This window comes from Streptomyces sp. Act143, from assembly GCF_003143935.1.
GTDB lineage: Bacteria > Actinomycetota > Actinomycetes > Streptomycetales > Streptomycetaceae > Streptomyces.
On sequence record NZ_QFRX01000001.1, the window covers coordinates 6,897,514 to 7,128,199 of the forward strand.

A 230,686-nucleotide genomic window follows, 5' to 3' on the forward strand; every position below is an offset into this window, starting at 1 on the left:
CAGGGACTCGAACCCCGGACCCGCTGATTAAGAGTCAGCTGCTCTAACCAACTGAGCTAGCGGCGCATGACTCTCGCCGACCGTTTGAGTTTGTCTCTCGCGGCTGGCGACAGAGAAAATACTACCTGGTCCTGAGGGGTGCTTCTGACCACCGATGGGTAGGGGACTCAGATGGCCAGGCTCAGCAGGACCGGCGCCGCGTTCCGGTTCAGGGTGTCCGCCGCCTGACGGAGCCGGTGGGCGTGCGCGACCGGGAGCGAGAGGGCCAGGCAGCCCACCGACGATCCGGCGGTGATGGGAACGGCCGCGCAGACCGTGCCCACCGCGTACTCCTGGAGGTCCAGGTGGGGGACGGTGGGCGGCTGGGACTCCAGGCGGTGCAGCAGCAGCTTGTCGCTGGTGATGGTCTTGGAGGTCAGGCGGGCCATCTTGTGCCGGGAGAGATGGTCGCGCCGGCTGTTGTGGTCGAGCTGCCCGAGCAGGCTCTTGCCGATCGCCGTCGCGTGCGCGGAGTAGCGGAAGTCCACCCACTCGTTGACCACGGGCATCGTCGGCCCGTCCGCGTACTGCGCGATCCGCACCTCGCCGTCGACGTACCGGCTCAGATACACGGCCGCGCCGACCGAGTCGCGCAGCCGGTCCAGGGTGCGCTGGAGCGTCTCGCGCAGCGCCTGCTCACGATCATGGGCGGAGCCGAGGCGGGTCAGGGCGTCGCCCGTGACGTACGCGCCGTCGGCGACCTGCTCGACGTACCCCTCACGGCGCAGCATGCGAAGGAGGGTGGTCAGCCGCTCCGGGTCGATGCTGGTGTGCCTGGCGAGCTGGGTGTCGGTGATTCCGGTGGTGTGCCGCGCCACCGTCTCCAGGACGCGCAGCGCGTCCTGGGCCGAGTGGTACGGCGCGGTCGGCTCGTGCTTCAGCGCCACGGTGGTTCCCCCTGCGCTCTCGCTAAGTCGCTCTACAGTTGGGCCGTATTCCGGACAGCGATCCCTACCACGATAACGGGCAAGAGGCATGAAGAGAGGGCCTGTTGACGAGATTCCGTCCCTCCCAGCAGGGGCGCTGACCCGCTGGCATATGCCAAAGTCAAGACCCAGCGCCCCTACCTCGCGCATCGGCACCTGCACAGGGTGCGGCTGAACTTCGGTCAGAGCACCGCGCTCAGGAATTCCCGGGTACGGTCCTGCTCCGGCTCGCTGAAGATCTTCTCCGGCGGACCGGCCTCGATGATCCGGCCCGAGTCGAACATCAGGACCTGGTCGGAGATGTCCCGGGCGAAGTTCATCTCGTGGGTCACGCACAGCATCGTGATGTCGGTGCTGCGGGCGATGTCCCGCAGCACGTCGAGCACGCCCGCGACCAGCTCCGGGTCCAGCGCCGACGTCACCTCGTCGAGCAGCAGCACCTGCGGCCGCATCGCCAGCGCCCGCGCGATCGCGACCCGCTGCTGCTGGCCGCCGGACAGCTGCGCCGGGAAGGCGTCGCACTTGTCGGCCAGGCCCACCATGTCGAGCAGCTCGCGGGCGCGGGCCTCCGCCTCGTCCTTGGACAGGCCGAGCACCGTGACCGGCGCCTCGGTGACGTTCCGCAGCACCGGCATGTTCGGGAACAGGTTGAACTGCTGGAACACCATGCCGATCTTCTTGCGGACCTCCCGCACCTCCTTCTCGGAGGCCGGGAAGAGCCGCTGTCCGTCGACGGTGATCGTGCCCTCGTCCGGCTTGGTCAGGGTCATCAGGAGCCGGAGGATCGTGGTCTTGCCGGAACCCGACGGCCCGATGAGGGTGACGTGCTTGCCGGCCTCCACGGAGAAGTCGAGATGGTCGAGGACGGTGTTGTCGCCGAAGCGCTTGGTGACCTGGTCGAGCCGGATCAGCTCGCCGGTACCGCGCTTGTCGAGGGGGTTCTGCTCGGGCTGGATGTCAGTGGACAAGACGTCGCTCCAGGGCTCGCATGAGGAGGGAGGCCAGATAGGAGATGAGGATGAAGGCCACGCCGATGACGGTCAGGGGCTCGGTGAACTGGAAGTGCTCCTGGGAGAAGAGCCGCGCCTGGCCGAGCATGTCGAGGACGGTGATCGCCATCAGCAGCGGCGTGTCCTTGAGCATCGCGATCACGTAGTTGCCGAGCGCGGGGACGACCCGGCGGATCGCCTGCGGCAGGATCACCACCCGCCAGGTCCTGGCCACCGGCAGGTTCAGCGCCGTCGCGGCCTCCCACTGGCCGACCGGAACCGCCTCGATGCCGGCCCGGTAGACCTGCATGGTGTACGTCGAGTAGTGCAGGCCGATCGCGAAGACGCCGGTGGTCAGCGCGGAGAAGGTGAAGCCCCATTCGGGCAGCACGTAGAAGAGGAAGAACAGCTGCACCAGCAGCGGCGTGTTCCGCACGAACTCCGTGACCGCGCCCACCGGCCAGGTCACCCACCGGGTCGGCGCCCGCATCAGCAGCGCCCACACCAGGCCGAGCACGAAGGAGATCACCGAGCCGAGGGCCAGCGCCTGCAGGGTGACCAGCAGACCGTCCCAGAACTGCGGCATGAAGTCGCCGACCGCTCCCCAGTCCCACTTCATGCGACACCACCTCCGACGCCCGTGGTCTCAGGTCGCTTCAGCTCCCGCTGCGGGGAGATCCCGCGCGCCGGAGCCTTGCCGACGCCCGCTTTCAGCTTCTTCTCCAGGCCGCGCATCACCCGGGTCAGGGCGAAGGCGATCACGAAGTAGATGACCAGCAGGTACGTGTAGATCTCCGCGCTCTCCTGGAGCGCGAGCCGTACCAGGTTGCCGCTGAACGCCAGGTCGCCCATGCCCATGATCGACACCAGGGCGGTGCCCTTGAGCAGCTCGATCAGCAGGTTGGAGAACGGCGGGATCATCTCCGGCACCGCCTGCGGCAGCATGATCAGCTTCAGCCGCTGCCAGGGCGTGAAGCTGAGCGCGATCCCGCCCTCCTTCTGCGCCGGGTCCACCGCGTTCAGCGCCCCGCGCACGATCTCCGAGCCGTAGGCGCCGTACGTCAGCCCGAGCGCCAGCGTGCCCGCCCACAGCGGGACGAGCTGCCAGCCGAAGGCGGGCGGCAGCACGAAGAACACCCAGAAGATCATCACGAGGGCCGAGGTCCCGCGGAACACCTCGGTGTAGAAGCCGGCGAGGAAGCGCACGACCCACAGCCGGTGGGTGCGTGCGATACCGACCACGAAGGAGACGGCACCGGCCAGCAGTGCGCTCAGGAAGAGCAGTTGGAGCGTGACCCACACGCCCTTGAGGACAAGCTCCCAGAGTCCTGAAGTCATCCGCCGCAGAGCTCCTTCGCCGTGAGGTCCGTCATCTCGGCCTCGGTGAACCCGAAGGGCCTGAGGATGCGGAACAGCTCCCCGCTCTTCTTCAGCTTGCGCAGCTCCACGTTGAAGGCGTCCCGCAGCCTGGTCTCGGTGGGCCGGAAGGCGAACGCGCCGCCGTCCACGTGCGGTTTGCCGTCCACGAGCGGCGTGAAGGGCTTGGTGGCCTCGGCCTTGGCGGACTTCTTCACCACCTCACGGGTGGTCAGAGCCGTACCGGCGAACACGTCGGCGCGGCCCGCCTCCACGGCGTTCAGCCCGGCGACCTGGTCCGGCACGATCAGGATGTCGCTCTCCTTGTACCCCGCGTCCACGGCGTACTGGATCTCCGCGTACCCGGTGCCGGTGGCGAACTTGGCCTTCTTCTCGACGACGTCCTTGTAGTCGTGCAGCCCCTTGGGGTTGCCCTTGCGGACGATGAAGGAGTCGAGCATCTGATAGTCCGGGTCGGCGAAGATGACCTGCTCGCAGCGCTCGGGATTGACGTACATCCCGGCGGCGACCACGTCGAACTGCTGCGAGTTCAGCCCCGGGATGAGCGAGCCGAACTCCGTCGGCACCGGCTGGACCCGGTCCACCCCCAGCCGTTTGAAGATCGCCTTGGCCAGCTCGGGCGCCTCGCCGGTCAGCTCGCCGTTCTTGTCGATGTAGCCGAACGGGATCTCACCGGCGATACCGAGCCGGACCACCCCCGCCGCCTTCATCCGGTCCAGCAGGTCACCGCCGTCCGTCGTGGAGGCCGTGGCCACCCGCGAGCAGCCGGCGGCCCCCAGCGCACCGAGCGCCGCCACCCCCGCGAGCAGCGATCGGCGCGTGGTTCCGGTTCTCTGTGTGTCTCTCTCGTTCCCATTAGGTGGAGCCATGGCGGCGCGGCTACCCGAGAGCATGCGATGTATGCACCATGGATTGCATGGCTGACCGTTACATAGAAGTCTCGCTGGTCAAGCGGGGTATCACCGGTACGGCGAAGCTGCTGGACGACCGCGCGCCCGTCACCTGCGCGGCCGTGTGGGACGCCCTCCCGCTGGTCGGTGACGTCTACCACGCCAAATACGCCCGCAACGAGATCTACGCCCTCTTCCCGCCCTTCGCGGCGACCGAGCCACCCCTGGAGAACCCGACCGTCACCCCCATCCCCGGCGACCTCTGCTACTTCTCCTTCGCCGGGACCGAGCTGGGCACCAGGTCCTACGGCTACGACCGCGAGGTCCGCGCCGGGACCACGGTCGTCGACCTGGCCCTGTTCTACGAACGGAACAACCTGCTGCTCAACGGCGATGTGGGCTGGGTGCCCGGCATCGTGTGGGGGCAGGTGGTGGAAGGGCTGGAGGCGCTGGCCGAGGGGTGCAACGACCTGTGGCGGTCGGGCGCGGTGGGGGAGACCCTCAGCTTCCGGAGGGCCTGACGGCGACCCCCGCCTCGTACAGGGCGTGCGCCGCCCGCAGGACCAGGTCGTCGCGGTGCCGGGCGGCCACGATCTGCAGGCCGACCGGGAGCCCGTCGCCGTCCGTCCCCACCGGCACGCTGGCGGCGGGCTGCTGCGTCAGGTTGAAGGGGTACGTGAACGGCGTCCACCCCGTCCACCGCCGGTGCCCCGACCCCTTCGGCACCTCCGCGCCCGCCTCGAACGCGGTGATCGGGAGGGTCGGGGTGACGAGGAGGTCGTACGACTCGTGGAAGCGGCCCATGCGGCGGCCGAGATCCATGCGGACGTCCACCGCGGCGAGGTAGTCGAGGGCGGACAGCCGGGAACCCAGCGCGCAGATCTCGCGCAGGCCCGGGTCCAGCAACTCCCGCTGGTGCGGCCCGAACGGCTGGGTCACCCGGGCCGCCCCGCTGAACCACAGGACGTGGAAGGCGTCCACCGGGTCGGCGAAGTCGGGATCGGTCTCCTCGACGTACGCCCCGAGCCCGGCCAGCCGCTCCACCGCCCGCCGCACCGCGGACGCGACGCCCGGCTGCACCGCCACCTGCCCGCCGAGGGAGGGGGAGTACGCGACCCGCAGGCCCCGTACGCCCTCCCCCAGAACACCCCGGTAGGACACGGCACTTGGGCTCTGCGCCGACCAGTCCCGCGCGTCCGGCGCCCCGATGACGTCCAGCATCAGCGCCGCGTCCGCCGCGTCCCGGGTCATCGGCCCGACATGCGCGAGGGTGCCGAAGGCGCTCGCCGGGTACAGCGGCACCCTGCCGTACGTCGGCTTCAGCGCGAAGATCCCGCAGAACGCGGCCGGGATGCGGACGCTGCCGCCGCCGTCCGTGCCGAGCGCCAGCGGACCCGCGCCGAGGGCCACGGCCGCCGCCGCGCCGCCGCTGGAACCGCCCGCGGTGCGGGTGGGGTCGTGCGGGTTCCGGGTCACCCCCGACAGCGGTGAATCCGTGACGCCCTTCCAGCCGAACTCCGGGGTCGTCGTCTTGCCCAGGAACACGGCACCCTGCTCGCGGAGGCGGGCGACGGACGGCGCGTCCTCGTCCCAACCACCCTTCTCGGACAGCACCTTGGAGCCCTTCAGGGTCGGCGTTCCGCGCGTCAGCAGGATGTCCTTCACCGTGACCGGCACCCCGTCCACCAGCCCGGCGGGCGCACCGCGCCGCCAGCGGTCCGCAGACTCGCGCGCCTGCGTGAGCGCCTCCTCGGCGGTCAGCCGCACGAACGCGTTGACCTCCGGCTGGATCGCCTCGGCCCGCTCCAGCGCCGCCCGCGCCACGTCGACGGGGCTGAACTCGCCCTTGCGGTACCCCTCGACGAGCTGTACGGCACCGAGTTCGGTGAGGTCCCTCATGCACACCCCCAGGTCAGGTCAGTGTCCCGGTACGTACCCACGCTTCTTGTCGACCACGTTCAGCAGCGGCTTGCCCGCCTCCCACCGCTCGTACAACTCCACGAACTGTGCCCCCAGTTGGTCCCGCCAGCCGATCGTGTCGCCGCTCATGTGCGGGGACACGATCAGATCGGGCACCTGCCACAACGGACTGTCGGGGCCCAGGGGTTCATGCTCGAAGACGTCCAGGGCCGCGCCCGCGATCCAGCGCCGCCGCAGCGCCTCGGCGAGCGCGTCCTCGACGACCAGGCCGCCCCGGCCGATGTTGATGAACCGCGCCGAGGGCTGCATCACCCCGAACCGGCGGGCGTCGAACATGCCGTGGGTCTGCTCGGTGAGCGGTGCCGCCGCGATGATCCAGTCGGCGCGGGCGATCAGCCGGTCGAGGTCGTCGGGGCCGTGGATGCCGGTGCGCGGGGTGCGGCCGACCAGCGCGGTGGTCACCTCAAGTGCCTTGAGGGTGCGGGCGATCGTCCGCCCGATCGGACCGGTGCCGACGATCACGGCCCGGGTCCCGGCGACCCGGCGGGACTCCCGGTGCCGCCAGACGCCCTCCCGCTGCAACTCCAGCGTCCTCGGCAGATCCTTCGCCATCGCCAGGACGAGCGCGGCGACGTACTCGGCGATCGGCTGGTCGAAGATCCCGCGCGCGTTGGTCACCACCGTGTCGGACGCGGCCAGTTCGGGGCACATCAGGTGGTCCACGCCCGCGCTCGCGGTGTGCACCCAGCGTGGCCGCGGCCCCTCGCCGGGCCAGGCCTCCCGTACGGCGTGCGAGGTGAAGTCCCACACCAGCAGCACATCGGCGGACGGCAGCCGCTCGGCCAGCGTCGACGCGTCCGCGTGCGTGACGCGGACGCGGCCGGTGAGGCGGCCGAGGCGGGGGAGGGGGTCGGCGTCCAGGACGAGGAGGGTGGGGGAGGTCATGCGCAGCCGGTCCTCCACAGGCGTCTGACATGCACGGATTGACCACGCTCGCACCCGAACCTACCTTCGTCAACACGGGGGCGTGCACAGTCCGTTGTCCCCCTGTCTCTCCCCGTGAGGCCGGTGCCTGCCATGGACCTCTCCTTTCTCGGCGGACCGCGCCCCCAGCGCGGCGTCGGCGTCGTGGCGCCCTTCGACTTCGCACTGGACCGCGAGCTGTGGCGCTGGGTCCCCGACGAGGTCTCCCTCCATCTGACCCGGACGCCGTACGTGCCCGTCGAGGTCAGCCTCCACCTGGCCCGCCTCGTCAGCGAGCACGAGACGCTCGGCGACGCGGTGCGCACCCTGAACGCCGTCACCCCCGAGGTCGTCGCCTACGCCTGCACCTCCGGCAGCTTCGTCGGCGGCATCGCGGGCGAGCGGGCGATGTGCGAGGCGATGACCAGGGCGGGCGCGGTCCCGTCGGTCACCACGTCCGGGGCGCTGCTGGAGGCCCTCATCGAGCTGGGCGTGCACAGGGTGGCCCTGGTGACGCCGTACACGGTGTCGGTCACGCGGGCCCTTGAGGAGTACGTCGCGGAGGCGGGCGTCACCGTCACCGGCCGCGCCTTCATGGGTCTGACCAGGCACATCTGGAAGGTGCCGTACCGCGAGGTGGTCGCCATGGCCCACCGGGCCGCCCGCCGGGACACCGACGCCCTCTTCATCAGCTGCACCAACCTGCCGACCTACGACGTCATCCCGCAACTGGAGGCGGAACTGCGCCTGCCGGTGCTGTCGGCCAACCAGGTGACGATGTGGGCGGCGCTGCGCCGACTGGGTACCCGGGCGATGGGGCCCTATCAGGCGCTGGTCGATCCGGCGGCGCGGCAGAGCCCTCTGCGTCCCGTACTGCCCGACGAAGAACAGCAGCAGGAAGGCTGGACATGACCGCACTCGGACTCCTCTACCCGGGCCACTCCGCCGAGGACGACTATCCGCGCATCGAGCAGCTCCTGGGCAGCGACATCCGGGTCGACGTGGTGCACACCGACATCGGCGAGGACGCCCACCGCGAGGACGCCCTGCTGGAGATGGGCTCGCCCGAACGCCTCGCGGCCGGCGTCGAGGAACTGCGCATGGGGGGCGCCGACTCCGTGGTGTGGGCCTGCACCAGCGGCAGTTTCGTCCACGGCTGGGAGGGCGCCCACGACCAGGTCCGCGCCCTGGCCATGGCGGCGGGCATGCCGGCCTCCTCGACGTCCTTCGCCTTCGTGCACGCGGCCCGCGAGGTCAAGGCCCACCGGGTCGCGGTCGGGGCGACCTACCCGGACGACGTGGCGGGCCTGTTCGCGGACTTCCTGCGGGCGGGCGGCCTGGAGGTGACCGGGGTCAAGGGCTCCGGCATCATCACCGCGGCCGAGGTCGGCACCTGGGGGGAGGCGGAGGTCTTCGCCCTGGCCCGGCAGGCCGACACGGCGGACGCGGACGCGCTGCTGCTCCCGGACACCGCCCTGCACACGGTCGCCCACATCCCCGCTCTGGAGAAGGAACTCGGCAAGCCGGTCCTCACCGCCAACCAGGTCACGGTGTGGGAGGGGCTCCGGCTCGCGGACCGGCGGGTGAACGCGCCGCGGCTGGGAGCGCTGTTCACGAGGGAGCCGATCGTGCAGGTGTGAGACCCGCCGGGAACGGTCAGGTGTGGGGCCCGCCGGGAACGGCCAGGTATGGGGCCCGCCGAGAAGGAACAGGCGTGGGACCCGCCGGGAACAACAGGCGTGAGACCCCCGGGAATAAAGCGGAGCCTGCCTCCTGTTAATACCGGACGGACAGCGCACGGCCGGAAGCAGGAGGCACTCACCGTGACGTCAGACGAGACCCGGGGTACCGCACACGGCACCGCCCCCGTCCCCCTCTCCGTACTGGACCTGGTCACGGTCGGCGCCGGGCACACCGCCACCGAGGCGCTGCGCACCAGCGTCGAGCTCGCCAAGCTGACCGAGGCGCGCGGCTTCCACCGCTACTGGGTCGCCGAGCACCACTCCATGCCCGGCGTGGCCTCGTCGTCCCCCGCCGTGATCCTGGCCCACCTCGCCGCCCACACCGACCGCATCCGCCTCGGCTCGGGCGGCGTCATGCTGCCCAACCACGCCCCGCTGGTCATCGCCGAGCAGTTCGGCACGCTGGAGGCGCTGGCCCCGAACCGCGTCGACCTGGGCCTCGGCCGCGCCCCCGGCACCGACGGTGCCACGGCAGCCGCCCTGCGCCGCAGCGACCGGCTCCACGAGGGCGCCGACGACTTCCCCGAGCAGCTCGCCGAGCTGACCCGGTTCCTCGACGACGACTTCCCCGACGGCCACCCCTACCGCCGTATCCACGCGGTCCCCGGCCCGATCCAGTCGACGTCCCCCGGCGGCGTCCAGTCCCCGCACCGCCCGCCGGTCTGGCTGCTCGGCTCCTCCGGCTTCAGCGCCCGCCTCGCCGCCGACCTCGGCCTGCCCTTCGCCTTCGCCCACCACTTCTCGGCGCAGAACACGATCCCGGCTTTGGACCTGTACCGCGAGACCTTCCGCCCGAGCGAGATCCTCGCCGAGCCCTACGCCCTCATCGGCGTCTCCGCCCTCGCCACCGACGACGAGAAGGAGGCCCGCCGCCAGGTCCTGGCCGCCGCCCTGAACATGGTCCGCCTGCGCACCGGCCGCCCCGGCCTCGTCCCGAGCCCCGAGGAGGCGGAGGCGTACGACTTCAGCCCGATGGAGCGCGAGTTCATCACGTCCTGGAACGCCAACGTGATCCACGGCACCGCCGACGAGGTCCGCGCCGGCCTCGACGACCTCCAGAAGCGCACCGGCGCCGACGAGCTGATGATCACGTCCCACGCGCACAGCGGAGCCCTGCGGCTCCGTTCGTACGAGCTGATCGCGGACGCCTACGGGTTGCCGACGGCCTGACGCCGACGGGCGGCGGTGCCGGTCGCCTGACGCCGGAGGTCGGGCGGCTACGGTTTGCCGACCGCCTGGCCCGCCATCAGCTCGGAGATACGATCCGGCGACACCGGCCGCGAGTACAACCACCCCTGCCCGGTGTCGCATCCGATCCGCCGCAACCGGCTGGCCTGCGCCGACGTCTCCACGCACTCCGCGGTGACCGTCAGCCCCAGCCGGTGGGCGAGCTGGATCATGGCCTCGACGACGACCTCGTCGGCGGGGTTGGGCGGGGCGCCGGTCCCCTCGTACTGGAAGCCCCGGACGAAGGAACCGTCCAGTTTCAGGACCGCGACCGGCAGTCTGCTGAGGTAGGCGAGGTTGGAGTAGCCGGTGCCGAAGTCGTCGATGGCGATGTGGACACCCATGTCGCTGAGCGCCTGAAGGGCCTGGAGCGGGCGGCCCGCCGAGCCCATCACCGCGGACTCCGTCAGCTCCAGCTGGAGCAGCTCCGCGGCGAGCCCGGTCTCGGCGAGGATCTCGGCCACGTCCGCGACCAGGTCGGAGTCCCACACCTGACGGACGGCGACATTGACGCTGACGAAGATCGGCGGCTCCCCGGGGTGGTCGAGCTGCCACTGCCGGGCCTGCCGGCAGGCGGTCGCCAGCACCCAGCGCCCCAGCGGCACGATCGAGCCGTCCTCCTCGGCCAGTGCGATGAACCGATTCGGCGTCAGCATCCCGAACTGCGGGTGGTTCCAGCGCACCAGCGCCTCCACGCCCCGCAGCCGCCCGTCCCCCATGCCGACCAGTGGCTGGTACTCGAGGGTGAACTCGCCGCGCTCGATGGCGGGTCGGAGCGTGGAGGCGAGCGCCTGGCGGGTCATGCGGTGGGCGTTGCGCTCCGGGTCGAACAGCGTCCAGCGGGACTTGCCGTCGGCCTTCGCCCAGTACAGCGTCGTGTCGGCGGCCTGCACGAGCGCGGTGGGGGTGGTGCCGGCCGCGTGCCGCTCGACGACGCCGATCGACGCGGAGACCGACAGCCGGTGCCCGGCGATGTCGAAGGGGCTCTGCACCGCCTTCAGCACGGCCTCGGCCAGATCGGCGAGTTGGTCGGTGCCGGTGGAGCCCTCGACGAGCAGCGCGAACTCGTCGCCGCCGAGTCTGGCCACCAGCGGCGCGCTGCCTCTGGCCAGGCCCGCCTCGTCCGCGCACCGCGTCAGCCGCTCCGCGACGGCGGCCAGCAGCCGGTCGCCGACGCGGTGGCCGAGGGTGTCGTTGACGGCCTTGAAGCCGTCGAGGTCCAGGTAGCACAGCCCGATCCGGCCGGTGCCGCCCTGCTCGTACGCCTCCGCCTCCAGCGCGACCGACAGCCGCTCGAAGAACAGCGTGCGGTTGGGCAGCCGGGTCACCGGGTCGTGCATCTGCAAGTGCCGCAGCCGCGCCTGGAGTTCACGCTGGGAGCTGACGTCGGCGACGGACAGCAGGACGCCGGGCTCGCCGGTGCCGAGCGGCGCGACGGTGACCTGCGTCCACAGGTACTGGCCGTCGGGGTTCTTCAGCCGCCGGGTGCAGCGCAGCCGGGCCTGCCGGCCGCGCAGCACCTCCTGGTAGGCGTGCCAGGTGCGGGCGTCGGAGGACAGGTCCACCAGATCGGCGGCGATCCGCCCGACGAGCGCCTCGGGCGCGCTGCCGAGGAGTTCGCCGAGGGTGCCGTTGGCGCCGACGACGAGCCCCTCGCGGTCGACGACGGCCATGGCGAGCGGCGCGGCCACGAAGGCCGACCGGTACGCCTGGGGTTCCGTACGAGAAGACGTGCTGAAGTCACTGTCTGTGACGGCTGCCCGGTCGAGGTCTGTCGCGGGCGCCGGCCCTTCGGAGGTTCCGCTCACCGTTCGCTCCCGCAGTGCACTCGATCTCTGTCCGTGCAGGAAAGTGTGCCGATCATAGAGGCTGGCCCCCACCCCTTCCAGCCACCGTCCAGTGTCCCGGAACAACGGGCCCTTCTGACAGATCGTTTCTGCCCGCACCTGGACGGCTTGTTGAGCCGCTCGACCAGGTGTGACGTTCCGTGAGCGATTCGGGGTGTCGATTCTGACGGTTCTTCGGCCGACTCACTCTTCTGGTGCAGACAAACAGGGCGTAGTACGACAATCTCACACAGGCTGGGTGCGGTGTCCCGTGAACCGCATCCGGAGGTCCCCGTGCCGCGCCCCTTCCCGCGCCCCCGACTGCGCAGCACCGCGGCCGTGTTCACCACCATGTCGGCGCTCGCCGCCACCTCCCTCATCACCGGCCCCTCGGTCGCCGAACCGTTCTCCGCGGAACCCTGCGCGCTCACCCGCACCCTGGCCCACCACTCCGAGGGCCTCGACACGTGGAACGCCGCCTACCCGCGGCCCACCCGCACGCTGGACGCGGTGATGGTCTTCCTGTCCTTCCCGGACGCGACCCCGCGGACCACCCCCGAGCAGCTGGCCGCCGACCACTTCCCGGCCACCAGCCGCTTCTTCGAACAGGCTTCCTACGGCAAGTTCACCCTGCGCCCGCATCCGCTGCGGAACTGGATCCGGATGCCGCGGCCCTCCACGTCGTACGTCATAGAGCGTGACTGGAACGCGACCCATCGCGCCGCGTATCTGCGCGACGCGCTGGCCGCGGCGGACGGTCAGGTGGACTTCTCCCGCTACGACATCGTGTACTTCGTCGCCGATCCGGACGCGCCCGGCGTGGACTCGGACGCCACGAAGGTCGTCAACCTCGACACCCCGCTGCGGGCCGACGGCACGGACATCCGCCGGGTCGTCACGGTCTTCGAGCAGCATCCGCCGGACCGGCTGGTCCTGGCCCACGAGACCGGGCACGTCTTCGACCTCCCCGACCTCTACCACCGTCCTGTCGACGGCAAGGGCGACTGGGACACCTATGTCGGCGACTGGGACCTGATGGGCAGCCAGTTCGGTCTGGCCCCGGACCTGTTCGGCTGGCACAAGTGGAAGCTCGGGTGGCTGGGGCCGCGGCAGGTGGCGTGTGTGCGCAAGCCGACGCGGCTGACGCTGGAGCCCCTGGGTGCGGGGCCCGGGACGCCGGTCGCGGGCCGGGCGTCCTTCGGCCTGGGGCGCGGCACCAAGCTGGCGGTGGTCCGCACCGGCCCCGAGACCGCCCTCGCCGTCGAGGCCCGCGGCCCGGCCGGCAATGACGCCGGGACCTGCGAGGAGGGGGTCCTGGTCTACCGGGTCCGGGCCGGCGCCGCGTCCGGCGGCGGTCCGATCGAGGTGATCGACGCCCACCCGGACACGGAGGCCTGCTGGGAGGGATCGGTGTACCCGCCCCTGGCGGACGCGCCGGTGGGCCTCGGCGAGAGCTTCACGGTGCCGGGGGAGGGCGTACGGGTGAAGGTGGAGGGGCGGACGGTCTCTGGGGCGTGGACGGTGAAGATCACGCCGTGACCCACCGCGGCACGGCACGCAAGAAGCCCCTCGCTTCCGCGAGGGGCTTCTCGTTGTCTGTGCTCTGTGCGCCGCCAGGGACTCGAACCCCGGACCCGCTGATTAAGAGTCAGCTGCTCTAACCAACTGAGCTAGCGGCGCCTGCTGACGTCGTAGACCTTAGCATCCTGATCGGCGGGAGGAAAAATCGATATCCGCACGGCCGCGCGTGCCGCCCGTACGGCCGCCCAGAGCAGGATCTCGGGGCCCGGCAGCCAGGGGTGACGGGTGTCGGGAGCGACCAGCCAGCGGCTGCCGAGCGGCGTCGGCGCGGCGCGCGTCGGCAGCGGCGCCGGGACGGTCACCGCGTCGCCGTTGCCGTGGCACAGCAGGGGCGGGATCGCGCCCGTGCGACCGCACTCCTCCCACCGGAGCAGGGACGGCAGCCGATGCGCCGTACCCGGCGCGGCGAACAGGAGCATCCGGCCCCGGAACACCGCGACCGGCCCCGAGCCGGGACCGTCGTCCCACAGCCGGTCGAGCATCCGGCGTCCGAAGACGGCGGGCACGCTCACGACGTCGAACGCGGGGCCGCACGGCAGCACCACCGGGGCGTCCGGGCGGTCCTCCCAGAGGGCGAGCGTGCTTCGCGGATACGTTCCTGCCGAGGCGAGCCAGGCGGCACCGTCCGCAGTGACTCCGCAGACGTCAAAACGATCGGAGAACAACTCGCTGCGTGTGTCGCTCATGCGTCCAGATGTACCGGGCGTGAGCGTTCCGTTTCTGAGGGTTGCCGGAAATCGGGACAGGAGCGGGTGGGAGGGGGTATCTTGCCCGCCTGGCATATGCCAGAAAAGTGGCGCGTTCCCCCGCAACTACGCGTGGTCCACAGGTCCCTTGCCCTCGGCCGTCCCCCGCATCAGATCCCGCCCGAACTCGACCATCTTCTTGGCATAGTCCTCGGTCCACCCGGCGCGCTCCGCGATGTCCGCGGGCGTCAGCCGGTCGAAACGCCGGGGATCGGCCAGCTGGGCCGCGGCCATCGCCTGGAACTCCACGGCACGGTCCGTCGCCGCACGGAAGGCGTGCGTCAGCTCCGTCGCCCGGGCCAGCAGCGCCCCGGGGTCCTCGATCGACTCCAGGTCGAAGAAGTGCTCCGGATCGGCGGCCGCCTGCGCGGGCTCGAAGAGCAGGGGCGCGGGGCGTAGCCGCGGTTCGTTCCGACGCGGCGTGGGCTCCGCCATGTCTCCTCCTCGTACGTCGCTGCTGCCCCCTCCGTAGGGGAAGCGGGCCATCGTCCATTGTCGCGTGCCCGCGCAAGAGCCCCGTGAGGAGGCGGCTTCACGGTCGCCACACCACCCGGTGTTCGGCGAGATGCGCCAGCACCGCGTGATTCGCCTCCCACCCGTCAGGAAACTTCACCAGCGTCCCCAGCTGCACCGGTTCCGTCGACGGATAGTCGTCCAGGAGGTCCCCCACGCCCGCCCGGCAGACCACGATGCACGCGTGCCGGTGGCGGGAGGCGAGGACGCAGAGGCGGCCCGTCTCCAGGTGGAACGCCGTGGCGTCGGGGCGGCCCGACAGGGGGTGCAGGACGACCGTGACCTCGTACTCGCGGCCCTGGAGACGGTTCGCCGTGTCGACGGTGACGTCCGGGACGCCCAGGTCGGCCAGTGCCGCGCGGACCGCCGCCGCCTGGTCGCGGTGGGCGGTGCCGACGGCGATGCGGTCGGCCGTGAGGGGCGCGGGGTCCGGCGCGCGTTCCGAGGTCGCCGCGCCGCCGCGGTCCAGCAGACGGCGGACGACCGCCGCCACCGCCCGCACCGCCTCCGGGTCCGTGCGCGGGGTGTGCCGGGCGGGCAGCTCCAGCAGGCCCCAGCCGGACTCCGCTGCCTCGTCGATGACCCGGTCGGGGCCGGAGCCGTCCGAGGGGACCGCGAAGGACAGGCCGCGGTCGCCGTGGTCCGTGCCGCTGCGGAACTGCGTGTACGGGTAGAAGGCCGCCGAGACCAGGGGCGCGGCGGACGCCGGGAGCCGCCAGGACACCGGGAGGCGGTGCTGGGGGAGGTCCTGGTTGTGGGCCAGGAGGGTCGTCACGGCCGATGCCGAGGGGTCGTACGACAGGCCCGCCCACTGCTCGCTGCCGACGATCGCGAAGGGGTCCAGCTGGCCCGGGTCGCCCACGAACAGCGCCCGCTCGAACAGGCCGGCGACGGCGAGCAGGGAGTCCGAGCGCATCTGGTACGCCTCGTCCACGATCGCGTGCCGCCACGGCTCGTCGACCTTGACGTGGGCCCACTTGGCGGCGGTGGAGATCGTGATCGGCAGGCCGGCGAGGTCCGCCGGCTTCGACGACTTCCGGACGTTCGGCAGCTCGTCCAGCGCCTTGTCGTAGGCGTCGGCGTCGCTGCTGTGCAGCCGTCCCACCGGCAGCTCGGGGTTCTTCTCGGCGAGCCGCAGGACCAGGTCGTCGACCTGGGCGTTGGTCTGCGCGACGACCATCAGCGGGCGCCCGGCGTCGGCCAGTTCGAGGGCCGCGCGGACCACCAGCGTGGACTTGCCGGCGCCGGGCGGGGAGTCGACGACGACACCGCGGGCCGTGCCGTGCAGGGTGTCGGCGAGGATCGCGTCGGTCGCCCGGGCGGCCGACGCGCCGGGGTCGAAGGGCTCGAAAACGGTCGTCACAACACGTCCTCCGCGGTCAGCGGGTCAGCCGCCTCCTGGACGGCCTCACCGGGCGGCCCGCCGTGCGTCCAGGGCGTGTTCTCCGGGTCGGGGAGCTTCGCGCCGCCCCGCTGTTCGTGCTCGAAGAGGGTGAAGCAGAGCCGGTCGCCCTTCTCGGGGACGGACCCGGCCTCGGGCTCCTTGCCGCGGCCCATCTTGTCGAGGATGCGCAGCACCACGCAGTCGTCCTGGTGGTCCACCGTCTCGGCCGTCTGCGGCTTGCCGCCCAGCGAGCGGTACACCTTCACACGCTCCCCGAGATGCGGCCGGTCGTCGGTGCGGAGCGTGACCAGCGGGCGCGGGCTGGGGCGCTTGCCCTCGCTGTACGCCATCACGACATCCGTGACCTCCCCCGCGAACGCCTCCCCGGACAGCCGCCGCCCGGCCATCACCAGCGGGTCGTCGAGGGCCTCCTGCGCCTCCAGACGGGCCTGCTCGCGCTCGCGCGTGGCCAGCTTGCTGGCGGCGGTCACCGCGTCGTCGCGGCGCGGCTGCGGGGGCTCGCCCGCGGTGATCCGGTCCCGATGGGACGTGAACGACCAGCGGTCGCGGGTCCAGCGCTCCGCCACGCGCGTGCCCTCGGGAAGCTCCCGGAGCAGGTCCAGGCCGCGCCACACCGCGTCCCAGGTGGGGCGGGTCCGGCTCTCGACGAGGTCCCTGATCGCGCGCTCCGCGGCGGTGAGCTCGCCGAGCCGGTCGTCCGCCTCCAGGCCGTCCTCGGCGGCGGCCAGGGCGGTGCGCGCGCGGTCGTAGCGCTCGATGGCGGGGGCGAGCAGCTTGTTGTCGAACGCCGGGTCGGTGGCTGGGCCGGCCGGCGGGTGCAGCAGCTGCCCCTTGGCGTCCCGGGCCAGCTCGGCCTCCAGGGCCGCCTCGGCGCCGGTCCTGCCCGACGGGGGAGGGTCGATCCAGGCCAGCAGCGCGCCCAGATGCTGGTCCTCCAGGGTGGACTGGCCGGTCGCCCAGTGCCGGGACAGCAGATCCGTCGCGGCGAGCAGCAAGGAGGAGCCGGGGACGCGGGCGCGCTCCGCGAAGTGGGTCAGCCACCGGCCCAGCAGCGGCACGCGCGGGGGCGCCGGGTGCGGGGCCTCCGGGTCCTGCTCGGCTGTCCGGCGAAAGCGCATCGAGCGCCCGAGCAGCCGCACGAAGTCGATGCCCGCGCGGCTCGGCACGACCAGCTGCGGGGCATCCGCGCACAGCTCGACCTCGACCTTGACCCGCTTGCCGGTCTCCGGATCGGTCTCGTTGCGCTCGGCGGCCTCCACCGCCTCGGCGTACCCGTCGACGTACGGCAGGACGACGTCCGCCAGCTCCGCCAGGAACTGGAACCTGAGGTCGCGGTCGCGCGGCTGCGGTACGACGAGCAGGCGCGGGGCATCCCGGTCGGTGCCGACGAGCGCGCCGAGCGGGGCACCGGCCTCACCGGCGGTGGTGAGCGGGACGAGGACCAGGGGGCGGTCGGCGAGGTGCCGGTGGCGGACGGTCGCGGCGGGCTGGGCGCGGCCGGTGCTGACGGCTTCCAGGCGGGCGAGGGTGGCGATCAGCGACATGCGGCGGCTCCCGAAGCCTCCGCGCCGGCGGGTTCCGTGCCGAGCGCCTGCCCGCCGTGCGGCCCCGCGCCGAACGCCATCGTGCCGAGTGCCTCCGCGCGCAGCGCCGCCGCTCTGCGCAGGGCCGCGACGGTCGGGTCCTCGGGGTCGCCGGTCTCCCCGCGCGCCGCCGCCAGGACGTCCGGCACGGTGGTCAGACCGCCCAGCTCGGCCCGTACGGACCGGCCCAGCGAGGTCACCGCGCCGGCCGCGCGGGAGCGTTCGCGGCAGTGGAAGGCCAGCTCGCACGCGGCCAGGCACTCGGGCGCGTACGTCGCCGGGACCGACTCGACGGCGGCCGTCAGCTCCTCGGCGGGACGGCCGGGGTCGAAGCAGATGCCCTCGGGGAGGGCGTCGGCGATGTCCTGGATGCGGGTGAGGCGGGTCAGCTGGCGGGCCGTGACCGCGCGCTGCTTGCGCACGTCCACGGCGGAGGCGGTGGGCAGGTTGGAGAAGTCCTTGGGGCAGACCAGCAGGACCTGGTGGCGCACCTCGGGGGCGGGGGCGTCCGCTGCGGCGAGGCGGGCGGCGACCTCCTCCAGCGCCAGCACGTAGACCGCGGCCTGGCGGGCCGCCGCGCCCACCTTCGCCGGGTCCGCCGAGCCGTCCAGCATCGGGAAGGACTTGATCTCCACGACCGTCCAGCCGCCGTCCGGGTGCACCACCACCGCGTCCGGCTCCAGGAAGGCGGGGGAGCCCGCGACGTCGAGGGCGAGCATCGGGTGGTCGAGCAGCGTCCACGCGCCGCGCGCCTCGGTCGCCTCGCGCAGGGCCAGCGCGGTGCGCGCGGTACGGCCCTCGGGGCCGATGGCGGTGAGGTCGGGCACGCGCGCGTCGGCGGGGGGCTCGGCGGCGCGGTCCAGCTTCTCGTGCACCAGCCGCAGCAGCTCCGCGCCGCCGTCGGCCTTCACCTTCGCCTCGAAGGCGTTGCCCCGGGTGAGCGCGAACTGCGACTGCCCGAACGCCGAGGGCGAACCCAGCGCACCGGCCAGCGTCGCCTTGTTCACCCCGGCGCCGTCGAGGATCGCGCGCCGTCTGCAACCCGGGTTCGCGGCGAGGGCGGCCAGGGCGCGGGCATCCAGCGCCTTGGCCGGTACGTCGGGCCCGCGCAGCTCAGCGAGCCGCTGCCGGAGCGCCGTCCCCCGCGTCCGTGGGAGAGGCACTGGGCTTGGCTCCCGCTCCGATCCGTGACTCACGCTGCCGTGGAAATCGCTCACCCGCGGAAGTCTGGCATCCGTCACTGACAATTGAGGTCTGTGCGGCCTCGGTGCCCACGGTGGCGGGCGGGAGCATCGCCGTCACTCGCCCCCGGATCCGCCCCGCGGTCCGCATCACGAACGGCGCCAGCAGCAGTCCGGCACCCATGACGACGGCTCCCGCGACGGCGTCCAGGAAGTAGTGGTTGGCGGTGCCCATCACCACGATCGTGGTGATCAGCGGGTAGGCGACACCGGCGGCCTTCGCGATACGCGTCCCGCCGTACCGCCACAGCATGACCCCGCACCACAGGGCCCAGCCGACGTGCAGGCTCGGCATGGCCGCGTACTGGTTCGTCATACCGCCCATGCCCCGGGGCGCGCTCGCCTCGCCGCCCCACCAGCCGTACGAGCTGTACTGGGCCATGGTGTCGACGAAGCCGTGGCCCGCCGAGAGGAGGCGGGGCGGGCAGGTGGGCAGCAGGGTGAAGCCGATCAGGCCGATGAACGTCGACGTCATCAGCCAGGTGCGGGCGGCGCGGTAGCGCACGGCGTGCGATCTGAACAGCCAGACCAGGACCGCCGGGGTGACCAGGTAGTGCAGCGACGCGTACCAGAAGTCGGCCGGCACGCCCAGCCAGGTCTCGCGGGTGAACAGCCGGTTGAGCGGGTGCTCGGCGTTGATGTGGAGGAACTTCTCCACGCGCAGGATCGCCAGCCCGTGGTCGACGGCGCTCGTGACGTCACCTCGGGCCAGCAGTCGGCCCGCCGAGTAGCAGGCGTACACCAGGAGGATCAGCGGCAGCTCGGTCCACCAGCGCAGCCGGGTACTCGGGGCCGTCTCGCTGCCCGGTGTCTCGGCGTGCGGCATCCGATCGCCTCCCCCTTCTCGTTGCGGCGTCCGGTTGCCCGGTCTTACCACTTTACGGTGTATGCGTTCGTCCCTGCGCGGGCCCCCGGCCCTCTAGGACGCAGAGATCGACCGACGGGTTGCCCCCGGACAGGGTGCGCGATGATGGACGCGGCCCGCCCGGTTTTTTCCTCGAAAGGTCCTTCATCTCATGGCACCGCGCATCCTGCTCGCCCGGCACGGCCAGACCGCATGGTCCCTGGCGGGCAAACATACGGGCAGGACGGACGTGCCGCTCCTCGAGGAGGGCCGGCGTGGCGCCAAGCTCCTGGGCGAGCGCCTGCACCGGCCGCCGCTCGACGGCCTCTCCGGCGCCGAGGTGCGCACCAGCCCGCTCACCCGCGCGCGGGAGACGTGCGAACTCGCCGGGTTCGGCGAGCGCGCGAGCGAGTGGGACACGCTGATGGAGTGGGACTACGGCGCGTACGAGGGTATGACGCCGGACGAGATCCAGGCCGTGAACCCCGGCTGGCTCATCTGGCGCGACGGCGTCCCCGACGGCGAGACCCTCGCCGAGGTCACCGCCCGCGCGGACGAGGTGGTGGCGTGGGCCCGCGCGGCGGACCGGGACGTCCTGGTCTTCGCCCACGGCCACATACTCCGCTCCATCGGCGCCCGCTGGCTCGGCCTGCCGCTCGACTTCGCGGCCCGGATCAGGCTGAACCCGACGTCACTGTCGGTCCTGGGCTGGGCGTACGGGGAGCCGGCGATCGAGAGCTGGAACGACCTGGGGCACCTCGCCGGCTGACCCGGTCGCCGTGGGTCAGGCGGACCGCGGCAGGGAGGCGTGCCGCTCCAGGAACGTCCCCACTCCCGAGGCCCGCCGGTGCGGCAGCAGCACCCGCGCGGTCCCCGCCAGCATCGACTGGATCCGCGACGACTGGACCTGCCCGAGCAGATCCAGCACCCGCATCCCGGCTTCCGCGGCCTCGTCGGGGCGGCCCCCGCGCGCGAGGTCGTCCGCCAGCTCGGCCGAGTACAGCGCGATGTTCCGGGTGAAGTGCGGGTCCTGGAGCTGCGCCGCCCGGCGCGCGTGCCGCGCGGCACGCGGCCAGTCACCCAGCGCCGACCAGCACTGCGCCTCCAGCCCCTCCAGCTCGGCCTCCCCGTAGAAACTCATCCACTCGGGGTCGGCGTCCGAGGGGCCGCGCTCGTACAGGGCCTGGGCGCGGGCCAGCGCCTGTTCGCAGCCGGTGCGGTCGGCGAGCCCCGCCCAGCCGCCCGCCTCCCGCAGCGCGAGCAGCGACATCAGCCGGGCGGACCCCAGCGGACGCCCGACCCGCTGCGCGGCCTGCGCGGCCCGCACCGCCTCCCGCGGTCGCCCCGCGTCGCGCGCGAGGAACGCCGTGTTGCAGAAGGCGTGCGACTCCAGACCGGCGTCACCGGTCATCCGCGCGGTCGCGAGGGCCTCCGCGTAGTGCGAGCGCGCGTCGTCGAACCGCCCCGAGTCGTGCGCCAGCCAGCCCACCGAGATGGCGAGCTCCCCGGCGCCCGCGTGCAGGCGGTCGGCGGTGGTCTGCCGGGTCGCACCGGCGTCCAGCAGCGCGTAGGCGGCCCGCAACGGGGTCGCCGCGCGCCGGTACAGGCCGTCCGCGCCGTGCCGGTCGTCGAGCAGCCGGATCCGTCGTACGGCTTCGTCCAGGGCGTCCGCCTCGGGGACTCCCGCGCGCCGGACACGGCGCTCCGCCGCGTCGGCGGTGGCCAGCCCGATGGCGCCCAGTGAGGCGACGGCCACGGTGGCGCCCCCGCCGGTCATGAATGCGCGACGCAGCACGTCGCTCTCCTCGTAGTTGTCGTGCGTCTCGTACGGGTCCTGCGTGTCATACGGCTCGTACGACCCCCATGTCTCACCCGTCGCGCCACCCGCGGCGTACGCGAGTCGCGTGGCGTGCTCGGGGGGCGCGTCGTCGATGGCGCGCGCCCCGCGTCCGCGTACGGACGCGCGGGGGGCGAAGCCCAGGTCGGTGAGCGTGCGGCCGGGGAACATGTGCCGGAACACCCGTTCGTACGCGTAGTTGGGGCAGCGGATCTCACCCGCCTCGACCCTGCCCACATAGCGCGCGTCACAGCTGACCCGCTCGCCGATCTCGCGCGCGGCCCGCCGGACCGCCGCGGCGAACTCGGCCGGGGAGCGCTGTCCGCGCAACTCCCGGAACGCGAGATTCGGCCGCGGTGGCCGGGGGGACTGGGACGAGGTCGCCTTTGACGTCGCCATGGCCGGGTCCTCTCGTGCGAACCGTCGAACCATGCCGGGCGCGGGGCGAGTTGAGTGGTATGTCACTGTCGTCACCCTGGTTCCGGCGGGCAAGAACGTACCTGCTGTGCCGGACCCGCCACGCGGTGTTTGGCTACAAACCGGATATCTCATCCAGGATCTGCCATGAACTGCCATCCTTTGCGGCTGACTTCCGCCGTAGCCGTTGACGCGGCCGCGCGTTGAACTCCGTGGACCGGGAGCAGCCCGACTCCCGACCCGCTCGTCCAAGGAGGGGTTCCGTGGTGCAGGCCGGGATGGAGACCAGCCAGAGCGTCGAGACGCGCGCGTCGCTGACGGAGTACGGCGGACCACCGGTTCCGGAGGCCGGCTGCGACCTCGTCACCGTGTCGGCCCGGCAGGGGCTGGAGGCGGTCGACATCCTGCGGCGCGGCGCCGGGGACGCGGTGGGGCCCGTACTGCACGACGACGGCGGGCACACCCTCGGCTTCGTGGTCCCGCCGGGGACGGCGGCCGCCTGGGACGTCCCGGGCAGCACCTGCACGGAGACCAACGGACGCGGGCTGCGGCTCAACCCGGAGCCGCCGGTGGAAGGCTCGGACTGGCTGCTGCCGCCCGGCGAGGCCGACCTCGCGACCGACCCGGCGGTGCTGCGGGCCGCGCTCGGGGAGGCCGCGCGGCTGATCGAGGCGGCGGACAACTGCCGGTGACGGCCGGGGAGGGCGCCGTGGCCGAGCCCCGGCGCACCGGGGGCGCCGCAGCCGGGCGCGCCTGAGGGCCCGCCCCTTGCGACAATGGCCCCATGGCAAGGTCCCGCAGCTCCCGGCGCACAGCCGCCACCGTCGAACCCGTCGTGGAACCCGTCGACGGCGGACTCGCCGAGCTCATCCCCGACCGGGAGCGCGCGCGGGCCTGGACGCTGCTCATCGACGGGGCCCCGCAGTCGCACGTCGACCTCGACGACCCCGCCCGGCTCACCTTCGAGTACCAGCGCCGCCTCGGCCATGTCATCGACCTCGTCGCCCCGCCCGGCAAGCCGGTGCACGCCGTGCATCTCGGCGGCGGCGCCCTCACCCTCGCCCGGTACACCGCCGCGACCCGCCCCCGCTCCACCCAGCAGGTCGTCGAACGGGACGCGGCCCTCGTCCAACTGGTCCGCCGGGAGCTGCCGTTGGACCCCAACGCCCGCATCCGGGTGCGGGCCGTCGACGCCCGGGAGGGGCTCGGCAAGGTGCTGGACGGCTGGGCCGACCTCGTCATCGCCGATGTGTTCAGCGGGGCGCGCACCCCGGCCCACCTGACCTCGACCGAGTTCCTGGACGAGGTCCGCAGAACCCTCAGGCCGGGCGGCGTCTACGCCGCCAACCTCGCCGACGGCCCCCCGCTCGCCCATCTGCGCGGCCAGATCGCCACCGCCGCCGCCCGCTTCGAGCACCTCGCCCTGGTCGCCGACCCGACGGTGCTGCGCGGCAAACGCTTCGGCAATGCCGTCCTCGTCGCCTCCGACACCGCCCTGCCGATCGCGGAACTGACCCGCCGGGCGGCCTCGGACCCGCACCCCGGCCGGGTCGAACACGGCCGCGCCCTCCTGGACTTCACCGGCGGGGCGGCCCCGGTGACGGACGCGGCAGCGGTCGCCTCACCGGCGCCGCCGCCTTCCGTCTTCCGCTGACAGCCGACAACAGGCGCCCGACAACAGGCGCCCGGCAACAGGCGACTGCCAAGAGGCAGCGGGCAGCCGGCAACTGGCAGCGGCGGGCTCAGAAGTCCAACCCCCGCGTCAGCAGCGGCAGGTGCTGTGCGTAGAGCGCCGCCAGATCCTCCTTTCCGTCCCCTTCCACCCAGTGCCGTACGAGCGTCGTGAACACGGCGATGAGGGCGGCGGCCGCGCACCTGATCTCCAGATCGGTCGCGTCCCGGCCGGTGCGTTCGGCGATGACCTCGGCCATGGCCCGTTCGCTGCGCTCCTGTTCGACCACGTTGGCGGCGCGGATCGCCGGGTCGGTGAAGGTGAGGCGGGACCGCAGGAGCAGATCCTCGCGGTCCTCCGCGAGCATCGCGCCGAGCGAACCCGAGAGGGAGGCCAGGATCGCGTCCACGATCGGCTCGTCGGCGGGGCGGGAGCGGACCGCCTCGGCGAGGGCGGGGTCGTACTCGTCCTGGATGACCACGTCCTCCTTGGCGGGGAAGTACCGGAAGAACGTGCTCGACGAGACCTCCGCCGCGTCCGCGATCTGGTCGACCGTGGTCGCCTCGTACCCGTGCTCGGCGAAGAGGCGGTAGGCCTCGCGCCGGATGCGTTCCCGGGTCTGCTTCTTCTTGCGCTCCCGCAGGCCGAGGGGCGCGGCGGAGGTCTCGTGCGTCGTCATGCGACCGATTCTGCGGGCTCGGGCACGGACCGGGCCACCGTGCGGGAGCAGGGGACCGGGCCGGGCAGGAACCGCGCGGCCAGGACGGCGGCGAGCAGGGCGATCGCCCCGCAGACGACCAGGACCAGGTTCATGCCGTGCACGAAGGCCTCGTGGGCCTGGGTGGCGAGGCCCGGGTCGTTCAGCTGTGCCGCCACTGCGTCCGCGCCGGAGACCGAGTCGCGGGCCGTGTCCGCCGCGTCGGTGGGCAGACGGGCGGTGTCGAGGCGGGCCAGGTAGCCGTATCCGAGCAGGCTGCCGAGGCCGGCGACGCCGAGGACCGAGCCGAGCTGCTGGACGGTCTCCAGGAGGCTGGTGCCGGAGCCGGTTCCCTCGCCGGGCAGCGCGCCCATGACCAGGCTGGTCGCCGGGACGACGGCCAGGCCGAAGCCGAGCCCGGTCAGGGAGAGCCACAGGGCGGTGAAGCCGTAGCCGTCGCCGGTGTCCGTGGTGGCGCCCAGCAGGACGCCGGCCGCGAGCAGGGCGAGGCCGAACGGGACGACCGTACGGGCGCCGAGCCGCGGGACCACCGACTCGCTGAGCGTGGCCGCGGCCATCAGGCCGCCGATCAAAGGGAGTACGCGGATGCCGGTGCCGAGGGCGTCGTTGCCGAGGACGGCCTCCAGGTACTGCGGGACGACGAACAGGATGCCCATCACCGCGAAGTTGACGAAGACGGCGATCAACGTGCCCCACAGGAACCGGCGGTCGGCGAACAGCTTCAGGTCGACGATCGGCTGCGCGGTGCGGCGCTCGTGCCGGACGAACGCGGTCAGCAGGGCGGTCGCGGCGACGAGCGAGACGAGGACGGGGGGACCGGTCCAGCCGTCGCGCGGGATCAGGATCGTGCCGTGGACGAGCGCGATGATGCCGAGGCCGCCGAGGACGGTGCCGAGGGTGTCGAAGGCGGCCGTGGTGGTGCGCCGTTCGTCGCGCGGCAGCAGCCACAGGCCCGCGAGCAGGGCGAGCGCGGCGACGGGCAGGTTGAACAGGAACACTGAGCCCCACCAGAAGTGGTCGAGGAGCCAGCCGCCCACGACGGGGCCCACGGGCATGCCGAGTGCGGTGGCGGCGGTCCAGACGGCGACGGCCTTGGGCAGCTCGTCCTTGGCGAAGACGCGCGGCAGGATCGCCATGGACAGCGGCATGATCGCGGCGGCACCGAGGCCGAGGACGGCCCGCGCGGCGATGATCTGGCCGGGCGAGTCGGCGAACGCGCCACCGAGCGAGGCGAGACCGAACAGGCCGATGCCGGACAGCAGCAGCCGCTTGTGGCCGTAGCGGTCGCCGAGCACGCCGACCGGGAGCATCGCGACGGACAGGGCGAGCAGATAGCCGCCGCCGATCCACTGCAGCTGCGAGCTGTCGGCGTGGAGTTCGCCCGCCATGGTCGGCAGGGCGACGTTGATGACGGTCCCGTCGAGGCCGACGATCAGCACGCTCAGGGTGAGCGCGGCGAGCGCGAGCCAGCGGCGGGGGGACGGGCGCGGAGCGAGTGCGGTCATGGGGACCTCCCCTAGGAAGCGGCCTTAGTGAAAGGCTACCGCCAAATGGAAGTCGACTGTCAATATGTAGTTGTCTCTCAGTTGATGGTGGACTTCCTTGTCTAGTACGTCCCCACCTCCACCCGCGGCGCGCTGTCGTGCCACGTGCAGAACACCGACACCCGGTCCGCGCCGGAGGCGAACTCCACCCGGATCCACGTCTCCGTCTTCCACACCTGCATCGACCAGCCCGCGGCCGGTGTCGCCGACACGAGCGACGCGGAGGATCTGCCGAGGGAGAAGACGGCCCGTCCGCCGTCGGTGTCGTAGCTCTTGACCTGGCCCGACGCGGTGGGGCTCGCGGTCGGGGAGGGTGTCCTCGACGGGGACGGCGTGGGGGAGGTCCTCGGGGAGGCGCTTCCCGACGCGGACCCGGACCCTGACCCGGAGCCGGACGCCGACGGGGACGGGCGGGCCGTCGACGACGCCAGCGGCCTGGAGTCCTGCGTGGTCTGCTCCGCGACCGTGATGGGCAGGGCGCGGGGCGGATCGTAGGCGGTGCCCGCCATGACCGTGTGCACGCCCCACCACGACAACGTGACCGCCGCGCCCGTGGCGAGCGACCAAGCCAGTACGTGTACGAGTCCTCTGCGCATCGCCGGTCATACTGCCTCACGCGTCCCACCGGACGCACCTGCCCGCAGTTGTCCACAGGGCGCGCCGGGGGTGCCGCGAAGTTGTCCACAGGCTCGGCTGCGGCTCGCCCGCATGGCGTACGGTGCGGCGCATGGCAAGTGTGCTCGTGGTCGAGGACGACCAGTTCGTACGCTCGGCGCTCATCCGGCATCTGACCGACGCCGCCCACACGGTGCGGAGCGTCGGCACGGCGCTGGAGGCGCTGCGCGAGGTCGCCCATTTCCGTTTCGACGTCGTCATCCTCGACCTCGGTCTGCCCGACCTGGACGGGTCCGAGGCGCTGAAGATGCTGCGCGGGATCACCGACGTGCCCGTGATCATCGCCACCGCCCGGGACGACGAGGCGGAGATCGTCCGGCTGCTGAACGCGGGCGCGGACGACTACCTCACCAAGCCCTTCTCGGTCGAGCACCTGTCCGCGCGGATGGCCGCCGTCCTGCGCCGGTCCCGGGCCGCCGTGGGTGAGGCGGCCCCCGAGTCCGTGCTGCGCGTCGGCGGCCTCACCGTCGACCCGCTGCGCCGCCAGGCCGAGCTGGACGGCGTACGCCTCGACCTCACCCGCCGCGAGTTCGACCTGCTCGCCTTCCTCGCCGGGCGGCCCGGTGTCGTCGTCCCCCGCAAGGAACTGCTCGCCGAGGTGTGGCAGCAGTCCTACGGCGACGACCAGACCATCGACGTCCATCTGTCGTGGCTGCGGCGGAAGCTCGGGGAGACGGCGGCTCAGCCGCGCTATCTGCACACTCTCCGGGGCGTCGGCGTGAAGCTGGAGCCACCGCTGTGAGATGGGCACTGGTCAAGGTCTGCCTCGCCGTCACCACCATGGTCGTGGTCGCCTTCGCGATCCCGCTCGGCCTCGTCATCAAGGAGATGGCCCGCGACCGCGCCTTCTCCAACGCCGAGCGGGAGGCCGCCGCCGTCGCCCCGGCCCTGTCCATCACCACCGACCGGGACCAGTTGGAGCGGGTCGTCGCCTCCGCGGGCTCGGAGGACGGGATGGCCGTGCACATACCCGCGAGCGGCGGCGGCCCGGCCGTGGACATCGGACGGCAGCGCGCCGCCGCCGGCGACGTGGCGACCGTGCGGAGGCTCGGTCGGGCCTCCACCACCGAGGTGCCCGGCGGCTCCACGCTGCTCCAGCCCGTCGCGCTGAGCTCCGGCGAGATCGCGGTCGTCGAGGTGTACGTCCCCGAGGCCGAGGTCAGCAACGGCGTGGCCACGGCCTGGGCGGTGCTCGCCGGCGTCGGCGTCGCGCTGATCGTCGGCTCGGTCGCGGTCGCCGACCGGCTGGGCGTACGGATGGTGCAGCCCGCGCAGAAGCTGGTCGAGAGCGCGCACGAGCTGGGGGAGGGCAAGCTCGGGGCCAGGGTGCCCGAGGAGGGACCCGTCGAACTGCGGCTGGCCGCGGTCGCGTTCAACTCCATGGCCGACCAGGTCGTCCAACTGCTCGCCAACGAGCGGGAACTGGCGGCCGACCTGTCCCACCGCCTCCGTACCCCCCTGACCGTGCTGCGGCTCAACGCCGCCTCGCTCGGGGACGGGCCCGCCGCCGAGCAGACCCGGGCCGCGGTCGCCCAGCTGGAGCGGGAGGTCGACACCATCATCCGGACCGCCCGGGAGGCCAAGCCGCAGACCGTGGCCGCCGGTCCCGGCGCCGGGTGCGACGCCGCCGAGGTGGTGCGCGAGCGCATGGCGTTCTGGTCGGCGCTCGCCGAGGACGAGGGGCGCAAGGTGCGGGTGGCGGGCGTCGAGCGCCCGGTGCGGATACCCGTGGCCCGCGCCGACCTGGCCGCCGCCCTGGACGCCCTGCTGGGCAACGTCTTCCGGCACACCCCCGAGGGCACCGCCTTCGCGGTCGACGTGCACAACGGCGAGGACGCGGTGATCGTGCTCGTCTCCGACGCGGGGCCCGGCATAGCCGACCCCGAGGCGGCGATGGCCCGCGGGCGCGGCTCCGGCAGCGCGGGGTCCACCGGGCTCGGCCTCGACATCGTGCGCCGGCTCGCCGAGGAGACCGGCGGGGACGTCCGGATCGGTTCCTCGGTCCTCGGCGGCACCGAGGTGCGGATCTGGATCCAGCTGGACAGGCGGGTGCCGGAGCGCCGGGGACACCGGGTGCGCAGGCGCCGTACCGGCCGATTGGTCTCGACCTTTAACCGTCCCCGATCCCATCCTTAAGCGCACCCTAAGATCGCCAACCCCCGTCCGGATCAGGCACTTTGCCCGATTCCGGGTCGCTAGCGTGCTGCCGCACCCCACCCCCGAACAACGAAGGCAGGCACGCCATGAGCACGCACCGGCGCAAGGTGAGCGGCAGAAACAAGGTGATCGCCGGGGCCGTCGCCGCGGCCGTGGTCGGTGGCGGCGCGATCCTGCTCACCGGCACCGCCCAGGCCGCCGGGATCGGCGCCGCCTACACCAGGACCAGTGACTGGTCGACGGGTTACACCGCCCAGTACGTCGTGACCAACAACAGCGGCGCCACGGACGCCGACTGGAAGCTGGAGTTCGACCTGCCCGCGGGCTCGAAGCTGAGCTCGCTCTGGAACGCCGAGTCGAGCGTGAGCGGGCAGCACGTCACCGTGACCTCGGCCAAGTGGGACGCCGACGGCCTGGCCGCCGGCGAGTCCGTCACGGTCGGCTTCGTCGTCAACGGCACCGGCGCGCCGACCGGCTGTCGCATCGACGGCGCCTCCTGCTCCACGGACGCCACCGCGACACCGGAACCGACCGGCCGCCCCACGGAAACGGCCTCCCCGTCCCCGACGCCGACCAGCAAGCCCACCAGCACGGCGACCCCCACCCCCACCGCCACGGCGAGCCCCAGCCAGAGCTCCGGCACCGGCACCACCACGAACGCCGGCTTCGCCCCCTACGTCGACACCTCCCTCTACCCGGCCTTCGACCTGGTCGCGAGCGCCGCGGCCACCGGCGTGAAGGACTACAACCTCGCCTTCGTCACCGACGGCGGCGGCTGCACCCCGAAGTGGGGCGGTGTCACCGACCTCGCGAGCGACGCGGTCGCCGCGCAGATCGGCGCCCTGCGCGCCAAGGGCGGCGACGTCCGGGTCTCCTTCGGCGGCGCGGCGGGCAGCGAACTGGCGACGACCTGCTCGTCGGCGGACGCGCTGGCGGCGGCGTACGGGAAGGTCGTGGACACCTACGACCTCACCAAGGTCGACTTCGACGTCGAGGGCGGCGCGCTGCCCAACACGACCGCGAACACCAACCGCGCCAAGGCGATAGCCAAGCTCCAGGCACAACACCCGGACCTGGACGTCTCCTTCACCCTCCCCGTCATGCCCGAGGGCCTCACCCAGGACGGCGTGAACCTGCTGGCCGACGCCAAGAGCAACGGCGTCGGCATCGACACCGTCAACATCATGGCCATGGACTACGGCGCCTCCTACAGCGGCGACATGGGCACCTACGCCGAACAGGCCGCGACGGCCACGCAGGCCCAGGTGAAGAGCGTGCTGGGGCTGAGCGACAGCGCCGCATGGAAGGCCGTGGCAGTGACGCCCATGATCGGTGTCAACGACGTCACCAGCGAGATCTTCAAGGTCGAGGACGCCACCCAGCTGGTGGCCTTCGCCAAGTCCAAGGGCCTCGGCTGGCTGTCCATGTGGTCCGCCACCCGCGACAAGCAGTGCTCCGGCGGCGCCAAGACCTACGCCGACGCCACGTGCAGCTCCATCGTCCAGGACGAGCACGCGTTCTCGAAGGCGTTCGCGGCCTACAACTGACCCTCCGCCCCCCCCACGGAGAAAAGGCGGGGCGCGGCATCCCCCTCGGATGCCGCGCCCCTCCCCTTTTCCCCATCCCCGGGGGTGGCAGGACACCCCCGGCGGCTCCTAGACCTCCGCGACCGGAGGCAGCGTCCCCGTACGCGCCGCCTGCCCATACCACAGGGCACTCGACTTCGGCGTGCGCGCGAGGGTCGTGTAGTCGACGTAGACCGCGCCGAAGCGCTTCTCGTAGCCGTACGCCCACTCGAAGTTGTCCATCAGGGACCACAAGAAGTAGCCGCGCACGTCCGCGCCCTCCGCGATGGCACGGCGGACCGCACGCAGATGGCCGTGCAGGTAGGCGATCCGCTCGGGGTCGTGGACGCGGCCGTCGGGGTCGGGCTTGTCGTCGTAGGCCGCGCCGTTCTCCGTGATGTACAGGGGCAGACCCGGGGCCTCACGCGAGTAGCGCATGATCAGGTCGTGCAGGCCCGTCGGGTCGATGGTCCAGCCCATCTCCGTGCGCTCGCCCGGCGTCTGGTGGAAGGCGACGTCGTCCGCGGCCGGCCAGGGCGAGTGGTCGCTGGAGCCGTGGCCGTCGGCGCGCGGGCCCGCGGCGTCCGGGTCGGCCGCCGACACCAGCGTCGGCGTGTAGTAGTTGAGGCCGAGCGCGTCCAGCGGCTGGTTGATCAGGGCGAGGTCGCCGTCCTGGACGTAGGACCAGTCGGTGAGCGATTCCGTCGCCGCGAACAGCGACGCCGGGTACGCGCCGTGCAGCATCGGACCGTGGAAGATCCCGTTGGCCAGGTCGTCGATCTTCCGTACCGCGGCCAGGTCGGCCGGGTCCTGCGAAAGCGGCCTGACCACGGACGAGTTGAGGCTCACCGCGACCGAGTTGCGGGCCGGCATGACCGTCCGCAGGGCCGAAGCGCCCAGGCCGTGCGCCAGGTTGAGGTGGTGCGCCGCCTTCAGCGAGGCCGCCGGGTCGGTGCGGCCCGGCGCGTGGACGCCGGACGCGTAGCCCAGGAAGGCACTGCACCACGGCTCGTTGAGGGTGATCCACTGCTCCACCCGGTCGCCGAGCGCCTCGCCGACGATCTGCGCGTACTCCGCGAACCGGTACGCCGTGTCGCGCTCCGGCCAGCCGCCCGCGTCCTCCAGCTCCTGCGGCAGGTCCCAGTGGTAGAGGGTGACGGCGGGCTTGATGCCCTTCGCCAGCAGCTCGTCGACCAGCCGGCGGTAGAAGTCCAGACCCCGCTGGACCGCCGGCCCGCGGCCGGTCGGCTGGACGCGCGACCAGGAGATCGAGAAGCGGTACGCGGTGAGCCCGATCTCCGCCATCATCGCCACGTCGTCGCGGTAGCGGTGGTAGTGGTCGACAGCGATGTCACCGTGCTCGCCGCCCGCGGTCTTGCCGGGCGTATGGCTGAAGGTGTCCCAGATCGACGGCGTACGGCCGTCCTCCCGCGCCGCCCCCTCGATCTGGTACGCGGAGGTCGCGGCGCCCCAGAGGAAGGCGGGAGGAAAGGTCACCGGGGTCGCCGGCGTTGCGGGTTCAGGCATGGAAGCGCTCCCATAGGAGGTCGTGGAGACCGACGGGTAGATGAGGGGGAGGAGAGGGGGGCCGAGGCGGCGGTGACCCGGCCCCCGGGAAAGCAGGCGGTCAGCCCTTGACGGCGCCCTGCATGATGCCGCCGACGATCTGCTTGCCGAAGATCGCGAAGACCACCAGCAGCGGCAGCGTGCCGAGCAGCGCGCCCGCCATGATCAGGGACTGGTCGGGGGTGTAGCCGCGGCCCAGGCCCGCGACCGCGACCTGCACGGTCGGGTTGCCGTTCTGGGTGAGCACCAGGAACGGCCACAGGAAGTCGTTCCAGGTCTGCACGAACATCAGCATGCCGAGCACGGCCATCGCGGGCCGGGCGGCCGGGAACACCACGTGCCAGATGACCCGCCAGCTGCTCGCGCCGTCCACCCGGGCCGCCTCGATGATCTCGTCCGGCAGCGCCTGAAGCAGGTACTGCCGCATGAAGAACACGCCGAACGCGCTGACCAGCGAGGGCAGGATCACCGCCTGGAGCTGGTCGGACCAGTCGAGCTTGGCGACCATCATGTACAGCGGGATCACGCTCAGCTGCGGCGGCACCATCATCGTGCCGATCACGATCAGCATCAGGGCGTTGCGGCCCTTGAACCGCAGTTTGGCGAAGGCGAATCCGGCGATCGTCGACAGGATGACGATGGTGATTGCCGAAACCCCCGCCACGAACGTGGTGTTGATGAACGCCTCGCCCAGGTTGGCGTCGTTCCAGGCGATCTCCAGCTTGTCGAACAGGCCCCCGCCGAACCACAGCGGCGGCGGGTTCTGCGCGAGGCGCTGGTTGTCGCGGGACGCGGCGATCGCGGTCCACACCAGCGGGAACAGCGAGCCGATGGTGAACAGGGCGAGGATGATGTACGCGATCGGACCGGCGTGCAGCGTGCCGCCCGCGCGGGCCGACCTGGGGCGCCGGGGGCGCTTCGCCTCGTCGGCCGGCGGTTTGGTGAGTGTCGTCGTCACGGCCGGTTCTCCTAACTACTGGCGCGCAGCCGGCGCGAGATGACGAAGTTGATGATCCCGATGACGATGAGGATCAGGAACATCGTCCAGGCGATCGCGGAGGCACGGCCCAGGTGCTGGTTGACCCAGCCCTGCTCGTACAGGTACAGGCCGAGCGTCTGGAACTGGTGCTGGGATCCGCCGGAGGCCCCCTTGTTCGCGTCGAACAGCAGCGGCTCACCGAAGAGCTGGGAGGCGCCGATGGTCGAGACGACCACGGTGAACAGGATCGTCGGCCGCAGCGACGGCAGCGTCACATGGAAGAACTGCTGCCAGCGGCTGGCCCCGTCCAGGGCCGCGGACTCGTACAGGTCCTGCGGGATCGCCTGCATCGCCGCCAGATAGATCAGCGCGTTGTAGCCGGTCCAGCGCCAGATGACGATCGAGGAGACCGCGATCTGCGAGGCCCATTTGTCGTTCTGCCAGTCGATGTGGTCGATGCCGATCTGCCCGAGCACCCAGTTGATCATGCCGTAGTCGCGGCCGAACAGCAGGACGAAGACGAGCGAGGCGGCGGCGATCGACGTCGCGTACGGCGCCAGCATCGCGACCCGGTAGAAGGTCGAGCCGCGCAGCTTGTAGTTGAGGATGTGCGCGAGGCCCATCGCCATCAGCAGCTGCGGGACCGTCGAGATGATCCCGATGGTCAGCGTGTTCTTCGCCGCGTTCCAGAAGAAGTCGTCGTCGAAGATCCGCGTGTAGTTCCGGAATCCCACCCAGTGCATGTCGGTGGGCGCGGTCAGCTCCACCTGATGCAGCGAGGCCCACCCGGTGTAGATCAGCGGGAACAGGCCGAACGCCATGAACAGCAGGAAGAACGGCGAGACGAAGGCGTACGGGCTCCAGCGCACGTCGCGCTGCCAGCGCCGGGACAGGCGGGCCCGTCGGCGCTCCTCGGCCGGGTTCTCCGCGGGCGGGCGGGCCGGGGCCGCGCCCCCCTCCTTGGCGGGGGACGCGGCGGCGGTGTCGTGCCCAGTGGTCATACGGGTCACTGGTCCAGGTTGTTGTCGATGGTCTTGACGGCGTTGTTCCAGGCGTCCTTGGGCGACTTGCCCTGGGTCACCAGGACCACACCGTTGTCGGTCAGGCCCTGCTGGATGATCTGGTCCTTCGGGCCGATCGTCTGGACCGGGATGTTCTTGGCGGCCTCGGCGAAGATCGTGCCGATCGGCGCGTCACCGGTCATGTCGTTCTTGGCGCTCTTCACCGCGGCCGAGTCGTACGCGGCCGGGGTGCTCGGGAAGCTGCCCTGCACGGCGAAGAGCTTGGCCTGCTGCTCCGGGGCGGTCAGCCAGGCGGCGAGCTTGGCGGCCTCCTCGGTGTTCTTGCCGGACTTGGGCACGGTCAGGAAGGAACCGCCCCAGTTGCCGGACTTCGGCGCCTGGGCGACGTCCCACTTGCCCTTGGCGTCGTCCTTCGACTTGCCCTTGATGTAGCCGAGCATCCACGGCGGGCAGGACATCGCCGCGAACTTGCTGTTGGCGATGGTGGTGTCCCAGGCGGGCTGGAACTGCGTCTGGTTGCCGACCAGTCCGGCCTCGGCGGCATCGGCGGTGAGGTCGAAGGCGGCCTTCACGGCCGGGTTGGTCTTGTAGATGACCTTGCCGGAGGCGTCGTAGAACCGCTCCTTCTCACTGCTGACGATGGCCTGCAGCAGACCGCCGGGGGAGTCCAGGAAGGTCGTCCCGTTGGCCTTCTTCTGGTACTGCTTGCCGACGTCGACGAACTTCTCCCAGCTGCCCGCCCACAGCTTGCCGACCTCCTCGCGGTCGGTCGGCAGACCGGCCTTCTGGAAGAGGTCCTTGCGGTAGCAGATGGCCATCGGGCCGACGTCGGTGCCGACGCCGACGGTCTGGCCGCCCTGGGTCGTGGCCTGCTGCCACTTCCACTCCAGGTAGTCGCTCTTCTTGCCGTACTTCGACAGGTCGAGCAGCTTGGCGGACTGGGTCTGGACGACCTCGGCGATGTTGCCGACCTCGACCATCTGGATGTCCTGGAGGCCGCTGTTGGTCGTGAGGTGGTTGATGAGCGCGGGGTAGTAGTTCTCGTTGCGCTCCACGACCGTCTGCTCGATGTGGATGTTCGGGTGGAGCTTCTCGTACTCCTTGTACAGGCCGGACTCCTTGAAGCCGGCGGTGCCGAAGAGGCCGAGCGTGATGGTCGTCTTGCCGCCACCGCCCGACGATTCCGATCCGTTGTCGTCGTTGCCGTCGTCGGCACAGCCGGCCAGCAGCCCGGCGCCCAGCGACGCCACGGCCGCCAGAACCACCACCCTGCGACGGGCGGTTCGGGTACGTGCTCGCATTGAGTCCTCCTGTTGCCCTGACGTGCCGACCCCCCGGCCAACTGCATTGTTGGGCCCGTTAGTTCTCGCGGCGGCTCGGGCGGGGAACGTGCGGGATGTGTATGTGTCAGGTACTGTGGGAGCGCTCCCACCAGTGATGAGTTGAAGAGTCGTCGGTCTCGGCGGGGGTGTCAAGGGCACGGACAGTGCGATATCGCTTCGAGATGTTTCTGTGGCTGAACCCATGACCCCGGGCGCCCGGTGCCGGGGGCACGGACGAGCGGGGCGGAGGCGGGCCTTCCGGGCCGTGTTCGCTCGTTGCAGGGAGGTTGGTCTGTTCGTATGCGATGTGTCCAGTACCCGGACGGCACGGCCGGTGCGTGGCGGGCGGCGCAGGTCAGCCCGGCACCGGCGGCGCCGCGGGCAGCCGCCCGCGGAACGGCCCTGCGCGCTTGCAACGAGGCCGCCGTGCGGGCGCCCGAGGGCGCGCTCGCGCACTCCGCGCACGAGACCTCCGCTCGGTGCGGGCACGGGCCCGAGGGGTTCGGGAACCGCGGCGAAGCGGAGGCGCGAGCCACCCGGTGTCCGGCCGGCCGGCGGGCCGGTGCGCGCACAGTGCCGCGTGCAAGTCTGAACGCACAGGGCATCGGCGGGCAGGCGCGGAAACGGAAGCGGAAGGGCGGGCACCGTCCCATTCTGTTCCGTCGGCAGCCGGTGCCGCCGAGGCCGGGCCGGGTGTCCGGCACCGGTGGCCCGGGACGGCGGGAAGGGCGGGAAGCGCCGGCCGGTGCCACGGGCCGGCGGGCCCGAAAGCGGTGCGAGGCGTTCGCCCCCGGACCCGGGGCCGATCACGACTGTTAGATTCCAGGCCAACGTAGGTTCGACGGCGGGAGGCGGAGCCACATGGCAAGCCACGGGGCGCGAGCTCGGAGCGGTGGCCGGCCCACCCTCGAAGAGGTGGCCGCACGCGCCGGGGTCGGGCGGGGCACGGTCTCCCGGGTGATCAACGGCTCGCCGCGGGTCAGCGACGCGACCCGGGCGGCGGTGGAGGCCGCGGTCGCGGAACTCGGGTACGTCCCCAACACGGCGGCCCGCGCCCTCGCGGCCAACCGTACGGACGCGATCGCGCTGGTCGTCCCCGAGCCGGAGACCCGGTTCTTCGCGGAGCCGTACTTCTCGGACATGCTCAAGGGTGTCGCGGCGGAACTGTCCGACACCGAGATGCAGTTGCTGCTGATCTTCGCGGGCAGCGACAAGGAGCGCCGCCGACTGGCCCAGTACCTGGCCGCCCACCGGGTCGACGGCGTCCTGCTGGTCTCGGTCCACGCCGACGACCCGCTGCCCGACCTGCTGTCCCAGCTGGAGATCCCGGCGGTGATCAGCGGCCCCCGGTCAGCGGGGGAGACGCTGCCGTCGGTGGACTCGGACAACTACGGCGGCGCCCGGCAGGCCGTCGAACACCTGCTGTCCCGCGGCCGCCACCGGATCGCCCACATCACCGGCCGCCTCGACGTGTACGGCGCCCAGCGCCGTGTCGACGGCTACCGCGACGCGCTGCGGGACGCCGGGCAGGTGGCGGACGAGGCCCTGATCGAGCCGGGCGACTTCACCGAGGAGGGCGGCACCCGGGCGATGGCGGCACTGCTGTCCCGCCGCCCCGACCTCGACGCGGTCTTCGCCGCCTCCGACGTCACCGCGGCCGGCGCCCGCCAGGCGCTGCGGGAGGCGGGCCGCCGCATCCCCGAGGACGTCGCCCTGGTCGGCTACGACGACTCCGCCATCGCCCGCCACATGGACCCGCCCCTCACCAGCGTCCGCCAGCCCATCGCGGAGATGGGCCGCCACATGATCAACCTCCTCCTGAGCGAGATCGCGGACCGCCGCCCGGCGGCGTCCCGCGAGCTGGACCGACGGCAGGTGGAGCTGGTGACGGAGCTGGTGGCGCGGGCGTCCTCGTGACCCCTCATCCGCTGCTGGAGGTCACCGGGGTTCCGCGGGTGGAGCCGTACCTCCGGCGCGTGGGGGAGATCTTCCGCGTCTTCCGCGCCCACGACTCGGGCAATGTGTCGTACGGCGTCAGGCTCGCCGACGGCACCCGCTGGTTCGTCAAAGTGCCGGTCACCACCCGGGCCCAGGCCTCCCTCGACCGGGCCTGGGCGGTCCATCAGGCAGTACGGCATCCGGCGATCGTCCCGCAGCCACCACGGCCGCACGGTCCCCTCCCACGACGCACCGGTGCAGCCTGGTCGCCGTCGACTTCTACGACGGCTCGCTCCTGTACGACTTCGAGGGCGCCGGACTCCATCTCATCGACCTCGACGAGTACCGGCCAGGTCCGTTCGTCCTGGACGCGGACCGGCTCCCCGGTTCCCGCCGTTTCATGGCCCCCGAGGAGTGGCGCCGCGGTTCGGTCATCGACACCCGTACGACCGTCCATGTCCTCGCCCGCGCCGCCCGCCTCCTCCTGGACGCCGGTGCGGACGAGCGTGCCTTCCGGGGCACGGCGGCACAGCTGGCGGTGCTGGAGCGGGCGACCCGGGCGGACCCGGGGGAACGGTACGGCCAGGTGGGCGAGTTGGCGGATGCGTGGCGGGCCGTCTCACGCGTTCAGTGACAGCCGCCACACCGTCTCGCCCTCGTGTTCCTCCTCCGTCGGCGACAGGCCCGCTGCCCTCGCCACCGCCTGTGACGCGGTGTGGGACGGGTGGATGTGGGCGGTGACCGTGCGGACGTAGTGGCGGACCAGCCAGGCGACCAGGGCGCGGGACGCTTCGGCGGCGTAGCCGTGGCCCTGCCAGGGGGTGCCGACGATCCAGGCGATCTCGGCCTCGCGGTGGCCGGTGACCGTGGCCTGGACGGTGCCGATGAGCCGGTCCTCGGTGCGGTGGCGCAGGACCCAGTTGTGCCAGGAGACCGTGGGGTGCGGGGAGCCGGCGACCAGGCGTTCGTAGCGGTCCCGGAGCTCCTCGGAGGTGAGGGGCGCGCCGCCGATGAAGGTGTGCAGCGCCGGGTCCCCGAGTACGGCGGCCATCTCCTCGGCGTGGGTGACGCTCAGGGGGAGCAGGTCCAGGCGGGGGGTGTGGATCGCGCCGGTGGGCGCGGGAGCGGGCTCGGTCACCGTCGGGATTGTAGGGCCCGTTGCGGACGTCCCGCCTGCCTCACGACGCCCGGCACGCATGCTCGCCGCCCTGGGTGCCGGTGCGGCCCCCGGCGTATGCCGGACTCGTCGGCGGCCGTCAAGTCGCTTCCTGGGTAAGTGACTTGAAGGCGGGGCGGAGCACCGCGGCGATCCGGTCGGCGGGGGCTTCGCGGAGGGCGGGCAGGGCGAGGAGCTGGTGCCCGATGGTGATGCCGACCATGGCGGTGACGACCAGCGCGGCGCGCAGTTCCGCGTCCTCGGCGGCGGGCAGCGCGGCGGCGAGGGAGTCGATCTGCCCGCCCATCGCCCGGCGCGCGTGATCCGCCGCGTCGGGATCGGTGAGCATCGAGCGCAGCGTGGCCAGGGTGCCGTCGGGCAGCCCGCCGAGCTTGATGTCCAGCGAGGTGAGGAGCTGGTCGACGAGCGCCTCCGGGTCGCTCCCGCCGGGCGGCGGGCCGGCCGTCCGCACCGCCTCGGCGAACAGGTCCCGCTTGGTGCCGAAGTGCTGCATGACCAGCGCCGGGTCCACCCGCGCCGCGGCGGCCACCGCCCGGACGGTGGTCCGCTCGAAGCCGCGCTCGGCGAACAGGGCACGGGCGCTGTCCAGGATGCGGGCCCGGGTGGCGAGACGTCGTTCGGCCCGGGTCGGGGCGGGTTCCGGCAGATCGGTCACCAGCTCACTCTACAAGCGTTGACCGAAACCGAGGGCGGGACTACGCTCCCTCACTCAACAAGTGTTGAGCGAGTGGAGTGATCAAGGTGCTGAGCCCACGTGAGGTACTGGCCCGCTACCACCAGGCCATGCGGGACAAGTCCGCCGACGGCCTGGCGGACCTGTACGCGCCGGACGCGGTGCACGAGTTCCCGTTCGCCACCCCCGGCTTCCCGCCGCGCTACGCGGGCCGGGAGGAGGTCCGGGCGGGATACCGGGCCGCCTGGGGCGCCAGCCCGGTGCGGGTGGAGGAGGTCCGGGACGTGGTCGTCCACGAGACCCGTGATCCGGAGGTGATCGTCGCCGAGCACACGGTCGTCGCGTCGGTGCCGGGCCGAGAGGGCGGATTCCGTGTGCCGGGGCTGCTGGTCCTGCGGGTGCGGGACGGGCTGCTGGTCCAAGTCCGCGACTACATGGACGGGTTCGGGGTGCGCAACGCAATCAGCCGGTGACCTCTTCCGAGGCCACCGGCTGATCAACCAGGGTGAGTGACGGGACTCGAACCCGCGGCATCCTGGACCACAACCAGGTGCTCTACCAGCTGAGCTACACCCACCATGACCGGCGTGGGACTTTGTGGTGTTCCCTACCGGCCGAGAAAAAGTGTACAGGGTCCGAAGGGGTGCTCGCGCACGGCTTTTACGGCGCCCCTCCGAAGGACCCTCACCCGGCTACTGAGCAGGCAGTACGTGCTTCGCCGCGATGGTCCGCGCGGTGTCCGAGTCGGGACCGGGCTGCGGTACGAAGATGGCCTCGCGGTAGTAGCGCAGCTCCGCGATGGACTCGCGGATGTCGGCGAGGGCGCGGTGGTTGCCGTTCTTCTCGGGGCTGTTGAAGTACGCCCGCGGGTACCAGCGGCGGGCCAGCTCCTTCACCGACGACACGTCGACGATGCGGTAGTGCAGGTAGCTCTCCAGCTCCGCCATGTCCCGGGCCAGGAAGCCGCGGTCGGTCCCCACCGAGTTGCCGCACAGGGGGGCCTTGCCGGGTTCCTTCACGTGCTCCCGGATGTAGGAGAGGACCTGCTCCTCGGCCTCGGGCAGCGTGGTGCCGCCGGCGAGCTCGTCGAGCAGTCCGGACGCGGTGTGCATCTGACGCACCACCTCCGGCATCGTCTCCAGCGCCCTGGCCGGCGGCCGGATGACGATGTCCACTCCATCGCCGAGTACGTTCAGCTCGGAGTCGGTGACGAGGGCGGCTACCTCGATGAGAGCGTCGTCGGACAGCGAGAGGCCGGTCATCTCGCAGTCGATCCACACCATGCGATCGTTCATGCGAACACCCTAAAGCTGGCGTCGCGGTTTGGGAGGACCGGTGGTGCAGCCAGTCTCCCGGCCGCGTGACGATGGTCAGGGCCACGGCATGGCTGAACGCCGGACGGGATCGGTCGATCATCCCGTCCGGCGTCAGGCGCTCAGCGCCTCAGGACCCGCTGCGCTGCCCCGGCAGGCTCGCCGACAGCTGCGCCCCGGAACCGACCGCGCTCGCCGCCGCCGTACGGCGGGTCTGGAGCGGGACCGGACCGGTCTCCGGATGGAGCAGCGGCGGCGGGCCGGAGGGGCCCGCGCCCGCCTCGGCGTCGGCAGGCTTGTCGTTCTGCGGCCGGCGCGCGCGGTACGCGGCCCGGTACGCGGCGGGCGACGAGCCCAGCTGGCGGCGGAAGTGCCCGCGCAGCGCCACCGGCGAACGGAAGCCGCAGCGGCCCGCGACCTCGTCCACCGAGTAGTCCGACGTCTCCAGCAGGCGCTGGGCCTGCAGCACCCGCTGGGTGATCAGCCACTGGAGCGGGGCCGACCCGGTCAGCGAGCGGAAGCGGCGGTCGAACGTACGACGGCTCATGTACGCCCGTGCCGCCAGCGTCTCCACGTCGAACTGTTCGTGGAGGTGCTCCAGCGCCCAGGCGACGACCTCGGCGAGCGGGTCGGCGCCGATCTCCTCGGGTAAAGACCTGTCGAGGTAGCGCTCCTGACCGCCCGACCGGCGCGGGGGCACGACCAGACGCCGGGCCAGTGCGCCCGCCGCCTCGTTGCCGTGGTCCGTCCGCACGATGTGCAGACAGAGGTCGATCCCGGCCGCCGTACCGGCGGAGGTGAGCACGTCGCCGTCGTCCACGAAGAGCTCTCGCGGATCGACGTGGACCGACGGATAGCGCTTGGCCAGCGTCGGTGCGTACATCCAGTGTGTGGTCGCGGGGCGGCCGTCCAGCAGGCCCGCCGCGGCGAGGACGAAGGCGCCCGTGCACAGCCCGACGATGCGGGCGCCCTCCTCGTGCGCGCGACGCAGTGCGTCGAGCGCTTCCTCCGGCGGTGGCGAGGTGATCGAGCGCCAGGCCGGCACGACGACCGTGCCCGCCCGCGAGATCGCCTCCAGGCCATGTGGCGCGGTGAGTTCCAGGCCCCCTGTGGTCCGCAGTGGGCCTTCTTCGCCGCCGCACACCAGCAAGCGGTAGCGCGGCACGCCGGCGTCCTGGCGGTCGATCCCGAACACCGACAGCGGTATGGAACTCTCGAAGATGGGGCCGCCGCTGAACAGCAGCACCGCGACGATCTCCTTGCGGCGTCGCCCGGAAAGCTTCCGGGCCGCGGCTTCCGGCGCGGCGGTGGAGTCGTGGCTCATACTGCTAAGCCCCCCTCGGTGGTCGCGGCTCCTCGGTTGTGTCGCTCCTGCACGTTTCCCCTCGGTCCTGCACGAGTCCCCCGCCGTAAGACGTCAAGATCGAATCTACTGTGTCCCGTGGTGCCGGGGTGACCAGTTCGGCAACCGGCACATTGTCGACATGGCAACTTGGCGTGAAGCATTCGATCACGAAGCGTTGCACTCGCGGGCCGTGCAGGGAAGTGCGCCTCGTCGCGGTGGCCAATCCACGTAGGGTGCGGAGGGGCCCCGGGACCCTTTCCGTGCAGGTCGAACGGGGGGTGGGGGGTGTTACGGGCAACGGATGTGCGGAGCCGAGAAGTTGGCTGAAAAGATACGGGTCCGTGCGCGGAAACCGGTCAAGCGACCGGTGAGTTTCCCCCAGTGTGACGACCGCCTCGGTGCGCCCCGGTTCCGGTCCTGTGATGACGGCCGCGATGGGGTGCGCGTTCTTCGGCGAGCAGGCGTGCCGCGCCCCGCTCGGACTGGCGCAGCAGTACCCGGCAGACGGCCGTGACGGCGGCGAGGCCGAGGGCGGTGCCCGCGGCGCCGGCGAGCGAGGAGCCGTACCAGACGAGGACCACCGGGACGAGGACGCAACTGAAGGCCGCCCAGCGGACCACGTCCGTGGCGGAATCGGCGGAATCGGCGGAGGGCGGTCGGTGTCCGGACATGGCGTGCTCCCTGGGGGTGACTCGCCGGGTTCAACGTCTGTTCGAGCGGTCGGTCACTGCCCGCAGGGCCCTTCGGGGGCCACGGACGCTCGAATCCTGTGCAAACCGCCTGTACAGCGCAGCAACCATTGCGTTACGGGCGCCCACTCGTGCATGCTCCTTCGAACCCCCACCGACCGGGAGCGGGATCTGGGCGAAGGAGGCGTGCCGCCGTACCCTTGGGGGTATGGGGTTGGGAAGATGATTCCCGGACACAGCTCCGACGCACACTGTCGTCCCTCCCACTAAGGATCACAACGCCGAGACAGCCATGGCCGGTCACGAATTCTTCGAACCCGCGGACCGCAAGCGGCCCGTCGCCGACCCCACGGCGGCCGAGCCCCTGGCGGCCGAAGAGCCACGCCGTTCCTGCGACCCCGCCTTCAAGCACGGCGTCGTGGTGGGCTTCGACGGCTCCACGTCCAGTGAACGCGCCCTCGCGTACGCCATCGGCATGGCTCACCGCTCCGGCTCGGGCCTGATCATCGTCCACGTCGCCAACCGGCTGCCCACCACGGTGTGGGCGGGCTGTGAGCCGCCGGTGTTCGTGGATGTCCCGGACCACCGCACCGAGGTGCTCGGCCTTGAGCTCGCCTGCGCCGACTACCTCGCCGAGGTGCCCTGGATCCTCGTCGAGCGCGGCGGCGACATCTGCCACGAACTCGAAGAGGTCGGCCGGGAGTACGAGGCGGACGCGATCGTCGTCGGCTCGACGCACGGCATCGTGGGACGCATCTTCGGGTCGGTCGCGGGGCGGCTCGCGAAGCGGGCGAAGCGTCCTGTCATCGTGATTCCGTAACTCCCCGTCCTCGCAGGTGAGATGCGAACCGGGAACACCCGGCTCCCCTTGTGCAGCGCCCAAATCTACTGGCGCGTAGAGGTGTTTGTGCCCTTGTGAAGGGCATATATCGCACACCGCACAACTGCACAGCATGAAGGGAGCCCGCCGTGGACAACGACGTCTCCGCGGGAGCAACCACCACCATCGTCGGCCGACTCGCCCTCGGGATCACCCTCCTGGCGTTCGGACTCGGCCACACCGACGTGATCGACGGTGTGACGGCCGCTGACGCCGTGTCAATCGCCCATTACGTGGGCGGCATCGCCCTCTTCGTCGCCGGTCTGATGGCCTTCCGGGACCGCGACACCGCCAACGGCACGGCCTTCACGGCGCTCGGCGCGCTGTGGTTCACCTGGGCCGTCTCGGACGCCGGTTCCGCCAACGCGGCGGGGCTGTTCTTCCTGCTCTTCGCCCTCGTGGCGCTGTCGCTCACCCTCGCCGGTGGCGACCAACTCGGGCAGGGCACCTACGGGTTGTTCCTCGTGTCCCTCGTGCTGATGGCGATCGCCGCGTTCGCCGACAACGACGGGCTCGCCAAGGTCGGCGGCTGGTTCGCGGTCGCGGCAGGGGCGGTGGCCTGGTACGCCGCGACCGCCGCGTTGGCCCACTGGCCGACGTCTCTGCGCGGACGTGCTGCCGGCCGGGGCGTGACGGCCACCGGCTAGCGGCGCAGGCCGGGGGGTTGGGCGGCTCCCCGGCGACGAGAACGGACCCCCCGTGATGGGTGGCATCACGGGGGGTCCGTTCCTGTTTCGTCGGCCTCTGGGGGTGCGGTGTGGTTGCTCGCGCAGTTCCTCGCGCCCCTTGGGCCGGCTATTCGACCGTGACCGACTTCGCCAGGTTCCTCGGCTTGTCGATGTCCCGGCCCAGGGTCAACGCGGTGTGGTAGGCGAGGAGTTGCAGCGGGATGCCCATCAGGATCGGGTCCAGCTCGTCCTCGTTCTTCGGGACGACGATCGTGTGATCGGCCTTCTCCTGGTGCTGGTGGGCCACCGCGAGGATCTTGCCGCTGCGGGCCTTGATCTCCTCCATCGCGGCGCGGTTCTTCTCCAGCAGGTCGTCGTCGGGGACGATCGCGACCGTGGGGAGGGCGGGCTCGATCAGGGCCAGCGGGCCGTGCTTGAGCTCGGAGGCCGGGTAGGCCTCGGCGTGGATGTAGGAGACCTCCTTGAGCTTCAGGGAGGCCTCGCGGGCCACGGGGTAGCCCCGGACGCGGCCGATGAAGAGCATCGAGCGGGCGTCGGCGAACTGCTCGGCCAGCTTCTTGATCTCCTCCTCCTGCTCCAGGATCTCGGAGATCTGCGCGGGCAGCTTGCGCAGGCCCTCGATGATGCGCTTGCCGTCGCGGACCGAGAGGTCGCGGGTGCGGCCCAGGTGCAGGGCGAGGAGCGCGAAGGCGACCGTGGTGTTCGTGAAGCACTTCGTGGAGACCACGCAGACCTCCGGGCCCGCGTGGACGTAGACGCCGCCGTCCGCCTCCCGGGCGATCGCGGAGCCCACCACGTTCACCACGCCCAGCACCCGCGCGCCCTTGCGCTTCAGCTCCTGGACGGCCGCGAGGACGTCGTACGTCTCACCGGACTGGGAGACCGCGATGTAGAGCGTGTCGGGGTCCACGACCGCGTTGCGGTAGCGGAACTCGGAGGCCGGCTCGGCGTCCGCGGGGATGCGGGCCAGCTCCTCGATCATCTGGGCGCCGATCATGCCGGCGTGGTACGAGGTGCCGCAGCCGAGGATCTTCACACGGCGGATCTGCCGGGCCTCGCGGGCGTCGAGGTTGAGGCCGCCGAGGTGGACCGTGGAGAAGCGGTCGTCGATACGGCCGCGCAGGACGCGGTCGACGGCGTCCGCCTGCTCGTGGACCTCCTTGTGCATGTACGTGTCGTGGCCGCCCATGTCGTAGGAGGCGGCCTCCCACTCGACGGTGGTGGGCTCGGACGTCGTACGGGTGCCTTCCGTGGTGTACGTGCGGAAGTCGTCGGCCTTCAGCGTCGCCATCTCGCCGTCGTCGAGGGTGACGATCTGGCGGGTGTGGGCGACCAGTGCCGCTATGTCGGAGGCGACGAACATCTCCTTCTCGCCGATACCGAGGACGACCGGGGAGCCGTTGCGGGCGACGACGATGCGGTCCGGGAAGTCGGCGTGCAGCACGGCGATGCCGTACGTGCCCTCGATCAGGCGGAGGGTCTCGCGGACCTTGTCCTCCAGCTTCTCCGCCGGGGAGCGGGAGATCAGGTGGACGAGGACCTCGGTGTCGGTCTCGGAGAGGAACTCGACGCCGTCCGCCTCCAGCTTGCGGCGCAGGTCGGAGGCGTTGTCGATGATGCCGTTGTGGACGACGGCGACCTTGCCCTCGGCGTCCAGGTGCGGGTGGGCGTTCACGTCGGAGGGGGCGCCGTGGGTGGCCCAGCGGGTGTGGGCGATGCCGGTGGTGCCCTTGAAGCGGGCCGGGACCTTGGCCTCCAGGTCACGGACGCGGCCCTTGGCCTTGACCGTCCGCAGGCCTGCCGTCTTCGGCGCGGTGATGGCGATGCCCGCCGAGTCGTAGCCCCGGTACTCCAGGCGCTGGAGGCCCTCCAGCAGGAGGGGGGCCACGTCACGCTTGCCGATGTAACCGACGATTCCGCACATATATACGTATTCCTAGCCGTAGACGATCCGGCGCAGCTGGCGGAGCGTGAGCTCCGGCGGGGCCACCGCCCGGTATTTCAGGTCCGCCTCGATCCGTTCGAAGATCTCCGCGTTCACCAGGCCCTGGGCCTGGAGCTCGCGGTGGCGGCGACGGACGTACATCTCGGTCGTCTCGTCGAAGTAGGCGAGCACGTCCTGGATCACCCGCAGCGCCTCGCCCCGCTGGAGGGGCGTGGTGCGGGTCAGGTGATCAACAAGGTCGTCGTGCACTCGGTAGATCCTGGGGTATCGGGGGCGGCCTTGCAAGAATCCTGCCCGATATCGGGCAGGGCGCTGGGAGAAACTCTTAGAACAACATTGAATCTCTTATGAGGCCGTGTTCGTGACCTGGCCACCCGGCGTCTTGCATCTCGTTGCCTGAGGGGACGAGTTTCGGTCGTCATGGACATTCCTCGCATGGGAGTACCCGAGCAGCTCGCCGACCGCATGAGCATGGCCGAGCAGCACGAGTACCTGCGCGCCAGATTCTCCCGGCGCACGATGATCAGGGGCGGCGCGGTCACGCTCGGCGCCGTCACCGGTGGCGCGTTCGTGCCCGGCGCCACCGCCCAGGCCACGCCGATGGCCGCTCCGCGCACCGAGACCGTCGACGGGGCCCTCGTGGCCCCCTTCGGCCGCCACCTCGCCTACGGCAACGACCCGCGCACCGAGATGACCGTCTCCTGGCAGGTGCCGGTCGCGGTGAAGAAGCCCTTCATCCGGGTCGGCGTCCACCCCTGGGACCTCTCCCGCAAGATCGAGGCCGAGGTCCGCACCCTCTACACCCCGGCGGGCGTCGGCGCGAGCGCCGATCACACGCAGTACTACGTCCACGCCAAGCTGACCCACCTCAGGCCCGGCAGGACGTACTACTACGGCGTCGGCCACCAGGGCTTCGACCCGGCCGCCCCGCACCTCGCCGGCACCCTCGGCACCTTCACCACCGCCCCCGCCCACAAGACCCCGTTCACCTTCACCGCCTTCGGCGACCAGGGCGTCAGCTACCACGCGCTCGCCAACGACAGCCTCATCCTCGGCCAGAACCCGGTCTTCCACCTGCACGCCGGCGACATCGCCTACGGCGACCCGGCCGGGCAGGGCAAGGCCGGCGACACCGGCTTCGACTCGCGCACCTGGGACCAGTTCCTCGCCCAGACCGAGTCGGTCGCCAAGTCCGTGCCCTGGATGGTGAGTTACGGCAACCACGACATGGAGGCCTGGTACTCGCCCAACGGCTACGGCGGCGAGGAGGCCCGCTTCACGCTCCCCGACAACGGGCCGGACAAGAAGCACCTCCCGGGCGTCTACTCCTTCGTCTACGGCAACACCGCGATCATCTCGCTCGACCCGAACGACGTGTCGTACGAGATCCCCGCCAACCTCGGCCTCTCCGGCGGGACGCAGACCACGTGGTTCGAGGGGCAGTTGAGGAAGTTCCGGGCCCGGCCCGACATCGACTTCGTCATCGTCTTCTTCCACCACTGTGCCTACTGCACCTCCACCGCGCACGCCTCGGAGGGCGGCGTACGGCAGGAGTGGGTGCCGCTGTTCGAGAAGTACACCGTGGACCTGGTCATCAACGGCCACAACCACCAGTACGAGCGGACCGACGTCATCAAGGGCGACAAGGTCGTCAAGAAGCTGCCGATCGGGGAGACCGCGTACCCCGAGACCGAGGGCGTCGTGTACGTGACGGCCGGTGCGGCGGGGCGCAGTCTGTACGCGTTCAGCGCGCCGGACTCCTACGAAGGGCACCTCAACGAGGTCGACTCCGTCGCCTCCTTCGTCAACACCAAGGACGGCAAGGTCAACGAGACCGTCACCTGGTCCCGGGTGCGGTACCTCAACTACTCGTTCCTGCGGGTGGACGTGGAACCGGCGCCGCGCGGGCACTACGCCAGGCTGAAGGTGTCCGGCATCGCCGAGACCGGCGACCGGATCGATCACTTCACGGTGGCGCGCAAGGCCAAGTAGACAGACTGGCACGGGCGTTACATCCGCTTGAGGATCGCCTGTTTGGCCAGCGTGAACTCCTCCTCCGTCAGCACACCCGTGCGGCGCAGCTCGCCGAGCTCGCGCAGGCGGCGCAGGAGGGCGTCGTGGCCGTCCTCGGCGGGGGCGGCGACCGGGAGGGAAGGCGTTTCCGGTCGCCGGTCGGGGGTCTTGTGCACGTCGACGGCCGCCGTCCGGGCCGGGTGGGGGAGCCTGGCCTGGACGGCCGCCGCGATCAGGGCCATCAGGGGGTCCTTCTTGAAGCCCCACAGCTCCACGGAGTTGGGGTCGTACTTGGCCGGGGCCTCGGTGGGCGCGTTGCGCACCATGAAGCGGAGGTGGCCGTTGTCCAGGCCGACCGCCGGGAGCCACTCCACGGCGGTGACGTCGGTGAGGGGCAGGGTGCGGATGCCGGCGGCGGCCTTGGCGTCCTCCGTCTTCCAGTTCCACTCCAGGCGGACGCGCTCCCCGTCGAAGGTCGCGGTGCCGTCGCCCGCGGAGACCGACAGCGGGACGGCCGGGCCGGGCAGGAGGTACTCGGTCACCGGGGTCGCCGGGACCTGGTCGAGGAGCAGGGCCTCACGGACCTCGTCCACGAAGTACTCGGCGACGCCGTAGCGGTCGGACTCGACGATGAGCTGGTAGGGGTCGTTGGGCTCGGTGAGGCGCCCGCCGGTGGCGTGCAGCAGCGGGTCGGCGCCGTCGCGCAGCCGCAGCCTGAGCCGCCCCGCCCGGCGGCCCTGCTCGAAGGAGATCCCCGCCAACGCGCCCAGGGGGACGACGAGTTCACCCAATGTCCTGCGGAGCAGACTGACGTTCTTGTCGCGTCCCGGGGTCAGGCGCAGGGCGTCGCCGTCGAAGGCCCAGGTGCCGTCCTTCTGGATGATTTCCGCCATGGGGCAAGTCTGGCATTCGGGTCTGGGGCGGTGGCGGTCCGCGTGGCAAGGTGGTCTCTACCAATTCAGGGTGAAGGGAGCCAGATGTGAGACCGCACCACAGAGCAACTCCCCGTACCGCCCGACTGCTCGGCTCGTTGCTGCTGGTGGCGGCGGCGGGCACCATCGCCGCGGGAGCGGCGCCCGAGCCGGAGACGAGGACGAGGATGGAGACCAGCACGAGTACCACTGCGGAGTCCGGGGCGGAGGCCGTACGGTCGCTCGGCGAGGTCGTTCCCGCCCCCGCCTCGGTCCGGCCCGCGGGAGCGCCGTACCGCATCACCCGTGACACCCGCATCCGGGTCGACGGCGGCCGTGAGGCCCGCCAGGTCGGCGCGTACCTCGCGGACATCCTGCGGCCCTCGACCGGCTACCCGCTGCCCCTGACCGGGGCCGGCCGCGACGGCATCCGACTCCGGCTGGCCAAGGGAGCGTTCGGCGCCGAGGGCTACCGGCTCGACAGCGGGGCCACGGGCGTCACCCTCACCGCCGCCCGGCCCGCGGGTCTCTTCCACGGCGTCCAGACCCTGCGCCAGCTCCTGCCCGCCGCCGTCGAGAAGGACTCCGTGCAGCCGGGGCCCTGGCTCGTCGCGGGCGGCACCATCACCGACAGCCCGCGGTACGGCTGGCGCGGCGCCATGCTCGATGTCTCCCGGCACTTCTTCACCGTGGACCAAGTGAAGCGGTACATCGACCAGTTGGCCCTCTACAAGGTCAACAAGCTGCATCTGCACCTCAGCGACGACCAGGGCTGGCGCATCGCGATCGACTCCTGGCCGCGCCTCGCCGCGTACGGCGGTTCCACGCAGGTCGGCGGCGGCCCAGGGGGCTTCTACACCAAGGCCGACTACCAGGAGATCGTCCGGTACGCCTCCGCCCGCTACCTGGAGGTCGTCCCCGAGATCGACATGCCGGGCCACACCAACGCCGCCCTCGCCTCCTACGCCGAGCTGAACTGCGACGGCGTCGCGCCGCCCCTCTACACCGGCACCGAGGTCGGCTTCAGCTCGCTGTGCGTCGGCAAGGACCGCACGTACGACTTCGTCGACGACGTGATCCGGGAGCTCGCCGCGCTCACCCCCGGCCGCTATCTGCACATCGGCGGCGACGAGGCGCACTCCACCAGCCATGCGGACTACGTCACGTTCATGGACCGGGTGCAGCCGATCGTCGCCAAGTACGGCAAGACCGTGGTCGGTTGGCATCAGCTCACCGGCGCCACCCCGGCGAAGGGCGCGCTCGCGCAGTACTGGGGGCTGGACGACACCGGTGCCGCGGAGAAGGAACAGGTGGCGCAGGCCGCGCGGAACGGGACGGGAGTCGTCCTGTCGCCCGCCGACCGGGTCTACCTCGACATGAAGTACACCGCGGACACCCCGCTGGGGCAGGACTGGGCGGGGCTGGTGGAGGTACGGCGGTCGTACGACTGGGATCCGGGCGACTATCTGCCGGGGCTGCCCGCCGCGGCTGTCCGGGGGGTCGAGGCGCCGCTGTGGACGGAGACGATCGTGACGTCCGACGACGTCGAGTACATGGCCTTCCCGAGGCTGGCGGGCGTGGCCGAGCTGGGCTGGTCGCCGGCCGCCACGCACGACTGGGAGGCGTACCGGGTGCGGCTCGCGGCGCAGGGGCCGCGGTGGGAGGCGCTGGGGATCGACTACTACCGGTCGCCCCAAGTGCCCTGGCCCGCACGGTAGATGCTGACGGGCGCCCCGGGGGACCGTACCCCGGGGCGCCCGCCTGTCCCGGTCAGAACCCCGCGATGGGGTTCGTCAGGTTGCCGACCAGCTGGAGTGCGCCCGCCGGGTCCGCCAGGTCCACCATCTGCTTGTTGTCGCGCAGTTGGAGGCGGTTGAGGCAGGACAGCGCGAACTCCGGCGCGAACATGTCGTACTGCCGGAACTTCTCGGCGAGTTCGGGCACCGAGGCCTGGTACTCGCGGGTGACGTCCGCGACCGTACGCCAGAAGTCGTCCTCCGCCAGGATGCCCTCGGCGGCGAGGTTCGCGGCGAGGAAGCGGAAGAAGCAGTCGAAGACGTCCGTGAAGATCGACAGGAGCTTCTTGTCCTCGGGCACGTCCACGCGCAGCCGCTCGACCGCCGGCGGCAGTACCGCGTCGACGTCCATGACGGCGATCTCCTCGGCGATGTCCTTGTAGATCGCGCGCTCCACCACGCCGTCCTTCAGGACGAGGATCACGTTCTCGCCGTGCGGCATGTACACCAGGTCGTAGGCGTAGAAGCTGTGCAGCAGTGGGGTGAAGTACGCCGTCAGATAGCGGCGCAGCCATGCGGTGGGGGGCAGACCCGACTGCTCGATCAGGGCGCCCGCGACGGAGTTGCCCTCGTGGTCGACGTGCACGAGGGACGCCATGGTGGCCAGGGACTCGCCGTCCTGGAGGGAGGCCACCGGGCTCTCGCGCCACAGCGCGGCCAGCATCTTGCGGTAGGGCGAGTAGCGGTCGGTCGCCGCCTCGTACTCCAGGTGGCGGTAGCCGACGGCCGCCCGCTCGCGGATGATCGACAGGCCCGTCGACTTCAGCACCGGGTCGTTGTCGATGAGGTGCGCGAGCCAGTCGTTGATGGCCGGGGTCGCCTCCATGTACGCCGCCGAAAGGCCGCGCATGAAGCCCATGTTGATGACGGACAGGGCCGTCTTCACGTAGTGCTGCCCAGGGTTCGACCGGTTGAAGAAGGTCCGGATGGACTGCTGGGCCAGGTACTCGTCGTCGCCCTCGCCCAGGCACACCAGGTGCTTGCGGGCCACCTCGGCGGCGAAGGTGACGGTGAGCTTGTTCCACCACTGCCAGGGGTGCACGGGGATGAGGAGGTAGTCGGCCGGGTCGAGCCCCTGGCCGGTGAGGACCGCGTCGAAGCGCTCGACGGTGGCCTCGCCCAACTCGTCCCGCACGAAGGTCTCGTACTCGATCCCGACGCCGGCCGTGAACGCGGCGCGCGACCGGTGCGCGGCCAGCCACACCAGGCGGACCGGACTCGCCGTCTCCGGGGCGTACGAAAGGTACTCGTGGATGCCGAAGCCGAGCCGCCCGTTGTTGGCGACGAAGCAGGGGTGGCCCTCGGTCATGCCGGTCTCGATGGCCTGGAAGCCGCTCCTGGCCAGTTCGGCGACCGGGATCTGCGGCTTGGTGAGCTTGTAGCAGGTGCCGGAGAGGGTGGAGGAGATCTCCTCCAGGTAGACCGGCAGGATCTCGTCGCTCAGACCCAGTGCCGACCTCAGCTCGATGAAGAAGTCGAGCGCGGCCAGGGGGAGGTCGACGCCGTCCCGGTGACGGGTGATCGAGTCGGCGTCGACCTGCCAGTGGTCGAGGGCGCGGCGGACGGCGGTGAACCCGTAGCGGGTCAGGCCGTCGTCGCTGCGGACCTCGAAGCGGCCGTCGGCGGTGGCCTCCGGCGTGATGAGCCGCTCGTGCGCGAACTCGGCGAGGGCCTTGCGGACGAGGAGGCGGTTGGCCTTCTCCCAGCGCTCGGGGGAGAGATGGGCGACGGAGTCGGTGAAGCTCATGCCGCCACCGCCTTCTCGAACTGCTCCCGCGTGCAGAAGCTCAGCAGCGCCGTCTTCTCCGGCTTCTGTATCTCCCGCTCGGGCACGAACCCGACGGCCTCGTTGAGGGCGTGGACAGCCTTGTTGGAGACGTCCGGCTCGACGACGACCCGCTGGACGGCCGGGTCCTCGAAGAGGTGGGCCATCACGGCGGTGATGACGGCCCGGGTGAAGCCGTGAACGGGCTTGTCCGTGGCCGGGGTCAGGAAGTGCATGCCGACGTCACCGGCCAACGGCTCGTACAGACCGACCAGTTCGCGGTGCGCGGGGTCGTACTTCTCCATCAGGAAGACGGGGGCGCCGTACTCGTCGAGGCCCAGCAGCGCGTGGTGGTGCTCGTCGGCGGCGATCTCCATGTAGGCGCGCTCGACGTCCTCCAGTTTCGCGTCCTGCATCATCCAGAACGCGGCCTTGGGGTGGGTGACCCAGCCGTGCAGCAGCTCGGCGTCCTTGAGCGGGTCGAGCGGGCGGAAGGTGAAGGTGCGGGGGGTGGTCATACGGAGAACTCCTGGAACGCGATCGTCTTCTCGACCGGGTAGTACTCGGTGCCGAGCAGCTCACGGATGATGTAGCTGTTGCGGTACGCACCCATGCCCAGGTCGGGCGAGGTGATGCTGTGGGTGTGCACACCGGCGTTCTGGAGGAAGACGCCGCGGCCGGTGGTGTCGATCGAGTAGTTGCGGGCGACGTCGAAGTTGCCCTGCGTGTCGTAGCGCAGCCGGTCCTTGACGGGGGCCAGGAACGCGGGCTCCGCGTACCGGTAACCGGTGGCGAGGACCAGCCCCTGCGTCTGGAGCTGGTAGTCCTTCTCCTGCTCCTCCTGGCGGAAGGAGAGGGTGTACGTCCCGTTCTCGTAGGTCGCGCCGGTCAGCGCGGAGTTGGTGAGCAGCCGGGTGGGGACGGGGCCGCCGAGGTTCTTCTGGTAGAGCAGGTCGAAGATCTCGTTGATGAGATCGCCGTCGATGCCCTTGAACAGGCCCTTCTGCCGGTCGGTGAGCCGGTAGCGGGTGGCCTCGGGCAGCTCCCGGTAGTAGTCGATGTACTCCGGGGAGGTCATCTCCAGCGTGAGCTTGGTGTATTCGAGGGGGAAGAAGCGCGGCGAGCGCGTCACCCAGTTCAGCCGGTAACCGTGGACGTCGATCTCGGTGAGGAGGTCGTGGTAGATCTCGGCGGCGGACTGCCCGGAGCCGACGATGGTGATCGACTCCTTCTTCTGGAGCTCCGCCTTGTGCTGCATGTAGCGGGAGTTGTGGAAGAAGTCGCCGCCCAGGCCGCGCACGGCGTCCGGGTGGTGGGGGGAGGTGCCGGTGCCGAGGACGAGGTGGCGGGCGCGGTAGGTGTCGCCGGCGGTGGTCGTCACGACGTACAGCTCCTCCTCGTACGTCACCCGCTCGACGGTCGTGCCGAAGCGCACGCTGCTCAGCTTGTTGGCCGCCCAGCGGCAGTAGTCGTCGTACTCGACGCGCAGCGGGTAGAAGTTCTCGCGGATGTAGAACGAGTACAGCCGGCCCTTCTCCTTCAGGTAGTTCAGGAAGGAGTACGGCGAGGTCGGGTCGGCCAGCGTGACCAGGTCCGACATGAACGGCGTCTGGAGGTGGGCGCCGTCGAGGAACATGCCCGCGTGCCACTCGAAGTCGGGCTTCGACTCCAGGAAGACGGCGTCGAGTTCGGCGATGGGCTCGGTGAGGCAGGCCAGGCCGAGGTTGAACGGGCCGAGCCCGATGCCCACGAGGTCGTACACGTCGGCGGGGGCCGTGGTCGGGGTTTCAGGACGCGCGGTCAAGGGACTCTCCCAGGTACTGCTCGGCGTGGCCGGCGATCAGATCGAGGACGGCGGCGATGTCTTCGGTCGTCGTCTCGGGGTTGAGCAAGGTGAACTTCAGGTAGTGGCGGCCCTGGACCTTGGTGCCCGCGACCACCGCGTCGCCGGAGGCGAACAGGGCCTTGCGGGCGTAGAGGTTGGCGCGGTCGATCTCGGCCGGATCGGTCACGGCGGCCGGGATGTAGCGGAAGACGAGGGTGGAGAGCGTGGGTTCGACCACGACGTCGTAGCGCGGATCGGCGGCGAGGATCTTCCAGCCCTCGACGGCCAGGTCGCAGACCTCGTCGAAGAGCTGCCCGATTCCGTCGGCACCCATCGTGCGCAGCGTCATCCACAGCTTGAGGGCGTCGAAACGGCGGGTGGTCTGCAGGGACTTGTCCACCTGGTTGGGGATGCGCTCCTGCACCATGCGCTTGGGGTTGAGGTACTCGGCGTGGTAGGTCGCGTGCCGCAGGGTGGCGGCGTCACGGACCAGGACGGCCGACGAACTCACCGGCTGGAAGAAGGACTTGTGGTAGTCGACGGTGACCGAGTCGGCGCGCTCGATGCCGTCGATCCGGCCGCGGTACTTCACGGAGGCGAGCAGGCCGCAGCCGTAGGCGGCGTCGACGTGCATCCAGGCGCCGTACTGCGTGCACAGTGCGGCGATCTCGGGCAGCGGGTCGATGGAGCCGAAGTCGGTGGTGCCGGCGGTGGCGACGACGGCCATCGGGACGAGGCCGTCGCGACGGCAGCGCTCCAGCTCGCGGGCGAGGGCGACGGTCTGCATCCGCTTGTCGTGGTCGACGGGGATGCTGACTACGGCGTCGGGGGAGAGGCCGAGGAGTTTGGCGGACTTCTTGACGCTGAAGTGGCTGACCTCGGAGGCGAACACGCGGAGTTTCGCCGTGGTGTCCGTCTTGGCTTCCTCCCGGGCCAGCAGCAGCGCCTGGAGGTTGGACTGGGTGCCGCCGGAGGTGAACACGCCGTCGGCGGCGGGGCCGAGACCGATGCGGGCGGTCGTCCAGTCGATGAGCTTGCGCTCGATGAGGGTGCCGCCGGCCGACTGGTCCCAGGTGTCCAGGGAGGAGTTGACCGCGGAGAGGATCGCCTCGCCGAGCACGGCCGGGATGACGACCGGGCAGTTGAGGTGGGCGAGATAGCGGGGGTGGTGGAAGTAGACCGCGTCGCGGAGGTAGACGTCCTCCAGCTCGTCGAGCACGGCGCCGGTGTCGTGCAGCGGCTTGTCTAGGTCGATCGCGTCGATGGCGGGGGCGAGGGCGTCGACGGTGACACCGGTGAACGGACGGTCGGTGGCGGCGAGTTTGGCTGCCACCCGCTCTATGCCTTCGGTCACGGAGCGGCGGTACTGCTCCGCGGTCGTGTCGTTGAGCAGGTGCGAGCGCATGGTGGGGGTCCTCCGGTGGGGAGCAGTCCGTGCGGGGCGGACGGGGGTGGGGACGCGATGTCGCTTCACGTTCGCGAGGGTGGTGCGGACGGGTCTCGCTTCGATTACTTAGGTTAGCCTAACCTAAGTAACTTGGATTAAACATGGCACCGGCCGTGACTACGGTCACTCCGGCCGCAGTTGTCCCTCCCAGGGCAGCAAGTACCGCCGCACACCAAGCGAGTTGAGGTGTACGGCGGTCATGTCCCGGCGGTGGGTCACCCGGCGGCGCGGAGCTGCTCCTCCGTCATCCCCTGACGCCAGTAGCCGACGAAGGTGACGCTTCGGCGGTCGATGCCGCGCTCGCCGACGAAGTGCCGGCGCAGCTGCTTCACGCGGCCGGACTCACCGGCGATCCACACGTACGGCCGCTCGGCGGACGGCAGTTGGGCGTCCCGGATGGCGCCGAGGGCCATGGGGGAGCCTTCGGTGCGGTCCGTGCGGTCCGTGCGGTCGGTGCGGTCCGTGCCTTCTGTGCCCTGCTGGTCCCGCACGAACCAGGTGATCTCGGCGTCCGCCTCGGTCGCCAGGTCCTGGATGTCGGCGGCGTGCTGCACCTCCAGCCAGACCCGGGCGCGGGTGCCGGCCGGCAGGGCTTCGAGGATCGCGGAGACGGCCGGTACGGCGGTCTCGTCGCCCCAGACGAGGGCGAGGTCGGTGCCCTGCGGCGGCCGGAACCGGATGGCGCGGTTGTCGGCGAGGGCGGGACCGAGGAGCAGCACGCGGTGACCGGGGGCGGCCTGCGCGGCCCAGCGGGAGGCGGGGCCGGCGGGGGTGGCTCGGCCGGCCTGCCTTTCGGCGCCGGGCTCGACGCCGTGGAGCACGAAGTCGATGTCGATCTCGTCGGGGTCGCGGCGCAGGGCGCGGAGCGTGTACGAGCGCATGACCGCCCTTACCTCGTCCGGGAGTTCACGCCAGGCCTGCCACCAGCCGTCGCCGAGTTCGACGGGGACGTGCGGCTCGGTCTGTCCTTCGGCCGGAATGAAGAGGGACAGAGACTGGTCGCATCCGTGGGAGTGGAACTCCCGCAGCTCTTCGCCGCCGAAGGTGACCCGGAGCAGCGACGGCCCCAGTCGCCGCGTTCTCACGACGGTGAGGGAGAAGAAGCGGAACGGTGCGGCGACGGCGGTGGTCATGAGGGGTGCGCTCCTGAGTCAGCAGGGGGCAGGGCTTTGCCTTGAGGGGCGCGGGGAACTGCGCGGCCGGCCACGACGGGCCCGCAGCTCCCCACCGGCGTCAGCGACTAGCTGACCTTCTTCGCGTTCTCAAGCGCCTCGGCGAGCGTCTCGAGAAGCGGCGTGCACTTGTCGTACGACAGGATCGGCTCCGGCGACCGGGCGATGACCTGCCCGGCCTTCACGGCAGGGAGCTTCTTCCAGGTCGCCTCGGTGATGTCGGCCGGCTGGATGGTCGACGACCGGTCGTCCATCATGATGATGTCGGCCTTGTACTTGTCGACGTTCTCCCAGCTCAGCGACTCGTACCAGCCGCCACCCTCCTTCTTGGCGCTCTCCGGCGGCTCGACGAAGTTCACGCCGAGAGCCTTGAAGTACTCCAGGTCGATGGAGAGGTTGGTGCCGGAGACGTAGAAGATGTCCTGGCTGGCGGAACCGGCCAGCACCTTGATGTCGGGCTTCGCCTTGGCGGCGGCGCGAAGCCGGGTCGCGGCGGCCTCGAACTTCTTCTTGGCGTCGGTGACGGTGGCGGCCGTCATGTCGGCGCCGAGCGACTCGGCCAGCTCCCACATGCGCTGCAGCGGCTCGGTGATCTGCCGGTCGTAGACGGAGATGCCGACGCTCGGGGCGAGCTTGGCGATCTTGTCCTTGGAGGCGGCCGGGACGTACCAGAGGGTGCCGGCGTCGTCGAACATCGTGGTGATGAGGACGTCCGGGGCGAGGGCGGCGTACTTCTCGACGTTGAACTGGTCCCAGACGTTGCCGAGGATCTCCACCTTGGAGATGTCCATGTCGCCGGCCTGGACGTCGGCCTTGCCGTCGGCGGTCTTGGTGGGACCGAAGACGCCCTTGACGGAGATGCCGTAGTCGTGGAGGGCGGCGGCGACGCCGGTGAAGGCGACGATGTTCGCGGGGATCTTGTCGAGCTTCACGGTCGTGCCGCGGTCGTCCTTGAACGTCCAGGGGCCGGACTTCTTCGCGGCGGCGGTCTCCTCGCCGGAGCCACCGCTTTTCGCGTCGTCGTCACCGCAGGCCGCGAGCACGGCCCCGAGGCCGAGGGCGCCGCCCGCGGCGAGGATGCCGCGGCGGGTGAGGTGGGTGGCTCTGGCGTTGGACATGGTGAGGCTGCTTTCGAACGGGGCGGAGCGCCGCCCGCCGGACAAGTTCGAAGGTAGGTTAGCCTAACCTCAGATGTTGTCCAGGGGGCAGGGTCTGCCCGATCGGAAGCTGTACGGGGCCTGTGAGGTGGGGCCTGTCGGTCCTGTCGCCCCAATTCCCTTGCAATCGCTGTTCGTTGGCGGCGATCTGGGCTCTGCCTTGATCGCGCCGTCCCGTGCGGGACGCGGCCTGCTCAGCATTCTTGGCGTATGGACTACGCGAAGATGCGCGTGATCGCCGAAGACCTCGGGGCCCACGCTGAGCGCCTTGAGGGATCTTGGAGCGTGGAGATCGGTCCGTCTGGGCCGGTACTGGCCATGATGTGCCCGCCGAAACGCCACGAGGGCACGATCCGCCGCATGCGCCGTCCCGACGCTGTCGTCATTCCGGAGCGCGTACTCGATGAGGAAGGCCTGGCGGTCGATGCCAAGGACGGACGTCCTGGCCGTTATTGAGATCGTCTCGCCGTCCAACCCCAGCAACGACTATGGGGAGAAACTCACCGAGTATCCCGCCATGGGTATCGCCCACTACCTGATCGTCGATCCACGCACCGGCACCGTCGAGGTGCACTCGGACCCGTGCAAGGGGCGCTACGCGCGCAAGGACCCGTACATCTTCGGGGACTCGGTGCCGTTCGGCCTGTGGACGGTGGAGACGGCGGATTTCCGGCGGTACGGGAAGACGGAGGACGGCGGCGGCTGACGGCCCGCAGCCATGGGGAGCGGACCGGTGCCGCGGCTCGCGATCGTCGGGGGCGGGGCCGGTGCAACGGATCGCAATCGTCCGGAGCGGACCGGTGCCACGGCCCGCAGTCATCGGGACGGGGCCGCCGTCGAGGCTCGCTAGTGACCCAACTGCCCCCGCATCCGCCGCACTTGACGGTTGTCGCCGACCGAGTCGAGGAACTGCCGCCCCCGTCCCGCCTCGTAGGCCGGCCCCTCCAGCCGCAGGAGATCGCCATCGCGGACGACGGCGTACGCGAGCGGGGTCTCCGCCTTCGGGAGGCTCACGGGGTGGCGGCCGTCGGGGAGCTTCTTGAGGCGGGCGGGGAGACGGAGGCGGGCGGTGCCGTCGGGGCCGGGGGCCAGCTTGGCCTCGACGGTCAGGGTGGCAACGGTGACCTGGAGGGGGAGCGGGGCGCTGTCGGGGGAGGCCGCCAGGTACGGCAGGCCGAGCGAGCGTCTCGCGCGGGCGGGGTTCGCGGCGACGAGGCCGTCGGTGTCGGGGCCGATCTTGCGCAGCCGCTGGTCGATGTCGAGGGCGAGCTGGCCCTTGACCGTCCAGTACGGGATCGCGAGCCGACCGCCGGTGAGTGCCGGGCCGGCGACGGCCGGGGCGCCGGGCTCACCGTCCCCGCTCACGCGCAGCATCCGGTCGACGCCCAGCAGCTGGACGTACGCCCACACGTCGTGCACGCCACGCTGGAGCGGGAGGCCGCCGACGAGCCGCTCCGGGTCGAGGTTCAGCCGACCGGACGCGACGAGCGCGGACCGCCCGTCCCCGAGGGGCCGCAGCTCGACCTTGAGGTCACCTTCCGGGTACCACCAGTCCTCGCGGTCCCGGTCCTTGACCACGAGCTCGGCGTAGGCCCGCCGGAAGGGATCGGGAACCTGCCAGCCGTCCTCGGTTCCCGGTACGTCGCGGAGCAGTTCCGGGTCGAGCCACCACTTGCCGTCCCGCTCGGTGAGGGTGAGGGGCTCGCCGTCCCCACGCAGCAGGTCCAGGGTGACGTCGGCGACCAGGCGCCCGTCCTGCCAGCGCAGTCCGCTGACCCGGCTGCGGGCCTTGACCTCACGAACGCGCTCGGCGAGCGCCACGGCGCCGTCGAAGTCGCCGTTCTCCAGGAGCTGAGCCCTGAGCCGGGAGACGGCGGGCAGGCCATCCCGTACGGCTGCCGGAAACTCCTCCAGTGCCAGCTCCCGGGCCGCCTCGAACCGCTGCCGCTGCTCGGCCGGGTCCTCGCGGAGAATCTCGGGCTCGCGGGTCCGGGAGAGGATTTCTACGTGGTACAGGCGGTGGAGCAGCCGGTTCTGGAGCGCGTCGATGTCGTCGGAGGGGGTCGTCCCGTCCTTGACCTGGCGCACGATGGTGCGGGCGTTGGGCCAGAAGCCGTGCCGTGGGTTGAAGCGGTGCTGGGTGTTGTTGCCGCCGTCGTCCCGCTTCATCCAGTAGTAGCAGGGGTAGTCGGCGAGGATCGAGATCCGCTCCGCCTTGAGATAGGCGGCGCTGACGAAGAGCAGGTCCTCCAGGATCCAAGGCCCCTCGGGGAACTGCAGCCCGTGCTCCTCGACGAAGCCGCGCCGGAACATCTTGTGCGGCGACATGCTCTGCATGAGCTCGTCGTTCTCGATCGTGCAGGCGTCCACGGTGTGCCGGAACAGCCGCCGTGGCCGCACCATCGTGCTGGACATCTTGCCGATCACCACGTCGGCGTCGTTCCGCTTCGCGTGCTCGTACAGCCGCTCAAGGGCCTCAGGCCCGAGGGTGTCGTCATGGTCTACGAACTGGATGTACTCGCCGCGGGCATGCCGCATGCCGAGGTTGCGGGGGGCGCCCGGCCACCCCGAGTTCGGCATGGTGTGCACCTGGACGTTCGGATGCGCGGCCGCGATCTTCTCCAGCCGGCCCAGAGTGTCGTCCGTCGACCCGTCGTCGACGTAGATCACTTCGTATTCGTCGGCGGGCAGGCTCTGCCCGAGCAGCGACGGGGCGCACTCGTCCACGTACTTGCCCGTGTTGTAGACGGGGACGATGACGCTGACCTTGATTACCGGCATTCCACGGACCTTACCTGGCCGCCCGCCGATGGGCGGACAATTTGCTGAGCGACGATTTTGACTTGGTGGTGTGGGGGTGAGCTGCGAAAGCGGAGCCAGGGGGCGTGTGCGCGTAAAGGAGGCTCTTACTTTCCGTGAATCTACCATGGTCCCCTTGAGGATGTCAGGTGAGGATTCGGTGAAATGATGGCTGATTGACGCCATAGCGGCGCGGTTTGTCCACCTTATGCCCGCATTGGAAGTCTAGAGACTCCCCTCTCCTTCTTTATTGCAGATCGACACTGGTTGTCGCTCTCTGTGCATGCTGCATGCAAGGGGCTTATAGAAAGATATTAAGGCGAGGGGTGGGGGTGCGTACGCGAATGACAGGCTAATTCAAAGGATGAAATGGCAGGAGATGAGAAAAGGGCTATGCGGAAGGCCGGTATATCGCCCCTGAATTCCGAGAAGTTTTCGCAGTCTCGCTGAAAGGCGCCGCGTTTTACATTTCAGCCTTAGTGTGTGATGGGCTCTCCGGAGCATTTCCGAAGAGCCCATCGCCCCGTAGGGTGCCTGTTGCGACCTCGTCGACAACCAGGTCCTCTCAGCCCACCAACCCCAACTCCCGAGCAATCAGCATCCGCTGCACCTCACTCGTCCCCTCCCCGATCTCCAGGATCTTGGAGTCGCGCCACATCCGGGCCACCGGGTACTCGTTCATGAAGCCGTACCCGCCGTGGACCTGCGTCGCGTCCCGGGCGTTGTCCACCGCGATCGTCGACGAGTAGAGCTTCGCCAGCGCCGCTTCCTTCTTGAAGGGCTCGCCCGCCACCAGCCTCGACGCCGCGTCGCGCCAGGCCAGGCGGGCCGTGTGCGCCTTCATCTCCATGTCCGCGATCTTGAACTGGATCGCCTGGTTCGCGCCGATCGGCCTGCCGAAGGCGTGGCGTTCCTTCGCGTACTTCACCGACTCGTCCACGCAGCCCTGCGCCAGGCCCGTGGCCAGCGCGGCGATCGCGATGCGGCCCTCGTCCAGGATGCGCAGGAACTGGGCGTAGCCTCGGCCTTCCTCGCCCAGCAGGTTCTCCGCCGGGACGCGGACGTCGACGAACGACAGCTCCCTCGTGTCGGACGCGTTCCAGCCCACCTTCGAGTACGGCGCCGCCACCGTGAAGCCCGGCGTGCCCGACGGGACGATGATCGAGGAGATCAGGGGCTTGCCGTCGGGCTTCCTGCCCGTCACCGCCGTCACCGTCACCAAGCCCGTCACGTCCGTGCCCGAGTTGGTGATGAAGCACTTCGTGCCGTTGATGACCCATTCGTTGGTCGACGGGTCCAGCTTCGCCGTCGTGCGCGTCGCGCCCGCGTCGCTGCCGCCGTCCGGTTCCGTCAGGCCGAACGCGCCCAGGATCTCGCCCGCGCACAGGCGGGGCAGCCACTCCTGTTTCTGGGCCTCCGTGCCGTACAGATGCAACGGCATCGCGCCCAACGACACCCCTGCCTCCAGCGTGATCGCCACCGACGAGTCGACCCTCGCCAACTCCTCCAGCGCCACGCCCAGCGCCATGTAGTCGCCGCCCATGCCGCCGTACTCCTCGGGGAACGGCAGCCCGAACAGGCCCATGCGGCCCATCTCGCGGACGATGTCGTAGGGGAACTCGTGGTGTTCGTAGTAGTCGGCGATCTTGGGCGCTACCACGTCGTGCGCGAACTCCTCCACCGTGCGGCGGAGTTCTTCGAGTTCGGGGGAGAGTCGGTGGTCCATCGCGGGTCACTGCTCCTTGTGGGACAGGGCTCGAACGGTGCGGGACGGGCTGGGTCGGCCCAGGTGGCCGGCCATCCACTCGCTGGTGGCGACGAGACGGCCGAGGTCGACTCCGGTGTCGATGCCGAGGCCTTGCAGCATCCACACGAGGTCTTCGGTGGCGAGGTTGCCGGTGGCGGACTTGGCGTACGGGCAGCCGCCGAGGCCGCCCGCGGAGGCGTCGACCGTGGTGACGCCGTGCAGCAGGGCCGCGTAGGTGTTGGCCAGCGCCTGGCCGTAGGTGTCGTGGAAGTGCACGCCCAGCGTCGGCGTGGGGATGCCCTCCTCGTTCAGGGCGGTCAGCAGCGCCCGTACGTGGCCCGGTGTCGCCACGCCGATCGTGTCGCCGAGGCTCAGTTCGTCGCAGCCCATGTCGAGCAGCGCCCGGCAGACCTGCACGACCTGCGGCACCGGGACCGCGCCCTCCCACGGGTCGCCGAAGCACATGGAGAGGTAGCCGCGGACGTGCACGCCCGCTTCCTTCGCGCGCGCCACGGTCGGCGCGAACATCTCCAGCGCCTCGTCCATCGTGCGGTTGAGGTTGGCCTTCGCGAAGGACTCGCTGGCGCTTGCGAAGACCGCCACCCTGGTCGCTCCCAGCGACAGGGCGCGCTCCAGGCCGCGTTCGTTCGGCACCAGTACCGGGAGGTCCACCGGGAGATTCGCCACCTGGGGGAACAGCTGCTCGGCGTCCGCCAGTTGGGGCACCCACTTGGGGTGGACGAAGCTGGTCGCCTCGATCGTCGTCAGGCCCGCGTCGGCGAGGCGGCGGACGAACTCCGCCTTGACGTCCGTCGGGACGGTCCCCTTCTCGTTCTGCAGGCCGTCGCGGGCGCCGACCTCGTGGATGCGGACGCGGGCGGGCAGGCCCGCCTCCGGCACGACCATGGGGAGTGTCATGACTCGTCCTCCACGGGGGGCTCGTCCTCCAGGGGGGTGATGACGGCCAGCACCTGGTCCATCGCGACCGTCGTGCCCGGCTTGACGTCGAGTTCGGCGACCGTGCCCGCGTGCGGGGCGGAGATGACGTGCTCCATCTTCATCGCCTCCACCACCAACAGGCTCTGGCCCGCCGCCACTTCGTCCCCCACGGCGACCTTCACCACCGTCACCGTCCCCGGCATGGGCGCGGTGAGCGAGTCGGCGCCCGCGTGGCCGGCGCCGGACAGCGCCGCCGCCACCGGGTCGTGGTCGCGTACGTGCCAGGCGTCGCCGTCGCGGCCCAGCCAGTCGGCGGCGCGGTGGAAGGTGTGCCGGACGCCGTCCAGCAGCACGCTCACCCGGTCGTCCGTGACGGTCGCCGAACCGCGCGGGACGTACTCCACCGGGTCCTGCGCGCGGAGATGGAAGACGACCGGCTTGGGCGTGCCGCCCAGCCGCCAGCCGCTCGGCACCGAGAAGGGGTCCGTCCAGCCCTCGGCGGCGCGCGGCTTCAGGGCTTCCAGGCGTACGGCTGCCGCCGCCTCGTAGACCTCCTCCGGCACGTCCGTGGCGACCAGGCCGGCCACCTCGCGCTCGACCAGGCCGGTGTCCAGCTCGCCCGCCACCACCGCCGGATGGGCCAGCAGACGGCGCAGGAAGCCCGCGTTGGTCTGCACGCCCAGCGTGACGGTGTCCGCGAGGGCCGCGCGGAGCTTGCGCAGGGCCGTCGCGCGGTCCGGGCCGTACGCGATCACCTTGGACAGCATCGGGTCGTACAGGCTGCCGACTTCCACACCCTCGCTGAGCCCGGAGTCCGTGCGGACGCCGTCGCCCTGGGGCTCGCGCAACCGCAGCACCGTGCCGCCCGAAGGGAGGAAGCCGCGGGCCGGGTCCTCCGCGCACAGGCGTGCCTCGATCGCGTGACCGGTGAGGCGTACGTCGTCCTGGCCGAAGGCCAGCCGCTCGCCCGCCGCGACCCGCAGCTGCCACTCCACCAGGTCGAGGCCGGTGATCAGCTCCGTCACCGGGTGCTCCACCTGGAGGCGGGTGTTCATCTCCATGAAGTAGTACGAGGAGGGGTCCCCGCCAGGGACGATGAACTCCACCGTGCCCGCGCCGCGGTAGCCGCACGAGCGGGCCGCCTGGACCGCCGCCTCGCCCATCGCCGCGCGGGTCCGCTCGTCCAGCAGGACGGACGGCGCCTCCTCGATGATCTTCTGGTGGCGGCGTTGCAGGGAGCACTCGCGTTCGCCCAGGTGGACGACGTTGCCGTGACCGTCCGCCAGGACCTGGATCTCGATGTGCCGGGGGCGGTCGATCCAGCGCTCCACCAGGAGCGTGTCGTCGCCGAAGGAGGCGCGGGCCTCGCGGCGGGCGGCGGCGATCTCGTCGTCCAGCACCGTCAGGTCCCGGACCAGGCGCATGCCCTTGCCGCCACCGCCGGCGGAGGGCTTCAGCAGCACGGGTGCGCCCAGCTCGCGAGCGGCGTCGGCCAGTTCCGGGTCGCGTCCGCCGGGCACCACCGGCACCCCGGCCGCGGCCACCGTCTCCTTGGCGCGGATCTTGTCGCCCATCAGCGCGATGGCGTCGGCGGGCGGGCCGATGAAGACCAGCCCGGCGTCGGCGCACGCGCGCGCGAAGGCCGCGTTCTCGGCGAGGAAGCCGTAGCCGGGGTGGACGGCCTGGGCGCCGGTGCGGGCGGCGGCCTCCAGCAGCCGTTCCACCGACAGATAGCTCTCGGCGGCCGGTGCCGGGCCGAGTCGTACCGCCGTGTCGGCCTCCCGGACGTGCCGGGCGTCCGCGTCGGCGTCGGAGAAGACGGCCACCGAGCGCACGCCCAGCGCGCGCAGGGTCCGGATGACGCGGACGGCGATCTCGCCCCGGTTGGCCACAAGTACCGTGTCGAACATGGGTCCCCTCATCACATCCGGAAGACGCCGAACTGGGGGTCACCCAGGGGCGCGTTGGCGCACGCGGTCAGGGCCAGGCCCAGCACCTGACGGGTCTCCAGGGGGTCGATGACCCCGTCGTCCCACAGGCGGGCCGTCGCGTAGTAGGCGTTCCCCTGGCGGTCGTACTGCGCGCGGATCGGGTCCTTGAAGGCCTCCTCGTCCTCGGCGGGCCAGGCCTCGCCGCGCGCCTCCAGCTGGTCCCGCTTGACGGTCGCGAGGACCGAGGCGGCCTGTTCGCCGCCCATGACCGAGATCTTGGCGTTGGGCCACATCCACAGGAAGCGGGGGGAGTAGGCCCGGCCGCACATCGAGTAGTTGCCCGCGCCGTACGAACCGCCGACCACGACCGTCAGCTTGGGCACGCGCGTGCAGGCGACCGCGGTGACCATCTTGGCGCCGTGCTTGGCGATGCCGCCGGCCTCGTACGAACGCCCCACCATGAACCCGGAGATGTTCTGGAGGAACACCAGCGGGATGCCGCGCTGGTCGCACAGCTCGATGAAGTGGGCGCCCTTCTGGGCGGACTCGGAGAACAGGATGCCGTTGTTGGCGACGATGCCGACCGGGTGGCCGTGGATGCGGGCGAAGCCGGTGACCAGGGTCTGGCCGAACTCGGACTTGAACTCCGCGAAACGGGAGCCGTCGACCACGCGCGCGATGACCTCGCGGACGTCGTAGGGGGTGCGGGAGTCGACGGGCACCGCCCCGTACAGCCCGTACGGGTCCACCTTCGGTTCGGCAGCCGGTTCGACGGACCATGGCAGGGCCCCGCGCGCGGGGAGCGTGGCGACGATGTTGCGCACGATCCTGAGGGCGTGCGCGTCGTCCTCCGCAAGGTGGTCGGTGACGCCGGAGACGCGGGAGTGGACCTCGCCGCCGCCCAGTTCCTCGGCGGTGACGACCTCGCCGGTGGCGGCCTTCACCAGGGGCGGGCCGCCGAGGAAGATCGTCCCCTGGTTGCGGACGATGACGGCCTCGTCGCTCATCGCGGGGACGTACGCGCCACCGGCCGTGCAGGACCCCAGCACGGCGGCGATCTGCGGGATGCCGGCGCCCGACATCCGGGCCTGGTTGTAGAAGATCCGCCCGAAGTGCTCGCGGTCCGGGAAGACCTCGTCCTGCAGGGGCAGGAAGGCCCCGCCGGAGTCCACCAGGTACAGGCAGGGCAGGCGGTTCTCCAGGGCGACTTCCTGGGCCCGCAGATGCTTCTTCACCGTCATCGGGTAGTACGTGCCGCCCTTGACGGTCGCGTCGTTGGCGACGATCACGCACTCCCGCCCGCTGACCCGGCCGATCCCGGCGATCACCCCGGCGGCCGGGGCCTGGCCGTCGTAGAGGCCGTCGGCGGCGAGAGGGGCCAGCTCCAGGAACGGTGAGCCCGGGTCGAGGAGCGTGTCCACCCGGTCGCGCGGCAGCAGCTTGCCGCGCGCGGTGTGCCGGGCGCGCGCCTTCTCGCCCCCGCCCAGCCGGGCGGCGGCCAGCTTGCCGCGCAGCTCCCCGACGAGTGCGAGGTGGGCTTCCTCGTTGGCTCGCCAGGCTTCCGACGCGGGGTCTGCCGCGCTGTGAAGCTCCGGTGCCTCGTGCATCCTGCGGTCCCCTCACCCAGTGATCGACTGTTAATGAGCGTTAACCATTTCCTTCAGGTTAACGACCGCTAACCTCCCTGTCTAGAATTACCTCCATGGCCACCAGAACCGACGCCCCCACCCGTCGCGAGCAGATCCTCAAGGAGGCCGCTCGGCTCTTCGCCGAACGCGGTTTCCATGGCGTCGGAGTGGATGAGATAGGTGCCGCGGTCGGTATCAGCGGCCCCGGCCTGTACCGCCATTTCCCGGGCAAGGACGCGATGCTCGCCGAGCTGCTGGTGGGGATCAGCGAGCAGCTGCTGCGGGGCGCCAAGCGGCGGCTGGCGGAGGCCGACGGGGCCACGGCGGGGGACGTCCTCGACTCCCTGATCGAGGGCCACATCGACTTCGCCCTGGACGACCGGCCGCTGATCACGCTGCACGACCGCGAGCTGGACCGCCTGCGCGACAGCGACCGCAAGCTGGTGCGGCAGTTGCAGCGGCAGTACGTCGAGCTGTGGGTGGGGGTCGTGCGCGAGGTCTACCCGGGGCTGGCGGAGCCCACGGCACGGTCCGCCGTGCACTCGGTCTTCGGTCTGCTGAACTCCACGCCGCACCTGGGCCGCCCGGGCTCGCTGCCGGGCCGGGGCGCCACGGCGGAGCTGCTGCACCGGATGGCCCGGGGGGCGTTCGCGGCGGCGGGTGCGTGATCCGCGGGGCGTGACGAGCGTTACGGGGGTGCTCCCCTGGCGCGACTTCCTACCGGCCGGTACCTTTAGGTTCTGAGCAAGCGCTTAGACAAAGCGACCCCTGAGCCAGGTGGAGGTGGCGGCGGTGCGCCGTACGGTGTTCAACGAGGATCACGAGGCGTTCCGGGAGACCCTCCGGGCCTTCATCGAGGCCGAGGTCGTCCCCGTCTACGACGAGTGGTTCGCGGCCGGCCAGGCGCCGCGCGACTTCTACTACAAGCTCGCCGAGCTCGGCGTCTTCGGCATCCGCGTCGACGAGGAGTACGGCGGCGCCGGCATCGACTCGTACAAGTTCGAGGCCGTGATGTACGAGGAGACCGCCCGCGCCGGTGTCCAGTTCGGCGGCTCCGGTGTGCACGTGCTGCTGGGCCTGCCGTACCTCAAGATGCTCGCCACCGACGAGCAGAAGAAGCGGTACCTGCCGAAGTTCGTCACCGGCGAGGAGATGTGGGCCCTCGCGATGACCGAGCCGGGCACCGGCTCCGACCTCGCGGGCATGAAGACCACCGCCAAGCTGAGCGAGGACGGCACGCACTACGTCCTCAACGGCGCCAAGACCTTCATCACCGGCGGCGTCCACGCCGACCGCGTGATCGTCTGCGCCCGCACCTCCGCGCCCACCGCCGAGGACCGCCGCTTCGGCATCTCCCTCTTCGCCGTGGACACCAAGTCCGAGGGCTACTCCATCGGCCGCAAGCTCGACAAGCTGGGCCTGAGGACCTCCGACACCGCCGAGCTGGCCTTCGTCGACGTCAAGGTGCCCGTCGAGGACCTCCTCGGCGAGGAGAACAAGGGCTTCTACTACCTCGGCCACAACCTGGCCTCCGAGCGCTGGGGCATCGCCTTCGGCGCCTACGCCCAGGCCAAGGCCGCGGTGCGGTTCGCGAAGCAGTACGTCCAGGAGCGCACGGTCTTCGGCAAGCCCGTCGCGTCCTTCCAGAACACCAAGTTCGAGCTGGCCGCCTGCCAGGCCGAGGTGGACGCGGCGGAAGCCGTCGTGGACCGCGCCCTCGAAGCCCTCGACGCCGGTGAGCTCACCCCCGCCGAGGCCGCCAGCGCCAAGCTGTTCGCCACCGAGGTCGCGCACCGCGTCATCGACCGCTGCCTCCAGCTGCACGGCGGCTACGGCTTCATGAACGAGTACCCGATCGCCCGCCTGTACGCGGACAACCGGGTCAACCGCATCTACGGCGGCACCAACGAGATCATGAAGTCGATCATCGCCAAGGACATGGGGCTGTAAGGCTTCCGCAATCACTGACCAGTAGAAATGGCTGCATGAGTCAGGCACTCCAGTCCCTCCTCGATCTGCTCGACCTGGAGCAGATCGAGGAGAACATCTTCCGCGGCCAGTCCCGGCCCGCCATCGTCCCGCGCGTCTTCGGCGGGCAGGTCGCGGCCCAGGCGCTCGTCGCCGCCGGGCGGACGGTCCCCGAGGACCGCCTCGCCCACTCGCTGCACGCGTACTTCCTGCGCACCGGCGACCCGGGCGCGCCGATCGTCTACACGGTCGAGCGCATGAACGACGGCCGCTCCTTCACCGCCCGCCGGGTCGTCGCCGTCCAGCACGGCCAGCCGATCTTCGCGCTGTCGGCGTCCTTCCAGAAGCACGAGGAAGGCTTCGACCACCAGGCCCCGATGCCGGCCGCCCCCGACCCCGCCACGCTCCCCACCTCCGCGGAGCGGCTGCGCGGCTACCGGCACATCGCGCCCGAGGTCATCGAGAAGTTCCTGGAGGCCCGCGAGGCGATTGACCTGCGCTACGTCGACGAGCCGCCGTTCGGGAAGTTCGGCGCGCCGCGCGAGCCGCACTCGCAGGTCTGGTTCCGCACCAACGGCAAGCTCGCCGACGACCCCCTGCTGCACGTCGTGCTCGCCACCTACGTCTCCGACATGACCCTCCTCGACTCGATCCTGCTCGCCCACGGGCGCGGCGGCTGGGCGACCGGGGACGTCGTCGGCGCCTCCCTCGACCACGCGATGTGGTTCCACCGGCCCTTCCGCGCCGACGAATGGCTCCTCTACGACCAGGAGTCGCCGTCCGCGCACGGCGGCCGCGGCCTCGGCCAGGCACGCATCTACACCCAGGACGGGCAGCTCGCCATCTCGGTGATCCAGGAAGGCGTGGTCCGGGCTCCTCGGGAACACTGAGAGGCATGACGGAAGCGGAAGCAGCGGCGGAAGCAGAAGCACCAGCGGAAGCACAGGACGGCGGCGGCGAGAGCACCTTCACGGTGATCGTGGCCGCCGTCGCCAACCTCGGCATCGCCCTCGCCAAGGCGGTCGCCGGTGTGATCAGCGGCTCCAGCGCGATGCTCTCCGAGGCCGCGCACTCGGTCGCCGACACCGTCACCGAGGTGCTGCTGCTCACCGCCCTGAAACGGAGCGAGAAGCCCGCCGACGAGGACCATCCCCTCGGCTACGGCCCCGAGCGGTACATCTGGGCGATGCTCGCCGCCGTCGCCACCTTCGTCGGCGGCGCGGTCTTCTCCCTCTACGACGGCATCCACACCCTCGTCGAGGGCGAGGAACTCGGCGACCCGCTCGTCTCGTACGTCGTCCTCGGCGTCGCCTTCCTCCTGGAGGGTTACTCGCTTCGGACGGGGCTGAAGCAGGCCCGCGGCGAGGCGGCCCGCTTCCACGCGCCCTTCAAGACCTACCTCCGCCACACCCCCGACACCGCCGTGAAGGCCGTCGTCCTGGAGGACTCGGCCGCGCTGATCGGCCTGGTGCTCGCCGCGGGCGGGCTGCTCGGCGGTCAGCTCACCGGTTCCGGCGTGTGGGACGGGGTCGCCTCGCTGCTCATCGGGCTGTTGCTGCTGTACGTGGCGTGGGTGCTCGGCCGGTCCAACGCCGAGCTGCTGATCGGCCGCCCGCTGCCGAAGCCCGTACGGGAGCGCATCCGGGCCGAACTGCTGGCGGTGGAGCACATCGAGGCCGTGCTGGAGCTGACGACCCTGGTCCAGGGGCCGCGCGAGGCGCTGGTCGCCGCCAAGGTCGACTTCCGGGACGTGTCGACGGCGGCCCAGATCGAGTGGGCCTGCGAACAGGCCGAGCTGCGGCTGCGGGCCGCGTTCCCCGGCGTGAGCAGGGTGTACCTGGACCCGACGCCGGGGTACGCGCAGCAGCGCACGGAGGGGCTGAACCCCTGGCCGTAGGGGCTACGGGACGAGCCCCGCCTCCGCCAGCAGATACGCCGTCATCGGGTCGTAGTGGCGCGGGCTGACCACATGGTCGTCGAGCGGGACCGTCACCTGGACGGTGCCCTCGGCCTCGCCGACGAACAGGGCCGGGTCGTTGCAGTCGGCGTACCCGACGGAGTCCACGCCGTGCTGGGCGGCGTACCCCGCCCAGCCGTGGTCGGCGACCACGAGGTCGGGCAGCGGACGCCCCTCCCGCTCAAGTCCCGTGAGGATGGCCTTCATCGGCTCGCCGGAGTGGGTGTGCCACAGCGTGGCCCCGTGCTCCAGCACCGCCACGTCCGCGAACTGCACGACGTACCCCTCCTCCGTCTGCAGCCCCTCCGGGATGACGACGATCTCGCAGCCGGCGGCCCGCAGCGCGGCGGCCGTGGAGTGGTGGACCTCCAGCAGCCCGCCGGGGTGACCGGTCGCGAACAGCACCCGCTGCCGCCCCTCGGCGGCCTTGCGCAGCCGCGCCGCCATCCGGTCGAGGCCGTCGACCGTCAGCTCGGGGTCGATGGTGTCCTGGCCGTACCGGTACTCGGGATCGTCATTGACGCCCACCCGCTCCGCCATCACCGCGAGCACGTCCTGCTCGTCGCTCCAGCGGTCGCCGAGCTCCAGGCCGAGCCAGTAGTGGCGGTTGCCGTTCGCGAGCTGACGGTAGTGGGAGAGGTTGTTCTCTCGGGGCGTCGCGACGTCGCCCGCGATGCGGGTCCGTACGAGGTGGTCGACGAGCTCGGCGCGGCTGGGAGTCCCGGGTATCGGCATGAGGTCCATTGTGAGGCAGGCCCCTGTGCCCGTGGAGGGTGTCCCGGACGCTGGGATGCGGGTCACTCACGCAGGGCGAACCACAACTCCATGCGGACGTCGGGGTCGTCGAGGTCGGCGTCGAGCAGCGCCGTGCACTTGGCGACCCGCTGCCGCACGGTGTTGCGGTGCACGGCGAGCGCCACGGCCGTCCGGTCCCAACTGCCGTGCAGGGACAGCCAGGTGCGCAGGGTGTCCAGCAGGGCGGGGGAGTCGGCGAGCGGCGCGAGCAGCGCCCGGGTGTGCGCCTCGGCGACCTCGGGCGGGACCAGGGCGGCCAGACCGGGGCGGCTGTCGTGCCGGACGAGCGCGGCGCGGATGGCCCGCGCACGAGCCAGGGCACGGGCGGCCTGGGTGTCGGCGACGGGCCAGTCACGCGGCTGCACGGCGGCGCTCACGCCCAGCGTCCAGCCGGGGTGCGGGGCGGCGGGCGCCCGCTCGGCCGGTACGAGGACACGCACGACATCCGACGCGACATCGACCAACGACGACCCAAGCGCAGCACCCAGCGCGGAGGCAGCCACGACATCCGGGGCGGAGGCCGCGGCGGCGCCCGGCGGGAAGGCCGCGACGGCGCCTGGTGCGGGGGCCGCCGCGGTGCCCCGTGGGGAGGCTCCTGCGGGGCCCCGCGTCGAGGCAGTCGCAGCCTCCCGCGTCGATGCAGCCCCAGCCTCCCGCGTCGATGCAGCCCCAGCCTCCCGCGTCGATGCAGCCCCAGCCTCCCGCGTCGAGGCAGCCCCAGTAACCCGCGTCGAGGCAGCCCCAGTAACCCGCGTCGAGGCGGCCCCGGTGTCCCGCGTCGAGGCTGTCATCGCGTCGTGTGGCCGTGTGTCGGGGTGGGCGTGGATCACCGTCCACCGGCCCGGCCCCAGCAGCCCCGCCACCTCCTCCGGTGAAGCGCCCAGCAGCAGTCGTACCAGCGCCGAGGAGCGGGCCGCTCCCGAGCCGCTCTGGTGCTCGCCGGTGAGGAGGGAGAGCAGGACGGCGGCGACGGAGGCGATGGTGTGGTCGCCGGGGCCGCGGGTCGGGGCGGCCACCCCGAGGACGAAGCCCTGGCCGGCGCCGAGGGCGTACGCGGCGAGATGGAGGCCGGCCGCGGTGTGGGTGGCGGAGGTGGGGGTGCCGGGGCCGGAGGGGCGGACGACCTCGGCCAGCCGGGCCAGCTCGGCGAGCACGCCCCGGGCGGAGTCGGTCGCGGCGCGTCCCGCCGCTGCGATCTCCGTCCCCTCCGGCCCGTACAGCACCGCCCGGCCGCCCAGGCGCTGGGCCAGCTGCCGGAGAACGGACGGCACCGGGTCCGGGCGGGACGCCGCGGCGGCCAGGCTCTGCTGTGCCTCCGTCACCCGGCGGAGTTCGGCGAGGCGGGCCTGGGCCATCAGCTGCCAGACCGCGCGGGCCACGCCGGAGAAGGTGGTCTGCGGCGGCACCTCGATCAGCGGGAGTTCGTACGCGTCACAGGCCGCCACCAGCGCCCGCGGCACGGTGTCGTGCACCGGCGCCACGCCGAAGCCGAGGGCCGCGCCGCCCGCCGCCACGATCCTCGCCACGTAGTCGTCGAAGTACGTCCCCGACCCCGCCGCCTCCGGCACATGCACCCCCGCCGTCAGCAGCAGCTCGCCGCCCAGCAGATACGGGTAAGGGTCGGCCATCTCCGAGGTGTGCGCCCAGTGGATGACGGTGTCGGGGTCCTCGGGGCCCGCGATCTGCCGCAGCGCGAGGTCCTCCCTGGCCAGCAGCGCGGCCAGCGGAACCGGTGGGGTGGGCGGGACGGCCGGCTCCGGCATGGTGTGCGTTTCCTCCACTCCGTACGGCCTCAATAGATGAAACGTACACTTCGCAGTCGCTTTCCGGCCACCTAAGGTCGGTCCCGACCGGCAGCCGCGGGTACGGGCGGATGTCCCCGCGAGCCGCTGCCGTCATCCCCACCCCCCTGCACGACACGCCACCGGGATGCTCGCGAAGGAGGCCCTCACATGGCCATCGACTACACAGTCATCGTCGTCTATCTGCTCGGCATGCTGGCCATGGGCTGGTGGGGCATGCGCCGCGCGAAGTCCAAGAGCGAGTTCCTCGTGGCGGGGCGCCGGCTCGGGCCCGCCATGTACTCCGGCACCATGGCCGCCATCGTCCTCGGCGGCGCCTCCACCATCGGCGGCGTGGGCCTCGGCTACCGGTACGGCCTCTCCGGCGCCTGGATGGTGTTCACCATCGGCCTCGGCCTCCTGGCCCTCTCCGTCTTCTTCTCGGCCCGCATCGCCCGCCTGAAGGTCTACACCGTCTCCGAGATGCTCGACCTGCGGTACGGCGGCCGGGCCGGCGTCATCTCCGGCGTCGTCATGTGGGCGTACACCCTCATGCTCGCGGTCACCTCCACCATCGCCTACGCCACGATCTTCGACGTCCTCTTCGACCTGAACCGGACCGTCGCGATCGTCCTCGGCGGCTCGATCGTCGTCGCCTACTCCACCCTCGGCGGCATGTGGTCGATCACCCTCACCGACATGGTGCAGTTCGTGGTGAAGACGATCGGCGTGCTGCTCCTGCTGCTGCCCATCGCCGTCGTCAAGGCGGGCGGCTTCGGCGCGATGAGGGACCAGCTGCCGACCTCGTACTTCGACCCGCTGGGCATCGGCGGCGAGACGATCTTCACGTACGTCCTGATCTATACGTTCGGCATGCTCATCGGGCAGGACATCTGGCAGCGCGTCTTCACCGCCCGCAGCGACCGGACGGCCAAGTGGGGCGGCACGGTCGCGGGCACCTACTGTCTCGCGTACGCCCTCGCCGGCGCCGTCATCGGCACGGCGGCCAAGGTCCTCTACCCCGACCTCGGCAGCGCCGACGACGCCTTCGCGACCATCGTCAAGGACGAACTCCCGGTCGGCGTCAGGGGCCTGGTGCTGGCCGCCGCGCTCGCCGCCGTGATGTCGACGTCCTCCGGCGCGCTGATCGCCTGCGCCACCGTCGCCAACAACGACATCTGGTCCCGGCTGCGGGGGCGGGCCGCGGACGGCGAGCGTGACGAGGTGGCGGGCAACCGTGCCTTCATCCTCATCATGGGCGTCGGCGTCATCGCCACGGCGATCGCCCTCAACAACGTCGTCGAGGCGCTGACGGTGGCGTACAACCTGCTCGTCGGCGGCCTCCTCGTCCCGATCCTCGGCGGCCTGCTGTGGAAGCGCGGCACCGTCCACGGTGCGCTCGCCTCCGTGACCGTCGGCGGCCTCGCGGTCCTCGGCCTGATGGCGGGCTACGGCATTCTCGCCAACGAGCCCGTCTACTACGGCCTGCTGGCCTCCCTCGCCGCCTACGTGGCCGTGTCCCTGGCGACCCCCGCGACCGACGCGGCCGTCCTCGCCGCCTGGCGCGAGCGGCTGGCCGGCCGCGGCGCCCCCGAACTCGTGTCCGAACCGGTCCCGGCTCCCCAGTAGAGTCGAGAGCAGATCCGTACATACGCGATGAAGCGTAGGAAAGAAGGCATCACCCCATGAGCAGCAACGAGACGCCCCGCGGCCCCGTCGACTCCTCCCGCGTCCCGCGGTACGCCGGGCCCGCGACCTTCGCCCGGCTGCCCCGCCTCGACGAGGTCGGCCGCGCCGACGTCGCCGTGGTGGGCGTGCCGTTCGACTCGGGCGTCTCGTACCGGCCGGGCGCCCGCTTCGGCGGCAACGCCATCCGCGAGGCGTCCCGGCTGCTGCGCCCCTACAACCCGGCGCAGGACGCCTCCCCCTTCGCCCTCGCGCAGGTCGCGGACGGCGGCGACATCGCCGTGAACCCGTTCAACATCAACGAGGCCGTGGAGACGGTCGAGGCGGCGGCCGACGACCTGCTCGGCACCGGCGCCCGCCTGATGACCCTGGGCGGCGACCACACCATCGCGCTGCCGCTGCTCCGCTCGGTGGCGAAGAAGCACGGCCCGGTCGCCCTGCTGCACTTCGACGCCCACCTCGACACCTGGGACACCTACTTCGGCGCCGAGTACACGCACGGCACGCCGTTCCGCCGCGCGGTCGAGGAGGGCATCCTCGACACCGAGGCGCTCTCCCACGTCGGCACCCGCGGCCCGCTGTACGGCAAGCAGGACCTCACCGACGACGAGAAGATGGGCTTCGGCATCGTCACGTCCGCGGACATCTACCGCCGCGGCGCGGACGAGGTCGCCGACCAGCTGCGCCAGCGCATCGGCGACCGCCCCCTGTACATCTCCATCGACATCGACTGCCTGGACCCGGCCCACGCCCCCGGCACGGGCACCCCCGAGGCGGGCGGCATGACCTCGCGCGAGCTCCTGGAGATCCTGCGCGGCCTGGCCTCCTGCAACCTGGTCTCGGCGGACGTCGTCGAGGTGGCCCCCGCGTACGATCACGCGGAGATCACGTCGGTGGCCGCGTCCCACACGGCGTATGAGCTGACCACGATCATGTCCCGCCAGATCGCCCAGGAGAAGGCAGCGAAGTGACCCACGACCACGACCTGGTGCTCCGCCCGACGGAGGCCCAGACCGCCGCCGCCCTGAATCCGCCCGCCGGCCGGAACGGCGGAGACCTGGTCGTGGAGACGCTGGCCGCGCTCGGCACGACGACGGTCTTCGGGCTGCCCGGCCAGCACGCGCTGGGCATGTTCGACGCACTGCGGCGCAGCGATCTGCGGTACGTGGGCCTGCGGGTGGAGAACAACGCGGGGTTCGCGGCGGACGCGTACGGCCGGATCACGGGGGAGGCGGCGCCGCTGCTGCTGTCGACGGGACCGGGCGCGCTGACGTCGCTGGCGGCGTTGCAGGAGGCGGCGGCGGCCTCGGCGCCGGTGCTGGCGATCAGCAGCCAGATCCCGACGGCGGGACTGGGCGGCGGCCGGCACGGCTACCTCCACGAACTCCCGGACCAGTCGGCCTCGTTCCGGGGCGTGGTGAAGTCGGTCCACACCGTGCGCACCCAGTCCCAGATCCCGTCCGCGATCGAGGCGGCCTGGAAGTCGGCGCTGACCGCCCCGCACGGCCCGGTGTGGGTGGAGATCCCGCAGGACGTGCTGCTGGCCGAGACGTCCATCCCGGTGGTGACGGGCGGCGACGCGTTCCCCGAGGAGCTGCCGCCGCGGGTCGAACTGACGGCGGTGGCGGCGGATCTGCTGTCGCGGGCGGAGCGGCCGGCGATCATCGCGGGCGGCGGGGTCGTCCGCGCGGACGCCTCGCGCAAGCTGCGGCAGCTGGCGGAGGTGCTGCGGGCCCCGGTGGTCAGCACGCCCGGCGGCAAGGGAGCGTTCCCCTGGAACCACCCCCTGTCCCTCCAGTCCTGGATCGAGGACCGGTACGTCACGGAGTTCCTGGAGGACGCGGACGTCCTGCTGGTCGTCGGCTCGGGACTCGGTGAACTCTCCTCCAACTACCACACGTTCAAGCCCCGCGGCCGGGTCGTGCAGATCGAGGCGGACCTCGGCAAGCTGGAGTCGAACCATCCCGCGCTCGGCATCCACGCGGACGCGCGACTGGCGTTGCAGGCGCTGCTGGAAACGGTCTCCCCGAGGACGGACGAGACCGCGCCGGAGCGGGTCCGTGAGGTCCTGGCACGGGTCTCGGACCGCATCGCGGCTCAGGAACTCACCCTGGAACAGGACGTGTTGGCGTCCGTCCGCCGTGCGCTCCCCGCGGACTCGCCGTCCTTCTGGGACATGACGATCCTCGCCTACTGGGCCTGGTCCGCCTTCGATGCCAAGGGCCCCAACCTCCTGCACTCCGCCCAGGGCGCGGGCGGCCTCGGCTACGGCTTCCCGGCGGCACTGGGAGCGGCGGTCGCCGACCCGACGCGGCCGGTGCTGGCGGTGTCGGGCGACGGCGGCGCGCTGTACTCGATCGCCGAGCTCGCGACGGCTCGCCAGTACGACCTGAACGTGACCTGGCTGATCGTCGACGACGGCGGCTACGGCATCCTGCGCGAGTACATGACGGACGCCTTCGGAGAGGCCACGGCGACCGAGCTGACCCGGCCGGACTACGTGGCCCTGGCCGAGTCGTTCGGGGTGCCGGGGGTGCGGACCTCGCCGGAGACCCTGGAGGCGGACCTGGCGAAGGCACTGGCGGCGCCGGGGCCTTCGGTGGTCGTACTCCCGGCGGTGCTGCGGATGTTCGCGCCCACGCATCTGGGCTGAGCCGCCCCCAGGACGCCCGCCGCGGCGGCGGCTCAGTCGGCGGCTCAGCCTGCGGCCGTTCCTACCAGATCGCCTCGACCCACTCCGGGTGGTCGATGAACGGGTTGCGGTTGTGCTGGTAGGTGTCGTAGATGACCTGGTTGCGGCGCTCCTCGAAGGCGCTCGGCGGGTCTGCCTCGTTCCAGGCCTTCAGGACGGAGAGCTTGCCCATGTACGGGTTGGAGCCGTTGCCGACCTTCTCGTTGGGCTCCAGGTCGGCGAAGCCGTCGTCGCCCTCGTAACGGACGGCCATGTAGAGGATCATGCGGGCCACGTCGCCTCGGTCCGCGGCGCGCGGCGCGAAGGAGTCGGAGTCGACGGTGGAGCCGCCGCCGTTGGTGACCGCGCTGCCGCCGTTGTCGAAGTCCAGGTTCCCGCGGATGCTGTTGACCTGGACGTCGCAGGCGCGCAGGTGGTGCAGGTCGGTGCCGGGGCCGGTGACCTCGCCGAAGTCGCCGTGCGACTTGGCCCAGGTGTGCTCGCGGTTCCAGTCGCCGACGTCACCGCCGTTGAGGGACTTGCTGCGCGAGGCGCCGCTGTAGAGCAGCAGCACGTTGCTGGTGTTGTTCGGGTCCTGGTCGGTGACCTTGAGCGCGTCCCAGACCGCGGAGTACGAGATCTTCGACTGACTGCTGATGATCGTGTGCAGCGAGGACTTCAGGCTCGTCCCCGTCTTGCCGATCGCGTTCTTGTAGTACGTCGAGTCGTACGCCGTCGTCGTGGCGGCGGCCGGGGTCGCGGTGAGCGCCGGGGCGCTGAGGCCGGCCATGACGGCGGCGGTGGCGAGGGCCACCGACTTCCATCGGCGTATACGTGTCGCCAGCATGAGGGGGTCCCATCTACGCGGGTTGAATGGAGGCGGCAAGCGAGAGAGTGACATGGACATGCGGCCGTGTAAATGGAATCCGTGTGTCCATTGGGTGACCGGGAACGGCAAATCGGGCGTTGTCTACGCGAGTTGACATGACGGAGCGGCCCCCGACCGGGAGGTCGGGGGCCGTCGGGACGGATCGAGGGGATCTACGCGATCGTCAGCTGATGTCCGAGGGGTCCAGGCGGTAGATCGAGGAGGACGAACTGGATGAACTGGAGTCCGTCGTCGACCCGGAGCTGTACTCGCTCGCCTTCACCGCCGTGCCGTTCTTCTGCACCCACGCGGTGATCTCCTGGTTGAGGGTGCTGTTGCCGCCCATGCCGCCACCGCCGAGCTGGATGTAGTGCAACTCGCCCTTCTTCACCAGCTCCTTGAGCTTGGCCAGGGTCATCGCCTGGTCGGAGCCGGTGAAGCCCCACATGGAGATGACGGGCTGGTGGGTGCTCAGGATCAGCTGGCCCGCGCTCTGCGAGTTGGCGACCGCGAGCAGCCACGTGGCGCCGTCCTGGTGCTTCTCCAGGTACGAGATGAGCTCGCTGTCGACGCTGCCGCCCATGCCGCCGTCGCCCATGCCACCGCCCGTACCGCCGCCGGGCCCGCCGTCGCCGCCGGGAGCCGTGCCGGAGTCGCCGCTCTGTCCGCCGGGCAGTCGGCCCCCATCCGGGAACTCCCCGCCCGTGCCGCCCTGCTGGCCGCCGGGGAACTCCCCGCCCGCCTGGCCGCCCTGCTGGGTGCCGCCCGGCCGGCCTCCGGGGCCACCGCTGCCGCCGGAGCCGCCCGGGCCGCCACCGCCACCGGGTCCGCCCATGCCGCCGCCGGTCGACGGGCCCGCGGTGGGGTTGGTGCCTCCCATGCCGCCGCTGCCGGCGGCGAAGGCGGGCGAGGCGGCGTAGGCCGTGGGCCCGGCGAGGGCCGCCACGACCGCCGCGGTGACGGACACGGCGAGCAGCCGGGCCCTGGTCCCGGAGCCCGCCGTACGGAAGACGAACAGGCCCACGATCGCGAGCGCCATGACCACGCCGACGACCGGCCACAGCCAGGTGTTCCAGCCGGTCGCCCGGCGCAGCAGCACGACCGCCCAGCCGCCGGTGACCGCGAGGCCCGCGGGCAGCACCCACGACCAGCGGGCGGCACCGGAGCGGAAGGCGCGCCACAGCATGACGCCGCCGCCCCCGCACAGCGCCGCGATGCCCGGGGCGAGGGCGGTCGTGTAGTACGGGTGCATGGTGCCCTCGGCCATCGCGAAGGTCAGGTAGTGCAGCACCAGCCAGCCGCCCCACAGCACCAGCGCGGCCCGGGTGAGGTCGGTGCGCGGGGCCCGGCCGCAGCGCACCAGTCCGGCGACGAGGGCGAGGAAGGCGAAGGGGATGAGCCAGGAGATCTGGCCGCCGAGGACGTCGTTGAACATCCGGCCGATGCCCGCGGTCCCGGCGAAGGTGCCCCCTCCGCCGCCCCCGCCCCCGCCGTTGCCCTCGCCGCCGAGGACCCGGCCCAGGCCGTTGTAGCCCATGATCAGGTCCCAGGCGGAGCCGTCGGTCGAACCGCCGATGTACGGCCGTTCGTCGGCCGGGACCAGGGAGACGGCCGTGGCCCACCAGAAGCTGGCGACGGCCAGCGCCACGGCGGCCAGGGCCAGGTGGACGGCCTTCTTCTTCCAGCCGAGCTTGGAGGCGTACACGTACACGGCGAAAACGGCGGGCAGGGCGATGTAGCCCTGGAGCATCTTGGTGTTGAAGGCGAGTCCGAACAGGACGGCCGAGCCGATGAGCGACGGCAGCCTGCCGGTGCGCACGGCGCGCAGGGCGAGGGCCGCGCCGCCGACCATCAGCAGCACCAGGATGGTGTCGGGGTTGTTGTCGCGGTTGATCGCGACGGTGATCGGGGTGAGCGCGAGGACCAGTGCGGCGATCGCGGCGGCCGCGTGCCCGAAGACCCGCTTCACGGAGGAGTGCAGGATCCAGATCGTGCCCAGCGCCGCCGCGATCTCGGGGGCCATCATCTGCCAGGTGCCGAAGCCGAGGAGCCGGCACGACAGGCCCATGATCATCAGCGCGAAGGGGGGCTTGTCGACGGTGATGAAGTTGCCCGCGTCGAGCGAGCCGAAGAACCACGCCTTCCAGCTCTGCGTGCCGCTGTAGACCGCCGAACTGTAGAAGCTGTTCAGGCTGCTGCCGGACAGGTTCCAGGCGTACAGGACGCCCGCCAGGACCAGGATCGCGAGCAGTGCGGGCAGCGACCAGCGGGGTGCCTTGTCCGGGGGCGCCGCCGGTGGGGTGGGTGGCGGCCATGCGGGAGAAACGGCCGTGGTCTCGGTGTGGGGGTGCGGATCGGTGGCAGAGGTCACCCGAGCATGGTGCGAACCGGGGGTGGGTGCGGGCTGTGCCGTACCTGGCCCTTGCCTGTGAATCGGCCAAGGGGCGGGTAACGGCTCTGCCATCCGCGCCTCAAAGCAGCCCGCCCTCCTGAAGGTGCACGCCGTCCGCCGTCACCCGGTCCGTCCGCTCGGAGCCGTCGACGATCCGTATCCAGCTGTCCACCTTCAGCTCGCGCCCGGTCAGCTCGATGGCGAAGCCCCCGTACATCCCCGGCACCGGGAACCAGCAGGCCGGATGCCTGAGCTCGGTCAGCACCTCGACCTCCGGCAGTCGCAGCCCCTGCCCGGTGGCCAGGTCCGTGCCGTCCTTCCGCGGTGCCCGGTGCCGGATCAGACGGTGCAGGTGGTGCCGCAGCGGGCCGATCTCGTCGTACGGCAGGTGGTGCCTGATCTCCGGACGCAGGAGTGCGGCGAGGTGGTGGTGGCCGCGCTGGCCGGCGATGTCGACGGCCCGGCTGCCGTCGCCCGTGCGCAGGGTGCGCCAGGCGCCGAGAGCCAGCAGGCGTTGGACGACGTCGGCGGGGGCGCCGTGCCAGGCGGCCTGGTGGAGGGGGGTGTAGCCGCTCGGGCCGCCGAGACGGGCGGAGTTGACCCAGTGGGCGTTGACCTTGGCGCGGACCTCGTCCAGGACCCCGAAGACGGTGGCCCAGTCGGCGTCCCGGGCGGCGTCGGCGAGGCGGTGCCGTCTGGCCGCGTACTCGTCCTTGAGCGAGTCGGGGCGGGTGGTGCCGTCCCAGTGCGCCACATCACTTTCGAACACGCATGCAACCTTTCACTCCCGTCCGTGAGTCAACAGGGCATGACTCACGGCATATCCAGACGCGCCAGATGGGTGGCGGGGGGCGCGCTCGTCGCGTGTGTGGCCGCCGCCACCCCCGCCTCCGCCGCCACGGCCCCGACCGTCAGCTGCACGTCCGCGAAGGCGGGCCTCGCCGACAAGCTGAAGCGGGACATCACCTCGGCCCTCGCCAACCGTAAGGGCACGATCGCCGTCGGCCTCTACGACCGCAGCACCAAGACCACCTGCACCCTGCGCCCCTCGACGGCCTACGACTCCGCGAGCGTCGTCAAGGTCACCGTCCTCGCCACGCTGCTGTGGGACGCCAAGAAGCACAACCGGTACCTCACCGACCGCGAGACCACCCTCGCCAAGGCCATGATCACCAAGTCGGACAACACCGCCACCAGCACCCTGTGGAGGCAGCTGGGCCTGACGAAGATCAAGGGCTTCCTCAGCGCGGCCGGCATGACCCAGACCAAGCCCGGCGCCAACGGCTACTGGGGCCTGACCCAGATCACGGTCACCGACGAGCAGAAGCTGCTCAAGCTGATCACCGCGCCGAACACGGTCCTGAGCGACAACTCCCGCACGTACATCCGCAAGTTGATGAGCCAGGTCATCTCCTCGCAGCGCTGGGGAACCCCGTACGGCGCCCCCTCCGACGTCCTCGTGCACGTCAAGAACGGCTGGTTGCAGCGGTCCACCCACGGCTGGCGCATCCACAGCGTCGGCACGTTCAAGGGCGGCGGCCACGACTACATGATCACGGTGCTCACCCAGGACAACAGCACCATGAACTACGGCATCACCACCATCCAGGGCGTGGCCAAGGTCATCCACCGGGACCTCGCCGCGAGCTGACCGCACCCGGAGGCCCGCGGGTTACGCTGGGCGTGGTGGTTCCGGCCGCCTCCGGGTCCGCGGGCAGGGCTGCAAGCCCATCGGTGCACGGCGAAGCCATCGGCCAACGGTCTTTCCTGCCCGACGTCGCGGACCCGCGGGCGTGAGGAAGGACTGCGGTGTCCGATCACTCCCGTTCCCTGCCCGACCGCCCGAGCCTGCGGTATCTGAAGATCGAGGCCAAACGCCGGTTGCGGGCCGGTGAGTTCACCACCCTGGCCGAGGCGCAGCTGGCGATCGCCCGCGAGCACGGAGCGCCGAGCTGGGCGGCGCTCAAGCGGATCGTCGAGGACCGCACCACGGCACGGCAGCGGCACGCGAGCCGGCAACTGCGGTGGATCGCCGCACGGTTCGCGGACGCCGGCGCACCCGCCTGGCAGCCGCCCGCCGAGGAGGAACTGCGGGCGCACTTCCACGAGCGGCTCCTCGAAGCGATGCCGCCCGCGGAACTGGTGCCGAGGCTCATGAACCTCGCGCCGGGTCTGCACGGCGGCCCCGTCCTCGTCGAGGACACCCCCACCCATGCCCTGGCCCGGCTGGACGCCGCCGACCTGGCGACGGTCGCCCAGCTCCAGGCGGTCGTCGAACCCACCCCGCCGCACCGGCTGGTGGGGCTCCGCGTCCACCCCGCCGCCCGGATCGACGACCCGCGGCTGACCGCACCGGGCACCCGGACCGACGGCCCGGTCCCCGCGGCGGCCACAGCGGTGGCGGAGCAGACCTTCGCCGCATTCGGCCTGCCGGGGCTGGTGTTGGCGTCCGCCGACCCGCGGGGCACCACCTGGGCCCTGGCGCGCGGCTGGGCCGCCCTCGATCCGGGCGAGCCGCTGACGACCCGGCACCGCTTTCCCGCCGGCTCCGTCACCACGCTGGTGACGGCCACCGCGGTGCTCCGCCTGGTCGCCGACGGCCGCGTCGGCCTGGACGACCCCGCCGACCGGCATCTGCACACCGTCCGCCTCGCCGACCCCGCCGTCACCGTCCGGGAACTGCTCAGCCACACCGGCGGCGTGGACACCCCGTCCGAGCGGCTCGCCGACCGGGTGCCGGACCCCCGGGACCTGTTCGGCCGCGTCATCCCCTGCGGCGGACCGCGCGGCCGGCACGCGCACAGCGACGCGGGCTACGCCGCGCTCGGCCTGCTCGTCGAGAGCCTCACCGGATCGCCCTTCCCGCAGGCCGTCACCGACCTCGTGCTGCGGCCCCTGGGCATGGCCGACTCCTCCTTCCCGGCCCACTGGCCCACCGCCCCCGGCGAGGCGGACACGGTCACCGGGTACGTCGCCTTCGAGGACGGCACCCTCGTCCCCGTACGGAAACGGGTGAGCACCATGCCCGCCGCGGGCGGCCTGTGGACGACGGCGCCCGACCTGGTGCGCTTCGGGCTGCGCTGGCACACCCTCCTCCCCGCCGAACCGGCCCGCCAGGCCCTCGCCCCGCAGGCCGCCCTGCCCGGTGCGGGCCACATCGGCCTGGGCTGGGAGCTGGACCCGGCCGGCGGCATCGCCGGACACACCGGCCACCTCCCCGGCGCCTCCGCCTCCCTCGCCGTCCGCCTGCGCGACCGGCGCGTCCACGTCGCCCTGACCAACCGGAGCACGCCCCTGGAACCGGTGAACGGCCGCGTCCTGCGCGCCCTGGGCTGAACGCCTGTGCCGTGGCCCCGGCCGGGCGTGACCGGGGCCACGGCACGGCCCCATTGCCGTCGCGGCGGATCTGCACACCTGCCGGACTCCCGCCCGTCACCGACCCGCCCTACGGTGGCGCCCATGCGCCTGAGAACCGTACTCACGACCACCACCGCGGCCCTGGCGGCGGCCACCTGCCTGACCGCCGCCGGGCCCGCCACCGCCGAGGCCACCACGGAGCAGCGCCACGCCTGTTCACCGGCCGTGTCCATCGACAGCTTCTCCGACGCGCTGGACAAGACGACGTTCGACGGCACCTTCGTCGGCAACTTCTCCGCGCTCGCGGTGGACCGGGACGGCTCGCTCGCGGCCCTGTCCGACCGGTCCTCCCTGTTCTCCCTGGACGCGAGGACCCTCGCGCCCCGGTCGGTCGTCCCGCTCGCCGACGAGAAGGGCGCCGCCCTGGACTCCGAGGGTCTGGTGATCGACCGGGACGGCACCCGGCTGGTGACGTCGGAGACGGAGCCGTCCATACGCCGGTACAGCGAGGACGGCCGCATCCTCGACCGCCTGCCGGTGCCGGACGCGCTGCGGGTCGCGCCGGCCGGCCGTGCCGCCGCCAACGGCACCTTCGAGGGCCTGACGCGATTCCGCGGGGGACTGCTGGCGTCGATGGAGTACGCCCTGTCCGGCGACACCTCCGGGGCGGTCCGCTTCCAGACGTGGCAGCGGCACGGCACGAGCTTCGCCCTCGCCGCCCAGTACGCCTACCAGCCCGACCCCGGCCTCGGCGTCCCGGAGGTCCAGTCCCTCCCCGACGGCCGCCTCCTGGTCCTGGAACGCGGCTTCACCTCCGGCGTCGGCAACACGGTCCGCCTCTACCTGGCCGACCCGCGCCACGCCACGGACACCGGCAAGGTGGCGAACCTCACCGGCCAGGACGGCGTACGGCTGATCAGGAAGACCCTCCTGACGGACCTCGTGAACTGCCCGTCCCTGGGAGCGACCGCCAAGCAGCCGCAGCCGAACCCGCTGCTGGACAACATCGAGGGAATGGCGGTCACGGGTCGTGCCGAGGGTGTCTGGAAGGTCCTCCTCGTCAGCGACGACAACCAGAACGCGGCGCAGACGACACGCTTCTACCACCTGCGGGTACGTGTCTGATCCCGTGCCCCGGCCGGTTGCGGAGGGATGAAATCCGGTTCCTCCGGCGTTGGTGCCTTCCGGAAGATCAGGTCGCACACGACGACGGAACAGACGGAGGACACCCGCGTGACACCGCAACGGGGATGGGCACGGCGACTGGCCGGATACGCCTGGCGCTATCCGAAGGACGTCGTCCTGGCCCTGGGGTCCAGCCTCGCCGGCATGGCCGTCATGGCGCTCGTCCCGCTGATCACGAAGGTGATCATCGACGACGTCATCGGTGAGCACAGCCGCGACATGGCCCCCTGGGCCGGGATGCTCATCGGCGCGGCCGTCGTCGTCTACGTCCTCACCTACATCCGCCGCTACTACGGCGGCCGGCTCGCCCTCGACGTCCAGCACGACCTGCGGACCGAGATGTACGGCACGATCATGCGGCTGGACGGGCGGCGGCAGGACGAGCTGTCCACCGGACAGGTCGTCGGGCGGGCCACCAGCGACCTCCAGCTGATCCAGGGCCTGCTCTTCATGCTGCCGATGACCATCGGCAACTTCGCCCTGTTCCTGATCTCCCTGGTCGTGATGGCCTGGCTGTCCGTCCCGCTCACCCTGGTCGCCCTCGCGGTCGCCCCCGCCCTCGCCTGGATCGCCAAGCGCTCCCGCAGCAAGCTGCACCCGGCCACCTGGTACTCCCAGGCCCAGGCCGCCGCCGTCGCCGGGGTGGTCGACGGCGCCGTGGGCGGGGTGCGCGTGGTCAAGGGGTTCGGGCAGGAGGAGCAGGAGACCGGCAAGCTCCGCGAGGTCGGGCGGCGGCTCTACGCGGGGCGGCTGCGGACCATCCGGTTCAACTCCAAGTACACCCCCGCGCTCCAGGCCGTCCCCGCCCTCGGCCAGGTCGCGATGCTGGCGCTGGGCGGCTGGCTGGCCGTGCGCGGACACATCACCCTCGGCACCTTCGTCGCCTTCTCCACCTATCTGGCGCAGCTCGTCGGGCCGGTGCGCATGCTCGCCGTGGTCCTCACCGTCGCCCAGCAGGCCCGCGCCGGTACGGAACGGGTCCTGGAGCTGATCGACACCGAGCCGAGCATGGCGGACGGGCACAAGGAGCTGCCCGCGGACGCCCCCGCGACCGTCGAGTTCGACGACGTGTCCTTCGGCTACGAGGGCGCCCCCGGCAAAACCAGCCCCGTCCTCCAGGGGCTCTCCTTCGAGATCCGGCCCGGCGAGACCCTCGCCGTCGTCGGCTCCTCCGGCTCCGGCAAGTCCACCGTCTCCCTGCTCATGCCGCGCTTCTACGACGTCACCCACGGCGCCGTCCTCGTCGGCGGCCACGACGTCCGCGAGCTCACCCTCGACTCGCTGCGGGCCGCGATCGGCCTGGTCCCCGAGGACTCCTTCCTCTTCTCGGACACCGTCCGCAGCAACATCGCCTACGGCCGCCCCGACGCCACCGAGGAGCAGATCCGGGACGCCGCCCGCGCCGCCCAGGCGGACGGGTTCATCACCGACCTCCCCGAGGGCTACGACACCAAGGTCGGCGAGCACGGCCTCACCCTCTCCGGCGGCCAGCGCCAGCGCGTCGCCCTCGCCCGCGCGATCCTCGCCGACCCCCGCCTCCTCGTCCTCGACGACGCCACCTCCGCCGTGGACGCCCGCGTCGAGCACGAGATCCACGAGGCGCTCAAGCAGGTCATGGAGGGCCGGACCACCCTGCTCATCGCGCACCGGCGCTCCACCCTCAACCTCGCCGACCGCATCGCCGTCCTCGACCACGGCCGGCTCGCCGACATCGGCACCCACGCCGAGCTGGAGGAACAGTCCGCCCTCTACCGGCGCCTGCTCACCGACCCCGACGAGCTCGGCGGCGTCTCACCCGGCCACGCCCAGCCCGTCGCCCCGGCCGAGGACACCTCCGTACGCGACGAACTGGACGCCGAGTTCGACGCCGAGCGCGGTGTGACGCCGCGGCTGTGGGCCGGCGACCGCGAGCCGAAGGACACCGCCCTCGCCGGCACCCCGGCCACCCCCGAGCTGCTCGCCCAGGTCGAGGCGCTGCCCCCGGCGACCGACACCCCGGACATCGACGAGGCCCGGGCGGTCACCCCGGAGGAGTCGTACGGCCTGCGCAGGCTCCTCCGAGGCTTCGGCACCCCCCTGCTCATCAGCCTCGGGCTCGTCGCCGTCGACGCCGGCATGGGGCTGCTGCTGCCGATCCTGATCCGGCACGGCATCGACAGCGGCGTCGGCGAGATGGCCCTCGGCGCGGTCTGGGCGGCCTCGCTGCTCGGGCTGCTCACGGTCGGCCTGCAGTGGGCGGCGCAGGTCGGCGAGACCCGGATGACCGGGCGGACCGGTGAGCGGGTGCTGTACTCGCTCCGGCTGAAGATCTTCGCCCAGCTCCAGCGGCTCGGACTCGACTACTACGAGCGCGAGCTGACCGGCCGGATCATGACCCGGATGACGACGGACGTGGACGCGCTGTCGACGTTCCTCCAGACCGGCCTGGTCACCGCGTTCGTCTCGGTCGTCACCTTCTTCGGCATCATGGTCGCCCTGCTCGTCCTCGACGTGCAGCTCGCGCTGGTCGTCTTCGCGACGCTGCCGCCGCTGATCATCGCCACGTACTTCTTCCGCAGGGCGAGCGTGAAGGCGTACGAGCTCGCCCGGGAGCGGGTGTCGGTGGTCAACGCCGACCTCCAGGAGTCCGTCTCCGGGCTCCGGATCGTGCAGGCCTTCCGGCGCGAGCGGGACGGCGGGGCGCGGTTCACCGAGCGCAGCGACAGCTACCGGCAGGCCCGTATCCGCGGGCAGTGGCTGATCTCGGTCTACTTCCCGTTCGTCCAGCTGCTGTCGTCGGTCGCCGCCGCGGCCGTGCTGATCGCGGGCGCCGGACGGATCGACGACGCGACCCTCACCACCGGCGCGCTGGTGGCGTACCTGCTCTACATCGACCTGTTCTTCGCGCCCGTGCAGCAGCTCTCCCAGGTCTTCGACGGCTACCAGCAGGCCACCGTCTCCCTGGGCCGCATCCAGGAACTGCTCCAGGAGCCGACCTCGACGAAGGCGGCGGACGAGCCGCGGGAGGTGCTCTCGCTGCGCGGCGAAGTCGCCTTCGAGGACGTTCACTTCGCCTACGGGGACGACGACGAGGCCCTGAGCGGCATCGACCTGCGCATCCCGGCCGGGCAGACCGTCGCGTTCGTCGGCGAGACCGGCGCCGGGAAGTCGACCGTGGTGAAGCTGGTGGCGCGGTTCTACGACCCGACCGGCGGCCGGGTGACGGTGGACGGCACGGATCTGCGGGCCCTGGACCTCACCTCGTACCGCCACCGGCTCGGTGTCGTCCCGCAGGAGGCGTACCTCTTCCCGGGCACCGTCCGCGACGCCATCGCCTACGGCCGCCCCGACGCCTCCGACGCCGAGGTGGAGGCGGCGGCCCGCGCGGTCGGCGCGCACGAGATGATCGCCACCCTCGACGGCGGCTACCTCCACGAGGTCGCCGAACGTGGCCGCAACCTCTCCGCGGGCCAGCGCCAGCTGATCGCGCTGGCGCGCGCCGAGCTCGTCGACCCCGACATCCTGCTCCTCGACGAGGCGACCGCGGCCCTGGACCTGGCCACCGAGGCCCAGGTCAACCAGGCCACCGACCGCCTCGCGGGACGTCGCACGACCCTCGTGGTGGCCCACCGTCTGACCACGGCCGCCCGAGCGGACCGCGTGATCGTGATGGATCACGGCCGGGTCGCCGAGGACGGGACGCACGCGGAGCTGCTGGCCCGGGGCGGGCGGTACGCCGAGCTGTGGCGGACGTTCGTCGGGGAGGACGCGACGGCGGCGGCCTGAGTGCGGCCGGACGGCCCGTGGCCTGATCCGGTGACGGTCGTGCAACCATCCGACATACGTCGTGCGTCCGTACACCCGTACGCTCATCGCCGGGGTACGGGAGGGACGACAGTGGACAGAGGGACTGGTGCGATACGGCGATGGGCCGCGGTCGCGCTCGCCGCGCTGACCGCTTCCGGGCTGCTCGCGATCGCGGTGCCCGGCCAGGCGCAGGCCGCCCCGGCGGACTCCTGCGCGGGCCGGAAGATCCGCACGTTCACCTTCTCCACCGGCTCCGTCAGGCTCTACAAGGACGGCGGCTGGCTCTGCGCCATGACCTTCCCCAGGTCCTCCGGCGGCGGCAAGCGCACCATGATGGTCAGCCTCCAGGCCCGCGGCTTCGACGCCGTCGTCGACAAGGGGAAGTACTCCCACCACGCCGGCCCGGTCCGCACGTACGCCGGCGTCCGCAAGGTGTGGATCAAGGGCCAGGTGGGCCGGGGGTCGTACGAGTCCACCGGCTGGAAGCGGTACTGAGAGGAAGGCCCCGGTGCGCGCGGCGGCGCACCGGAGCCGGGCGGACGGTCACGGACGCAGCGCGGGCTCCCGCTCCACGTTCCGCACGTCCAGCTTCCTGTCGTACGACGCGAGCGGCTTCGCCTCGGCGACCGCGGCGGCGGAGACGCCCGCCCAGTCGAGGATGCGGGCCGTCGCGAAGGCCTTCTGGCCGGCGACCAGACCGGCCACGTTCGCGCCGTGGTTCATGCCGGGGGCGGTGAGGACGTAGGAGTCCTTCGCGCCCTTGTCGACGCGGAACCGCTCGCCGCCCCACGGGTCGTTCTGGCCGTAGACGTAGAGCATGTGCCGGGCGTTGTGGCGGATCCAGGTGTCGACGTCCCGCATCGCGTACGGCTGGAACTTCGTCGGGATGTCCCGGGGCACGAAGTTGCGCGGCGGCTGGTAGCCGTAGCGGACGTACTTCTTCTCGATGTACGGGAAGTGGATGGTGGGGGCGCCGAGCTGGGTGGCCGCCTGGTAGTAGTACGGCGTGTACGGCTCCAGGCCCTGGTCGGTGTAGAAGGAGAACCCGGAGACCGTGTCGATCGAGTTCCAGATCTGATCGTCGGTCGCGGTCCTGGCGTCCGGCGGGATCAGCTCGTCGTCACCGCAGTTGGCCAGCAGGTTGTACTGCCAGAAGCCCCACACGTAGTCGAGCACGACCGCCTCGTACGCGCGGTCGAGGCTGCCGACGGTGGTGAAGGTGTAGCCCTCCGCCTCCGCGTAGGCCGCGTACTTCTTCTCCAGGGACTCCCGGCGGACCAGCGCCTCGCGCTGCACCGCGTTGAGCCGGTCGCGGCACTCCTTGGTGCCGACGGAGGCGAAGAAGCGGTCGTAGGCCGAGTCCTCGTCGTTGACGACGTCGTTGGGGGCCACGTAGGCCACCACGCCGTCCATGTCCCGGGGGTAGAAGCGCTCGTAGTAGGTGGCGGTCATGCCGCCCTTGGAGCCGCCGGTGGCGATCCAGTTCTTCGAGTAGATCGGCTTCAGCGCCTTGAAGATGCGGTGCTGGTCGCTGGCCGCCTGCCAGATGTCCAGCTTGCTCCAGTCGGCCGGGTCGGGCCGGGAGGGCGTGAAGAAGCGGTACTCCATGGAGACCTGGTTGCCGTCCACGATCTGCGTCGGCTCGCGGCGGCTCGGCGTCGTGGAGACGTTGTAGCCGCTGGTGTAGAACACCGTCGGGCGGCTGACGTCCTTGTGCAGCACGGTGATCCGCTGCTGGAACGTGCCCTTGGACGGGTGCCGGTGGTCCACCGGCTGGGTGTAGTTGAGGACGAAGTAGCGGTAGCCGGGATACGGCTTCTCCTCGATCAGGCTCATGCCCGGTATCGCGAGAAGCTGTTCCTTGATGTCGGTGCCGGCGGCCGGGGTCTCCGGCTCGGCGGCGGTGGCCGCCCCTGCCGTGCTCAGTGTGCCTATGAGCACCGTGAGCGCCAGCAGCCATCTGAGCGCCTTGCGCATGCACCCTCCCCTGTGAGACAGATGTGCGAGCGGAAGCTATCGGAGCAACTCCCGTATGCACCAGGGGAGATCGCGAAAAGTTCGGGCGGAGGCAGGTCAGAGCGGCCGGGCGCAGCCCACCGGTTCCGCGCCGCCGAGCTGGACGTACAGGGCCGTGGACAGCGGGCACCGGCTGCGTTCGGCGACCGCCTTGGTCACCTTGAACTCCGGTTTCTTCTCGCCCTTGCCGTCGCACGCGGTCTCGCGCACCTGCCCGCCACCGGAGCTGTAGACGCAGTCCCCGACGATGGTGCGCGGCCCGCCTCCGCCGCCCGGGTCGCCGGGGTGCGGGGCGGAGAGGTTGCGCATACAGGCGTAGCCCTGCGGGACCGCCCCGTCGCCGTCCTCGTCGGAGGACCGGGCCTGTTCGCTGATGTGCAGCACGAAGTCGGTGGTCCCCGGGCACCGCGGACCGTTCTCGGTCGTGCCGTCGAACCGCGCCACGACCCGCGCCGCCGCCCGCTCACTGGCGCAGGGCACCTCGGTGAAGCTGGTCGTGCCGAAGGAACTGCACTCGTCGACGCCGAGGAACACCGTCCCGTACCCCGAGGGCCGGGTCGGCGTCACCCCGTTGCTGATGTGCCCGTCGCTCCCGGTGCGGTCGGGCGCCCCCTGGCAGCCGGCCAGCAGGGCGGCCAGCAGCGCGCACACCGCCCCCAAGGTCCATCTCTCGCGCATCGCATCCCCCCGGACACCCGCGACCAGCGTGACCCGGAGCGGCGGGGCACGCCAGACATCCGGGATGCTTTGCGCCCTTTGGCGGGCGTACGCCGGGTGTGCGGCGTACGCCCGCTACGTCTCCTGCGGCAGTCCTAGTAGGACAGTCCGTACCCGATCGGGTACAGCACTCGCGTCGGATCGTCCGCCCGCTGCACCGGCACCGGCAGCCGCCCGCGCGGCGCCACCGCTCCCGCGATCACCCGCGCGGCGGCCCGCAGTTCGACGTCTGTCCAGGAGTACGACGCCAAGTAGGCCGGTACGGCGGGAAGTTGGGCCACGTCGTACGGATTGCGGACGGCGATCGCCACCACCGGCCTGCCCGTCGCCAGCAACTGCTCCACCAGCGTCTTCTGCGCGGCGTTCAGGTTGTACGTCCCCACGACGACCGCGTCCGCGTCCCCCGCCGCCGCGACCGCCTTGGCGACGGTGGCGGCGGAGGGAGCCGTGCCGGTCGACAGGGCCGTGGCCGTGAAGCCGAGCTCGGTGAACGCGGTCGCCAGGACCCCGGTGGGCGGCCCGGTGGTGCCGGACGGGGAGGCCGGGTCGGCGCCGCACACCAGGAGCTTGCGGGGGGGCAGGGGCAGCAGACCGCCCTCGTTGACCAGCAGGGTCGTCGTCCGCTCGGCGATCCGGTCGGCCTCCGCGAGGTGCGCCGGGATGCCGACGGTACGGGTGACACCGGCCTGGCTGACGTACGGCTTCTCGAACAGCCCCAGCTTCGCCTTCAGCCGCAGCACCCGCAGGATCGACTCGTCGAGCCGCGCCTCGGTCAGCTCCCCGCTCTGGACGGCCTTGAGCACGGCGTTCCACGCCACGTCCAGGTTCGGCGGGTTGAGGAGCTGGTCCACCCCGGCCTTCAGGGCGAGCACCGGGACGCGGTCGTCGCCGTACTTGGTCCGTACGCCCTCCATGCCGAGCGAGTCGGTGACGATCACCCCGTCGTAGCCGAGCTCCTCGCGCAGGATGCCGTTGAGGATCGGGCGGGACAGGGTCGCCGGGTCGCCGGAGTCGTCGAGGGCCGGGACCATGATGTGCGCGGTCATGATCGAGTCGATGCCGGCGGCGATCGCGGCCCGGAACGGCGGTGCGTCCAGCCGCTCCCACTGCTCGCGGGTGTGGGTGATGACCGGGAAGCCGAAGTGGCTGTCGACGGCGGTGTCGCCGTGCCCGGGGAAGTGCTTGGCGGTGGCGGCGACCTGACGGCCGTGCTGGTACCCGGCGACCTCGGCGGCGACGAGCCCGGCCACCGCGTCCGGGTCGGCGCCGAAGGAGCGGACGCCGATGACCGGGTTGGCGGGGTTGACGTTGACGTCGGCGACGGGGGAGTAGTTCTGCCGGATGCCGATGGCCCGCAGCTCCTGCCCCGCGATCCGGCCGAGGCTCCGGGCGTCCTTGCGGGACCGCCCCGCGCCGATGGCCATCGCGCCCGGGAAGAGGGTGGCGGGCTCGCCGACCCGGCAGACGATGCCGTGCTCCTGGTCGGTGGAGATGAGGACCGGCAGACCGCGCGGCCGGGTGAGGGACGCCTGCTGGATGCCGTTGGAGAGGTCGGCGATCTGGTGCGGGTCGCGGGTGTTGTGCGCCCAGCTGAAGTAGATGATGCCGCCCACGCGGTACTCGGCGATCAGCTCGGCGGCGGTGCGGACGCCGATCTCCTTGAGGTTGGCGTCGATGTCGGCCTGGTCGGGGGCGGTGGCGGAGTGGCCGTAGACCCGCATCACGAAGAGCTGGCCGACCTTCTCCTCGAGGGTCATGCGGGAGACGAGAGAGCGGAGCTTCTTGTCGTCGGGGCCGGCGGCCTGTGCCTCGGTGCCGAGGGCCAGGGCCGCGGTGACGCCCGCGCCGGCGGCGAGGACGGTACGTCTGGAGGGCAACGTGCGCTCCTTCCGGAGGTGATCCGCTGAAGGAAACTTCCGAGAAGACAGAGGTATCCGGGAAGTTTCTGCCAGTCAAGGGAGTGCGCGCACCGTATGCCACGGAGGGGCCGCCATCGGCGCTGTTGGAGGGGGGCGCGCCGATGGCGGCGTGCTGCCGGCCGCGGTACGGAGGAGAGGGTTGGTCAGCGTTCGCAGCCAGCAGCGAGGCCGACACCGCACCGCGGTGACTCTCCGACAGCTTGCGGGTTGGACGAGCGGGGGCGGGGCGGGGTTCCCGGGTCGGGCCCCGATCCGGGAAGTTGGTGAGCCGGAGTCCCACGAGACGGGTGGGCCGGTTCAACGGGGCGGCTGCGCCGCCACCTTGGGCCAGTGGTTCTGCAGAGTGCGCACGGTCTCCGTGATCGAGGGTCGTCCCGCGGCACCCGTGCGCCAGAGCGCGTACAGCCGTCGTACGGGGGTGGGGTCGAGCTCCACCTCGACGACCCCGGCCGGCAGCGGGCCGCGGCCGAGGCGCGGGATGAGGCAGATGCCGAGCCCGGCGGCGACGAGCGCGACCAGCGTGGGGTTCTCGTCGGCCTGGTGGATGATCTCCGGCTCGTGCCCGGCCGCGCGCAGGGTGCGCACCAGCCAGTCGTGGCAGACCCGGCCCGGCGGCTGGCACACCCACCGCTCCCCGCCGAGGTCCTCGCGCCGCACCTGCTCCCGCTCGGCGAAGGGGTGCCCCGCGGGCACGAGCAGCGTGCACCGGTCCTCCCCGATCACCGCCTGCTCCACCCCCGGCGGCACCGGCAGCGGCGAGATGTCCCAGTCGTGCACCACGGCCATGTCCAGCGCGCCCCGCGCCACCAGCCCCACGGACAGGTGCGGGTCGATCTCGGACAGCCGGACGTCGAGGTCGGGGTGCCGGTGCGCGAGGTCGGCCAGCACGCCCGGCAGCAGCCCGCGCGCCGCCGACGCGAACGCCGCCAGCGTCAGCCGCCCCGCCGGGGTGTTGCGGCGCTGCTCGATGCCGGTCTCGGCGCGCTCCACGATCGCCAGCAACTGCTCGGCAGTGTCCACGAGTTGCAGCGCCTCCGCGGTCAGCCGCACCCCGCGCCCCTCCCGTTCGAGGAGTACGGTCCTGGTCTCCCGCTCCAGCTTCGCGATCTGCTGGGAGACGGCGGAGGGCGTGTAGCCGAGCGCGGCGGCGGCCGCGCCGACGGTGCCGTGGACGGAGACGGCGTGCAGGGCGCGCAGGCGTTGCAGATCGAGCATCTCCGGCTCCCATTCATCAGCGACGCTTCATCCAACCATGCAGCAATCATCGCTGGTGCTACACGGTCACCGCGGGTGATCCTCGACGCATGCGCCCCGCACACATCGCCCTCGCCGTCCTCGTCGCCGCCGTCTGGGGCGTGAACTTCACCGTCATCGAGATCGGCCTCGACCACTTCCCGCCCCTGCTCTTCTCCGCCCTGCGCTTCCTGGCGGCGGCCCTGCCCGCGGTGTTCTTCGTGGGCCGCCCGAAGGTGGCCTGGAAGTGGATCATCGGAGTCGGGCTGGTGCTCGGGGTCGCCAAGTTCGGCCTGCTGTTCGTCGCGATGGACGCGGGGATGCCGGCCGGGCTGTCTTCCCTCGTGCTCCAGATCCAGGCGGTGTTCACGGCGGTGATCGCGTTCGCGGTGCTCGGCGAACGACCGTCCGGGGTGCGGGTGGCCGGCATGGCGGTGGCACTCGCCGGGATCGCCGTCGCCGCCGTCGACGAGGGCTCCTCGGGCCCGCTCGGCGCCTTCGCCCTGTGTGTCGCAGCGGCGGCCTGCTGGGGCGCCTCGAACGTCCTCACCCGCAAGGCGGCACCCCCGGACGCCCTGAACTTCATGGTCTGGGTGAGCACGGTCCCGGTCCTCCCGCTCCTCGCCCTCTCCCTCCTGACGGAGGGCCCGTCCCGGGACTACGACGCCCTGCGCGGCCTCGACTGGCAGGGCGCGGGCACGGTCGTCTACGTCGCCTGGGTCACGACCGTCTTCGGCTTCGGGGCATGGGGCCTGCTGCTGCGCCGCCACCCGGCCTCGACGGTGGCCCCCTTCTCCCTCCTGGTCCCGGTGTTCGGCATGTCGTCGGCGGCGCTCTTCCTGGGCGAGCCGGTGAGCCCGCTGCGGTGGTGCGCGGCGGCGCTGCTGGTGGGCGGGGTGGCGCTGGCCTCGGTGACGGTGCGGCGGCGGCCGGCGGTCCATCCCGTGGACGCCCCGGCGCCGGAGACGGCCGGCGCCCGATCATGAGGGCATGCCCGCAGTCGCCATCCCCGGTTCCAAGTCCATCACCGCCCGCGCCCTGTTCCTGGCGGCGGCGGCCGACGGTGTCACCACGCTCGTACGGCCCCTCCGCTCGGACGACACGGAGGGCTTCGCCGAGGGGCTGACCCGGCTCGGCTACCGCGTCGGCCGCACCCCGGACACCTGGCAGGTCGACGGCCGCCCCGAGGGCCCCGCGGTGCCGGAGGCCGACGTCTACTGCCGGGACGGCGCGACGACCGCCCGCTTCCTGCCGACGCTGGCCGCGGCGGGCCACGGCACGTTCCGCTTCGACGCCTCGGAGCAGATGCGCCGCCGCCCGCTCCTGCCGCTCTCCCGCGCCCTGCGCGACCTGGGCGTGGACCTGCGGCACGAGCAGGCCGAGGGCCACCACCCGCTGACCGTCCGGGCGGCCGGCGTCGAGGGCGGCGAGGTGGTGCTGGACGCGGGCCAGTCGTCCCAGTACCTGACGGCGCTGCTCCTGCTGGGCCCGCTGACCCGCACGGGCCTGCGCATCCGGGTCACCGACCTGGTCTCCGTGCCGTACGTGGAGATCACGATCGCGATGATGCGGGCGTTCGGGGTCGAGGTGACCCGGGAGGGGAACGTCTTCGCCGTCCCGCCGGGCGGCTACCGCGCCACCACCTACGCCATCGAACCCGACGCCTCCACGGCGAGCTACTTCTTCGCCGCCGCGGCCGTCACCCCGGGCGCCGAGGTCACCGTCCCCGGCCTCGGGACGGGTGCGCTCCAAGGGGACCTCGGCTTCGTGGACGTACTGCGCCGGATGGGCGCGGACGTGTCGGTGACGCCGGCGGGCACGACGGTCCGCGGCACGGGCGAGCTGCGCGGTCTCACGGTCAACATGCGGGACATCTCGGACACGATGCCGACGCTCGCGGCCATCGCCCCCTTCGCCGACGGCCCCGTCCGCATCGAGGACGTGGCGAACACGCGCGTCAAGGAGTGCGACCGCCTGGAGGCCTGCGCGGAGAACCTGCGGCGGCTGGGGGTGCCGGTGGCGGTCGGCCCCGACTGGATCGAGATCCGGCCGGGCGCCGGTGCCGGTGAAGGCGCGGAGATCAAGACGTACGGCGACCACCGCATCGTCATGTCCTTCGCGGTCACCGGCCTGCGGGTGCCCGGTATCTCGTTCGACGACCCCGGCTGCGTCCGCAAGACTTTCCCCGGTTTCCACGAGGCGTTCGCCGCATTGCGAAGGGACATCGGGCAGTGAGTTTCAAGCTGGAGGGGCCCCTCCTGGAGGGCGCACTGGTGCGCCTGGAGCCGCTGGAGCGCCGGCACGCGCCCGGTCTCGCGGCGGCGGCCGAGGAGGACCGGGAGACCTACGCGTACACGTGGGTGCCGCGGGCCGACGAGGTCCCCGGATACATCGACGCCCAGCTCGGCCGGGCCGCGGACGGCAAGCTCGCGCCGTACGCCCAGATCGCCAGGGCGACCGGCCGGGTCGTCGGCACCACGTCCTACTGGGAGCCGCGCAGCTGGCTCTCGGAGGACCGCCTCGACGCCATCGAGATCGGCTTCAGCTGGCTGGCGCGCTCCGCGCAGGGCACGGGCGTGAACGCCGAGTCCAAGTACCTGCTCCTCCGGCACGCCTTCGAGACGTGGGGCGTCTCACGGGTGGACCTGAAGACGGACGCCCGCAACGCCCGTTCCCGTGCGGCGATCGAGAGCGTCGGCGCCCGCTTCGAGGGCGTCCTGCGCAACTGGTCGCGCTCCTGGGCACCGGGGGAGGACGGGCGGCTGCGGGACTCCGCGATCTTCTCCATCACGGCGGAGGAATGGCCGCGGGTGCGGGGGCGGCTGGCGGAGCGGGTGGCGGCGCGAGCGGCCCGGTCCACGGCCCGCCGGGCAGGCTGAGCCCGGTCCGGCTCAACGGCCCGGGCCCGGCCGGCTCACCTGTCCGGGCCGAGCCTGGCCAACTCCGCCGCCGTGCGCCGCAGTTCCTCGCGTGCGGTGGACAGGACCGGGTCCTGTTCCGAACCCGTTCGTACGGCCGCGAAGACGTTGCGGGACGGCTGTTCGCCCTCGATGCCCACCACCCCCAGTCGGCGGCCCTCGTACAACGGCCGTACCAGGCGCGGGATCAGCGCCACCCCCGCCCCCGCCTCGACCAGCGCCGCCACCGCCGCCCAGTCGTTCACCGCGTGCCGGATGTCGGGGGTGAAGCCGGCCGCCGCGCACACCGAACGCGCCACCGCCCCCACGCAGCTGCGCGGATGCCCCACGATCCAGGGGTCGACGGCCAGCTCCCGCAGCGGCACCCGCCCGGAGCGCCCCGCCAGCCGGTGCCCGGCCGGCACCACCAGGTCCATGACGTCCGTGAGCAGGTCGATCCGGCTGTAACGGCGGTCGGTGTGCGGCGGACCCGCGGCGAAGTCCACCGCCACCGCGATGTCCACCTGCCCGCCGTCCAGCGCGGTGAACAGGTCCGGCGGCTCGGCCTCGACGACATCGACCCGGACGTGCGGCAGCCGCGCACCCAGCCCCCGCAGGGCCGCCGGCAGCAGCCCCAGGATGCCGCTGGAGAAGCAGCCCACGGTCAGCGATCCGCGCCCGCCCTGTCCATAGGCCGCCAAGTCGGCGCGGGCCCGCTCCAGTTGGGCGGCGATCAGATCGGCGTGGGCGAGGAGGACACGGGCCTGTCCGGTGAGCCGTACGCCCCGGCCGTCCCGTTCGGTGAGGGGCGCGCCCACCTCCCGGGCCAGCGCGGCGATCTGCTGGGAGACCGCGGACGGGGTGAGGTGCAGGGCCTCGGCCGTCCGCGCGAGACTGCCCCGGCGCTGCACCTCGCGCAGGACGGTCAGGCGGCGCAGATCGATGGTGAAGGCGTCGCTTACCTGTTCCATCGAGAAAGATTAACTGGACCGAGCGGACGGCGATCGGAAACGATCGGCACCATGACCGCCTACCTCATCCTCCACGGCTGGCAGAACCACCGCCCCGCGGACCACTGGCAGCACTGGCTCGCCGACCGGCTGACCGAGCTTGGCCACCAGGTGACCTATCCGCAGCTGCCGGACCCGGACGACCCGGAGCTGGAGGTGTGGCTGACCGAGCTGACCCGGTACCTGTCGGAGGGCCCGGACGTCGTCCTCGCCCACAGCGCCTCCGCCGTGCTGTGGCTGCACGCCGCGGCGCGGGGGCTGGTGAAGCCCGGTGACGCGGAGCGTGTGCTGCTGGTCGCCCCGCCCTCCCCGGCCGTCCTCGCCCGGTACCCCGAGGTCGCCGGATTCGCCCCGCCCGCCCTGGACTTCGCCCTGCCCGGCCCCACCCGTCTGGTCGCCGGTGACGACGACCCGTACTGCCCGGAGGGGGCACGCGCGGCGTACGGCGAGCCGCTCGGCATCCGCACCGACCTCCTGCCCGGCGCCGCCCACCTCGACCTGGACGCCGGTTACGGTTCCTGGCCCGCCGTACTGGACTGGTGCCTCGACCCGGAGGCCGAGTTCAGGGTCCGGCAGGTGCCGTAGCCGGGGGCTCCCCGGGGCCCGCGGCACCGGCCCCGCGCAGCTCCGGCGTGGAGACGCCGACCGCCGTCACCGCCGCCAGGCACATCAGCCCCCCGGCGATCAGCGCGGTCGCCCCCGAGCTCCAGCCCGCGACCAGGCCGCCGCGCAGGCTGCCCAGGTGCGGGCCCGCCTGGCCGACGACCGTCTCGGCCGCCGTGACGCGGCCCAGCAGCGCGTCGGGGGTGAGGGTCTGGACGATGGTCGTCCGGGAGAGGACGGCGAGGGCGTCCGCCGCTCCGGCCAGCGCGAGCAGGCCGAGGCCCGCCCAGGCGCTGGTCGTCAGACCGAAGAGGAAGAGGCCCGCGCCCCAGCCGGCGGACGCGCACAGCATCACCGGGCCGGGACGGGCCAGCCGGGTCACCGGACCGGAGAAGGCGGTCGCGGCGACTCCGCCCACCGCCAGTGCGGACAGGAACAGGCCGAGGGTGCGGGGGTCGCCGCCGAAGCGCTCCTCGTTGACCAGCGGGAAGAGGCTGGTCGGCATGGCCAGCACGGTGGCCGCGAGGTCGGTGAGCAGGGCGCCGCGCACCACGCGGTGGCCGACCAGGAAACGCAGGCCGTCGAGGACCCCGTCGACCCCGGGGCGGGACTTGTCGCCCTCGGGCGGCAGCGCGGGCAGCCCGAAGGCGCCGTAGAAGGACAGCGCGAAACTCAGGGCGTCCAGGAGATAGCAGACGCCGATGCCCCACCAGCCGAGGACGACACCGGCGACGGCCGGGCCGACCAGCATCATCGCCTGCCCGGTGACCTGCTGGAGGGCGAGGCCGGCGGCCACCTGGTCCTTGGGCAGCAGCCGCGGTACGAACACCCCCGCCGCGGGGGCGCCGAGCGCGGCGAAGGACGTCTGGGCCGCGACCAGGACGAGGACCACGGCCACCGGAGCGTGTCCGGCGAAGCCCTGCACGGCCAGCAGCAGGGAGCAGACCGCCGAGCCGACGGTGCCGGTGAGATACAGCCGGCGGCGGTCGACGCGGTCGGCCCAGGCGCCCGCGAACAGACTGACGCCGACCATCGGCACCGCCTGCGCGACACCGACCGCGCCGCTCCAGAACGCGCTGCCCGTCATGTCCCAGACCTGGTACATGACGGTGACCATGGTCATGAAGCTGCCGAGCGTGGACACCGTGCGCCCGAACAGCAGCCGCCGGAAGACGGGGGAGGTGCGCAGCGGCCGTACGTCGAGCAGCGCGTCGGACAGGCTCATGAGAGCCGGAGCGGAGGCAGGGTGGGCTGATGCACCCCGGGACGTTAACCGGCCGCCGCCGCCCGGGCCACCTGATTATTCACGCGCTGTCGTTCAGGAGGCGCGCCAGATGCTCGCGGCCCCGGCCGAGCAGCCCCGGAAGCGGCGCGGCCTCCTCGTACCACCGCTTCTCGTACTCCCAGCACAGCCACCCGTCCCAGCCGTGCCGGGAGAGGACCTCGACGCACTCGGCGAGCGGCAGCACTCCGGCGCCGAGCCGCAGCGGGGTGGTGTCCTCGGCCGAGGCGATGTCCTTGACCTGGACGTACCCGAGGTAGGGGGAGAGCGCCGCGTAGGTCTCGCCGGGCTGTTCGCCGCCGAGCCAGGTGTGCATGACGTCCCAGAGCGAACCGACGTTGCGATGGCCGACCAGCCCGAGCACGCGGATCGCGTCGGCGCCGGTGCGGTGCGAGTCGTGCGTCTCCAGCAGAATCCGTACGCCGAGATCGGCGGCGTACTCCGCGGCGGTACCGAGCCGCCGGGCGGCGGTGGCGTCGGCCTCGGCACGGGACTGCTCCGGGCTCGCGCCGGGGAAGACGCGGATGTACGGGGCGCCGAGGTCACGGGCGAGATCGAGCAGCGCACGCAGTTCGTCGATCACGGCCTCGTCGTCCCCGGGCGCGGCGACCCGCGCATACCCGGCCACCCCCAGGATCTCCACCCCGGCGGCCTTGAACTCGCCCACGACATCGGCCCGTTGCTCCGTCCCGATCCCGGGGTGCACGGGCTCCTCGGGATGCGCGCGCAGCTCGACGCCGTGATATCCGTGCGCGGCGGCCAGCCGCAGCACCTCGGGGACGGGGAGACCGGGGACGCCGAGGGTGGAGAACGCGAGTTTCATGCTTGGGGACTCTACGCGTCACTCCCGGGTGCCGTGCAGGTCCAGGCGCCAGTCCTGGCCGACCAGATCCTTGCCGAAGGAGCGGTGCGGCTTCTCGGCGAGGAGGACGAAGCCGTGGCGCTGATAGATGTGGCGGGCGGAGGCGAGGATGTCGTTGGTCCACAGCACCAGGTCCCGGTAGCCGACCTCGCGGGCGAAGTCGACGACGGCCGTGACCAGGCGGTCGCCGATACCGAGGCCGCGGGCGTCCGGCTCGACCAGCAGCAGCCGCAGCCGGGCGGTGGCGGGCGCCTCGTCGCGCACGCACATCACGCATCCCACCGGCCGCCCGTCCAGCTCGGCGATCCACACCCGCTCCAGATGCGGATCGTGATCCTCCGCGAAGTCGGCGACGATCCGCGCCACCAGCCCCTCGTAGTCGGCGTTCCAGCCGTGCTCCGCGGTGTAGAGCGCGGCGTTGCGCTGCACGATCCAGCCCAGGTCGCCGGGTCCAGGCTCGCGCAGCAGCACGTCCTCGCGGCGGGGCGGCCGCCCCTCGGAGAGGAGGTCGCGGACGGTCCGCATGGCCTCCGCGAGCCGGGGCCGCTCGGCGGCGGGCACGGTGGCGAGCAGCGCGCCCACCGATTCGTCCGCCCGCTCGGCGAGCAGCGCGGCGGTCTCCCGGCCGCGCGCGGTGAGCGTGACGCGCCGCCGCCGCGGGTCCCGGCGCGAGGCCGACCGCTCGATCAGGCCGTCGTCCTCGAACTTGTTGAGGATGCGGCTCAAATAACCCGCGTCCAGGGAGAGTTCGGTCCGCAGATCGGCCGCGTCGGTGCGCGGGGAGTGCGCCAGCTCGTACAGGACGCGGGACTCGGTGAGGGTGAACGGGGCGTAGAGGTGTCGGCTGTAGTCGAGGGCGCCGATGACGTTGGTGTAGAAGCGGTTGAAGGCGCGGATGTCCTGGACGGTCATGGCGGTCGGCCCCCGGGTGGCTGGCGCGGATCGTTGACTCAGTCAGAGATGTCGCTGGGTCGAGCGTAGGAGGGCACGTGCCGTCCGTCCAGTCCTCGTGTTGTTCGTCCAGTCCTTCGGCGGGAGGCGGCCGGGGCGGGGCTCACGGCTGCCGGTGCCGTAGCTCGCGGCGGTGCTGCACCAACCGGCCCACGAGCAGGCCCAGGCGTTGCGGGGTGGTGTCGATGCCGGACAGGCGGTCCAGGACCGTCTCCTGCATCACCGCGCGCACGTCGTCGCCGCTGCACCCGTCGGTGGCATGCGCCATCAGGTCGATCACCGTCTCGTCGAGGTCCACCTCGTAGCGGCGCCCGAAGTGGCGCACAATCTCCCGGCGGTCGTCCAGGCCAGGCAGGTCGACGCGGAGGAGGCGGAACCGTTGGGCACGCAGCAGGGGCGGTGGGATCGCCCCGATCCGGGTGGTGAGCGCGACCGCGAGGACCGGGCCGCCCGGTCGCCAGTCACTCAGCTCCACGAGGAACTGGGCCACCACGCCGCTGCCCGGCGCGTCGGGCGGGCGCGCGCCGACGAGGGTGTCGAACCGGTCGAAGACGAGGACCGCGGGGGCCTTGGCGCGGGCCGCGGCGAAGACCTCGCGCACCTTGCGTTCGCTGTCGCCGATGTGCCGGCCCAGCATCTCGGGCCCGGAGACCGCGTGGACGGTGGCGCCGACCGCGTGCGCGACCGCCCGGGCGAACAGAGACTTCCCGGTGCCGTCCGGGCCGTGGAGAATCAGGCCGCGGGGCAGCAGCTCGTGCCGGATCGCCGCCATCGAGGCGGGCAGCAAATGGTGGTGGGTGAACAGCGAGAGGGTCCTGCGCAGTTCGGACTTGACCGAGTCGTACCCCGCGATGTCGTCGAACGTGGCACCGGGAGCCTCGAAGGCGATGAGACCGCCGGCCTCCGAGGCCTCGTCGGCCTCACCGCCGCGGGTGGCCGGGAGGCGGCGCAGCGCGGCCTGTCCCGGGTAGTCCTCGCGTACGGCGGCGAGCAGCGTCTCCAGCGTGAAGCCGAAGGCTCCGTCCTCGACGGCGCGGCAGGTGTCGTACCACCACGTCAGCCTGGTGCCGCCGGTCTGCGCCACGGGCAGTCGCGTGGTGTCCGCGCCGAGGGGCTCCAGGAGCAGCCGGGCGGCTGCCTCGTCCGGGTACAGGCGTGCCAGCACGGAGAGGATGCCCTCGTTCCGCAGCAGCAGCGCGGTGAGCCCACTCAACCCCCGCCCCTCTCGAACAGGAAGCCAACTGCTGCGCGGATCCTATCCCTTGGCACCGGTCGTGACAGGCCGTGCCGGATCCGCGCCGCCCGTGAGACCCCCACCGAAAGAAACGCTTGCGTTTCGCTAATGACCTCCGTAGTCTATCGGTACGAAACGGTTTCGTATTGATGAGTGCCAGGAGGTGGGCCCGATGACGGCGTTCCCGGTGCTGCTCGCCGTCGCTCTCTCCCTCGTCTCGGCGGTCTGCTACGCCACCGCCGCCGTCGTCCAGGAACGGACGGCGGCGGCCACGCCGGGCATGCGCGGCGCACTGGCCCGCGGCGCCTGGTGGGGGTCCGTGGCCCTCAACGCGGGCGGCGCGCTGCTCCACGTGATCGCCCTGCGCTACGGCCCGCTGACCCTGGTCCAGCCGCTCGGCGCGCTGAGCCTGGTGCTGGCGGTGCCGTTGGGCTCGCTGGCCACCGGCCGCCGTACCTCCGGCACCCAGTGGCGCGGCGTCGCCTGCACCCTCGTCGGCCTGAGCGCCCTGCTCCTGGTCACCGCGACGGGCAGCGCGCCGCACGACACGCTGGGCACCGCCGAGGTCCTGGCCGTCGCGCTCGCCGCGGCCGGGGCGGTGGCGGTGCTCGTCAGCCTGGGGAGCGGCGGGGCCGGCGGCCCGGGGACCGGCGGCCTCGCGTTCGCCGCGGCGTCCGGCATCGCCTCCGGCGTCGGCTCCACCCTGTCGCAGAAGCTCGCGGTGGGCCCGACGCTGTCCTGGAGCACGGCCCTGGTCGCGGTCCTGACGGTGGCGTTCGCCGTCGGTGGCCTGCTGCTCTCCCAGCAGGCGTACCGCGGCGGCCTCGGCGGCCCGCTCGCCCTGCTCACCCTGGTCAACCCCGTCACCGCGTCCGCCATCGGCATCGCCCTGCTGGGCGAGGGCTTCCGGTACGGCGGCACGGGCACGCTGCTCGCGCTGGCCGGGGGAGCGGCGGCGGTGTACGGCGTGACGCTGCTGAGCCGGGCCCAGGGGAGCGCGATCACCACGGGCGCGCTGAGCGCGCCGAGGGTTCAGAGCACCCCGGGTGCTCAGACCGCCCCGCGGACTGCGAGCGCCGGGCGCACTCAGGGCACCCCGCACGCCCCGCACGCCCCGCGCACTCCGCGCACTCCGCGCCGGACGGTGCCGGTCGCAGCAGTGGTGGCCCCCCGCCCCTCCCTCACCCCCGCAACCGTCGAACTGACCGGCACCGCCCGGTCGTTGTGAAAGGCAGAGTGCGAACATGACGACCCGGCAGCTGCGCCCCCGTACCGCCGTCGTCCGCCCGGCGGGCCTGGTGGACGTACCGGCGGTGGTCCGCCTGGTCGCCCCGCCGGTGCCCGCGCCCGGGTCCGTGGAGTGCCTGACCGCCGACTGGGACCAGGCGCAGCGTGCCATGCGGCTGCTGCTCGCCCATCACGCCCTGGAGGAGGGGCAGGTGTGGGTGGCCGAGCGCAGGGACGGCGAACTCCTCGCCGCCGCCGTCTGGATGCCACCGGACGCGGGCGCGGAGCCTTCCCGGGACCGTCTCGGCACGCTCTTCGCCCGCGAACTCGCCGTCCGCCCGCCGGAGCCCCCGATCGCCCCGATCCTCCCGACGGCCCTGAAGGGGGCGGGCCCCGCCGAACCGCACTGGACGGTCGTCATCGTCTGCGCCCAGGACGACACGGAGGCGTGGGAACCGGCACTGGTCGCCGAACTCCTGGCCCCCGGTCTGGCGGAGGTCGACGCGGAGGCCGCCACGGCGGTGGCCCTCACGCTCTCCGCCCGCCACACCGACCAACTGCGCTCCCTGGGCTTCCGCCGTCCCCGGCACGTACCCGTGTCACCGGGGCTGGGCGTCTGGCTGACGACGCGCTGTCCGGAGCACCGGCTGGCGGCGTGAATCCCGGCGGGGACGGACGACCACGTTCTGATGCCGGCCCGCGTTCCGCCCCGGCGCGCGGTGTGGTGCAGGTCCGCGTTCCCGGCCCGCTCACGGTGTGATGCCGGTCCGCATTCCAGGCCCGCCCACGGGGTGATGCCGGTCCGCATTCCCGACCCGCTCACGGTGTGATGCCGGTCGGTCCGCATTCCCGGCCCGCCCGCAGTCGGGCGCGGGCCCGGAATGCGGACCGACCGGCGTTTGAGGACGAGGCCCCTTCAGGGCCGAAGCGGGGGTCTGGGGGCGGCAAGCCCCCGGAGTCACGGCACCCTGACGCCGGTCACGCGTCCACCGGTGACGCGACCACCGCCCGCGAGATCGCCGGCGGCGCCGTCACCCCCGAGGCCCCCCGGAAGATCCCCGAACCATCAACTCCCCCCGGATCACGGCGATCCCCCCGGGCGGCGGCTCCTCCCGCCCCATGGCGATCCGACCCGCCCGGGCCCCCGCCTCCGCCAACGGCAACCGCACCGTCGTCAGCGCGGGCACCGCGTCGATGCTGAACGGCAGGTCGTCGAACCCGGCGACGGACACGTCGTCCGGAATCCGCAGCCCCGAGTCCCGCAGCGCCGCGCACGCGCCCAGCGCGACGGAGTCGTTCGCCGCCACCACCGCCGTGAGCGACGGGTCGCGCCGCAGCAGTTCCAGCGTCGCCTCGTACCCGGACCGCCGGTCGTACCGCCCGTGCACGGTCCAGCGCGGGTCCTCCTCGATCCCCGCGTCGGCGAGCGCCGCCCGGTGTCCTTCCAGCCGGTGCCGGGTCGTCGTCCGCTCCTCGGGGCCCGCGATGTACCCGAGTCGGCGATGGCCGAGGCCGATCAGATGCTCGGTCAGTTCCCGTCCGCCCCCGCGGTTGTCGAAGGTCAGCGCGATCGCCGACGTGTCCGGCACCGCAGGCCGCCCGCACAGCACCACCCGCGTCCCCGCCTCGCCCAGCTTCCGCAGCTTCGCCGCCACGGCCGCCGCGTGCGGCGCGTCCTCGACGGCGCCGCCGGTCAGCACGACGGCCGCCGCCCGCTGTCTCTGCAGCAGGGTCAGATAGGTCAGCTCACGCTCCGGGGAGCCGCCCGTGTTGCAGACCACCGCCAGCCGTTCACCGCCCGCGCGGCCGCCCGGCCCGCCGATCTCCGACTGGATCGCGCCGGCCATGATCCCGAAGAACGGGTCGGCGATGTCGTTGACGAGAATCCCCACCAGGTCGGACGTGGCCGCGGCCAGCGCGCTCGCCGGTCCGTTCAGTACGTAGTCCAGCTCGTCCACGGCGCGCAGCACCCGCTCGCGGGTGGAAGCGGCCACGGGGTAGTTCCCGTTCAGCACGCGCGACACCGTCGCGGGCGAGACCTGTGCGCGCGCCGCCACGTCCGCCAGGGTCACCGTCATCTCGTCGTCCTCCGGTCGCGCATCTCAGTCGTACCTCGTTGTACACGCACAGGCGCAGGGCATTGGTTTCGTGCAGGCCACGCGGACATCGCAGGCCACCACGCGGACATCGCAGGCCACGCGGACACAGCAGGCCGCGCAGCCACCCAGACCTTAAGGCCCCCGCCCCGAGTTGTTCGCCCCCTCGAACAACTCAACCCCGTCACGGTCTTGTCCGGACCGCTGGTCAGAGGCTAGCTTCTTCCTAGATAGAAAGCGCTTGCTGTATCGCTCACCAGTCGAGGCGTACGCGGCGCGCACAACCGCGTACGGAATGCGCAGGGAACGCTGCGCACGACGCCTACGAAGGGATCGACGTGACACGCAAGACGGTGCGTATCGCCATGAACGGTGTGACCGGGCGCATGGGCTACCGCCAGCACCTGGTCCGCTCCATCCTGGCCCTCCGTGAGCAGGGCGGCCTCGACCTCGGCGACGGCACCGTGCTGTGGCCGGAGCCGATCCTGGTCGGCCGCCGCGAACACGCGCTGAAGGCGCTCGCCGAGCAGCACGGCCTGGAGCACTGGGCCACGGACCTGGACGAGGTCCTCGCCGACGAGAGCGTCGAGATCTATTTCGACGCCCAGGTCACCTCGGCCCGCGAGGAGGCGATCAAGAAGGCGATCGCGGCCGGCAAGCACATCTACACGGAGAAGCCGACGGCCACCGGCCTCGACGGCGCCCTGGAGCTGGCCCGCCTCGCGAACGCGGCGGGCATCAAGCACGGCGTCGTCCAGGACAAGCTCTTCCTCCCCGGCCTGCTCAAGCTCAAGCGCCTCATCGACGGCGGCTTCTTCGGCCGCATCCTCTCCGTCCGCGGCGAGTTCGGCTACTGGGTCTTCGAGGGCGACTGGCAGCAGGCCCAGCGTCCGAGCTGGAACTACCGCGCCGAGGACGGCGGCGGCATCGTTGTCGACATGTTCCCGCACTGGGAGTACGTCCTGCACGAGCTGTTCGGCCGCGTGCAGTCCGTCCAGGCCCTCACCGCCACCCACATCCCGCAGCGCTGGGACGAGAACGACAAGCCCTACGACGCGACCGCGGACGACGCCGCGTACGGCATCTTCGAACTCGAAGGCGGCGCGATCGCCCAGATCAACTCCTCCTGGGCCGTCCGCGTCAACCGCGACGAACTCGTCGAGTTCCAGGTCGACGGCACCGAGGGCTCGGCCGTGGCGGGCCTGCGCAACTGCCGTGTCCAGCACCGCAGCGCCACCCCCAAGCCGGTCTGGAACCCCGACATCCCCGCCACCGAGGTCTTCCGCGACCAGTGGCAGGAGGTCCCGGACAACGCCGAGTTCGACAACGGCTTCAAGGCGCAGTGGGAGCTCTTCCTCAAGCACGTCTACGCCGACGCCCCGTACCACTGGGACCTTCTCGCCGGCGCCCGCGGCGTCCAGCTCGCCGAGCTGGGCCTGAAGTCCTCGGCGGAGGGCCGCCGTCTCGACGTACCGGAGATCTCGCTGTGACGATCCGACTCCCCGACTTCAAGGGCGGGTTCAGGGCGTACGAGCCCCGCACCGAACCGCTCGCGGTGACGACCGGCACCCCCTTCACCTCCCGTACGGTCTTCTCGGCGGCGCACGTCGTCGCCGACCCGTTCGCCGACACCACCCCCGACTCACCGGCCGCCGTCGACTGGGACGCCACCCTCGCCTTCCGCCGCCACCTGTGGTCCCACGGACTCGGGGTCGCCGAGGCGATGGACACCGCCCAGCGCGGCATGGGCCTGGACTGGGCGGGCGCGGCGGAGCTGATCCACCGCAGCGCCGCCGAGGCCAAGGCGGTCGGCGGTCTCATCGCGTGCGGTGTCGGCACCGACCAGCTCACCGGCCCGGCGACCCTGGCCGAGGTCCGCGCGGCGTACGAGGAGCAGCTCGCCCTCGTCGAGGAGTCCGGCGCCCAGGCCATCCTGATGGCCTCCCGCGCCCTCGCGGCGGCGGCGCAGGGCCCCGAGGACTACCTGGAGGTCTACGGCCACCTGCTCCGCCAGGCCACCGAGCCGGTGATCCTGCACTGGCTGGGCCCCATGTTCGACCCGGCCCTGGAGGGCTACTGGGGCTCGTCCGACCTGGACGCGGCGACGGACACCTTCCTTCAGGTCATCGCGGCCCACCCCGACAAGGTCGACGGCATCAAGGTCTCCCTCCTGGAGGCCGGGCGCGAGATCGACATCCGCCGCAGGCTCCCGCAGGGCGTCCGCTGCTACACCGGCGACGACTTCAACTACCCCGAGCTGATCGCGGGCGACGAGAAGGGCTTCAGCCACGCCCTGCTCGGCATCTTCGACCCGCTGGGCCCGCTGGCGGCGGAGGCGGTACGGGTCCTGGACACCGGAGACGTGGCGGGATTCCGGGGCCTGCTGGACCCGACCGTCGAACTCTCCCGCCACCTCTTCCAGGCCCCGACCCGCTTCTACAAGACGGGCGTGGTGTTCCTGGCCTGGCTCGCGGGCCACCAGAGCCACTTCACGATGGTCGGCGGCCTCCAGTCGGCCCGCTCCCTGCCGCACTTCGCCCGCGCCTACGAACTCGCCGACGGCCTGGGCCTCTTCCCGGACCCGAAACTGGCGGAGGAGCGCATGAAGAACCTGCTGAGCGTGTACGGGGTGAACCAGTGACCGCGACCGGCGACCTCTCCCGTTTCTCCATCAACCAGATGACGGTCAAGCAGCTGTCGCTGCCAGAACTGGCCGACGCCTGCGGCGAGTCGGGCATCACCCACGTGGGCCTGTGGCGCGAGCCGGTCCAGTCGTACGGCGTGGAGGCGACCGCCAAGCTGGTCCGCGACGCGGGCCTGACGGTCACGACCCTGTGCCGGGGCGGCTTCTTCACCGCGATCGACCCTGCGGAGCGGTCCGCCGCGCTGGCCGACAACCGGCGCGCGATCGACGAGGCGGCCACCCTCGGCACGGACACCCTGGTCCTGGTCTCCGGCGGTCTGCCCGCCGGTTCGAAGGACCTGCACGGCGCCCGGGAGCGGATCGCCGACGCGCTGGCCGAGCTGGGCCCGTACGCCGAACAGCACGGCGTCCGGCTGGCCATCGAGCCGCTCCACCCGATGTACGCGTCGGACCGCTGCGTGGTCTCGACCCTCGCCCAGGCGCTCGACATCGCCGAACGCTTCCCGGCGCACCAGGTCGGCGTCACGGTCGACACGTACCACATCTGGTGGGACGACCACGCGCCCGCGCAGATCGCCCGGGCGGGCGCGTCCGGCCGCATCCACACCTTCCAACTCGCCGACTGGACCACCCCGTTGCCCGAGGGTGTCCTCAACGGCCGCGGCCAGATCGGCGACGGCGCGATCGACATGCGCGAGTGGCAGGGATACGTCGAGGCGGCCGGCTACACCGGCGCCATCGAGGTGGAGCTGTTCAACGACGCGCTGTGGGCGCGGGACGGGCGGGAGGTGCTGGCGGAGACGGCTCGGCGTTTCGTCGAGAACACCGACTGAGCCCTTCCGGCGGAAGGCTGCGGGCGGTGCGGACCTCCTTCCTCGCCGCCCGCTCCGTCGTCACGCCCGCCCGAGGAGGGCTCACCGAATCCGCCGGGGACCGTCGGCTCAGTGGGGCACGCTGGGCGTGGGCGGTTCCCTTCCCGGGCCGCCGGAGGCGCCGTTCCCGCGGGTGTCCCCGACCGCGCTCAGGGCCTCCGTGACCTGCGCGAGCCGCGCCCGCCTGAGGCGGACCCGGGCCAGCAGGTCGTTGGACGTCAGGTGCAGGAGGTTCACGACGAGGATCGCCGGGGCGACGACGGCGACCGCCTCCGGCAGCGTGGGCTCCAGGAGCAGCGCGAGGATGATCGCCGTGATGCCGTTCTGCTGGCTCAGGCAGAGGGAGGTGCGGTCGCGTGCCGTGAAGCCCAGGGTGACCACGGCCCCCACCACGCCCTGCGCCACGAACGTGGCGACCCCCAGCACCGCACCCACGGAGTAGACGGCGCCCTTGGCCAGCAGCATCCCCAGCAGGAACGTGGCCACCCACAGCGCCGCGTTGGTCGCCCGGCCCAGCCACCGCCCGAGCGGCGGCCGGAAGAACAGCGCCGACACGGCCAGCCCCAGCATCAGGAACTGCCAGGTCGCCACCGCCAGCAGCGCCACCAGCGCGCCGATCTGCAGCACCGCCCGCCGCGGCCCGACCGGCTCGTCCCGCCGCGCCCTCGGCTGCCGCACGACGAGCCACAGCCCGGCCGCCACCACCAGCAGCACCGCGTTGCCGATCAGTGTCTCCGCGTACGAGGTGGCACCCGAGGAGACGCTCCCGGCGTCGGTGAGCACCATCGAGCCCAGGATCACCACGAGCACCGTCGTCACCGGGTCGTCGAACGACGCCCAGGCCGCCAGCAGTGACTTCGCGCGGGGCGACATGTCCCGGGCCTCCAGCATCGCCGACACCGAGAGCGGGTCGATCTGCGCCATGGCCACCGCGAGCACCAGATAGTCCGACTTCCCGTGGAAGGCGAGCCACAACGCCCCCGCGATGAACGCCGCCTTGACGACCACGCCGAAGGTGATCGCGACGACGATCCGGTAGACGTCACCGCGGCCTTCGGGGCGCCCCACGCCACTGGCGCTGCCGTACAGGCCCACGGCGAGCAGCCCGGCGGTCAGATGGCCGTAGAGCCCGCCCCCGGCCCGGGCCTCCATGGTCCAGAACTGGCCGGCCAGCAGGCCCGCGCCGGCGATGAGGAGAGGCAGGAGGAGGGAGAGCAGGAAGGGGTGGAAGGCACCGGCCTGGTGCCCTCCGGCGCCCCCGTCGGACGACGGGGTTCCCTCCTCCTCAGCCATGCGACAGCTCTCGCCCCAGCTGTCCGAGCCGCCGGTCGGCCTCGGCCACACGTGCCTGGTCGAGGGTCACCGCCATCAGGTACCGCCCGCCCGGCAGCGTGTGGAAGTAGACGGCCCCCTGTTCCACGTCGAGCACGATCTGGTGGAGCCGTCCTTCGAGGAGCGCGCTCAGCGACGCGTTCATCCTCTGGGCGACTCCGGGCAGCAGCTCTCCCATGCGGGCGTACTTCTCGCGCCGCCGCTCGGGCGTCGTCACACGGAAGTAGCGGCTCAGCGACGGATGGCGGAAGATGTCCGCGCTGCACACGGCCGTGCCGCCGGAGTAGTAGGCGACATGGTGGAGTCCGTTCACGTCCAGGGCGGCACTCAGCAGACCGGCCGTTCCGTCCGGGGCGTCGGCGCTGGGCGACTCGCTCTCGGTGTGGCAGGCGTCGGCGGGGGCGACGGACAGTGACTCGGGTGCGGGGGCCGGGGGAGCGGCCGACTTCTTGCTCAGATACGAACCGAAATCCCATTGGCTGTAATTGACCGAGACCCTGAGCTCGTTGACGGCGTCGGCGACGCGTTCGTCGAGTTCGTCGAATCGTTGTGCCGAGCCGGAGTCGTCGAGGGAGTGCGTCGAGTAGGTGGCGCCGTAAAGGTGGAGTCCGGGTTCCACGAGGTAATAGAAAATCGCACCCGAAGGCACCCGCAGCACCGTTCGCATGAGCGCGCCCGTACGTAATTCGGCGAAATCCGGCTCCAGTTCTTCGAGAATGTAGAAGAGATGCCGCCCCGCCCGCTCGTGGGAGCGGGAGATCAGCGGGACTCCTTCCCCGTCCGTGTCTCCCGACACGTCGGCGTCCAGGACCACCTTCGCCGTGTCACCGTCGTAGAGGATCAGGTGGGCCAGACCCTCGGCGTCGAGCAACCGGCTCAGCTGTGTCCCGAGTCGGGCCAACTCGGGGCTCTCGCCGCTGGGATAGCGCGCGGCGGCTGCGGCGGTGGCGCCCGAAGGGTCAGTCACTGTGCACCTCCAGATCGGCTCCGGTCCTGCGGTACGGCCCGGCCAGCAGGGTCCTGGCGAGCGGGTGTCCCTCCGGAAAGTATTCGAGGACCCGGCGGACGAGGATTGCTCCCAGTTCCGGATGGGCCTCGGGCCGGGAGGACAGGAGGTTGGCCATGGCCGTCAGGGTGACCGGGTGCCGCTCTCCCCAGGCCGACTGCTGCCGGCACACTTCGTAGATCGCCTCGTCCTCGGCCGCCAGCTCGAAGTTGGTACCCTCGCCCGACATGGCCAAACAGTTGTTCTGATTCATGCGTGCGACCAGCGTGTAGCGGTGGTTGCGGCCGAACGTCTCCCTGAGCTGGAGCACCGCCTTGCCCGCGTACTCGGCGGCCTCCGCGGCGTCCTCCTGGGTGGCGCCCTCGCGGTCGAGGAGATACAGCGCCAGGTTGCTGCGGCAGATGCCCGTGAAGGGGTGGCTCTCGCCGTACATCTCCACGTACCGCCCGAGTTCCTCCCGGATGTAGTCCGCCGCCTCGCCGCTCTGTCCGTCGGCGTGCAGCCCGATCGCGACGGCGACGCGGCAGGACATCGTGCGCGGGTGGCGTGCGCCCCACAGGCCGCTCAGTCTGGTCTGCGTGTCGTTGAGCAGCGGCAGTCCGTACTGCACCGCTCCCCGCCGGATCCACGTCATGCCCAGGCTGGCGAGCACGTGCAGGGTGTGCAGGGAGTTCTCCCCCTCGATGGTGGTGAGCTGATCGCGCGCCTGGATCAGATAGCGCTCCGAGGGCTCCAGCCGCCCTTCCTCCCGGTAGAAGGTGCCCAGGGTGCCGTACGAGACCCAGGCCCGGTAGTCGTCGGAGGGGGTGACCTGACTGCGCTGGCTGTGGGTGGCCTGCTCCTGGAGCACGGCCGCCTCGGCGGACTCCAGGAAGAACCTGGACCAGGCGAGGTTGTGCGAGGCGGACAGCGTCGCGTTGTGCGCGCCGCCGATGAGCCGGTTGAGCCCCGAGAAGGTCCGGCGGTCCTCCTCGTAGGCGCTCCGGAACTCGCCGCAGGCCCGCAGGCCCGCCGCGTAACCGCGGCTCGCCATCAGCGTGTACAGCTCGGGCTCCTGGCCCAGGCGCTGTCGCCCGCGCTCGGTCTCGACCGCGTGCCGGCTCAGCCGGAGGGCCTCGGGATAGTCGCCGAGCATCCGGCAGGCCGCGGCGACCTGCACCTCCATGCGCAGCACCATGGTGGCGTCGGCGCCGAGAACGGACCGCCACCGCAGCAGGACGCTCTCCCCCAGCTCCCGTGCGGCCGTCCAGCGGCCCGACGTCCAGCGGTGGTAGACCTGGCTGACCAGCCAGCCGTGCACCTTCGGATCGTCGCTCTCCAGCGCCTTGGAGGTCAGCACGTGCCGGTCCAGTTCCGCGAAGCGGGGGCGGTACCTGAGATCGTGCCGGTCCAGGTCGTCGGGCACCCGGGCGGCCAGCACCGACAGGACCTGGGCGCGCAGCCGCTCCCGCTCCTCGTCCGACAGCCAGCCACGGACCAGGTCCTGCACGATCCGGTGCACCTTGAGCGTCTCGGAGCGGTAGTCCAGTACGGCGAACGCGAGGTCGTCGAGGCTCTTCACGCGGCTCTGCAGCACGAAGGTCCCGCGCTCCAGTTCCGGGTCGACCTCGCCGAGCACCGCCAGCATCGCCTTCGACTGGATGAGGTCCAGGCCGACGCCCTCCGGCGACAGGAAGGAGCACAGCTCCAGGAGCCGTGCCGCGGCGGGGGAGTTGGCCCGCAGGGCGTCGTAGGCCTGGCGGTAGATCCGGGTGAAGGAGCGCTGCCCGTGGGCGGAGACCTCCTCCCGCAACGGCAGTTCACCCCCGTCGAGGCGGGCGATGTAGTCGCCGACGGACTGCGGGAAGCGGCCCAGTTCGGCGGCGGCCGCCTCCTCGGCGATGGCCAGATGTCCGGTCCGCTCGGCCAGCAGGGCCAGTTCCTCGTCGTCCGCGGCCGGCAGCTTGCGGCCGAGCAGGGCCAGGCTCTCCTCGGGGGTGAAGACGTCCACCCGGTGCCTGGTGAACTCCGACGACCACTGGGAGCTGGTCGAGGTGATCAGCACATGCCCCATGCCGCCGCTAGGAATGAAGGACTTGACGGACGCCTGGTCCTGCGCCCCGTCGAAGACGAGCAGCCACCGGGGGGTGTGGCGCCCCCGCCGCAGGTCCTCCAGCACGGCGCGCAGTTCGTCGCCGGACGACCGTGCGTCGCCGAAGGCCTCGTTCAGGGACCGGGCGAGCTCCGCGAAGGACTCCGTGATGCGGTCGGGGTCCATGGCGGGGATCCACCAGACGAGGTCGTACTGGGAGGCGAAACGGTGGGCGTACTCCAGCGCGATCTGATGTTTGCCGACGCCCATCATTCCGTACAGCACCTGGGGAGAGGTGTAGGAGGCGGCGGCGAACGCGAACTTCTCCTGCAGCGCGGCCAGTTGTGTGTCGCGCCCGACGAACTCGGCGTTGGGCATGGGCAGGTTCCACACGGTGGGCTGCCTGCCGGGGAAGCGCGGCCCGGCCGTGGAGGACGGCTGCCCCGCCTCGTCGAGCCGCATTCCCAGCTGGGCCAGCAGCATCTCCCGGGCGGCCCCCTCCGAGGGACAGTCCAGGTTGACGGCACCCGGCCAGTCGTACTTCGTGGCCAGCCGCCCGGTGCCGATCCGCACCCGGATGACCTGCTGCTCCCGGGGGTTGTCGCTGACGAGCGCGCCGCTGTTGAGGCGCGACACCATGTCACCGGCCCGGGTCCGGGTCAGGTGCGGGGACAGCAGGGCCAGGACGTAGTCGGTGTCCGGCAGCGAGTCCGCGGGCTCTCCGTCGGGCTGTGGGGGTACGACGACGATCCCGGCCGGGCGGAGCTGCTCGGTGATCCACTCGGCCCACAGCCGGTCCTTCGGCGCGCTGACGACGGTGAGCGTCTGGGGCTCCAGCAGGGGGCGGGCCTTGTGGCCCAGGGTGTCGAGCATGCGGTGGTACGAGTCCCGGGCGGCGCGCGGGATCGGCCGGAAGCCGTCGACGTCCTGGTCGGTGATGCGCGCGACGGCCTTCACGTACTGGGCGAGGACGGAGTAGGACTGCCGGGGGTCCTCCTCCATCACCGCGAGTTCTTCCCCGTAGGCGAAGAACGCCCGGTACGGCACCTGCACCTCACCCCAGTAGGCGGCGAGGTCCCGCTCGCCCTCGGTCTGCAGATACGGGTCCAGTGCCTCGCGGGCCTCCGCCAGGCAGCGCTCGAGTCTGATCATCTCGGAGCTGTCGATGCGCATGGGCAGCACATGCAGCCGAATGGGCCGGGCCGAACGGCGGATGCGCTGGGCGACCTGCTGCGCGCCCCGGATCGCCTGCCGGTTCATGGCCAGGGCGATGACGACGGTGTCCGGCAGGGTGACGGTGCAGATCCCCGCACTGTCGGAGAGCCCGGTGCGGCTGTCGATGAGGATGTAGTCGAAGTCGCTGTCGTGCATCCGGGTGCGCAGGGCCTCCAGGAATTCCCTGCCGTCCTGGCTGCTCTGGAACGTGGCCCAGTCGAACCTGTGCAGCCGGTCGGCGTAGTCGTCGTCGTTCACCCGGCCGGGGCCGATGTAGTGGAGTTCACCGCCCTGCGGGAACTCGTAGCCGAGCCTGACGCCGTAGCGCTCGACATTGGCGTGCTCGGCGTGCAGCGCCCGCAGGTTCTCCGGGATGCCGGTGCCCGTCAGGGCCTGGCGCCCGGCGGCGAGGGCGAACGCGGAGAACATGTCCAGCACACCGTCGTCGTGACTCAGCTCCGCCGAGGGCAGGTACGCCCCGTAGTACAGATGGAGGCCCGGTGCCTCCAGGTCCCAGTCCATGACCAGGACCTTCTTTCCCTGGCTCGCCATGATCCAGGCGGCGTTGGCCAGAGCCATGGTGCGCCCTGCCCCGCCCTTGAACGAGTAGAACGAAATGATCTGTGTCGGTCGACCGGTCCTGCCCATCCCCCGCCCCACGTGCTCATCCCCCGCCCAGCGATTCGCCGGGGGTTCTGCCCAATAACGGAGGCCAGGGCCCCGCACCCTGCCTCAGCCAGCCCACGCGCTCCCGCTGCCTGCGGATACGGCGCTCGGCCGAACTCTCGACCACCTGGTCACCGACCGGCGCCGGTGGTGCTCCCGGATCCGCCGGGCCGGTACGGGAGTCGACCATCACGGCCGCCACGGTGTGCCGCAGCGACTCCGCGGAGCCGACCTCGTGATGCGACGCGCCGAGCAGCCGGGCCGGCGTCAGCGACAGCCTCTCCCGCAGGTCCGCGGCGCCGCGCCAGCTCTCCTCGTCCAGGCGCGACAGCACCACGAGGACCGCGGTGATGCGCGTGCGGGTACGGGCCAGCCGGTTCCACAGCGTCGAGAACGCCCCGTCCTTCGACAGCCACGGATCGACCAGCACCAGCACGATCGCGGACTCGGGGACGCCGGACAGGACGTCCGGGTCGTCCAGGTCCGGGGTGAGGACGGTCAGTCTGTCCGTCCCGCACGCGTACACCGCATGTCCGGCCACCGAGACGGCGGGTTCCTCACTGTGCGGACGAAAGGGCCGCCACTGCTCGGGGCTGTCGCCGTACGCCGTCACGGAGGTGCGCAGCCGGGCCATCCGCTCCCTGGTGCCGGCCAGCAGGACGAGCACCACCTGGGGTTCGTCGCCGGACGGCCGGGAGGGGCGCGTGTCCTGGTGCTGCTGCGGAGCCGCCGTCCGGCGTGGTCCGAAGTGGGACGGCACCCGACGGCTGTCCGCCTCGGTCATGGCGGGCAGGGTCGCCCTGGCGGCCCGCACCAGACGCTCGGCGACCCGCCTGACCAGGCTCCGGTAGCGCTCCCGGCGGCCGGGGTCCTGTTGCAGGCCCAGGACTCCGGGTCCCTCGTACTCCTCGTCGACGATGTGCCCGGTGTTCGCCACCAGCCGTGGCAGCACCAGCCCGTCGGTCCGCCAGACCACCCCGACGAGGCAGTCCGGCTGCTTCCCGGTCTGCCGCGCCCGGCGGTCCATGCGTTCCCGGAAGACCGACCACTCCCGTGCGCACTGGGGGTCGTCGAGGTACTCGGAGGAGTACAGCACCAGCATCGAACGGCAGGACAGGACCATGGGGTCGGGGCCCGCGATGGGCTCCGCGGGCTTCAGACGGCCCTCGTGCGCGGGGCGATGGCCCAACACGCTGTAGATCTCGTTCTGGACATCGATGTGAAACCGTTGGACCGGCCCTCGATCACCGGTCGAACTGGCATAGCTGGTGTAGAACAAAGGCCCCACTGCGACCCCCCAAGGGCCTGCCTCCTGGACGACCACGGATCGGTCTCTGCCCCATAGCCTCACATCGGCATCGGCGCGCGCATCCGCTTCGACATGCTGGTGCGGCGACGTCAATTGAGGTCTAGCATAGGGATTTTTGCCGCGCGCGAGCCCGGGAAAACTCGACATCAGGTTTGGTCTCCCTCGATGAAGAGTGAAGCGTCGGTAATTCGCGCTGGTCGGCGCCCCTGCGCTCGCCGGGTGTTACGCAAAGCCGTCCTCATACGGTCAACCGCGCCTGGATGTGCCGAATGAGCAGGGAGAGATCCCTGCAATACACCGAGGGGTTGGCGAGGCCGCGACCTCGCCCGTGGCGGTGAGCACGAAGTCCTCCGCCGCAGATGGTCACCAGGGAGCACGCGCGACACGTGCGGCACAGTGATTCCACCCCGTGCTCCGGAACCCCGGGAAGGGACAGTGCGGCATCGAACGAGTGGCTGAATATCGAGCCTCCGGAGTATGCGGCGCCGTCCGCGACAGCGTTCAGCGACCCGGCCCAGGTGATCGCTCCGTCCGACTCGATCACCACGGCGGCGGCGGGCAGCGTCCCGATCAGCTCGGTGCTGCTGCCGGCACCGTACCGGCACATGGCCATGATCGATTCGAAGGGGCGGACCCGCATCGGACGCCCGGTCTGCCACCACCGGTCGAAGGCGGCGCACAGCCAGCTGCCGTGCGGTGCCGAAGGTGTGCCGGCACCGGGTGCCGGATGGTCCCAAGTGCCGTGCGGCAGCAGGAAGTCGATGGCCGGCGGACGGTGGGCGGCCAGGGCGTCGAAGGTGCCGACCGGGTCGCCCGCCTCGGGGTCCACCACGCACAACAGCCCCGCGAACAGGTGCCGGTAGCGGGGGTCGCGCAACCGGGCGAGGGCCGCCGTCGTCTGTGCGTGCGGGTTGGTGTCGCGACTGCCCGCCGGACCGTGCCGGTGGCGGTTGTGCGTCCGTTCGTCGCCGTCCAGGCTCACCCCCACCCGGATGTCGTGGCGCAGCAGCAGCTCCAGGGTCCGCTCGTCGAGCAGGAGCCCGTTGGTCTGGAGGATGACCTCGGTCGAGGCTCCCGCCGCGCCGACGGCCTCCCGGGCTGCGACGGTGAGTTCGGCGATCACGTCCCCGCCGGCGAGCAGCGGGTCGCCGCCGTGCAGGATCACCCGGACGTGCCGGAGTCCGTGTTGACGTACGTGCTCCGCGATCCGCCGGGTCAGCCGTGCGCGCACATGCCCCGGCATGGTCCGCGGACGCGTGCGCCACCCGGTGTCCTGCAATTCGTAGATGTAGCAGTAATCGCACGCGAGGTTGCAGCGGCTGTGCAGCTTGACGACGAATTGGTCGAATGCCTTCAGCCGGGTCCGGCCTTCGGTGGTCACTGAAATAAGCGGCTTTGGCCAAGGGGTGAGGGGTGGAGCTGTTTCGTCCCATGCGGGCCCGTAATCCCCGACGGTTTCCCCGTATTGCAACAGGTGTTCCACCCTGACCCCCGATCATCCCGAGGGGGCCGGCGCACTTCCGGGCCGCAACCGACCGCGGCATGGTGCTCGTAGACGTCCCCCGCTCACCGTAGGGGGAGCCGGAGAACACCGGAGAGGTCTCAACTGGCCAACGTCAGACGGATTTCGGCGTGACCGGGGGTGCCGCAGGGCAAGGGGGAGTGGAGGGGGCAGCCCATGTCGAACTACTTCATCACGAGTTACGCCCGCAGGGAAAACGAATCGTACGTGGGGCGATTCCACAAGGAACTGGCCCGAGCCGTCCAGGACCGGACCGGGCACGAGATCCGCGCGGTGACGTGCCGCGGCGGCGACGCCAACAGCGCGCTCGTCGCGCGGGCGGACGTGCTGGTCGCGCTCTGCTCACCGGCGTACTACGACGACCCCGGCTGCGGAAAGGACTGGGCGCTCTTCCAGCACCGCCTCGACTTCGTCCAGCCCTACGCACGCCTCCAGGGCCCGCCGCCCGCCCGGGTGCTCGTGCGGTGGCGGCCGGCCGACCCGCCGGGCAAGCTGCCCCGAGCGCCGGTGCTGTGCGCCGACCCCCTCGACGACTACGCCCGCCGGGGCCTGGACGGCATCATCGCCACCTCCGGCTGGAACTCCGGCGACTACCGCAAAGCCCTCCGGGAACTCGCGGCCCGCGTGTGCGCCGGCCACGAGCACCGGCCGCCCGGCCTGTCCCCGCAGAGCCTCCCCGACCCGCCGCAGGCGTTCCCCCTGGCCCGGGCCGTCCCCGGACCCCGTGCCGCCGACCTCACCGCACCCGCTCCGGCCCCGCCGCCGCACCCGCCGTCCGCGGCCGACCGGCAGCAGCCCCGCGTCTTCATCTCGTACGCCCACTCCGACGACCAGCCCGGCCACGGCGCAACCGTCCTGGCCCTGGCAGAGCTGCTGAGACAGCGCGGCATCAACGCCCGGACCGACCACGCCGCCGCCGAGGAACCGCAGATCTGGCGGCAGTGGATGCAGGACGAGCTGAACCGGGCGCAGTACATCATCACGGTGGCCTCACCCGCGTACCGGCGCCGGTCCGAGCTGCGGGAGCGGGCAGGCGTGGGACACGGGGTGACCTGGGAGGTCGGCTACGTCCTGGACGAGGTGTACGCGCATCCGCAGACCTGGGTCAAACGCATCCTCCGGGTCGTCCTGCCGCCCTATGACCGGGACGCCCTGCCCGTCTTCCCCGGGTCCGGCTCCGCCACGTACTACCGCATCGATCCGGCGACCGGGGGCGGCGCGCTGGACGCCCTGGTGCGGTATCTGAAACGCGGTCCGGCTCCGTCCTGACCCCGGCGCGGACAGCGCTGGAAAAAAACTCGAGAAGCCGTGCAACCCTCCCCCCGCCTGCCGAGTCGTACTTGGCATCAGGACTTCTGGGGAGGGGATCTGGGGGGATCGCGGGGGTTCTGATCTGGAGGGGGAAAGACCGAGGGGGCCTGGTCGACGGACCAGGCCCCCTCGAAGCATCTCCGGGGTTCTCGGGGCCCGTCCTCCGGGCGGACGACGCGACCCTCACCGCAGGCCCTAGAAGAACACCCCGCACCGCAGCAGCACGTTCGCGTACGGCCGCGCCTCCCCGGTCCGCACCACCAGCCGCGCCCCCGCCGACAGCTCCTTCAGCCGCTCGTGCGGGACCAGGTCGAGGGCACCGGGAAACTCACTCTCCAGCAGCTGCGCCGCCTCCGGATTGGCCTCCCGCACCTCGAAGGCCGCCGTGGCCCCTTCCACGACCAGCTCCGCCAGCAGCCCCTCCACCACCTCCGCGAAGGACGGCACCCCCGCCCGGAAGGCGAGGTCCACGACCCGGGGGCCGTCGGGTATCGGCATGCCGGCGTCGCAGACCAGCACCCCGTCACCGTGGCCCAACTCGGCCAGCGCACCCGACAGATGACGGTTCAGGATTCCCGCCTTCTTCACAGCGCGTCGACCTCCTCAGCGGTCGGGAAGGACACCTGTGCGCCCTCCTTCGTCACCGCCGCCGCCCCGACCCGGGCCGCGTACGCCGCCGCCTCCGCCAAGGAGGCCCCCGTGCCCAGCCGGTAGGCCAGCGCCGCCGTGAACGCGTCACCCGCGCCGGTCGTGTCCACCGCGTCCACCTCGAGCGACGCCACCCGGCTCACGCCGTCCTTGGAGGCCACCAGCGCGCCCTTCGACCCCAGCGTCACGACCACCGACCGCGGCCCCTTCGCCAGCAGGATGCGCGCCCAGTCCTCGGGGTCGTCCCCGATCGCCGAGTCGCCCAGGATCACCTTCGCCTCGTGCTCGTTGACGATCAGCGGGTCGCAGGCCGCGAGCAGCACGGCGGGCAGCGGGCGCGGCGGGGAGGGGTTCAGTACGAAACGGCTGTCCGGCGCGAGGCTCGCCGCCACCGCCACGACCGTCTCCAGCGGGATCTCCAGCTGCGCCGACACCACCCGGGACGCGTGGAACAGACTCCCCGCCGCCCGCACGTCCTCCGGCGTGAGACGGCCGTTCGCGCCCGGTGAGACGACGATGCTGTTGTCCCCGGACGGGTCCACCGTGATCAGCGCGACCCCCGTCGGCGCCCCGCCGACCAGCACGCCCACCGTGTCCACGCCCGCCGAGCGCAGCGAGTCCAGCAGCAGCCGGCCGTGTCCGTCGTCGCCCACCCGGGCGAGGAGGGCCGTGCTCGCACCCAGCCGGGCGGCCGCGACCGCCTGGTTCGCGCCCTTGCCGCCCGGGTGGACGGCCAGGTCGGAGCCGAGCACGGTCTCCCCGGCCGCCGGCCGGCGCTCGACACCGATCACCAGGTCGGCGTTGGCCGACCCTACGACCAGGAGGTCGTAGTCGTACATGAAGTTGCTCCCCTATGAGATGACGTGAGCCGGCGGGCGCCCGTCACGGGCGTCCGCCGGCCGTTGGTCTCAGCCCGCGAAGTCGGCCACGTTCTCCTTCGTGACCACCTTCACCGGCACCATCACCGACTTCTCGACCTTGTCGCCCTCGGCCACCTTCACCGCGTTCTGCACGGCGATCCTGCCCAGTTCCGCCGGCTGCTGCGCCACCGACGCGTACAGCGTGCCTGCCTTGACGGCCTTCAGACCGTCCTCGGTTCCGTCGAATCCGATGACCTGGACGGACTTTCCGGCCTTGGCGCCGAGCGCCTTGATCGCGCCGAGCGCCATCTCGTCGTTCTCGGCGAAGACGCCGTCGATGTCCGGGTTGGCCTGGAGCAGGTTGGTCATGACGTCCAGGCCCTTGGTGCGGTCCCAGTCGGCGGGCTGCTTGGCGACGACCTCGATGCCCGGGTAGGCCTTGAGACCCTCGGTGAAACCGGCGCCGCGCTCACGGCTGGCGGAGGTGCCGGCCTGGCCCTGGAGGACGACGATCCTGCCCTTGCCGCCCAGCTTCTCGGCGAGGTCCTTGGCGGCGAGCTTGCCACCGGCGACGTTGTCGGAGGCGACCAGGGCCGCGGTGTCCGCGTTGTTGACCGCGCGGTCGACGGCGACCAGCGGGATGCCCGCCTTGTTGACGGCCTTGGCCGCCGGGGTCACCGCGTCGGAGTCGACGGCGTTGACGATGATCGTGCCGAGGCCCTCGCTGGTGAAGTTCTGCAGCTGGTTGGCCTGCTGCGAGGCGTCGTTCTGCGCGTCGGTGACCGTGAGGTCCACGCCCAGCTTCTTCGCCTCGGCCTGCGCACCGGCGCGGATCTGCACGAAGAACGGGTTGTTGAGGGTCGACAGCGACAGGCCGATCTTCTCGCTCTTCGCGTCCGACGTGCCGCCGTGCAGGAGGGACGTGGCGCCGACGATCGCCGCCGCGACCACGGCCGCCAGCACGTAGGTGGCCGCCTGCTTGCCCTTGTTGCCGCCGGTGCCGGCCGCGACCGGCGTCGCCCCCGCCTTGCGGCGGACGGTGTCGAGGAGCACCGCCAGCGCGATGACGACGCCGATGACGACCTGCTGCCAGAACGCGGACACGGACAGGAGGTTGAGGCCGTTCCGCAGCACCGCCAGGATCAGCGCGCCGATGAGAGTGCCGGACGCCTTGCCCGTGCCACCCGCCAGCGACGCACCGCCGATGACGACGGCCGCGATCGCGTCCAGCTCGTAGCCCTGCGCGGCCTGCGGCTGCGCGGAGGACAGCCGGGCGGCGAGCACGATGCCGGCCGCGGCGGCGAACAGACCGGAGAAGGCGTAGATCGCCAGCTTCTGCTTCTTCACCCGCAGACCGGAGAGGCGGGCCGCCTCCTCGTTGCCGCCGATCGCGTACATCGAACGCCCGATGTACGTCCTCCCGAGCACGAACGCCGTGATCAGACCTATGCCGACCATCACCAGCACGGGCACCGGCAGCCAGCCGCCGAGGGTGTCACCGAGGTGCGAGATCGACGAGGGGAACGCGATGGGGGAGCCCTGCGAGATCACCAGCGACAGGCCGCGCGCCACCGACAGCATGGCGAGCGTCGCGATGAACGGCGGCAGTTTGCCGTACGAGATCAGGAAGCCGTTGACCAGACCGCACGCTATGCCGGTCGCGATCGCGAGCAGCACGGCCAGGACGACCGGCATGCCCTCCGAGGTCGCGCTCCAGGCGAGGACGGTGGCCGACAGAGCGGCGACCGAGCCGACCGACAGGTCGATGCCCGCCGAGACGATCACGAAGGTGACACCGAAGGCGAGGATGGCGGTCACGGCCGCCTGGACGCCGACGTTGAGCAGGTTGTCGGTGGTGAGGAAGTCGCCGGACAGCGCCGACATCGCGATGACGAGGACGATCAGCGCGGTCAGCGCGCCGTTGTCGAGGAGCAGTCTGCGAAGCCCCGAGGCGCCACTCGCGCCCGGCGTGCTCTTGAGCGTGTCAGTGGCCACGGGGGGCCTCCTTCTTGCTGGTGGGGGTGGAGACGGCGAGCGCCATGACGGCGTCCTGGGTGGCCTGGTCGGCGGCGAGTTCACCGGCGATCCGGCCCTGAGCCATGACCAGGACCCGGTCGCTCATGCCGAGGACCTCGGGGAGATCGCTGGAGATCATCAGCACGGCGGCACCGGCCGCGGTGAGTTCGTTGATGAGCTGGTAGATCTCGACCTTCGCGCCGACGTCGATGCCACGCGTCGGCTCGTCGAGGATCAGCACCTTGGTGTCGGCCAGCAGCCACTTGCCGATGACGACCTTCTGCTGGTTGCCGCCGGACAACGTCCGCACGTGCTGGCCGAGTCCGGCCATCCGCACGCCCAGCTGCCCGGCGATCCGGGCGGCGGCCTCCCGCTGCCCCTTGAGGTCGACGAGCCCCGCGCGCGTGGCCGAACGCAGCGTCACCAGACCGAGGTTCTCCTCGACGGACGCGTCCAGGACGAGCCCCTGGCCCTTGCGGTCCTCGGGGATCAGCCCGATGCCCGCTGCCATGGCCGCGTTGACGTCGTGCCGCTTCAGGGCGGACCCGGCGACCTTCACCGCGCCCCTGTCGTACGGGTCGGCCCCGAACACCGCGCGCACCACCTCGGTGCGCCCGGCGCCGACCAGCCCCGCGATGCCGACGACCTCACCGGCGTGCACCTCGAAGGACACGTCGTGGAAGACGCCGTCCCGGGTGAGGCCCTCGACGGTGAGCAACGCGGCACCCGTCTCGGGCTGTTCACGCGGGTACTGCTGCTCGATGGACCGCCCGACCATGAGCCGTACGAGCTCGTCCTCGGGCGTGGACGCGGGTACCTGGCCGACGGACTTGCCGTCCCGGATGACCGTGACCCGGTCGCCCAGGGCGGCGATCTCCTCCAGGTGGTGCGTGATGAAGACGATCCCGACGCCGTCCTCGCGCAGCGTGCGCACGATCGCGAAGAGCTTGTCCACCTCCTCGGAGGTGAGCACGGCGGTCGGCTCGTCCATGATCAGCACGCGGGCGTTCAGACTCAGCGCCTTGGCGATCTCGACCATCTGCAGGCGTGCGATGCCGAGTTCGCGCACCCGCGCGCGGGGCGAGACGTGGACGCCCACACGCGCGAGCAGGACCTCGGCGTCGGCCTCCATCTTCTTCCGGTCGATCATCCCGAGGCGGCGCGGCTGGCGGCCCAGGAAGATGTTCTCGGCGACCGTCAGGTCGGGAACGAGGTTGAACTCCTGGTAGATGGTGGCGATGCCGAGGCGCTCGGAGTCCTGCGCGCCATGGATGCGCACCTCCTCGCCGCCGGCCAGGATGCGGCCCTCGTCGGGCGTGTAGGCGCCGGAGAGCATCTTGATGAGGGTGCTCTTGCCCGCGCCGTTCTCACCGAGGAGGACGTGCACCTCGCCCCGGCGCAGGTCGAAGTCGACGCCGTCCAGCGCGACCACGCCCGGGAAGGTCTTCCGAATGCCTTCGATGCGCAGCAACTCGTCCGGGTTGCTCACGACGTGCTCCTGTTCCTTGCAGGGGACGGCTCCGAAGAAGCCGGCGGCTCCGAGGAGACCGGCGGTTCCGGTGAAGCCGGTGGCTCCGATGAAGCCGGCGGCTCCGACGGGACCGGCGGCTCCGAAGAAGCCGGCTCGCCGCACGAGCGGCGTACGACGAGACGGGCGGGGAGGGTGACGGACCGCGGGTCCCGGCCCTCGATGCGGTCGACGAGCGCGCGCACGGCGGCGCGTCCCAGCTCGCCCGTGGGCTGGGCGATCGCGGTGACCGGCGGATCGGTGTGCACGAACCACCGGATGTCGTCGAACGCGGCGAGCGCGATGTCCTGCGGAACCCGCAGCCCACGCGCGCGCACGGCGTCCAGCGCGCCGAGCGCCATCAGGTTGTCGGCGGCGAACACGACCTCGGGCGGCTCGGGCAGGTCGAGGAAGCCCTCGGTGACCCGCCGCCCGCTCTCGGCCTGGAAGTCGCCCTGTCCTATGTAGGCCTCGGGGAGCGGGATGCCGTACTCGGCGAGGGCCTCGCGGAAGGCCTCGACGCGCTCGCTGCCGGTCGTGGTGGCGGCGGGGCCCGCGATGATCGCGAGCCTGCGGTGCCCGAGCGCGTGCAGATGCGCCACCAGGTCCCGGACGGCGGCCCGGCCGTCGGCCCTGACCACCGGCACGTCCACGCCCGGGATCCACCGGTCCACGAAGACCATCGGCGTCCCCGCGCGCGCGGCGTCCAGCATCAGCGGGGAGCCGCCGTCGGTGGGGGAGACCAGGAGGCCGTCGATACGGCGGTCCAGCAGCGTCCGTACGTGGTGGTCCTGGAGGTCGGGCCGCTCGTCGGCGTTGCCGATGATGACGCTGTAGCCGAGCGCGCGGGCCTCCTCCTCGACGGAGCGGGCCAGTTCGGTGAAGTACGGGTTGAGCACGTCGCTGATGACCAGGCCGAGGGTGTGGGTCTGGTCGGTGCGCAGCGACCGGGCGACGGCGTTCGGGCGGTAGCCCAGCGCCTCGACGGCGGCCAGCACGCGGTTGCGCGCGTCGGCGCTGACCGACGGATGGTCGTTCAGGACGCGCGAGACCGTGGCGACGGAGACCCCCGCCTCGGCAGCGACGTCCTTGATGCTCGCCATCGCCGTTCCACCTCCTTGTGGATCGATCGTGATCGGTTGTGCAACCGGTTCATGGAATCGATTACATCGATCTGTACGGAGGATTGGAATCGATTACACGGCGATTAATCAAGCCCTCAACCACATCCCGAGACCTGATCGTGATAAACGGGCGCTCAGGTGAGCGGGGGGCGGGGCGCTCAGCTCAGCGGCAGTCGCATGATCGTCAGGTCCAGCCACCGCCCGAACTTGATGCCGACCTCCCGGACGGTCCCCGCGTGCTCGAACCCGAACCGCTCGTGCAGCCGGACGGACGCGGCGTTCCCGGCCTCGATGCCGGCGACCATCACGTGGTGCCCGGCCGCACGGGCCGAGGTGATGACGGCGTCCAGCAGGACGGAGCCGATGCCCAGTCCGTGCCGCCCCTCGCGGACGTAGACCGAGTTCTCCACGGTGTGGCGGTAGCCCTCCTTCTCCCGCCACGGCCCGTAGGTCGCGAAGCCGACCACCTCCCCGTCCGCCTCGGCGACGAACGCGGAACCGCGGTCCAGGTGGGCATCCAGCCAGGCGGCCCCCTCCGCCGCGGACAGGGTGCGGTCGGTCCACAGGGCCGTGGAGTGCTCGATCGCGTGGTTGCGGATCTCCCGGACGGCCTCGGCGTCCCCGGGGAGTGCCGGACGCACCGTCACGCCGGTGGCGGACTTCTCGTATATTGGATTCATGTCCAACATAGTAGATCCCCTGGTCCGCCAGATCGCCGCACGCGTGCGTGCCGAACGGGAACGCCGCCGCTGGACCCTGGCCCAGCTCGCCGAGGCGTCCGGCGTCTCCCAGGCGATGATCAGCCGGATCGAACGGGAGGAGAGCAGCCCCACCGCGGTCGTCCTCGGCAAGCTGTCGGCCGCGTTCCGGCTCAGCGTGTCGTCGCTGCTGGCGCCGCTGGAAGGCGGGGCCGCGACCGATGAGGAGCGGGTGCGTCGGCAGGCCGACGCGGCGGAGTGGCGCGACCCCGGGACGGGCTACCGGCGCCGCCAGATCACCAGCCCGCGCTTCCCCGCGGAGATCGCCGAGATCCGCCTGCCCGCCGGAGCCCAAGTCCCTTACCCCGCCGCCGCGTTCGCGTTCATCCGGCAGGTGGTGTGGGTGCTGGAGGGGCAACTGACCTTCCACGAGGGCGACCGCGTGCACGAACTCCACCCCGGCGACACGATCGAACTCGGCGAACCGGCCCCCCGGACCTTCGCCAACGACACCGACACCGAGTGCCGTTACGTCGTCGTCCTGGCCCGCCACCAGCAGCCGTGACCCGCACCCGCACGCCTCTCGCGGCGCCGGAGACCGCGACCCGCGGACGCGCGCCCCTTCTCGCCGCCGTGGCCGGCACGGCGATAGCCAACAACTACGCCGTCCAGCCCGCCCTCACCGACATGGCCGCCGAGTTCGACGTCCCGCTCCAGGTGATCGGCCTCGTCCCGACCGCCGCGCTGCTCGGCTGCACGACCGGCTTCGCGCTGCTGCTCCCGCTGGCCGACCGGATGGCACCGAACCGCCTGATGGCCACTCAACTGAGCGCCTTGGCCGCATCCTTGACGCTGGCGGCGACCGCACCCGCTGCGAGCGTGCTGCTCGTGGCCTACCTGTTCGTCGGCGCGACCGCCGGGGTCGCCGCGCAGGCGGGCACGATCGCGGGCCGCCTCGCCCCGCCCGGACGCCGGGCCGGTGCCGTCGCCACGGTGGCCGCCGGGATGTCGGCCGGCATGCTGCTCAGCCGGCTCGTCGGAGGCGCCCTGGCCGACGCCCTCGGCTGGCGGTGGATGCTGCTGGTGTGCGCCGCCCTGGTTCTGCTCTGCGCGCTCGCCACCGCGCGACTGCTTCCCGGCGAACGTCCGCCCGCGCGCGGGCGCTACCTCGCCGCCCTCTCCGCCCTGCCCCGCCTCTTTCGTCAACACCCGTCCCTGCGCCGGGCGGTGGCCGCCGGAGGCCTCTGGTACCTCGCCTTCAACCTCGTCTGGGTCGCCCTGGCCCTCGCGCTGGGCCGCCCGCCCCACTCCCTCGACGCCACCGAGATCGGCCTCTACGGCCTGGCCGGCCTCCTCGGCTTCCTCGCCCTGCCCCCGGCCGGACGCCTCGCCGACCGGCACAGCCCCCGCACCGTCATCACGGCCTCGCTGCTGACCGCCGCGACCGGCACCGCCCTGCTCGCCACGGGGCTGGACCGTCCCTGGGTCACCCTCGCCGGCCTGGCACTCTTCGACGCCGGCGCGTTCGCCGCCCAGGCCGCCAACCAGAGCCGGATCATGGCCCTCGACCCCGCCCGCAGCGGCAGCCTGAGCAGCGTCTACCTGGTCGTGTACTTCACCGTGGGGGCCCTCGGCACGACGATGGCGGCGCCCCTCGTCGAAACCCTCGGCTGGCCCGGTACCGCGCTCACCGCGCTCGGCGCCCTGCTGGCCGCGGCGGTGGTGGTGACCGTACCGACCCGGGAGCGGGGTCCTTCCGCGGGCCGGTGAGCCGAGGCGGGCTTTTCCACAGGCCCGGTGAGCTGTCAGTGCGGCCCGGTACCGTCGGATCATGGCTCAACAGGCGGAAAACGCGACGGGCGAGCGGCGTCTCGCCGTCCTCGAAGGCGTGCTGGAGCGCATCACGTACGCCAACGAGGAGAACGGCTACACCGTCGCGCGCGTGGACACCGGCCGCGGCGGCGGCGACCTCCTCACGGTGGTCGGCGCGCTGCTCGGCGCCCAGGTGGGGGAGTCCCTCCGGATGGAAGGCCGCTGGGGTTCCCATCCCCAGTACGGCAAGCAGTTCACCGTGGAGAACTACACGACCGTCCTGCCCGCCACCGTCCAGGGCATCCGCCGCTACCTCGGCTCGGGGCTGGTGAAGGGCATCGGGCCGGTCTTCGCCGACCGCATCACCCAGCACTTCGGCCTGGACACCCTCCAGATCATCGAGGAGGAGCCCAAGCGCCTCATCGAAGTTCCCGGCCTCGGCCCGAAGCGGACCCAGAAGATCGCCGACGCCTGGGAGGAACAGAAGGCGATCAAGGAGGTCATGCTCTTCCTCCAGACCGTCGAGGTCTCGACGTCGATCGCGGTCCGGATCTACAAGAAGTACGGCGACGCCTCCATCTCCGTCGTCAAGAACCAGCCCTACCGCCTCGCCGCCGACGTGTGGGGCATCGGCTTCCTCACCGCCGACAAGATCGCCCAGTCCGTCGGCATCCCGCACGACAGCCCGGAGCGCGTGAAGGCGGGCCTCCAGTACGCCCTGTCCCAGGCCACCGACCAGGGCAACTGCTACCTCCCCGAGGAGCGCCTGATCGCCGACGCGGTCAAGCTCCTCCAGGTCGACACCGGCCTGGTCATCGAGTGCCTGGCCGAGCTGGCCGAGCCGGACGAGGACAGCGGAGAACCCGGCGTGGTCCGGGAGAAGGTCCCCGGCGAGCACGGCGAGCCGGTCACCGCGGTCTACCTCGTCCCCTTCCACCGCGCCGAACTCTCCCTCTCCGCCCAGCTGCTGCGCCTGCTGCGCACCGACGAGGACCGCATGCCGGGCTTCCGGGACGTCGTCTGGGACAAGGCGCTGGCCTGGCTGAAGGGCCGTACGGGAGCCGAGCTGGCGCCCGAGCAGGAGGCCGCCGTCAAGCTCGCGCTGACCGAGAAGGTCGCCGTCCTGACCGGCGGCCCCGGCTGCGGAAAGTCCTTCACCGTCCGCTCGATCGTGGAGCTGGCGCGGGCGAAGAAGGCGCGGGTCGTCCTCGCCGCCCCCACCGGCCGCGCCGCCAAGCGGCTGGCCGAGCTCACCGGCGCCGAGGCCTCCACCGTCCACCGCCTCCTGGAGCTGAAGCCCGGCGGCGACGCGGCGTACGACAAGGACCGCCCGCTCCAGGCCGACCTGGTGGTGGTCGACGAGGCGTCCATGCTGGACCTGCTGCTCGCCAACAAACTGGTGAAGGCGGTGCCGCCGGGCGCGCACCTGCTGTTCGTCGGCGATGTCGACCAACTGCCGTCCGTCGGCGCGGGCGAGGTGCTGCGCGACCTCCTCGCCGACGACAGCCCCGTCCCCGCCGTCCGTCTCACGCGCGTGTTCCGGCAGGCCCAGCAGTCCGGTGTGGTGACCAACGCCCACCGGATCAACGCCGGACAACACCCCGTCACCGACGGTATGAAGGACTTCTTCCTCTTCGTCGAGGACGACACGGAAGAGGCCGGGCGGCTCACGGTCGACGTGGCCGCCCGTCGTATTCCGGCCAAGTTCGGGCTCGACCCGCGCCGGGACGTCCAGGTGCTCGCGCCCATGCACCGCGGCCCCGCCGGCGCGGGCACCCTCAACGGCCTGCTCCAGCAGGCCATCACCCCGGGCCGGCCCGACGTGCCGGAGAAGCGGTTCGGCGGCCGGGTCTTCCGGGTCGGCGACAAGGTCACCCAGATTCGCAACAATTACGAGAAGGGCAAGAACGGTGTCTTCAACGGCACCGTGGGCGTGGTCACCTCGCTCGACCCGGTCGACCAGCGCCTGACGGTGCTGACGGACGAGGACGAGGAGGTGCCGTACGAGTTCGACGAACTGGACGAGCTGGCCCACGCCTACGCGGTCACCATTCACCGCTCCCAGGGAAGTGAATATCCGGCCGTGGTGATCCCGGTCACCACCGGGGCCTGGATGATGCTCCAGCGGAACCTGCTCTACACCGCGGTCACCCGGGCCAAGAAGCTGGTCGTCCTGGTCGGCTCGCGCAAGGCGATAGGCCAGGCGGTGCGCACGGTGTCGGCGGGGCGGCGCTGCACGGCACTGGACTTCAGGCTTCTCATCAAAAAATGATCGATCAAATGAGTCATGAAGGTCACAGAGCCCTTCCGGAACCGGTTCGGGAGGGGCAGGATGGGCAAGTTGGCGGCACTGAGTGCCGCCAATAGGCCCAATGGTCGACCCCCAGTGCACTCTCCTGCGCCGAATGGGGGATGGTAGAGACAGTCAGGGCAACCTCGAAGATGAGGCACAACGTCGGGTGAGGGAAGACGTGAGCGACAACTCTGTAGTAGTGCGGTACGGCGATGGCGAGTACACCTACCCGGTGATCGACAGCACCGTCGGCGACAAGGGCTTCGACATCGGCAAGCTCCGCGCCCAGACCGGGCTGGTGACGCTGGACAGCGGCTACGGCAACACGGCCGCGTATAAATCGGCGATTACCTACCTCGACGGCGAGGCGGGCATCCTCCGCTACCGCGGCTACCCGATCGAGCAGCTGGCCGAGCGCTCCACCTTCCTGGAGGTGGCCTACCTGCTGATCAACGGTGAGCTGCCGACCGTCGACGAGCTCTCCGTGTTCAAGAACGAGATCACGCAGCACACCCTGCTGCACGAGGACGTCAAGAACTTCTACCGCGGCTTCCCGCGCGACGCGCACCCGATGGCGATGCTGTCGTCGGTCGTCTCGGCGCTGTCCACCTTCTACCAGGACAGCCACAACCCGTTCGACGAGAAGCAGCGCAACCTCTCCACGGTCCGTCTGCTCGCCAAGCTCCCGACGATCGCCGCCTACGCGTACAAGAAGTCGGTCGGCCACCCGTTCGTCTACCCGCGCAACGACCTCGGCTACGTCGAGAACTTCCTGCGCATGACGTTCTCGGTCCCGGCGCAGGACTACGAGCTGGACCCGGTCGTCGTCTCCGCGCTGGACAAGCTGCTCATCCTGCACGCCGACCACGAGCAGAACTGTTCGACGTCGACCGTCCGCCTGGTCGGCTCGTCGCAGGCGAACATGTTCGCCTCGATCTCGGCCGGCATCTCCGCCCTCTGGGGCCCGCTGCACGGCGGCGCCAACCAGTCCGTCCTGGAGATGCTGGAGGGCATCCAGGCCTCCGGCGGCGACGTCGACTCCTTCATCCGCAAGGTGAAGAACAAGGAGGACGGCGTCCGCCTGATGGGCTTCGGCCACCGGGTCTACAAGAACTTCGACCCGCGTGCCAAGATCATCAAGGCCGCCGCCCACGACGTCCTGTCGGCCCTCGGCAAGTCCGACGAGCTGCTGGACATCGCCCTGAAGCTGGAGGAGCACGCGCTCTCCGACGACTACTTCGTCTCGCGCAGCCTCTACCCGAACGTCGACTTCTACACGGGCCTCATCTACCGCGCGATGGGCTTCCCGACCGAGATGTTCACGGTCCTCTTCGCCCTTGGCCGTCTCCCGGGCTGGATCGCCCAGTGGCACGAGATGATCAAGGAGCCGGGTTCCCGCATCGGCCGTCCGCGCCAGATCTACACGGGCGTGGTCGAGCGCGACTTCGTCCCGGTCGAGGAGCGCTGACCGTTGCGCTGAGCCGCAGAGGTCACACCGGGCCCCGTCGCCGACACCGGCTGCGGGGCCTCGTCGTATGCGCAAGGCGGCAAGGAAAAAAGAAGGCGCCCTGGCGCCGGTCCCCCCACGGGCCGACGTCCAGGGCGCCTTCCCATGTCCCGGTGCGGATTCCCCCCACGGGATCCGGCCGGGCGCCTGTGAGAAAGCAGCGCCTGAATCGCTGCGTTGAGCAGAACGAGCAGAACTCGTCGTACTCCTGTTGTGTCACTGCGGTTACTGCGGTGTGCGATCTGCCGGGACAGCGCACGGTCGGGAGGGCCGCTCAAAGCTTCCCGACGTACGTGTCTGTCCCGGCAACGCATCTCTGAGGAAGTCCCCCAAGACATCCCCAGATGCCAGGATGCGCCCCCCAAGACGCGGCCTGACATCGTCAACTTAGACCTTCGAACCCCTTCGATGGTTACGTTCACATCACTGTGATCTGCGTCTCTTGCATTTGTCCGTTTGATACGCAAGGGGCCGAAACGTCGATCGGGACCCAAGCGTAAGGAAGATGCGCGAGCCTTGTGAAGAGCTTATGTGAGCGGCGCGCCGGACTCCAGAGGGCCCCCTCAACGGAACGACCGCAATCGGAGGCTGTTCGTCACCACGAAGACCGAGGAGAACGCCATGGCGGCGCCCGCGATCATCGGATTCAGGAGTCCCGCGGCGGCCAGCGGCAGCGCCGCCACGTTGTAGCCGAACGCCCACACCAGGTTCCCCTTGATCGTGGCCAGCGTCCGCCGCGCCAGCCGGATGGCGTCCGCGGCCACCCGCAGGTCCCCGCGCACCAGCGTCAGATCGCCGGCCTCGATCGCCGCGTCCGTCCCGGTGCCGATCGCCAGCCCCAGATCGGCGGTGGCGAGCGCGGCGGCGTCGTTGACCCCGTCGCCGACCATGGCGACGACCCGCCCCTCGCCCTGCAGCCGCCGTACGACGTCGACCTTGTCCTCGGGCAGCACCTCGGCGACCACGCGCGAGATCCCGACCCGCTCGGCCACCGCCTCCGCCACCGTCCGGTTGTCCCCGGTCAGCAGCACCGGGGTCAGCCCGAGCGCCCGAAGCTCCCGTACCGCCTCGGCGCTGGTCTCCTTCACCGCGTCGGCGACGGCCACGACGCCGCGTGCCGCCCCGTCCCAGCCGACCACGACGGCCGTACGACCGCCCCGCTCGGCTTCCTCCTTGGCGCGGGTCAACTCCTCCGGCAGGGCGTCGAGGAGGCGCCCCACGGCCACCTCATGGCCTTCCACGCGCCCGCGCACCCCCCGCCCGGGGACGTTCTCGAACCCCTCGGCGGCCGGCAGCGGCCCCACCCGCTCCGCCGCGCCGGCGGCGACCGCCCGCGCGACGGGATGCTCGGAGGCGTGCTCCAGGGCGCCCGCGAGCCGCAGCACCTGCTTCTCGTCGGCGCCCGGGGCGACGTAGACCTCGTGCAGGGACATCCGGCCGGTGGTGACCGTGCCGGTCTTGTCGAGGACGACGGTGTCGACGCGGCGCGTGGACTCCAGGACCTCGGGGCCCTTGATGAGGATGCCGAGCTGCGCGCCGCGGCCGGTGCCGACCATCAGGGCGGTCGGGGTGGCCAGGCCCAGCGCGCACGGGCAGGCGATGATCAGGACGGCGACGGCCGCGGTGAACGCGGCGGCGGTGTCCCCGGTCGCGCCGAGCCAGCCGCCGAAGGTGGCCACGGCGATCGCGATGACCACCGGCACGAAGACGGCCGAGATGCGGTCGGCGAGCCGCTGCACCTCGGCCTTGCCGTTCTGGGCCTCCTCGACCAGCCTCGCCATCCGCGCGAGCTGGGTGTCGGCGCCCACGCGCGTGGCCTCCACGACCAGCCGCCCTCCGGCGTTCACGGTCGCGCCCGCGACCGCGTCCCCGACGGTCACGTCCACCGGCACCGACTCGCCGGTCAGCATGGCCGCGTCCACGGCCGAGACGCCCTCGACGACGGTGCCGTCGGTGGCGATCTTCTCCCCGGGCCGTACGACGAAACGGTCGCCGACCGTGAGACGGGAGACGGGGACGCGGATCTCGCGGCCGTCCCGCAGGACCGCCACGTCCTTCGCGCCCAGTTCCATCAGGGCGCGCAGCGCGGCCCCCGCCCGGCGCTTGGAGCGGGCCTCCAGATAGCGGCCGAGCAGGATGAACACGGTGACGCCCGCGGCCACTTCGAGGTAGATGGTGGAGGCGCTGTCCATCCGCGAGACGGTGAACGCGAACTCGTCCTTCATGCCCGCCATCCCGGCGTCCCCGAAGAACAGCGCCCACAGCGACCAGCCGTACGCGGCCAGCGTGCCCAGCGAGACGAGGGTGTCCATGGTGGCCGCGCCGTGCCGGAGGTTGGTCCAGGCGGCCCTGTGGAAGGGCAGTCCGCCCCAGACGACGACGGGGGAGGCGAGGGTGAGGGCCAGCCACTGCCAGTTGTCGAACTGGAGAGCCGGGATCATCGACAGCAGGACGACGGGCACGGCGAGGAGGGCGGAGACGACGAGCCGCTGTCGCAGCACCGTCAGCTCCGGGTCCTCCTCGGGGGCCGGCTCCTCCGCCGGGGGCGCGGGCTCCTCGGCCGTGTACCCCGTCTTCACCACCGTCGCGATCAGATCCGCGACCTCGACGCCCTCGGCGTAGCTGACCTTCGCCTTCTCCGTCGCGTAGTTGACGGTGGCGGTCACGCCGTCCATCCGGTTGAGCTTCTTCTCCACGCGGGCGGCGCAGGAGGCGCAGGTCATGCCGCCGATGACGAGTTCGACCTCGGCGTGCGGGCCTGTCGGGGCGGTGGTGCCGGCCATGTCCGTACTCCAGGGGTGGTGCTCAGGCCTTGCTTCAGGGGTGGTGTCAGGCCTTGCCGACGAGCTCGTAGCCGGCCTCGTCGACGGCGGCGCGCACGGCTTCCTCGTCCAGCTCGGCGGCGGACACGACGGTGACCTCACCGGTGGCGGCGACGGCCTTCACGGAGCTGACGCCGGGGATCTCGGAGATCTCGCCGGAGACCGAGCCCTCGCAGTGGCCGCAGCTCATGCCGCTCACCTTGTAGACGGTGGTGACCTGGGTGTCGCTCTGGGCGGTCATCTCGTTCTCCTCTTCGAGGCGTGTGGGTTCTGCGGGACCCGCGGTGGCGTCCACGTGTTGCACACTATACCCCTAGGGGGTATTTCTCCAAGAGGGGTCGCGGCGGGCCAGCGACCGCACCCAGGCCACCCCGAACAGCGAGACGAGCACCAGCAGCCCGACCGAGAACAGCGTGAAGAGGTGTTCCTGCTGGTCGGTGGGGCGCGGCAGATAGCCCTGCGCGAACAGCTCCTTGTCCAGCCCCGTGCTCGTCAGGTGCGCCACCAGCCAGATCGCGATGCCGTGTGTCGAGTCCCACAGTGCGTGCAGCAGCGAGACGCCGACGTAGGTGCCGATCACCGGAGCGGCGAAGCGGAAGTGCCCGTTCGGGCGGCGGTACGACAGCAGCACACCGCCCGCGACGGCCGTCCACAGGCCGTGTCCGAAGGGGGCGAGCACCCCGCGCAGGATCTCCGTCTCCAGCAGGGCCCGCAGATCGATGCCCTCAGTCGTGACGGCGGCGTTGAAGGCGTACCCCGCGCTCTCCAGTGCCGCGAACCCGAAGCCGACGGTCGCCCCCAGGACGAGCCCCGCCCGCATGCCCCGCAGCCGGACCTGCCGGCGCAGCACGACCATCAGCGCGCCCAGCTTCACCGCCTCCTCGATGAGCCCGACGCCGACGAACATCCACAGGGACGGGTGGAGCAGGTAGTACTCCATGACCGAGGCGCCGAGGACGCCGAGCGTGCCGCCGGTCAGGAAGCAGCCGAGGATGACGCTCACCCCGAGGTCGCGGCCGTGGCGCTCGTACGCCCAGAGCACGAAGGTCACCGGCACCAGGAAGCTGCCGAGCAGGATCAGGGTCGGCAGCAGGGTGGTGTTCTTCGTGGCGTACGTGACCAGCGCGGTCAGCGCCCACAGCGCCAGCCCGCCCCACAGGCAGCGCCGCCACAGGCCCGCGCGGATCTGCGGATACGTCGGCGGCGGCTGCTGCGGGCCGGGGATGCGGGCCTGGGGTGCGCCGGGCGGCGGGGAGTAGCTCACGGCAGGTCCTCGGGTCGGGGGCGAAGTGTGCGTGATGCTCGGCTCGATGGTGAAGTGGGTGCAATGTGAGGATTTGCCGGAACCCTATGGTAAGTACCCCCTATGTCGCAGGCCGGGACGCTCATCCTGATCATGTCCATCGCGGTGCTGGCGCCCCTGCTGGCCTACGGGATCAGCCGCCGGCTGCCGGTGCCGCTCGTCATCTTCGAGATCCTGCTGGGCATCCTCGTCGGCCCCGACGTACTGGGCTGGGCGGGCGACGGGCAGGTCATCGACACCCTGTCCGACCTGGGGCTGGCGATGCTGATCTTCCTGGCCGGGTACGAGATCGAGTTCGACAAGGTCCGCGGCGACACCCTCAGGCGCTCGCTGTGGGCCTGGCTGATCGCGCTGGTCGTCGGACTGACCCTGGCCTCCGCCCTCACCGGTCTGTCGAAGGGCGTCTACCTCGGCACCGCCCTCACCAGCACCGCCCTCGGCACGATCCTGCCGGTGCTGCGGGACGCCGGCCATCTGCACACCCGGTTCGGCTCGGTGATGATGGCGTTCGGCGCGGTGGGGGAGTTCGGGCCGATCATCGCCATGGCGCTGCTGCTCAGCGGGCGTTCACCGGGCCGCTCGACGGCGGTGCTGGCGGCCTTCGCGCTGCTCACGGCCGCCGCGGTGTGGTGGGCGATGCGACCGCGCCCGCCGTGGTTCCCCCGGGTGATCGCCAAGACCCTGCACAGCAGCGGCCAGTTCGCCGTACGCCTGGTCGTCCTGCTCCTCGCGGTGATGCTCGGCATCTCCCAGGCCCTCGGCCTCGACACGCTGCTCGGGGCCTTCGCCGCCGGGCTGCTCACCCGGCTGGTGCTGCACGGGGCGGCGCCGGAGAGCGCGGGACCGGTCCTGGAGAAGGTCGAGGCGATGGGGTTCGGCTTCCTGGTGCCGGTGTTCTTCGTGGTCACCGGCATCGAGTTCGACCTGGACGCGCTGCTCTCCGGCGGCCGGGCGCTGCTGCTCCTGCCGGTCTTCCTGCTGCTGTTCGTCCTGGTCCGAGGCCTGCCGGTGTATGTCCTGGCGCCGCGTGACCTCGTACCGCGGGACCGGCGCGCCCTCACCCTCTACGCGTCCACCGCGCTCCCCCTGGTCGTCGCCATCACCACGATCGGCGTCGACGACGGCGTCCTGAAGACCGACGAGGCGGCCGCGCTGGTCGGCGCCGCGATGCTGTCGGTGCTGCTGTTCCCGCTGGCGGGGCTGCGGTTGCGCGGGGAGAAGAGGGTGGTGGAAGAGCCGCTCGGGGGGTCGGAGTCGTGGTGAGGTCGGTCAGGATGTGACCGTCTGATCCTCACGGTCATGGGAGCGCACATGCGGGCAGTGGTGTTCGAGCGGTACGGCGAGCCGGCCGAGGTGCGGGAGGTGCCCGAGCCCGAGCCGGCCCCGCACGGGGTCGTGGTCCGTGTCGAGGCCACCGGTCTGTGCCGCAGCGACTGGCACGGCTGGCAGGGCCACGACCCGGACATCACGCTCCCGCACGTGCCCGGCCATGAACTCGCCGGCGTCGTCGAGGCGGCCGGCGACCGGGTCACCGCCTGGCACCCCGGCGACCGGGTCACCGTCCCCTTCGTGTGCGCCTGCGGGACCTGCGCCGCCTGCGCGGCCGGCGACCACCAGATCTGCGAGCGGCAGACCCAGCCCGGCTTCACCCACTGGGGTTCCTTCGCGCAGTACGTGGCGCTGGACCACGCCGACGTGAACCTGGTGGCGGTCCCCGAGGGCCTCTCCTTCGCCACCGCCGCCTCCCTCGGCTGCCGGTTCGCCACGGCGTTCCGGGCGGTGGTGCAGCAGGGGCGGGTCGCGGCGGGGGAGTGGGTCGCGGTGCACGGCTGCGGCGGGGTGGGCCTGTCGGCGGTGATGATCGCGGCGGCCTCGGGCGCGCGGGTGGTGGCCGTGGACGTGTCCCCGCAAGCCCTGGACCTGGCACGGGAGTTCGGCGCGGCAGCGGCCGTGAACGCCGCCGAGACCCCGGACCCGGCCGCGGCGATCCGTGAACTGACCGGGGGCGGCGCCCACTTGTCCCTGGACGCCCTCGGCTCCCCGGTCACCTGCGCGGCCTCCGTCAACTCCCTGCGCCGCCGCGGCCGCCACCTCCAGGTCGGCCTGCTGCCTTCGGCGGACGGCACGACCCCCGTCCCGATGGCCCGCGCGATCGCCCTGGAGCTGGAGATCCTGGGCAGCCACGGCATGGCCGCCCACACCTACCCGGGGATGCTGGAGCTGGTGCGGGCCGGTGTCCTGCGGCCTGACCTCCTCGTCACGTCCACCATCGACCTGGCCGCGACGCCCGCCGCCCTTGCGGCGATGGGGACCGCACCCGGCGCCGGGGTGACGGTCATCGAGCCGTGGCGCTGAGGGCCGCCCACTCCTGCTCCAGCACGGCCATGACCACCCAGTCCACCCACTGCCCGTCCCGTAGATCGGCCTCGCGCCGGACGCCCTCCCGCACGAAGCCGGCCTTCTCGTAGGCGCGCAGGGCCCGGGCGTTGTGGCCGTACACCTCCAACTGGACCCGATGCAGGCCCAGGTGCTCGAAGCCGTACCCGACGACGAGGCGGGTCGCCTCGGTGCCGAGCCCGCGGTCACGGCCCCGCGGGCCGAGCAGGGTGCGGAACGTGCAACTGCGTGTCTGCGCGTCCCACTCGTACAGCACCACCTCGCCCACGAGTTCGCCGGTGGCGCGGTCGGTGACCGCGAGGTCGAGGCGGTCGGGCTGCGCGGACCGGGAGCCGTACCAGGAGCGCAACTGCTCCAGGGTGAAGACGGTGCCCGGCCCGCCGGTGAAGCGGAGCACCTCGGGATCGTCGATGATCTCCGACATGACCTCCGCGTCCGCCTCCGTGAAGGGACGCAGCACGGTCTTCGCGCCGGTGAGAACGGGTTTGACGGAGAAACTCATCCGCGGATCCTCACCGGCCGGACGCCCGGTCGGCAACCGTGTTTCCCTCAGTCCTGCCGTCTGCCGCGGTTGCCGGGCCGCGAGGCGACCCACGCCCGCACGGTGTCCGCGTACCAGAAGGGTTTGCCGCCCTCCACATGGTCGGGTGGCGGCAGCAGCCCGTGTTTGCGGTACGACCGCACGGTGTCCGGCTGCACCCGGATGTGTGCGGCGATGTCCTTGTACGACCAGAGCCTTCGGTCGGTCATGAGGTGCACCTCCCTGCGCGCGCCGCGGTGGCGGCCGGGAACGGCCGTCGGGGGTACCGGGCGCTGCGCTGGCGTCACAAAGCCTGTGCCCCGTGAACGACGCAGAGTGAGCGCCGGTCAGGGCCTGTGCACGGCGTGTGACGCAGGACCCGCGTACACGCGACATGTGTGACACGCAGGGGGCGTTCGTGACACGAGTGCAGCAGAGGCGCACGCGGGCGCGTGGGCGCGGCGCGTTGACAGCGGGGCGCGGAACAGCCCACGGGAGGACGCGCGCAGGTGGGGCCGGACCCGCTGCGCCGGGCCCGGCCCCACCAGTTCCCCCGCCTCCCCGGTGGCCACGCACGGCTCACAACGGCCGGGGCCCACAGACTGCATTCAGCCACCGCGGCCGGTCTTGGAGAAATCCGCACTGCGGCCGGGTCAGAGCACCAGACTCGTCGCCTCACCGCTGATCCGGTCGCCTCCGGCGGCGCCACCCGCCCCGCGCCGCGCGAGGGTGAACTCCCGGGGCGTGCACCCGGTCATCGCCTTGAACTCGCCGCTGAGATGGGCCTGGTCGTAGAAACCGCACAGCGCCGCGGTCTCCGCCTGCCCCCGCCCCGCCGCCAGCAGCCGCCGCGCCCGCTGCAACCGCAGCACCCGCGCCGCCGCCTTGGGGCCCAGCCCGATCTGCTCCCGGAACCGGTTCTCCAGATGCCGCACACTCCAGCCGACGTCCGCGGCGAGCCGCGGCACCGGGATCGCCCCGCCGGTCCGCACCAACTCACCCCAGGCCCGCACAACTTGCGCCGAGTGCGGCGCACCGGCCGCGGACCACCGCACCAACACGTCGTCCAGCAGCCCGAACCGGGCCTCCCAGGACGGCAAGGCGCCCAGCGCGGCGGCGAGTTCACCCACCCGCGTGGGCAGAGCGTGCGGCAACTCGTCAGGATCGACCGTGCGGTTGGCCAACTCGTGCTGTGGCGTCCCGAACAGCGAGAAGGCGGCCCAGGGAGCGAGCAGAACCTCGATCCCCGACAGCCGCCCGTCGTGCTCACCGATGGCGGGAGTGGTGGTGGGCCCGCAGTACACGGACACCAGCGTGTCCGGCGCCCGGCCCGCACGCGTGATCCTCACCGGCTCCCCGAACCCCAGCAGCAACGTGGCGGCCCCGATGGGCGCCTCAAGCCGCCGCCGTGGCCGATCGAGCGCCAGCCGCACCCGCGGTAGGAGATGACGCCGGGACGAAGGCGGGCATGGGGCAGAGCAAGGGCAATGTCCCAGGAACCCCAGGCTCCATGTCCGGACCGGACATTTGTCATCGCCCCATCGTGCAACGCCGTCAGGGGCGCGGGAAAGTGTCAATTTGCGGCTCCGCCGCGTGGGCGCGACAAGCCCCGGCGGCGCCGCACCCGCCGAAAACCTAAGCCCCGCACGACCTCAAGAACGCCCGAGTCCGCTGAGCAATAGGAAGCGGCTTGTCCGGATCGCACGGATACATGTCCTGCTCGACGATCGCGAACAGATCCACGTCCAACTTCTGCGCCGCCTCCAGCACCGGCCCCAACGCGGGCACCCCGGACGGCGGTTCGCACATCACGCCCTGCGCCACGGCGGGTCCGAACGGCGTTCCCTTGGCCCGCACGTCGGCGAGGATCTCGGGGTCGACCTGCTTGAGGTGCAGGTACCCGATCCTGGAGCCGTACGTCTCGATCAGCTTCACGCTGTCCCCGCCGCAGTACGCGTAGTGCCCCGTGTCCAGGCACAGCGACACCAGCGACGAGTCCGTCCCGTCCAGGAACCGGGTCACGTTCTCCTCGGAGTCGATGTGCGTGTCGGCATGCGGATGCACGACGATCTGCAACCCGTACTCCTCCCGCACCCGCTGCCCCAGCCGCTCGGTGAGCGACGTGAGGTTCCGCCACTGCTCGGGCGTCAGCGTGTCCGGCTCCAGCACCTCACCGGTCTTGTCGTCCCGCCAGAAGGACGGGATGACGACGAGGTGCTTCGCCCCCATGGCCTGGGCCAGCACCGCGTTGTCGGCGACGTGCGCCCAGGTCTTCTCCCAGACGGACTCGCCGTGGTGCAGCCCGGTGAAGACCGTGCCGGCCGACACCTTGAGGCCGCGCCGGCCCACCTCCGCGGTGAGCACCGCGGGGTCGGTCGGCAGGTACCCGTAAGGGCCAAGCTCGATCCACTCGTAACCGGAATCCGCGACCTCGTCGAGGAACCGCTGCCAGGGGACCTGCTGGGGGTCGTCGGGGAACCACACACCCCAGGAGTCGGGAGCCGACCCGATCCGGATGCGGGACAGTGAGGAAGAGGGTGACAACGACGTCATGCCGGTCAGCTTCCGCGTGGGCGGCAAGCGCTGTCAAGAGCTGGTCCGAATGTCTGGACAAAACATTGACAGGGTAGCTCCCGCGGGGCTAGAAAGCCGTGGAGAGCCGATACGAAGGGAACTCGATGGCGTACGACCTGATCACCATGGGGCGGATCGGAGTGGACCTCTATCCGCTGCAGACGGGCGTCCCGCTGCCGGAGGTGACGTCCTTCGGCAAGTTCCTCGGCGGCTCGGCGACGAACGTCGCGGTCGCCGCGGCCCGCCTGGGGCGGCAGACCGCGGTGATCACCCGCACCGGCGACGACCCCTTCGGCACCTACCTGCACGAGGCCCTCCGGGGCTTCGGCGTCGACGACCGCTGGGTCACCCCGGTGCCGGGCCTGCCGACCCCGGTCACGTTCTGCGAGATCTTCCCGCCGGACGACTTCCCGCTGTACTTCTACCGGCAGCCCAAGGCCCCCGACCTGGAGATCGACGCCCACGAGCTCGACCTCGACGCCATCCGCGAGGCCCGGGTCTTCTGGGTCACCGGCACCGGCCTGAGCGAGGAGCCCAGCCGTACGGCGACGCTCGCGGCCCTCGCCCACCGGGCCAAGGCGGGCATCACCGTCTTCGACCTGGACTGGCGCCCGATGTTCTGGAGCGACCCGGACGCGGCCCGCCCCTTCTACGCCGAAGCCCTCAAGCACACCACCGTCGCGGTCGGCAACCTCGACGAGGTCGAGGTCGCGACCGGCGTCCGCGAGCCCCGTGCCGCCGCCGAGGCGCTCCTCGACGCCGGGGTCGAGCTCGCCGTCGTCAAGCAGGGCCCCAAGGGCGTGCTGGCGGTCGACCGGAACGGGAACTCCGCCGAGGTCCCGCCGCTCCCCGTGGACGTCCTCAACGGGCTCGGCGCCGGCGACGCCTTCGGCGGCTCCCTGTGCCACGGCCTCCTCGACGGCTGGGACCTGGAGAAGATCATGCGGCACGCCAACGCGGCCGGCGCGATCGTCGCCTCCCGCCTGGAATGCAGCTCGGCGATGCCCACGCCGGAGGAGATCGAGGGCGCGATCGCCGCGGGGGCCGTCCGGTGACCGTCGACATCGCCGAACTCGTCCGCCTGCGCACCCGCCACCCCGAGGCGATCGCCGAGGCCGCCGCCCGCCGCACCCGCAGGCCACTGCTGGGCGCCAGCGACCGCCTCATGATCGTCGCCGCCGACCACCCGGCCCGCGGCGCGCTCGGCGTCGGCGACCGCAAGTTCGCCATGGCCAACCGCGCCGACCTGCTCGAACGCCTCTGCCTGGCGCTCTCCCGGCCCGGCGTCGACGGCGTCCTCGCGACCGCCGACATCCTCGACGACCTGCTGCTGCTCGGCGCGCTCGACGGCAAGGTCGTCATGGGCTCCATGAACCGCGGCGGCCTCCAGGGCGCGCGCTTCGAACTCGACGACCGCTTCACCGGGCACCGCGCCGAGGACATCGAGCGGCTCGGCTTCGACGCGGGCAAACTGCTCCTGCGCATCGACTACGACGACCCGGGCTCCCTGACCACCATGGAGTCCACCGCCCGCGTCATCGACGACATGGCCGCGCGCCGGCTGCCCGTCTTCGTCGAGCCGTTCCTCAGCAGCCGCACCGCCGAGGGCAAGGTGAAGAACGACCTCTCCGCCGAGGCTGTCACCAAGTCCATCGCCATCGCCTCCGGCCTGGGCGGCAGTTCGGCCTACACCTGGCTGAAGGTGCCGGTCACCGACAACCCCGACGACATGGCCGAGGTCATGGCCACCTCCACGCTGCCCGCCGTGCTGCTGGGCGGCGAGGTCGGCGATGACCAGGACGGGGCGTACGAGAAGTGGCGGGGCGCTCTGCAACTCCCCACCGTGCGCGGGCTCGTGGTCGGACGTTCGCTGCTCTACCCGGCGGACGGAGACGTCGCCGCCGCCGTGGACACCGCCGTAGGACTGCTGTGAGGACCGCATGAGCAACGATCTCCACATCCCCAAGGGCGCCTCCACCACCGCCCTGTACACAGTGGACATCGACCCGAAGCGGGCCGGTTGGACGCATTCCAGTCTGCGGATCGTCGCGCTGGAACCCGGTGGCATGCACACCTTCACCACCGGTGAGAGTGAGTGGATCGTGCTTCCGCTGGAAGGCGGATGTACCGTGCAAACAGAAGAGAACGAATTCCAACTCCTGGGCAGGGAAAGCGTGTTCGCGTCGGTCTCCGACTTCGCGTACGTGCCCCGCGACGCCCGGGCAACGATCGCCTCCGGCGCGGGAGGCCGCTTCGCCCTGGCAGGAGCGAAGTGCGAGCGACGACTCCCCGCCCGCTACGGCCCCGCGCCGGAGGTCCCCACCGAAAAACGCGGCAGCGGCAACCGGCTGCGCCACGTCCGCAACTTCGCCTCCGCCGACGCCTTCGACTGCGACAAGCTGATCGCCGTCGAGGTCATCACCCCCGGCGGCAACTGGTCCTCGTACCCGCCCCACAAGCACGACGAGCACCGGCCGGGCGAGGAAGCGGAGTTGGAGGAGATCTACTACTTCGAGATCGACGGCCCGAACGGTTTCGGCTATCAGCGCGTATCCCCTTCCCGTGAGGGCGGATCGGACGTCCTCGCGGAGGTCCGCTCCGGTGACGCCGTCCTCGTCCCCGACGGATGGCACGGCCCGTCGATCGCCCAGCCCGACCACGACATGTACTACCTGAACGTCATGGCGGGCCCGGGCGAGACCCGGGAGTGGCGGATCTGCTTCCACCCGGACCACACGGAGGGGTACCGATGACGACCACCCGGCTCACGGTCGCGCAGGCCCTTGTACGTTTCCTCACCGCCCAGTACACCGAACGCGACGGTGTGCGGCAGCGGTTGATCTCCGCCACCTGGGGCATCTTCGGCCACGGCAACGTGGCCGGCCTCGGTCAGGCGCTCGTCGAGTACGCCGACGACATGCCGTACCACCAGGGCCGCAACGAGCAGTCGATGGTGCACGCGGCCATCGGCTACGCGCGGCAGTCCAACCGCCTGTCCACGCACGCCGTCACGACCTCCATCGGCCCCGGTGCCACCAACCTGGTCACCGGCGCCGCCCTCGCCACCATCAACCACCTCCCGGTCCTGCTGCTGCCCGGCGACATCTTCGCCACCCGCCCCGCCGACCCGGTCCTCCAGCAGCTGGAGGTGCCGTACGCGGGCGACATCAGCGTCAACGACTGCCTGCGCCCGGTGTCGAGGTACTTCGACCGCGTCACCCGCCCCGAGGCCCTGATCCCGGCCGCCCTCCAGGCCATGCGCGTCCTCACCGACCCGGTGGAGACGGGCGCCGTGACGCTCGCCCTCCCGCAGGACGTCCAGGCCGAGGCGTACGACTGGCCGGAGGAGTTCTTCGCCGAGCGCACCTGGGTGGTACGCCGTCCGGGCGCCGACCCGACCGAACTCGCCGAGGCCATCACGGCGATCCGCGGCGCCCGCCGCCCCCTCGTCGTCGCGGGCGGCGGCGTCCACCACAGCCGCGCCGAGGAGGCCCTCGCCGAGTTCGCCGAGGTGACCCGCATCCCGGTCGCGGCCACCCAGGCCGGCAAGGGCTCGCTGCGCTGGGACCACCCCCAGGACGTCGGCGGCATCGGCCACACCGGCACCGCGACCGCCAACGAACTCGCCCGCCAGGCCGACCTGGTGATCGGCGTCGGCACCCGCTGGACCGACTTCACCACCGCCTCCGGGACCCTCTTCGAAGCCCCCGGTGTCCGCTTCCTCAACCTCAACATCGCGCCCTTCGACGGCCACAAGCTGGCCGGCCGGCCGCTGGTCGCGGACGCCCGCAGCGGCCTGTCGGAGCTGACCGAGGCCCTCCAGATGCACGGGCACACGGTCACCGACGGGTACGTCACCGAGTACACCGAGGACAAGCAGCGCTGGGAGCACCGCGTCGACGCCTGCTACGAGGCCGACGAGATAGACGTGCGCCCCACCCAGCCGCAGGTCCTCGGCGCCCTGGACGCCCTGGTCGACGAGAGCGACATCGTCATCAACGCGGCCGGCTCCCTCCCCGGCGACCTGCACAAGCTGTGGCGGGCCCGGTCCCGGGACCAGTACCACCTGGAGTACGGCTACTCCTGCATGGGCTACGAGATCCCGGCCGCGATCGGCGTGAAGATGGCCGCCCCCGAGCGGAACGTCTGGGCGCTCGTCGGCGACGGCACCTACCTGATGATGCCGACCGAGATCGTCACCGCCGTCCAGGAGGGCGTCGCGATCAAGATGCTGCTCATCCAGAACCACGGGTACGCCTCGATCGGCGGCCTGTCGGAGACGGTCGGCGGCGAGCGGTTCGGCACCGCGTACCGGTACCAGTCGGACGACGGTACCTACACCGGGGCGCCGCTCCCGGTGGACCTGGCCGCCAACGCGGCCAGCCTGGGCATGCGCGTGCTGCGCGCGAAGACCGTCGGTGACCTGCGCGAGGCCCTCGCCCAGGCACGCGCGGCGGACACTCCCACATGTGTCTACGTCGAGACCGAAACGGCAGACACAGTGTCGGGCGCGCCTCCGGCGCAGGCCTGGTGGGATGTACCTGTGGCCGAGACCGCGACCCGACCGTCCGCGGTGAAGGCACGAGAGCTGTACGACCGGCACGTCTCTACCCGACGCCGCCATCTGTGAAGGAGCAACTGGGCATGACGAAGATCGTCAACCACTGGATCGGCGGCAAGACCGTCGAAGGCGCGTCGGGGAACTACGGGCCGGTCACCGACCCGGCGACCGGCGCGGTCACCACCAAGGTCGCGTTCGCGTCCGTCGATGAGGTCGACGCGGCGGTCCAGGCCGCCAAGGACGCGTTCGTGTCCTGGGGGCAGTCCTCGCTGGCCAAGCGCACGGAGATCCTCTTCAAGTTCCGTGCGCTGCTGGACGCCAACCGCGACGCGATCGCCGAGCTGATCACCGCCGAGCACGGCAAGGTGCACTCCGACGCGCTCGGTGAGGTGGCCCGCGGTCTGGAGATCGTGGACCTCGCCTGCGGCATCAACGTGCAGCTGAAGGGCGAGCTGTCGACGCAGGTCGCCAGCCGTGTCGACGTGGCGTCCATCCGGCAGCCGCTCGGTGTCGTCGCCGGCATCACGCCGTTCAACTTCCCGGCGATGGTCCCGATGTGGATGTTCCCGATCGCCATCGCGACCGGCAACACCTTCGTGCTGAAGCCGTCCGAGAAGGACCCGTCGGCGTCGATCAAGATCGCCGAGCTGCTCGCCGAGGCCGGCCTGCCCGACGGCGTCTTCAACGTCGTCCACGGCGACAAGGTGGCCGTCGACCGCCTCCTGGAGCACCCGGACGTCAAGGCCGTCTCCTTCGTCGGCTCCACCCCGATCGCCCGCTACATCCACACCACCGCCTCCGCCAACGGCAAGCGTGTCCAGGCCCTGGGCGGCGCCAAGAACCACATGCTGGTCCTGCCGGACGCCGACCTCGACGCGGCGGCCGACGCGGCCGTCTCGGCGGCCTACGGCTCGGCGGGCGAGCGCTGCATGGCGATCTCCGCGGTCGTGGCGGTCGGCTCCATCGGCGACGAGCTGGTGGCGAAGATCCGCGAGCGCGCCGAGAAGATCAAGATCGGCCCCGGCAACGACCCGGCCTCCGAGATGGGCCCGCTGATCACCGCCGTCCACCGCGACAAGGTGGCGTCCTACGTCACGGGCGCGGCGGCCGAGGGCTGCGAGGTCGTCCTCGACGGCACCGGCTACACGGTCGAGGGCTTCGAGGACGGCCACTGGATCGGCATCTCGCTCCTCGACAAGGTGCCGACCACCGCGAAGGCCTACCAGGACGAGATCTTCGGCCCGGTCCTGACGGTCCTGCGCGTCGACACCTACGACGAGGGCATCGCGCTCATCAACGCCTCGCCGTTCGGCAACGGCACCGCGATCTTCACCCGGGACGGCGGCGCCGCCCGCCGCTTCCAGCTGGAGGTCGAGGCCGGCATGGTCGGCGTGAACGTCCCGATCCCGGTCCCCGTCGGCTACCACAGCTTCGGCGGCTGGAAGGACTCGCTCTTCGGCGACCACCACATCTACGGCAACGACGGCACCCACTTCTACACCCGCGGCAAGGTCATCACGACCCGCTGGCCCGACCCGGCCGACGCCCCGGCGGGCGTGGACCTGGGCTTCCCGCGCAACCACTGAGACCAGTCACCGAGACCAGCCGCTGAGCCCGGGCACCCGAAGGCGGGTGTCCGGGCTCAGCCCTGTCTCACTGGCCCTGGGCCTGCTTGAGCGCCTCGGTCATGTCGGCGGTCTCGGCGGCCGGCGGGGCCTTGACCTCGGCGGTGGCACCGAACCTGGCGAAGTCCATGGTGACCTTCATCTTGCCCATCACCTGCACCAGCCGGACGGGCAGGTCCTTCTTGCCCAGCCAGACCTCCATGGTGATGGTGTCCGCGCCGCCGGTCATCTGGTTGAGCAGGCTGCCGTCGCCGGTGTAGGCCTCCTTGAAGCGGCCCATGTGCTCCTGGTCGATCACGGCCCGGTAGTGGGTCGCCTTCTGACCGTTCACCGTCTCGGAGCCGAGGTCCTCGACGTCGCTCGCGTACTTCAGGCCCTTCAGCGAGGCCGTCGGGTTCCCGCCGCCGCCCCCGCTCATCGCCGCCGCGCCGTTCTCACCGAACACGGCGGAGGCGTCGACCTTCATCCACTCCTTGCCCTCGAGCGGGCCCGAGGCCTGCGGGTCGACGTCGTAGTAGTACACGCCGTCGACGAGCAGACAGTGGATCTTCGGGTCGTCCTGCACCGCCTGCATCTGGGCGGCGGCGGTGTCCATCTGCACGTCGTACGCCATGCCGTCGCCCCACGAGTACGTGCCGTCCATGGCGATCGGCGTGCCCGTGCCCAGGTCGGTCGAGACCTTCACCTCGGCCGACCCGAGCTGCTCGGTCCGGTCGGTGGCCCGGCCGAAGGCCGCGAGGATCGCGTCGGTCTTGTCGACCGCGTCCGCCGCCTGCTTCACGCCGTCGGCGCCGCACGCGGACGTCGCCACCAACGCCGCTGCCGTGAACCCCACCCAGGCAGCGCTGTGCTTCGCCTTCATCTGTCCCCACCCATAGCTGTGTCCTACGTCTGTGTGTTCTGTGAACGCAGACTCTAACGGGACACACTGACACGTCCGTATGCCGGACGTCGGCAGTTTTTTCACCCCCTTCGCTGCGGTTCCCGCACCCGGCGCGCAAACGGAATCCCCGGCCCTGGTTCGCCGAATACGCGATCAAAAGCCGTTTCGATCTACGGATTCCGCACACAGAGACCCATTGACGTAATGGTTTCCGTCGGGATTCCATGCAGCGCAATCTGCTGCACGAGTCGATCGGAACCGCCGTATGACCGACACGCTCCGCCCGCCCGCGACCATCGCCCCCGAGGCCTCGGACCACCCCCGGAAGCTGAAGCGTTCGATCGGCGTCGTCGGCGGCACCCTCCTCACCCTCTCGTGCGTGACCCCCGCCTCCACCCTCTTCGTGGTCGTCCCCGACCTCTTCGGTTCCCTCGGCACCGCGACCGCCCTCACCATCGCGATCGGCTCCCTGCTCTGCATCGCCGTGGCGTTCTGCTACTCCGAGCTGGGCACCCTCATCCCCAGCGCGGGCGGCGAGTACGCGATGGTCTCGACGATGGCGGGCCGGCTGGCGGGCTGGCTCGTCTTCGTCCTCTCCCTCCTGGTCGTGATGATCGTCCCGCCGGTGATCGCGATGGGCACCGCGGACTACCTGGCCCCCGTGATCCACCTGGACCCGGCCCTCGCCGGCGCCGGTGTGATGCTCCTGGCCACCCTGGCCGGCCTCCTCGACCTGCGCGCCAACGCCTGGATCACCGGCGTCTTCCTGGTCCTGGAGGTCATCGCGGCGGCGGTGGTGGCGGTCCTGGGCTTCGCCCACGCCGAGCGCGGCCCGGACAGCCTGGTCTCGATGCAGGTCGCGGGGGCGAACGGCGGCACGGACACGGTGACGGCCATGCTGGTCGTCTCCGGCCTGGCGATCGCCCTCTTCGTCACCCAGGGCTTCTCCACCGCCGTCTACCTCTCCGAGGAACTGGAGAACCCGCGCCGCAACGTCGCCCGCACGGTCCTGGCCACCCTCGCCATCTCCTCGGTGATCATCCTGGTCCCGGTGGTGGCCATCACCATGGGCGCGAGCGACCTGTCGGAACTGACCGGCGGTGACATCGGCGCGATGGTCACGGCCTGGTCCAACTCGGCGGTCGGCACGTTCGTCAGCCTCTGCGTGGCCCTCGCGATCATCAACGCGGGCATCGTCATGGTCATCCAGAACTCCCGCGTCCTGTTCGCCTCCGCCCGCGACAAGGCCTGGCCCCAGCCGGTCAACGACGTCTTCTCCAAGCTCGGCCGCTTCGGCTCCCCCTGGGTCGCCACCCTCGCCGTCGGCATCCCCGGCGCGGCCCTGTGCTTCGTCAACCTGGACACCCTGTACGGCGTGACGGGCGTCTCGGTGACCGGCATGTACCTGCTGGTGGCGGTCGCGGCTCTCCTCGCGCGCAAGGGCACCCACAAGCACACGCCGGCCTGGCGGATGCCCCTGTGGCCGGCCGTGCCGGTCCTGCTGATCGGCGTCCTGGCCTACATCCTCAGCCGACAGGAGACCCAGTACCTCCTGTGGACAGGCGGCATCACGGCAGCGGCGACGCTCTACTGGGCCCTCTACCTCCGTCCGCGCAAGGACACCCGCTGGCTGGTGGAGATCCCCGAGGACGAACTCGCCTAGGACGGGCCGCCCGTCGACACCATCAACGCCCGCAGCCGCTCCATGTACAGCCGCATGTTCTTGTGGGCGACGTCCGTGTCCGGGTACCGGCAGGCGAACCACACCCCGTCGTGCAGCCGGTTCAGCCACACGCACACCTGGTCCCCGTACGACACCCGGATCAGCCCGTACGCCGACAGCGCGTCCCACCGCTCGGCCCCCGGCAGGGCGCGCGCGTCGGTGAACGACACGATGGAGTACAGGTCGGGCGAGGTGGGCCGGAAGTCGGTGCCCAGCAGACCCAGCATCCGGGCGAGCGGCATCCGGGACAGCGGCCGGGCGGCCTGCAACTGCGCGCGTACGGCAGGCAGCGCGCTCGGGAAGTCGGCGGGCACCGGCACCTCGATCGGCGCCCCGCCGACGTACCAGCCCACGGAGTCGGACCACTGGGACTTCACCCGGGTGTGGAAGGGCACCACCGTCCGGTAGACGGAGGCGCCGCCGATCTCCCCGGCGATCAGCGCGGTGGCCGCGAGCACCCCGACCAGGCTCCCGCCGTACGGCCGGCAGTACGCCTCGAAGGCGGCCGCCTCTGCGGGACCCACGAGCATCTCGCACATCATCTTCTGCTCGGGCAGCGCACCACCCGGCTCCACCCCCAGGTCCAGGGGAAACGTCGGCAGCGTCCCGTCGCACCGCCGGATGAACTCCCGCCAGCGCCCGACGGTCTCGTGGTCCTCGTCGATCCGGTCCGCGTCGGCCCGCTCGATCCGGCAGAAGTCGATGTAACTGCTCACCGCCGCCGTGTCCGCCACGCCCCGGCCCGCGTACAACTCGTGGATCTCCGACGGGATCCGGTAGATCGAGTAGGCGTCGACGTTGCTGTGGTCGAACGCCATGTACACGCTCGTCGAGTCGTCCCGTACGACGGCCGCGTACATCAGGTTGGGCCAGCGCAGCGCGTCCGCGGTGACGTCGAAACGGTCCTGGAGGTGCCGCTCCAGAGCGGTCGCGTCCGTGAACTCCCCGGCCTCCTCCCGGTGCAGGGACACGTCGCGGGCGTCCAGGGTGAACCGCCGCAGCTCGTCCCCGTCCGTCCGGAACCCGCTGCGCAGCGTCTCGTGGCGCAGGGTCCACGCGCGCAGGGCCTCTTCCAGGGCGCCGAGGTCGACCGGCCCCGGGATGTCGAAGGCGGCACCGAGCCAGGTCGGGACGAAGAGGCCGTCCTCGCGGACCGTGCGGGCGGTCCGGATGTGCGACTCCTGGATGTACGCCGGTGGCCGGGTGTCCTCCGGCAGCCCCCGCGCCGCCGCCACGGTCGCCGGACTGAGCGTCCACTCGACGAGCCGTCCGGGCCGGATCTCGCAGCGCTGGATGTCGGTGATACGCACGAGGGCGTCTCCATTCGCAAAGGGGCGGACCCTCAAGCGAAGACGGCGCTTGCCGCGGACACGCAGACTTTCCCGGCTTTTCAATGCATCGGGTGGTACCTCGAACACTGTTCCTCGTACTTCGAGCGCGGTATGCGCGGGGGCAGGCGTACATCCGTAGGAGGTCGGCCGGTTCGGCCTGTGGTCGATAACTCCCCGACAGCTTCAGCCCGTACCGTTGAGGCATGGATCTTCGACTGCGAGGGCTGCTGCGGCGGCCCCGGCGACTGCTGGCCGCCGGGGCCGCCGTCGTCGTGCTCGCGGGGGCCGGTACCTGGACGGCGGTCGCCGACGACGACCCGTCCCCGGTGCGCGTGACCGACCAGGTCATGGCGGTGAACGGCGTCCGCATAGACACCTCGTACTTCACGTCGGGCGCCTCGGGACGCCGCCCCGCGGTCCTCCTGGGCCACGGCTTCGGCGGCTCGAAGAACGACGTACGCCAACAGGCCGAGGACCTGGCGCGGGACGGCTACGCGGTCCTCACCTGGTCGGCGAGAGGCTTCGGCAAGTCGACGGGCAGGATCGGCCTGAACGGGCCCGACGCCGAGGTGGCCGACGTCTCGAAGCTCATCGACTGGCTGGCGAAGCAGCCCCAGGTCCAGCTCGACAAGCCGGGCGACCCGCGCGTGGGCATGGCAGGCGGTTCCTACGGCGGTGCCATCGCCCTCCTCACCGCGGGCCACGACGACCGCGTGGACGCCATCGCACCCGCGATCACGTACTGGAACCTCTCGGACGCCCTGTTCCCGAACGGCGTCTTCAAGAAGCTCTGGGCCGGCATCTTCGTGAACACGGGCGGCGGCTGCGACAGGTTCGAGCCGCAGATCTGCGCGATGTACGACCGCGTGGCGGAGTCCGGCACCCCGGACGCCGCGGCCGAGAAGATGCTGGAGGAACGCTCCCCGTCCGCCGTCGGCGACCGCATCGACGTCCCCACCCTCCTCGTCCAGGGCCAGACCGACTCCCTCTTCACCCTCGACCAGTCCGACGCCGCCGCGAAGGCGATCAAGGCCAACGGCGCCCCCGTGGACGTCGACTGGATCGCGGGTGGCCACGACGGCGGCGACATGGAGACGAGCCGCGTCCAGGCCCGCATCGAGTCCTGGTTCGACCGCTACCTCAAGAAGAACACCGGAGTCGACACCGGCCCCGCCTTCCGCGTCACCCGCACCGGCGGCGTCGACTCCACCGACGGCGCCGCCCAACTGCGCGGCGCGAGCTCCGACACCTACCCCGGCCTGGCCGACGGCGACCGCACGATCGCCCTGACCGGCCGCGAGGAGCAGCGCGTCACCAACCCGGCCGGCGCCAACCCGCCCGGCGTCTCCGCCCTCCCCGGCCTCGGCAGCGCGGGCGGCCTGGCCCAGCTCTCCTCCCTGGGCGTCGGCGTCTCCCTCGACTTCCCGGGCCAGTACGCGCACTTCGAGTCCGCGCCCGTCACCGACGACCTCCGCATCACCGGCGCCCCGACGGCCACGGTCCATGTGAAGTCCACGTCCGACGACGCCGTCCTGTTCGCCAAGCTGTACGACGTCGGCCCCGGCGGCACCCGGCAGGTACTGCCCTCCCAGCTGGTGACACCCCTGCGGGTCGAGGACGCCAAGTCCGGCAAGGACGTGACGGTCACCCTCCCGGCGATCGACCACAAGATCGAGAACGGCCACCGGCTCCGCCTCGTCCTCGCCTCGACGGACCTCGGCTACGCCTCCCCGGCGGCTCCGGCGACGTACACCGTCTCCCTGAAGGGCGACCTGAAGGTCCCGACCGCCCCCGGCGTGGCGACCGCCGCCGCCCCGCTGCCCTCCTGGGTCTGGTGGCTCCCGCTCGCGGGCGCGATCATCGCGTTCGCCCTGCTCCTGACGGCCCGCCGCCGCACGGCGATGCCCGCCCCGGACCCGGAGCTGGCCGAAGTCCCGCTGCAGATCACGGACCTGAGCAAGAAGTACCCGGGCAGCGACCGCTACAGCGTCCGCGACCTCTCCTTCCGCGTCGAGAAGGGCCAGGTGCTCGGCCTCCTCGGCCCGAACGGCGCCGGCAAGACCACGTCCCTGCGCATGCTGATGGGCCTGATCAAGCCGGACGGCGGCGAGATCCGCGTCTTCGGCCACGCCATCCGCCCAGGCGCCCCGGTCCTGTCCCGGGTCGGCGCCTTCGTCGAGGGCGCGGGCTTCCTGCCGCACCTCTCCGGCCGGGAGAACCTGGAGCTGTACTGGGCGGCGACCGGCCGCCCGCCCGAGGACGCCCACCTGGACGAGGCGCTGGAGATCGCCGGCCTCGGCGACGCCCTCGCCCGCGCGGTCCGCACCTACTCCCAGGGCATGCGCCAGCGCCTGGCCATCGCCCAGGCCATGCTCGGCCTCCCCGATCTCCTCATCCTCGACGAACCGACCAACGGCCTCGACCCGCCGCAGATCCGCGAGATGCGCGAGGTGATGATCCGCTACGCGGCAGCCGGCCGCACGGTCATCGTCTCCAGCCACCTCCTGGCGGAGGTCGAACAGACCTGCACCCACCTGGTGGTGATGGACCGCGGACAGCTGGTCCAGGCGGGACCGGTGTCCGAGATCATCGGCGCGGGCGACACGCTGCTGGTGGGCCTGGCGGCAGACATCACGGACCCGTTGCTGGAAAAGGTGGCCGCCCTACCGCAGATCGAGTCGGCAACAAGAACGGACGGCGGCCTTCTGGTTCGCCTGACGGTGATGCCGCCAAGGGGCGCGGGGAACTGCGCGACCGGCCACAACGAACCCGCAGACGAACGCACAACTGCCGCAGACCTACTTGTGGACCTGGTCCGCCTGGAGGTACCGGTCGCCTCACTGGGCCCCCACCGCCGCCTTGAGGACGCCTTCCTCACCCTGATCGGAGGCTCCGCATGAGCACGCCCACACTCACCGAGACAGCCTCCGGCTACCAGGCACGCCACACCCTCCCCCTCCGCGTGGAGCTGGTCCGCCAGCTCAAACGCCGCCGCACGATGGTCATGTTCGGCATCCTCGCCGCGCTGCCGTTCGTGCTGCTGATCGCCTTCGCGATCGGCGGCGAGCCGGGCGGCCGCAACAACACCGTCTCCCTGATGGACACGGCGACCGCGTCCGGCGCCAACTTCGCCGCCGTCAACCTGTTCGTGTCGGCGGGCTTCCTGCTGGTCATCCCGGTGGCCCTGTTCTGCGGCGACACGGTCGCCTCGGAGGCCGGCTGGTCCTCCCTGCGCTATCTGCTGGCGGCGCCCGTGCCCAGAGCTCGCCTCCTGTGGTCCAAGCTCGTCGTCGGCCTCGGCCTGAGCCTGGCCGCGATGATCCTGCTGCCGGTCGTGGCGCTGGCCGCCGGCACCGCTGCCTACGGCTGGGGTCCCCTGGAGATCCCGACCGGCGGCTCGCTCTCGCCGGGCACCGCGGCGCAGCGTCTCGTCGTGGTCGTGGCGTTCATCTTCGTCTCCCAACTGGTCACCGCCGGGCTGGCGTTCTGGTTGTCGACCCGCACCGACGCCCCGCTCGGCGCGGTCGGCGGCGCGGTCGGCCTCACGATCGTCGGCAACGTCCTGGACGCCGTCACCGCCCTCGGCGACTGGCGCGACTTCCTGCCCGCGCACTGGCAGTTCGCGTGGGCGGACGCCGTACAGCCCACTCCCGAGTGGTCCGGCATGATCCAGGGCACGGCGGTCTCGGTAACGTACGCCCTCGTGCTGTTCGCGCTGGCCTTCCGCGGTTTCGCCCGCAAGGACGTGGTCTCCTAGGTCAACGGAAGATCGCATACCGGTCTCAACGCCCCTGCTCCGTGGCCTCTTCGAGACACTTCCGCAACGCTCCGTAGCGCACGTTCCGGCCCCCTGGCCCGTCACAGTCACAGAAGTCGACGTCAACGGACCAAGGGGGCACGGAAGATGGAGCGATACCGAATACGACGCCTGCGCGCCGCGTTGCTCGCGGTGACCGCCGCGGGCGGTCTGCTGCTGACGGGTTGCGGCGGCCCGGACGACAGCGGCAGCAGCAAGGCGTCGGACAGTTCGGGCAGGGGGTACGCCCCCGCACCCGGAGGCGGACAGCAGAGCGGCCCGGACGACGGCTCGCAGGAGGACTCCCGCGAGGTCGCCCCCTCGCCCGACCATCTCTCCACCTTCGCCCTCGACGTCGACACCGCCTCCTACGGCTACGCCCGCCGCACCCTCGCCGACGGCCGGCTGCCCGACCCCTCGACGGTCCGCCCCGAGGAGTTCGTCAACAGCTTCCGCCAGGACTACGACCGCCCCGACGGCAACGGCTTCACGGTCACCGTCGACGGCGCCCGCACCACCGAGGACGACTGGTCCCTGGTCCGCGTCGGCCTCGCCACCCGTGACGCCGGGGACGCGGACGACCGCCCGCCCGCCGCGCTCACCTTCGTCATCGACATCTCCGGCTCCATGGGCGAACCCGGCCGCCTCGACCTGGCCAAGGACTCCCTCGACACCATGACGGACCAGCTCCGCGACGACGACTCGGTCGCGATCGTCACCTTCAGCGACGAGGCCGAGCGGGTCCTGCCGATGACCCGCCTCGACGGCCACCGCGGCGCGGTCCACGACGCGATCGACAGCCTGGAGCCCACCGACTCCACCAACCTCGGCGCGGGCGTCGAGACCGGTTACGAGACCGCCGAGGACGGCCTGCGCGAGGGCGCCACCAACCGGGTCGTCCTGATCTCCGACGCCCTCGCCAACACCGGCGACACCGAATCCGGGACCATCCTCGAACGCATCGCGAGCGAGCGCCGCGAACACGGCATCACCCTCTTCGGCGTCGGCGTCGGCAGCGACTACGGCGACGCGCTGATGGAGGAGCTCGCCGACAAGGGCGACGGCCACACCGCCTACGTCTCCGACGACGAGGACGCCCGCAAGGTGTTCGTCGAGCAGCTCCCGCAGAACATCGACCTGACCGCCCGCGACGCCAAGGCCCAGGTCGCCTTCGACCCCGAGACGGTCAAGGAGTTCCGCCTGGTCGGCTACGACGACCGCACGGTCGCCGACGACGACTTCCGCGACGACCGCGTCGACGGCGGCGAGGTCGGCCCCGGCCACACCGTCACCGCGCTCTACGCCGTCCGCACCGAGCCCGGCGCCGACGGCCACCTCGCCACGGCCACCGTCCGCTGGCTCGACCCCGACACCCGCACCCCGCACGAGGAGTCGGGCCGACTGGAGACCGACGCCCTGGACAGCTCGGTCCACCGGGCGAGCCCCCGCTTCCAAGTGACCACCCTGGCCGCCTACTTCGCCGACACCCTCCGCTCCGCCGACGGCGACCGCACCGCCCTCCCGGGCTGCCCCTCCCTGTCCGAACTGAGCGAACAGGCCCGCGACTTGGCCCACACCACGGAGGACGAGGACGTGGCGCGCCTGGCCGAGACGATCGAGGACGCCAGGAGCCTGCGCTCCTGACTCGCACACCAGTCCCGGCGCTGCAGGCCCCATTGACCTTTCCTTACGCGTGAGTAAGTTGACGTCCCAGTCAGCGCCGACCGGGGAGCCGTCATGGGCGTACGCAAGGATCTGAAGCGGGCGAAACAACGCACCGACCTGGCCACCCGCACCGAGGTCGAGATCGTCCGCGACGAGCACGGAGTGGTCCGCGAGGCCCGCACCGCACCCCTCGCGCCCCCCGCCCCGACGGGCAGCACCGCCGACATCCCGTTCACCAACGCGGCCGAGGCCCCCGAGGCGGTGGTCCTGCGCCGCAAGCAGGGGACCGTCTGGCAGCCGGTCACGGCCGCCGCGTTCGCCCGCGAAGTCACCGCGGTGGCCAAGGGGTTGATCGCGGCGGGCGTCGAACCGGGCGGCCGGGTCGCGGTGATGTCCCGCACCCGCTACGAGTGGACGGTCCTGGACTTCGCGATCTGGGCGGCGGGCGGCCAGAGCGTGCCGATCTACGCCACCTCCTCGGCGGAGCAGGTGGAGTGGATCGTCCGCGACTCGGGAGCCCGCCACGTCGTCACGGAGACCGCGGAGCACACCGATACCGTGACGACCGGCACCGCCCGCCACGAACAACCGCCGCGCATCTGGCAGTTGACCGGAACACCAGCCGCCGCCGAGGCGGGCGGGGCCGTCGCCGAACTCACCGCCCTCGGCCGTGAACTCCCCGACGAGGAGGTCACCAAGCGTCGCACCGGCCTGACCCCCGACACCGTCGCGACGATCTGCTACACCTCCGGCACCACGGGCAAGCCCAAGGGCTGCGTCCTCACCCACGCCAACCTGTACGCCGAGGCCGCCAACACGGCCGAGCTGCTGCACCCCGTCTTCAAGGAGGTCACCCGCCAGGTCGCCTCGACCCTCCTGTTCCTCCCGCTCGCCCACATCCTCGGCCGCACCCTCCAACTCGCCTGTCTGACGGCCCGCATCGAGATCGGCCACTGCCCGAGCATCAAGCCCGACGAACTCCGCCCCGCCCTCAAGGAGTTCCGCCCCACCTTCCTCGTCGGCGTCCCGTACCTCTTCGAGAAGATCCACGACACCGGCCGCGCCACCGCCGAGAAGATCGGCCGCGCCGCCTCCTTCGACCGCGCCGACCGCATCGCCGTCCGCTTCGGAGAGCGCTACCTGGACAAGTTCCTGGGCCGCGGCAAGGGCCCCGGCCCCGGCCTCTACGCCGCCTGGGCCCTGTACGACCTCCTGGTCTACCGCCGCATCCGCAAGGAACTCGGCGGCCGCATGCGCTACGCCATCAGCGGCGGCTCCCCGCTCGACCGCGACCTCAACCTGTTCTTCTACGCGGCCGGGATCATCATCTACGAGGGCTACGGCCTGACCGAGACCAGCGCGGCCGCCACGATCGTCCCGCCGCTGCGCCCCCGCCCCGGCACGGTCGGCGTCCCCGTCCCCGGCACCGCGGTACGCATCGCCGACGACGGCGAGGTGCTCATCAAGGGCGCCATCGTCTTCGGCGCGTACTGGAACAACCCGGCCGCCACCGACGCCGTGCTGCGGGACGACTGGTTCGCCACCGGCGACCTCGGCTCCCTCGACGAGGACGGCTACCTCACCATCACCGGCCGCAAGAAGGACATCCTCGTCACCACGGGCGGCAAGAACGTCTCCCCGGCCGTCCTGGAGGACCGGCTGCGCAGCCGCTCACCGGTCGGCCAGTGCCTCGTCGTCGGCGACAACCGCCCCTTCGTCGCCGCCCTGATCACCCTCGACCCCGAGGCGGTCGCGCACTGGCTGGCCGTCCGCAAGCGCCCCGCCGACACCCCGCTGTCCGAACTGGTCCACGACCCCGCGCTGCGGGCCGCCGTCCAGAAGGCCGTGGACCACGCCAACGCCGCCGTCTCCCGCGCCGAGTCGATCCGCGCCTTCACCCTGGTCGAGGGCGAGTTCACCGAGGACAACGGTCTGCTCACCCCGTCCCTGAAGGTCAAGCGGCACGCGGTCCTCGCGGCGTACGCCGAGGAGATCGAGGCGCTCTACAGCAAGCGCAAGTAGCCGTACACGCCGAACGGCGGGCCACCGGAGGAACCGGTGACCCGCCGTGGCGGGAGATCCGAGGATCAGCCGTTGGCCGCGCCGTTGCCGGAGAGGGCCGAGATGTCGTCCAGGATGTGCGACAGCGGCTCGTCGCCCTTGGCCTGGGTGGAGTTCTCGACACACTGCTGGTTCTGCGGAGCCGACAGGATCGGCACGTCCTGCAGCACGCCGACGGCCGCGAGGCCGGCGATGCCCTGGAGGTTGAGCTTGGCCGGCAGGCCGACGCAGGGCTTGTTCAGCGAACCCTGGACCAGCGAGAGCTGCGGGCTCATGTCGCCGAAGGTCGCCGAGTTGCCGAACTCCTGCGAGGCGCCGTTGCCGCTGGCGGACGTGGTGCCGTTGTCGTCACCGATCGCCATGGCGGGGGAGGCGGCGCCGACCACGGTGGCGGCGATAGCCGCGGTTGCCCACAGCTTCTTCATGTTCATTCCCTTCGAAAAGCGGACTCCGGTGAGGAGCTGCGTGATCGTCAACGGCCGTACCCCGGCCGGGGTTGCGCTCTTTGCCCCGATTGGCCCAGCGCACTGCGGAGGCACCCGGGCGCCCCCGCCCTGCGCTCACCCGCACGCGAACCGGCTGCCCCGCACCGGCCCGTACCCCTTCAGGCTGGGCGGGTCCTTGGGCCTGGGATCGGCGCCGGCCTTCAGCAGCGGCCGGTCGGCGCGCAGCTTCGCGAACATCGCGTCCGCCCGCTTGCGGTCCCAGGCCAGCGTCGAGCCGACGTCCGGCCTGGTCTCGTTGAACCCGGCGATCGGCACGGTCGTGAACTCCAGGTTCCGCGCGGGCACCTTGTCCAGCGCCGCCGCCAGCCGCACCAGCTCGCCCGCGGCGAAGCCCTGCTCGACCCGACCGGACCCGAGCAGCGTGTCCACCACCCGCGCCATGCCCGCGGGGTCGGTCAGCGCCTTCTTCGCCTTGAGCCCGCGCAGAGCGTTCACCAGGAACCGCTGCTGACGCTGGATACGCCCGAGGTCGGCGCTGCGGTCGACGTGCCGGGAACGCACGTACTGCAGGGCCGGCCCGCCGGTCAGCCGGTGCTTTCCGGGCTTGAGGTGCAGCTTGGTGGCCGAGTCCTTCAGCGTCCGCGGTGTGCAGACCTCCACGCCGCCGACATCGTCGACGGCATCGATGAAGCGCCGGAAGTCCACCTGGAGATACCGGTCGATCCGCACCCCGGTCATCGCCTCGACGGTCCCGATGGTGAGCGAGGGACCGCCTTCGGCGTACGCGCCGTTGATCTTCGAGGGGTGCGGGCCGCGCTCCTCGCCGCTGGCGGCGTCGAGGTACGGCGGGATGTCCGCGTAGGAGTCGCGCGGCATGCTCACCACGCTGACCCGGTCGCGGCGCGCGGAGACGTGCACCAGCATCAGGACGTCGGTGCAGTTGCAGGCGATGCCGCCGGCGTGGAACCGGCGCTTCTCGTCCGCGGTGATGGTGTCCCGGCCGTCCGTGCCCATCAGCAGGAGGTTCAGGGGGCGGGGCGCCTGCCGCTCGGGGAAGGGGGAGGTGCCCAGCAGGGTCGTGGCGGCAGCGAGGACGAGTACGGGGATGGCCAGGGAAGAAAGGGTTCTCTTCGTCGTCACGCGACGCACGCTAGAACAGCGGGCCGCCGGGAAACCGGCGGCCCGCTGACAGGGACTCAGATTGCAGCCCCAGGGCTCAGAGGACAGACCCCCTGAGGACGGCTCAGTGGTTGGCCGCGCCGTTGCCCGCGAGGACCGAGATGTCGTCCAGGATGTGCGACAGCGGCTCGTCGCCCTTGGCCTGGGTGGAGTTCTCGACACACTGCTGGTTCTGCGGGGCCGACAGGATCGGCACGTCCTGCAGAACGCCGACGGCGGCGACGCCGACGATGCCCTGGAGGTTCGCCTTGGCCGGCAGGCCGATGCAGGGCTTGTTGAGCGAGCCCTGGATGAGGGCCATCTGCGGGCTCATGTTGCCGTAGGTGGCCGAGTTGCCGAACGACTGGTGCGCACCGTTGCCGCTGGCGGACGTGGTGCCCGAGTCGTTGCCGATGGCCATGGCGGGGGAGGCGACACCCGCGACGGAAGCGGCGACCGCGGCGGAAGCCAGAACCTTCTTGATCACTTGCTAGTCCCTTCTGAAGAAACCCCGTCCACCGGAGCGCTCTGGTCAACTGCCCGGAGCCTGCTTGGTTCCTGGCATTCACTCCGATGGCCCACAAAAAGAAGAAGCGGACCCGATTCCGGGGCGCTCGCCCTTTTTGTTGATGCGCCGCGCCTGTGCTGCCCGATCGGGTGAAGTCTCGAAACCAATCCCCGTGCAGCGGGTTGATGCGGAGGCAGGAGCATGCGTCGTGGTGATGCACGCCAGGAAAGGAAAAAATCACAATGCTGAAGAAGGCAATGGCCGCCGCGGCGGTCGCCGCGTCCGTCGTCGGAGCTGCCTCGCCGGCCATGGCCATCGGGAACGACGAGGGCACCACCTCGGCCAGCGGCAACGAGGCCCACTCGAAGTTCGGCAACTCGATCACCAAGGGCAACATGAGCCCGCAGGCCACGCTGGTCCAGGGCACCGCCAACAAGCTCTGCCTCGGCGTGCCGGTGAAGGGCAACGCGCAGGCCATCGTCGGTGTCCTCGCCGCCGTCGGTGTGGCCCAGGACATCCCGGTCCTGTCGGCCGCGCAGAACCAGCAGTGCGCCGACAACGCCACCCAGGCCAAGGGTGACGAGCCGCTGTCGCACATCCTGGACGACATCTCCGCCCTCTCGGGCAACGGGGTGGCCAACCACTGAACCGTCGGCTCGGCCAGAGCCGGATTCGAATGGCTCGGGCAGTCTGATTCCCTCGTGGGCTGCCCGAGCTTTTTCCGCCACTCAGGCGAAGCGTTTCTCCTCCTGTGGAGTACGGGTGTCAATTCTGTGAAGGCGTTCGAGTGAATTACCAGGCGCCATGCGTTCCGTAGTTTCTTCGGCTGTCTATCCCTCGTTTACAGCCTGCAGGTCACGTCATTGGGGCATGACCGCAGAGAAGGGACAGTTCATGAAGAAGACCGCTGCAGTCGTCGCGGGCGCGATCATGGCCCTGGGTATGGCCGCCCCCGCCTTCGCCGACGCGGGCGCCGAGGGCGCCGCTGTCGGTTCGCCGGGTGTCCTCTCGGGCAACGTGATCCAGGTTCCCGTGCACGTGCCGGTCAACGTGTGCGGCAACTCCATCGACGTCATCGCTCTGCTGAACCCGGCGTTCGGCAACACCTGCGTCAACGACTGACGTCGTAACGCATCGGCCGCTCCGGCTATGTGACAGCCGGCCTTGGACAGCTTCTGTGCCTTCCAAGGCCGGCTTTTCCCACTTCTTCAAGCAGGAAGACAACGAGATTGCGACAGACCCTGAGTAGGGGAATGGTCGCGGCGGCCGCCGCGACAAGCATTCTGTCCCTGTGCGGCGGCAGCCCCGCCCTGGCCGACTCGGACGCGAGCGGCGCGACCAAGGGTTCGCCCGGAGTCCTGTCCGGCAACAACGTCCAGGTCCCGCTCGACGTGCCGGTGAACGCCTGCGGCAACTCCGTCGACGTCATCGCCCTGTTGAACCCGGCGTTCGGCAACTCCTGTGCCAACGCGTCGGGTTCGTCCAAGGGCGGGTCGTACGGGGAACCGTACGGGGGCGGTGACTCCGGTTACGGCTCCGGGCGCCACGAGTCGGGCTCCGGCTCCTCGACGCACGGCCGCACCGGGGGCTCGCCCGGTGTGGGCTCCGGCAACCACGGGGAAGCGCCGGTCGACGTGCCGGTGAACGTGTGCGGGAACACCGCGGACGTGATCAGCGCGATGAACCCCGCGTACGGGGACGACTGCGGCGACTGGAGCGACGACCACACGGCCCCGCCGTACGGCGGGGAGGACACGCCCACGCCCACTCCCACGCCGCCGAACGGGGGTGACCACACGCCGACGCCGACGCCGACCCCGCCCACCGGGGGTGACCAGACGCCGACACCCACGCCGCCGAATGGGGGTGATCAGACGCCGACCCCCACGCCGCCGACCGGGGGTGACCAGACGCCGACGCCGACGCCGACTCCTCCCACCGGGGGTGACCAGACGCCGACGCCGTCGCCCAGCGGCGACCAGTCCCCGACGGCGACACCCACGCCGCCCACCGGCGGCGACCAGACGCCCCCCGGGCCGAACGGTCCGCCGCCCAGCCTGCCCGACACCGGCAGCAGCAGCGAGGCCCTGCTCGCCGCGTCCGGTGCCGGCGCCGCGCTGATCGCGGCCGGTGCCGTCCTGTACCGCCGGGGCCGCCGTACCGCGTCCCACCGCTAGTGCGCCGGGTGCCGGACGTCCCCGTCCGGCACCCGCGCCCCCTCAACGGCGTGCCGTCTCCGGCGCCTCGTGCCGCCCCGGCGCCGGGACCAGCCCCGGACCCGACCGCAGCCGGCGCCGCACCCCGCGTACCAGCGCACCCGCCGTGTAGGTCGCGCCGTGCACGAACCGCATCGCCGGGCCGAAGCCCGAGGCCGTCGCCAGGCCCGCCAGGAACAGGCCGGGGTGGGACGTGGACTCGAAGTCCCGGCCGACCTCCGGAGAGCCGTCGGCGCCCGTCGCCAGGGCCGTGCGCAGGTCGGCGGAGAGCAGACCGAGACGGTCCGCGGTCGCCCTGAACCCCGTGGCGGCGATGACGTGTCCGGTCTCCAGCGTGCCGAGCGACCCCGCCGCGTCGGTCACGTCGAGCCGCAGCCCGCCCGGCACCGCCCGCGCCGCCGCCACCTCGTGGCCCAGCAGCACCTCCACCGCCGGCTCGACCCGGTCCCGCACCCACCACGCGCCCGCCGGCCCCAGCGCCGTCGCCGCGATCCGCGCCCGCGTCGGCTCCGGCAGCCGGCGGAACAGGCCGGGGCGCTCGGCGTAGAACCAGTTCCGCCAGCCGCAGCCCAGACCGCTGTGCGGGGAACGGGCCGACCGCCACCACGGGCGCTCCCACGGCGGCGGCACGTCGTTCCAGCACAGCTGCCCGGACCGGGCCAGCACCCGTACCCGGGTGCCCTGTTCGGCGAGCAGCGCCGCCGTTTCGAGGGCCGCCTGACCGCCGCCGACCACGGTGACGTCCTGGTCCCGGAAGCGGTCGAGGTCGCTGTGGTGGCTGCTGTGCGTCACGAGCGAGGCGTCCAGGCCGGTGAGGGCCGCCGGAACCTCCAGGAACGGCATCACGCCGACGGCCAGCGCGACCGTACGGGCGGACAGCGTCTCCCCGTCGTCGGTGACCGCCTCGAAGCCGCCGGCGCCCCGGGTCACCCGGGTCACCATGCGTTCGTCCACCTCGGGCGCGGCGTTGCGGGCGAACCACAGGCCGTACTCGGCGAACACCTCCACCGGGATCGGCTCGCCGTGCCGGGCCGTCATGCCCTGCTCGGCGCAGTAGACGTCCAGACGCCAGCGGCGTTCGGGGTCGGAGAGGTGGGACGCCCACGGCTCCGACTTCAGGAACATCCCGCGCGGCATGTGGTCGCGCCAGGACGCCATGGGCCGTCCGAAGACGCCCACCCGCAGCCCGGCGGCCGCGGCGTGGGACGCGATGGACAGGCCGTACGGGCCGGCGCCCACCACCAGCAGGTCGTACATCAGCAGCTGCTCGCTTTCTCGTCGTCCGACAGGTCGGTCAGGTACGCAGCGGTCGCCTGACGCACCACCAGTGCGCGGGCCCGTTCCCCGGGCGGCGCGCACAGCCTGCGCAACCGCTCCAGGACCCGCCGGGACACGTGCCGGGCCCACAATCCCCACATCGCCCGGCCCGGCCCCCGGTCGTCCGCGGCGTACCAGGCCGCCTCCCGGCCGCCGGGCGCCGGGCGCAGCGCGGTGAGCGGGGCGTAGTTCTCCACCACGAACTCCCGCCCGGCCCGCGGCAGCCCGTCCGGCAGCGGACGGTGGGTCAGGTCCAGGTGCAGGGCGCGTACGACGTCCAGCTCCGCGGTGTCGCAGAACAGCCGGAACTGGGCGCCGGGGCGCGGGTTGAAGTCCAGGAGGTGGGGGCGGCCGTCAGGGCCGTGGCGGAAGTCGAGGTCGAAGATGCCGCGGTAGCCCAGCTCGCCGGTGAGCCGCTCGGCGAGCGCCTGCACCGTCGGGTCCGGTGTCCACCGGCCCACCGCCGTCAGCCCGGCGTCGCGCGGCCAGGACCGCAGCTTGACGCCGGCACCGCCGCCGCGGACGGCGCCCGAGCGGTCGGCGTACCCGTGGCAGAAGCGGTCGCCGTCGGGGCCGGGCGGCAGGAACGCCTGGAGCAGCAGCCTGCTGCCCGCCTCCGGGGACCGCCGGTACAGCTCGGCTGCCTCGTGCGCGGAGCGCAGCAGCACCGTGCTGCGCAGGCCGCTGTCCGTCGGCAGCAGCCAGGGCCTACTCCACTTCGCCACCACCGGCAGCCCCAGGTGCCAGGCGGCGGTCGCGGCGTCGGCGGGGCTGTCCGGGATCAGCGTGACCGGGTGCGGCACGTCCGCCGTCGCGCACAGCGCGGCCAGTTCCGCCTTGTCGGCGACCCGCTCGGCCAGCGGACCCGGCGTCGCCGGCAGCAGATAGGAGGGGGCCAGTTCCTCGCGCAGCCCGCTCACCGCGAGCGCGCTCGCGTCGTCCATCGGGACCAGCACCGCGGGGCGCGCGATCCGGGCGGCGATCCGGCGCAGGGTGACGGCGATGTCGGCCGCGGGCGCGCCGGGTGGCGGCGGTGGATGGATCTGCCGTACAAAACGCGACCGGGACACCGGACTTCCGGCGGAATCCGCGATCACATGCACCTCCACTCCGGCCCGGCCGAGCGAACGCGCGGCACCCAGTGTTCCGTGGTGAAAGGGATTCCGGTCGATCCGCAGCAGGACGGCGGGGACGCGGGTGTCGAACAGCGACACGGATTCAATTCCTTCGGTCGTTTCACCCGTGCGGGCGATGGCGCCACCCGAAAGCCGCAAGCACGGTGGCGTAGTTCATATTCATATGACTGAGTGTCAGGTAACGCGTTTCACCTGTCCCCACAGCGCGAGAGTGAGAAAGGAGCAGGCATGGACTCACAGCAGCGAAGGGCCCGGACCGGTCGGCTGGCGTTCATCGCGGTGGCAGCCGCCGCGTCCGCCGCCCTGGCCTCGGGGCCCGGATTCGCAGCGGGGGTGGTGCGGGCCGCTGATCCTCCCGCTCCGACGCCCACGGTGCCCGCGGTCCCGGCGGAGCCGTCCCCGGCCCCGGACCCCGTGATCGAACCCGAGACCAAGCCCGCGGCCGAGACCGAGACCGAGACCAAGCCCGCGGCCGAGCCCGAGACCAGACCCGAGCCCGAGACCAAGCCCGCACCGGAGGCGCCCGCCTTCGGCGCCTACCTCGACTACGGCCCGCGCGGCGTGGCCCGGATGGCCGAGCTCAGCCGCTGGCTGGGCGGCGCCGAACTGCGCGTCGGCCACACCTATCTGCCCGGCGACCGCTGGAGCAACATCGAGGGCGCCCCCGGCTTCCTCGACGTGTGGGCGGACTGGCGCAACGAGAAGGACGACCGGATGCTCGTCCTCAACGTCCCGATGCTGGAGCGCAACGAGGACCACGTCTCCGACGCCGAGGTGCGGCTGCTGCTGCGCAGGGGCGCGGCCGGACAGTTCGACGATCACTTCCGCCGCCTCGCCGAGCGGCTGGTCGAGCTGAAGGTGCCGGACACGGTGATCGTGCTCGGCTGGGAGATGAACGGCATCACGTACACCCATCGCTGCGGGCCGGACCCGGAGGCCTGGAAGAAGTACTGGAACAGGATCGTCACCACCATGCGTTCGGTGCCGGGCCAGAAATTCCGCTTCGATTTCACGCCCAGCCGCGGCCGGGACGCGGTTGCCTGGACGAACTGTTATCCGGGCGACGACACCGTCGACATCATCGGCATGGATTCGTACGACCAGCCGGAAGGGCTCTCGTTCGACCAGCAGGTGAAAGAGCCCTACGGACTTCAGGAGCACGTGGAATTCGCCAAATCCCACGGCAAGGCAATTTCCTATCCTGAATGGGGACTCTTCCGCAACGGAGACAACGCCGAGTACATGCGGCGCATGCTCGCGTGGATGGACGAGCACAAGCCGCTGTACAACACGCTGACGGACTACTGCCCGCACGGCGTCTGGCAGTGCGAGGACAACCCGAAGGCCTCCGAGGTCTACCGGTCGATCCTCTTCGGCCGCACCCCCGGCGAGCCGACGACGGAACCGGCACCGGAGCCGACGCCGGTCGAGCCGACGCCCGTTCCGACCCCGGAGCCCACTCCGGCCAACCCGCCCAACTGCTCGCCGCTGGACCTGGGCGACTGGGTCGAGTACTGGATCGGCGGGAAGCTGTGCATGCGCTTCGACTGGTGGTCGCGCAGCCGGTGACGCAGGCGCACCCCGGTGGCGGCGGGTCGGTCACGATCCGCCGCCACCGCCGCGCTCCCGCCACCTGCGCAGCACCTCCTTGCCGTGCCGTCGGGCCGCGACGTCGCACAGCGCCGCCGCCAGCAGCGGGGCGGTGCGCCGACGGGCCAGCAGCAGCCGCTGATTGGCGACCGGTTCGGGCTTCCAGTGGTGCTTGTACGGCTCGTTGCCGCGCAGCAGGCTCAGCGTGCCGCGCGCGTGCCCGGTGCACGCGTCCAGCAGCATCACCGCCACGTCCGCCTTGCGTTCCCGCAGGCACGGATGGGCGCCGTAGAGATAGCCGCCCGCCAGCCGCCGGGACAGCAGGGTCAGGTCGACGGCCACCACGTCGTCGTCCAGCCGGAACTCGGTGACGACCGCGTCCCCGGCGGCCACCATCGGGCCGACCGCGCGCACCAGGTGGTCGCAGAACCGGGGCCGCAGGTGCTCGCTCGTCACCTTGCGCCCCTGCCACTGGAGCTGATGCAGCTCCAGCAGCCGGCGCACCGCCTTGTCGACCTCGTCCGGCTCGACCACATGCCGCTCGACGCCGAGCGAGGCGAGCTTGCGCAGCTTGGCACGCACCCGCTGCTGGGCCTTGGCGGCCGGCAGCCGGGCGACCAGTTCGTCCATCGGTACGGCGGGCAGCTCCAGGCACAGCGAGTCGCCGACCCGGCGCCGGGGCCCCGGCCAGTGGTCGTAGAGCCGCTCGGCCGCGCCGCCCGGCCGCACCTCGCGCAGGTCGACCAGCGCGGTCCGCGCCGCCGCCGCGAGGCCGTCCGTCAGCGCGGCCACCGCCTCCTCGCCCCGCTCGTCGTCCAGCAGGACGTCCCCGTAGTCGGAGATCGCCCCGCCGAGCGGCACCAGCGAGGGCACCGGCCGGCCGACGCGCATCAGCGGCGCGGCGGCCACCAGGTCGTCGTGGTCGCGGACGACGAGGACACGCAGCCGGCCGCGACGGCCGTACGACAGCCACCAGGAGTGCAGCCAGGCGTGGCTCTGGAACGGGGTCGCGGCGGAGCAGCGGCGGTACAGGCGCGTCCAGTCGGGGCCGAGCCCGGCGAAGACGGTGTCGTCGGTGACGAGTTCCGTCGTGTACGTCACAGCTGGCCGTGGGCGTCGGCGGCGACGGCCGGGCCGGGCACGGCGGCCGGCCGGCCGGTCGGCTCCTGCGCGGTCCGCCGGGGCCGCACCAGCAGCACCAGGCCGCCCAGCAGCCCGCCCGCGCTCGCCCCGACCAGGCCCGTCAGCGCGGGGGAGGCCGAGGAGGGCTCGGTGGGCTTGGTGGCGCGGGCGAACTGCTGGAGCTCGACGTTGGTGGCCGACTCGGTGTTGTCGGCGTGCCGGGTCAGCGCGCGGGCGACCGCGTTGGCCATGTCGGCGGCGAGGTCCGGGCGGGAGGAGGTCGCGGTGATCGCGACCATCGGGGCGTCCGGCGAGGTGGCCGTCTGCACACTGGACTTCAGTGTCTTCACGGGCACGCCCGCCCACACCTGGGCGTCCCCGAGCACCGCGAGCTGGGTGGCGACCCGGCCGTAGGCCTGCGCGAACCCGAGCGCGGAGGCGGAGTCGGACTTCTCGTTCGGCACGGCGATGACATAGCTGGTGGCCGTGTAGGCGGGCGTCTTGGCCAGGCCGTACACGCCACCGAGCAGGCCGCCCGCGACGGCGCCGGCCGCGAGCAGGGACCAGGCCGGGAGCGTCTTGGCGCGGGTGAGGACCGCCGGTCGGCGCGGTCCGGAGGGGTTCTCGGTCATGAGGAACTGACTCCCTGGGGTGACGTGGACGGTGACGGGGACGACGAGGATGCGGCCGCGTAGACGTCCATCAGCTGGGCGGCGCTGCGGGTGATGCAGTAGTGGTGGGCGGCGTCGGGGGCGGTACGCGGGTGCGGGCCCGCGGCGCGGGCGGCGGCGATGGCGCGGGCGAACTCGTCGGCGCCGCCGCGCACTTGGGCTGCGAGGGTCGCCGCCGACTCGGCGGGCAGGTCCTCGATCGCCGGGCAGGAGGCGTAGCGCACCGGCAGCCCGGCGGCCAGCGCCTCGACGATCGCCAGGCCGAAGGCCTCCTCCGGCGAGGGCGAGGCGAGCAGGTCCATCGCGGAGGTGAGGGACGGCAGATCGGGGCCGGGGGAGCCGTCGGGGACGCAGGGCCTCTCGCCGGTGAACAGGACCCGGTCGGCGACACCGGCCTCGTGGGCGGTGCGCCGCAGGACGCTCTCGTCCGGGCCGCCGCCGACCAGCAGGAGCCAGCAGTCGGGCGGGAGTTGGGCGAGGGCCTGGACGAGGATGCCGAACCGCTTGCCCGCGGTGAGCCGGCCGACGCCGCCGATGACGTACGCCTCCTCGGGCAGGCCGAGTCGGCGGCGGGTGCGGAGGCGCTGGAGAGGGTCGAAACGGAAGCGGGTCAGGTCGATGCCGTTGGGGACGACCTCGATGCGGGGGGCGGGCACGCCCCAGTTCCTCAGGCGCTGGGCGACCGTGGGGGAGACGGCGACCGTGGCCCGGCCCAGGCGCTCGCTGGCCAGGTACAGGCCGCGCACCCCGACGGTGAGCCGGCGGCCCTCCATCTGGGAGTCGCCCAGGGAGTGTTCGGTGGCGACCACCGCGCGGACCCCGGCGAGCCGGGCGGCCAGACGGCCGTAGACGCACGCCCGGTACAGGTGCGTGTGGACGAGGTCGTAGCCGCCGGAGCGGATCAGCCGGACCAGGCGTGGCAGCGCGGCCAGGTCGCGGTTGCCGGCCATGCCGAGGTGGGTGACCCGCACCCCGTCGGCGATCAGCCCGTCGGCCACCGCGCCCGGGTTGGTGAGCGTCACGACGTCGCAGTCGACCGGCAGGTGCCGCAGCAGCAGCCGCAGTTGCTGCTCGGCACCGCCGACGCCGAGACCGGTGATGACGTGCAGGGCCTTCACCTCAGACCCCCTCGACGGGTCGGCGCCGCAGGCGGTGCAGCCGGTGCTTGAGGAAGAGGCGCGCGGCGGTGTCGTTCTGCCCGACGTGAACGCGGGGCAGGGCGTGCGGGCCGGTGAGCGGGCCGGGGTCGATGGCGCAGGCGTACCGGTATCCGGCCCCGGCCACGGCGTCGACGGCGCGCCGGTCGACGGTCCCGTACGGGTAGCAGAAGCCGTCGACGGGAGCGCCGGTCAGCTCCTCCAGCTCGGCCCGGCTCTCGACGACCTCGCTCTTGAGGCGGAGGTCGTCGGCCCGGGTGAGGTCGACGTGGCTGAGACCGTGCGAGCCGATCTCGATGCCCGCCCGCGCGGCCTCCCGGATGCCGTCCGCCGTGAGCAGCGGCTTGCGCGGGCCCAGCGGGTCCCAGGCGTTCTCCCCGCCGAGCCGGCCGGGCAGCGCGAAGAGGGTGGCGCCGAAGCCGTGCCGCCGCAGGACGGGCAGGGCGGCGGTGACGAAGTCGGCGTACCCGTCGTCGAAGGTCAGGCCGACGAGGTCCGTGCGGTCGGGCGCGGCGAGCAGCTCGGTGACGGAGACGCCCCGCAGGCCGCGGCGGCCGAGCCAGGTCAGCTGCCCGTCGAGGCGGTCCGGGGTGACCGTGATGCGGTACGGGTCGTCGGAGACGTCGCCGACCGAGTGGTACATCGCGATCCACGGAACGGCGCGCGGCCGTGCGGGAGCGGCGGGATCAACGGGTGCGGCCATGAGCGAGCCTCCGCGTGAGGGTGCGTACGGATCGGAGTGCGGGTACGACGCCCTGGGCGTCCAGCGCCCAGGCGAGCAGGACGAACACGGCGCCGACGGTGGCGCCGCCCGCCGCGAGCCCGGGCACGGCCGAGGGCAGCTGTCCGGCGACGAACGCCCCGGCCGCGGTCGCCACCACCGCGGCCCGCACCGGCTTGCTCAGCTCGGTCAGCACGCCCCGGACCCGGATCGGCACACTGCGCGGCCCCATCCCGGCGAGCAGCACCACGGCCGTGACGGTGATCCCGGAGGCGTTGGCGGCGGCGATGCCCAGCACGCCCCAGGGGCCCACCGTCCAGGCGCCGATCCAGGACGTGGCGACGATGCCGGTGGCCATCGCGGCGACCGGGTACCAGCTGGGGCGGGCCGCGGAGAAGTACGACCGCACGAGCACGCCGGTCAGGGTCTGGCCCAGCAGGCCGAGGGCGTACACCCGCATGACGTCGGCGGTCGCCGCGGTGTCCCGGGCGGTGAACGCGCCCCGCTGGAAGAGGAGTTCGACGATCTGCGGAGCGCAGGCGATCACCGTGGCCGCGCCGAGCAGGAGGACGCAGGAGGCGAGCGCCAAGTCCCGCTCCACACGGTGGCGGGCCCGCTCTACGTCCCCGTCGGCCAGTGCCCGCGCGACCACCGGGAAGGTGACCGTGCACAGCATCATCGACAGCGTCATCGGGATCTGGGCGACCTTCTGCGCGTAGTTCAGGTGCGAGATGGCCCCGGCGTCGAGGGTGGAGGCGAGGAAGCGCTCGATGAGGGTCTGCGACTGCCGGCACAGCGCGAAGAGCAGGACGGTGGCGACGAGGGCGCCGCTGACGGCCCGCTCGGCGGACGCGCCGGGCTCGGCGGGCGGCTGCTCGACCGGGGCGCCCCTGCGCCGCAACTGCCGCACGAAGGAGGGCAGTTGTACGAGGACCATCAGTCCGCCGCCGATCGCCACCCCGGCCGCCGCCGACCGCACCCCCCACTGCCCGCCCAGGACGAACATCGCCGTGATGATGCCGGTGTTGTACGCCACGTAGATCGCGGCCGGCGCGAGGAAGCGGCGGTGTGCCCGCAGGGCCGCGCTGCAGTACCCGGCGAGCCCGAAGCCGAGGACGCAGACCGCGGTGAGGCGGGTGCAGTCGACGGCGAGGGCCGGGTCGGGCAGGCCGGGGGCGAGGGCCTCGACGAGGTAGGGGGCGGTGCCGGCGATGAGCGCGGACACCGCGACGAAGGCGAGGCAGAGGCGGGGCAGCGTGCTGCCGACCAGCGCCCGCACCGGGTCGCCGGGGGCGCCCTGGGCCCGCCGGGCCAGCGCCAGGCTGAACGCCGGGACCAGGGCGAAGGCCAGACCGTCCTCGATGAGCAGCGTCGAGGCGAACTCCGGGATGGTCCACGCCACCAGGAAGGCGTCCGTCTCGCTCCCGGCGCCGAACAGCCGCGCCAGCGCCTGGTCCCGGACGAGCCCGAGCAGGGCGCCGGCGGCGGTGAGGACGGCGGTGATCAGGGCGGCCTTGGCGAGGAAGCCGCGGGAGGCGGGGGCGACATCGGTGTGCTCGACGGCCGGCGCGGCGGCACGCGCCGCGGGAACGGCTACCGGGCTGGTGCCGACGTGGGGGTGGGTGTTGGCCACGGGACTGGTGTCGGCGTGGGGGTGGGTGTTGGCCACGGGACCGGTGTCGGCGTGGGCGCCGGTCTCCGCCACGGGACTGGCGTCGGCGCGGGTGCCGATGTCAGCCGCTCGACCGGCGTCGGCGTCGGTGTCGGAACCGGTGTCGGTGCCGGTGTCGAAACCCGTGTCGGTGTCGGAGCCGGCGACGGCGTCGGCCACGGACCCGGCGTCGGCCACGGACCCGGCGTCGGCCACGGACCCGGCGTCGGCCACGGACCCGGTGTCGGCGGCGGTGTCGGCCCGGGGCAGCCGGGAGGGCGTCACCGTCATCGCGCCGCGGCCTCCTCGACGCGGCCGGGCGCGGGAGCGGCGGCCGGCACGGCCTTGCGCAGACCGCCGCCGGCCAGCCCCCACCACGCCGCGAGCCCGAAGCACACCGCCGTCAGCACGGTGGAGGGCCCGCCGATGTCGGCGTACATGAAGTCGGTGAGCTGCCACACCAGCAGCCCGCAGGCGACGAGTCCGCAGTCCGTCCCGCGGCCCGACGGCCGGACCCGCGCCAGCCCCCGCAGCCCGCACACCAGCAGCGCCAGCCAGCCGCCCGCCAGGGCGAGGAGGCCGATCAGGCCCTGTTCGGCGAGGATCAGGAGGTACATGTTGTGCGGGGACAGCAGCGGCTGCTTGCGGAAGGCCGCGCCCGCGCCCTCCGTGTCGCTGCCGGCGGACAGGGCGAGCGAGGCGTGCGCGTCCCGGTGCTCGGGGAAGCCCTTCAACCCCACTCCGGTCAGCGGCCGTTCGCGCCACATGTCCACCGCCGCCGCCCACATCGTGTACCGGTCGGTGACCGACTGGTCGGGGGCGTCGGTGACCCGTGTGATGCTGTCGACGCGCTCCTGGAGCATCGCCGAGCCCACGCCGAAGCCGCCGACGAGGACCACCCCGAGCGCGGCGACCACGGCCCCCACCTTCAGGGCCCGCCGCAGCCCGGCCAGTACCAACTGCGCCGAGCAGGTCACCACGGCCGCGATCCACGCCCCGCGACTGAAGGACAGGGCCAGCGGCACGAGCAGGGCCAGTGCGCAGCAGGCGGCAACCGCCCGCTGTCGTACCGCCGTGGTGCCCAGCGCCAGCCCCACCGCGCAGATCAGCCCGAAGCAGACGACCGTCGCCATCCCCATCACGTCCTGCGCCCCGAAGGTGCCGACGGCGCGGATCTCCTGGCCCTGGTAAGAGGCACCGGTCCCGGTCAGGAACTGGTGCACCCCGATCGCCCCCTGCCACAGCGCGAGCCCGACGAAGGACCAGGCGAGGACCCGGAAGTCGGCGCGGCCACGGACCAGCAGCAGCACCGCGGCCGGTACGAGGACGAAGATCTGCAGATAGCGCCCCATGCCGGTGATCCCGGCCCCCGCGGACGCGGCGCCCGTGGCGGCGATCGCCAGCCCGACCACGGGCAGTCCCAGGATCACGGCGGCGGTACGCGACAGGGGGCGCCGCCGGTCCCGTACGAGACGGATGCCGCAGTACAGGACCATCAGCGCCGAGACCGCGTCGGCCGGTCCCGCGCCGCCCTCGCCGCCGGGCCCGATCGGCAGCCCCAGCAGGGCGATCACGGCCATCACCGGCAGCACCGGCGCGCAGCGCCGCACGTGGTCCATGGGTCAGCTCCCGGTCGGGCGGACGAGCGCGGCGGCCGTGCGGACGAGGATGCAGATGTCCTGCCACAGCGACCAGTTGTCGATGTACGCGTTGTCGAAGCGGGCCCGGTCCTCGATGGAGGTGTCACCGCGCAGACCGTGGATCTGGGCGAGGCCGGTGATGCCGGTCTGCATCCGGTGGCGGGCCGCGTAACCGGGGTAGGTCTGGCTGAACTGACCGACGAAATAGGGGCGTTCGGGCCTCGGGCCGACCAGGCTCATGTCGCCCCAGAAGACGTTCCACAGCTGGAGCAGCTCGTCGAGCGAGGTGCGTCTGAGGAAGCGGCAGAACCACGACATCCGGCGTTCGTCGGCCACGCTCCAGCGGGTCGCCGACTCGTGCTCGTCGACCGGGCGGTGGGTGCGGAACTTCAGCAGCGTGAAGGGCCGTCCGTCCTTGCCGATGCGCTCCTGGCGGAAGACGACACCGGGTCCGTCGGTCAGCCGCAGCACCACCGCGCACACCAGCAGCAGCGGGCTGACCAGCAGCAGCAGCGTCCCGGCGACCAGGATGTCCAGCAGCCGCTTGCCGGCGCTGCCGGGCCGCCGGCCGCCCATGTCGAGGCGGCGGCAGGCGAATCCGGCGAGCTGATCGCGGGAGGCGTACGAGGGGGAGTCCGCGTCGATCTCCCACACCGCGCAGCCCGACTCGGCGAGCGCCCGCAGCAGCGGCCCCTGTCCGGTCCGTACCGAGGGGTGGACGACCAGGACGTCCCGGACACCGTTCTGGATGAGCGCCCGCTCGACCTCCTCGCCGGTCGTCAGCACGGGCAGGCCGTCGCTGCCGTCGGGCTGTTCGGCGACCACGCCCACCGGCCGCACTCCGCAGCGCGGGTGGCGCAGCAGCCCGGCGGACACGCGCTGCGCGGTCGCGGCCGGGCCGATGACGAGGGCGGCGCGCGGCCGGTCGCGCAGGGCGGCGCGGCGCCGCCAGTGCACGGTGCCGCGGGTCGCGCAGGCCGCCGCCGACTGGAGCAGGAAACCGGCGGCGAGGGTGCCGGAGGCCAGGGCGTGCTGCGGGGCGTGCCCGGCTACCAGCGCGCCGAGCGCCAGCCAGGCCACCGCGATCCGGCCGCACACGGTGGGCAGTTCGTCGAGCACGCCCGGTACCGCGCGCGGCAGATGCGGGCGCAGCAGCATCGACGCCGCGACCAAGAAGGCCGCGAGCAGCGGCTGGTGCGCGGTGCCGGTGAGGGCCAGGGCGCCCAGCAGGGCGGCGGCCAGGTCGGCGGCGAGCAGCGGCACGGGCGAGGCGGGCCGGGGCTGCGGGCGGCGGTGCGGGAACCGGAATCCGCCGGTGACGCCGCGCGAGGCGAGGACCGAGACGGGCGAGACGCCGGGGTCGCGTGGCTGCCCGCCGGGCGAGGGGAGGGTGCTTTCCGCGGTCACGAGTGGATCGACTCCCTGTACTCGGAGGGCATGACGCGGCCTGTCGTACCGAGCAGTTCGCGGTACAGGTCCGCCACCGCCCCGGTGGTGTGCCGTACGTCGTGCGTGGACAGCACGTGCCGGCGCCCCTGGTGGCCGAGCGACTCGCACCGCAGGGGATCGAGCAGCAGCCCGGCGACGGCCCCGGCGAGCGGCGCGGGACTCTCGGGCGGGACGAGACAGTGCGGTACGAGGCCCGGCGGCAGGCTCTCGCGGGCGCCGTCCACGTCCGTCAGCACCACCGGCCGCCCGCACGCCATCGCCTCCAGCGGGGCGAGCGCCATGCCCTCCCAGCGCGAGGGCAGGACGACCAGATCGGCGGCCTGGTACCAGGGGGCGGGGTCGGTGACGGCCCCCGCGAAGTGCACCGACTCCGTTGCCAGGGACCGCAGTTCGTCCCGGTCGGGTCCGTCGCCGACGAGGGCGAGCCGGGCCCGCGGCACCCGCTCCAGCACCGCCTCCCACGCTCGCAGCAGGACGTCCTGCCCCTTCTGCCGGCACAGCCGCCCCACGCACACGACGAGCGGGGCGGCGGGATCGACCTCGGGAAGGAGGGAGGCCCGGACGGTACCGACGGCGGCGGGGTGGAAGCGGGCGGGGTCGATGCCGTTGGGGACGACGCTGAACCGCCCGGCGATCCCGGCGCGCACGCCGGTCGCGCGCTCCGCCTCGCTCACGCACACCACCCGGGAGGCCCAACGCGCTCCGAACCGCTCCCACTTCAGGGCGAGCGCCGCGGTGGTCCCGCCGACCGCCTCGAAGGACCAGGCGTGCGGCTGGAACACGGTCGGGACCCGTCCGCGCACCGCGAGCCGTCCGGCGAGACCGGCCTTCGCACTGTGCGCGTGCACCAGTTCGGGCCGTACTTCCTCGATCACCCGTGCGAGCCGCCGCACCTCACCCGGGAGCGACGGCCCCGGGGAACGCGTCGCGGCCCAGTGCCGTACGTCGGCGCCGAGCGCCCGCAAGCCGTCGGCGAAGGCGCCGTCCGGACAGGCCACCGCGACCCGCATCCCGGCCGTGAGCTGGTCCCGGACCAGGTCCGTCACGACCCGGGCGACCCCGCCTTCCACCGGCTGCGTAAGGTGCAGGACCCGTGGCCGAGGGTCGGTTGCTGACTGGTGCATTGCGCGGTTTCCTCGCTCACGGATGGCACTCGGGACGGGCGGGAACGCGCCTCACTTCTGGGCGTCGACGGCGACGAAGAGCGCGCCGGCCCACGCCGCGTCCCGCTGGGAAACGAGCCGGAAGGCCAGCTGGTCACCACCGCGCCCGAGAGCCGTCCCGAGATCGAACACATCGGAGTCGTAGCCGAGCGTGTTCGCGTACGACGGGACGCGCGTCGCCTGCCGTTCGCCGGGCTCGCTGATCGTCGAATTCAGTACGTCCGTACGGGGGTTGGCGGCGTCGGTGAGGGTGACCGGGGCCCCGCTGCCGGCCGTCAGGGTGAGTGAGTCGCCCGTACGGCCGCGGTCGCCGTCGTAGGCCACCAGACCGGCCACACCGGAGGCGCCCTTGGGGAAGCCGAGGCCGGCCGGCGTGACGGCGCGACCGGGCTTCAGGGTGTCGAACCCGTCCCACAGGGCCAGATGGCGCAGCGGCTCCGCCGCCTTCTCGTACGCCACGACGAGCGTCCAGCCGCCCCACGCCCCGGCCGCCGACTTGCCCATGGCCACGTTGACCTGCGCGACGGTGTAGAGCCCCGAGCCGCTCTCCCGCACCAGCTTCGTCACGTCCGCCGAGGCCTGGAAGGCGTCCGCGCCCTGCGCCACCCGGTGGCCGACCAGGGTGTCGGCGAGGACCTCCTTGTACTGGCCGCCGGGCTCGGCGATCAGCACCCGCCCGTTGTCCTTCGGCGGCTTCTGCTCGCCGACGCGGAGGTTGCCGCCCCAGTACAGGCGCGCGTACGTGGCCCGGGCGCCCTCGGGGAGGCGGACCTCGGCCCGGGAGGAGTTGTAGGTGTTGGGGTCGGTGTCGACGTCGACGTAGAACATGTCGAAGTCGCCGTTGGCCGCCGTGCCGCCCTCGCGGACGGCCGGGCAGGAGGGCGCGGCCGTGGTCGTCCGGCAGCTGATGGAGGTGTTGGCCGCGCGGACGATCCCGCCGTGCTGGAGCGCGCGGTACCGCTCGGTGAAGGGCAGACGCTCGGCCTCCGGGGAGGGCGGGGCCGCCGCGAGGGCGCCGACCGGGGCCCAGGCGGCGGCGAGGGCGAGGACTCCCACCGTCGCTCGGCGCAGCAGCGGACGCGGGGATTGGCGCATGACCGGGGTCGCCCTTCCGGGAGGTTGCGGGGGAGGGGTGGCACGCCCGGGGCGTGGCGCCAGGGCGTCAATGAGTGCGATGTGCCGGCTATAGGGGTGCGTCGCGAGGTCCGCAACTCTAGCTGCTATCCGTATTAATCCGGTGAAACCGGACAACTGTGTCGGAATGGTGAAGTCGGCCCTGTCGCGAGATCACCCCATTGGCGGCACAACTCCATCGGGCGCCGCGCGTTGACACAGCGCCGGGCATCCGCCCGGGTGTTTGTGTCAACCCAAGGAGCACCTCTCCATGTCGCGTATCGCGAAGGGCCTGGTCCTTACCTCTGCCGCCGTCGCGGCCGTCGCCGGCGGCGCCGGCATCGCCGCCGCCGACAGCGACGCGCACGGCGCGGCCGCCCACTCCCCGGGCGTCCTGTCGGGCAACGTCGTCCAGGTTCCGGTCCACGTTCCGGTCAACGTCTGCGGCAACACCGTGAACGTCATCGGTCTGCTGAACCCCGCCTTCGGCAACACCTGCGTCAACGACTGACGTCGGGGCGAACCGCCCTTTGCCGGCCGTCCTCCTGTGGTTCCCCCTCAGGAGGGCGGCCGGTTTTGCGTTGCCCCGAATGGGGGGTGGGCGCACCGACACGGTGAGCGGGGCTTGACAGGGCGTCTCACCAGGGATGACGCGGGCGCGGGACGGTCACGCCCTGTGTTTTATCGGTTGCAGGGTGTGGCGAGCGCTTTCACGGTGGGCTCAAGATCCGCCCCACCGAAAGGGAATCTCCATGCGTGCTCTGCCCGCACTACGTCTCGCCTCCACCGCCGTCACCGCCGCCCTGCTGTTCGGAATCACCGCGCCCGCCGCGGTGGCGGCCGACCACGAGTCGAAGCGCGAGCGCGTCGAGGCGGCGGCCAAGGCACCCCTCCCGGGCGCGGACGCGCTCCTCAGCCAGGTCCAGACCCTGAGCAACCTCGGCTCCCTGCTCGACCCGGTCACCGATGTGCTGAACACCGTGCTCAAGGCCGACGACGGCCAGATCACACCCGACCAGGCGACCCAGCTCCTCGACCCGGTGAAGGCCGCCATCGCCAAGATCACCGAGGCGGCCCCGGTACCGGTCCCGGAGACCCCGGTGACGCCGACGACCCCGTCGGCCGCCACCGCGCCGGCCACTCCGTCGGCCGCGACCGCGCCGGTCACCGGGCTGCTGCCGCTGCCCGCGGCCAAGAGCGGCGGCGACTCCAAGGCGCCGTCCGCGGACGCCGTCGGCGACGCGCTCGCCGCCCTGCAGCAGGCGGTCAGCGACCTGCTCGCGGCGGCCACCGGCGGCGACCCCACCAAGGTGGTCCCGGCCGCGACCGCGGTGGTGAGCAAGCTCCTCAACGCCGTTCTCGCGCTGCTGCTGGCCGGCGGACTGCCGCTGCCGCTGCCGGTTCCGCTGCCGGTGGACACCGGTGCCGCGACCGGCGCGGTCGGGGGCGCGACCGACACCGTGGGCGGTGCGACCGGCGCGGTGGGCGGCGCGACCGACACGGTGGGCGGGGTGACCGGCGGGCTGCCGCTGCCGCTGCCCGCTTCCTGATCCGAGGACGCAGCCGTGGCGCCGGCCAATTCGGCCGGCGCCACGGCTGTTTTGTTTTCCTATTGTTTTCTCTTGGTTCTGTCGGGTTGCAGAAAATTTCTGCGTACGGGGTTTCCGGGCCGGTGAAGAATCGTTAGGCACGGCGTCAGAATTCGCTCTGGTGACATTCGCTCTGGTGACGTGAGTCGCCGAAGAAAGGAACACGATGAAGTCCCTGAAGGCTGCCGCTGTAGTTGCCGGTTCCGTGGCCCTCGCCGGCGCTGCCGCCCCCGCGTTCGCCTACAGCGCCGCCGACGTCACGCCCACCAGCCTCACCGGTGCCGTGAACACGCTCACCAGTGGCCAGCTCGCCCCCGCCGACGTGATGCCGCTCCAGCACCAGTCGAACGCGCTCGACACCGAGAACAAGGACTCCGTGCTCAACACCGTCAAGGGCGCGACCACCACGCTGAACTCCAGCGGGCTGCTCGGCGGTCTGCCGGTGGGTGGCTGACGTATTCCGGGCCAGTGATCGGGGGCCGATTCCGCACCGTACGGAATCGGCCCCCGCCGTGTTCTGATTCTGTTCTCCTCTTGTTCTTCACCATTGATCCCGACCGTGTTCGAGGAAACGTCCCTCGATCGTGTGGACCGCGTGCGGGACGTCGCCCGGTCGAGTGAGAACGGGGCGGGACCCGTTCGGCCCCGTCGATATGGTCGCGCGGTGACCTCAACCTCAAGCGAAACCCGCCCCTTCAACGCCGCCGACCTCGGCACGCTCGTCGTCATGGCCTGGAGCGGCGAGGCCCCCGACGGCGACATGCCCTACCTCCTCGCCTACACCCTCGGGGACTCGGCTGCCGGACCGGAGGCCGCCACGGCCGCCGTCGAAGCGCTGCTGGAGAACAACGGCCTGCCCGTCGGCGGCGACCTCGTCGACGGCAACGCCAAGCCGAGCCTGCCGGTCAGCCTGCTCGTCGAGTCCGGCACGGCCGTCGTCAACATGCCCGGCTTCAACGCCCAGTGCAGCCCGCCGCCGGAGTGGCTGGAGGCCGTCGCCGAACGCGGCTTCGCCTACTTCGTGTTCACCACCCGCCCCTGGCCCGAGGCCGAGCCGGGCAAGCCCGTCGAGCCGGAGGCCCTCGCCGCCTTCGCCGGCGCCGACGAGACGCTCAACGCCGCCGCGCACATCGTTCTGCCGGCGCGCAGCCTGCGCGGCTGAGGCGACTGAGGCGGCTGCGGCAGCTGAGGCGGCTACGGCGGCGAGGCGGCTGAGGCGGCTACGGCGGCGAGGCGGCTGAGGCCGCCGGGCGGTGCGACCGGGCCCCGGCCTTTCGGGGCGGGCCTGGTCGCCTCCGGCATGCCGAACCGTTCAGCCTGCAGATCCCCGGCCCGTTGCTCTCCCCGGTCGATATTCAGCCTATGGAGCCGTCGTACTACTGCGGCAGCCGGGCGAATCTTGCGCTGGTGAGCGGCCCAGGATCGTTACGCGGTACGGACGTTGAGACCGACGAACCCTGAAAGGGACCGTGCCTGAGATGAAGCCGACCACCCGCCGAACCCTTGCCGCCGTCATCACGGGCGTCGCTGCCGCGGTGGGCGCCACCGCGACCCCCGCCGCAGCGGTGGAAACGGTCCCCGTTCCGGTGCCGCTGGACGGCGTCGAGAACTCCCTCAACATGGAACTGCCCACGCTCGGCGGCGAGATCCCGCTGCCGGTGCCCGGCGCCCCCGAGGGCCCGCAGTACGTCGAGGGCCGGCTCATCCCCGAGCGGGTCATCCCGCAGCTCCCGGTCTCCGGCGGGCTCCCCGGCGCCGGTCTGAAGGCGCCCCTGCCGCACATCCTCGGCGACGACTTCGACCACGTCGGCGTCGGGGCCCCGGCCTCCGACCTGCGCACGCTGGCCCCCGGACTGTCCGTCGACGCCCCCCTGACCGCGCCGAACGCCGACAACTTCGGCCTGCCCGAGACGAAGCTGCCCCAGGTGGGCGTGCTCACCCCGGTCCTGCAGACCGTGCCGGGCGCGGACCTGGTCGCCGGCCCCGGCCTGTAACCGCGCAGCCGCGCAGCCCCACCCTCGTAGCCTCCCAGGGAGCCCGTACGGCTCCGTCCGGCCCACCGGACGGTGACCGTGCGGGCTCCTTCGCGGTTACCGCTACGGATCGACCGAACCGGGAGGAGCACAGGATGGTCGTCAGTGTCGGCAGTGTCGGCGGAGCGGGAGTCAGAGCCGGAGCCGGTGTGGGCATGGGAGCCGGTGTGGGAGTCGGAGTGGCGGGCGGGGTGGAGCCCGCGGTGAGCGGTCAGACGAGACCTGGCCCGGCGGGGGACGCGGCGCGGAGGGGCCGACGGGACGTCCTGCGCGGGCTGTTCGCCGCTGCCGGGGCGCTGGTGCTCGCGCCGCTCGTCGCCGCCTCCCGCCCGCCGCACCGCGCGGACACCCCCGGCGAGCTCGCCTTCGACGAGACCTACCGCGGCCGCCACATCCGCGGCATCAAGACCACCGCGGGCCGCGTCTTCGGCGCCGACCCGTGGCACGTCACCGTCGACGGCCGCCCCCTGCACCTGATGCGCCGTGCCGACGGCACCTGGCTGAGCATGGTCGACCACTACCGGTCGTACGACACCCCGCTCGCGGCGACCCGCGCGGCCGTCGACGAACTGGGCCCGGGACAGCAACTACGTGACACGCCCATGGACATGGGGGACACCCACACGGGCATGGGCCACACCCGCACGGGCATGAGGGACGCGCAGATGGACATGGGGGACGCACACATGGACATGGGGGAACACCATGGCGTACGTCCGTAAGGACGCCGGCACGCTCACGAGCGCGGAGAAGCGGCGCTTCGTGAAGGCGATGCTGGAGATCAAACGACGGGGCGAGTACGACGAGTTCGTACGGATGCACATCGACTTCTACGTCACCGACGGCGAGGGCGGTCTCCGTACGGCCCACATGGCGCCGTCCTTCCTGCCCTGGCACCGCCGGTTCCTGCTCGACCTGGAGCGGGCGCTGCGCCGGGTCGACGCGTCGGTGACCGTGCCGTACTGGGACTGGACGAAGGACCGCAAGGTGGGTGCCGGGCCCTGGACCGAGGATCTGCTCGGCGGCAACGGACGGCGCTCGGACCGGCAGGTGACGACCGGGCCGTTCGCCTACGCGGGAGGCAACTGGACCATCAAGGAAGGCATCACCGACGGGGAGTTCCTCACCCGCGACCTAGGCCGCGCCCGCGACCCGATCGAGCTGCCGACCAAGGGCGAGCTGGAGTCGGCGCTGGACGACCCGGTGTACGACGTCCCGCCCTGGGACTCGACGGCGGAGAAGGGGTTCCGCAACCGGCTGGAGGGGTGGGGGAGCGGGCGCGGGCCCGTCGCCTGGCGCAACCACAACCGGGTGCACCGCTGGGTCGGCGGTGTCATGGTGGGCGGCGCGTCCGTCAACGACCCGGTCTTCTGGATGCACCACGCCTTCGTCGACCTGCAGTGGACCCGCTGGCAGCGCCGGCACCCCGACGCCCGCTATCTGCCCGCGAAGCCGCCGGAGCCGGGCAGTTCGCAGTACCGGCGGATCGTGGCGCGGCACGAGAAGCTGCCGCCGTGGGATGTGACGCCGGACTCGCTGGAGGACGTGGGCCGGATCTACCGGTACGCCTGACATCCCCCTGTCACCGGGCATGGGAAGAGCCCCGGCGCTCGGAGTGCCGGGGCTCCTCGGTGGTGCGGTACTGCGGGTGCTGACGGGATGTCAGTCGCCGTAGCCGTAGCCGCCGCTCTTGTCCATGCCGTCGCTGACGTTGGCGCAGGTGTTGCCGAACGCCGGGTTCAGCAGACCGACCAGGTTGGCGGTGTTGCCGCACACGTTGACCGGCACGTGGACCGGAACCTGGACGAGGTTGCCGGACAGGACGCCGGGCGAGCCGACGGCCTCACCCTGGGCGCCCGCGTCCGCCATGGCCAGACCGGCGCCGCCGAGCGCCATGGCACCGGCGCCGAGGGCGATTCCGGCAGCCTTCGCGATGCGAGACATCACGTTCTCCTTTTGGATCGATGACCGCGCGGCAGCAGGACGTGCCACCGCACTGCCGGTTCAACGCCGCCGCTGACGGCTGGTAACGGCGATCATGTGCGGATCACCCTTTTTGAACAGGGCGGTGCATGGGAGCGGTGCCTGGTGATGGGAGGGCGGGGGGCGGTGGAAATTCGCTTAGCCGCGGGGTGGGCCCTCCACTAGCCTCCGGGCATGGCTACCGACCAACTCATCCGTCTGTTCACCGACGAGAACCGGGTACGGGTCTTCGCCGCGGTGGCGCTGGGCGCCGACACTCCGGAGGACGTCGCGCGGGCGGCCGGAGTGCCCGCGAAGGAGACAGCCCTCGCCCTGCTGAAGCTGCGCGAGGAGGGCGTGGTGACGGCAGGGGACGGGGGCGAGGGTGAGGGCGAGGGCGGAGGCCGACTGGCCGTCGCCTATGCGCTGTTCCGGCAGTACGCGCGCGAGGGGCGGGAGGCAGCGACGCCGGACACCGGGAATCCCGGGTCGGGGGACGCGGACACGGACGCGCTGCTGCGGACCTTCGTACGGGAGGGACGGCTCGTGCGGCTGCCCGCCCAGTGGACCCGCAAGAAGCTGATCCTGAAGTACATCGCCGAGCAGACCTTCGAACCGGGCGTCGAGTACCCCGAGCGGACGGTCGACGAGAAGCTCCGGGGCTGGTGCGAGGACGGCGACGTCGACCATGTGACGCTCCGGCGCTACCTGGTGGACCTGGAGCATCTGCGGCGGAGCGAGGGGATCTACCGGCGGGTGGCCTGAAACCTGGCCTGGTGAGAAAAGGGCGCCCCCGGCAGGACTCGAACCTGCGGCCAAGCGCTTAGAAGGCGCCTGGCGAGGGCACGTCTGTTGTGCCTCTGACCTGGTCCTACGTGATGGTCTGACCGGCCGTCAGTGAATCTTCCGGCGTTTTCGGGAAGGATCCCGCTGGTACCGACTACTGCTGGGTGCGTGACGGTCCGGCGTGATGCCCTTCGAGCCCGGCTGTAATCGATGCTGCGAGTTCTGAACTCTCGACCTCTTCGTCCCGAATGAGGTTCGGGCGAGATCGTGACCGGCCATGATGGGTATCAGTGCCGGTCAGGAGCTTGGTGTCGAATGCCTTCGCGCGGTCTCGGCGGGCTTCCAGATGAAGATCATCTCCCAGATTTCTCCCAGCAAGGGGCGACCATCTGAGGACCCGGCGCGGAGCCGCCCGGTTGCCACAGCGAGTTTGCGTGTCAGGTGAAGCTCTTGCGGTGAGCGTGCAGGGAGTGCGTCGTCCCGACTGGACCGCGGCTGCTTCCCCATCCGCCGCTCGTCGCGATGGCCCAACCCTTCTGCTCCTTCGTCTGTGCGGCGAAGGTGCGGAGGTCCTTGATGGAGTAGCCGCAGGTGAGGGTGCCCCGAATGCTGACGAATTGGCTGCGTGGGGTTCACCGATCGCCTCGTCGCATCGATCGGGAAGAATGCCGCAGCGGGCCCGACCTACCGGATGGCGTAGCCGCACGGCGGCGCTCCGTCACCTGCCAGCGCCGGCGTCGGTGTTCGAGGAATGCCTTCCACAGTTCCAGCCGATGGCGAGAGTCCTTCGGGAACGTGAAGCGGAGGACTCCGAGGACGACGGTGGTCACCAGCACGGACACGGACTCCGGATGGTCGGCGAGAAGCGACACGGATCAGTCCTCCCCCTCGCAAAGGTCGAGCGAGGCGGTACCCAACAGCACCCGGTAGGCATCGCCGTGGCTGGTGACTCTCGCGCCCTTGATTCCGGCCTCCGGGTGGGTCAAGGCCCGGGCCAGGTCGTGGGGTTCGGGGTAGCCGGTCCAACGGAACTCCCACGAATCCCCAGCGCCCCATAGTCGGCGCACGGCACCGTCCCGGAGCACATCCGGCTCACTCCTGCGTTCGACTCCGGGACGCTCCAAAGGATCCCAGGACAAGCTGGTCGCCCAACGCCCACGGCGGTCCACCAGGTTATAGCGGGACACGAGGCCGGCCAGCAGGGTGGCGGCATCACCCGAGATCGGGGGAACCTCCGCCAGTGCACGACGCTCATGCGCCATGAGGTCTTGGTCGACCGTGAGAGAGCGGTCCCGGGGTCCGATGCTGCGATTGCCGCCGCGGGGGCAGCCAGCCGGATCCCCGGTGATCGTCAGCCGTGCACCAGTCGGCAGATGGCGCAGGAGGACAGAGACATGTTCATGGCAGACGTACGTGTCCTCGTACCGAAGGCCGGGAACACCGCGCGAACTGCCCTTAGCGGCGGGCAGCAGTCGGGTGGCCACGTTCTCCGGGGCGCGCTCCGCCACCATCACCAACTGGTCCCGACGGGGCGACATCACCGGGTCGTATGAGGCGACAACCGCGTAGTTCCACTTCGCCGTCGGGCCTGTGTATACGTTGCCGTTGAAAAGCGCGAGGGCCAACAAGGCTCGAAAGGAACGCTGTTCGCCCGAGCAGTGATCCAGGCCCAGCCCGTGAGTGCCGCCGCGGATCGCGAACCCGGCGGCGTCCATGCTCTCGCCGGTGTACTGGGCACGGAGCTCAATCCGGTCCTCGGTCGACATGATGTGGACGGGCAGTCCGCCCAACTCCCTGGCGGCGGCCAACCTGGCCTTCTGGTAGGGGACGGTGTCCCCCGACTCGCCCTGGATTCGGCGTGCGAGTTCGGTGATGTCCCTGTCGAGCGTCATGTCCGGCTCCTGGTGGGCGCGTGTCAGTGCTCCCGCCCACTGCGCCCCATAGGAGGAACAACAGCCCTACTTCACGCGCGCCCGACGGCACTTTGCGCCCTCAACCCTGGGCAACTGCGGGAGGAGTCCAGGTCCGACGTAACGGCGAGCGTGGTCGCCTCACCGGATCATAGCGCCTTCGCGGCAAGTGGACGGCATGTGTAACTACCCGCAGTGGTCCTGCAGTTGGTTAAAGTGCCGGTCGATCGCTTGCCTGCTGGGCGTCACCACTTACGCATCGCTCACGACTGACCGTCCTCTGCGCCTTGGGAGGCGGAGCGCATCAGTTGCTCGAAGTTCTCCACCCAGTAGCCGCTCACCAGCTCGCCATGCAGCGTCAGCTTCGGGTTGATCACGATGCGGATGCCGCGTGTCATCATCAGCCGTACGAAGCGATCGAACTGTTCGTCAGTCAGAATTGCCGACACGGTGAAGTCGGGCAGTTCGATGCCTGCTCGCGCCCAGTTCTGGAGGTACGTGTCCAGCTCCAACGGGTTGTGGAGCAGGGAGATCACACCTTCCACCACGATGGGGTCGCCCGTCTCCGCGTCTACGAGGTAGGCGAGTGGGGCGTAATACCGCTTGCAGTCGGAGTAGGCGTCGCCGATGGCGCGGGTGTATCGCACAGCCCTGGCTCCTGTGCAGGGCACAGGATCGTGACCTTGGCTGAGGAGGTGAGAGTAGGGGCCGTAGGCGGAGCCGTCGACTGCGTAGCAGAGAGGGTCACCAGCCTCACGGGCCTGAGAGATCCCACGGTTCATTACCTCTGCGGTGTGTGCGGCGTCGCGTGCCGAGAACCGGCTCACTCGCCCGCGGTCCGTGCCGTAGCGGACGGTCCCGTCCTCTACGGCGAGTTCGACGCACCAGGTGCCCTGCGAGAAGTCGTCGTACTCGGATTTCCAGGCGATGGGGGCGAGCTTCAACGAAGACTTCAGAAGGCCGCCAAACAGCCACTGTCCTCCCTGAACCGCAGCCAACCACCCTTTGTAGTCGAAGTTTCGCAGCAACCCGTTCTCCCGGAAAAGGGCTGCATCGATGCCTCCGAGGACGCGGTCCGTGGGAGTGCGGCATGACTCGTGCACGAGTCCGACGTCTGCTGGCACGCCCTCCTCGTCCACCTCGACCATGGGCGCTCCGTCTTCCGAGATGGAGTCGCCGCAGTGCCTGCACAGGAAGGGGTCCTCGATACTCGAGGCCAGGGATGCGCACTGAACTCCGTGGGCGAGCGCCGCGAGATCTCCATTGGGGTCATCAGCGAAGTTAGAGGGAGCTACGACCAGCCGTGCTTCCCGGTACTCGTCGAGATGACGGTCCAAGTAGCGTTCGAGTCCGGCATAGGTGGCCCAGCGACCAACGAGCTCCCATCTCTCTCCCTGGGCCAGTTCTACATGGCCTTCGCTGAGCTTCACGCGCCTCACACCGGTGTCGTCGAACCGCCTGACGTCCGTGATGAGGAAGTCGCACTCCTCGAACGGGTCTCTCACCAGCACGACCTCCCGCCCGTATGAGAGGCCGGACAGAAGGTCCTTCGTGAAGAGCTCCGAGGCGACCCCGTCGTATGTGCCGTCGACGTTAGAGGGCTGGCTCACGTACCTGCCCATGCGCTCCCTCAGGCCGGCGGCGCTGAGGGAGAGGCGATCTCTGGCCAGGGAGACCGAGAACGCGATCAGGGCGCTCCACAGCAATCGAGGAGGAACCACGGCCTTGCTGCCCAGCATCAGCAGAGCAGCAGACTCCAGGGCCCCTCCTTCTCTGATGTCCAGAGAACAGATCCGCATCCTGGCCAGGATGCGGTGGATATCCGCTGGTGGGATCGGGATGCCGGCCACGGCCTGGTAGTGGGAGCTGATGAGTGCCTCGGTCTTCCGCAGGACGTCCTTCTCCCCATTTGTCAGAGGAGACGTCTTGCTACCGGCCTCGTTGAGTCGAGCGGCCTCGGTGAGTTTACGAAGCACTTTCCGCACGTTGGCGGAGGCTTCTATCGAAGTGGCGAGCACGTACACATCGCCTGGACGCTTGTCGCCTACGTACTGACCGACGAACTGGGCCAAGACGGATCCGAAGTCCGACGTGGGGTCTGCGGACAGGCTGATCGTGTTCTTCGCCTGGATGAACAGTCGACCAGCTGGGCCGACCAGTACGAGGTCGTCGATGTCGTCCGCTGTCTCGAAGCGCAACTCGTCAATCTGCACGTCGCCGAACCCCAGAAGATCAAGCTCTGAGGCATCGCACAGCATGTGGCTCATGATGAGAGCCGCGATGCGCTGCTGGAAGTCGATCCCGGAATGTGTCGCAGCACCGCCGCTGTTTCCCACTGAAGCTCCCCTCTTCGGACCGTGGATGCCTCCATCGTCGGTCAAATCCACTACCTCTTGATTCTGGACGAGGTTCGGTGAATATCCTCATCCTCGGATCTTGCATACGTGCAGGTCGGTGGATTGGCGTGCGACGGAGTAACGGGGTGTTGGTTGCTCGTCGGGAGAAGGTCATCTCCCAGGATCCGCCCAACGTTTCCTGTTTGATGCAGCGTTCGGTTCGTGGGCGCGGGCGGACTGCGATGCAATCGCGGCGGCTGCTGCACAGGGTCTCCGTCTTCCCTCGGGCCGCGAGGGCCCGGAAGAGCTTGCAGGCTTGAGGCAGACGGCACCCTCTGGGGTACCTGATTTGTTCTCTTTGAGATGCCCCTGCCCGGATCACGACCTGACACGTTGGCCTGAGGAGTAGCAGTTGGTCGAGTCCGCCAAGCTCCGCAACAGCGCCCGATGGGTCGTAGTCCCGGCCTTGGACTCCGCCAAGGGGAGTTGCTCGGGCTCCACTGGGACGACATCGGTCTGGACTCGGGCTACATCCGCCTAGTGTGCCGACTCTCGTAGGTAGCGAGAGGCAGCCTGACGTGCGGGTGTCCTCAACCTCTTGAGGCGCGAATCGGTAGAGAGCTCATCTGCTTGATTTCCACGCAGAATCAGGGGCTTCCTGGTATTGTCCTCGCGTGGAAATCACTCTGCAGCAAGCAGTGAGTGATCTCCAGCGGGTGCTGGAGATCATCCGGAGCGTCACGCGCGAGGTGTACGCGACCAACGCCGACCGTCACGACCCGTCGCACGGGGACGACAACGGCACCTTTGCTCAGCTGGTCTGGCGGAACATCGCCAACCTCTCCTTCAAGAAGCTCAACGAAGCAGGGATTCCGGTCCGAAGAGTCGCCGGCGGGGCCATCGAGGTCACCTCCGGATGTTGGGTCGTGAGGATCTACAAGTTCCCGCTGACAGCCCCTGACAAGGTGCGGGACAAGCTCGAACAGCTCAGTTGGGACGGCAGCGCCGCTCGACTGCGAGGCGCCGTGCTGAACAGTGCCCCGAAGGATCAGTTGGCGTTCGACCAGGACCCGGACTGGGCCGAGAGCTTCGCTGAGGCCGTTCGGCAGGGGCATGTTCGGATCATGCACACGGGTGACCCGGAGACGGGAAACTGCGTCATCGAAGTTGGCCTTCCGCGGGACAACCGAGAAGGCGGTTCGCCCTGGCTTGATGGCACCGTCGAGATCCACAATGATCTCCAGCTGAGCCTCCCGGCTCCGCGGTCGACCGAGGACGTGCTCGTCGACCTGGGTGGGCTACCCCCAGAGGGAGTTTCGGATCGAGACGGCCAGTTGCCGTCCGAAACGGATTCCGACGAGGATCGACCCGCTGCTGGGAAGGAACCGAAGGCGCCCGACCACACCGACCTCGAAGAGAACGACCTGCCGCTTCGCCGGCGCACCGAAGAGACGCGCGACGAGCGCGAGAACACAGACTGAGAAATCCATGCCGACACCGCCGCGAGGATCGAGAGGCGCTGAGCTCGCCTCCCGCTCCTTCGAACCCGAAGCTCTGACCACGGCCCGACAGCTTCGAGGGCTGCGCAAGAACGAGCTTGCCCGGAAGGTGGATCTCACGCCGGCAGCGGTCAGTCAGTATGAGCTGGGCCAGAGTCGGCCTTCGGCCACGGTCGTTGCGCAGCTGGCCATGGCCTTGGGGGTGCCCGCCACATTCTTTGCTACGGGGCACCCGCATCCAACGGTGCCCAGTGCTGCCCACTTCCGAAGTCTCAGGGCGACCACGCAGCTGCAGCGGGATCAGGCGGTTGCGTTCGGCAAGATCGTCTGGCGGCTGGTTACGACCGTCGAGCACTACGTGGAGCTTCCCCCTGCGGCGCTGCCGCGACTGGCCCTGCCGGCCGAGCCGAGCAGGGCGGACATCGCGGCCGTGGCCCGCGATGCGCGTGATGCCATGGGGGTGCCCAGCGGTCCGATCCCCCATGTGACCCGCCTGCTAGAAGCCCATGGCGCCGTGGTCCTGGAGCTACCGGCTATGTCCAAACGGGTGGACGCCTTCTCGCACTGGTACGGGAGCAGGCCGTTGGTCTTCCGGAACCCTGCCAAGAACGACAAGGCTCGGTCGCGATTCGATGCGGCTCACGAGGCTGGGCACCTGGTCATGCACCTTGACGCTGAGCCCGGCAGTCGCATTGTCGAGAACCAGGCGCATGACTTCGCCGCCGAGTTTTTGATGCCGAGCGCTGAGATCCTTGCGGAGTTGCCGCACAGGCTTGACTGGGAGGCGCTCTACGGCCTGAAGCGACGCTGGGGGACTTCCCTCAAGGCTCTCGTCTATCGTGCCCATGCTCTCGGTGCCTTCCGGGACACGACGTACAAGCGGGCCATGATGATGCTCTCTCAGCACGGTGATCCGGAGCCTTGCGACCTCGGACCTCGTGAAGCGCCTCTGCTTCTGGAAAAGGCGGTCCGCCTCTGTGAGGAGACGGGCGTTTCATTCGATGATCTTGTCTCCCGCTCGGGCCTGCCGTTCGAGCTTGCGAACGAGGTCTACGCGACCGCGACAATGACGAGGCCGCGCCTTGCGCTGGATCCATCCGAGGAGAGCGAGAAGTCGGTCACCCCTGAAGTGCTGACGCTATTCCCCAGCTGATGGTGATCCTTCCATCGGGAGAAGCTCTCACCCGTCACGGACGAGGCTCGCGTTCTACAGCGCAATGATGTGGCTGGCAGCCAGGGCGGCCCACGCCGGGGCCTCGGTACTCAGCCGTGTTGTGATGTTGCGCTACTGCTGTTGATCCCGTCGACGGTCCACCCCCGGTGCGTGCCGGTTTCGGTCTCGCGACCAACGAGGCGTGCCCAGATGCGAATGCTGCCCGCACGTCTGTACGGGCGCCTGCCCCGATACGGGTCGTGTAGTAGATGTCTCGTGTATCCAATTATGAAAAGAAACTGACCACACATCACATCTGGCGCTAGCGTCACAGATGTCCCTGTGGGCCTAGCAGGCCCCGTACCTTTGCATCCCAGGACGCTCGTGAAGATCAAGCGCGTATGTATCGAGAACTTCTGCTGCCTGCGCACGCTGGATGTCTCCTTCGATGCCATCACCTCCCTCATCGGCCCCACAGGCGTTGGTAAGTCCACCGTGCTGCGCGCCCTTGACTGGTTCTTCAACGGAGACAAGGGCGGAGGACTCGGGGAAGAGGACGTTCACTCGGCGGCGGAGGGCAAGCGGATCCGTGTGGAAGTGGAGTTCGACGGGCTGACGGCTTCCGACCGCGCTGCGTTGGGCTACTACGCGCCCGACGGGGTTGAGACGGTACGGATCTGGCGTACCTGGGAGGACGGGGACGATCGGATCACTGGGAAGGCCCTGGCCTACCCGCCGTTCGACGAGATTAGGCGGCATGAGGGGAAACGGGAGAAGCACAACGCGTACAAGGCCCTGCGGGAGAGCGACGCCGGACTTGACCTGCCCGCCACAAAGAGCTGGGACGATGCAGACGCCGCGATGCGCGTCTGGGAGTCGAAGAACCGCGATCGGCTCGCTGAAACGGACGTCGAGGGCACACAGTTCTTCGGGTTCGCCGGCCAGGGGCTGCTTGCCAAGCTGATCGACTTCGTGTTCGTCTCCGCCGACCTCCGCGCATACGAGGAGGCGGACGACAGCAAGGCCACGGCGGTGGGTCGGATCCTTGAGCACGCGGTGGACCGATCCGAGGCCGACGCTCGGTTCACATCGATCGAGGACGCCGCGCAGACGGCGCGCGAGAAGGTGCACGAGGAGGTGTACGGGCCGATGCTGAAGAGGCTGTCGGGTTCGCTGTCCGACGAAGTCGCCAAATTCAGCACGGGGCGGCACATCGTCGTGAAGCCTGTGGCACAGACTCCGAAGCCGGCCAAGACGACTTTTGCGGTCAGCATCAGGGACGGCGCGGCCATGACCTCGGTGCGTCGCCAGGGGCACGGCTTCCAGCGAGCGCTGATCATCGCCGCGTTGAAGTACCTTGCGGAAACTCGTCGGCCTGAGGACGGGACCCGGTCGCTGTGTCTGGCGATCGAAGAGCCGGAGCTTTTTCAGCATCCCGCGCAGACAAGGGTCTTCGCCCAGGTTCTGCGCGGCCTCGTCTCTTCGGCAGCGGACCGAACTCAGGTGATGTACGCGACTCACAGCCCGGTATTTATCGACCCGCGCAACTACAAGCAGATCCGTCGGCTGGTCAGGGTGGGCAGCGGGCAACACCCCGATGTCACCGTGCGACAGCTCTCCGAACAGGATTTGATTCAGTCTCTCATCGGCCGAGTGTCGGATAAGTCCATCCGGCGTCATGCGACTACGCGCTACGTCAAGGACCTGGCGGAGGGGCTTTTCGTCGCGGCTGCTGTGCTCGTCGAAGGAGAGGCGGACGAGGCGGTCATCCTCGGGTTCGCCGAGCAGCAGGGCCTCAGTTTTGGCGCGAACGGCATTAGCGTGATCAACGTGGAAGGCAAGGACAATCTCATCCTCGCCCACGCCATCCTGAGCGGGTTCGGTGTCAAGTGCTACGTCGTCTTCGATGGCGACGCGGGGCCCAAGGCGTTGGCCGGAAAGGCTGAGGCAGTCCGCGCGGCGGGCGAGAAGAACATGAACATCCTTAACTATCTCGGCGCTTCGGCGAACGCGCGGCCAGCCACCGCATGCGAGGCGACTCATACGGTGTTCGAGGATGACCTGGAGACGTATCTCGCTGAGCACTGGCCGGCGTGGACTGAGCGTCGCAAGGAGTTGGCGAAGCAGGGCGATGGTTACGTGGCCGACTGCAAGCACGCTCCGACGTACGCCGAGGCCGCTCGTACTGCCAGCGGGGAGCCGAAGCTCCTGTACTCGCTTCTGGAGAACGTGATGGCGCTGGCCAGTTAGCCGTCTTACGTCAGACAGCGCTCTCCTTCCACGGGCTCGCGTTCTGTGCAGGGGACCTCTCTGCCGAAAAGAGGTCGCCTGCACTCCTGCTCGCGCCATAGGCGATCTTTCGAGTGCGGACGGTGCTCCTTATGGTGTTGGGATGGCAAATGGGGTGTGGCACACCGGATATGACATAGAGATCAATCTGTCCCTGCCCGACCTCGGTCACGAGGACCGCCCGGATCTGCTCCGAGAGATCACCGCGAGCGTCGCCGACCGCGACCCGCAGCTGCTCGAATGTCTCGCGCACCACCATGGGCGCGAATGCCTGTCGGAGTCTGGCGGAAAGTCTCCGTGGATGTTCATCCGGCGAGGCCGTGTTGGAGGCCGTCGGCCGCTCGTGGCATCACACGTGCCGATCACGCACAAGGCGACCCCGGCAGAGAGCGCACAGCACAAGGCCACCAAGGAACGGATCGTCGACACGGCCTCGCGCTCCGGCCTGGAGGCAGATGCCGAAGTCTCCACGGCGAACCGGCGAACGGTCTCCGATGCCCTCGTCACCGGCCCCGGTGGTATCCGCATCGGCTGGGAGATCCAGTACCACCACATCAGCCCCAGCAGCGTCCACCGCCGGTCCGTCAACGCCGTACAGCATGAGATAACACCGCTGTGGGTGGCGAAGGACCGTACGGCCTCGCTGATCGACCGGGCGCCATGGGCCCGTGTGGACGATATGCCGTGGAAGGAGATCGCCGACGGCAAGGAGATGCTGATCCGCGGTGGATACCGCTACCTCCAGGTCTGGAAGTGCGTGCCCAGCAGCGATCGCCACTGTCCCTTGTCCGAGGGAGCAGGCCACTGCGGCGGGATACATGCCGAGTGGTTTCTTCCTGCGCTGTGCCAGCCGGAGAAGAACCCGGTCCATATTGAGGATCTCGTTCTCTCCAGCGCGACGGGAGACAGCGTCCCCGTCTACGTGCCTAATCGGGGCAATGGCCGGGCCGGACGGCATATGTGGGTGCCGGCGGACGATTGCGAGTTATGGCGCGAGCTGGTCGGGGAGAAGGCACCCCTACCCGTCGCGCCGGAGCAGGAGGAGGACGACCAGATCACCTTCGCCGAGCAGGAGATCGACCGGACATGCCGCGCTGGCGAAGAGGGATGGTTTGTCAGCGACGCCCGGCCCATCCGTGATCTGGGACAGCCCACCGGTGGCTACACCTTGCCGCGCATGCCGCTGCAGCGGTCTGTGAAGCCGTCGCTGATCACGTCCGTCGAGCGAGCCGCCGCCTCGGCCGCGCTGGGTTGCCCGACCTGGGAGTTGGGGCTGTGCGCAGGCTGCGGTCAGCTGATGCGTCGGCACGGGCGCCATGCGGCCATGTACTGCGCGGTGTGCCGCTCCGAGCTCAACGACCGATAGCCGGGATAACAGCGGGCAGGCGGCTGCTCAGAGGCCGGTGACGGGCTGCCCCGTTAGTGCTTGGGCGATCTGCCAGAGCTGGCCGCCGCGGGACGCCTTGACGAGTACGACGTCGTCGGGGCGGAGGATGGAGTCGAGGTAGGCGGCGGCGGTGATGTTGTCGCCTACCAGCGCGATGTCTGGCACCCCTGCCGAACCTGCCGCGAGGGCGAGTTGCTTGGCCATTTCCCCGCCGACCGCTACGACGAGGTCGACGCCGTTCTCGGCTGCCATGCGCCCGACCTCGCGGTGGGCTTCGACGGCAGCGTCGCCCAGTTCCAGCATTTCTCCGAGTACGGCGATTCGCCGGCCGCCTGCGGCCTCGGTCGTGTCGCCGACTGCCTCGGTCATCAAGACTCTCCGTTGTGAATGAGGGGCGCGAAGGTGATCGCGCGGCCGGTGTAGGACGCGGACGCGCGGCTGAGGGGGACTCGATCGTGAGTCTGGCCCCAGGCCGATGGGTCTCGGAAGTGGATCGTCGGGTCGGGGCTGTCGTCGTAGCCGCGAAGGATGACGAGGTGGCCGCCGGCGCGGCCGTCGTCCGGGAACTGCTCGGTCACGGACACGATGAGCGGCGCATGGTCGAGCCGCGCCGTCAGATTTTCGACGGGGACGGGCTCGGCGGTCGAGGGGACTCCGAGGTCGGTCGCCAGGCTCGCGATCCCCGCGTGAAGTGCTCCACGCGGGGTCAGAATCTCATGCTTGACCGCGAGTTTCAGCAGTTCCGTGACCGTGGGTGCCTCGCGTCCGTAGGCGAGCAGGATCATTCTCAGCGAGGCCAGGCCGCACGCCCGGTTGGACCATTCGATCCTGTCCCCGAGTGCCCATCCGCCGTGCAGATCCCACTCGGCGGGGTCGATGAGTTGACGGCACAGGGGGACCTCGTGGACGCGCGGCACAGCGGCGGGCTCCTACGGCGAGACGGCAGCCTCCCGAGCCCGTGTGGTGCCGGCGAACGCGGGAGTGGGCAGGGGTACATCGTATGGCGGGCGGGTCAGGGCCTCGTGCAGCATGGCCAACACGACGTCCGTGTGCGTGAGTCCGACCATCGCTGCCCCCACCGCGAAGTTGCTGTCCCTGGACATGCCCGGCGTGCTGTTGACCTCCAGCACGTAAGGATCACCGTCCTCGGTGAGAATGAAGTCGATGCGCGCCGAACCGCGCAATCCGAGCCCGTCCCACAGCGTCCGGGCGTGCTTGGTGATCTTGTCGAGCACGGCGGGAGCCAGGTCGGCGGCGCGTACGGTTACAGCGCCCTTAGAGTCCACGTCGAGCTTCGTGTCGGCGTCGTAGAAGTCGGCTTCGGTGGCCTCGGTGGCCAGCGGCGGGAAGACGACGACCGAGCCGCCCGGCAGCTCCAGCAGCCCCACAGTCATCGGCGTGCCGGTCACGTACTCCTCGACGAGCACTGGCGTGCCCTCACCGCCGGCGGCTTCCGCCAGAGCGCCTGGCAGGTCTGCCGGATCGCGTACGAGGCTCATGCCCACGCTGGACCCGCCGAAGGGCGGCTTCACCATCGCGGGGCGCCCGTTCCAGGTCACCGGGCCGCCGGACCAGACGTGCCAGCCGGGCGTGGGGACGCCGAGGGTCAGCATCACCCGCTTGCAGAGGATCTTGTCGGCGGCCACCGCGGATGCCCCGACCCCGCTGCCGCAGTACGGCACGCGTAGGTAGTCGAGCAGGCCCTGCATCCGGCCGTCTTCGCCGTAGGGGCCGTGCAGGTTGGAGAGGGCCACGTCGTACTCGACGAGCTCCATGATGAAGTCGGACTCGCAGGGGTTCAGCACCTTCCAGCGGGCGCCGATCTCTTCCAGCGCCTCGGCCAGAGCGGTGACAGATCGCTGTTCGACGGGGCACTTCGAGTGGTACAGCCTGTCCTCGGCGGACACGGGCCCGTAGACGAGCGCGACGCCGAGGCCCTGGCGGCTCTGCCCCCACTCGCGAAGCGCCTCGGCGGCCTTCTGTACCGCAAGGTCCGAGCTGGCGTTGAGGAAGAGAGTCATGCGAGTACTCCTTCGAAGGTGTGGGTGACCGGGCCGCCAACCCACTGAGTTCGGTTTGGCCGGGCGTCATGCGGCCGGACCGTGAGCGGCTCCCCGGCGCGGTTGTGGACAGTGACGGCGCGACGGACCACCAGCCCGCGCATGGCGGCGACGACGACGGCTGCCACGGCCCCGCTACCGCACGACAGGGTTTCCGCCTCGACGCCGCGTTCGTACGTGCGGATCTTCAACTCCTGGTGGCCGGCGGACTGGACGAAGTTGACGTTCGTCCCCAGCGGAGCCAGGTTGATGTGGTGGCGGACGAGGCGCCCGACCATGACCGCGTCGATGGCGTCTACGTCGTCCACGATGGCTACGACGTGTTCGGTGCCGGTGTGGGCGCTGTCGAACCAGGTCGGCCTGCCGTTGATGACGGCCTGTAAGCGCCGAGGGAGGACTTCACCCACCTCGGCCGTGACCCACACGGAGTCGTCGGACACGACGGCCTCGTGCACCACGCCGGCCATCTGGAGGCTTATCTGCTGGAAACCGTGATCACGGTGAGCGGCCCAGGCGGAGCACCGCAGAGCGTTGCCGCACATGGTGGCGACCGAGCCGTCCGCGTTGAAGCAGGTGACTTCGAGGACGGCAGGGCTTTTACTGATCAGCCTGCTGATGACCAGACCGTCCGCACCCACCCCGGTACGCCTGGCACACAGACGTTCCGCCTCCTTGGGCCACTCGATCTCGTCGTCCGGGTCGAGGCCGGAGAGCAGGACGAAGTCGTTTCCGGCGCCATGGATCTTGCGAAAGCGCATGGCAAAGCTCCTCGTATGGTGAGGTGGGAATGACAATGCGACGCCCGAACAGGGCGGGGGATCAGCGGAAGTCGATGGGCCGGTACGTCGTCCGGGCTTCCCGCATGACCCAGGGCTCCCGCCTGGCAAAGATCAGTACACGGTGGGCTGCGGTGCCGGCCGACCGCATGTCCCGGACTCGCTGGTACACCCCGTCGAGGTAGACGAAGTCACCGATGCGGACATCGCTCGGCGGCCGGGTGCTTCCCATGGTTCCGCGAGGCGGAGGCGGTATGGAGGGCGGCTCCTTGGGCCCGCGCTCGTACATCAGCCCCTCCAGATGCCGAGCAGGAGGGAGCCGCCGATCGTGTGAGGCTTACCACGTAGGCGAGTTGTTGGCTGCGTGGAGTCATCGGGTTCCGATCAGGTGATGCTCCACGCGGCTGCGGACTGACGGGATGCCTATCTCGGTGAGGGGCACCCAGGCCGCTGCGCCCGTCTCGATCATTGAAGGGAAGACCGCGCCCGAATGGGCCCGGAAGAGGTAGCGGATGCCGACCCGCAAGCGCGGCCCGTACCTGTGCTGGCCCGGCCTGGTCACGTCGATTAGGAAGGGGCCCTCGGCGCCGGGCTGCGTCCATACGTCCCGGATACCGGCCTCCTCGGCCAGCAGGCGCAGGGCCGCCTCGCTGAGGGAGTCGTCCGCATCCTCTGGCTCCGCCTCCGCGAGGGCGTAGCTTCCCTCGTGCCGCAGGCAGAGGACGCGGTTGCGTTCGTCGAGGACGATGGCTCCTGTGACCACGAGGGGGCAGCGCTGGCCGTGGGTGCAGGCTCGGCGCTGCGAGTGGTCGCGGGCCGCGTCGTAGACCGGCAGCAGCGCCATCCTGTCGGCAGGGTGCTCGTGGAGGTAGTGGGAGAGCTCCCGGATGATCTGGTCGTCCCTGACGCTCACGGGGCATCCAGCCCGTTCCGCTCGATGTAGATCCACAGCAGGCGCTGGGCCAGAAGAGCGGTATCGCGGAGGTAGAGGTACGTCCCGAAGGCGGGCGTCTCGGCGGTAGGCCGGTTCGTGAGGTCGACCAGCCTGGTCCCCTGGCGAAGCAGCTGCCGCACCTCGTTGTCGTCGTCGGCGCCCAGGTCCTCGCGGAGCAACCGGTTCAGGTCACCAGCGATCGCCGGCAACTGCCTGTCCATCGCCGCGCGGGTCGTGGTGTCCATTTGCAGGCCGAGGATGGTGTTCGTTCGTGAGGAGATCGCCTCTACGTCGATGGGGGTGTCGTCGCCCTCGGTGTCCTCGGCCGTCTCGATCGTCTTGCCGGTACTTGCCACAGTCATCTCTGGCCCTTCCGGAGCACGCTTTCAGCCGTGCCTATAAAGCTAGGAAGGGAGTTGGGCGGGGCTCCATGAGTGTGCCGGAACTTGCCGGGCATTCACCCTAGAGATTCGATGGCAGCGGTGATGAGTTCACGCGCTGCAGGGCCGTAGACGGCAAGTTCTGCCAGCTCGCTGAACGTTTCGGCATACATGGCAAGTTCGTGCTTCTGGACGACGGTGAGATGCGCCGAGATCAGTTCGACGTTCACCAATTCGTCGTCGTACAGGAAGAACCCTTCGACGGGCCAGAGCCCCGAACGGTCGGCGTCCTGGGGGATGATGCCGATGCTCACCGACGGGAGCGCCATGGCGCTGAGGAGATAGCCGAGTTGGCCCGCCATCACGTCGGTGCCACCGATGCGGTACCGCAGCACGCTCTCCTCCAGGAGGATGGCGAACGTGTGGTTCCCGTAGACGACCTCTTGCTTCTCCACCCGCACCTTGACGGCCGCCGGCACATCGTCGATGAGTCCTCGGCGCTCACGAATGGACGTCAGAAGGGCGGTGATGTACGACGCCGTCTGCACAGGCCCGGGAATGAGCCAGGGCGAGTAAATACGAAAACGCTCAGTACGTTCCCACAGGGGGACAACGGACTCCTGCGCCCACTTGAGTCCGTAGCGCTCCATCTTGCGCCACTCGATATACATGCCCTCAATTCCACGGGCTGTCGAGACGAGGTCCTCTGCCTCACCCTCCGCGCCGCACGCGGAACACCAATCGCGAAGGTCGCGCTCCGAGGGCGAACGGGCGCCGCTCTCGAAGCGCGAAGCCTTCGACTCATGCCAGCCCAGGCTTTGGGCCAACGCTCGCTTGGTGAGGCCGGCTGTCCGCCGGATCTCGGCCAGGCGCTGTCCGAGCGCCCTGCGGGCTTCCTGGACGCTTGAAGACGGTGATGTCATGTCGGCGCGAGGGTGATGTTCGAACTATCAGGCCAGGTCGAACTCTGCGTGTGGCGTCGCCCGCTTCCACACGGCCTCGAAGGCCGACTCGCAGAGCTTCGCCACCTCCGGGTCCTCCGTGAGTTCGACCTCCATGTTCTCGCCCTCGCCGTCGAAGTGGTTGACGAGGACGAGGCTGGAGTCGAACAGCCAGAAGTCGTTGCCCGGAAGAGAGATGTCGGTGGCGTTGCGCCGGGAGAGCCACCGCACGCCTTCGCCGGCCGCGATGTTCAGTCCGTCCGTCACGTCGTACTCGAAGCGGATGTACTCGCTGACCGGTGTCGAAACGACGCGGGCACGTCGAACCTCGACGCCTCGCGAGGCCGCCTCCGTGACGATGGCGTGCCAGTCAGCCCAGCGCTCGGCGGGATCGAGGACCACACCGGCCTTCCAGTCGATGAAGGCCGGGTCCGACTTCATGTAGGCGTCGCGCATCTCCAGATGGACAGCCGTCCTCTGGCAGTCGCGGAACAACTCCTCAAACGTCGGGGGCCTCGTCATCCTTCTTCACCTCCAGGAAGAACTGCACCATGCGCCGGGGGATCTCCACCACCGACTCGTGGCCGGGGATGTCCATCTGGCCGAGGCGCTCGGCGTCCTCCACCTTCCACCCCTGCACGAGGTAACTGTCCTTCTCCTCGTCGAGGTAGATGGTGGGCGAGCCGCCACTGGGACTCTCCGGGTCCTTGCCGAGCTTACGCAGGGCCATGATGTCCTCCTCGGATGCCGGTAACGATCTCTGTGCCAGAGCTTGCCCGCGCTTGAGCCCGCAAGCCAGGAACTTGCCGAAACTTGCCAGCACTTCGGGCGGCGACCCGAGCGGTGAAGCCTGGTCGACGGGGCAGAGCGACTGGATGCGGTCCACGTCGATGGATCACCAGTTCGCCGGAGGCAGACAGGGAAGATCCCGCAACCACTGGTGCACCGCGAACAAGCATGTCAACGTGGACGACCTTCCGAACCCGCAGGTCAACGACCCTCAGCGACCTGTCCATGGGCCTACGGAGGCGCCCCTGCAACCGCACCATCCCAGCGATCCCTTCCGCCCCGAACTACCGGACACGGTGTACTGGGTCACCCCGCGCCACTTGGCCGGAGATGACGAGGTGCTCGCCGAGCTGATCGGCGACGCCCTGGCCGGCCTCGGCTGGCGCATGTGGCCGACCTCGCGCCACACGCTGCTGTACGTCAGCCCGGACGGGCTGTGCGGCGCCGAGTGGATCCTCGCGGCCTACCCGTTCCACCTGGGCGGACTGCCGGTGGCCTGGCAGTTGAGTGCCCGCTCCCGTGCCACGTCTGCAATGACGGAGTGGAACGCGTACTTCACTCCCGGCGTCCCGTACGAGGCGCTCGCTGATCTCCTCGTGGCGATCGATGCATGTGAGGAGCCCGATGCCGGCCTCGCGGGGCCGGAGACGGTCCTTGCCGCCCTCACTGCCCGGGGCTGGATTCGCGACGTGGACCGACCCCGGACTACCGCCACGGACCCCGGGTTCACCTCCAGTGTGTCCCTGGAACTGCTACCGCCGCTCATCCAGGACGCTGACCCTCGCCCCGACTTGATGGGCTGGCAGGCGTGGGCAGAACCCGTTCTTGGCGCGCCGTATCTGTGGTGCGCCAGCTTCAGCGCCAGCGTCCCCCACGACGTGGTCGCCGCGTTCGTCTCCCCGCTCGCCTCACCGGTCCCTGTGCCCCGCCGCACCCTCCCCAAGAGCACCGAGGGTCGGCTCACCGTCGTCAACCACAGCTGACGACCCCTGCCCCAGAGGATCCGCCGACGGGGCCACCTGTCACAAATGCCCCTGAGTAGAGGCACATTCGCCGTGCTCGCCAGGAGACAGAAAGGAAGAGGTCTTGTTCTTTCGACGTGCGCGCGAGGATCGGGCTTTCCGTGAAGTCCAGCGTGCGGGCTTTGTGCTGATTCTGGCAACGTCCTGGTGATCGTCTCCGGCTTGCCGAGCCTGGTGGATGCCAACCTGGAGAAGGCGCTCGCCAAGGTCCAGGCTGCCCCCTGACCGCCCCTATACGCCCGCGCCCCTCTGCCTGTTCTGGGCAGAGGGGCGCGGGCGTATGCGCTGCATCACCGCGTCTTGCGGGGCCGGCCGTCTCGGCTTGCGACGGGCGAGCCAGCGCGTCGGCTAGCCCTGGCCGCAGCCGGGGTGTGGTCGGGCACCGTGGTGGCGTCGGCGGGTAGGTCGGCCATACGGCGCAGTCGCCACACCAGCACATCACTGATCGAGTCGGCGGTGCCCAACTCCCGACGTCCGGCAGCCTCCGCCAGTAGCGCGGCCGGGTCGTGGCCGGCGCTCCCGGTATCGGCGAGGGTGGCCGCCAAGGCGTGCCAGCCCGGCTCGGCCAGGATCTGCTCGGCCAGCTCCGGCACGGCCGACCGAAGATGGCCCACCTGTTTCTGGCGCAGGGGCTGGGCCAGACGTCGGCCTCGCTGGTACAGCACGACCAGCGGGATCTCGGCTGCCGCCCGGTAGGCGGCGCGCAGGTGCTCGGCGGCCTCGCGAGCCGCGGCGGCCTGCTGAGCGTGCTCCTTCTTTGCGTGCCACTGGGCGGCGGCGGTGACGAGGAAGAACGCCATGTCGATCACCATGGCGGTGGTGGCGCCGTCTTCCCCGCGGCCGAGTGCCGGCCCGCTGTGGACAAGGTCGCGGGCGGCCTGGCGCAGGGCGCGGTCGTGGCCGCGTTCGGCCTTGATGTGGGAGCGGGTGGCCCGCTCGAACGAGAAGGCCGCCTCCCGCAGTTCGGTGCGGGTGTGGGCCGCTGAGGTCTTGGCGAGCGCGTCCAGGACCTCCCCGGCCGCAGCGATATGCGCGGCCACCTGCGCGTCCGCGCCCTGGTCGATGACCAGCACCGCCTGCCAGGCCGCGGTGGCGGCTCGGCGCCGCGCTGCCGCTGGGCCACTTGGTGCCGGGCTCGTGGTCCGGTCCGGTGGCTTGTCGGGATTCTGGGTGGCGGTGTCGTCGGACCAGCGCCGACGGATGCGGGGTAGGGACAGGTCGGGGGAAAGCGTGGAGCCCGCGTAGAACACAGGCTCTTTGTCGCCGTTGCGGTCGTCGGGGAAGGCGACCTTGTAGCCGAGCAGGTCACCGGAGGGTGCGATGCGTTTGCGGATCAGTACGCCGGCAGCGGCCAGGCGGTCGAAGAACTCCTCCTCGCTGGTGGCGCCAGCCACCGCGCGGCGCGCGGTCTCCCGCAGTTCCTCGCGGGAGGTGCGGCCCTTGCCCTGCCGCTTGGCCTTGTGCCGTTCGGCGCTGGTGGGGCGCTTGGCGGCGGTGCCGTCCCCGGGCGGGACGCGGCGCAGGTCGTAGTCGGCTTCGATGCGGCGGCATTCGGCCTGGGCGCGGCGGGCCTCGTTGTGCAGGCGGGGCCGACGGCCGTCGTCGCGGACGAGGGTGGCGATGATGTGGATGTGGTCGTCGGCGTGCCGGACGGCTGCCCACCGGCAGGCTTGCTCGTCGCCTTCGGGGGCGATACCGGTGGCGGCGACCATGCGGCGGGCGACGGCCGCCCAGTCCTCGTCGGACAGGATCGGGTCCTCCGGGGCGGCCCGTACGGACATGTGCCATACGTGCTTCTCGGGTCGCTTGCCGACGGGCAGGGCGTTGACGGGCTGGTCGAGCAGCCGCTGGAGCTGTTCGTAGGTGACCTTCGGGTCGCGACCGGGGTCGAGGGTGAGTGGGTCGAAGGCAGCGACGAGGTGCGGGTCGATGTGCTCCTCGGCGGTACCCGGGCCGTAGAGGTAGTTGATGAGCCCGATCGTCTCGCTGCCGCGATCGTGGATGCTGGGGATCACTCAGCGGTACCGCCGTCGCGGTGAGCGAGCAGGGCATCGGCGGCGTCTTCCATGCGGCGGGCCGCACTGCGCACGGCGTCGGCCGCCGTGTCCAGGTGAGGTGCGCCGGCACCGGAGTTGAGGGCCTTGGCGACCTGGTTGAACAGGCCGTGCATGCGGCCCAGGTGGCGGCGGGCGGCGAACAGCTCGTGGATGACCTCTCGTTCGGTGGCGATCTCGGCGGCGGTGCGGTTCAGGTCGCGGGCGGCTTTGTCGACGGCGTACGCGAGGAAGGCGGCATTGGACATCTGGCAGTGGGCGGCGGCGTCGGTGAATCGCTTGAACTCGGCGTCGTTCATGCGGCAGCTGGGCTGGTGCAGGCGCTTGCGCGACTTCGGCTGACGGGTGCGCTGACGTCTCTTCGAGAGGGACTCGGCCTGCCGTTCCCTTCCCTGCTGCGGTCCGCCCTCGGTCGCAGCCTGACCGCCCGGTGCCCCCTGGCGCCGGGCTGTTCCCACCACCCCTGGGGCGGGAATCCCGGGAGCATTGCTCCCGGTACAACTTGCTGGCGCCGAGGTTGGGGTGTTGATCTCCTTTTGGGCGCCGCGGAGTTCGTGGTGAGAGTCGTGCATCGAGCGGTCTTCCTTGGGGCTTGGGTGTAGGGGCGGTCTCATTGCGGGTGGCCGGCGGGCCTGGTGCGTAGGTCGGCCTTGACCGTGCGGACGACTTCTCCGGCGGTGTCGCTGGCGACGCTGTAGCCGTTCTCGCGTACGGCGTTCTCCAGCAGGTCACGGGAGAGACGTCCGGTGTCGCGGTGGAGGCGATGGGCGTACTCGGTGAGGAGGTTCCGTGTCGCCCGCGGCTTGGGGCCCGGGCGATTCGACTTCGCCCGCGCGGCCTTGCCCAAATCGACGTCCAGCGCTTCCTCGCCCGGTTTCGGTTCCGGGCTGGTGGCGGTGCGGGCGGGCTGTTGCGGGCGGTTTTCGGCCTGAGTTCGGGCTGCCCGGTCGGCGGCGTCCCCGCCCGCGGCCTTTGAAGGCGGGCTGCCCGGAATGTCTGCCCGAATTGCCGTGTTGGCCCGCAGGCCGGCGATCGTGGATCCGTCCATAGACCCGGGGGCGAGGTAGTGGGGCCAACGGGCGGGCAGTGGGATGGAGGCCAGGGCGAGGGCCTGTTGCCGGGTGGCGAGTTTGCGCAGTAGCAGCTCGTCCTGGCGTTCGTCGCGGTCGATGTCGGCCTGCTCCAGTGCTTGGTGCAGGCGGCGGGTGAGGCGCTGGCCTCGCCGCTTGACGCGTTTCTCGGGCTTCATGGCCTCGGCCCGGAGGATCAGGGTGACTGCGCGGTCGAGGGCGCGCTCGCGGATGATCCGGGCGGCGTCCGCGTCCCGGTCGGCAATACTCAGGCGGGCGAGTAGGCGTTCGCGTGCCTGTCGGGCGAGGACGGCGGTCAGGCTGCGGGAGCCGGCGTGCGGGCTGCGGTTGCGCAGTTCGATGCCCATGGCCAGGTGCCACAGCATCGCCGCCAGGACCGGGCCGACGAAGGCCCGCACGGTTCCGCCGACCAGCCCGGACTCGGCGTAGGCGGGCACGATCTGCACGCCGGTGATCACCCAGGTGAGGGTGCCGGGCAGGCCGGGCGCCTGCTTCGGGCCGTTGAGGTTAGCCCGGGCCATCAGCGCGGTGGCGAACAGGGCGAGCTCGGCGACGGCGAACATCGCGGCACGCTCGATGGTGCCGCCCATGTCGAGGTAGTCGGCGGCGAAGCGCCAGCTGGTGTCCGCGCTGTAGGCGGTGCAGCCGATCGCGGCGACAGCGGCAACCGGGATCGCGGCGGTGCGACGTCGCTGCCCGTTGCCGGGCTGGCGGGCGCGCTGCCACCGCCATCCAGCGGTCAAGGCGAGGGCGACGAGCAGCAGCACGGCGGCGGTGGGCGAGGTGATCCAGTGCGCCAGGGACGCTGTCGGAGTCGCTTCGTCGCTTGTGGGCACGGTGTTGCCAGGTGTCATGCAGGGGCTCTCCAGGGCGCCCGCGCGTGCGAGGGCATGCCTGTGCGCGGGCCGGGTGAGGTGAGGGTGGGAGGGGGGGAGACGCGGTGCTGCCGTCAGGCGGCGGGCGCGGTGCGGCGTCGGTCGGGTCCGGTGAGGATGACGCGCTCGGTCATCTCGGCGAGGCGGGAGGCGACGCGGTCGCCGAGTGCGGTGCGCAGCTCGGCAGTGGGGAGGTTGGTGGTGATGAGGGTGGGGAGCATGTGCTCGTACCGGTGGTTGATCAGCCGGTAGGTGAGCTCCTCGGTCCATTCGCTGGTCTTGGCGGCGCCGAGGTCGTCCAGGAGCAGCAGGGGGCATCGGGCGAGTGTCTGGAGCTCTCGTTCGCCGTCGTGGCCGGCGCGTGGGCGGAGCCGAGCGTGCAGGTCGGCGGAGGTGGTGGCCTCCCAGCGCAGGCGGACGCCCCGGGTGAGGAGGGCGCGGACGGCGCCGTACGCCTGGTGGGTCTTGCCCGTGCCGGTGGGGCCGGCGATCAGCAGCGACGGGCCCTCGGCGATGCCTGGACCTCCGGGCCCGGGGCGTCCTGCTCCGGCGATGTGGTCGGCCCAGGCGGTGATCTGCGGGTGGTCGGCCAGGGCACGGCGGTAGCGGGCGGGGATCCGGGCGTCCGCGAGTTCCAGTGCCGTGACGGGCTCGGGCGGCGGTTCCTCGGCTGTGACGCTGGGGTCGATACCGCGGGTGGCCAGGATCGTGTTGAGCCGGTTGGCGAGCGGACCGACCTGGCGAGGCTCTCGGGTGAGGGTGGCGCTCAGAGGTCACCTCCGTAGGCGGCGTCGATGTCGCTTGGGTTCGTCCACGGCGTGTGGCGGACCGTCACGGGCGCGGCGTTCATGGCCTCGTGGACGAGACTCGGCAAGGTGCTGGGATGCAGGCCCTTGGCCCGGTGGCGTTCGAGTCCGGCCCGGATGTGGGCGGGGGAGATGCCCTCGTCGAGCATCTTGCGCACTTCCCGGCCGAGATGGTCCAGGACGCCGGCTGGTGGACGGTGGGCGCACGCAGAGACGTACTCGGCGATCATCTGCCGGGCCGAGACGGTGTCGGGTGCGTGGGCGCTCGCGCCCCCCGAAGGGGTACTTCCTAGGTCCATGATCCTAGGTCCTAGATCCGTACCGTGAGGCTTCACCGACGGCTCCGGGTGTCCTCCGCGAGCCCTCATGGAGGAAGCCGCGAATCCGTCCTGACCTGCGGATTCGTGATCGGTGCCCGGATTCGGTGCGGTCTCGCGCATCTCGCGTGCGTCTGCACGGAGGGCTCCGTGAGGCGGCAGTGCGGGCTCCGTGAAGCCGACCCCCGTGGCGCTTGGCGTGGCTCCTGCCGGGGCGTCGTGGTGCGGGCAGGCGGGGAGGCGGCTCTTGCTGGGCCGGTTGATCTTCTGGTGCCGGCTCCAGGTGACGATGTGCAGGTACCGCTTGTCGTCGAGCCCCGTGTAGCGGCAGATCAGCCCGGCATCGGCGAGCTGGGCGAGGTCCGTCTCGACGTCCGAGGGCCCGTGTTCCGGGCGCAGCACCCACAGTTGTCCGGCGATGATCGCGGCGTGGTCGCGGTGGCGGCCCTGGTCGTCGGCCTGGGTGAGCAGGCCGATGAAGGTGCGCTCGGCGGTCAGGGAGACGGCGGCCAGGGACTCGGAGACGAAGGCTTCGGGCTTGATGGTGCGGATTCGGGCCAAGAGGGGCGGTTCCTCACTCGGTTGCAGGTGGGCGGGGAACCCACGGCTCACCGTCGTCGTGGCGATACGGGCATTAGGGGTGGGGGAGTTGACCGGCCGGCGGCGCGTGGCGCAGCGGTGGCCGCTCGCGCTTTCCGGGGGTGCCGTCAACACATAGCCACACCGGGCCGCGCAAGTCCAGCCCTATCCCGCGACATCTCTCACGGCAGAAAGGGTGCCGAAAAAGAAGGCGGTAGAAGGCGGTCCCAAAACTTTAGGGCACGATCGCCGGTTGACGAAATAGTCGATTGATGTGCCGGTTTTCGGTACTTCCCGTCCTTGGGAAACCGCTTCGCGGCGAACCGCGCGAGCGCAATATAGACGACGATCGCCGGTTAGCGAAACCGGCGATTCTATGGATAGTTGTGGTGCCAATCGAGGTGCTGACCCTGCCCACGGATCCACGCGACTATCGACTGGCAACTCCCAGTCCGCCTGCCTTTTGCACCGACCCGGCGCAAACGCAGGACAGCCCCGCCCCCCTGCCCAAGGAACACCGCTTGACGTCTCCGCCCCACCGCCCCACCGACAAACTCACGGTCGACGAGTTCTGCGACGACCTCCGCATCTCCCGCTCCACCTTCTACGACTGGCGCAAGAAGGGCACAGCCCCGCGCTGCATACGCATCCCCAACGGCGCATTGCGCATCCGCCGCAGTGACTACGAGAACTGGCTGACCGACTGCGAGGACCACGCTTGAGCAACCGGTCCTACAAGGTCCGCTTCTACGACACGGAGATCTACAGGGGAAAGCGCAAGACCAGCTACACCGTCCGGTGGTCCGTCAACGGAAGGCGCCACGGCCAGAGTTATGCCACGAGTGCGCTCGCCGAGTCCTTCCGCGCAACGCTGCGCGTAGCCGCGAACAACGGCGAACCGTTCGACATGGACACCGGCCTGCCGGTCTCACACGCCACCTCCGCTTCTGAGGTCACCAACTACGAATTCGCCCTCCAGTACGTCGACATGAAGTGGCCGCGCATCTCGGCCAACAACCGCAAGAACACCGCCAAGGCCCTCACCAAGGTCACCCTCGCATTGCTCCGCACCGAACTCCCGGAACGCTTCGACCCCATCGACGTACGCCGGGCCCTGCGCGAGTACGCCTTCAACAAGCTCCGACGCGACGAGGCGCCGCCCGAAGTCCGCACCGTCCTGTCGTGGATAGCCCGCAACTCCCTGCCCATGACGGCCTGGGAGGACACCAAACGCGTCGACGCCGTCCTGCACGCGCTCGACACACTTCTGGACGGCAGCCCGGCCGCCGCCAGCTCCGTCACGCGCGAGCAGCGGATCCTCAACGTGGCGATGAAGTACGCCGTACGGCAGAAGATCCTCACCGCCAACCCGCTCCCCAAGGGCAAGGAGGAAGGCGCCGCCCCCAAGGTGGCCGAGGCCGTCGACAAGCGGTCGCTGCTCAACCCGGGTCAGGTCACCCGCCTCCTGGCCTGGATCGCCGACCGCCCCCGCACCGGCCGCCGCCTCCACGCCTTCTTCGCCACCCTCTACTACGCCGGACTGCGGCCGGAGGAGGCCGTAGCCCTCCGCGTCAGCGCCACCACACTGCCCGCCGAGGGCTGGGGCGAACTGCTCGTCCACACCGCTGAGCCCGAAGTCGGCAGCCAGTGGACCGACGACGGCCGCGTCCACGAAACCCGCGACCTCAAGGGCCGCGCCGAGGGCGACACCCGCCCCGTCCCCGCCCACCCAGCACTCGTCGCTGTCCTCCGCGACCTGATCAAGAGGGACGGCCTCCAGCCGGGAGACCTCTTCTTCCCCGGCGAGAAGGGCGGACTGCTGGCCGGATCGGTCTTCCGCCGCGCCTGGAACAAGGCCCGCAAGGCGGTCCTGCCGGAGCACGAATACGAGTCACCCGTGGGCAAGCGCGTCTACGACCTGCGCCACACCTGCCTGACCACCTGGCTCAACCACGGCATCCCACCCGCCCAGGTCGCAGAGTGGGCCGGCAACAGCGTCCCCGTCCTGCTCGCCACCTACGCCCGCTGCATCACGGGCCAGCTCGCCGAGCTCCAGCAGCGCATCGAAGGCCCCCAGCGACTGCCCGCCGGGCCGGCCCCGAGCATGCCGGTGCCCAAGCCTGGATCCACCCCCGCGCCGCGTCGCCGGGCCTGACCCAGATCTAGGGGTCCCACGGACCTCCGCCTCCGGCACCGCCGTTCAGTCGGCGATGTCGACGCCGTATCCGCGTGCGAGGGCGTCGAGGCCGTGGTCGTAGCCCTGACCGACGGCTCGTAGCCGCCACACCGGACCTCTGCGGTAGATCTCCGCGAGCAGCATGGTGCGTTCGGTGGTGGCGGCATCCAGGGTGGCCCGGGCGAGCGGTGCCCCGCTGCTGCCGGGTGCCGCACCGATTTGGATCGCACCGACCGTCCCGAAGGTGGCGGCGCCGTCGATGGCCGCGGCGACGACGACCTTGCGCGTCGCAGGCGGCAGGGCGGCCAGGTTGAGGGCGATGGTCTGTTCGGCAGGTCCGCCGGTCAGCAGTCGCACGGTTCCGGCGGAGCTCTCCGGAGCGCCGTAGAAGATGAAGTCCTCGTCGAAGGTGACCTGTTCGTCCTCGTCGAGGAGGAAGGCGACGACGTCGATCTCGTAGTCGGTCTGCGGGGCCCAGCCGGCGGTGACGTACCACTCCGGCGCGGGTCTGCCGTGCGGCATGGGCAGGTCGATGACGCCGCCTCTCGGCATCACGTGCGGCTCCTGGGTCCGGAGTGTCGCCGCGGCCCGGGCGGTGGTGGTCGGAGCGGTGAGCCAGTGGAGGTCGTGCACGGGGAGTTCGAGGGCGGTGATGCGGCTCATGCGCCGGTCGCCTTCCCCTCCCTCCAGGAGTACGACGTCGGTGACGCTGGCGGACAGGTTGATCGCCGCGGACCCGCCGAGTTCGACGATGCGGGTACGGGCCGCCGCGGCATCGGCATGGACACCACCGAGTACCAGCACGCGACGCCCGGACAGCGGTTTGTCCAACGTGCCGACGGAGGGCACGGGTCGGCGCGGAGCGGGTACCCCGGCACCGGGAGCGGCCGTGGGAAGGGCTACGGCTTCCGAGACGGTCGCGGCAGAGGTCGTGGTGGGCGCCGACTCCACGGGCCGGGCGCTGGGTTCTGCTTCCGGCTCGGCCACCGGGGTGACAGTGACGGCGGTCGCATCATGCGCTGTCCCCGGCCGTACGTCGGCCAGCAGCCGCAGGAAGGTGTGCTCGTCGATGACCGGCACGCCCTCGGCGAGTGCGCGTCGGGCCTTCGCCGAACCGGACGTCGGCTCATTGGTGACCAGCACGCTGGTGTGCCGGCTGACGGAGGTCATCATGTTCAGCCCGGCGGCGACCGCCCGCCCGACCAGCTCCGCCCGGGCATGGGCGGTCTCACCGGTGATCGCGACCTTCATCCCCTGCTGGAGCGGCCCGCCGGGAGCCAGCCGTCCCGGATTGCGGTAGGCGCAGGGAGTCTTCGGCGGCTTCGGCGTGAACTGCGATTCCGCCCGGGGCGGGCAGGCCACCAGCGGCAAGGGCAGATCGAGCCGCGCCGCCTCGCGCAGTGACGCCCGCAGGATCCCGGCCAGCACACGGGTGTCGTCCAGCGCATCATGCGCACGCTGCTGGGGGACGCCGTAATGGGCGGCGAGGGTGCCGAGCTTCATGTCGTCCGTCGGCGGATCCACCTGGCGATTCAGAGCCAGGGTGCACAGCCGCTGCGACACCGGCAGCCACATCCGCGCACGGGCGAACTCGTAGGCCAGGAAGTCGTAGTCGAACTGGGCGTTGTGAGCGACCAGGACCCGGTCCTGAAGCATCGCCCCGATCCGCCCGGCGACCTGGTCGAAGCTCGGTGCGCCCTGTAACCGCTCGACGGTCAGCCCGTGCACTTCCACCGGTCCCGGATCGCAGCCCGGATTGAGCAGGGTCGAGAACTCCCCGGTCTGCTCGCCCTCCGGACCGATCGTGATCACCGCGACGGACAGCACACGGTCTCGCCGGGCAATGAGACCCGTCGTCTCCACATCAACCAAGGCCCAGTCGTAGGCGTAGTAGCCCATCGCGGGCACATCGAAGGAGGCGGAGACGAGACTCATGACGGCAAGGATGATCCGATATCCAGCACCCCTTCAACCTGTATGCCGATTTGCCATTGTTTGGGGTGCTGCAACGAGGTGGTCCTGCGACGGCGACTGCTGAACCGGCGGGTGTCGTCAGTCTGCTTCGAACGCCTCGCTTGCAGAAACGCCGGAGAGCCATCGTGAGGCCCAGGCTTGGGCACTGTCTCGCCTCTTGGCGTGCGCGATTGCCTGAGACTCGCCTTCGAGGAGCGAACTGAGGCTGTCCATCAGACCGGTGCCCGCCAGGAAGTGGGCGAGTGGTGCTACCGACGCGGCCGCCCCCGGTGTGACGGGACCGCCGTGAGCGAGTGAATTGCGCACCGATCGCAGACGATTGAGGGCGCGTGACCAGCAGTCATCGAGCTCCTCGTACCAGGTGCGCATGCCCTCGCGTCCTGCTACTCGGTCGGCCATGTTCTCGGCACGCCGGCGCTGCTTGCTGTGCGTGGGGTAGATCGACATGAGGTCAGGCAGCGTGGAGATGACCCGGCGTACGTCTGTGCGGAAGCTCATCCCCTCGCTCTGCACCATTTCCCTGTGCAGGGCCTCGGCGGCTTGACGGACGTCCGGCGTGAAGTGCGTCAGGTCGTCGCATGAGTGCAGGCCCACTCGTACCAGCGCGTGGATGACTTGATGCCGGATCCAGGCTTGCTTGTGGAAGTTGTCCGAGTACACATGCCACTCCTCGCCTGAGACCCTGGTGGCGAGCAACTCGAGAATCCTCACGTCCAGGACGACCGCTGGCAGCGAAGGTTGCGCACTGGAGGATTTCCACCAGCCCACCGCGTCAATGACATCGGACAGGTCCGTGCTTGCTCCGGGAAGGTGAGGTGCAATGCGCGGAGCCATGCGGTTCAAGCGCTCTGCTGTGGCATCCATTTGGAGGTACGGCGTCGCGAAATCTTCGTCGGACAAGCGGAACACCTCATCGCCACTCCAGACGCCGTCGACGGCATGGATGTGCCCCTCGTACATCTCCCAGCCGCGGAAGTCTTCAGGGAACGTCGCGGCCAAGATCATGGATTGCACCTGAAGGCGCGAGACTGCCGGAGCGTCTGCCTGTGCCCCTACGCCGAGATCCACCCGCGCGAGAACCACGTTTGGTCCGTCAGGGAGCGAGTCCGTGGGGAAGAGGGACTCGGCTCCGCTCACCTCGCAGGGCAGTTGGTCCCGGAACGGGCCGTCCCCGGCCGCGTTCCCGTGAAACCAGTCGCGGTTGTACAAGGTGATGGGGCCGAACGTCTGGACCATGCCTGCGATCCGGGCCTTGGCGAAGGCATGCCACACCACGTGATGGGCGTGACGCGGAGGAGTTGTCAGCAATCGCTCGCACAGAGTGAGACGGGATTCTTCGGACAGCCCGGCTGCTGACATGACGTCTTGATGCGACAGTGCGCCCAGGTCCTCGGTGTCTCCTAGTTTGAGCCGAGCCATCTGCACGTCTACAAGACGGTCGAGCAACACACCTGAGAGGGCGCGCATCACCTCTGTGGAGCGACGCTCGGAACGCTGCAGGAGGGCGCGAAGCAGGACGGTACGCGCCCTGATGTCCTCGTAGCGCTGGCTATCCCTGACCGCGGAGACGATGTCCTGCCAGGCATGAATCAGTTGGCTGTCCGAAGACGCCTCCTGGGAAAGGGCGCGCATGAGCTGCTGTGCCTGTGCCACCTGTCCTTGAGCCACGGGTGCAGGCAGGCCGGCCATCGCGGAACGGAAGGCTTGCAGGTGGATGTCCAGACCCTGTCGGTATCCGGGTCCCAGGCGGTTGACCCCGAAGTCGAAGTCGGCCATGGCGGCCTGCCAGGAGAACCGGTGCCGTCTCTCGAAATCACGCGAGTCGTTGAGCCATGATTCGAGTTGGTCCAACGCTGCCGGGAAGGTCAGATCCTGTCCGTCCTCCTCGTACCAGCGGTCGCGCAGGGCCTCTGCCAGCTCGAAGGTCCACGATGGGTCGGCAACTACATCCCCGAAGAACATGTCCTTCAGTGTCCCTGCCATCTGCGGCGACGCCTGGTAGTCCGAGTTTCGGTCGGGCGGGATGACACGGACGGTCCGAGCGCCCCGCCTTGCGCGGCCGAGGGTGATGCTTGTGGCCGACCATAGACCGTGGCGTTGCTAGGCGGTTCGACGGCAGAGAGCACACCGAAACTTCGGGAAGTTTTCGGGAAGAACACCCGCCGAGAGCCGGACGAAATCGTCTCCAGCCGGACACCAGCCGACTCCGCCCGAGGGCCAACCCGCACTCGCAAAGCTGCTCCGCCGGGCCCGATAAACGGCCTCTGACCAGCAAAAACGCCCTCCCGAAGGAGGGCGGAGCATGGGCGCCCCCGGCAGGACTCGAACCTGCGGCCAAGCGCTTAGAAGGCGCCTGCTCTATCCACTGAGCTACGGGGGCCGGTGTGGTGGCCTCGTGTCTGGTGCCCGGGTGTGGGCTGATCCGTGACGTTGCCGGGGACAAGGATAGGGCTCCCGCGTCCTCGTCCCTGTTGCTTCGCCTCCGTGGCTCGATGTGGAGGTTCGGTGAAGCGGTCCTGATAATCGCAGGCAGGTACGAATCGTGCATCGCTTTTGGCGTCTCACGCCACGGGTGTTGTGTACTCGTTATGCCTGGACTATGCCGTTGTCCCGGTCACCCCTTCCGTCCCTTGTGTCCTGTCGGCACGCAGACATGCTCATATGCTTCAGAAATCCCCTAAAATTGGGCATTCTTCGCATGTGGTGACCTTGGACGTACGGCCTCAGCTGCTCGACGCACTCTCCGCCCTGCGCGACCGTGTCGCCGCCGCACGCTTCCCGCTGCCCCTGCCGGGGGCTCCACGCGCGCGTGCCAACCGCGACGAACTGCTCGCCCAGCTCGACGACTACTTGGTGCCCCGGTTGCGGCAACCCGAAGCGCCCCTGCTGGCCGTGGTGGGAGGTTCTACCGGCGCCGGCAAATCGACCCTCGTCAACTCCCTTGTGGGGCGGCGGGTCAGCGAAGCGGGCGTGTTGCGACCGACCACCCGGACCCCGGTACTGGTGTGCCATCCGGAGGACCATCACTGGTTCAGCGGGATGCGGGTCCTGCCCGACCTCGCGCGTGTGTGGATGCCCCAGCAGGAGGGCGGCGACGACCTGTTGCTGCCCGGCGAGGACCCCGCGCGCGTACTGCGCGTCGAGACCGCCGACACCCTCCCGCCCGGCCTCGCCCTCCTCGACGCGCCCGACATCGACTCCCTCATCGCCGACAATCGCACCCTGGCCGCCGAACTCATCTGCGCGGCCGACATCTGGGTCATGGTGACCACCGCCGCGCGGTACGCCGACGCCGTCCCCTGGCATCTGCTGCGCACCGCCAAGGAGTACGACGCCACCCTCGTGACCGTCCTCGACCGGGTGCCCCACCAGGTCGTCTCCGAGGTGTCGAGGCAGTACGCGGCGCTGCTCACCAAGGCCGGGCTCGGCGACGTACCCCGGTTCACCGTGCCCGAACTGCCGGAGTCCGCCTGGGGCGGCGGACTGCTGCCCGCCACCGCTGTGGCGCCGCTCAGGACCTGGCTCGTGCACCAGGCCCAGGACCCCGCCTCCCGGCAGCACACCCTCGCCCGCACCGCGCACGGCGTCCTCGACTCCCTCAAGGCCCGCATGCCCGAACTGGCCGGCGCCGCCGCCGCCCAGTACGCCGCCGCGCTGCGGCTGACCGCCGCCGTCGACGGGGCGTACGACAGCGAGCACGCGCGCGTGCGTGGGCGTTTGCAAGCGGGGGCCGTACTGGCGGGCGACGCGCTGAAGCGGTGGCGGGCCTTCCCGCTCGACTGCACCGCCACGGAACTGCTCGACGCGCTCGTGGAGAGCCTCGCCGCGCTCCTGCTGTGTGCCGTCACCGCCGCCGACGAACGCGTCGACGAAGCCTGGCGGCGCGAACCCGCGGCGGGCGCCCCGGAGCTCGCCGACCGGGACCCGGCGCTGGAGAGCCCCGAGCACCGGATCGGGCTCGCCGTGCGACGGTGGCGGCGCGAGCTGGAGGAGTACGCCGAGGAAGAGGTGCGCGACCTGGAACGGAGCGTCGCGCCCGACCCCGAGGTCATCGCCGCCCTCGTCGCCACCGCCCTGCTGGGCGGCCGTCGCGCGCGCACCGCCGGTGAGGGGCTCGCCGAGCGCCTCGGCGCCCACGGTGCGCTGCGGCTGCGCGACCGCGGCGGCCGGCTGCTCACCGAGCACCTGGACCGGGTCGTGCACGGCGAGCGCGAGCGCCGGCTCGCGCCGCTCGACGCCCTCGACGTCCATCCCGAACCCCAGGCCGAACTCATCGCCGCGCTGTCCGTGCTGCAGAAGGAGAGGTGAGCGGTGACCGCCGTCACTGATCAGGACCACACCGATCACACCGACCGCACCGATCACGCGGAGGCGGCCGTCTCCGGCGACGCGGGCGGTGCGCCCGTGCAGGGCGACGCCCTGGATGCCGTACAGGCGGAGGGCGCAGAAGGTGCAGAAGGTGCAGAAGGAGCAGAAGGCGTAGGGGATGAGGAAGAGGTGGAAGAGGTGGAGGCAGAGGGGTCGGTTGACGCGGGCGTACAAGGCGTCGAAGGAGGCTTGGCATCCACCAGGGCCATGAGGGCTGGGGAGGGCGGGCCCAACGCGCGCGTGGCGGACGACTCCTCCGGGCGTGGTGACCTCTCCGGTCGTACCGACGCCTCCGGCGCCTGGGACGACGGGCTCATCGCGCGGCGGGTGAACGAGGGCACCGGTGGCGAGCCGGTCGCCGTCGTGGAGGCGCGGGGGACCGGGGCGCCGGTCGCGGCTCCCCTGGCGTACGACGGGGCGCTGCGGTCGCGGCTCGACGCGTTGCGGGAGCTCGTGGGGCTCTCGCGGACCCGGCTCGACAGCCGGACGCTCGCGGAGGCGGGCCGGGTGCTCGACGAGGCGGCCGCGCGGCGCAGGCTCTCCGGGCAGCACACCGTCGTCGCCATCGCGGGCGCGACCGGCAGCGGCAAGTCGCAGCTGTTCAACGCGCTGGCCGGCGTGACGATCTCGGAGACGGGCGTACGGCGGCCGACGACCGCCGCGCCCATCGCGTGCAGTTGGAGCGACGGCTCGGCCTCGCTCATCGAGCGGCTCGGCATCCCGCCGCGGCTGCGGCGACGGCCTTTGCAGAACGCCGAGACGGAGGCCCAGTTGCGCGGGCTGGTCCTCGTCGACCTGCCCGATCACGACTCCGCGGCCGTGCAGCACCGCGAACAGGTCGACCGTGTGCTGGCGCTGGTCGATGCCGTCATCTGGGTCGTCGATCCCGAGAAGTACGCGGACGCGGTGCTCCACGAGCGCTATCTGCGGCCCATGGCCGGACACGCCGAGGTCATGTTCGTCGTCCTCAACCAGACCGACCGGCTGCCCGGCGAGGCCACCGAGCAGGTCCTCGACGACCTGCGGCGGCTCCTCGACGAGGACGGGATCGCGCTGGGGGAGTACGGCGAGCCGGGGGCGACCGTGCTCGCGCTGTCCGCGCTCACAGGTGACGGCGTCGGTGAACTGCGGGAGGCGCTCGGGCAGTTCGTGGCCGAACGGGGCGCACCCGCGCGGCGGATCTCCGCAGACGTGGACGCCGCGGCGTGGGGGCTGCGGCCCGTGTACGCGACCGGGCGGCGGGCCGGGCTGAGCGAGGAGGCGCGGGACGAGTTCGCCGTACGGCTGGCCGACGCGGTCGGCGCCACGGCAGCCGGGGAGGCCGCCGAGCGGGCCTGGCTGCGCAACGCCAACCGTGCGTGCGGGACGCCCTGGCTGCGGCTGTGGCGGTGGTACCAGGACCGGCTCGAACCGGTCACCGGGCGGCTTCCGTTGCGCGCCCCGGCCGACGAGGAGGCGACGGCCCGGCAGCGCGTCGAGCAGGCGGTGCGGACGGTCGCCGACCGGGCCTCCACCGGGCTGCCCGCGCCCTGGGCGCAGGCGGTGCGCGAGGCGGCCGTACGAGGTTCCCAGGGGCTGCCCGAGGCGCTGGACGAGCTGGCGGCGCGGGCCGGACTGCCGCCGGGGAGGCCGCCGCGGCCGGGGTGGTGGCCGGTGGCCGTGCTCGCGCAGGCGTCCATGACGCTGCTTCAGGTCGTCGGCGGGCTGTGGCTGGTCGGGCAGATCGTCGGGTTCATGGCGCCCAACCTCGGGGTGCCGGTGCTGCTGATGGTGGCCGGGATCATCGGCGGTCCGCTGGTGGAGTGGAGCTGCCGGATCGCGGCCCGGGGGCCGGCCCGGCGGTACGGCATGGAGGCGGAGCGACGGCTTCGGGAGGCGGCGGCCGGGTGCGGGCGGGCCCGGGTGCTGGATCCGGTGGCGGCGGAGTTGCTGCGGTACCGGGAGGTTCGGGAGCAGTACGGGAGGGCGCTGGGGGTGGAGGCGGGGGTGCGGTGACCTTGTGAGTGGGGGGGCGTCGCTCGTTCGGGTGGCGGGGTTTTCCACAGGTGGGCGATGGTCCACAGCGCTCAGCGGGCTCGGCCCGGCGGAGGCAGTCTGGTTCCACGGCGATCGCGGCGGACGCGGTCGCCGGACGGGGGACGGACGCAGCAGCCGTACGGGACGGGCCCGTACGTGTGCCCGGTCAGCCCCTGTCTGCCATCCGCTGTCCGCTTTCCGCTATCGGCCCGGCACGGATGCCGGCCGGGCCAGGGAGGGGTTCGAGATGAACGAGACGATCGTGTGTGTCGTGGGGAACGTGGCGACGCGGCCGGTGTACCGGGAACTGGCGGCCGGACCGTCGGCGCGCTTCCGGCTGGCGGTGACCCAGCGCTACTGGGACCGGGAGAAGAGCGTGTGGACGGACGGGCACACCAACTTCTTCACCGTGTGGGCGAATCGGCAGCTCGCCACCAACGCGGCGGCGTCGCTGAACGTGGGCGACCCGGTGGTCGTGCAGGGCAGGTTGAAGGTGCGGTCGGACGTGCGCGAGGGGCAGAACTGGACCTCCGCCGACATCGACGCGGTGGCGATCGGCCATGATCTGGCGCGCGGCACGGCCATGTTCCGGCGTGGACAGAAGCCGGGTGAGACGGGATCGGTGGAGTCCGCTGCCGCGCAGCCCGAGCCGAACTGGGAGACGCCCGTCGGTGACGCCGCCCCCCAACCGGAGTCGGAACCCGTCGCGGTGACGTGATGTCAGCCGACGGGAGCGGATGACGGCCCGGGGCCGTACCGAACTGCGGCTTATCGGCGAATGCGCCCTGAACGACCCTGGTGGATTTGTCGATAAGCCCTGCTCGCGGGTGATCTTGGCGATAACGATTCCGAGTCGGATCGGCCCTGCGACCGCATCCCCGGGAACCGCGGTGCGGCGCTTCCTTAGGATGCCGAACGTGGCTCTCGGGGCTTCTGATTCTGCTGGTGGGACCGTTCCCCCCATGTCAACGGGTCCTGCCTGAAGGGGAATTCTGTGTTTTCTTCGCTCTCTGCGCCCAGGACGCGGCGGTCGGCACGCGGACGAGGGGCGGCCCGGCTCGTCGCCGGGACGCTGCTGTCCGGGCTGGTCGCGGCCGGCGTCCTGGCCGGTGCCGGTACGGCCGCCGCCGGTGACGAGGCCGCGCAGATCCAGGGCGGGGCGACCGCCACCATAGGTGGCCTGAAGACCTACGGCACGGCCGTCATACACGACGACTCCGGCGACCTGGAGGTCTCGGCGGGCCTGTTCGAGATGTCCGTCGAGGGCGGCGGCATGCTCCAGACGTACTGCGTCGACCTCTACAACCCCACCCAGCGGGACGCCAAGTACCACGAGACGCCCTGGAGCGGCACCTCGCTCGGGGCCAACAAGGACGCCGGCAAGATCCGCTGGATCCTGCAGAACTCCTACCCGCAGGTGAACGACCTCGCGGCGCTCGCCGCGAAGGCGGGCGTGCGGGGCCTCACCGAGCAGGACGCGGCGGCCGGCACGCAGGTGGCCATCTGGCGCTACTCGGACGGCGCCGACGTCGACGCCGCCGACCCGCAGGCCGAGAAGCTCGCCGACTACCTGTACGACAGTGCCCGCCCGCTGGCGGAGCCGCAGGCCTCGCTGACGCTCTCGCCGGCCGCGGTCTCCGGCCGCTCCGGCGGGCTGCTCGGCCCGGTGACGGTGCACACCGACGCGGACAGCGTGACGGTCACGCCGCCGGCGGACGCCGTCACCAGCGGGGTGCGGATCGTCGGCAAGAACGGCATGGACGTCACCTCCGCCAAGAACGGCAGCCAGCTCTTCTTCGACATCCCCGAGGACGCGCCGGCGGGCTCGGCCGAGCTGGCCGTGCAGGCCTCCACGACCGTGCCGGTGGGCCGCGCCTTCACCTCCGAGAGCAGGAGCCAGACGCAGATCCTGGCCGGGTCCAGCGAGTCGACGGTGTCGGCGACGGCGAGCGCGACCTGGGCCGACAAGGGTGCGATACCGGCCCTGTCCGCGGCGAAGAACTGCGCCGAGGGCGGCATCGACATCACCGCGGCCAACGAGGGCGACGAGCCCTTCACCTTCGAGCTGATGGGCCTGGAGCACAGCATCCCGGCGGGCGAGTCCCGGACGGTGACGGTTCCGCTCCAGGAGGACCAGGCATACGACTTCACGATCACCGGCCCCGGCGGCCTGGAGAAGCGCTTCACCGGCGTCCTCGACTGCCAGACCCAGGGCAACGAGACCGGCGACTCCACCCAGACCCTCAGCGAACCGAGCCCGGCCACGGTGGGCGGCACCGCCACCGGCACCAACCTCGCCGAGACCGGCGCGTCCAGCATGACCCCGGTGATCACGGGCGTCGCGGTGGCGCTGGTGGTGATCGGCGGGACGGCGCTGGTGCTGGTGCAGCGGAAGAAGACACCGGGCCGCGACTGAGCGACCCGGAAACTCCCCTCACGCCCCGTGACCGGATGCTCGCGGGGTGTGGTGGGCGGGCGGGGGCGCTGACATACGGGTTTCCGTCCGGGGATGGACGTACGGCAAGATGGGGTGTATCTGCCCACTGCCAGATTTCAAGCTGCCGGACGGTTTCTCTTGGCTGAGTACATCTACACCATGCGCAAGACGCGCAAGGCAATCGGCGACAAGGTCATCCTTGACGACGTATCGCTGAACTTCCTGCCCGGCGCGAAGATCGGTGTGGTCGGCCCGAACGGTGCCGGCAAGTCGACCATTCTGAAGATCATGGCGGGGCTTGAGCAGCCCTCGAACGGGGACGCGTTCCTGTCGCCGGGGTACACCGTCGGCATCCTGTTGCAGGAGCCGCCGCTCAGCGAGGACAAGACCGTCCTGGAGAACGTCCAGGAGGGTGTCGCCGAGGTCAAGGGCAAGCTCGACCGGTTCAATGAGATCGCCGAGCTCATGGCGACTGATTACTCCGACGCGCTGCTCGACGAGATGGGCAAGCTGCAGGAGGAGCTCGACCACGCCAACGCGTGGGACCTCGACGCCCAGCTGGAGCAGGCCATGGACGCGCTGGGCTGCCCGCCCGGCGACTGGGCCGTCACCAACCTCTCCGGTGGTGAGCGGCGGCGTGTGGCGCTGTGCAAGCTGCTGCTGGAGGCCCCCGACCTGCTGCTCCTCGACGAGCCCACCAACCACCTCGACGCCGAGTCGGTGAACTGGCTGGAGCAGCACCTCGCCAAGTACGAGGGCACCATCGTCGCCGTCACCCACGACCGGTACTTCCTGGACAACGTCGCGGGCTGGATCTGCGAGGTCGACCGCGGCCGGCTGCACGGCTACGAGGGCAACTACTCCAAGTACCTGGAGACCAAGCAGACCCGTCTCAAGGTCGAGGGGCAGAAGGACGCCAAGCGCGCCAAGCGGCTCAAGGAAGAGCTGGAGTGGGTGCGGTCCAACGCCAAGGGACGGCAGGCCAAGTCCAAGGCGCGTCTCGCCCGCTACGAGGAGATGGCCGCCGAGGCCGACAAGATGCGGAAGCTGGACTTCGAGGAGATCCAGATCCCGCCGGGTCCGCGCCTGGGCAGCATCGTCGTCGAGGTCAACAACCTCAGCAAGGGCTTCGGTGACAAGCTCCTCATCGATGATCTGAGCTTCAGCCTGCCTCGGAACGGCATCGTCGGTGTCATCGGCCCCAACGGCGCCGGCAAGACCACGCTCTTCAAGATGATCCAGGGCATCGAGACCCCGGACTCCGGCTCCATCAAGGTCGGCGAGACCGTCAAGATCTCGTACGTCGACCAGAGCCGCGAGAACATCGACCCGAAGAAGACCCTGTGGGCCGTCGTCAGCGACGAGCTGGACTACATCAACGTGGGCCAGGTCGAGATGCCCTCGCGGGCCTACGTCTCCGCCTTCGGCTTCAAGGGTCCCGACCAGCAGAAGCCGGCCGGTGTCCTCTCCGGTGGTGAGCGCAACCGCCTCAACCTCGCGCTCACCCTCAAGCAGGGCGGCAACCTGCTGCTCCTCGACGAGCCGACCAACGATCTCGACGTCGAGACCCTCGGCTCGCTGGAGAACGCGCTGCTGGAGTTCCCGGGCGCGGCCGTGGTCGTCTCCCACGACCGGTGGTTCCTGGACCGAGTGGCCACGCACATCCTCGCCTACGAGGGTGACTCCAAGTGGTTCTGGTTCGAGGGCAACTTCGAGTCGTACGAGAAGAACAAGATCGAGCGGCTCGGCCCGGACGCCGCGCGTCCGCACCGCGCCACCTACAAGAAGCTGACCCGGGGCTGATCGGTCTTGCGGCACATCTACCACTGCCCGCTGCGCTGGGCGGACATGGACGCGTACGGCCACGTCAACAACGTGGTCTTCCTCCGCTACCTGGAGGAAGCCCGTATCGACTTCCTGTTCCGCCCGGAGAAGGACTTCAAGCAGGGGTCCGTGGTGGCGCGCCATGAGATCGACTACAAGCGGCAGCTCGTCCACCGGCACACGCCCGTGGTCATCGAGCTGTGGGTCACGGAGATAAGGGCCGCGTCCTTCACCATCGCCTATGAGGTGAAGGACGACGACCTGGTGTACGTGCGGGCCTCGACGGTCATAGTGCCGTTCGACTTCGAGGCCCAGCGGCCGCGTCGGATCACCGCCGAGGAACGCGAGTTCCTGGAGGGGTACCGGGACGACGACGAGGAGGAGGCCGTCGCCGCATGACGGTGCTCCACCTCGCCGACGAGGGGGAGGCGGCGGATCTCGCGGCCTTCCTCTCCCGCCTGCTCCACTACGACCGCGGAGCCGCCGTGCGGCTCCAGGCCGCCGGGACCGCGCTCGCCGTGTTCGGGCGGCCGCCGTCCTTCGAGGTGCTGGCGATCCGGGCGGTGCGGCTCGCCAAGCCCTATGAGCACGGGCTCGACGTCACGCTCGATGTGACCGTGTCGGCCGGGGAGTTGCTGGAGTCCCTCGACGAGGCGGGCGCCACCGCCGGGGTGCCGGCCGCCGTGACCGGGCCGCCGTGGGCCGGGGTGCTGCCGCCGCGGGGTGGATGGCAGGCCGTCGCCGGGCTGCCCGAGCCTGCCGCCCTGCGGGGCATGGTGGGTGCCGGGGTCGCCGAATTCCGCTCCCGTGTCGGGGAGTTGGCGCCCGAGAGCCGTACCCGTGCCGAACTCGACCGGGTAGGGCGGGAGATCTGGTCCCGGACGGTCGGGGAGACCGAGTTGCCGGTGCGGGCCGTGCATGCCGCGCAGTCGCTCGGATTCCTGCGCGGTGACGGGGAGTTGGCGTTGCTGTCCTGCGGAGCGTGGCTGCGGCTTCGTACGCCGTACGGGTCGATCGCCGTGCGGCGGGCGGGGCTTGGGGCGTTGGGCGTCAGCGTGCGCTGAGTGCCCCGGTGTGAAGTCAGCTGTGGTCGCTGTCGTCCGGCCATACGCCGATGTGGTCCGGCTCCAGTTCCAGGGCCACGCGGTCGCGCATGCCGAGGGCCTCGGTGTACTCGGCGGGGAGCTGGAGACGGCCGGCGCGGTCGAGCATGGCGTACTCGCGGGCCACGACCGTCTCGTGGCCGGTCGTCGCGTCGACCTCGCTGCGGCGCAGGACCTCCGTGGAGGTGCGGCCGTCGCGGATGGCGACCGTGCGGCGGACCTCGCCGGCGACCGCCTGGTCGTGGGTGACGATCACGATGGTCGTGCCGAGCTGCTCGTTCGCGGTGCGGAACGCGGCGAAGATCTGTTCCGCGGTCTGGGAGTCGAGTTCGCCGGTGGGTTCGTCGGCCAGGAGGACCGCGGGGGCGTTGGCGAGGGCGACGGCTATCGCGACGCGTTGCTGCTGGCCGCCGGACATCTGGTGGGGGTGGCGGTCGCGGCAGTCCGACACGTCCAGCAACTCCAGGAGCTCTAGGGCGCGTTCGGATTTCGCCTTGCGTGAGCCGCGGGTGGCGGACAGCTGCATCGGGAGCGTGATGTTCTGGGCCGCGGTGAGGTAGGGGAGCAGGTTGCGGGAGGTCTGCTGCCAGACGAAGCCGACGGTTCTGCGGCGGTAGGCCAGGCGGTCCTTTGCGGTCATGGTGAGCAGGTCGTGACCGGCGACGCGGGCCGCGCCCGCGGTGGGGGTGTCCAGGCCGGCGAGGATGTTCATGAGGGTGGACTTGCCGCTGCCGGAGGCGCCGACCAGGGCCATGAGTTCGCCCTCGCGGACGAGGAGGTCCAGGCCCTGGAGGGCTTGGACCTCTATGCCGTCCGTGGTGAAGATGCGGACGAGGCGGTCGCAGGTGATGAGGGCGTCGTGGCCGTAGGTGGGGGTGTTGCGGGCCGCGGCGGCCTTGGTGGTCAGATCGGCGAGGGTGGGGTTGGTGGTCACCGGGGGCCTCCTTGGCTGCTGGCCTGGGTGGGGATGGCTGTGGGGTGGGATTCGCTCGCCCGCGCTCGCGGGGTGCCTCCCCCACTCTCGGCTTCGCCCGAGCGGGTGGACCCCCATCGCCCACCCGTGCCGCCCCAGCGGGTGGACCCCCATCGCCCACCCGTGCCGCCCCAGCGGGTGGACCCCCATCGCCCACCCGTGCCGCCCCAGCGGCCCGACTGCCCGCAGCGAAGCGCGCCGCTGGGGGTGCCGGAGGGTGTCGTCGTGCGGGTGCGGCGGCGTTGCGGCTGGTCGCGCAGTTCCCCGCGCCCCCTTGGGGCGTTGCCGGACCGCAGTCGCATGGAGCACGTCACCGCGCATCCCCCGCCCGCAGCTCCGCCACCGAGCCCTGTCTGCCCGACCACCACGCCTGCACCCCCGCCACCCCCACCGTCACCAGCACCACCGCGGCGGCCGGGAGCGCCAGGGACCACGGGGACGTGCGCAGCTCCGCGTCTCCCGTGGGGGACGCTTTCGCCAGGGCGATCGTCGTCAAATCGATGCCGGGGGACAGGAGATGGACCGTCGCCCAGCCCGTCAGGACGCCCCCGGCCGCCGCCATGACCGCCTGCGGCAGTGACTCCAGGATCAGCAGACGGCGGCCCTGGGTTCGGGTGAGGCCCATCGTGCGGAGGCGGGCCAGGAGGGCGGTGCGTTCGGGGGCGGCGCGCAGGAGGGAGAGGAGGAGGGCCAGGATCGCGTAGCCGGAACCTGCCACCACCGCCGCCGTGTAGATGTCCTCCGCGCCCGACTGAAGCGGGGAGTTCACATAGCGCGCCCGCTCCTCGGACGCCGTCCGGACCTGCCCTGCCCTGCCGGTGGCCCTGCTCAGGTCCGCGCCGGACAGGTGGGCGCCCGTCAGCAGCAGTGCGGTGGGGCGGGCCGCCGTGGCGCCGAGTCCCGCGCGGTCCACGACCAGGAAGTCCACGCCGTCGATGGCCGGGGTCCGGTCCCGTACGAGGGTGATGCGGACGGTGATCGTCGTCGTACCGTCCTCCAGCAGGACGGGGAAGGGGCGGGTGCCGTACGTCTTCGCCACCGAGGGGGAGGCCAGGGCCGGGAGCGCGTCGCCGGGGCGGGCGCCCGTCAACTCGCCCTTGTCATAGGGGCCCAGGCCCGTCCGGGTCGCCAACTGCGCGTAGCCGTCCGGGTCCACGCCCACCAGGGGGACCGACTGGCTGCCGTCCGTCGGCTTCGCCTGGTACGCGATGCTCACCCCGGTCAGCGTGTCGACGCCCGGCTGTCGGCGGAGCCGGTCCGGCAGTCCGGAGGGCAGCGGGCCCTCCGCGTCGACACGGGCGTCCGCGCCCACCGCGAGGAGCGCCGCGCGGTCACGTGCCTCGGCGACGCCGGTGAGGACCGAGCCGCCGAAGGCGGCCGTCGTCAGGGCGGTCAGCAGGGCCAGCAGGGGCAGGACCGCGGAGGCGGACGTACGGCCCGCGCGGGCCAGGGAGAGGTGGGCGACCGCGCCGCGCAGGCGGCCGGCGGGGCGGGCCAGGCCGCGCAGCGGGAAGGGGTACAGGCGGACCAGCACCAGGGCCGCGATCACGCCCGTCAACGCCGGTGCGACATAAGCCAGTTCATTGCCCGATGAGCCCCTTCGGCGCAGGGTCTCCACCGCCGCCAGGGCCAGTGCGAGGAGGGTCAGCTCCGCGACCGTGCGGCCCCGGGAGGGGCGTAGCGCCGCGATGTCCTCGCGGCCGGTGTGCAGCCGTACGGTCCGGTGGGCCGCCGCCGCGCGCAGCGGGAGCGCGGCGCAGGCCGCGGCCGTGACCGTGGCGGCCGCCGTGACGGCGTACGCTGTCCGGCCCTCGGGGACCGCCAGCAGGGCCGCCGCCAGGCCGAGGGCGCCGGCCGGGACGGCGACCGTGGCCGTCTCGGCGAGGAGGCGTCCGGCCAGGCCGCGCAGGGACGCGCCGCGGGCGCGCAGCAGGGCCAGTTCGGTGCGGCGGCGGTCGGCGGCGAGGCCGCCCGACATGAGCAGGACGACCGCGGCGACCGTACCGGCGCCGAACGCTGCCACGGCGACCAACGGGGTTACGCCCTCGCGCAGTTCGGAGTAGCCGGTCAGGATCTCGCTGAGGTCGGTGTACGTGTCGGTGAGGCCGCCCGTGACCGTGCGGGCGTGCTGGAGGGCGGGGCCGGACTCCAGGGAGGCGACGGAGGACTTCAGGCGGTCCACGTCGTAGGCGTGCAGGGCGTCCATGGCGGGCGCCAGCTGCCAGTAGCGCCACGGGACCGCCGGGGTGCCCGCCATGGCGGGTGCCGACTCGGGGGCGAGCAGCAGGGCGCCGAGCCAGTACTTGTCGGCGTCCGAGCTCGGGCCGGGCATCCGGACGAGGGTGGGTTCGTGGAGGAGCGGCTGGGCCGACCAGAAGGCGCCGGACGGCTCGCGCGGGGTGACGATGCCCGTGACGCGGACGGCCAGCGGGGCGCGGGACTCGCCGGGGACGTGGATGACGGAACCGATCCTGATGTGCAGGGACTTGGCGGTCCGCGCGCTGACCGCGGCCTCCACCTCCGGCGTCATCGCGTCCGCGGGCGTGGCGGGAGCGCGCGGCAGCCGGCCCTCGACCGAGCGGATGTGGTCGGCGAGGCCCTGCTGGGCGACCAGGGCGACCTGCGCGGGCGTTCCGGTCGGCCGCGGCAGCCAGGGGTCCGGCACCTCCAGATTGGTGGAGCCGCGCACGCCGTAGGTCGACTGGCGGGGGTCGACGACGAGGGGCTTCTCGACCGTGGCGAGGATCTTCTTGTACTGCGCGGCGAGGGTGGCGGGGCGCAGGTCCTGGTCCGAGACGATGCCGTACTCGGGGCGGGCGTACAGCAGGATCGAGGTCCGGTCGGCGCCCGCCTGTTCCACGGCCCGGTGCAGACCGGCGTCCGCGGACCGGTCGACGGCCCGGGGGAGGGCGGCGCCGAGGCACGCGGTCAGCGCCACCAGCAGGGCGAGCGCGAGGGCCGCGCCGGGGGCGGTGCGCAGCCGGGTACGAATCCACGGGGCCACGGCAGCCGACTTCACCGCATCCACCCCCTTCGCGCGACCGTCACGGCCGCCACGTCACGCGTGCCTGGCCCGACCGTCACATCCGTCACGTCACTTGCGCCTGGCCCGACCGTCACATCCGTCACGTCACTCGCCCCCCTGTTCCCGCAACGTCACCAGCGGGTTCGCCCGGCGCAGTGCGAGTACGGCCGTGACGGCCAGCGGTGTCGCCGCCACCGCCGCCAGCAGGGCGAGCACCCGAGCGAGGGGCAGTTCCACCAGCACCTCCGGTACCGGGCGGGTCGCGTCGGTGGTCAGGACGACCAGCGGGATCACCGCCCGGGCCAGCACCGTTCCGAGCGCCGCCCCCACGAGCAGCGCCAGGGTCACCAGGACGCCCTGCTCGACGGCGATCGTGCGGGCCAGCCGGCGGCGCGGGGCGCCCAGGGCGCGCAGTACGGCGAACTCGGTGTCGCGCTCCCGCAGCGACCCCGTCGCGCTCACCGCGAAGCCCAGTGCGGCCAGCGCCGCCGCCACCCCGGCCGCCGCCGTGAACGCCGCCTCCGGGCCCGCCCCGAACGGGTCGTCACGCAGTTCACCGGCGATCTCGTCCCGCACGACGATCTGCGCGCGGTCCAGGTCCGGGCGGGCCCGCAGGGCCGTGGCGACCTCGGACGGCCGGTCCGTCTCCAGCCACCACTCCGTCGGCGTGACGCTCTCGCCGTACTTGTTCTCCAGCACCTGGTTCACGGACCGCAGGTCGACCAGCAGCGCCCCGCCGCTCTCGCTCCCCGTCGTGGGCAGCGCCCGGACCGCCGCGACGATCCGCACCGGCAGCGACCGGCCGCCGAACGTCACGTCCACGCGCTGCCCGGTGCGGGCGCCCGCGGAGTCGAGGAAGCTGTCGGTGGCGACGGCGGTGATCCGCGCTGCCGGGGGCTGCGTGACCTGGAGGCGGACCGTGAGCGAGGCCA

Annotated in this window: 195 protein-coding genes, 3 tRNA genes and 1 pseudogene (1 of these 199 cut by a window edge); 83 read left to right on the forward strand and 116 right to left on the reverse strand. The window is 71.2% G+C overall.

Annotation, left to right across the window (positions count from 1 at the left end):
• Positions 1-167: 167 nt before the first annotated feature.
• From DI272_RS31600 to ehuB, 5 genes are all read right to left on the reverse strand, one after another.
• Positions 168-926 (reverse strand): IclR family transcriptional regulator, encoded by a 759-nt coding sequence (locus tag DI272_RS31600; RefSeq protein WP_109498584.1) that lies wholly within the window; start codon positions 924-926, stop codon positions 168-170.
• Between the two features lie 221 nt (positions 927-1,147).
• Positions 1,148-1,933 carry an ectoine/hydroxyectoine ABC transporter ATP-binding protein EhuA gene (gene ehuA, locus DI272_RS31605; protein ID WP_181387377.1) on the reverse strand — a complete coding sequence of 262 codons (786 nt, stop codon included), beginning with the start codon at positions 1,931-1,933 and terminating at the stop codon, positions 1,148-1,150.
• Positions 1,923-2,573, reverse strand: coding sequence for an ectoine/hydroxyectoine ABC transporter permease subunit EhuD (gene ehuD / locus DI272_RS31610; RefSeq protein WP_059192006.1), 651 nt, complete (start codon positions 2,571-2,573; stop codon positions 1,923-1,925). Before ehuD ends, ehuA begins: the two co-directional genes overlap by 11 nt.
• Positions 2,570-3,292: an ectoine/hydroxyectoine ABC transporter permease subunit EhuC gene (gene ehuC, locus DI272_RS31615; protein WP_109498585.1), complete on the reverse strand. Its 723-nt coding sequence runs from the start codon at positions 3,290-3,292 to the stop codon at positions 2,570-2,572. The genes ehuD and ehuC overlap by 4 nt, the downstream gene beginning before the upstream one ends.
• Entirely contained in the window at positions 3,289-4,200 is a 912-nt protein-coding gene (gene ehuB / locus DI272_RS31620; RefSeq protein ID WP_109498586.1) for an ectoine/hydroxyectoine ABC transporter substrate-binding protein EhuB, read from the reverse strand. Before ehuB ends, ehuC begins: the two co-directional genes overlap by 4 nt.
• Positions 4,201-4,247: 47 nt before the next feature.
• Between ehuB and DI272_RS31625 the strand changes: the two genes are divergently transcribed.
• The gene (locus tag DI272_RS31625) at positions 4,248-4,742 is read left to right on the forward strand and encodes a DUF3830 family protein (protein WP_181387378.1); all 495 of its coding nucleotides are present in this window, start codon (positions 4,248-4,250) and stop codon (positions 4,740-4,742) included.
• Here DI272_RS31625 and DI272_RS31630 read toward each other — a convergent pair.
• Both DI272_RS31630 and DI272_RS31635 read right to left on the reverse strand, forming a co-directional pair.
• Positions 4,723-6,120, reverse strand: a complete 1,398-nt coding sequence (locus DI272_RS31630) for an amidase (RefSeq protein ID WP_109498588.1) — start codon at positions 6,118-6,120, stop codon at positions 4,723-4,725. The two genes, DI272_RS31625 and DI272_RS31630, sit on opposite strands and share 20 nt — an antisense overlap.
• 18 nt (positions 6,121-6,138) lie before the next feature.
• The gene (locus tag DI272_RS31635; protein ID WP_109501153.1) at positions 6,139-7,086 is read right to left on the reverse strand and encodes a D-2-hydroxyacid dehydrogenase; all 948 of its coding nucleotides are present in this window, start codon (positions 7,084-7,086) and stop codon (positions 6,139-6,141) included.
• Between the two features lie 132 nt (positions 7,087-7,218).
• Between DI272_RS31635 and DI272_RS31640 the strand changes: the two genes are divergently transcribed.
• The 3 genes from DI272_RS31640 (at position 7,219) to DI272_RS31650 (ending at position 10,016) form a co-directional block, all read left to right on the forward strand.
• A complete protein-coding gene (locus DI272_RS31640; protein ID WP_109498589.1) occupies positions 7,219-8,016 on the forward strand; it encodes an aspartate/glutamate racemase family protein in 798 nt (265 codons plus the stop codon).
• Positions 8,013-8,744: an aspartate/glutamate racemase family protein gene (locus tag DI272_RS31645; RefSeq protein WP_109498590.1), complete on the forward strand. Its 732-nt coding sequence runs from the start codon at positions 8,013-8,015 to the stop codon at positions 8,742-8,744. The genes DI272_RS31640 and DI272_RS31645 overlap by 4 nt, the downstream gene beginning before the upstream one ends.
• Before the next feature lie 183 nt (positions 8,745-8,927).
• Complete coding sequence (locus tag DI272_RS31650) at positions 8,928-10,016, forward strand: LLM class flavin-dependent oxidoreductase (protein ID WP_109498591.1); 1,089 nt, start codon at positions 8,928-8,930, stop codon at positions 10,014-10,016.
• Positions 10,017-10,063: 47 nt separating this feature from the next.
• On the opposite strand, the gene DI272_RS31655 is transcribed toward DI272_RS31650, so the two are convergent.
• Positions 10,064-11,881: a bifunctional diguanylate cyclase/phosphodiesterase gene (locus tag DI272_RS31655; RefSeq protein ID WP_109498592.1), complete on the reverse strand. Its 1,818-nt coding sequence runs from the start codon at positions 11,879-11,881 to the stop codon at positions 10,064-10,066.
• Positions 11,882-12,193: 312 nt separating this feature from the next.
• On the opposite strand from DI272_RS31655, the gene DI272_RS31660 reads away from it, so the two are divergent.
• Positions 12,194-13,438 (forward strand): M6 family metalloprotease domain-containing protein, encoded by a 1,245-nt coding sequence (locus DI272_RS31660; protein WP_109498593.1) that lies wholly within the window; start codon positions 12,194-12,196, stop codon positions 13,436-13,438.
• Between the two features lie 67 nt (positions 13,439-13,505).
• Here the strand turns inward: DI272_RS31660 and DI272_RS31665 are convergent.
• The 7 genes from DI272_RS31665 to DI272_RS31695 form a co-directional block, all read right to left on the reverse strand.
• Positions 13,506-13,579 (reverse strand) — tRNA-Lys (locus DI272_RS31665).
• On the reverse strand, positions 13,570-14,166 hold the full coding sequence (locus tag DI272_RS31670; RefSeq protein WP_109498594.1) for a bifunctional DNA primase/polymerase: 597 nt from the start codon (positions 14,164-14,166) through the stop codon (positions 13,570-13,572). The genes DI272_RS31665 and DI272_RS31670 overlap by 10 nt, the downstream gene beginning before the upstream one ends.
• Positions 14,167-14,292: 126 nt before the next feature.
• Positions 14,293-14,661, reverse strand: a complete 369-nt coding sequence (locus DI272_RS31675) for a hypothetical protein (protein ID WP_109498595.1) — start codon at positions 14,659-14,661, stop codon at positions 14,293-14,295.
• A 97-nt stretch (positions 14,662-14,758) separates the two neighbouring features.
• Positions 14,759-16,102 (reverse strand): AAA domain-containing protein, encoded by a 1,344-nt coding sequence (locus tag DI272_RS31680; RefSeq protein ID WP_109498596.1) that lies wholly within the window; start codon positions 16,100-16,102, stop codon positions 14,759-14,761.
• Positions 16,099-17,688, reverse strand: coding sequence for a hypothetical protein (locus DI272_RS31685; protein ID WP_109498597.1), 1,590 nt, complete (start codon positions 17,686-17,688; stop codon positions 16,099-16,101). Before DI272_RS31685 ends, DI272_RS31680 begins: the two co-directional genes overlap by 4 nt.
• The gene (locus DI272_RS31690; RefSeq protein ID WP_109498598.1) at positions 17,679-18,890 is read right to left on the reverse strand and encodes a hypothetical protein; all 1,212 of its coding nucleotides are present in this window, start codon (positions 18,888-18,890) and stop codon (positions 17,679-17,681) included. Before DI272_RS31690 ends, DI272_RS31685 begins: the two co-directional genes overlap by 10 nt.
• Entirely contained in the window at positions 18,841-19,794 is a 954-nt protein-coding gene (locus DI272_RS31695) for a phosphatase PAP2 family protein (RefSeq protein ID WP_109498599.1), read from the reverse strand. Before DI272_RS31695 ends, DI272_RS31690 begins: the two co-directional genes overlap by 50 nt.
• A gap of 190 nt (positions 19,795-19,984) precedes the next feature.
• Between DI272_RS31695 and DI272_RS31700 the strand changes: the two genes are divergently transcribed.
• The gene (locus tag DI272_RS31700; protein ID WP_109498600.1) at positions 19,985-20,581 is read left to right on the forward strand and encodes a histidine phosphatase family protein; all 597 of its coding nucleotides are present in this window, start codon (positions 19,985-19,987) and stop codon (positions 20,579-20,581) included.
• Between the two features lie 15 nt (positions 20,582-20,596).
• On the opposite strand, the gene DI272_RS31705 is transcribed toward DI272_RS31700, so the two are convergent.
• Positions 20,597-22,048 carry a hypothetical protein gene (locus tag DI272_RS31705; RefSeq protein ID WP_109498601.1) on the reverse strand — a complete coding sequence of 484 codons (1,452 nt, stop codon included), beginning with the start codon at positions 22,046-22,048 and terminating at the stop codon, positions 20,597-20,599.
• Positions 22,049-22,344: 296 nt separating this feature from the next.
• Here DI272_RS31705 and DI272_RS31710 point away from each other — a divergent pair, with 296 nt between their 5' ends.
• The gene (locus DI272_RS31710; RefSeq protein ID WP_109501154.1) at positions 22,345-22,758 is read left to right on the forward strand and encodes a hypothetical protein; all 414 of its coding nucleotides are present in this window, start codon (positions 22,345-22,347) and stop codon (positions 22,756-22,758) included.
• Between the two features lie 92 nt (positions 22,759-22,850).
• Complete coding sequence (locus DI272_RS31715) at positions 22,851-23,720, forward strand: spermidine synthase (protein WP_109498602.1); 870 nt, start codon at positions 22,851-22,853, stop codon at positions 23,718-23,720.
• A gap of 88 nt (positions 23,721-23,808) precedes the next feature.
• Here the strand turns inward: DI272_RS31715 and DI272_RS31720 are convergent, their stop codons facing one another.
• The 3 genes from DI272_RS31720 to DI272_RS31730 form a co-directional block, all read right to left on the reverse strand.
• Complete coding sequence (locus DI272_RS31720) at positions 23,809-24,417, reverse strand: TetR family transcriptional regulator (RefSeq protein ID WP_109498603.1); 609 nt, start codon at positions 24,415-24,417, stop codon at positions 23,809-23,811.
• Positions 24,414-25,961 carry an MFS transporter gene (locus DI272_RS31725; protein WP_109498604.1) on the reverse strand — a complete coding sequence of 516 codons (1,548 nt, stop codon included), beginning with the start codon at positions 25,959-25,961 and terminating at the stop codon, positions 24,414-24,416. Before DI272_RS31725 ends, DI272_RS31720 begins: the two co-directional genes overlap by 4 nt.
• A gap of 101 nt (positions 25,962-26,062) precedes the next feature.
• Positions 26,063-26,596 carry a hypothetical protein gene (locus DI272_RS31730; protein ID WP_109498605.1) on the reverse strand — a complete coding sequence of 178 codons (534 nt, stop codon included), beginning with the start codon at positions 26,594-26,596 and terminating at the stop codon, positions 26,063-26,065.
• Between the two features lie 131 nt (positions 26,597-26,727).
• On the opposite strand from DI272_RS31730, the gene DI272_RS31735 reads away from it, so the two are divergent.
• From DI272_RS31735 to DI272_RS31745, 3 genes are all read left to right on the forward strand, one after another.
• Positions 26,728-27,417 carry a response regulator transcription factor gene (locus tag DI272_RS31735; RefSeq protein ID WP_109498606.1) on the forward strand — a complete coding sequence of 230 codons (690 nt, stop codon included), beginning with the start codon at positions 26,728-26,730 and terminating at the stop codon, positions 27,415-27,417.
• Complete coding sequence (locus tag DI272_RS31740) at positions 27,414-28,811, forward strand: HAMP domain-containing sensor histidine kinase (protein ID WP_109498607.1); 1,398 nt, start codon at positions 27,414-27,416, stop codon at positions 28,809-28,811. Before DI272_RS31735 ends, DI272_RS31740 begins: the two co-directional genes overlap by 4 nt.
• A 107-nt stretch (positions 28,812-28,918) precedes the next feature.
• Positions 28,919-30,379: a cellulose binding domain-containing protein gene (locus tag DI272_RS31745; protein WP_109498608.1), complete on the forward strand. Its 1,461-nt coding sequence runs from the start codon at positions 28,919-28,921 to the stop codon at positions 30,377-30,379.
• A 108-nt stretch (positions 30,380-30,487) separates the two neighbouring features.
• On the opposite strand, the gene DI272_RS31750 is transcribed toward DI272_RS31745, so the two are convergent.
• The 4 genes from DI272_RS31750 to DI272_RS31765 all read right to left on the reverse strand — a co-directional run bounded on the left by DI272_RS31750 (position 30,488) and on the right by DI272_RS31765 (position 35,265).
• Complete coding sequence (locus tag DI272_RS31750) at positions 30,488-31,924, reverse strand: GH1 family beta-glucosidase (RefSeq protein ID WP_109498609.1); 1,437 nt, start codon at positions 31,922-31,924, stop codon at positions 30,488-30,490.
• A 100-nt stretch (positions 31,925-32,024) separates the two neighbouring features.
• Positions 32,025-32,921 carry a carbohydrate ABC transporter permease gene (locus tag DI272_RS31755; protein ID WP_109498610.1) on the reverse strand — a complete coding sequence of 299 codons (897 nt, stop codon included), beginning with the start codon at positions 32,919-32,921 and terminating at the stop codon, positions 32,025-32,027.
• 11 nt (positions 32,922-32,932) lie between these two features.
• Entirely contained in the window at positions 32,933-33,943 is a 1,011-nt protein-coding gene (locus DI272_RS31760; protein ID WP_109498611.1) for a carbohydrate ABC transporter permease, read from the reverse strand.
• Positions 33,944-33,948: 5 nt separating this feature from the next.
• A complete protein-coding gene (locus tag DI272_RS31765) occupies positions 33,949-35,265 on the reverse strand; it encodes an ABC transporter substrate-binding protein (RefSeq protein ID WP_109498612.1) in 1,317 nt (438 codons plus the stop codon).
• An 882-nt stretch (positions 35,266-36,147) separates the two neighbouring features.
• Between DI272_RS31765 and DI272_RS31770 the strand changes: the two genes are divergently transcribed.
• Together DI272_RS31770 and DI272_RS46055 are read left to right on the forward strand one after the other, a co-directional pair.
• On the forward strand, positions 36,148-37,203 hold the full coding sequence (locus tag DI272_RS31770) for a LacI family DNA-binding transcriptional regulator (protein ID WP_109498613.1): 1,056 nt from the start codon (positions 36,148-36,150) through the stop codon (positions 37,201-37,203).
• A 421-nt stretch (positions 37,204-37,624) separates the two neighbouring features.
• Positions 37,625-37,858, forward strand: a complete 234-nt coding sequence (locus DI272_RS46055; protein ID WP_309221677.1) for a hypothetical protein — start codon at positions 37,625-37,627, stop codon at positions 37,856-37,858.
• Here DI272_RS46055 and DI272_RS31780 read toward each other — a convergent pair.
• Both DI272_RS31780 and DI272_RS31785 read right to left on the reverse strand, forming a co-directional pair.
• Complete coding sequence (locus DI272_RS31780; protein ID WP_258314744.1) at positions 37,844-38,362, reverse strand: GNAT family N-acetyltransferase; 519 nt, start codon at positions 38,360-38,362, stop codon at positions 37,844-37,846. The two genes, DI272_RS46055 and DI272_RS31780, sit on opposite strands and share 15 nt — an antisense overlap.
• A gap of 118 nt (positions 38,363-38,480) precedes the next feature.
• Positions 38,481-39,056 carry a TetR family transcriptional regulator gene (locus DI272_RS31785; protein ID WP_258314745.1) on the reverse strand — a complete coding sequence of 192 codons (576 nt, stop codon included), beginning with the start codon at positions 39,054-39,056 and terminating at the stop codon, positions 38,481-38,483.
• 86 nt (positions 39,057-39,142) lie between these two features.
• Between DI272_RS31785 and DI272_RS31790 the strand changes: the two genes are divergently transcribed.
• Positions 39,143-39,547, forward strand: coding sequence for a nuclear transport factor 2 family protein (locus DI272_RS31790; RefSeq protein ID WP_258314746.1), 405 nt, complete (start codon positions 39,143-39,145; stop codon positions 39,545-39,547).
• 31 nt (positions 39,548-39,578) lie between these two features.
• Here the strand turns inward: DI272_RS31790 and DI272_RS31795 are convergent.
• The 4 genes from DI272_RS31795 to DI272_RS31810 form a co-directional block, all read right to left on the reverse strand.
• Positions 39,579-39,651: transfer RNA gene (locus tag DI272_RS31795), tRNA-His, on the reverse strand.
• 115 nt (positions 39,652-39,766) lie between these two features.
• Positions 39,767-40,369, reverse strand: a complete 603-nt coding sequence (orn, locus tag DI272_RS31800; protein ID WP_109498615.1) for an oligoribonuclease — start codon at positions 40,367-40,369, stop codon at positions 39,767-39,769.
• A 148-nt stretch (positions 40,370-40,517) separates the two neighbouring features.
• On the reverse strand, positions 40,518-41,711 hold the full coding sequence (locus tag DI272_RS31805) for a helix-turn-helix domain-containing protein (protein ID WP_109498616.1): 1,194 nt from the start codon (positions 41,709-41,711) through the stop codon (positions 40,518-40,520).
• Positions 41,712-42,088: 377 nt separating this feature from the next.
• Entirely contained in the window at positions 42,089-42,403 is a 315-nt protein-coding gene (locus tag DI272_RS31810; RefSeq protein ID WP_109498617.1) for a hypothetical protein, read from the reverse strand.
• A gap of 310 nt (positions 42,404-42,713) precedes the next feature.
• Here DI272_RS31810 and DI272_RS31815 point away from each other — a divergent pair, with 310 nt between their 5' ends.
• Positions 42,714-43,241 (forward strand): universal stress protein, encoded by a 528-nt coding sequence (locus DI272_RS31815; protein WP_109498618.1) that lies wholly within the window; start codon positions 42,714-42,716, stop codon positions 43,239-43,241.
• 149 nt (positions 43,242-43,390) lie between these two features.
• Positions 43,391-43,948, forward strand: a complete 558-nt coding sequence (locus DI272_RS31820) for a GPR1/FUN34/YaaH family transporter (protein ID WP_109498619.1) — start codon at positions 43,391-43,393, stop codon at positions 43,946-43,948.
• 148 nt (positions 43,949-44,096) lie between these two features.
• Here the strand turns inward: DI272_RS31820 and glmS are convergent, their stop codons facing one another.
• Together glmS and DI272_RS31830 are read right to left on the reverse strand one after the other, a co-directional pair.
• Complete coding sequence (glmS, locus tag DI272_RS31825) at positions 44,097-45,914, reverse strand: glutamine--fructose-6-phosphate transaminase (isomerizing) (protein WP_109498620.1); 1,818 nt, start codon at positions 45,912-45,914, stop codon at positions 44,097-44,099.
• Positions 45,915-45,926: 12 nt separating this feature from the next.
• Positions 45,927-46,184, reverse strand: coding sequence for a hypothetical protein (locus tag DI272_RS31830; protein ID WP_109498621.1), 258 nt, complete (start codon positions 46,182-46,184; stop codon positions 45,927-45,929).
• A gap of 186 nt (positions 46,185-46,370) precedes the next feature.
• Between DI272_RS31830 and DI272_RS31835 the strand changes: the two genes are divergently transcribed.
• The gene (locus DI272_RS31835) at positions 46,371-47,927 is read left to right on the forward strand and encodes a metallophosphoesterase family protein (RefSeq protein WP_109498622.1); all 1,557 of its coding nucleotides are present in this window, start codon (positions 46,371-46,373) and stop codon (positions 47,925-47,927) included.
• A 17-nt stretch (positions 47,928-47,944) separates the two neighbouring features.
• Here the strand turns inward: DI272_RS31835 and DI272_RS31840 are convergent, their stop codons facing one another.
• Positions 47,945-48,841 (reverse strand): DUF4429 domain-containing protein, encoded by an 897-nt coding sequence (locus DI272_RS31840; RefSeq protein WP_109498623.1) that lies wholly within the window; start codon positions 48,839-48,841, stop codon positions 47,945-47,947.
• 206 nt (positions 48,842-49,047) lie between these two features.
• Between DI272_RS31840 and DI272_RS31845 the strand changes: the two genes are divergently transcribed.
• Positions 49,048-50,577, forward strand: a complete 1,530-nt coding sequence (locus DI272_RS31845; RefSeq protein WP_375138124.1) for a beta-N-acetylhexosaminidase — start codon at positions 49,048-49,050, stop codon at positions 50,575-50,577.
• A gap of 52 nt (positions 50,578-50,629) precedes the next feature.
• Here DI272_RS31845 and DI272_RS31850 read toward each other — a convergent pair whose 3' ends face one another.
• The 6 genes from DI272_RS31850 to DI272_RS31875 all read right to left on the reverse strand — a co-directional run bounded on the left by DI272_RS31850 (position 50,630) and on the right by DI272_RS31875 (position 57,982).
• Positions 50,630-52,402 carry an IucA/IucC family siderophore biosynthesis protein gene (locus tag DI272_RS31850; RefSeq protein WP_109498625.1) on the reverse strand — a complete coding sequence of 591 codons (1,773 nt, stop codon included), beginning with the start codon at positions 52,400-52,402 and terminating at the stop codon, positions 50,630-50,632.
• Positions 52,399-52,938, reverse strand: coding sequence for a GNAT family N-acetyltransferase (locus DI272_RS31855; protein WP_109498626.1), 540 nt, complete (start codon positions 52,936-52,938; stop codon positions 52,399-52,401). Before DI272_RS31855 ends, DI272_RS31850 begins: the two co-directional genes overlap by 4 nt.
• Positions 52,935-54,224: a lysine N(6)-hydroxylase/L-ornithine N(5)-oxygenase family protein gene (locus DI272_RS31860; RefSeq protein ID WP_109498627.1), complete on the reverse strand. Its 1,290-nt coding sequence runs from the start codon at positions 54,222-54,224 to the stop codon at positions 52,935-52,937. The genes DI272_RS31855 and DI272_RS31860 overlap by 4 nt, the downstream gene beginning before the upstream one ends.
• On the reverse strand, positions 54,208-55,650 hold the full coding sequence (gene desA, locus DI272_RS31865) for a lysine decarboxylase DesA (RefSeq protein ID WP_109498628.1): 1,443 nt from the start codon (positions 55,648-55,650) through the stop codon (positions 54,208-54,210). The genes DI272_RS31860 and desA overlap by 17 nt, the downstream gene beginning before the upstream one ends.
• Before the next feature lie 257 nt (positions 55,651-55,907).
• The gene (locus DI272_RS31870) at positions 55,908-56,825 is read right to left on the reverse strand and encodes a siderophore-interacting protein (RefSeq protein ID WP_109498629.1); all 918 of its coding nucleotides are present in this window, start codon (positions 56,823-56,825) and stop codon (positions 55,908-55,910) included.
• 107 nt (positions 56,826-56,932) lie between these two features.
• Positions 56,933-57,982 carry an ABC transporter substrate-binding protein gene (locus DI272_RS31875; RefSeq protein WP_109501157.1) on the reverse strand — a complete coding sequence of 350 codons (1,050 nt, stop codon included), beginning with the start codon at positions 57,980-57,982 and terminating at the stop codon, positions 56,933-56,935.
• A gap of 249 nt (positions 57,983-58,231) precedes the next feature.
• Here DI272_RS31875 and DI272_RS46290 point away from each other — a divergent pair.
• Positions 58,232-58,727: pseudogene (locus tag DI272_RS46290) on the forward strand (Uma2 family endonuclease).
• 140 nt (positions 58,728-58,867) lie between these two features.
• Here the strand turns inward: DI272_RS46290 and DI272_RS31885 are convergent.
• From DI272_RS31885 to DI272_RS31905, 5 genes are all read right to left on the reverse strand, one after another.
• A complete protein-coding gene (locus DI272_RS31885) occupies positions 58,868-60,802 on the reverse strand; it encodes a glycosyltransferase family 2 protein (protein WP_109498630.1) in 1,935 nt (644 codons plus the stop codon).
• Positions 60,803-61,385: 583 nt separating this feature from the next.
• A complete protein-coding gene (locus DI272_RS31890) occupies positions 61,386-62,546 on the reverse strand; it encodes an acyl-CoA dehydrogenase family protein (protein ID WP_109498631.1) in 1,161 nt (386 codons plus the stop codon).
• 6 nt (positions 62,547-62,552) lie between these two features.
• Entirely contained in the window at positions 62,553-63,485 is a 933-nt protein-coding gene (locus tag DI272_RS31895) for a hydroxymethylglutaryl-CoA lyase (protein WP_109498632.1), read from the reverse strand.
• Complete coding sequence (locus DI272_RS31900; RefSeq protein ID WP_109498633.1) at positions 63,482-65,416, reverse strand: biotin carboxylase N-terminal domain-containing protein; 1,935 nt, start codon at positions 65,414-65,416, stop codon at positions 63,482-63,484. Before DI272_RS31900 ends, DI272_RS31895 begins: the two co-directional genes overlap by 4 nt.
• Positions 65,417-65,427: 11 nt before the next feature.
• Positions 65,428-67,044, reverse strand: coding sequence for a carboxyl transferase domain-containing protein (locus DI272_RS31905; protein ID WP_109498634.1), 1,617 nt, complete (start codon positions 67,042-67,044; stop codon positions 65,428-65,430).
• A 95-nt stretch (positions 67,045-67,139) separates the two neighbouring features.
• Between DI272_RS31905 and DI272_RS31910 the strand changes: the two genes are divergently transcribed.
• The 4 genes from DI272_RS31910 (at position 67,140) to DI272_RS31925 (ending at position 70,930) form a co-directional block, all read left to right on the forward strand.
• Positions 67,140-67,733, forward strand: coding sequence for a TetR/AcrR family transcriptional regulator (locus DI272_RS31910; protein ID WP_109498635.1), 594 nt, complete (start codon positions 67,140-67,142; stop codon positions 67,731-67,733).
• A gap of 124 nt (positions 67,734-67,857) precedes the next feature.
• Positions 67,858-69,015 (forward strand): acyl-CoA dehydrogenase family protein, encoded by a 1,158-nt coding sequence (locus tag DI272_RS31915; RefSeq protein WP_109501158.1) that lies wholly within the window; start codon positions 67,858-67,860, stop codon positions 69,013-69,015.
• 35 nt (positions 69,016-69,050) lie between these two features.
• Positions 69,051-69,923 (forward strand): acyl-CoA thioesterase II, encoded by an 873-nt coding sequence (locus DI272_RS31920; RefSeq protein WP_109498636.1) that lies wholly within the window; start codon positions 69,051-69,053, stop codon positions 69,921-69,923.
• 5 nt (positions 69,924-69,928) lie between these two features.
• Complete coding sequence (locus DI272_RS31925; protein ID WP_109498637.1) at positions 69,929-70,930, forward strand: cation diffusion facilitator family transporter; 1,002 nt, start codon at positions 69,929-69,931, stop codon at positions 70,928-70,930.
• 3 nt (positions 70,931-70,933) lie between these two features.
• On the opposite strand, the gene DI272_RS31930 is transcribed toward DI272_RS31925, so the two are convergent.
• Together DI272_RS31930 and DI272_RS31935 are read right to left on the reverse strand one after the other, a co-directional pair.
• Positions 70,934-71,725 carry a phosphatase gene (locus DI272_RS31930; RefSeq protein WP_109501159.1) on the reverse strand — a complete coding sequence of 264 codons (792 nt, stop codon included), beginning with the start codon at positions 71,723-71,725 and terminating at the stop codon, positions 70,934-70,936.
• A 62-nt stretch (positions 71,726-71,787) separates the two neighbouring features.
• Positions 71,788-73,548 (reverse strand): PucR family transcriptional regulator, encoded by a 1,761-nt coding sequence (locus DI272_RS31935; RefSeq protein WP_109498638.1) that lies wholly within the window; start codon positions 73,546-73,548, stop codon positions 71,788-71,790.
• Positions 73,549-73,737: 189 nt separating this feature from the next.
• Here DI272_RS31935 and DI272_RS31940 point away from each other — a divergent pair, with 189 nt between their 5' ends.
• Genes DI272_RS31940 through DI272_RS31950 form a run of 3 tightly spaced genes read left to right on the forward strand, consistent with a single transcriptional unit; the run spans position 73,738 to position 77,905 of the window.
• The gene (locus tag DI272_RS31940; protein ID WP_109498639.1) at positions 73,738-75,195 is read left to right on the forward strand and encodes a sodium:solute symporter; all 1,458 of its coding nucleotides are present in this window, start codon (positions 73,738-73,740) and stop codon (positions 75,193-75,195) included.
• Positions 75,196-75,251: 56 nt separating this feature from the next.
• Positions 75,252-76,223 (forward strand): agmatinase, encoded by a 972-nt coding sequence (gene speB, locus DI272_RS31945; RefSeq protein WP_109498640.1) that lies wholly within the window; start codon positions 75,252-75,254, stop codon positions 76,221-76,223.
• Positions 76,220-77,905, forward strand: coding sequence for a thiamine pyrophosphate-binding protein (locus DI272_RS31950; protein WP_109498641.1), 1,686 nt, complete (start codon positions 76,220-76,222; stop codon positions 77,903-77,905). The genes speB and DI272_RS31950 overlap by 4 nt, the downstream gene beginning before the upstream one ends.
• Before the next feature lie 61 nt (positions 77,906-77,966).
• On the opposite strand, the gene DI272_RS31955 is transcribed toward DI272_RS31950, so the two are convergent.
• The 3 genes from DI272_RS31955 to DI272_RS31965 all read right to left on the reverse strand — a co-directional run bounded on the left by DI272_RS31955 (position 77,967) and on the right by DI272_RS31965 (position 81,952).
• Positions 77,967-78,770, reverse strand: a complete 804-nt coding sequence (locus DI272_RS31955) for an endonuclease I family protein (RefSeq protein ID WP_109498642.1) — start codon at positions 78,768-78,770, stop codon at positions 77,967-77,969.
• Between the two features lie 205 nt (positions 78,771-78,975).
• A complete protein-coding gene (locus tag DI272_RS31960; RefSeq protein ID WP_109498643.1) occupies positions 78,976-81,162 on the reverse strand; it encodes a glycosyltransferase family 39 protein in 2,187 nt (728 codons plus the stop codon).
• 100 nt (positions 81,163-81,262) lie between these two features.
• A complete protein-coding gene (locus DI272_RS31965) occupies positions 81,263-81,952 on the reverse strand; it encodes an ankyrin repeat domain-containing protein (RefSeq protein ID WP_219933861.1) in 690 nt (229 codons plus the stop codon).
• Between the two features lie 39 nt (positions 81,953-81,991).
• Between DI272_RS31965 and DI272_RS31970 the strand changes: the two genes are divergently transcribed.
• The 5 genes from DI272_RS31970 to DI272_RS31990 all read left to right on the forward strand — a co-directional run bounded on the left by DI272_RS31970 (position 81,992) and on the right by DI272_RS31990 (position 90,006).
• A complete protein-coding gene (locus tag DI272_RS31970; RefSeq protein WP_109498645.1) occupies positions 81,992-82,834 on the forward strand; it encodes a serine hydrolase in 843 nt (280 codons plus the stop codon).
• Between the two features lie 158 nt (positions 82,835-82,992).
• Positions 82,993-84,519 (forward strand): serine hydrolase, encoded by a 1,527-nt coding sequence (locus DI272_RS31975; protein ID WP_109498646.1) that lies wholly within the window; start codon positions 82,993-82,995, stop codon positions 84,517-84,519.
• A gap of 123 nt (positions 84,520-84,642) precedes the next feature.
• Positions 84,643-85,665 (forward strand): esterase-like activity of phytase family protein, encoded by a 1,023-nt coding sequence (locus tag DI272_RS31980; protein WP_109498647.1) that lies wholly within the window; start codon positions 84,643-84,645, stop codon positions 85,663-85,665.
• A 108-nt stretch (positions 85,666-85,773) separates the two neighbouring features.
• Positions 85,774-89,490, forward strand: a complete 3,717-nt coding sequence (locus DI272_RS31985) for an ABC transporter ATP-binding protein (protein WP_109501160.1) — start codon at positions 85,774-85,776, stop codon at positions 89,488-89,490.
• Positions 89,491-89,601: 111 nt separating this feature from the next.
• Complete coding sequence (locus DI272_RS31990; RefSeq protein WP_109498648.1) at positions 89,602-90,006, forward strand: hypothetical protein; 405 nt, start codon at positions 89,602-89,604, stop codon at positions 90,004-90,006.
• A gap of 48 nt (positions 90,007-90,054) precedes the next feature.
• Here the strand turns inward: DI272_RS31990 and DI272_RS31995 are convergent, their stop codons facing one another.
• The 4 genes from DI272_RS31995 to DI272_RS32010 form a co-directional block, all read right to left on the reverse strand.
• The gene (locus tag DI272_RS31995) at positions 90,055-91,488 is read right to left on the reverse strand and encodes a S28 family serine protease (protein WP_109498649.1); all 1,434 of its coding nucleotides are present in this window, start codon (positions 91,486-91,488) and stop codon (positions 90,055-90,057) included.
• A gap of 96 nt (positions 91,489-91,584) precedes the next feature.
• A complete protein-coding gene (locus DI272_RS32000; protein ID WP_109498650.1) occupies positions 91,585-92,205 on the reverse strand; it encodes a hypothetical protein in 621 nt (206 codons plus the stop codon).
• Positions 92,206-92,339: 134 nt separating this feature from the next.
• Positions 92,340-94,121, reverse strand: a complete 1,782-nt coding sequence (locus DI272_RS32005) for a glycoside hydrolase family 3 protein (protein ID WP_109498651.1) — start codon at positions 94,119-94,121, stop codon at positions 92,340-92,342.
• Between the two features lie 339 nt (positions 94,122-94,460).
• Entirely contained in the window at positions 94,461-95,378 is a 918-nt protein-coding gene (locus tag DI272_RS32010) for a LysR family transcriptional regulator (RefSeq protein WP_109498652.1), read from the reverse strand.
• 89 nt (positions 95,379-95,467) lie between these two features.
• Between DI272_RS32010 and DI272_RS32015 the strand changes: the two genes are divergently transcribed.
• From DI272_RS32015 to DI272_RS32025, 3 genes are read left to right on the forward strand one after another with little or no spacing between them, the layout of a single operon-like run.
• The gene (locus DI272_RS32015) at positions 95,468-96,382 is read left to right on the forward strand and encodes an EamA family transporter (RefSeq protein ID WP_109498653.1); all 915 of its coding nucleotides are present in this window, start codon (positions 95,468-95,470) and stop codon (positions 96,380-96,382) included.
• A 4-nt stretch (positions 96,383-96,386) separates the two neighbouring features.
• Positions 96,387-97,631, forward strand: a complete 1,245-nt coding sequence (gene aroA, locus DI272_RS32020) for a 3-phosphoshikimate 1-carboxyvinyltransferase (RefSeq protein WP_109498654.1) — start codon at positions 96,387-96,389, stop codon at positions 97,629-97,631.
• On the forward strand, positions 97,628-98,275 hold the full coding sequence (locus tag DI272_RS32025; RefSeq protein ID WP_109498655.1) for a GNAT family N-acetyltransferase: 648 nt from the start codon (positions 97,628-97,630) through the stop codon (positions 98,273-98,275). The genes aroA and DI272_RS32025 overlap by 4 nt, the downstream gene beginning before the upstream one ends.
• Positions 98,276-98,310: 35 nt before the next feature.
• Here the strand turns inward: DI272_RS32025 and DI272_RS32030 are convergent, their stop codons facing one another.
• A complete protein-coding gene (locus tag DI272_RS32030) occupies positions 98,311-99,264 on the reverse strand; it encodes a LysR family transcriptional regulator (RefSeq protein WP_109498656.1) in 954 nt (317 codons plus the stop codon).
• 51 nt (positions 99,265-99,315) lie between these two features.
• Between DI272_RS32030 and DI272_RS32035 the strand changes: the two genes are divergently transcribed.
• Positions 99,316-99,888: an alpha/beta hydrolase gene (locus DI272_RS32035; protein ID WP_109498657.1), complete on the forward strand. Its 573-nt coding sequence runs from the start codon at positions 99,316-99,318 to the stop codon at positions 99,886-99,888.
• Here the strand turns inward: DI272_RS32035 and DI272_RS32040 are convergent.
• The 4 genes from DI272_RS32040 to DI272_RS32055 form a co-directional block, all read right to left on the reverse strand.
• Positions 99,866-101,131 (reverse strand): MFS transporter, encoded by a 1,266-nt coding sequence (locus DI272_RS32040; RefSeq protein ID WP_109498658.1) that lies wholly within the window; start codon positions 101,129-101,131, stop codon positions 99,866-99,868. The genes DI272_RS32035 and DI272_RS32040 overlap by 23 nt on opposite strands.
• A gap of 79 nt (positions 101,132-101,210) precedes the next feature.
• On the reverse strand, positions 101,211-102,011 hold the full coding sequence (locus tag DI272_RS32045) for a sugar phosphate isomerase/epimerase (protein WP_109498659.1): 801 nt from the start codon (positions 102,009-102,011) through the stop codon (positions 101,211-101,213).
• A gap of 18 nt (positions 102,012-102,029) precedes the next feature.
• The gene (locus tag DI272_RS32050) at positions 102,030-102,962 is read right to left on the reverse strand and encodes a bifunctional helix-turn-helix transcriptional regulator/GNAT family N-acetyltransferase (RefSeq protein WP_109498660.1); all 933 of its coding nucleotides are present in this window, start codon (positions 102,960-102,962) and stop codon (positions 102,030-102,032) included.
• Between the two features lie 142 nt (positions 102,963-103,104).
• Positions 103,105-104,214 (reverse strand): AAA family ATPase, encoded by a 1,110-nt coding sequence (locus tag DI272_RS32055; protein ID WP_109498661.1) that lies wholly within the window; start codon positions 104,212-104,214, stop codon positions 103,105-103,107.
• A 193-nt stretch (positions 104,215-104,407) separates the two neighbouring features.
• Here DI272_RS32055 and DI272_RS32060 point away from each other — a divergent pair, with 193 nt between their 5' ends.
• Both DI272_RS32060 and DI272_RS32065 read left to right on the forward strand, forming a co-directional pair.
• A complete protein-coding gene (locus DI272_RS32060) occupies positions 104,408-105,463 on the forward strand; it encodes a hypothetical protein (RefSeq protein WP_109498662.1) in 1,056 nt (351 codons plus the stop codon).
• A 16-nt stretch (positions 105,464-105,479) separates the two neighbouring features.
• Complete coding sequence (locus DI272_RS32065; protein ID WP_109498663.1) at positions 105,480-106,121, forward strand: hypothetical protein; 642 nt, start codon at positions 105,480-105,482, stop codon at positions 106,119-106,121.
• A 372-nt stretch (positions 106,122-106,493) separates the two neighbouring features.
• Here the strand turns inward: DI272_RS32065 and DI272_RS32070 are convergent, their stop codons facing one another.
• Complete coding sequence (locus DI272_RS32070; protein ID WP_109498664.1) at positions 106,494-107,540, reverse strand: LacI family DNA-binding transcriptional regulator; 1,047 nt, start codon at positions 107,538-107,540, stop codon at positions 106,494-106,496.
• A 356-nt stretch (positions 107,541-107,896) separates the two neighbouring features.
• Here DI272_RS32070 and DI272_RS32075 point away from each other — a divergent pair, with 356 nt between their 5' ends.
• The 3 genes from DI272_RS32075 to DI272_RS32085 are packed head-to-tail and all read left to right on the forward strand — an operon-like array spanning position 107,897 to position 111,035.
• Positions 107,897-109,048 carry a Gfo/Idh/MocA family protein gene (locus tag DI272_RS32075; RefSeq protein WP_109498665.1) on the forward strand — a complete coding sequence of 384 codons (1,152 nt, stop codon included), beginning with the start codon at positions 107,897-107,899 and terminating at the stop codon, positions 109,046-109,048.
• Entirely contained in the window at positions 109,045-110,199 is a 1,155-nt protein-coding gene (locus DI272_RS32080) for a dihydrodipicolinate synthase family protein (RefSeq protein WP_109498666.1), read from the forward strand. Before DI272_RS32075 ends, DI272_RS32080 begins: the two co-directional genes overlap by 4 nt.
• Positions 110,200-110,237: 38 nt before the next feature.
• Positions 110,238-111,035 carry a sugar phosphate isomerase/epimerase gene (locus tag DI272_RS32085; RefSeq protein ID WP_109501161.1) on the forward strand — a complete coding sequence of 266 codons (798 nt, stop codon included), beginning with the start codon at positions 110,238-110,240 and terminating at the stop codon, positions 111,033-111,035.
• A gap of 108 nt (positions 111,036-111,143) precedes the next feature.
• On the opposite strand, the gene DI272_RS32090 is transcribed toward DI272_RS32085, so the two are convergent.
• The 5 genes from DI272_RS32090 to DI272_RS32110 form a co-directional block, all read right to left on the reverse strand.
• Positions 111,144-112,367: a hypothetical protein gene (locus DI272_RS32090; RefSeq protein WP_109498667.1), complete on the reverse strand. Its 1,224-nt coding sequence runs from the start codon at positions 112,365-112,367 to the stop codon at positions 111,144-111,146.
• Positions 112,360-113,373, reverse strand: a complete 1,014-nt coding sequence (locus DI272_RS32095) for a hypothetical protein (RefSeq protein WP_146238410.1) — start codon at positions 113,371-113,373, stop codon at positions 112,360-112,362. The genes DI272_RS32090 and DI272_RS32095 overlap by 8 nt, the downstream gene beginning before the upstream one ends.
• A complete protein-coding gene (gene fxsT / locus DI272_RS32100; RefSeq protein ID WP_109498669.1) occupies positions 113,366-117,346 on the reverse strand; it encodes an FxSxx-COOH system tetratricopeptide repeat protein in 3,981 nt (1,326 codons plus the stop codon). The genes DI272_RS32095 and fxsT overlap by 8 nt, the downstream gene beginning before the upstream one ends.
• Positions 117,347-117,362: 16 nt before the next feature.
• Positions 117,363-118,556, reverse strand: coding sequence for an FxsC protein (fsxC, locus tag DI272_RS32105; RefSeq protein WP_181387380.1), 1,194 nt, complete (start codon positions 118,554-118,556; stop codon positions 117,363-117,365).
• Between the two features lie 355 nt (positions 118,557-118,911).
• Entirely contained in the window at positions 118,912-120,156 is a 1,245-nt protein-coding gene (locus DI272_RS32110; protein WP_219933862.1) for an FxsB family cyclophane-forming radical SAM/SPASM peptide maturase, read from the reverse strand.
• Positions 120,157-120,351: 195 nt separating this feature from the next.
• On the opposite strand from DI272_RS32110, the gene DI272_RS32115 reads away from it, so the two are divergent.
• A complete protein-coding gene (locus DI272_RS32115) occupies positions 120,352-121,464 on the forward strand; it encodes a toll/interleukin-1 receptor domain-containing protein (RefSeq protein WP_109498671.1) in 1,113 nt (370 codons plus the stop codon).
• 237 nt (positions 121,465-121,701) lie between these two features.
• Here the strand turns inward: DI272_RS32115 and rbsD are convergent, their stop codons facing one another.
• From rbsD to DI272_RS32145, 6 genes are all read right to left on the reverse strand, one after another.
• Positions 121,702-122,094 carry a D-ribose pyranase gene (gene rbsD, locus DI272_RS32120; RefSeq protein ID WP_109498672.1) on the reverse strand — a complete coding sequence of 131 codons (393 nt, stop codon included), beginning with the start codon at positions 122,092-122,094 and terminating at the stop codon, positions 121,702-121,704.
• Positions 122,091-122,993, reverse strand: coding sequence for a ribokinase (locus DI272_RS32125; protein WP_109498673.1), 903 nt, complete (start codon positions 122,991-122,993; stop codon positions 122,091-122,093). Before DI272_RS32125 ends, rbsD begins: the two co-directional genes overlap by 4 nt.
• A gap of 69 nt (positions 122,994-123,062) precedes the next feature.
• Positions 123,063-125,009: a substrate-binding domain-containing protein gene (locus DI272_RS32130; protein ID WP_109498674.1), complete on the reverse strand. Its 1,947-nt coding sequence runs from the start codon at positions 125,007-125,009 to the stop codon at positions 123,063-123,065.
• Positions 124,999-126,519: a sugar ABC transporter ATP-binding protein gene (locus tag DI272_RS32135; RefSeq protein WP_109501163.1), complete on the reverse strand. Its 1,521-nt coding sequence runs from the start codon at positions 126,517-126,519 to the stop codon at positions 124,999-125,001. The genes DI272_RS32130 and DI272_RS32135 overlap by 11 nt, the downstream gene beginning before the upstream one ends.
• The gene (locus DI272_RS32140) at positions 126,516-127,640 is read right to left on the reverse strand and encodes a LacI family DNA-binding transcriptional regulator (protein WP_109498675.1); all 1,125 of its coding nucleotides are present in this window, start codon (positions 127,638-127,640) and stop codon (positions 126,516-126,518) included. The genes DI272_RS32135 and DI272_RS32140 overlap by 4 nt, the downstream gene beginning before the upstream one ends.
• Before the next feature lie 179 nt (positions 127,641-127,819).
• Positions 127,820-128,341 carry a GNAT family N-acetyltransferase gene (locus tag DI272_RS32145; protein ID WP_109498676.1) on the reverse strand — a complete coding sequence of 174 codons (522 nt, stop codon included), beginning with the start codon at positions 128,339-128,341 and terminating at the stop codon, positions 127,820-127,822.
• Here DI272_RS32145 and DI272_RS32150 point away from each other — a divergent pair.
• From DI272_RS32150 to DI272_RS32165, 4 genes are all read left to right on the forward strand, one after another.
• Positions 128,340-128,924 (forward strand): XRE family transcriptional regulator, encoded by a 585-nt coding sequence (locus DI272_RS32150; RefSeq protein ID WP_109498677.1) that lies wholly within the window; start codon positions 128,340-128,342, stop codon positions 128,922-128,924. The genes DI272_RS32145 and DI272_RS32150 overlap by 2 nt on opposite strands.
• Entirely contained in the window at positions 128,921-130,129 is a 1,209-nt protein-coding gene (locus DI272_RS32155) for an MFS transporter (RefSeq protein ID WP_109498678.1), read from the forward strand. Before DI272_RS32150 ends, DI272_RS32155 begins: the two co-directional genes overlap by 4 nt.
• 61 nt (positions 130,130-130,190) lie before the next feature.
• Positions 130,191-132,443 carry an ATP-dependent RecD-like DNA helicase gene (locus tag DI272_RS32160; protein WP_109498679.1) on the forward strand — a complete coding sequence of 751 codons (2,253 nt, stop codon included), beginning with the start codon at positions 130,191-130,193 and terminating at the stop codon, positions 132,441-132,443.
• Positions 132,444-132,642: 199 nt separating this feature from the next.
• A complete protein-coding gene (locus tag DI272_RS32165; protein ID WP_109498680.1) occupies positions 132,643-133,932 on the forward strand; it encodes a citrate synthase in 1,290 nt (429 codons plus the stop codon).
• 602 nt (positions 133,933-134,534) lie between these two features.
• Here DI272_RS32165 and DI272_RS32170 read toward each other — a convergent pair.
• From DI272_RS32170 to DI272_RS32180, 3 genes are all read right to left on the reverse strand, one after another.
• Positions 134,535-136,754 (reverse strand): cation-translocating P-type ATPase, encoded by a 2,220-nt coding sequence (locus DI272_RS32170; RefSeq protein ID WP_109498681.1) that lies wholly within the window; start codon positions 136,752-136,754, stop codon positions 134,535-134,537.
• A gap of 46 nt (positions 136,755-136,800) precedes the next feature.
• A complete protein-coding gene (locus DI272_RS32175) occupies positions 136,801-137,034 on the reverse strand; it encodes a heavy-metal-associated domain-containing protein (protein WP_109498682.1) in 234 nt (77 codons plus the stop codon).
• A 72-nt stretch (positions 137,035-137,106) separates the two neighbouring features.
• The gene (locus DI272_RS32180) at positions 137,107-138,057 is read right to left on the reverse strand and encodes a PrsW family intramembrane metalloprotease (protein WP_109498683.1); all 951 of its coding nucleotides are present in this window, start codon (positions 138,055-138,057) and stop codon (positions 137,107-137,109) included.
• 102 nt (positions 138,058-138,159) lie between these two features.
• On the opposite strand from DI272_RS32180, the gene DI272_RS32185 reads away from it, so the two are divergent.
• Positions 138,160-139,359 carry a cation:proton antiporter gene (locus tag DI272_RS32185; RefSeq protein ID WP_109498684.1) on the forward strand — a complete coding sequence of 400 codons (1,200 nt, stop codon included), beginning with the start codon at positions 138,160-138,162 and terminating at the stop codon, positions 139,357-139,359.
• A 48-nt stretch (positions 139,360-139,407) separates the two neighbouring features.
• Entirely contained in the window at positions 139,408-140,451 is a 1,044-nt protein-coding gene (locus DI272_RS32190; RefSeq protein WP_109501164.1) for a zinc-dependent alcohol dehydrogenase family protein, read from the forward strand.
• Here DI272_RS32190 and DI272_RS32195 read toward each other — a convergent pair.
• The 4 genes from DI272_RS32195 to DI272_RS32210 form a co-directional block, all read right to left on the reverse strand.
• Positions 140,432-140,995 carry a GNAT family N-acetyltransferase gene (locus DI272_RS32195; RefSeq protein ID WP_109498685.1) on the reverse strand — a complete coding sequence of 188 codons (564 nt, stop codon included), beginning with the start codon at positions 140,993-140,995 and terminating at the stop codon, positions 140,432-140,434. The two genes, DI272_RS32190 and DI272_RS32195, sit on opposite strands and share 20 nt — an antisense overlap.
• A gap of 47 nt (positions 140,996-141,042) precedes the next feature.
• A complete protein-coding gene (locus tag DI272_RS32200) occupies positions 141,043-141,243 on the reverse strand; it encodes an AlpA family transcriptional regulator (protein WP_109498686.1) in 201 nt (66 codons plus the stop codon).
• A gap of 423 nt (positions 141,244-141,666) precedes the next feature.
• The gene (locus DI272_RS32205) at positions 141,667-142,362 is read right to left on the reverse strand and encodes an AraC family transcriptional regulator (protein WP_258314747.1); all 696 of its coding nucleotides are present in this window, start codon (positions 142,360-142,362) and stop codon (positions 141,667-141,669) included.
• Positions 142,363-142,648: 286 nt separating this feature from the next.
• Positions 142,649-143,566, reverse strand: a complete 918-nt coding sequence (locus DI272_RS32210; RefSeq protein ID WP_109498687.1) for a sugar phosphate isomerase/epimerase — start codon at positions 143,564-143,566, stop codon at positions 142,649-142,651.
• 125 nt (positions 143,567-143,691) lie between these two features.
• Here DI272_RS32210 and iolC point away from each other — a divergent pair, with 125 nt between their 5' ends.
• The 5 genes from iolC to mmsA are packed head-to-tail and all read left to right on the forward strand — an operon-like array spanning position 143,692 to position 149,734.
• Positions 143,692-144,642, forward strand: a complete 951-nt coding sequence (gene iolC, locus DI272_RS32215) for a 5-dehydro-2-deoxygluconokinase (RefSeq protein WP_109498688.1) — start codon at positions 143,692-143,694, stop codon at positions 144,640-144,642.
• On the forward strand, positions 144,639-145,520 hold the full coding sequence (locus DI272_RS32220; RefSeq protein WP_109498689.1) for a deoxyribose-phosphate aldolase: 882 nt from the start codon (positions 144,639-144,641) through the stop codon (positions 145,518-145,520). Before iolC ends, DI272_RS32220 begins: the two co-directional genes overlap by 4 nt.
• A gap of 7 nt (positions 145,521-145,527) precedes the next feature.
• Entirely contained in the window at positions 145,528-146,340 is an 813-nt protein-coding gene (iolB, locus tag DI272_RS32225) for a 5-deoxy-glucuronate isomerase (protein ID WP_109498690.1), read from the forward strand.
• Entirely contained in the window at positions 146,337-148,217 is a 1,881-nt protein-coding gene (gene iolD / locus DI272_RS32230) for a 3D-(3,5/4)-trihydroxycyclohexane-1,2-dione acylhydrolase (decyclizing) (RefSeq protein WP_109498691.1), read from the forward strand. The genes iolB and iolD overlap by 4 nt, the downstream gene beginning before the upstream one ends.
• A 14-nt stretch (positions 148,218-148,231) precedes the next feature.
• A complete protein-coding gene (mmsA, locus tag DI272_RS32235) occupies positions 148,232-149,734 on the forward strand; it encodes a CoA-acylating methylmalonate-semialdehyde dehydrogenase (RefSeq protein ID WP_109498692.1) in 1,503 nt (500 codons plus the stop codon).
• Between the two features lie 67 nt (positions 149,735-149,801).
• Here the strand turns inward: mmsA and DI272_RS32240 are convergent, their stop codons facing one another.
• Positions 149,802-150,635, reverse strand: a complete 834-nt coding sequence (locus DI272_RS32240; RefSeq protein ID WP_109498693.1) for a hypothetical protein — start codon at positions 150,633-150,635, stop codon at positions 149,802-149,804.
• Between the two features lie 286 nt (positions 150,636-150,921).
• Between DI272_RS32240 and DI272_RS32245 the strand changes: the two genes are divergently transcribed.
• On the forward strand, positions 150,922-152,319 hold the full coding sequence (locus DI272_RS32245; RefSeq protein WP_109498694.1) for an APC family permease: 1,398 nt from the start codon (positions 150,922-150,924) through the stop codon (positions 152,317-152,319).
• Here the strand turns inward: DI272_RS32245 and DI272_RS32250 are convergent.
• On the reverse strand, positions 152,316-153,689 hold the full coding sequence (locus tag DI272_RS32250; RefSeq protein WP_109498695.1) for a condensation domain-containing protein: 1,374 nt from the start codon (positions 153,687-153,689) through the stop codon (positions 152,316-152,318). The two genes, DI272_RS32245 and DI272_RS32250, sit on opposite strands and share 4 nt — an antisense overlap.
• 224 nt (positions 153,690-153,913) lie before the next feature.
• Between DI272_RS32250 and DI272_RS32255 the strand changes: the two genes are divergently transcribed.
• The 4 genes from DI272_RS32255 (at position 153,914) to DI272_RS32270 (ending at position 161,193) form a co-directional block, all read left to right on the forward strand.
• On the forward strand, positions 153,914-156,610 hold the full coding sequence (locus tag DI272_RS32255) for an alpha/beta fold hydrolase (RefSeq protein WP_181387381.1): 2,697 nt from the start codon (positions 153,914-153,916) through the stop codon (positions 156,608-156,610).
• Entirely contained in the window at positions 156,607-157,467 is an 861-nt protein-coding gene (locus DI272_RS32260; RefSeq protein ID WP_109498696.1) for an ABC transporter permease, read from the forward strand. The genes DI272_RS32255 and DI272_RS32260 overlap by 4 nt, the downstream gene beginning before the upstream one ends.
• Positions 157,468-157,614: 147 nt before the next feature.
• Entirely contained in the window at positions 157,615-159,150 is a 1,536-nt protein-coding gene (locus DI272_RS32265; protein ID WP_109498697.1) for a von Willebrand factor type A domain-containing protein, read from the forward strand.
• A gap of 93 nt (positions 159,151-159,243) precedes the next feature.
• Positions 159,244-161,193 (forward strand): long-chain fatty acid--CoA ligase, encoded by a 1,950-nt coding sequence (locus DI272_RS32270; RefSeq protein WP_109498698.1) that lies wholly within the window; start codon positions 159,244-159,246, stop codon positions 161,191-161,193.
• A gap of 65 nt (positions 161,194-161,258) precedes the next feature.
• Here DI272_RS32270 and DI272_RS32275 read toward each other — a convergent pair whose 3' ends face one another.
• The 3 genes from DI272_RS32275 to DI272_RS32285 form a co-directional block, all read right to left on the reverse strand.
• Entirely contained in the window at positions 161,259-161,657 is a 399-nt protein-coding gene (locus DI272_RS32275; protein WP_109498699.1) for a rodlin, read from the reverse strand.
• A gap of 135 nt (positions 161,658-161,792) precedes the next feature.
• Positions 161,793-162,818 carry an LCP family protein gene (locus DI272_RS32280; protein WP_109498700.1) on the reverse strand — a complete coding sequence of 342 codons (1,026 nt, stop codon included), beginning with the start codon at positions 162,816-162,818 and terminating at the stop codon, positions 161,793-161,795.
• A 103-nt stretch (positions 162,819-162,921) separates the two neighbouring features.
• Entirely contained in the window at positions 162,922-163,323 is a 402-nt protein-coding gene (locus tag DI272_RS32285) for a rodlin (RefSeq protein WP_109498701.1), read from the reverse strand.
• 263 nt (positions 163,324-163,586) lie between these two features.
• On the opposite strand from DI272_RS32285, the gene DI272_RS32290 reads away from it, so the two are divergent.
• The 3 genes from DI272_RS32290 to DI272_RS46070 all read left to right on the forward strand — a co-directional run bounded on the left by DI272_RS32290 (position 163,587) and on the right by DI272_RS46070 (position 165,521).
• On the forward strand, positions 163,587-163,991 hold the full coding sequence (locus tag DI272_RS32290; protein WP_109498702.1) for a rodlin: 405 nt from the start codon (positions 163,587-163,589) through the stop codon (positions 163,989-163,991).
• Between the two features lie 247 nt (positions 163,992-164,238).
• Positions 164,239-164,466 carry a chaplin ChpD gene (gene chpD, locus DI272_RS32295; protein WP_109501166.1) on the forward strand — a complete coding sequence of 76 codons (228 nt, stop codon included), beginning with the start codon at positions 164,239-164,241 and terminating at the stop codon, positions 164,464-164,466.
• Between the two features lie 131 nt (positions 164,467-164,597).
• Positions 164,598-165,521 carry a chaplin gene (locus DI272_RS46070; RefSeq protein WP_146238411.1) on the forward strand — a complete coding sequence of 308 codons (924 nt, stop codon included), beginning with the start codon at positions 164,598-164,600 and terminating at the stop codon, positions 165,519-165,521.
• A gap of 42 nt (positions 165,522-165,563) precedes the next feature.
• On the opposite strand, the gene DI272_RS32305 is transcribed toward DI272_RS46070, so the two are convergent.
• On the reverse strand, positions 165,564-166,817 hold the full coding sequence (locus tag DI272_RS32305; protein ID WP_109498704.1) for an NAD(P)-binding domain-containing protein: 1,254 nt from the start codon (positions 166,815-166,817) through the stop codon (positions 165,564-165,566).
• Positions 166,817-168,091, reverse strand: a complete 1,275-nt coding sequence (locus DI272_RS32310) for an ATP-grasp domain-containing protein (RefSeq protein WP_109498705.1) — start codon at positions 168,089-168,091, stop codon at positions 166,817-166,819. Before DI272_RS32310 ends, DI272_RS32305 begins: the two co-directional genes overlap by 1 nt.
• A 150-nt stretch (positions 168,092-168,241) precedes the next feature.
• On the opposite strand from DI272_RS32310, the gene DI272_RS32315 reads away from it, so the two are divergent.
• Entirely contained in the window at positions 168,242-169,582 is a 1,341-nt protein-coding gene (locus tag DI272_RS32315) for a glycoside hydrolase family 26 protein (protein ID WP_109498706.1), read from the forward strand.
• Between the two features lie 30 nt (positions 169,583-169,612).
• Here DI272_RS32315 and DI272_RS32320 read toward each other — a convergent pair whose 3' ends face one another.
• From DI272_RS32320 to DI272_RS32360, 9 genes are read right to left on the reverse strand one after another with little or no spacing between them, the layout of a single operon-like run.
• Positions 169,613-170,704: a GNAT family N-acetyltransferase gene (locus DI272_RS32320; RefSeq protein ID WP_109498707.1), complete on the reverse strand. Its 1,092-nt coding sequence runs from the start codon at positions 170,702-170,704 to the stop codon at positions 169,613-169,615.
• Positions 170,701-171,357: a lipopolysaccharide biosynthesis protein gene (locus DI272_RS32325; RefSeq protein ID WP_109498708.1), complete on the reverse strand. Its 657-nt coding sequence runs from the start codon at positions 171,355-171,357 to the stop codon at positions 170,701-170,703. The genes DI272_RS32320 and DI272_RS32325 overlap by 4 nt, the downstream gene beginning before the upstream one ends.
• Positions 171,354-172,514: a glycosyltransferase gene (locus DI272_RS32330; protein WP_109498709.1), complete on the reverse strand. Its 1,161-nt coding sequence runs from the start codon at positions 172,512-172,514 to the stop codon at positions 171,354-171,356. The genes DI272_RS32325 and DI272_RS32330 overlap by 4 nt, the downstream gene beginning before the upstream one ends.
• 1 nt (position 172,515) lies before the next feature.
• Positions 172,516-173,256: a polysaccharide deacetylase family protein gene (locus DI272_RS32335; RefSeq protein ID WP_109498710.1), complete on the reverse strand. Its 741-nt coding sequence runs from the start codon at positions 173,254-173,256 to the stop codon at positions 172,516-172,518.
• Positions 173,240-175,216: a murein biosynthesis integral membrane protein MurJ gene (locus tag DI272_RS32340; protein WP_258314748.1), complete on the reverse strand. Its 1,977-nt coding sequence runs from the start codon at positions 175,214-175,216 to the stop codon at positions 173,240-173,242. Before DI272_RS32340 ends, DI272_RS32335 begins: the two co-directional genes overlap by 17 nt.
• A complete protein-coding gene (locus DI272_RS32345; protein WP_109498711.1) occupies positions 175,213-176,544 on the reverse strand; it encodes an O-antigen ligase in 1,332 nt (443 codons plus the stop codon). The genes DI272_RS32340 and DI272_RS32345 overlap by 4 nt, the downstream gene beginning before the upstream one ends.
• 3 nt (positions 176,545-176,547) lie before the next feature.
• Entirely contained in the window at positions 176,548-177,972 is a 1,425-nt protein-coding gene (locus DI272_RS32350; protein WP_109498712.1) for a sugar transferase, read from the reverse strand.
• On the reverse strand, positions 177,969-179,138 hold the full coding sequence (locus DI272_RS32355) for a glycosyltransferase (protein ID WP_109498713.1): 1,170 nt from the start codon (positions 179,136-179,138) through the stop codon (positions 177,969-177,971). The genes DI272_RS32350 and DI272_RS32355 overlap by 4 nt, the downstream gene beginning before the upstream one ends.
• A 51-nt stretch (positions 179,139-179,189) precedes the next feature.
• The gene (locus tag DI272_RS32360) at positions 179,190-180,272 is read right to left on the reverse strand and encodes a DUF3344 domain-containing protein (RefSeq protein WP_109498714.1); all 1,083 of its coding nucleotides are present in this window, start codon (positions 180,270-180,272) and stop codon (positions 179,190-179,192) included.
• 289 nt (positions 180,273-180,561) lie between these two features.
• Between DI272_RS32360 and DI272_RS32365 the strand changes: the two genes are divergently transcribed.
• The 7 genes from DI272_RS32365 (at position 180,562) to DI272_RS32400 (ending at position 185,484) form a co-directional block, all read left to right on the forward strand.
• Entirely contained in the window at positions 180,562-180,801 is a 240-nt protein-coding gene (locus DI272_RS32365) for a chaplin (RefSeq protein WP_109498715.1), read from the forward strand.
• Positions 180,802-181,042: 241 nt separating this feature from the next.
• Entirely contained in the window at positions 181,043-181,840 is a 798-nt protein-coding gene (locus DI272_RS32370) for a hypothetical protein (protein ID WP_181387382.1), read from the forward strand.
• A 205-nt stretch (positions 181,841-182,045) separates the two neighbouring features.
• The gene (locus DI272_RS32375) at positions 182,046-182,333 is read left to right on the forward strand and encodes a hypothetical protein (RefSeq protein WP_109498716.1); all 288 of its coding nucleotides are present in this window, start codon (positions 182,046-182,048) and stop codon (positions 182,331-182,333) included.
• A 210-nt stretch (positions 182,334-182,543) separates the two neighbouring features.
• Positions 182,544-183,041 carry a DUF5949 family protein gene (locus tag DI272_RS32380; RefSeq protein ID WP_109498717.1) on the forward strand — a complete coding sequence of 166 codons (498 nt, stop codon included), beginning with the start codon at positions 182,544-182,546 and terminating at the stop codon, positions 183,039-183,041.
• Positions 183,042-183,357: 316 nt separating this feature from the next.
• Entirely contained in the window at positions 183,358-183,873 is a 516-nt protein-coding gene (locus DI272_RS32385; protein WP_109498718.1) for a hypothetical protein, read from the forward strand.
• Between the two features lie 194 nt (positions 183,874-184,067).
• Positions 184,068-184,634, forward strand: a complete 567-nt coding sequence (locus DI272_RS32395; protein WP_109498720.1) for a tyrosinase cofactor — start codon at positions 184,068-184,070, stop codon at positions 184,632-184,634.
• On the forward strand, positions 184,618-185,484 hold the full coding sequence (locus tag DI272_RS32400; RefSeq protein WP_109498721.1) for a tyrosinase family protein: 867 nt from the start codon (positions 184,618-184,620) through the stop codon (positions 185,482-185,484). Before DI272_RS32395 ends, DI272_RS32400 begins: the two co-directional genes overlap by 17 nt.
• Positions 185,485-185,574: 90 nt before the next feature.
• Here the strand turns inward: DI272_RS32400 and DI272_RS32405 are convergent, their stop codons facing one another.
• The gene (locus DI272_RS32405) at positions 185,575-185,856 is read right to left on the reverse strand and encodes a chaplin (RefSeq protein ID WP_109498722.1); all 282 of its coding nucleotides are present in this window, start codon (positions 185,854-185,856) and stop codon (positions 185,575-185,577) included.
• 213 nt (positions 185,857-186,069) lie between these two features.
• On the opposite strand from DI272_RS32405, the gene DI272_RS32410 reads away from it, so the two are divergent.
• A complete protein-coding gene (locus DI272_RS32410) occupies positions 186,070-186,639 on the forward strand; it encodes a DUF2087 domain-containing protein (RefSeq protein WP_109498723.1) in 570 nt (189 codons plus the stop codon).
• Between the two features lie 896 nt (positions 186,640-187,535).
• Here the strand turns inward: DI272_RS32410 and DI272_RS32415 are convergent.
• Both DI272_RS32415 and DI272_RS32420 read right to left on the reverse strand, forming a co-directional pair.
• The gene (locus tag DI272_RS32415; RefSeq protein WP_109498724.1) at positions 187,536-188,552 is read right to left on the reverse strand and encodes a hypothetical protein; all 1,017 of its coding nucleotides are present in this window, start codon (positions 188,550-188,552) and stop codon (positions 187,536-187,538) included.
• A gap of 281 nt (positions 188,553-188,833) precedes the next feature.
• Positions 188,834-190,951 (reverse strand): hypothetical protein, encoded by a 2,118-nt coding sequence (locus DI272_RS32420; protein ID WP_146238412.1) that lies wholly within the window; start codon positions 190,949-190,951, stop codon positions 188,834-188,836.
• Between the two features lie 629 nt (positions 190,952-191,580).
• Between DI272_RS32420 and DI272_RS32430 the strand changes: the two genes are divergently transcribed.
• The 4 genes from DI272_RS32430 to DI272_RS32445 all read left to right on the forward strand — a co-directional run bounded on the left by DI272_RS32430 (position 191,581) and on the right by DI272_RS32445 (position 197,213).
• A complete protein-coding gene (locus DI272_RS32430; RefSeq protein ID WP_146238413.1) occupies positions 191,581-192,387 on the forward strand; it encodes a hypothetical protein in 807 nt (268 codons plus the stop codon).
• 7 nt (positions 192,388-192,394) lie between these two features.
• Entirely contained in the window at positions 192,395-193,558 is a 1,164-nt protein-coding gene (locus DI272_RS32435; RefSeq protein ID WP_109498727.1) for an XRE family transcriptional regulator, read from the forward strand.
• Positions 193,559-193,942: 384 nt separating this feature from the next.
• Positions 193,943-195,808, forward strand: coding sequence for an ATP-dependent endonuclease (locus DI272_RS32440; protein ID WP_109498728.1), 1,866 nt, complete (start codon positions 193,943-193,945; stop codon positions 195,806-195,808).
• Positions 195,809-195,950: 142 nt separating this feature from the next.
• Positions 195,951-197,213: a hypothetical protein gene (locus DI272_RS32445; protein ID WP_258314749.1), complete on the forward strand. Its 1,263-nt coding sequence runs from the start codon at positions 195,951-195,953 to the stop codon at positions 197,211-197,213.
• Between the two features lie 27 nt (positions 197,214-197,240).
• Here DI272_RS32445 and DI272_RS32450 read toward each other — a convergent pair whose 3' ends face one another.
• The 10 genes from DI272_RS32450 to DI272_RS32495 all read right to left on the reverse strand — a co-directional run bounded on the left by DI272_RS32450 (position 197,241) and on the right by DI272_RS32495 (position 203,055).
• Positions 197,241-197,603 carry a glutamate ligase domain-containing protein gene (locus DI272_RS32450; protein ID WP_181387383.1) on the reverse strand — a complete coding sequence of 121 codons (363 nt, stop codon included), beginning with the start codon at positions 197,601-197,603 and terminating at the stop codon, positions 197,241-197,243.
• The gene (locus DI272_RS32455) at positions 197,603-198,151 is read right to left on the reverse strand and encodes a C39 family peptidase (protein ID WP_258314750.1); all 549 of its coding nucleotides are present in this window, start codon (positions 198,149-198,151) and stop codon (positions 197,603-197,605) included. The genes DI272_RS32450 and DI272_RS32455 overlap by 1 nt, the downstream gene beginning before the upstream one ends.
• Positions 198,152-198,163: 12 nt before the next feature.
• Positions 198,164-199,255: an ATP-grasp domain-containing protein gene (locus tag DI272_RS32460; RefSeq protein WP_109498729.1), complete on the reverse strand. Its 1,092-nt coding sequence runs from the start codon at positions 199,253-199,255 to the stop codon at positions 198,164-198,166.
• On the reverse strand, positions 199,252-200,052 hold the full coding sequence (gene dapF, locus DI272_RS32465) for a diaminopimelate epimerase (RefSeq protein ID WP_109498730.1): 801 nt from the start codon (positions 200,050-200,052) through the stop codon (positions 199,252-199,254). Before dapF ends, DI272_RS32460 begins: the two co-directional genes overlap by 4 nt.
• 61 nt (positions 200,053-200,113) lie before the next feature.
• Positions 200,114-200,302 (reverse strand): hypothetical protein, encoded by a 189-nt coding sequence (locus tag DI272_RS32470; protein WP_258314751.1) that lies wholly within the window; start codon positions 200,300-200,302, stop codon positions 200,114-200,116.
• Positions 200,303-200,440: 138 nt separating this feature from the next.
• Complete coding sequence (locus tag DI272_RS32475) at positions 200,441-200,983, reverse strand: NUDIX domain-containing protein (protein ID WP_109498732.1); 543 nt, start codon at positions 200,981-200,983, stop codon at positions 200,441-200,443.
• Positions 200,980-201,366, reverse strand: coding sequence for a hypothetical protein (locus tag DI272_RS32480; protein WP_109498733.1), 387 nt, complete (start codon positions 201,364-201,366; stop codon positions 200,980-200,982). Before DI272_RS32480 ends, DI272_RS32475 begins: the two co-directional genes overlap by 4 nt.
• Before the next feature lie 95 nt (positions 201,367-201,461).
• Entirely contained in the window at positions 201,462-202,307 is an 846-nt protein-coding gene (locus DI272_RS32485; RefSeq protein WP_109498734.1) for a helix-turn-helix transcriptional regulator, read from the reverse strand.
• A 27-nt stretch (positions 202,308-202,334) separates the two neighbouring features.
• Positions 202,335-202,847 carry a DUF6879 family protein gene (locus tag DI272_RS32490; RefSeq protein WP_181387384.1) on the reverse strand — a complete coding sequence of 171 codons (513 nt, stop codon included), beginning with the start codon at positions 202,845-202,847 and terminating at the stop codon, positions 202,335-202,337.
• Positions 202,825-203,055, reverse strand: a complete 231-nt coding sequence (locus DI272_RS32495; protein ID WP_062723440.1) for a hypothetical protein — start codon at positions 203,053-203,055, stop codon at positions 202,825-202,827. The genes DI272_RS32490 and DI272_RS32495 overlap by 23 nt, the downstream gene beginning before the upstream one ends.
• Positions 203,056-203,410: 355 nt before the next feature.
• On the opposite strand from DI272_RS32495, the gene DI272_RS32500 reads away from it, so the two are divergent.
• Complete coding sequence (locus DI272_RS32500; RefSeq protein WP_109498736.1) at positions 203,411-204,097, forward strand: DUF317 domain-containing protein; 687 nt, start codon at positions 203,411-203,413, stop codon at positions 204,095-204,097.
• A 329-nt stretch (positions 204,098-204,426) separates the two neighbouring features.
• Here the strand turns inward: DI272_RS32500 and DI272_RS32505 are convergent, their stop codons facing one another.
• The 5 genes from DI272_RS32505 to DI272_RS32525 form a co-directional block, all read right to left on the reverse strand.
• Positions 204,427-206,151, reverse strand: coding sequence for a relaxase/mobilization nuclease domain-containing protein (locus tag DI272_RS32505; protein ID WP_109498737.1), 1,725 nt, complete (start codon positions 206,149-206,151; stop codon positions 204,427-204,429).
• The gene (locus DI272_RS32510; RefSeq protein WP_109498738.1) at positions 206,148-206,489 is read right to left on the reverse strand and encodes a plasmid mobilization relaxosome protein MobC; all 342 of its coding nucleotides are present in this window, start codon (positions 206,487-206,489) and stop codon (positions 206,148-206,150) included. Before DI272_RS32510 ends, DI272_RS32505 begins: the two co-directional genes overlap by 4 nt.
• A gap of 311 nt (positions 206,490-206,800) precedes the next feature.
• On the reverse strand, positions 206,801-208,135 hold the full coding sequence (locus DI272_RS32515; protein ID WP_258314752.1) for a hypothetical protein: 1,335 nt from the start codon (positions 208,133-208,135) through the stop codon (positions 206,801-206,803).
• A gap of 95 nt (positions 208,136-208,230) precedes the next feature.
• Positions 208,231-208,926: an ATP-binding protein gene (locus DI272_RS32520; protein ID WP_109498739.1), complete on the reverse strand. Its 696-nt coding sequence runs from the start codon at positions 208,924-208,926 to the stop codon at positions 208,231-208,233.
• Positions 208,923-209,840 (reverse strand): hypothetical protein, encoded by a 918-nt coding sequence (locus tag DI272_RS32525; RefSeq protein ID WP_109498740.1) that lies wholly within the window; start codon positions 209,838-209,840, stop codon positions 208,923-208,925. The genes DI272_RS32520 and DI272_RS32525 overlap by 4 nt, the downstream gene beginning before the upstream one ends.
• A gap of 539 nt (positions 209,841-210,379) precedes the next feature.
• On the opposite strand from DI272_RS32525, the gene DI272_RS45680 reads away from it, so the two are divergent.
• Together DI272_RS45680 and DI272_RS32535 are read left to right on the forward strand one after the other, a co-directional pair.
• Positions 210,380-210,580 (forward strand): AlpA family transcriptional regulator, encoded by a 201-nt coding sequence (locus DI272_RS45680; RefSeq protein WP_188293376.1) that lies wholly within the window; start codon positions 210,380-210,382, stop codon positions 210,578-210,580.
• Positions 210,577-212,013 (forward strand): site-specific integrase, encoded by a 1,437-nt coding sequence (locus DI272_RS32535; protein ID WP_109498742.1) that lies wholly within the window; start codon positions 210,577-210,579, stop codon positions 212,011-212,013. The genes DI272_RS45680 and DI272_RS32535 overlap by 4 nt, the downstream gene beginning before the upstream one ends.
• Positions 212,014-212,058: 45 nt before the next feature.
• Here DI272_RS32535 and DI272_RS32540 read toward each other — a convergent pair whose 3' ends face one another.
• The 3 genes from DI272_RS32540 to DI272_RS32550 form a co-directional block, all read right to left on the reverse strand.
• Positions 212,059-213,969 carry a TerD family protein gene (locus tag DI272_RS32540; RefSeq protein ID WP_109498743.1) on the reverse strand — a complete coding sequence of 637 codons (1,911 nt, stop codon included), beginning with the start codon at positions 213,967-213,969 and terminating at the stop codon, positions 212,059-212,061.
• 117 nt (positions 213,970-214,086) lie between these two features.
• The gene (locus DI272_RS32545; RefSeq protein WP_109498744.1) at positions 214,087-215,970 is read right to left on the reverse strand and encodes a hypothetical protein; all 1,884 of its coding nucleotides are present in this window, start codon (positions 215,968-215,970) and stop codon (positions 214,087-214,089) included.
• 345 nt (positions 215,971-216,315) lie between these two features.
• Positions 216,316-216,388: transfer RNA gene (locus DI272_RS32550), tRNA-Arg, on the reverse strand.
• A 320-nt stretch (positions 216,389-216,708) separates the two neighbouring features.
• Between DI272_RS32550 and DI272_RS32555 the strand changes: the two genes are divergently transcribed.
• The 7 genes from DI272_RS32555 (at position 216,709) to DI272_RS32585 (ending at position 225,717) form a co-directional block, all read left to right on the forward strand.
• Entirely contained in the window at positions 216,709-218,316 is a 1,608-nt protein-coding gene (locus DI272_RS32555) for a dynamin family protein (protein ID WP_109498745.1), read from the forward strand.
• Positions 218,317-218,319: 3 nt separating this feature from the next.
• Complete coding sequence (locus DI272_RS32560; protein WP_109498746.1) at positions 218,320-220,371, forward strand: YfjP family GTPase; 2,052 nt, start codon at positions 218,320-218,322, stop codon at positions 220,369-220,371.
• A gap of 268 nt (positions 220,372-220,639) precedes the next feature.
• Complete coding sequence (locus DI272_RS32565) at positions 220,640-221,110, forward strand: single-stranded DNA-binding protein (protein ID WP_109498747.1); 471 nt, start codon at positions 220,640-220,642, stop codon at positions 221,108-221,110.
• 276 nt (positions 221,111-221,386) lie between these two features.
• Positions 221,387-222,808 (forward strand): Cys-Gln thioester bond-forming surface protein, encoded by a 1,422-nt coding sequence (locus DI272_RS32570; protein WP_109498748.1) that lies wholly within the window; start codon positions 221,387-221,389, stop codon positions 222,806-222,808.
• A 159-nt stretch (positions 222,809-222,967) separates the two neighbouring features.
• Positions 222,968-224,632: an energy-dependent translational throttle protein EttA gene (gene ettA, locus DI272_RS32575; protein ID WP_109498749.1), complete on the forward strand. Its 1,665-nt coding sequence runs from the start codon at positions 222,968-222,970 to the stop codon at positions 224,630-224,632.
• A 6-nt stretch (positions 224,633-224,638) separates the two neighbouring features.
• Complete coding sequence (locus tag DI272_RS32580; protein WP_109498750.1) at positions 224,639-225,052, forward strand: thioesterase family protein; 414 nt, start codon at positions 224,639-224,641, stop codon at positions 225,050-225,052.
• Entirely contained in the window at positions 225,049-225,717 is a 669-nt protein-coding gene (locus tag DI272_RS32585) for a hypothetical protein (protein WP_109498751.1), read from the forward strand. Before DI272_RS32580 ends, DI272_RS32585 begins: the two co-directional genes overlap by 4 nt.
• A gap of 16 nt (positions 225,718-225,733) precedes the next feature.
• On the opposite strand, the gene DI272_RS32590 is transcribed toward DI272_RS32585, so the two are convergent.
• The 3 genes from DI272_RS32590 to DI272_RS32600 all read right to left on the reverse strand — a co-directional run.
• Entirely contained in the window at positions 225,734-226,690 is a 957-nt protein-coding gene (locus tag DI272_RS32590; RefSeq protein WP_109498752.1) for an ABC transporter ATP-binding protein, read from the reverse strand.
• 349 nt (positions 226,691-227,039) lie between these two features.
• Positions 227,040-229,748, reverse strand: coding sequence for an FtsX-like permease family protein (locus DI272_RS32595; RefSeq protein WP_109498753.1), 2,709 nt, complete (start codon positions 229,746-229,748; stop codon positions 227,040-227,042).
• Between the two features lie 111 nt (positions 229,749-229,859).
• Positions 229,860-230,686 carry the final stretch of an ABC transporter permease gene (locus DI272_RS32600; RefSeq protein ID WP_109498754.1) on the reverse strand. It continues 2,431 nt past the right edge of the window, so only the last 827 of its 3,258 coding nucleotides appear in the window; the start codon falls outside the window, past its right edge; its stop codon occupies positions 229,860-229,862.

Coding starts and splice junctions, on each gene's coding strand:
- ehuD (WP_059192006.1), bottom strand. CDS start 2,573: ATGAAGTGGGACTGGGGAGCGGTCGGCGACTTCATGCCGCAGTTCTGG.
- ehuC (WP_109498585.1), bottom strand. CDS start 3,292: ATGACTTCAGGACTCTGGGAGCTTGTCCTCAAGGGCGTGTGGGTCACG.
- ehuB (WP_109498586.1), bottom strand. CDS start 4,200: ATGGCTCCACCTAATGGGAACGAGAGAGACACACAGAGAACCGGAACC.
- DI272_RS31625 (WP_181387378.1), top strand. CDS start 4,248: ATGGCTGACCGTTACATAGAAGTCTCGCTGGTCAAGCGGGGTATCACC.
- DI272_RS31630 (WP_109498588.1), bottom strand. CDS start 6,120: ATGAGGGACCTCACCGAACTCGGTGCCGTACAGCTCGTCGAGGGGTAC.
- DI272_RS31635 (WP_109501153.1), bottom strand. CDS start 7,086: ATGACCTCCCCCACCCTCCTCGTCCTGGACGCCGACCCCCTCCCCCGC.
- DI272_RS31640 (WP_109498589.1), top strand. CDS start 7,219: ATGGACCTCTCCTTTCTCGGCGGACCGCGCCCCCAGCGCGGCGTCGGC.
- DI272_RS31645 (WP_109498590.1), top strand. CDS start 8,013: ATGACCGCACTCGGACTCCTCTACCCGGGCCACTCCGCCGAGGACGAC.
- DI272_RS31670 (WP_109498594.1), bottom strand. CDS start 14,166: ATGAGCGACACACGCAGCGAGTTGTTCTCCGATCGTTTTGACGTCTGC.
- DI272_RS31675 (WP_109498595.1), bottom strand. CDS start 14,661: ATGGCGGAGCCCACGCCGCGTCGGAACGAACCGCGGCTACGCCCCGCG.
- DI272_RS31685 (WP_109498597.1), bottom strand. CDS start 17,688: ATGTCGCTGATCGCCACCCTCGCCCGCCTGGAAGCCGTCAGCACCGGC.
- DI272_RS31695 (WP_109498599.1), bottom strand. CDS start 19,794: ATGCCGCACGCCGAGACACCGGGCAGCGAGACGGCCCCGAGTACCCGG.
- DI272_RS31700 (WP_109498600.1), top strand. CDS start 19,985: ATGGCACCGCGCATCCTGCTCGCCCGGCACGGCCAGACCGCATGGTCC.
- DI272_RS31705 (WP_109498601.1), bottom strand. CDS start 22,048: ATGGCGACGTCAAAGGCGACCTCGTCCCAGTCCCCCCGGCCACCGCGG.
- DI272_RS31710 (WP_109501154.1), top strand. CDS start 22,345: ATGGAGACCAGCCAGAGCGTCGAGACGCGCGCGTCGCTGACGGAGTAC.
- DI272_RS31715 (WP_109498602.1), top strand. CDS start 22,851: ATGGCAAGGTCCCGCAGCTCCCGGCGCACAGCCGCCACCGTCGAACCC.
- DI272_RS31720 (WP_109498603.1), bottom strand. CDS start 24,417: ATGACGACGCACGAGACCTCCGCCGCGCCCCTCGGCCTGCGGGAGCGC.
- DI272_RS31725 (WP_109498604.1), bottom strand. CDS start 25,961: ATGACCGCACTCGCTCCGCGCCCGTCCCCCCGCCGCTGGCTCGCGCTC.
- DI272_RS31730 (WP_109498605.1), bottom strand. CDS start 26,596: ATGCGCAGAGGACTCGTACACGTACTGGCTTGGTCGCTCGCCACGGGC.
- DI272_RS31735 (WP_109498606.1), top strand. CDS start 26,728: ATGGCAAGTGTGCTCGTGGTCGAGGACGACCAGTTCGTACGCTCGGCG.
- DI272_RS31745 (WP_109498608.1), top strand. CDS start 28,919: ATGAGCACGCACCGGCGCAAGGTGAGCGGCAGAAACAAGGTGATCGCC.
- DI272_RS31750 (WP_109498609.1), bottom strand. CDS start 31,924: ATGCCTGAACCCGCAACGCCGGCGACCCCGGTGACCTTTCCTCCCGCC.
- DI272_RS31760 (WP_109498611.1), bottom strand. CDS start 33,943: ATGACCACTGGGCACGACACCGCCGCCGCGTCCCCCGCCAAGGAGGGG.
- DI272_RS31765 (WP_109498612.1), bottom strand. CDS start 35,265: ATGCGAGCACGTACCCGAACCGCCCGTCGCAGGGTGGTGGTTCTGGCG.
- DI272_RS31770 (WP_109498613.1), top strand. CDS start 36,148: ATGGCAAGCCACGGGGCGCGAGCTCGGAGCGGTGGCCGGCCCACCCTC.
- DI272_RS46055 (WP_309221677.1), top strand. CDS start 37,625: ATGGCCCCCGAGGAGTGGCGCCGCGGTTCGGTCATCGACACCCGTACG.
- orn (WP_109498615.1), bottom strand. CDS start 40,369: ATGAACGATCGCATGGTGTGGATCGACTGCGAGATGACCGGCCTCTCG.
- DI272_RS31805 (WP_109498616.1), bottom strand. CDS start 41,711: ATGAGCCACGACTCCACCGCCGCGCCGGAAGCCGCGGCCCGGAAGCTT.
- DI272_RS31810 (WP_109498617.1), bottom strand. CDS start 42,403: ATGTCCGGACACCGACCGCCCTCCGCCGATTCCGCCGATTCCGCCACG.
- DI272_RS31815 (WP_109498618.1), top strand. CDS start 42,714: ATGGCCGGTCACGAATTCTTCGAACCCGCGGACCGCAAGCGGCCCGTC.
- glmS (WP_109498620.1), bottom strand. CDS start 45,914: ATGTGCGGAATCGTCGGTTACATCGGCAAGCGTGACGTGGCCCCCCTC.
- DI272_RS31835 (WP_109498622.1), top strand. CDS start 46,371: ATGGGAGTACCCGAGCAGCTCGCCGACCGCATGAGCATGGCCGAGCAG.
- DI272_RS31840 (WP_109498623.1), bottom strand. CDS start 48,841: ATGGCGGAAATCATCCAGAAGGACGGCACCTGGGCCTTCGACGGCGAC.
- DI272_RS31845 (WP_375138124.1), top strand. CDS start 49,048: ATGGAGACCAGCACGAGTACCACTGCGGAGTCCGGGGCGGAGGCCGTA.
- DI272_RS31850 (WP_109498625.1), bottom strand. CDS start 52,402: ATGAGCTTCACCGACTCCGTCGCCCATCTCTCCCCCGAGCGCTGGGAG.
- DI272_RS31855 (WP_109498626.1), bottom strand. CDS start 52,938: ATGACCACCCCCCGCACCTTCACCTTCCGCCCGCTCGACCCGCTCAAG.
- desA (WP_109498628.1), bottom strand. CDS start 55,650: ATGCGCTCGCACCTGCTCAACGACACGACCGCGGAGCAGTACCGCCGC.
- DI272_RS31870 (WP_109498629.1), bottom strand. CDS start 56,825: ATGACCACCGCCGTCGCCGCACCGTTCCGCTTCTTCTCCCTCACCGTC.
- DI272_RS31875 (WP_109501157.1), bottom strand. CDS start 57,982: ATGTCCAACGCCAGAGCCACCCACCTCACCCGCCGCGGCATCCTCGCC.
- DI272_RS31885 (WP_109498630.1), bottom strand. CDS start 60,802: ATGCCGGTAATCAAGGTCAGCGTCATCGTCCCCGTCTACAACACGGGC.
- DI272_RS31890 (WP_109498631.1), bottom strand. CDS start 62,546: ATGGACCACCGACTCTCCCCCGAACTCGAAGAACTCCGCCGCACGGTG.
- DI272_RS31895 (WP_109498632.1), bottom strand. CDS start 63,485: ATGACACTCCCCATGGTCGTGCCGGAGGCGGGCCTGCCCGCCCGCGTC.
- DI272_RS31900 (WP_109498633.1), bottom strand. CDS start 65,416: ATGTTCGACACGGTACTTGTGGCCAACCGGGGCGAGATCGCCGTCCGC.
- DI272_RS31905 (WP_109498634.1), bottom strand. CDS start 67,044: ATGCACGAGGCACCGGAGCTTCACAGCGCGGCAGACCCCGCGTCGGAA.
- DI272_RS31910 (WP_109498635.1), top strand. CDS start 67,140: ATGGCCACCAGAACCGACGCCCCCACCCGTCGCGAGCAGATCCTCAAG.
- DI272_RS31920 (WP_109498636.1), top strand. CDS start 69,051: ATGAGTCAGGCACTCCAGTCCCTCCTCGATCTGCTCGACCTGGAGCAG.
- DI272_RS31925 (WP_109498637.1), top strand. CDS start 69,929: ATGACGGAAGCGGAAGCAGCGGCGGAAGCAGAAGCACCAGCGGAAGCA.
- DI272_RS31930 (WP_109501159.1), bottom strand. CDS start 71,725: ATGCCGATACCCGGGACTCCCAGCCGCGCCGAGCTCGTCGACCACCTC.
- DI272_RS31935 (WP_109498638.1), bottom strand. CDS start 73,548: ATGCCGGAGCCGGCCGTCCCGCCCACCCCACCGGTTCCGCTGGCCGCG.
- DI272_RS31940 (WP_109498639.1), top strand. CDS start 73,738: ATGGCCATCGACTACACAGTCATCGTCGTCTATCTGCTCGGCATGCTG.
- speB (WP_109498640.1), top strand. CDS start 75,252: ATGAGCAGCAACGAGACGCCCCGCGGCCCCGTCGACTCCTCCCGCGTC.
- DI272_RS31955 (WP_109498642.1), bottom strand. CDS start 78,770: ATGCTGGCGACACGTATACGCCGATGGAAGTCGGTGGCCCTCGCCACC.
- DI272_RS31970 (WP_109498645.1), top strand. CDS start 81,992: ATGACTCACGGCATATCCAGACGCGCCAGATGGGTGGCGGGGGGCGCG.
- DI272_RS31980 (WP_109498647.1), top strand. CDS start 84,643: ATGCGCCTGAGAACCGTACTCACGACCACCACCGCGGCCCTGGCGGCG.
- DI272_RS31995 (WP_109498649.1), bottom strand. CDS start 91,488: ATGCGCAAGGCGCTCAGATGGCTGCTGGCGCTCACGGTGCTCATAGGC.
- DI272_RS32000 (WP_109498650.1), bottom strand. CDS start 92,205: ATGCGCGAGAGATGGACCTTGGGGGCGGTGTGCGCGCTGCTGGCCGCC.
- DI272_RS32010 (WP_109498652.1), bottom strand. CDS start 95,378: ATGCTCGATCTGCAACGCCTGCGCGCCCTGCACGCCGTCTCCGTCCAC.
- DI272_RS32015 (WP_109498653.1), top strand. CDS start 95,468: ATGCGCCCCGCACACATCGCCCTCGCCGTCCTCGTCGCCGCCGTCTGG.
- aroA (WP_109498654.1), top strand. CDS start 96,387: ATGCCCGCAGTCGCCATCCCCGGTTCCAAGTCCATCACCGCCCGCGCC.
- DI272_RS32030 (WP_109498656.1), bottom strand. CDS start 99,264: ATGGAACAGGTAAGCGACGCCTTCACCATCGATCTGCGCCGCCTGACC.
- DI272_RS32035 (WP_109498657.1), top strand. CDS start 99,316: ATGACCGCCTACCTCATCCTCCACGGCTGGCAGAACCACCGCCCCGCG.
- DI272_RS32040 (WP_109498658.1), bottom strand. CDS start 101,131: ATGAGCCTGTCCGACGCGCTGCTCGACGTACGGCCGCTGCGCACCTCC.
- DI272_RS32045 (WP_109498659.1), bottom strand. CDS start 102,011: ATGAAACTCGCGTTCTCCACCCTCGGCGTCCCCGGTCTCCCCGTCCCC.
- DI272_RS32050 (WP_109498660.1), bottom strand. CDS start 102,962: ATGACCGTCCAGGACATCCGCGCCTTCAACCGCTTCTACACCAACGTC.
- DI272_RS32060 (WP_109498662.1), top strand. CDS start 104,408: ATGACGGCGTTCCCGGTGCTGCTCGCCGTCGCTCTCTCCCTCGTCTCG.
- DI272_RS32065 (WP_109498663.1), top strand. CDS start 105,480: ATGACGACCCGGCAGCTGCGCCCCCGTACCGCCGTCGTCCGCCCGGCG.
- DI272_RS32070 (WP_109498664.1), bottom strand. CDS start 107,540: ATGACGGTGACCCTGGCGGACGTGGCGGCGCGCGCACAGGTCTCGCCC.
- DI272_RS32085 (WP_109501161.1), top strand. CDS start 110,238: ATGACGGTCAAGCAGCTGTCGCTGCCAGAACTGGCCGACGCCTGCGGC.
- DI272_RS32090 (WP_109498667.1), bottom strand. CDS start 112,367: ATGGCTGAGGAGGAGGGAACCCCGTCGTCCGACGGGGGCGCCGGAGGG.
- fxsT (WP_109498669.1), bottom strand. CDS start 117,346: ATGGGCAGGACCGGTCGACCGACACAGATCATTTCGTTCTACTCGTTC.
- DI272_RS32115 (WP_109498671.1), top strand. CDS start 120,352: ATGTCGAACTACTTCATCACGAGTTACGCCCGCAGGGAAAACGAATCG.
- DI272_RS32125 (WP_109498673.1), bottom strand. CDS start 122,993: ATGTACGACTACGACCTCCTGGTCGTAGGGTCGGCCAACGCCGACCTG.
- DI272_RS32140 (WP_109498675.1), bottom strand. CDS start 127,640: ATGGCGAGCATCAAGGACGTCGCTGCCGAGGCGGGGGTCTCCGTCGCC.
- DI272_RS32150 (WP_109498677.1), top strand. CDS start 128,340: ATGTCCAACATAGTAGATCCCCTGGTCCGCCAGATCGCCGCACGCGTG.
- DI272_RS32145 (WP_109498676.1), bottom strand. CDS start 128,341: ATGAATCCAATATACGAGAAGTCCGCCACCGGCGTGACGGTGCGTCCG.
- DI272_RS32160 (WP_109498679.1), top strand. CDS start 130,191: ATGGCTCAACAGGCGGAAAACGCGACGGGCGAGCGGCGTCTCGCCGTC.
- DI272_RS32170 (WP_109498681.1), bottom strand. CDS start 136,754: ATGGCCGGCACCACCGCCCCGACAGGCCCGCACGCCGAGGTCGAACTC.
- DI272_RS32175 (WP_109498682.1), bottom strand. CDS start 137,034: ATGACCGCCCAGAGCGACACCCAGGTCACCACCGTCTACAAGGTGAGC.
- DI272_RS32185 (WP_109498684.1), top strand. CDS start 138,160: ATGTCGCAGGCCGGGACGCTCATCCTGATCATGTCCATCGCGGTGCTG.
- DI272_RS32190 (WP_109501164.1), top strand. CDS start 139,408: ATGCGGGCAGTGGTGTTCGAGCGGTACGGCGAGCCGGCCGAGGTGCGG.
- DI272_RS32195 (WP_109498685.1), bottom strand. CDS start 140,995: ATGAGTTTCTCCGTCAAACCCGTTCTCACCGGCGCGAAGACCGTGCTG.
- DI272_RS32200 (WP_109498686.1), bottom strand. CDS start 141,243: ATGACCGACCGAAGGCTCTGGTCGTACAAGGACATCGCCGCACACATC.
- DI272_RS32210 (WP_109498687.1), bottom strand. CDS start 143,566: ATGACGTCGTTGTCACCCTCTTCCTCACTGTCCCGCATCCGGATCGGG.
- iolC (WP_109498688.1), top strand. CDS start 143,692: ATGGCGTACGACCTGATCACCATGGGGCGGATCGGAGTGGACCTCTAT.
- iolB (WP_109498690.1), top strand. CDS start 145,528: ATGAGCAACGATCTCCACATCCCCAAGGGCGCCTCCACCACCGCCCTG.
- iolD (WP_109498691.1), top strand. CDS start 146,337: ATGACGACCACCCGGCTCACGGTCGCGCAGGCCCTTGTACGTTTCCTC.
- mmsA (WP_109498692.1), top strand. CDS start 148,232: ATGACGAAGATCGTCAACCACTGGATCGGCGGCAAGACCGTCGAAGGC.
- DI272_RS32240 (WP_109498693.1), bottom strand. CDS start 150,635: ATGAAGGCGAAGCACAGCGCTGCCTGGGTGGGGTTCACGGCAGCGGCG.
- DI272_RS32245 (WP_109498694.1), top strand. CDS start 150,922: ATGACCGACACGCTCCGCCCGCCCGCGACCATCGCCCCCGAGGCCTCG.
- DI272_RS32255 (WP_181387381.1), top strand. CDS start 153,914: ATGGATCTTCGACTGCGAGGGCTGCTGCGGCGGCCCCGGCGACTGCTG.
- DI272_RS32260 (WP_109498696.1), top strand. CDS start 156,607: ATGAGCACGCCCACACTCACCGAGACAGCCTCCGGCTACCAGGCACGC.
- DI272_RS32265 (WP_109498697.1), top strand. CDS start 157,615: ATGGAGCGATACCGAATACGACGCCTGCGCGCCGCGTTGCTCGCGGTG.
- DI272_RS32270 (WP_109498698.1), top strand. CDS start 159,244: ATGGGCGTACGCAAGGATCTGAAGCGGGCGAAACAACGCACCGACCTG.
- DI272_RS32275 (WP_109498699.1), bottom strand. CDS start 161,657: ATGAAGAAGCTGTGGGCAACCGCGGCTATCGCCGCCACCGTGGTCGGC.
- DI272_RS32290 (WP_109498702.1), top strand. CDS start 163,587: ATGCTGAAGAAGGCAATGGCCGCCGCGGCGGTCGCCGCGTCCGTCGTC.
- chpD (WP_109501166.1), top strand. CDS start 164,239: ATGAAGAAGACCGCTGCAGTCGTCGCGGGCGCGATCATGGCCCTGGGT.
- DI272_RS46070 (WP_146238411.1), top strand. CDS start 164,598: ATGGTCGCGGCGGCCGCCGCGACAAGCATTCTGTCCCTGTGCGGCGGC.
- DI272_RS32305 (WP_109498704.1), bottom strand. CDS start 166,817: ATGTACGACCTGCTGGTGGTGGGCGCCGGCCCGTACGGCCTGTCCATC.
- DI272_RS32315 (WP_109498706.1), top strand. CDS start 168,242: ATGGACTCACAGCAGCGAAGGGCCCGGACCGGTCGGCTGGCGTTCATC.
- DI272_RS32325 (WP_109498708.1), bottom strand. CDS start 171,357: ATGACCGAGAACCCCTCCGGACCGCGCCGACCGGCGGTCCTCACCCGC.
- DI272_RS32335 (WP_109498710.1), bottom strand. CDS start 173,256: ATGGCCGCACCCGTTGATCCCGCCGCTCCCGCACGGCCGCGCGCCGTT.
- DI272_RS32340 (WP_258314748.1), bottom strand. CDS start 175,216: ATGACGGTGACGCCCTCCCGGCTGCCCCGGGCCGACACCGCCGCCGAC.
- DI272_RS32345 (WP_109498711.1), bottom strand. CDS start 176,544: ATGGACCACGTGCGGCGCTGCGCGCCGGTGCTGCCGGTGATGGCCGTG.
- DI272_RS32355 (WP_109498713.1), bottom strand. CDS start 179,138: ATGCACCAGTCAGCAACCGACCCTCGGCCACGGGTCCTGCACCTTACG.
- DI272_RS32360 (WP_109498714.1), bottom strand. CDS start 180,272: ATGCGCCAATCCCCGCGTCCGCTGCTGCGCCGAGCGACGGTGGGAGTC.
- DI272_RS32365 (WP_109498715.1), top strand. CDS start 180,562: ATGTCGCGTATCGCGAAGGGCCTGGTCCTTACCTCTGCCGCCGTCGCG.
- DI272_RS32370 (WP_181387382.1), top strand. CDS start 181,043: ATGCGTGCTCTGCCCGCACTACGTCTCGCCTCCACCGCCGTCACCGCC.
- DI272_RS32375 (WP_109498716.1), top strand. CDS start 182,046: ATGAAGTCCCTGAAGGCTGCCGCTGTAGTTGCCGGTTCCGTGGCCCTC.
- DI272_RS32385 (WP_109498718.1), top strand. CDS start 183,358: ATGAAGCCGACCACCCGCCGAACCCTTGCCGCCGTCATCACGGGCGTC.
- DI272_RS32395 (WP_109498720.1), top strand. CDS start 184,068: ATGGGAGCCGGTGTGGGAGTCGGAGTGGCGGGCGGGGTGGAGCCCGCG.
- DI272_RS32400 (WP_109498721.1), top strand. CDS start 184,618: ATGGCGTACGTCCGTAAGGACGCCGGCACGCTCACGAGCGCGGAGAAG.
- DI272_RS32405 (WP_109498722.1), bottom strand. CDS start 185,856: ATGTCTCGCATCGCGAAGGCTGCCGGAATCGCCCTCGGCGCCGGTGCC.
- DI272_RS32410 (WP_109498723.1), top strand. CDS start 186,070: ATGGCTACCGACCAACTCATCCGTCTGTTCACCGACGAGAACCGGGTA.
- DI272_RS32415 (WP_109498724.1), bottom strand. CDS start 188,552: ATGACGCTCGACAGGGACATCACCGAACTCGCACGCCGAATCCAGGGC.
- DI272_RS32435 (WP_109498727.1), top strand. CDS start 192,395: ATGCCGACACCGCCGCGAGGATCGAGAGGCGCTGAGCTCGCCTCCCGC.
- DI272_RS32445 (WP_258314749.1), top strand. CDS start 195,951: ATGGCAAATGGGGTGTGGCACACCGGATATGACATAGAGATCAATCTG.
- DI272_RS32450 (WP_181387383.1), bottom strand. CDS start 197,603: ATGACCGAGGCAGTCGGCGACACGACCGAGGCCGCAGGCGGCCGGCGA.
- DI272_RS32460 (WP_109498729.1), bottom strand. CDS start 199,255: ATGACTCTCTTCCTCAACGCCAGCTCGGACCTTGCGGTACAGAAGGCC.
- dapF (WP_109498730.1), bottom strand. CDS start 200,052: ATGCGCTTTCGCAAGATCCATGGCGCCGGAAACGACTTCGTCCTGCTC.
- DI272_RS32470 (WP_258314751.1), bottom strand. CDS start 200,302: ATGGGAAGCACCCGGCCGCCGAGCGATGTCCGCATCGGTGACTTCGTC.
- DI272_RS32480 (WP_109498733.1), bottom strand. CDS start 201,366: ATGACTGTGGCAAGTACCGGCAAGACGATCGAGACGGCCGAGGACACC.
- DI272_RS32485 (WP_109498734.1), bottom strand. CDS start 202,307: ATGACATCACCGTCTTCAAGCGTCCAGGAAGCCCGCAGGGCGCTCGGA.
- DI272_RS32490 (WP_181387384.1), bottom strand. CDS start 202,847: ATGACGAGGCCCCCGACGTTTGAGGAGTTGTTCCGCGACTGCCAGAGG.
- DI272_RS32495 (WP_062723440.1), bottom strand. CDS start 203,055: ATGGCCCTGCGTAAGCTCGGCAAGGACCCGGAGAGTCCCAGTGGCGGC.
- DI272_RS32510 (WP_109498738.1), bottom strand. CDS start 206,489: ATGAACGACGCCGAGTTCAAGCGATTCACCGACGCCGCCGCCCACTGC.
- DI272_RS32515 (WP_258314752.1), bottom strand. CDS start 208,135: ATGACACCTGGCAACACCGTGCCCACAAGCGACGAAGCGACTCCGACA.
- DI272_RS32540 (WP_109498743.1), bottom strand. CDS start 213,969: ATGAGTCTCGTCTCCGCCTCCTTCGATGTGCCCGCGATGGGCTACTAC.
- DI272_RS32545 (WP_109498744.1), bottom strand. CDS start 215,970: ATGTTCTTCGGGGATGTAGTTGCCGACCCATCGTGGACCTTCGAGCTG.
- DI272_RS32565 (WP_109498747.1), top strand. CDS start 220,640: ATGAACGAGACGATCGTGTGTGTCGTGGGGAACGTGGCGACGCGGCCG.
- DI272_RS32585 (WP_109498751.1), top strand. CDS start 225,049: ATGACGGTGCTCCACCTCGCCGACGAGGGGGAGGCGGCGGATCTCGCG.